This is a genomic window from Streptomyces sp. CA-111067 (assembly GCF_050956065.1).
In the GTDB taxonomy this organism is placed as follows: Bacteria; Actinomycetota; Actinomycetes; order Streptomycetales; family Streptomycetaceae; genus Actinacidiphila.
Map to the genome: position 1 here is coordinate 4253990 of NZ_CP192103.1, position 230686 is coordinate 4484675.

Below are 230686 nucleotides of genomic sequence, written 5' to 3' on the forward strand. Positions count from 1 at the left end.
GCGCAATCTCCAGCGCATCAAACGCGAACTGATCTTCGGCACTCCGAAGACGGCGCGCTCGCTCCGCACCATCTCTCTCCCCAAGCGATGCGTGCAGGCGCTCACCGAGCACCGGAACGCACAGGAGCGGGAGCAGAAGGTGGCCGGCGAGAAGTGGAAGCCGGTCCCGAGTCAGCCGAGCGGCCTGGTGTTCACCACCGCCACCGGGCGGGCGACGGACCCGCGCAGCCTGAACCGGATGCTGACCATCCTGTGCCGGGACGCCAAGGTCCGGCGAGTACGCGTGCACGACCTCCGGCACACCTGCGCCTCGCTGCTACTCGCGCAGGGGGTCGACGCCCGGACCATCATGGAGACGCTGGGACACAGCACCATCACCATGACCCTGGACACCTACGCGCACGTGATGCAGACGACCCTGCGGGCCGCCGCCGACCGCATGGATGACGCGCTCGGAGAGGACGACCGGGAGGAAGCCGAGACGGACGACGCGGGCCCCGAAGCCGCCGCCTGACGGGAGCCCCCGGACCGCGTTGATGTCAGCCGGTGATGTCAAAGGCCCCCTGGACAATGTCCAGGGGGCCTTTGACCTGTGTGCACTCGGCAGGATTCGAACCTGCAACCTTCTGATCCGTAGTCAGATGCTCTATCCGTTGAGCTACGAGTGCTCGGCTTCGCGGCTGGTGGGGCCGGTCTGCGTCGCGGGGACAACATTACATGAGGCGGTGCGGGAGGTGAAATCGATAAGGGGCCCGGCCTCGGCGGGCGGGCGTCAGGGGCACGGACGGACTCGCGGGGCTCGTGGGCGGGTGATGAATGAATAGTTTAAATAGTCATCGTTGAGCTATCATGACGACATGAACAAAACATCCAGCACGCTGGAACTGTATGCCGTTCCTCGCTTGACCAGCGAGGATCAGGCCGTGCTGGGCGAGATCCACCAGATGCGCAAAGCGATGCGGCATGTCTTGCGCACACCCCGGCGCTGGGAAGGGGGGCTGCGGCGCTCTGTCCTGGCCAAGGCCATTCAGGGCTCCAACAGCATCGAGGGCTACGAGGTCGCCGAGGACGATGCCATCGCCGCGCTGGATGACGAAGAGCCCATGAGCGCCGACGAGAAGACCTTCGAGGAGGTCAAGGGCTATCAGCGCGCCATGAGCTACGTGCTTGCCATAGGCGGCGACAGTCTCGCCACGTACGACACGGCGGAGCTGCGTGCCATGCACTTCATGATGTTGCAGCACGAGCCGTCGAAGTCACCGGGACGCTTCCGCAGGGGCGCGATCTACGTGCACAACCACGAGACCGAGCAGCAGGTGTACGCGGGCCCGGACCACGAAGTCGTTCCGGACCTGATGGGCGCCCTCGTCAGCAGTCTGCGCGGCAACAACGAGCACGATCCCGTCGTCCGGTCCGCGATGGCACACCTGAACCTGGTCATGATCCACCCCTTTCGGGACGGCAACGGCCGCATGGCCCGCGCGCTGGCCACCCTTGTCCTGACCCGCTCGGACATCGGCGAGCCGGCGTTCTCGTCGATCGAGGAATGGCTCGGCGTCAAGTCCAACACGCTGGACTACTACGCCGCTCTCGGCCACACGGGGCACGGCAGGTGGGCTCCGCGCCCCGACGCGGGCATCTGGCTGTCCTTCTGCCTGCGGGCGCACCACATGCAAGCACAGACGATGACCCAGCGCTTCGAGGACGCCAGCCGATACTGGGTGCATCTGGATGCCATCGCCGCCCGGCACAAGCTGTCGGAACGGGTGATGGACCCGCTGTTCGACGCCATTCTGGGCTACCGCATCCGACGCGGCGGCTACATGAAACGCGCCGGCATCGAGGGGCAGACGGCCACCAGGGATCTGGCGCACCTTGCCAGGATCGGACTTCTCACCGCTCACGGATCCGGCCGGGGCAGCCACTACACCGCTGCCAGCCCGTTGCTCGAGATCCGCGCGGACGTCCGGTCACGACGGGAATCCGTCACGGACCCGTACCCCTGGATGCGGTCCAGGCTGGCCGAGCCGATCAGCTGGGAAGCGTAGAACCTGCACGCGGGCGGCGCCCGGGCCGCCGGGCGCGCGGGTGCCGGGTCAGGTGAGGGTGGTGGTGGCCCGGCGGAGTTCGGTCAGGGCGGACTGGACGTGGGGGGACAGGGGGGAAGCGGGGGAGGGCGGGGTGGCGGACCAGGCGGCGAAGCCGCGTTTGAAGGCCAGGAGGCCCAGCTCGGAGGCCAGGGCCGCGGTCGGCTCGGGGATGCCGCGGGCGGTCAGGGCGGTGGTCATCGCGGTGGCGAGGCCGACGTCTTTGAGGGCGTCGCGCTGCTGGAGCTCGGCGCTCGCGGCGACGGCCGCCTTCAGGCGCGGGGCGAGCTCGCGGTTCATCGGGCCCATCGCGGCCGACGCGCGGTCGAGGCCGGCGGCGACCGCGTCGAGAGGCCCGGCGGCCTCGGGGGCCTCGGCGATGCCCTCGGCCAGCAGCCGGCTCAGCGTCTCCTGCCCTGCCACCAGCAGCTCGCGCTTGTCGGGGAAGTGCCGGAAGAAGGTGCTCTTGGTGACCCCGGCGCGCTCGGCGATCTGGGCGACCGTCGTGGCGTCGTAGCCCTGCTCGGTGAAGAGGTCGACGGCAGCCATGACGAGGCGCTCGCGCGCCCCCGGTTCCCATCGGCTCATCAGCCCATCATATGTGACGGGACTCTTGTCCCATCGCCCTGTTAGGCTGATGGGACAAGAGTCCCATCACTTGAGCAGGAGATCCTCCATGCGCGTCTTCGTCACCGGCGGCACGGGCCTGATCGGGTCCGCCGTCGTCGCCGAACTGCTCGGCAACGGCCACACCGTCCTCGCCCTCGCCCGCTCCGAGGACTCCGCCCGGGTCGCCGACGCGGCCGGCGCCGAGCCGCTGCGGGGCGGCCTCGCCGATCTGGACGTCGTCCGCGCCGGAGCCGCCATGGCGGACGGCGTGATCCACCTGGCGTTCGGCAACGACTTCAGCAGCCCCGAGGCCGTCGCGAAGTCGGTCGCCGAGGAGACCGCCGCGCAGGAGACCATCGGCGAGGAACTCGTCGGCACCGACCGCCCCTTCGTCACCGTCTCCGGCACGCCCTGGGTGCAGGGCCGGCTGTCCACCGAGGACGACCCGCTGCCGACGGACGGGCCGGTCGGCGGCCGCGGCCGTACGGTCACGGCGATCCTCGGCCTGGCCTCGCGCGGGGTCCGCACCTCGGCCGTACGGATGCCGCGCACGGTGCACAACAAGGGGGACGGCGGTTTCGCCGGCCTGCTGACCCAGATCGCCCGCCAGAGCGGCGTCTCCGGCTACCCCGGCGACGGCACCCAGCGCTGGCCCGCCGTGCACGCGCTCGACGCGGCCGTCCTCTTCCGGCTCGCCCTGGAACAGGCCCCGGCCGGCACCTCGTGGCACGCCGTGGCCGACGAGGGCGACCGGGTACGGGACATCGCCGAGGTCATCGGCCGCCGGCTCGGCCTGCCGGTCGAGCAGGTGCCGGCGGAGACGTACGGGCCGCTCGGCCCGATCTTCGCCAGCGACCAGCCGTCGTCCAGCGCCCACACCCGGCAGGCGCTGGGCTGGGAGCCGAGGCATCCGAGCCTGCTGGCGGACCTGGAGAACATCCAGCCCTGAGCGGGCGTCACTTCCCCAGCCCGGCCCGGCCCTGGAGACGGCCCGGTGACCGCCCCTGAGGCGAGCCGGACCTGAGCCAGAGCCGTCCCGGAGGCAAGCTGGAGCCGAGCCGGACGCGGCCCGGAGACGAATCAGGGAGCCCGCGCCAGATGGCGCGGGCTCCCTGATGTGGTGGCGGAGGCGGAGGGATTTGAACCCTCGATGGACGGTAAAGCCCAAACCGCATTAGCAGTGCGGCGCCATAGACCGGACTAGGCGACGCCTCCTGGGTACGCGCCCGGGCGAGCGGGCACGTGTGCAGATGATGGCACAGCCCAGCGGGCCGCGACCAATCGCAGACTACGGTACAAGGCCGCCGGTCGGCAGGGCAAAGGGGTTGGCGCGGTGCGAGCCCCCGGAACGTGCCCCGGACGTCCCCGGCGCGGCGGGCCCGGCGCTCCCCCGGACGCCCCGACGCAACGGGCCCCGCGCTCCCCGGAAGCCCCGGCGCAACGGGCCCGACGGCCGCCCGGACACTCCCGGCGCAACGCGCCTGCCGGCCGCCCGGACACTCCCCGCGCAACGGGCTTCACGGCCACCGGGCCGTCCCCCGGCGCACGGCTCCGGGACGCGCCCCGGTCGCGATCCGGCCGCGCCGGCGCCCCCGCTCCCGGACGTCCCCGGCGCAACAGGCCCCGCGCCCCGCGAGCCGCGCCCACCATCGGGTGACCTCGCCGGGGTGTCGGCCCCCGCCCCGGTAAGAGAAGGGGCATGCGATCTGCCCGTCTCACCTCCGCCGCCGCCCTGTTCCTCGGCGGAGCCGCCCTCCTGCTGTTCGGTTCACACAACGGTGCCGCCGCCGTCGGCCTGCCCAGGCCCGCGGGACCGGCCGGTCCCGTTGGACCGTTCGGCCCCAACGGTGACGAGGCCGCCGGCGCCGGTCCCGTCACCGGTGACGACCACCTCGCCGTCACCTACGACGCGGGCGACTCCCACCCGCACACGTACACCGTCGACTGCGGCCAGAGCGAGCGCGCCGCGGACGCCGCCCGCTGCGACCGGCTGCGGCAGATCGGCGGCCCGCTGCCCGCCGTCCGCGGCGACCAGCTGTGCTCGATGATCTACGGCGGCCCGCAGACCGCCTCGGTCACCGGCGTGTGGAACGGCCGGCCGCGGACGGAGACGTACCGCAGGACCAACGGCTGCGAGGTGGCCCGCTGGAGCGGCATGGTCCCGGCCCTGCCCGCACCCACCGCGGCCCAGGCCCCCGGCGGCCAGACCCAGACCCCCGCCGCCGCCGAGACCCAGGTCCCGACCACCGCCGACACGCCCGGCGTCAGCACCCTCCCCGCCGTCCCCGCCCCCCACACCCCGATCAAGAAGGACCTCCGCCCGCTGCGCGGCTGACCAGCACCGCCCGCGTCCCCGCACCCCCCACCCCGCACCCCCACGTGACGGATGCCACACCCGCCCCGCCCGTACCCGAACCCCGATGTACCTGGGCCCACATGAGCATCCAAGGCCACGGCGCGGGGCCTGCCACGTACACTCCCTCTAGTGACAGGCCCCGGGGGTGGCGGCAAGATGGGCCGCCCGTGACAGTCGGCCGCCCGGACCACCTGCGGCCCGGCAAGCGGACCGGCGGACGGACCGGCAGCGGCTCAACGGCGCAGCCCCGGGCAGTGCAGCACGTGCGGTAACAGGGAGGACGCGTCTCGTGAGCAGCAGGCCATCCAGAGGCGCTGCTCGCCTCGCCTCGATACTCGACGCCCTGCCCGACGCCCTGCTGCTCGTCGACGTCAACGGCACCGTGGTGAACGCGAACGCGATAGCGCTGGAGACCTTCGAGTCGCCGGGCACCGCCCTGGTCGGCCGGGGCCTGCTCGACCTGCTGCCGACGTTCGACTCCAAGCGCATCCCCGGCTCGATGCGCAGCCCGCGCGAGGCCGCCGAGGACACCCGCACCAAGCCGACCCGGATGACCGCCCGCCGCACCGACGGCACGGAGTTCCCGGTCGAGATCACCAGCGCGAACCTGGAGGACGGCCGCACCCCGTACGCGGAGGCGTACCAGGACTACGGCGACCCGCAGCAGCCGCACTACACCGGTGACGAGTTGCTGATGCTGGTGGTCCGCGACCTGTCCGGCACGGTCGACACCGAGGCCGAACTCGCCCGCCAGCAGCGGCAGACCGAGATGATCCTGCGCGCCGCGGCCGAGGGCGTGGTCGGCGTCGACACGGCGGGCAAGATCGTGCTCGTCAACCCGTCGGCCGCGCAGATACTCGGCCACCGCGCCACCGACCTCGGCGGCAAGGAGCTGCACCCGCTGGTGCACCACTCACGCCCGGACGGCTCGCCGCTGGCGTACGAGGAGACCCCGCTCGCCGACACGCTGCGCTCGGGCCGCAAGCACCGGGTACGCGGCCAGGTGCTGTGGCGCAAGGACGGCAAGCCGGTGCCGGTCGATCTGACGACGGCGCCGGTGCGGGACGGCGACCAGCTGGTCGGCGCGGTGATGACGTTCACCGACCGGACGGCGTACGACGCCAACGACGCGCGCAGCGCACAACTCCGGGCGCTGCTCGACACCTCGCTCCGCGGCCCGCTGGCCGAGCTGCGCGGCGAGTTGAGCGGCCTGGCCGCCGACCCGGCGGGACAGCTCTGGCCCGAGGCCAACCAGATCCTGCACCACCTGTCGGCCGGCTACGCGCGGATCACCACGCTCATCGACAACGTGCTCGCGTTCCAGCGGCTCGACCGCGGCGAGGACAAGCTGAACCGGGCGGAGGTCGGCCTCGACCAGGTGATCGCCGCGGCCGTGGACGGCGCGATCGAGCTGATCGGCCCGGGCCGCGCGCAGTACGCGGTGCACGCGCCGCCGATCGAGGCGTCGATCGACGCCGAGCGGATGGCGCAGGCGCTCGCGCACCTCATCGCCGACGTGGCCGGCGTCGATTCGGCCGGCAACGCGATCGCGTACACCGGCGACTCGACGATCGTCGTCGCGGCGGCGCAGCGCGGCGACGTCATACGGCTCGACGTCCGCGGCCCGCGGGCCGGCGGCGACCCGGTGCATCTGCCGCTGGCGCGGGGCATCGTGGAACGGCACGGGGGCGTGCTCCAGACGCACGAGGTGCCCGGGCAGGGCAGTGCGTACGTACTCGAGGTGCCGGTCGGTACGGCGGGGGGCCGCGGGCCCGGCGGTTCCGGGCGGCGCGCGGGCTCCGGGTCCGCGGGTTCTTCCGGGTCTTCCGGTACGGGCGCGGGCTCGGACGACACCGGCGGCCAGCCGCGGGAGTCCGACACGACGGTGATGCCGGTGCCTTCGCAGCCGGTTCGCGGTACGCAGGGCCCGGACGACGCGTCCGCCGGTACGAGCACGGGCTTGAGCAGTGCGGGTACGGGTACGGGTCGGGCGCCGCATCCGCGCAGGGCCGCGGACGACGCGGACGGCACGATCGTCGCGCCCTGGGCCGTTCCGGCCGCCGCCGAGCCCGAGGCGCCGACCGGGCGCCGGCGCGCGCTGCGCAGGCCCGAGGAGCAGCAGCCGGACGCGGGCGGGCAGAGCGAGGCCGGGGCCCCGACCCCGCCGCCGACCGGCCGCCGCGCGAGGCGGGCGCGTCCCGAGACGCCGGAGGACGGCCCGGCCGGCCGCCCCGAACTCCCCGCCGCACAGACCCCGCACGCCCTTCCCCCGGCGAGTCCCGCGCCCCAGGTCCCGGCGCAGGCACAGCCCCAGGAGGGCACGGGACGCCGTGCCCGGCGGGCCATCGACACGGGTCCCGCGCCCAAGCAGAGCGCCCCGGCGTCGCAGCCCGATGACCCCGGCCCGGGACCGTGGCCCGGGCGCACCGGCCCGCACCCCGACGCCCCGGCCCCCCGCGCCCCCTGGCAGGACCCGTCCTCCGACGCGACCCCGCCGCCCGAGGGCCCCGCCCCCCGCCCGACCCCGTGGCCGAACGCGGCCCGCGAGGCGGAAGAGGAGGGCGGCGCGCAGAGCGAATCCGGACCTGGCAACGTCACCCCCCAAGGCCCCGGCTCGCAGTGGCCCAACGCCGAGAACCCGCCGCGCGCGGTGGAAGGCGGCCCGCAAGGCAGGTCCCGACGCAGGAACGTCAACCCGCAGGGCGAGCCGGACTCACCCTGGCCGAACCCTGCCGCGAACCAGCCGGGCGACGCGGAAGACGGCAGCCCGCAGTGGCCCAACGCCGGGAATGCGCCGCGCGCGGTGGAAGGCGGTCCGCAAGGCAGGTCCCGACGGCGGAACGTCAACCCGCAGGGCGAGCCCGACTCACCCTGGCCGAACGGCGCCGCGAACGCACCGGGCGACGCGGAAGGGAACGGCCCGCAGGGCGGACCCGAGCTCAAGAACGTCAACCCGCAAGCCGGGCCCGGCGCTTCCTGGCCCAACGCCGGGGCCGACCAGCCGCGCCCCGACGAAAGCGACGCCCCCCAGGCGGAGTCCGGTGCCGCGACGCCGTGGCCCGGGCGGCCGGTGGCGAGCGGAGACGTGCAGGGTGGGCCCGGTGCGCCGTGGCAGGCGCGCGAGGCGGAAGGCAACGGCCCGCAGGCCGGGCCCAGGCCCAGGAACGTCAACCCGCAAGCCGGGCCGGGCGCGTCCTGGCCCAACGCCGGGGCCAACCAGCCGCATCAGGCGGAAGGCAACGCCCCGCAAGGCGGACCCGGGCCCAAGAGCGTCAACCCGCAAGGGCCCGGCCCGCAGTGGCCCAACGCTCGCGCCGACCAGCCGCATCAGGCGGAAGGGAACGGCCCGCAGGCCGGACCCGGGCGCAAGAACGTCAACCCGCAAGCCGGGCCCGGCGCGTCCTGGCCCAACGCTGCCGCCAACCAGCCGCGCCCCGACGAAAGCAGCGGCCCGCAGACCGGCCCCGATGGCAGGAACGTCAACCCGCAGGCCGGGCCGGGCGCGGGCAGTCCGCCGCCGTGGCTTGCGGCGGCGGACCAGGCACGGTCGCCCGAAGGTGACGTCCCCGCGTGGCCGAACGCCGCGAACCGGCCGGGGCCGGCGGCCGAAGGCAACGGTCCGCAGGGCGGCGCCTCTTCGTGGCCGCATGCGGGCGGCCCGCAGCCGTCCGCCGAAGGTGAGCACCCGGCGTGGCGGAACGGCGCCGAGCAGCCCTCCGGCCCCGCGAGTGCCGCCGCCGCGTCCGGCTGGCGCGGCGCGGGCGATCAGGACGAGGAGCAGGAGCAGGGCCGGGACGAGGGGCACGAGCAGGACGAGGACCCGCGCCGTCCCGGCGACGACGGGAACCCGGCCTGGCCCGGCCCTGGCGAGCAGGGCCCCGAGCAGCCCGCGCCCGCCGCCGAGGAGGAGCCGCCGGCCGCCGCGTTCGGCGTCGTCGCGCCCTGGCCCGACCCCTCGGAGCGGCAGGCGCAGCCGCAACGCAACCGTCCCGGCGTGCCGTTGCCGCCGTCCGCGTGGCCGGCCGCGCAGGATCCGTCGCAGCAGAGCCACGGGCGGGCGATCAGCGTGCGGACGCTCGGGCAGGGCATGCCGTTCGGGCAGCACGGCGGCGACCCGCAGACCCAGACCCAGGCCGTCCAGGCGCAGGCGCCGCTGCCCGCGCAGGTCGCGGCCGGCGGGTCGGGCCGGCGGCGCCGGCTCAGCGCGCCGCCGAACCAGCCCCCGGCGCAGCCGCCGAACCCGGGCCAGGGTCAGGGCGAGGAGCAGGACCAGGGCCCCGGCGGCGAGCCGCAGGCGCGCCAGCACCCGCAGGCCGAGCCCGACAGCGGGCAGCTGCCCGTACGCCGTACCGCCCCGGAGCCGCCGAGGCCGCGGCTGCCCGGCGACCACGAGACCGCGCTGCTGCGTCCCGTCCCGGCGGAACCGCCGAACGTGCCGCACCAGGCGTCGGGCGGACGCGCGTACGCCATAGGGGCGCCGGCCGCCGGTGCCGACGAGGGGCCCGAGCCGCTGGACGGGCCGAACGGCGCCGTGGACGTCACGGACGTCGCCAGCGACCGGCTCGACGAGGGCCTGGACGAGCCGCGCCGGCTGCTGGTGTGGCCCGAGCCCGACGTCTCCACCCGGCAGGCGCTGACCGACCGCGGCTACCGGCCGGTGATCGTGCGCTCCCGCGAGGAGGTGGACGCGCAGGTCGCGGAGCCGCCCGCGGCGCTGTTCGTCGACCCGCTGACCGGGCCGATCACCCGGACCGCGCTCCAGTCGCTGCGGCAGGCCGCGGCGGCGGCGGACGTACCCGTCCTGGTGACGGCCGGCCTCGGGCAGGCCACCCGGGAGGCGGCGTACGGGGCCGACCCCGCCGTCCTGCTCAAGGCGCTCGCGCCGCGCGACAGCGAGCAGCACCCGCCGCGGGTGCTGCTCGTGGAGAGCCACGAGGCGATCGCGCAGGCGTTCTCGGCGACGCTGGAGCGGCGCGGGATGCAGGTCACGCACGCGAACTCCGAGACGGAGGCGATGACGAAGGCGGCGCAGGTCCATCCGAACCTGGTGGTGATGGACCTGATGCTTATTCGGCGCCGCCGGCAGGGGATCGTGGACTGGTTGCGCGGCAACGCGCGGTTGACGCACACGCCGATGGTCGTCTACACGTCGGCGGACATCGACCCGTCCGAGCTTCCGCGACTGGCGTCGGGCGAGACGGTCCTGTTCCTCGCGGAACGCTCGACGAGCACGGACGTCCAGTCGCGGATCGTGGACCTCCTGAGCAAGATCGGCTCCTGACGGCCAGGGGTTGCCCCCTGAGGCCCCCGTTCGGCTGCCGGCTCACTCTGGCTCGTCGCGCGGTTCCCCGCGCCCCTTCTAAGAGCGCGTGCCTGGCCCGGGCGCACAGTGGCTCCCGGTCACACCAGGGGCGCGGGGAACCGCGCGACAAGCCACGACGTACCCGCGGCTGAAGTGCGGGCTCAGGGGGCACCCCCTGAAAGCCCCCACCCGGGGGCCAGCCGGGGTCGCGGCGGTCAGCGAGGGGGCGGGGTCGTACGGGTCACCGACAGAGCCCCGTCGGCGTACGACTTGCGGATCACCTTCTTGTCGAACTTGCCCACACTCGTCTTCGGCACAGCCTCAAGCACCGTCCACCGCTCCGGGATCTGCCACCGCGCCACCCGCTCCCCCAGGAAATCGCGCAGCGCCTCGTAGTCCGCGCTCGCGCCCTCGCGGAGGACGACCGTTGCCAGCGGGCGTTCGCCCCAGCGGTCGTCGGGGACGGCGACCACCGCGGCCTCGGCCACGTCGGGGTGGGCCATCAGGTGGTTCTCCAGGTCAACCGACGAGATCCATTCGCCGCCGGACTTGATGACGTCCTTCGCGCGGTCGGTCAGCGTGAGGAAGCCGTTCTCGGAGATGACGCCGACGTCGCCGGTGCGCAGCCAGCCGTCCGGGCTGAACTTGTCCTCGGGGCGCAGCGGCTCCTCGCCGACGCCGCCGAAGTAGGCCGCCGCGATCCACGGCCCGCGCACCTCCAGCTCGCCCGCGGACTCGTTGTCCCAGGGCATCACCGAGCCGTCCGGGCCGATCAGCCGCGCCTCGACCGACGCGGGGAACCGTCCCTGGGTGATCCGGTAGCCCCACTCCTCGTCGCCGCTGACCCCGGCGGGCGGCAGCGCCACCGTGCCGAGCGGCGAGGTCTCCGTCATCCCCCAGGCGTGGTTGAGCTGCACGCCGAGCTGCTCCTTGAACGCCTTCATCAGCGCGGGCGGGCAGGCGCTGCCGCCGATCGTGACCCGGGCGAGGCTGGTGATGTCCCGGGGCCGCTCGGTGAGTTCGGTCAGCAGGCCCTGCCAGATGGTGGGGACGGCGGCGGCGTGCGTGGGACGCTCGGTGGCGATCATCTCGGCCAGCGGCCCCGGCTGGAGGAAGCGGTCCGGCATCAGCAGGTTGACGCCCGTCATGAACGCCGCGTGCGGCAGGCCCCACGCGTTGACGTGGAACATCGGCACGACCGGCAGTGAGGTGTCGTGGCAGGTCAGCGACATCGTCTCGGCCGCGCCGACCTGCATCGAGTGCAGGTAGATCGAGCGGTGCGAGAAGACCACGCCCTTGGGGTCACCGGTCGTCCCGGAGGTGTAGCACATGGCGGCGGCCTGGCGTTCGTCCAGCTCGGGCCAGTCGTAGCGGGTCGGCCGCCCGTCGAGCAGCTCCTCGTAGCGGTGGACGGCGGGCCGGCAGCCGTCCAGGGGCGCCAGGTCGCCGGGCCCGACGACGACCAGGTGCTCGACGGTCTTCAGCTCGGGCAGCAGCGGCGCGAGCAGCGGGATGAGACTGCCGTCCACCAGGATGATCCGGTCGGCCGCGTGGTTGACGATGAACGTCAGCTGGTCGGTGGGCAGCCGCAGGTTGAGGGTGTGCAGGACCGCGCCCATGCTGGGGATCGCGAGGTACGCCTCAAGATGCTCAGCATTATTCCACATAAAAGTGGCAATTCGGTCGCCGTCGTTGGCGCCGAGCTCGTCGCGCAGCGCGTTCGCGAGCTGTACGGCGCGGATGCCGGTCTCGCGGAAGGTGCGGCGGCGCGGTTCGCCCTCCCCGGTCCAGGTGGTGACGGTGGACGCGCCGTGCACCAGCGTCCCGTGCACCAGGATGCGGGTGACGGTCAGGGGTACGTCCTGCATCGTGCTCAGCACGGGGGCCTCCGGCGGCTACGCGGCTCCGACTACGCCCGGAGGCTGATGGCCGCCCGGCGAGGTCGCTTTCCCGCGATTGTGCTGGCATACCGATCGGTATGTCACTACCCCTCGCGGGAAACCCCCTCAGGACCGCTCGCGGGAAACCCCCTCAGGCCACGCAAAGCTCCAGCTCCGGATCGTCGCGCAGCTTGCCGAGCGCCCGCGACACCGCGCTCTTGACCGTGCCGACCGAGACGCCGAGCGCCTCCGCCGTCTGCGTCTCGCTCATGTCCTCGTAGTACCGCAGGACGACCATCGCGCGCTGCCGCGGGGGCAGCCGGCTGATCGCGCGCAGCAGCGCGTCCCGCTGCGCCTGCTGCTCGGTGAGGTCGGGGGCGCCGCCGGTGCCGTCCGGCTCGGGCAGCTCGTCGGTGCTGAACTCGTCCACCTTGCGCTTGCGCCACTGGGACGTTCGGGTGTTGACCAGGGTGCGGCGCACGTAGCCGTCCACCGCCCGGTGGTCCTCGATCCGGTCCCAGGCCAGATAGGTCTTGGTGAGCGCGGTCTGCAGCAGGTCTTCGGCGTCGGAGGGGTTGGGGGTCAGGGAGCGCGCTGTGCGCAGCAGCGTCGGGCCCTTGGTGCGAACGTAGGCCGTGAACTGCGTCGTGTTGGCGCTGGTGCACACTGGCGTGGTCATAGCTCAAAACTAGGAGCCGGGCGGCGCCGGTGAATCGGCCGCAAGTGCCGAAGCCGAATCCCCCTCAGGTCGTAGGACGGGTGCTGTCCCCACCCCCCGAGGGGGGAGCCGGGACCGCCCGTCCCGCAGGGGTTTTACCTGACGTCATCCGTGGTCGTACCGGGGTCATCCCGGAGACGGACGACAGATCGCCCGGTGGATCGGTTCAGCACCGGCCGCCGGGGCGCCGTCCGGCTCAGTTCACGACGGCCACCGGGGCGTCCACCAGGTCGCGGTCCACGGACAGCTTCTTGCCGCCGTACGTCTCCGTGCCGGCGCCGCTGTACTGGTGGATCCGGGCGTGCGGCGTCCACGCGCTGTCGCTCAGCACCGGCTCCTCGGTGACGCTCGGGGCCACGCCCCAGCGCGCGTACCAGACGGCGTCCGGCAGGTCGGCGACGCCGGCCGTGCGGGCCTTGTCCAGGTGCTGGATGCCGGAGTCGGCGCTGCCGTAGAAGCCCGCGAGGTAGCCCTCGGCGCGGACCCGCCGGTCCCAGGCGCGTACGTACTCCAGGGTGGGGTCGGCGCAGGCCGGCTTGGAGTCGTCGTAGCCCTCCATGTCGAGGTAGAGCGCGCTGCCCGCGTCGAGCCCGAGCGCCCGGGCGGCCTTGACCGCGTCGCTCGCCTCGCTGGTGCCCTGCGCCCAGGCGCGGGACGGGTCGATGCGGTACGGGTTCTTCTTCGCGCCGGTCACGCAGGGGCTCTGCGAGCCGACGTAGATCGGGATCAGCGACCAGCCGTCGCCGGTGGTCTGGCCGACCCAGCTGGTGGTGAGGTTGCGCTGCGTCTTGCAGGCACGGGCCCGGCCGCCGAAGTAGATGCCGACGGCGCGGTAGGGGGAGGCGGCGCGCCACGCCTTCATGGTGGCGAGGTCGGGGGTCTCGCAGGTGTCGAAGCCGCGACCGCTGAAGAGGCGGGGGGTGGCGGAGCGGTCGGCGGCGGGGGCCGCCGTGCTGGTGGTGGGGGTGGCGGCCGTCGCGGCCGTCGCGGCCGTGGAGAGCAGCAGGCCCGAGGTCATCGTGAGGGCCGACGCAAGAACGTAAGGGATAAAACTACTTCTTTTCCTCATTCCGCGAGTCAACGTGGGCGGTGGGCCCCGGTTCCGGAGACACGCCGCCGCCCACCCGTCCGGAGGCGGCCGTACGGAGTCGTCGGGGGCGCGCGGGGGCTTGCGGGCGGGGGCCGGGGGCGGCGGGCTCCGGGCCGGGGCGGCGGGCCCCGGGGCTCCGGGTCGGGGCAGGGGCGAGGGCCAGGGCGCCGAGCCGGAGGGCTCTGGGGCGGAGGTCGGGAGACCGGGTCGGAAGCGCCGGGCCCCGAGGGCCAGGGGGCCAGGGCCCGGGGCCCGACGGGCCGGGCCGGGGTCAGGGGCGGCGGGCCCCGAGGGCCGGGGGCCCGGCGGGCTCCGGATGTTTTCCACAGGCTGTGGACGGGTTCGGCGCCCGCCGGGCGGACCGGGCCACCCGGTGCCCCCGGCCGCGCCGGCCGTGCAAGCGGGCCGCAGGCCATCCTGCACCCGGGGCACGACCGCGCGGCGGCACCTGGAGTGCCGCCGCGCGTTCGCTTCACCGGTCAGGCACGCTCGATGCCCGGGAGTGGCGGCGGGCGCCGGGCCGGCGCGCCGCCGGGTGGTTCACCAGAGCTGCGCGAAGTGGATGTTGACGTTGTTCTGGTCGATGGCGGTGAACCCGGAGCCGGCCACGCTCGCCGTGTTGTTCTGGTTGGAGGCGCCGGCGCCGGTCGCCGCCTGCTGCGTGGTCGTCACGTTGCCGAAGTTGCCGCCTCCGACGTTGCCGCCCGAGTTGCTCACCACCGTCGCGTTCGAGTGGTCGTTGGCGAACCCGCCGTCGTCGGCCGAGGCCGTGCCTGCGAACAGCACCGCCGCCAGGGGCAGTGCGGCCATCGTGGCCAGGACGCGGACGGTACGGATGCTTGCCATGGTGTTCCCTCCCAGGGGACAGGTATTGCCGGGACTGCTGGATCGGCGGGGCGGTCGGCCGTCCGCCCCGCCGGGTGCTGCTGTGGCGTCGCCGAGACCAGAGTTGCCCACGTGGCGCGTGCCGCATCCGTCCCTTTCGACCAGTTCCCTCGGACGCGTGACGGCCTGCCAACAAACCTCCGGCAGGCGCGATTTGGGGGCATTCGGCATGGTCCGGCCGCGCGCCGGGGGTGCGATTCCGTACGGCCCTTGCGGTTTAACGTTCCGGCCGGGTTTCGGCCAATCTGGCTCGGCGGGCGTCCCGGCGGAGCGGGCCGGCGCCCGATGGCGCGATCCCGACATATGGGATGTTATGTAACAAGACGTGCGCCCCGATGGACGCACGGTGACCGACAGGGCGTCCCCCCTGGAGGTCCGGCAAGTTCGGTAAAGGAAAGCCCCATGGCATCTGATCAACGTCCCAGCCAGGATCAATATCCCGCTCAGGGTCTGCGCCCCGCCCAGGTCATGCGCCCACCGCACGACCTGCGGCCCCCGGAGGATCCGGCCCCCGCCCAGCACCCACCGCAGGACGGCCCACCGCACGGTTCCGACGAGAATCCCGCGGCCCGCGCCGACGCGATACCCGCGGCCGGTTCCGGCGACAGTCCCGGTGACAGCCCCGACGACAGCCCCGACGACCAGGGCGACGGCCCGAGAGACACGCTGCTGTGGACGGCGGCGACCGCCCGCCCGCTCGACGAGGTCGCCTCGCTGGTGGGCCTGCTCAAGCAGGCCGACGACCCGGCGCAGCCCGACGACGCGCCGCCGAGCGCGGGCGACGAGGCGCTGCGGGTGGCGGCGGTCTCCCGTTCGGTGGACGACGTCCGCGACCTCGTCACGCTGCTCAACCAGGCGCCGTACGAGACCGGCGAGGCGGCGACCGCGCTGCGCGCGGCGGCGGTCGGGCGGCCGATCGAGGAGGTGGCGGAGCTGATCGGGGCGTTCGAGGCGGGGGGCCCGGGGGCTCCGGCTTCCGGTACGGCGGCTTCCGGGTCCGCCGGGACGGGGGCCGGGGCGATCGTCGCGCTCGACGGGGGGCGGGGCGGGGCCGCTCTTGACGCCGGCAGCGGCGCCCGGGGTCCGGCGAGTGGCCGAAACGCGCTCGCGCCCGGGGCGTCCGTCACCCGTTCGGCGGAGGGCGGCGAGGTGGCGCAGCCGGAGGAGGCGCGTACGAGCCGGATCGCGCGGGCGGCTCGTATCGCCCGCGCGGCGCGTACGACCGGTGACGCCGGCAGCGTCCCGGCCGGCGGTGCAGGTGCGGGCAGCGGTTCCGTTGACGGCTCGGCCAGCGGTTCGGCCACCGGCCCCCGTCCGCAAGAGGCCGGCCGTCGTGCCCCGTCACAGCCCCAGCAGCCGGCCCCGGCCGCCGACACCGCCTCGCTGCGCGCCGCGCTGCGCTGGCCGACGGCCGCCGCCCTGTTCGTGATCGGCGTGATCCACCTGCCGGTCCACGTACCCGGCCTGCGGTCCAGCGACTACGCGACCGGCACGTCGCTGGCGGCCGCTGCCGTCTGCCTGGTGCTCGCCGTACTGCTGGCGGCGCAGGACGCGGTGTGGGTCTGGGCCGCGAGCGCGGCGGCGGCGATCGGCACGATCGTCGTGCACTCGCTGGCGGCGGCCTTCAGCCGGGTGGACCTGCTGAGGGACACCCTCGGCCACTCGTTCACCGGCGCTCCGGCGGCGGCGATGACGTGTGCGGTGGTGGCGGCCGTCCTCGCGGGTTCGGCCCTGCTGCACCGCGGCTCGTCCGCACCGAAGGCGAACGACGCCTGACCGTCGGGCCGTCGGCTGTCCGTACGGCGAAGGGGCCCGCTCACGACTTCCGGTCGCGAGCGGGCCCCTCTGTACGTCACCGCCTGTACGTCACGTCTGTTCTTCACGTCCGTGCGTCACGCGTCATGCTGTGGAGCTACGTGCGGGGGTTTGTCGGGGTACGACTACGCGCCCCAGGAGTAGTCCAGGATCTTCTTCACGTCAGCCGTGCGGGTCGTCTCGTTGGTGGACGAGAGCACCGCGCCGATGATGGTCTTGTTGCCGCGGGTGGCGGAGAAGACCAGGCAGTAGCCGGCCTCCGGGCCGGAGCCGGTCTTGACGCCGGTCATGCCCGAGTACGAGCTGAGCATCGTGTTGGTGTTCGTCCACGTGTAGTTGCGGTAACCGCCGCTGGCGGTGGTGACCTTCTGCACGGTGGACTTCGTGCGCACGACGGCCTGGAACGCGCCGAACTGCATGTCGCTCTTCGCGATCACCGCGAGGTCGCGGGGCGTCGAGTGGTTGTTGCCGTTGCCGATGCCGTCGAACGAGTCGAAGTGGGTGTTGGTGAGCTTCAGCTGCCCGGCGATGGTGTTCATCTTGCCGATGAAGTTCGCCACCCGCGCGTCCCGGGTGTTGCCGACGCCGTAGTGGTCGGCGAGCGCGTACGCGGCGTCGCAGCCGGACGGCAGCATCATCGCGTACACCAGCTGGCGGACGGTGGGCTTGTCGCCCACGATCAGGCCGGCCGAGGACGCGTTGTTCGCCACGATGTAGTCGCTGTAGACCTTCTGGAACGGGAGCTTGGTGTCCAGGTTGAAGGTCTTCAGCGAGAGCAGTGTCCGGAACGTCATGATCTTCGTGGTGGAGCCGGTGGAGAGAGGCGTGTTCCACGCCTTCAGGAACAGCGACCGACCGGTGCCGCTGTCCATTGAATAGCCGCCCTTGGCGACGATCGTCGGTGCCGAGGCCGCCTGCGCCGGCACGGCGAAGGCGCCGACCGCGACGACGGCACCCGCGGTGACGAGCGCCGCGGTTATACGACGGATGGACTTGATGGTGTTTATCAAGGCGAATACTCCAAATACCCCTGCGGTGCGGCCACCTGAGGACGCCGCTCGATCATGAGACGTCGGAGCGCACCAAATGGATGCGGCCCGATCCAAGTTTTTTCCCGGGTTTTCCCACCCGGCTCCGGGGCTCGCTCCTGGGCCCGGCGCACCGACGGCTTCACGAGGTCCCGGGAGCCGGCGGGAAGACCGGCCGGAGGGCGTCGACCAGACGGTCGGCGTAGCGGCGCTGGTCGTCGGCGAGGTGCGGGTACTCCTGGTGGAAGTGCTCCCATTCGAAGGGGTCGGCGGCCTGCTCGATGTCGTGGAAGGTCACGTGCCCCCTGGACCTGACGGGCTCCTCCCGGCTGAGTACGACGTTGAGCAGGTCGTACCGGAGCGGGAAGCGCTCGGCGAGCAGGACGGCGTCGTAGAGGTCCTTGCCCTGCGGGTGCATGTCGGTGACCAGCCACAGGAGCTTCCAGGCGAGGGACAACTCCGGTGTGGCGGTGAGGAGTTCCGCCCCCGGTGACTCGTCCTCCGCCAGGCGCACCCGGCTGCGGACCGGGGCGACGGGCAGTTCCTCGCCGAAGACGAAGTCCAGTTGGACGACACCACCGGGCAGGCCGGCGGCCGTCCAGGGCAGGACCATCCGGCGTCCCGGCACCCGTTCGTACGCCCAGATGTACTCGGAACGGGCCTGGCCCGCGAGCAGGGCCGGACCGCCGTCACGGGTGGCCGCCGCCTGCTGCGACGCCGCCGCCACCTCCTGGAGCATCCGCCCCGTGCGGGCCTCCTCGATCCGCCAGTCGGCCGGAACCACGACGAAGTCGAGGTCGCGGGGCTCGCGTGCGGCCGGCCCGAACCAGCCCGCAAGCAGCGCGCTGCCGCGCAACACCAGGGAGCCGGCCCAGGCGGACCCGGCGATCGCGGTCAGCACGGCGTCCAGCGCCTGGCGGCGCGTGGCGCGCCACCGGTCGGCGGTGGCCGGGTCGTCGAACCGGGGCTCGCCGACGCGGAAGGCCCGGGAGAAGTGCAGCAGGGCCGGGTCGAAGACGGCCTGCTGACGGACGGCTCCCGGTTCCTGCGTGCCCGGGGCCCGCTGGGTGCCGTTCTCGGTCACGTCCATGAGCGTGCGCGGCAGTTCCCGTTCGCGCCGGGCGAGTTCGGCTTCCGGCTGCTCGGCATCCCACCGGCGACGAGGGAAGGGCTGCTCCGGCCAGGAGTCCCCTCCGGAGTCCGCCCGGGAGTCCTCCTCCCTGGGATCGGTCATGCCGTCGCCTCCTCTATCCAGCCGTCGTCCACCGTCAGATCACTGTCGTACAGCACGAACTCCCGTTCCACGGAGGTGATCCGGTATCCGGCGCGAATCAACTCTCCCTTGAGCGCGTCCAGTTGCCCGGCCGCAGTGGGGGCGCCGACACCGTGTGCGCGCTGCGTGACGAACCGCTCGTGCTGCCCGTCGAGTTCGCGCCGGGCGTTCCACGACACGTGGGCCCGGTGGCCGTCGACGGTCGCGACGAGCCGGTCCCGGTCGAACCCGGCGTCCAGGAGGAGCTTGAGGTGATGCTCGAAGTAACGCCCGCTCGTGGCACCCGAGTCCGCTCGCGGTACCTCCGGCGCCCACACCGGCGCCTCGACCTTCACCCGCACCGGGACGAACCCGGCCGCCCGCAGCCGTCCCGCCAGTTCCTCCGCCGCGTCTCGCTGCACGTCCACCCCGCCCCCGCCCCGCACCGTGAGCATCGGCTGCGACACCGTCCGCCCCCGCGCCAGCACGATATGCGTGAACTTCACGCCGCCCGCCCGCGCCCACTCCCGGAGCGCCTCGACCCCCGCCTGATCCCCGCAGCCGACAGTAAGGTGCGTCTCGTACGTGACCGCGCCGGCCTCCCGCATCCCCATCACCACGCCCCGATCCTGCCAGCGGGGTGCGACATTCGCGCGGTGTTAACGTCGCGGGGTGGCGGGATGCGGAGGGGCGGGCGGATGAGCGGGGCCGCGGCGGAGGCATTGGTCACCCTCGGGCGCTGGTACGTGCGCAACGCGCCCGGGGCGGTCGGCAAGGCGCCGCTGGCCGCCCGCCACCTCAACCCGCGGCTGCGCGACGAGCCCCGGCGCCGGGTCACCGAGACCGCGACCGGGGCCCGGTTCGCCGTCGACACACGCGACCTCATCCAGCGCTACCTGTACCTGTTCGGGGTGTGGGAGCCGCGCATGACGCAGTGGCTCCAGCGGCGGCTGCGGCCCGGGGACACGTTCGTGGATGTCGGCGCGAACATCGGGTACTTCAGCGTCCTGGCCTCGCGGCTGGTCGGCCCCGGGGGGCGGGTCGTCGCGATCGAGGCGTCACACGACTTCCACCGGCGGCTCGTGCAGAACGCCGCGCTCAACGACCGCGCGAACATCCGCGCCGTGCACACGGCCGTCTCCGACAGGCGCCAGACCCTCACGTTCGTCCTCGCCAGCTCCGCCAACATGGGCGCGAACAGCATCGTCCCGTACGCCGGCCCGGCCGAATCGACGTTCCAGATCGCCGCGTTCCCGCTGCCCGACGTGCTCCAGGCCGAGGAGATCGCGCGCGCCCGCGTCATCAAGATCGATGTGGAGGGCGCGGAAGGCAGCGTCGTCCGCGGACTGGCCCCGCTGCTCGACCGGTTGCGCCCGGACGCGGAGATCACCGTCGAGGTGACGCCCGAGCGGATGGCCCAACTCGGCGACGACGTCGAGGAGTTGCTGCGCACGATGCGCGACCACGGCTTCCACGTCTACCGCTTGCCCAACGAGTACGCCCCCGCCACATACCCCACCGCCCTCCGCGGCCCGACCGCCGTCCCCACCCGCTGGCGCGGCCCCGTCACCACCGAATCCGACCTCATCTTCTCCCGCACCGAAGCCGAGACGCTGCCATAGCAGCCCGCCAGTCTTCCCACTGCCCCTACGTCACGTCCCCGTGTCCACGACCGCCCCGGCGCTCCGCGCGCCGGCTTGCGCGTGATCGGCTGGGCGGCGGAGCTTGCCCAAGGCACTACTCGACGGGGCACCGTTCGTTTGGGGCAGCATTCGATGGACCTTGGCCACGGCCAACTTGTAGTCGGTTGATGCGACCATCGAGGAACCGTCGAACACCTGGAAGTAGAAGAATCCCAGCAAAACTGGCCCGAATAGCTCGTACCCAAAGTAGCCGTTGAGGGAGATGCCGTTGACGTCGCCGTCCATGCGAAACGCCATGGAATCCGGCCCTCCGAACTTGATCGGGCTCAGCTCAAAATTGAAATCAGCTCCGCCCTCCGAGAATTTCAGCGTCCGACACGAGGCCAACTCCTTCTTGAGGGCCGCGTATCCAGCAGCCAATACTCTGGGGTTCTCGGTTGCGAGATATTCCGAAAGGAACGGTCCGGAATCTCCCGCCTTAAGGGACACTTCTGCCTGTGTGACCTGACCCGAAGCAGTTTGACCAGAATCGCTGTTGAACGCCGGGCAACCAGTGGCGTTCGAGTCATCGTCATCGCTACTGTTCGTATCCTTCTTGAAGCCGACATCACCGGGATCCAGGAGGGCGGCCTTCAACTGATCCTGAGTGGGCAGATCAGACGCAGTCGAAGAATCAACCGTAGCGACTGCCGTGTCCCCGAGTTGAGCACCGGTAGCCGCGGGTGGGATACCGAAGCCGACCAGTCCGACCAGCGCTGTAAGGGCGGCACCAAGGCCGAAGAGCATGCGCACCCGGTGCAGGCGACGTCTGCCTGGTGAGCAGCCACCCGGATGTTTCTGGTGAGCCATGAGGCGCCCCTTGCTTGAGACCAAAGCCGAAGATTCGCCCAGTCCCAGTATCCCCCCGGCTCACTTCAGCCGCAGTACGGCGGTGAACGCACTTACACCTGCTCCTGGTAGACGCTGGTCCCCGTGGGTTTGCGTGAGCAGATGATCGCCCAGGACTGTCGTCGGCTCAATCCCTGAGACCAGTCTTCGAGGTCATCGCCGCTGTGATGAAAGAACCAGGAATCGAAGCTCCCGAGGGCTTTCAGCTCTTCGTCCTGACCGAAGCGGATTTCACAGTGAACCTGGACGTAGTGAGCGAGATCGCCGTGACCGATCTCGAACTGGCGGGTGAGATCCAGTGCGAACTCGGGGAGTTCACCGAACGAGTAGGTGCCGTACTGGAACAGCAGCCCGTCGGCATCGGGCGTGTTCGGTGTGGCAAATCGTCGCCGGCCGAAGCGGAGGAACGCAAGCCACACATCTTCGACGCCCAGGTTGGAAATTTCCCGTTGCCCGGCACGCAATTCGGCCTCCAGCAGGTTCACAGCCTCGGCTGTCTCCGACCTCCCCGGCATACGCTGCCCTCCTCGTCGCTCTTTATCCGTTGACGCTACTGGGACTGCACCACTCGAAGCGGGTGAGCGCCTTGGCTCGCGCCTCGATGACCGCCGTGCGTGCTGCGCGTTCCGCTGCGGCCGTGTGGGTGGGTTGGGCGGTTTCCTGGGTCGGCCATTTGCGGTAGAGGAGGCCGGGGGTGCGGGTGAAGTAGCCGGGGGACAGGGCGTTCAGGGCGAGGAGGAGGCCGGTGTCCTCGGAGGCGGGGAGGGCCATCCAGCCGCCGAGCGCCAGGAGGAGGGGGCGGCGGGTGAAGAGGGTCGCCGGGTGGACCTGGGGGCGGTGGTCGTTGGCCTTCCAGTGGGCGAGGACGGCGCCGCGGGCGAGGGTGCCTTCCGCGGGGTCCGTGTCGAAGGCCGTCGTCGAACCGTCGGGGTGCAGGTCCAAAGCGCGGGACGTGGCCCAGCCCAGCTCCGGGTCACCCTCCAGCGCCGCCAGGTCGCGGGCGAGCGCCCCCGGGAGCAACTGGTCGTCGGCGTCCAGCACTTTGACGTACTCGCCCCGCCCGAACGCCAACGCCATCGTCCGCGCCACCCCCGGCCCACCCGGCCGCCCCTGCCGGAAGGTGACCCGCGGATCGTCCGGAACGTGCGGCGCGACCGCGTCCCCCGCACCGTCCTCCTGAATCACCCACCGCCAGCCCCACCCCCCGGGCAGCTCCTGCGCACGCAGCGACTCATACGCCTCCCCCAGAAAACCCGCCGCCGGCCCGTGAACAGCCGTGATGACGTCGACAACCCGCCCGCCCACAACGGCCACCACCTCTCCAGACCCGCGCGAACGCCCAGCACCCCGCCGTCCCGCCGCGCGCAAACAGAATGGGGGCGGCTCCCGGGATAACCGGGAGCCGCCCCCACCTGAGCCAAGCACTACCGCGGAGGCTGTGGGATTTGAACCCACGGTGACATCGCTGCCACGACGGTTTTCAAGACCGTTCCCTTAGGCCGCTCGGGCAAGCCTCCCCGCGGGCCGCCCGGGGGCGGCGCGCGGGGACAGCTTAGTGGAGCGGGTCAGTTGGTCGAGTCGCCGGTGCGGCTGCCCAGGGTGAGGGTGGTGGTGTGGGTGGCGCCGCTGCGGGTGTAGGTGATGGTGGCCTTGTCGTTGGGGCTGTGCTGCCAGATCTCGGCGATCAGGGTCTGGCCGGAGTCGATCATCGTGTCGTCGAACTTGGTGATGATGTCACCGGAGCGCAGGCCCGCCTTGGCGCCGGGGCCGCCGGCGGTGACCGCGTCCTGGGAGTCGCTGACCTTCGCGCCGGTGCCCTCGTAGCTGGTGTCGAGGGTGACCAGCATGACCGGGTAGATCGGCTGGCCGGACTTGATCAGCTGGTCGGCGACCCGCTTGGCCTGGTTGATCGGGATGGCGAAGCCGAGGCCGACGCTGCCGGGCTGGCTGCCGGAGTCGCTGTTGCCGGTGGGCTGGATCGCGGAGTCGATGCCGATCACGGCGCCGTTGGCGTTGAGCAGCGGGCCGCCGGAGTTGCCGGGGTTGATCGACGCGTCGGTCTGGATCGCGCTCATGTACGAGACGCTGGTGCCCTGGCCGTCGCTCGACGCCACCGGGCGGTGGACGGCGCTGACGATGCCGGTGGTGACGGTGCCGGACAGGCCGTACGGGGCGCCGATGGCGATGGTGGCGTCGCCGACCGCCGACTCGTCGGAGTTGCCGAGCGGCAGCGGGTCGAGCTGCTGGCCGCCGGCGTTCTTCAGCTTGATGACGGCCACGTCGTAGCCCTGGGCGCGGCCGACCACCTCGGCGTCGTACGTCTTGCCGTTGGAGAAGGTCGCGGTGAGCTTGCCGCCGTCGGCCGCCGGGGCGACCACGTGGTTGTTGGTGAGGATGTGGCCCTGCTTGTCGTAGACGAAGCCGGTGCCGGTGCCGCTCTCCTGGCTGCCGGTGGCCTTGATCGTGACGACGCTGGGCAGCGCGTTCTTGGCGATGCCGGCGACCGAGGTGGGCGCGCGGTTCAGCGCCTTCTGGTTGGCGGTGGAGGAGACGGTGGTGGAGCCGTCGTTGTTGTTGTCGTGCCGGGCCGCCGCGTAGCCGATGCCGCCGCCGATGCCGCCCGCGACCAGCGCGGCCACGATCACCGCGGCGACCAGGCTGCCGAAGCCGCGCCGCTTGCGGCCGTCGTCCGGCGGCATCGGGACGGGGGTGCCCCAGACAGGTCCGGAGCCGCCGGGGCCGCCGGGGCCGGGCTGGCCGTGCGGCGTCACCACGTACGGGGAGCCGGGCTGGGCCGGCGGCGCGAACGGGTCGGAGGAGCCGGAGGGGTTCTGGCCGGAGGCGTTCTGCTCGGAAGGGTTCTGGCCGGGGGCGGCCTGCGACGCGAACGGGTCCTTCGGCGCGGACCCGCCGTACGGCGGCTGGTCACCGTACGGACCGCCCGCCGGCGGCTGCTCGGCCGCGAAGGCGGCGGTGGCGCGCTGGGCCTCGTACATCGGCGTCGAATAGGAAGGGGTGGAGTACGAGGGGGTGGGCCGCGAGTCGTCCGCGATCGGCGGGGTCGGCTGCTGCGGCGGCTGGTACCCGCGCTCGTACGGGTTGGTGACCTGCGCGGGCGGCGCGCCGTAGGGCGACGGCGGCCCGACCGGCGGCTGTACGGGCAGGGCCTCGGTCCGCCCCTCGCCGGCGGAGTCCCCGCCGCCGTACGAGGGGGCGGCCGGGGCGGCCGGCGGCGCTGCCGGGGGAGCGGCAGGCGTGGCCGGAACTCGCTGGTCCCGATCGGTCGGGTCGGGCGAGCCGGCGTCGCCGGAGGCCGGTCCGGACGCGGAGCCGGAGGCGTATCCGGACGCGTGGTCGGACGAGTGTGACGAATCAGACGAACGGGCGGCGTCATCCGAACGGGTGGACGAGCCGGACCCCGCCGACCCCGCCGCCCCGGACTCGTAAGCCGCGCCGGAACCGGATACCGCGGGGGCACCGTCGGGCGCGGTCGCCGCCGACTCCGCAGCCGGGTCGGACCCGGCCTCGTTCTCGGTGCTCACAGCGTGTCTCCTTGTTGGTCAGGACGGGCGGTCACTACAGCGGTCACTACAGGGGTCGGGCTTGAACACAGCATTTCCCACGGCGTGTCGGACCGCCGTAAGCGGTAGCTGTGCAATGTCCATGACCGCGCTGCCGCAATTCATGTACATGACCGCTCGCGCTCGCGTCGCCCGCAACCGGGCGCGCGCGGGGCCGCGCGGCTGTGCACGCGTCCGCGCGTGCCCCGGGCGGTGGCACCATGGGCCGGTGACACATGCGCACGCGGTCCCGGAGGCCGACCCGGACGGGCGACCCGTCCAGATCGTCGCCCATCGGGGCGCTTCCGAGGACGTACCAGAACATACGCTCGCCGCGTACCGGAAAGCCATCGAAGACGGCGCCGACGCCCTGGAGTGCGATGTCCGGCTCACGGCGGACGGCGAGCTGGTGTGCGTGCACGACTGGCGGGTGAACCGTACGTCCAACGGCCGCGGCGCCGTCTCCTCGCTCGAACTGGCCGACCTCGCCGCGCTGGACTTCGGCTCCTGGAAGGGCCAGCACACCGACCCCGAGGCGCCCGAGCGATACGACCTGGCGGAGCGCAGCAGGGTGCTCACGTTGCGGCGGCTGCTCGAACTGGTCGCCGACACCGACCGACGGGTGGAGCTGGCGATCGAGACCAAGCACCCGACGCGGTGGGCCGGGCAGGTCGAGGAGCGGCTGCTCGACCTGCTGCACCGCTTCGGACTCGACGCGCCGGGGCGGGACGAGCCGTCACCCGTGCGGGTGATGAGTTTCTCGTCGCGCTCACTGCGCAGGATCCGGCTGGCCGCGCCCGCGCTCCCGACGGTGTACCTGATGCAGTACGTGTCGCCGCGGCACCGGGACGGGCGGCTGCCGGCCGGGGTGCGGATCGCCGGGCCGAGCATGCGGATCGTCCGGGCGAACCCGGGGTACGTGGCGCGATTGCACCGGGCCGGACACCAGGTGCACGTCTGGACGGTGGACGAACCGGGCGACGTCGAGCTGTGCGTACGACTCGGGGTGGACGCGCTGATCACCAACCGGCCGGGGCAGGTGCTTGCGCAGCTCGGGCGCTGAGGCCGGGTGGGGTGGGGGCCGGGGACCCGGTGCGGCCGGGGCGGCCGACGGCGGTCGGTGCGGGCGGTTGCCCCGCTGACCTCAGTGAACGTTTGCCGCCCCAGGCGTCACAGGAGTTCCAGGGGCCTCTGCGCGCCCCCGGCGACTCCGCCGACCCGGCAGGCCCGGCAGACGTGCACTCCGGCGCTCGCGGACGGCGCCCGATCCGTCGAAACGCACACCCTTCCCGCGTTTATCACGTCAGGACGTACAGAGTGCGTCAATAGATCTGGTTGGCCTGTTTCCGGCCGCATCACAGAGGGCATCCATCTCGTGGCGTTGGGGTGAAGGAGGTCTCGGGGGTGTCGTTGATGGTGGCGCAGGAGGTGCCGACGTCCTCAACCATGGCCCTGCCACATGGTCCCAAGTGCGTCGCGGCCGCGCGCAGGAAGCTGCGCTGCGATCTGGACACGCAGGCGGTGCCGGATCCGGTGATCGACGACGCCGTGCTCGTGCTCTCCGAGTTGCTGAGCAACTCCTACCGGCATGCCCGGCCGCTGGAGGAGTCGGCGGCGGGTGGGGGGTGCGGGATACGGGCGACCTGGCGGGTGGACCCGGACGGGCTGCTCGCGGTGGAGGTCACCGACGGCGGCGGCCCGACCCGGCCGCGGCCGGCCAGCCCCTCGCTCACGGCGCACGGGGGGCGGGGGCTCGGCATTGTGGGGAGCTTGGCGCTGCGGTGGGGGGTGCGGGACGACGCTCCCGGTGAGGTGACGGTGTGGGCGCTTCTGCCTGTGCGGGGGCGGCATGCGCGGCGCGACGAGGCCGACGCTCCCCTCCTGGCGGGCGACCCCTACGCGGGAGCCTGACGCTCCCGGTCCCGCTTACCCCGCCGCGCCCCGCCCCGCCCCGCCCCGGCGGCCCCGCCCACCACCGCAACCTCGACCGTGCACGGCCCCGTCCCGGCCCGCCGTGGCTCGTCGCGCAGTTCCCCGCGCCCCTATCGGGGCCCCCGCTCGCGCCCACGCGGCGCAAGCCGCAGATCAAACACAGCCCCAAGCCCCTAACGGGGCCCCTCACCCGTGCCCGGCAAGCGACGCGCCCAAAGGGGCGCGGGGAACTGCGCGACCAGCCAGAGCGGACCGGCACCCAGGGCACGGCCGGAGCCCCAACGGCGCCAGGGGCGCGGGGAACTGCGCCACCAGCCACAGCGGACCGGCACCCAGGGCACGGCCGGAGCCCCAACGGCGACAGGGGCGCGGGGAACTGCGCCACCAGCCACAGCGGACCGGCACCCAGGGCACGGCCGGAACCCCCACGGCACCAGGGGCGCGGGGAACTGCGCCACCAGCCACAGCGCACCCGCACCCAAGGCACGGGACGGACGCCCGCGGCGCGGGGGCTTGGGTGGTCGGGCCGGAGGGCCGGGGGGCGATAGGCTCGCGGGTCGGGAAGATGCCGCGACGGGAGAGATCTGGCCATGGGCAAGAAGCGGGCGAACGCCATCAGGACGGGGGCGGGTCAGTCCGCCGGCAACGCCAGCGCGAGCGCTGACGTGCCGGTGGTCGGCGCGCGGGAGCCGTGCCCCTGCGGCTCGGGGCGGCGCTACAAGGCGTGCCACGGGCGGGAAGCGGCGCACGCGGTCACCGAGCTGGTCCGGCGGCCGTTCGAGGGCCTGCCCGGCGAGTGCGACTGGGTGGCGCTGCGCGAACTCGTCCCCGCCGCGACCGTCCCGCTGACGCTGAAGGACCCGCTGCCCGACGGCGTGCCGTCCGTCACGCTCGGCACCGTGCTGCCGATGGCCTGGCCGGGCCTGCGCCGCGACACCGGCGCCGTCCTGCTCGGCCTGCAGAACGACGCGGCCTCCGGCGACATCAGCCGCGACCTCGCCGACACCCTGCACCGCGCGCTCACCGCCGAGCCCGGCAACCCCGTCGAGGGCCGCCGGCCGGCGCCGGACGGCCCGCGCCTCCAGGACCTGCTGGACCCGGACGCCCCCTTCGTCCCCGAGGTGCACACCGGCTTCGAGTTCTGGCTGGAGGACGCCGACGCGGCGACCGGCGAGGTGGCCGCCTCGCTGGAACGCGCCAACGAGGCCGCGATCCCGACCGTCCGGCTCACCGGCGTGGACGCCGCGTACTGGTGCGAGACCCCGGAGAAGAACCACCTGCGCTGGGTCATGCCGCACGACGAGGACGCGCTGCTCGACGCGCTGTCCCGGCTGCACGCGGCCGGCACCTCCTCGCTCGGCGACGGGACCCGGCTGGTCGGCTCGTTCCGCGCGCACGGCCTGCTGGTCCCGGTGTGGGACCTGCCGGTGGGAATGGGCGCGGACGACGTCGAAAAGCCCGCCGCCGCCTTTGCCGAGCGACTGGCCGAAACTTTCGGCCGTACCGAGCCGCTGAACGCGGAGGAACGGCGCGCACGCAGCGGTTTCACCAACCGGCAGATCACGCTGAGCTGAACACCGATCGCAAAGCGAGACGGGGCACTGGCTTGAATTGGCCTGGGCCAATTGCCCCGCCCGCCGAACGGGCCGCGCGAACGGCGGACCAGCAGTGGACCAGGGGAAAGGTCCAGACTGAGCGGTTGGTCAGTGATTCCCGTCACAACTCCCGCTGTTTGGCGCAGAATCGACCGACCGCGCCCGTTCGGTGAATTGGCGATCGGGCCAAGTCTTGTTACCGTTTAAACAGTCCGGTCGCTGGTGCATCCCCCGTCGCCAGCGGCCGGGCCTTTCCATGTCACGGGTTCATCGCCCGCGTCCCACCGCTCCAGCGCCCGTCCCCGGCGGAAAGCGCTCAGCGGTCCCCGGCCCGCGGCACCTGCGGCGCCCCGTGCTCCGCGCCGCTCGACCGCGGCCCGTCGTTGGCCGCGGCCGCCAGCGGCAGGACGACCGCCAGCGCGGCGACGCTCGCGGCGGCGACCAGCCGCAACCGGCTCCCGTTGTCCTGCGACGGTTGTGGTGGCTGGTGCTGGTGCTGCTGCGACGGCGACTTCACCGGCGACCCCTTCGGTGCTGTGCGGTCCGGCCGGCCCCGGGTGGCGGTCACGGCCGAACATAGCTGGCCGCGACGATCTCCCGGCCGCCCGAGGGCCGTTCAGCGCACATCTGCCCGACCCCGTTACCCGAACGAGTGAGCCCGGCCGCGCACATCGCGTGCGCGGCCGGGCTCACTCAGGCAAAGCGGTGGATCAGTCGCTCAGTACCTCAACCGGTCGCCGTCCGGCGCCGTACGGCCCGCCCGCACCAAAGCGTCCACCAGGTTGCCGATCCGCGGCAGCCAGGGCGTGCTGGCGCCCGGGTCGACCACCGGCGGCCGTACCCAGCGCAGTTGGGCCGCGTTGCTGCTGTACGGCGGCAGCGCCACGTAGCCGCCGTCACCGTGGTAGCGCAGCGAAGTCGGCACCCAGTCCTGGCTGTCGAGCAGTTCGCCGAGCTCGGCGAGCGAGTAGGGCTCGACCAGGATCACCAGCCGGGTCGGGGTGGCCAGCACCGGGCCGAGCCGCACGCCGAGCCGTTCCATGGCCGCCAGCGCCCGTGCGCCGGCCTCCGCGGGCAGGCTCGCCGCCGACACCCGGTCGCCGGTGGCAAGGACGATCGGCGCGTCCGGCGTACGGGTCCACCACCAGCGGACCATCCGCGGGTCGCGGGTGGCGCCGAGCAGGCCCGGGTCCAGCGGATGGGCCCCGGGCACCGGGCAGTTGGGGCGCGGGCAGGCGCAGGGCACAGCTTCGGCCGTCCGCCAGATGCCGCGCTTGTCGTACCCGACGCCGGGCACCACGCGCCATTGCCACTGCTCGGCGTAGGTGAGTGCCGCGTTCAGCAATGCGGACCGTCCCTTTCGTCGCAGTGAGTGCTTGCGTCGCCTTCCGAGGATCTCGCGCATCAGCGCTCGTTCCTTTCCGTTAACGCCCAGGGATCTGCTCATTACACAGCGTTACTTTTCGAGCACACCGCACACATGAGATGTCGCGATTCGAGGCAGCATTTCGCCGCCTGCCGAGCGTGGAACATGGTTTGGGATGGCGCGCGCATGGCGCTTGTGTCGCTCACGCTCCCCTGGTCGTGAGCCACCGAGGTGGTTCCCGCCGGGCGCAGCACCCCTCGCCACTCGGGGTTGGGTCGGCCGTCAACTGTTTACGTACTACGACGCTTGAGCCGGACTTCGGGTTCCTACCCATCACCCGCAATATGACGCGCTGTTGGCTGGGATCAGTCGATCGTGCGCATGGAACGGGGGTAGCTGTTTTCAGCCAACGTACGTGTCGGCCGCCGCGACCGCAAGCGGCCCGACACCTTTCCTTCTACCAGGACAATCCTGGACATGCCCGTGATCGTGCGTGTAGAAGTGGGTTCCTGATAGCGGCGCGCCACGACATGGGGGTTTGCGATGCTATTCATGCAGATGCTCCGCGCATTGCGGACGAAAAGTGCTGGTCCCCACGCCTGTAGGCCGGTGGCCGGAAGTTCCCCGGCATGAGCCCGGCGCACGTGGGAAAAGTGGCCGGAAGCGAGCCGACTGCCGCTTCCACGGCGCACACTGCCGCCACGCCGCCGCTTTCCGCGCGGACCGGCACAACGGGTCAGACCACCCCTGTCACGGCGGCCTCTTCCGCCACGGAACTCAATTCGAAAACAGACCTCGATTCACATATCAGTTCGGAAAGCGCCAACGCTCACAGTGCACCCGGCGGGCCGGCCGCGCCACCGCCCGGTTCGGAACGCTCGGTGACGATGCCCGAGCGCGGCTCACCCGAGCAGTCACTCGCCGTACAGGACCGGCTCGCTTCCTGGGTCTGCGACCTGTCGCTGCTGCACGAGCTCACCGAGCGGCTGGCCCGCACCGGGACGCTGGACGACTCGATCCGCGAGGTGCTGCGGGCCGGCGCCACCCTGGTCGGCGCCCGCCGCGGGCTGATCGCGCTGGCACCGTCGGACGGTCTCGGGCCGGCCAGTACGGTCGGGCTCGGTCTCGGCCACGCCGAACTCGGCACGCTGGAGACGGTGCCGCAGCTCACGGCCTGCCCGGCGGCGTACGAACAACCGGCCGCAGAGGGAGCGGGCGGCCCGGCCCCCGCAACCGAGCCCGGCGGCCCCGCCACCACTGACACGCCCACCACCGGCGCGCCCACCGTCAGCTCCCCCGCCACCACCCCCACCGACGCCGACCAGAACGCCGCCGACCCCGGCCCCCCGGCCGAAACCGTCCACCCCGACCTGCTGCACACCCCCGGCCTCGGCCCGCGCCCCCGCGAGGTCGCCGCCCAGCTGGGCCTGGGCGCCTGCTACGCCCTGCGGCTCGCCACCCGCGGCACCGGCCACCTCGGCACCGCCGTCTGGTTCTACGACGAGCCCGCGGAACCCCCCGCCAGGCAGCGCCGGCTGGTCGGCCTCTACCTGCGGTTCGCCGCCGAGCACCTGGCCCGCTGCCTGGACCTCAGCCGGGCCCGCGCCACCACCGAGGCGCTGGCCGCCGAGCTGCTGCCCGCCCGGCTGCCGCGGGTGCCCGGCGTACGGATGGCCGTCCGGCACCTGACCGGGCCGCGCGGCGGCGGCGACTGGTACGACGCGCTGCCGCTGCCCGAGGGCGCGGTCGGCCTGGCCGTCGGCGGGGTGACCGGCGGCGGGCCGGGCGCGGTCGCCACCATGGGACGGCTGCGCGCCAGCCTGCGGGCGTACGCCGTGATGGAGGGCGAGGACCCGGTCGCGGTGCTGTCCGACCTGGAGCTGCTGATGCGGCTGACCGAGCCGGCCCGGTCGGCGACGGCGCTGTTCGCGTACGCCGCGGGGCCCGCGCTGCCCGGCGCCCGGCAGGAGAGCCGGCTGCTGACGCTGGCCGGGGCCGGGCACTGCCCGCCGCTGGTGGTCGGCGACCGGCGCTGCGAGTTCGTGGAGACCTCGCTGTCCGCGCCGCTGAACATGCTGAGCTGCTGGGAGGCGCCCAGCGTGGAGCTGCACGCCCGCCCCGGCGAGACGCTGCTGCTGTACACCGACGGGCTGCTGCACCGTACCGGCGAGACCGCCGACCGGGCGATGGCCCGGCTGCACAGCGCCGCCCAGAGCGCGTCACGGCAGGTGCGGGCCGATCCCGAGCGGCTGGCCGATCACGTTCTGGACACCTTGCTGCCCGCCGGCCGGCAGGGGACGGACGACGCCGAGGACGTCGTCCTGCTGGCCGTCAGCTTCGACTGACCGCCGCCCGCCGCGACTTGGCCGGAACCGTTCGGCCGGCCTCCGCACGGCCCCGCGGACCGGACCCGCCGCCCCCGCTACCGGGACGCTTCCGGCCAGGTCACCCCCGACCGGGCACCCTTCACCCGCACATACGATGGACGGAGGTCTAGTAGGAGGAGGCAGGACGTGGCGGAGGCCGCAGACCAGCAGGGGGAGCAGGTCACGAAGAGCGGGCAGGAGCAGGGCGGACCGGAGCAGGGCGGGCAGGGCGGCAGCGGCGACAAGCCGATCAAGCAGCGCAAGAACAGCCTGTACCCGGCCGTGTCCGACGCCCTCGCCACCGTGATGAAGTCCGACTGGGCCGACACCGAGCTGCGCGGGCTGAGCCCCGTTGCGCAGGCCGCCTTCGCCGCCGGCCGGCGGGCCGCGCTGTCAGCCCGCTTCCCCGGCGAGCGTCTGGTGATCCCCGCGGGCAATCTGCGCACCCGGTCCAACGACACCGAGTACCCCTTCAGGGCCGCCACCGAGTACGTCCACCTGACCGGTGACCAGACGCAGGACGCCGTCCTGGTCCTGGAGCCGCTGGCCACGGAGGAGGGCGGGGAGGGCGCGGGACACGCGGCGACCGCCTACCTGCTGCCGCGCTCGAACCGGGAGAACGGCGAGTTCTGGCTCGACGGCCAGGGCGAGCTGTGGGTCGGCCGCCGGCACAGCCTGACCGAGGCCGAGCAGCTGCTCGGCATGCCGTGCAAGGACGTGCGGACCGTCGCCGCCGAGCTGCGCGAGGCCACCGGCCCGGTCCGGGTGGTGCGCGGCCACGACGCCGGGATCGAGGCGGCGCTCACCGACAAGGTGACCGCCGAGCGGGACGCGGAGCTGAAGATCTTCCTGTCCGAGCTGCGGCTGGTCAAGGACGAGTTCGAGATCGGCGAGCTGGCCAAGGCGTGCGAGTCCACCGCCCGCGGCTTCGAGGACGTCGTGAAGGTGCTCGACCGGGCCGAGGCCACCTCCGAGCGCTACATCGAGGGCACGTTCTTCCTGCGCGCCCGGGTGGAGGGCAACGATGTCGGCTACGGCTCGATCTGCGCGGCAGGGCCGCACGCCACCACCCTGCACTGGGTGCGCAACGACGGCCCGGTGCGCTCCGGCGAACTGCTGCTGCTCGACGCGGGCGTGGAGACCCACACCCTTTACACCGCCGACGTCACCCGCACCCTCCCGGTCAACGGCCGTTTCTCGCCACTCCAGCGCAAGATCTACGACGCGGTCTACGAGGCGCAGCAGGCCGGCATCGACGCGGTGAAGCCCGGCGCGGCCTACCGCGACTTCCACGAGGCCGCGCAGCGGGTGCTGGCCGAGAAGCTGGTCGAGTGGGGCCTGGTCGAGGGCCCGGTCGAGCGGGTGCTCGAACTCGCGCTGCAACGCCGCTGGACGCTGCACGGCACCGGCCACATGCTCGGCATCGACGTGCACGACTGCGCGCAGGCGCGGGTGGACGCGTACGTGGACTGCACCCTGGAGCCCGGCATGGTGCTCACGGTGGAGCCCGGCCTGTACTTCCAGGCCGACGATCTGTCAGTGCCGGCGGAATACCGCGGCATCGGCGTCCGGATCGAGGACGACATCCTGGTGACGGACGACGGCTGCCGCAACCTGTCGGACGGGCTGCCGCGGCGCTCCGACGAGGTCGAGGCGTGGATGGCGCGTCTGCGCGGATAGCCCGTTCGGGTGAGCGCGGGTCAGGACGCCTTCGCCAGCGCCCCGTCCCGCCACTTCAGCACCTTGTCGAAGGAGACGACCGTGCCGTGCCCCGGCCGGTCGTCGAAGTGCACATGGTCGACGAGGGCCTCGATCAGGAACAGGCCGCGGCCGTGTTCGGCGTACTGGCCGCGGTGTGAGAGCGGGCGCGGCGGGTGGCGGAAGCGGTCCCGGGGCAGGCCGGGTCCTGAATCGGCCACCTCGATCCGGCAGCGGTCGCCGTCGATCTGCGCGGTGACGCAGTAGCCCGTGGTTGTTCCGGCGTGTTCCACGGCGTTCGCGCACGCCTCGGACAGGGCCACCGAGAGGTCGAAGGAGATGTCGGGATCGACCCCGGCCGTCTCCATCGTCCCCATCAGGAGCCTCCGGGCGAGCGGAACGCTCGCAGCCTCGCGCCGCAAATGGAGTGACCACCAGATGCTCATGCTCCAGCCTCCTGGCTGCGGCTCGACATACGGTTACGTATTGCCGCGAAGAGCACTCCGTAAGCGTCTTGTTGACGTGATACCGCTCATTCGGCGGATGCCAACGCCCGGCGTACGGGTGTAGAGGACGGATGCCCGGACGCTCCCACGAGCCGGTGCGTGTCCTCACCCCTCCGTATCCGGCCGGCACGCGCGGTGAGAGGATGTCCGCCGTCATGGCTTCTCCCGCCACCGCCGTGCGCGCCGGCGCCGGTATGCGACTCCTGCGGGCCGCGGTGTTCACCGCGGTCTGCGTCGTGCTGGCCGCGGCCGGGCACACGCTCGCCTCCGGGCGCGGCGTTCCCGGCTGGTCGCTGGCCGTCGGATGGGTCGTGGTGTTCGCGGTGGCGGCCCCGCTGGCCGGGCGGGAACGGTCGATGCCCGGCATCGCGGGCCTGCTCGCGGTGGGACAGATCGCGCTGCACTCGGTGTTCAACGTGGGCCAGGTGTGCGCGAGCGTGGCGGCCGCCTCTGCCGCGGGCGGCGCCTCCGGAACGTCCGGCGCGGGCTCGGGCGGTGGCCTGATGGCCGTCGCCACCCGGCTGGTGTGCGCCGCCGACGGACCGCGGCTCACCCCGGCGACCGCCCGGCAGGTGGTGCTGGAAGCGGGGCTCGACCCCTCCAAGCTCGGTGTCACGCATGTGGGCGGCTCCGGCATGGCCGGCATGTCGATGCCGGGCGGCGGCTCGGGGGCCGGTGCGCACGCCGTCATGGTGATGCCGTTCTGCTCGCTGCCGATGCTGCTCGGCCACCTGCTCGCCGCCGTGGTGGCGGGCTGGCTGCTGCGGCGCGGCGAGTCGGCACTGTGGCGGCTGGTCAGGCTCTCGGTGCGCGGCGCGTCCGAACTGCCCTCGCTGTCGGTGCTGGCGCCCGCGGCGCTGCGCCGCGCATATGCGCTGGTTTCGGCGCTGGCGGCCGGTGTTCCCGGCGGCTGGCTGCGGATCAGGGCGGGCGCGGACCCGGCGGCGGGCCGGCACCGTACGGTCTGGCTGCGGCACTCGGTGGCCAGGCGCGGTCCCCCGGTGGGCTTCGCCACGGCCTGACGCGGCTTCTCCGGTTCCTCTGTACCTCTGTCACGTGTTGCTCACGCTCGTCTTCGTACGGGTGAGTGCCCGGTCTCGTACGGGTCTGTGCCCGTCTTCGTACGGGTCAACGCCCGTCTTCGAACGGGTGAGCGCGCGGAGGTGGACCGTTGACGGCGCGCGGGCCCGCGATGCCGCTCCCCCGGAACCAGCCGGGGCCGCGGCCCGCCCGCCGGCTGTTGCGCCGAGCGGGTGCCACGCCACCGTCAGCATCACCTCACCGTGGAGAGAACCTGCCATGAGCAGTTCACGTATGCGCGGCCGTGCCGCGACCGTCGCCGCGCTCGCCGGCTCCGCCGTCCTGCTGGCCGCCGTGCCCGCCTTCGCGCACGTCACCGTGACGCCGAACACGGCCGCCAAGGGCAGCTACAGCACGGTCGCGTTCAAGGTGCCGAACGAGCAGGACAGCGCGAACACCGTCAAGCTCGAGGTCAACCTGCCGACCGACCACCCGGTCGCGTCGGTCTCCATCGAGCCGGTGCCCGGCTGGACCGCGAAGGTCACCACGTCGAAGCTGGCCACCCCGCTGAAGACCGACGACGGCACGGTGGACAAGGCGGTCACCAAGATCACCTGGAGCGGCGGGAAGATCGCGCCCGGCGAGTTCCAGCAGTTCCCGGTCTCGTTCGGACCGCTGCCCGACGACGCGGACTCGCTGTCGTTCAAGGCGCTGCAGACGTACGACAACGGGCAGATCGTCCGCTGGATCGAGATCCCGCAGCCCGGCGCCGCCGAGCCGGCCAACCCGGCGCCGACCCTGACGCTGACCGCCGCCGCGAGCGACTCCGGCTCCGCCCCCGCGACCGGTTCCCCCTCGCCGGCGGCCGACGCGAAGGGCGCGGCACCGGGCGGCACCCAGCCGGTCGCCGCCTCGTCGTCCGACAGCAGTGACACCACCGCCCGGACGCTCGGCATCGTGGGCATCGTCGTCGGCGCGCTCGGCGTCGGCTTCGGGGTCCTCGCCGGCCGCCGCCGTACCGTCGCCGACACCGGCAGCACCGGCGGCACCACCAGCAGCACCGGCGACGGATCGGGCCCGTCCGCCTGACCAGGCCATCAGCCGGGCGGCGGCGAACACCCACCGGGACCGCCGCCGCCCGGCCCACCCGCCAACGCACCTTGGGGACCACCAGCATGCGTACCACCAGCGTCACCAGCAGCACCCCCGGCAGGAGCGGCAGCAGCCGCGCCCGTCAGACCCGTCACACCCGCGCCGCCCTGGCCAGCACCGCCGCGCTCGCCGCCGGCGCCCTGCTGCTCACCGGCTGCGGCAGCTCCGGCGGCTCCGGCGGCTCCGGCCTCAAGGCCGACTCCGGCAACGCCGCCGCGAACATCGCGGGCGGCTCCGCGCCGGGCGCGGGCACCACCCTCGACACCCCGTTCACCAAGCCCTCGCTCGTCCTCACCGACAACCACGGCAAGCCGTACGACCTGGTCAAGGAGACCGCCGGGCACCCGACGCTGCTCTTCTTCGGCTACACCCACTGCCCGGACGTCTGCCCGACCACGATGAGCGACATCGCGCTGGCCAAGTCGGAGCTGTCCAAGGCCGACCAGGCCGAGCTGCGGATCGTCATGGTCAGCTCCGACCCCGAGCGGGACACCCCGGCCAGGCTCAACGAGTGGCTGGGCGCGATGGACAAGAGCTTCATCGGCCTGACCGGCGCCGGCAAGTTCCCGGTGATCCAGGCGGCGGCCCGGTCGGTCGGCGTCGGCCTGGACAAGCCGAAGAAGGAGGACGACGGCAGCGTGACCGTCACGCACGGCGCCGAGGTGCTGGCGTTCTGGCCGAAGGACGACAAGGGGCACGTCCTCTATATGGCGGGCACCACCGCGCAGCAGTACGCCAAGGACCTGCCCAAGATCATCAGGAGTGAGGCCCCGTGAGGCGCCGGGCGCTGCTCGGCGCGCTGGGCGGGGTCGTCGCGGTGGCCGCCGCGACCGGCGCGGCCACCGGCCTGACCGGCCACTCCGGCGGGCACGGCCCGGCGAAGCTGACGGTGAGCGGCGGGTACATACCCCAGCCGCTGCTGACCGACGAGGCGGCGGCGTACGTCACGGTGACCAACACCGGCGGCACCGACGCCCAGCTCACCTCGGTGAGCACCGCACTGGCCGCGCACACCACCCTGCACGACACGACCGGCACCACCATGCGCCAGGTGACGGCGCTGACCGTACCGGCGGGCGGGAAGCTCGCCCTCGGCACGGGCGGCGACCACATGATGCTGGAGACCCTGACCCACAAGCCGAAGGTTGGCGAACGGGTCACCCTGCGGCTCCATTTCGCCCACGCCGTGCCCGCCACGATCACGGTCACCGTGCCCGTGCGGCCGACGACGTATAGCCCGAAGGGCTGACGACCGATGAGACCACGGTGGCACGAGGCAGTTCAGGTCCGAGAGGGCTCCGGGCGGGGCGCGCCCCGGGCGAGCAGGGGGCCGTCGCGGGGGCGGGCCCTGCGGTGGCTTTCGCCGCGCCGGCTGGCCGGCCTCGCCGCACTGCTCGGCGCGCTGCTCGCGCTGCTGCTCGGCGTCGCGGCGCCCGCCTCCGCGCACGCGGCGCTGATCCGTACCGACCCCGCCGACGGCTCCGTCGTGCAGACGGCCCCGCAGCGCGTGGTGCTGACCTTCTCCGAAGGCGTGCTGCTGTCCGCGGACTCGCTGCGGGTGCTCGACCCGCGCGGCAAGGACATCGCCGCCGCCGCGCCGCAGCACGCCGCCGGCAAGGACGCCGGCTCCACGTCCACCGTGCCGCTCAAGGGTGGCCTCGGCGACGGCACGTACACCGTGGCCTGGCGGGCGATCTCGCAGGACAGCCACCCGGTCGCGGGCGCGTTCACCTTCTCGATCGGCGCGGCCTCCAAGACCAGCGTGGACCTGTCAGGGGCGGCCTCGGCCGGCAACGGCACGGCGAGCACCCTGTACGGGATCGGCCGCTACCTCGCCTACGCCGGTTTCGCGCTGCTGATCGGCAGCGCCGTCTTCCTGACGGTGTGCTGGCCGCGCGGCGCGCTGCTGCGCCCGATGCGGCAGCTCGCGGCGGGCGGCTGGGCCACCCTGGTGGTGTCCACCATCGCGCTGATCATGCTGCGCGGCCCCTATGCGGACAACAAGGGGCTCGGTGCGGTCTTCGACCTCGACGTGATCCGCGCGCAGCTGGAGACCAGACCGGGCGCCGCGCTCATCTCCCGGCTGCTGCTGCTCGCCGCCGCGGCCGTCTTCCTCGCGGTGCTGTTCGGCAGCTACGCCAAACGGGAGGACCCCGCCGAACGCGCCGACCTCGCCTGGGGCCTGGGCATCGGCGGCGGGGTGGTGGCCGTCGGCATCGCCGCGACCTGGGCGATGGCCGAGCACGCCTCGGTCGGCATCCAGCACCAGCTGGCGATGCCGGTGGACATCGTCCACCTGCTGTCGATGGCGGTCTGGCTGGGCGGGCTGATCACCCTGGTCACCGCGCTGAGCGCGCCCTCCACGGCCGGTACGGTCGAAAGCGCCGCCGTACGCCGCTTCTCCACGATGGCGCTGACCGCCGTCACCACGCTGATCTGCACGGGCACGTACCAGGCGTGGCGGCAGATCGGCTTCTCGTGGGACGGGTGGGTGGACACCTCTTACGGGCGGCTGCTGATCATCAAGATCGCTCTGGTCGCCTCGCTGGTGGGGGTGGCGTGGTTCTCCCGGAAGTGGACGGGGGCGCTGGGCGAGGCCGGTGCGGCGCAGGCGGTGCCCGGTGCCAGGTCGGCGACGGTACGGCAGGCGGTCGGGGCGTCGGCCTCGGCCTCGGCGTCTGCTTCGGGCTCCGGCGGCGGGACGGCAAGCGGGGAGGCGGAGGAGCAGGCGGGGGCTTCGGCTCCCGGGGGTACGGCCGTACGGGGGAAGGGCTCGGCGGCGGGTTCCGGCGGCTCCGGCGGCTCGGGAGGTTCCGGGGCTGCTGCGGGCTCCGGCGACGCGGCCGGGTCCGACGCGGCGACGGGCTCCGCGCCGTCCGCGTCCGGTGACCCCGGGCGGGCCGCCCAACTGCGCCGCCAGCAGGCCGCGCGCGACACCGCGCGGGCCCGCAGGACCCGGGACGCCGATCCCGCACGGCGCGCGCTGCGCCGCTCGGTCCTGGCCGAGGTCGTGGTCGCGGCCGTACTGCTGTCCGTCACCACCCTGCTGACCGGCAGCCAGCCGGGCCGGGCGGCGGAGGAGCAGAAGGCGCTCAAGGACGCCCCGGCGGCGCCGTCCGCGCCCGCGTCCCCCGGCGGCGCGCAGCAGATCATCCTCGAAGTCCCGTACGACACCGGCGGAACCGGCGGCAAGGGCACCGCGGAGGTGACCGTCGCGCCCGGCCGGGTCGGCGGCAACGAGACCCACCTCATCCTGACCGCCCCCAACGGGGCCGCGGTGAACGCCCCCGAGGCGAAGCTGGCGTTCACCCTGAACGCCCAGCACATCGGCCCGATCCAGGTCCCGCTGCACCGCCTGGTGCCGGGCCACTGGACCGCGGCGGGCGTCCAGCTGCCGCTGGCGGGCACCTGGCAGGTCTCGATCACGGTCCGCACGTCGGACATCGACGAGGTCACGGTGACGAAGAACGTGCAGGTGACGCAGTGAGCGGACAGGTGAACAAGCAGGTGAGCAGGCAGGACGGGGCGGCCGTCGGGACCGGCGGCCGGGACGGGGCCGACGACCGTACGAGTACGGGCGGTGGCGGCGGTTTCAGCCGGCGGCGGCTGCTCGGGACGGCCGGGGCCGCCGGAGCGGCCGGTCTCGTGGTCGGCGGCGGGGCCGATGCGGCCGTCGCCGCCGGGACCCGCCACGATCCGGTCGCGCTGACCTCGGTCGGCGCGGCGGCCGTCCCGTTCGAGGGCGTCCGGCAGGCCGGCATCCTCCAGCCGGCCCAGGCGTGCGGCCACCTGGCCGCGTTCGACCTGGCCGCCGGGTCCGGCCGCACGGCCGCCGCCGCGCTGCTGCGCCGCTGGTCGGAGGCGGTCCGGGAGATGACGAGGGCGGGCCGGCCGACCACCCCGGCGGCGTACGACGACCAGGTGGCGTACGACGCCGGGCCGTCCTCGCTCACCGTCACCTTCGGTTTCGGCCGCAGCTTCTTCGGCCGCACCGGCCTGGACGCGCGACTGCCCGCCGCCCTCGCGCCGCTGCCCGACTTCCCCGGCGACCACCTCGACGCCAAGCGCAGCGACGGCGACCTGTGGGTGCAGATCGGCGCCGACGACGCGCTCGTCGCGTTCCACGCGCTGCGGGTGATCCAGAAGGCCGCGGGCTCGGCCGCCGCCGTGCGCTGGCAGATGAACGGCTTCAACCGGACGCCGGGAGCCGCCGCCAAGCCGGTGGTCGTGCGCAATCTGATGGGCCAGATCGACGGCACCAACAACCCCCAGCAGACCGATCCGGACTTCGACGCGCGGATCTTCGTGTCCGCGGGCGGCGCCGGTGAGCGGTCGCCGGCCTGGATGGCGGGCGGGTCGTACGCCGTCGTCCGCCGGATCCGGATGCTGCTCGACAGCTGGGACCACCTGTCGCGGGCCCGGCAGGAGAAGGTGATCGGCCGCCGCAAGTCCGACGGTTCACCGCTGTCGGGCGGCGGCGCCGACACCCCGCCCGACCTGGAGAAGTTCAACGCCGACAACTCGCTGGCCATCGCGAGCGACGCGCACATCCGGGTGGCCGCCGCCGCGTCCAACAGCGGCGCGAAGATGCTGCGCCGCGGGTTCTCGTACCACGACGGCATCGACCAGGACGGGTCGCCGGACGCCGGGCTGCTGTTCGTGGCCTGGCAGGCCGATCCGCTGCGCGGCTTCGTGCCCGTGCAGCGGAAGCTGGAGGGTGCGGACGGGCTCACGCGCTTTCTGCGGCACGAGGCGAGCGGGCTGTTCGCGGTGCCGGGCGGGGCGGGGCCCGGGGAGTACGTGGGGCAGCGGCTGCTTGAGGGGTGAGGGTTGCCGGGGTGAGCCGCCGGGGGCGGGGGTCGGGGGTCGGGGCGCGGGCCCGGGCGGGGCCGCGGGAGCCGCGGCGTTACGGGCGCGGGAGCGCGGGCGGCGCTGCGGGCAGGGGGACGCGGGGGTGCCGGCTTTCGTTCGCCGGCCGACCCCCTGCTCGCCGTCAGCCCTTGCAGGAGGCGTCGGCCATGATGATCGGCGCCGCGTCGCGGGTGGTGACGAACGCGCGGAAACCGGGCGCTCCGGCGACGCACTTGGTCGCTATGTTGGCGTAGTGGTCGGGGAAGTTGGTCACGTTGGCGGGGCTGTCGTCGCCGCGGTGGCCGGAGACCGGCGCGTCCGCCGTCCCGCGCTTCTCCTGCGAGCACCCGGCCACGGTGGGTACGGCGATGAGCGCCAGCAGGGCGGCGGCCACCATTCTCGTCACTCGTTGCTTCATCTCGACCTCACATCGGCTCGTCCGGGGGGTCCGGGGCGGATACAAGGAACGACACGCGGCCGGGATCGCGCGGTTCCCGCCACCGGTGGCCGGTGGCCGCCCCTCGCCGGGCGGAGGTCTGCTCTCGCCGGGCGGAGGCGGACCGGGGCGGACCGGGGCGGACTGGGGCGCGCCGGACCGATGATCGTACCGACGCCCGTAACCCGTACGGCCCCTCTCGCGGGCCGTTAGGCTGATCGCATGTCGTCAGCGAGCCGTTACACATATCTCGGTCCGGAAGGCACCTTCACCGAGGCGGCGCTTCGGATGCTGCCGGAGGCCGCCACCCGCGAGCTGGTCCCGATGATCTCCGTCCCCGCCGCGCTGGACGCGGTGCGCGACGGCGAGGCGGGCGGCGCGCTGGTGCCGATCGAGAACTCCGTCGAGGGCGGCATCACCGCCACGCTGGACGAGCTGGCCTTCGGCCGGCCCCTGATGATCTACCGCGAGGTGCTGCTGCCGATCGCGTTCGCGCTGCTGGTGCGGCCCGGCGTGCAGCTCACCGACGTCAAGACGGTGACCGGCCACCCGGCCGCGCAGGCCCAGGTGCGCAACTGGCTGGGCAAGCACCGGCCGGACGCGGTGTGGGAGTCGTCGGCGTCGAACGCGGACGGCGCCCGCCTGGTGCAGGAGGGCCGGTTCGACGGGGCCTTCGCCGGCGAGTTCGCGGCGCCGACGTACGGCCTGGTGCCGCTGGCCACCGACATCCATGACGCGCAGAACGCCACCACCCGCTTCGTGCTGGCGGGCCGGCCGGCCCGGCTGGCGGCGCCGACCGGCGCGGACAAGACCACCGCGGTGTTCTGGCTGCGCGACGACCACCCCGGCGCGCTGCTCGACCTGCTCCAGGAGTTCGCCATCCGCGGGGTGAACCTGATGCGGATCGAGTCGAGGCCGACCGGGCAGGGCCTGGGGCAGTACTGCTTCTCGGTGGACGCCGAGGGCCATCTGACCGACCGCCGGGTCGGCGAGACGCTGATGGGGCTGCGGCGGCGCTGCCTGAACGTGCGCTTCCTCGGCTCGTATCCGCGGGCCGACGAGCAGCCGGTGACCCCGGCCCGCGGGACGACGGACAACGAGTTCACCGAGGCCGCGGACTGGCTGAACCGGACGCTGGACGGACGCGGCTGAGCTGCGGTTCCCCGACTTACCCACAGATGCGGGAAAGTTATCCACAGGCAGGGCTCGCAGCCTGTGGGTAACTGGGGACATGTCGACAGAACAATCCGACGTAGTCGATAAATTGGTACACAGACACCAGAGCGGGCCAGAGTGGCCCAGGTCACTCCTCGTCAGCCCAATCCGCCCAACCCACTCTCCCGAGGGAGCATTTCTCACTCGAAAGTGAGTGTGGAACCGGTTTGGACGGGGAATCCTTTGCCGAACTCGGGCCCCGGGAAATGATCTCCGCGCTCCTCCACAGATCTTCCCCACACCCTGTGGACAAACAGCGGGTATCCGCGAACCGCCTGTGGATAACTTCGGACCGCAACCGCGTTCCGCACAGGATCAACTCCGGTTCTCCACAAGCCGGATGACCCGCAGGTGGGATGCCCGGAAATGGGTTGACGCGCGGTTTTTAGCCCCCTTATCCCTATTTCCCTCGCTTTCTCGGCGAAGCGCTCATATTGGACATAAAGCCCCTAACTTGTCGCGCCCGCCGCCCGTCCCCCGGTAGCCTGTTCACCGTGATCGACCTTCGCCTGCTCCGTGAGGACCCCGACCGTGTGCGCGCCTCCCAGCGCGCCCGTGGAGAGGACGTCGCACTCGTCGACGCCCTGCTCTCCGCCGACGAGCGGCGCCGGTCCTCCGGCACCCGCTTCGACGAACTGCGCTCCGAGCAGAAGCAGCTGGGCAAGCTGATCCCCAAGGCGCAGGGCGAGGAGAAGGCCGCGCTGCTCAAGCGCACCGGCGAGCTGTCCGCCGCGGTCAAGGCCGCCGACGCCGAGCAGCACGAGGCCGCCGAGGAGGCGCAGCGGCTGCTGCTCCAGCTCGGCAACCTGGTGCATCCCGACGCGCCGATCGGCGGCGAGGAGGACTTCGTCGTCCTCGAACAGCACGGCACCCCGCGCGATTTCGCCGCCGAGGGCTTCACCCCCCGGGACCACCTGGAGCTGGGCGAGCTGCTCGGCGCCATCGACACCGAACGCGGCGCCAAGGTGTCGGGTTCGCGGTTCTACTACCTGACCGGCATCGGCGCGTTGCTCGAACTCGCCCTGGTCAACGCGGCCATCGCCCAGGCCGCCGAGGCCGGCTTCACCCCCATGCTCACCCCCAACCTGGTCAAGCCCGCCGCCATGGCGGGCACCGGCTACCTCGGCCAGGTCGAGGACGACGTCTACCACCTCGACAAGGACGACCTGTACCTGGTCGGCACCTCCGAGGTGCCGCTCGCCGCCTACCACATGGACGAGATCATCGACGCGGGCCGGCTGCCGCTGCGCTACGCGGGCTTCTCGCCCTGCTACCGGCGCGAGGCCGGCTCGTACGGCAAGGACACCAGGGGCATCTTCCGGGTGCACCAGTTCGACAAGGTCGAGATGTTCGTCTACACCACCCCGGACGAGGCGGAGGCCGAGCACCAGCGGCTGCTGGCCTGGGAGAAGCAGTGGCTGACCGCCCTGGAGCTGCCGTTCCAGGTGATCGAGCTGGCCAGCGGCGACCTGGGCGCGTCCGCCAGCCGCAAGTTCGACTGCGAGGCGTGGATCCCCACCCAGGGCAAGTACCGCGAGCTGACCTCCACCTCCAACACCCTGGAGTTCCAGGCGCGCCGGCTGTCGGTGCGGATGCGTGACGCGTCCGGCACCCGGCCGCTGGCCACGCTCAACGGCACGCTGTGCGCGGTGACCAGGACCATCGTGGCGATCCTGGAGAACCACCAGCTGGCGGACGGCTCGGTGCGGGTGCCCGAGGTGCTGCGGCCCTACCTGGGCGGGCGCGAGCTGATCGAACCGGTGGCCGCCGCGGGCGCCGGCAGCGCCGCCAAGTGACCTCCGCGCGGGTGCGCCCCTTCCCGTACCGGCTGGTGGCCACCGATCTGGACGGCACCCTGCTGCGCTCGGACAACACCGTCTCGCGGACCACCAGGGACGCGCTCGCGGCGGCCACCGCCGCGGGCGCGGTGCACATCATCGTCACCGGCCGCTCGGTGCCGTGGACCCGGCACGTCCTGGACGACCTCGGGTACGACGGTCTTGCGGTCTGCGGCCAGGGCGCGCAGGTCTACGACGCAGGCGCCCACCGGCTGCTCACCTCCGTCACCCTGGACCGGCAGCTGGCCGCCCTGGCGCTGGCCAAGGTCGAGGCCGAGGTCGGGCCGCTCGCGCTGGCCGCCAGCCGGGACGGGCTCAGCGGCGAGGTGCTGATCGGCCCGGGCTACCTCTACAACCCGAAGCTGCCGGTCATCCACCTGACCGACGACTCCGAGCTGTGGCGCGAACCGCTCAACAAGCTCTACCTCCAGCACCCCGACCTCACCGACGACGAGCTGGCCGAGGCCGCCCGGCGGGTGGCCGGCGACCTGGTCGGCGTCACCATGGCGGGCGAGGGCATCGTGGAGCTGCTGCCGCTCGGCCTGTCCAAGGCCACCGGCCTGTCGCTGGCCGCTCGCCGGCTCGGGGTGACCGCCGAGCAGACCATCGCCTTCGGCGACATGCCCAACGACATCCCGATGTTCGGCTGGGCCGCGCAGGGCGTGGCCATGGCAAACGCCCACCCCGACCTGAAGGCCGTCGCCGACGAGATCACCGCGTCGAACGACGAGGACGGTATCGCGCTGGTACTCGACCGGCTGGCTGCCGGAACTGCGGAGTGAGCGCGTAGCAGGTCAGCCCGATCAGCACCGAGGCGAGATGGCCCAGGTTGGTGAAGGTCCGGTCGGCGGCCAGCCGGCCGCCGAAGTAGACCAGCACCAGGGCCAGATACGGCAGCCGCCACGGCCAGGGGATCCGGTAGGTCAGCACCCCGAGGGCGCCGGCCAGGCCGTAGCTCACCCCGATGTCCACGGTGTGCGCGAGCGCCGGTGACAGCCGGTCGTCCCTGATCCCGAAGAACACCGCCTTCTGGCTGATCAGGGTGGCCCCGATGTGCGCGGAGGCCACGGTGAACAGCCAGCGCCAGGTGCCGAGCCAGCGCTCGGCCGGCGCGTGCACCAGCTCGAACAGCACCCCGTAGGTCAGCAGCCCCGACGGTGTCTCTATCCACAGGGCGCTGGCCACCAGCACCCGCAGCGGGTGCTGGTGCAGCTCCACCAGGTTGGTGCTGACGTGGTGCAGCAGGTGCCAGCGGGTGTGCCGGGGCGCGGCGGCCACGATGCTGCTGGTGACCGCCAGGATCAGCAGCCAGATGTGGGTGCCGGGCGAGGACCGCACCCAGCGCACGGCCAGCCGCCCGGCGTCCCGCGCGGTGGCACGCCGCAGCCTCCCGGCGGCGGCACGGGCCCAGGGCCCGGCTCCGGCCGGGGGCTCGGGGCGGGCGGTCGGCGAGGTCTCGGGGGCCATCGCCCCCAGTCTTCACCGACTGGCTGTGTGCCGACCGCCTGTGTGCCGCCGTCCGGGAGCCGGGCGTGTCACTCCTCGCCGGCCAGCTTCAGGGTGCGCAGCCGGCGGCCGGCGTACCAGACGGCCAGTGCCGATGCCACGACCAGCAGGATGACCGCGGTGGGCAGCCCCACGTCGGAGCTGATGATGTCGCCGTGGCCTATCTTCTGGGCGATGGCCAGCGCCCACTGCTGGACGCTGAGCGTCCGGGCGCCGGGCACCACGTTGCCGACCACGGTCTCCCACACCAGCGCGTAGACCAGTCCGGCGACCACCGCGTGCCGGGTGATCACGCCGAGCATCAGGAAGATCGACGCGTAGGCGAGCGAGGCCACGGCGGCGGCGACCGCGTAGGCGACCGCTATGTTCTGCCCGTTGCCGTTGAGGATGTAGCCGGCCAGCAGGGTCGGAATCGCCGAGAACGCCACGGTGACGCCCATCGCGACCAGCAGTTTGGTGGAGATGATCGTGGAGCGTCTGATCGGCTTGGCCAGCAGGTAGACGATCGCCCCGTCGTCGATCTCGGGCGCGATGGCGCCGGTGCCGGCGATGACCCCGACCAGCGGCACCATCGTGCTGAGCGCGAAGCCCTGCAGCAGGTCGCTGGCGTTCTGGTCGTCGGCGCCGGTCAGTGCCCGGACGGCGACGACGATGATCAGCAGCAGCAGCGGCAGCGCGAACAGCAGCAGGGCGCGGCGGCGGCCGAGCAGCGCCCGGTAGGTCAGCCGGCCGACGGTCGGATGGAAGAGGGAGAAACCTGCGGCGGGTGCCTGCGAACGGGGCACGGCGGCGGTGGTGGACATGTCGTCGGCTCCTTACGCCGTGACCAGGTAGGAGAAGACGCTCTCCAGGGACTCGTCGGACGGCGAGACGGTGAAGAGCCGGATGCCGTGGTCACGGGCTATCCGGGGCAGGAACTCGGTGAACCCGGCGAAGTCGACCGCCTGGATGCGCAGCGCCTGCTCGGCGCCGTCCAGCTCGATGGCGGCGGTGGAGCCGTGCGCGATGAGCGCGGACGCCAGCTGCCGGTCGTCACTGGACCGGACCAGGTAGAGGTGCGGGCGGTCGGTCATCAGCCGGCGGATCTTGCGGAAGTCGCCGGAGGCCGCGTGCCGTCCGGCCACCACGACCTCGATGTGGTGCGCGAGCTGCTCGACCTCCTCCAGGATGTGCGAGGAGAACAGCACGGTCCTGCCCTCGTCGCCCATCCGCCGCAGCAGGTCCATCAGGTGCAGCCGCTGCCGCGGGTCCATGCCGTTGAACGGCTCGTCGAGCAGCAGCACCGACGGGTCGTGCACCAGCGCGGAGGCCATCTTGGCCCGCTGCCGCATGCCCTTGCTGTAGGTCTCGATCCGCCGGTCCTGCGCGTACTCCATCTCCACGGTGGCCAGTGCCCGCTGCGCGGCGGCCGCCGGGTCGGTCAGGCCGTGCAGTTCGGCGTTGGCGACCACGAACTCCCGCGCAGTCAGGAAGTCGTACATCGCCTCCCGCTCGGGGACGATGCCGATCTCGCGATACGCCTGCTCGTTGCGCCAGATCACGGCGCCGTCCAGGGTGACCGCGCCGGTGGAGGGGGCGAGGAAGCCGGCCATCATGTTGATCAGGGTGGACTTGCCGGCGCCGTTGGGGCCGAGCAGGCCGGTCACGCCGGGGCCGATCGACATGGTGATGTCGTTGACGGCGACCACGTTGCCGAACCAGCGCGAGACGTTGTCGATGGTGATCGTCGTCATCACAGACCGACCTTCCGGTAGCGGCGCATCAGCAGGCCGAAGGTGCCGGCGATGATCGCGAGGATCGCCACCAGGTAGACGAGGCCGGCCAGCGCATCGGGCGGTCCGTCGGCGCCGGGGAAGGCGGAGGTGGCGCCGAGGAACCAGGTCTGGAAGCCGTCGATCAGGGTGATCGGCGAGAAGAGGCCGAGCCAGCCGATGACGTCGTGCTTCTCCTGGTTGTTCGCCACGCCCTGGACGCTGGAGACGGCCCCGTAGGTGATGACGAACAGCGCGATGATGCCGGCGACGCCGAAGCCGCGGCGCGGTGTGATCGCGGCGATGACCAGGCTTATCCCGGCGAAGAGCAGGGACAGCAGTGCGGCGGACAACAGGCCCTTCGCAAACCCGGCGGTCTGGTGGCCGAAGCTGAGCTTCCCCAGCAGAGCGCCGACGTAGAGGATGACGAGCGGAACCGCGGTCAGCATGAACAGCGCGACGGCGAGCGCCGCGTACTTGGCGGCGACGTAGTCGACCCGTTCGATGGGCCGCGAGAAGTACAGCGGGGTGGTCTTGAAGCGCAGGTCGCGGGAGACCGACTGGGGCGCCTGCGAGGCGACGAACAAGGTGATGACCGCCTGGAGCACGACCACATAGCGGGTGTACTCCAGCGGCAGCTCGGTGCGGTTGGTGAAGATCGTAACCGCCACGAGGATGAGGGCGGGCACGCACATCGCGCCCACCAGCAGCATCGGCAGCACCTTGGACTTGCCGCTGCGGCCGAGGCCGTAGGCGCCGCGCAGGCTCTGGCTGAACAGCGACTTGCGGGAGTGGGCACGGCCGAGCCGCGGGCCGGTGTACTTGCGGTACCCGATGTTGTGGATGACGTCGGGCGGCGAGCCGGCCGATGGGCGGCCCGGGGTACTGCCGGGGGTGGCCAGGTCAGGCTGCGTCACGGTCGTCTCCTCTCTTGTCTGCCTCGTGGCCGGCCTCTTCGCCGGCGGTCTCTTCGTCGTCACTCGCTTCGTCGTCGGTGAACAGCTCGGCGATCTTGTGCCGGCGCTGCTCCATCCTGACCAGGCCGACGCCGAGCCCGGCCACCGCGTCCCGGACGGCGTCGTAGGTCTCGTCGCCCGCTATGTCCACATGCAGCAGGTGGCCGCTGGCCTGGGCGGTGAGCCCGGCGGCGGTCAGCGCGGCGAGCAGGTCGCCCTCGCGGTCGGTGACCTCGACCGCCAGCGACGCGGTGGCCTGGGTGAAGTCACTGGTGGACGAGGCCCGCAGCAGCGAGCCGCCGTCGATGACCACGATGTTGTCGCTGGTGCGCTCCAGCTCGCCGAGCAGGTGCGAGGTGACGAGCACCGAGATGCCGAAGTCGGTGTGCACCTTGCGGATCAGGCCCAGCATCTCGTCCCGGCCGGCCGGGTCGAGGCCGTTGGTCGGCTCGTCGAGCAGCACCAGCTGGGGGTCGTGGACCAGCGCCTGCGCGAGCTTGACGCGCTGCTTCATGCCCGTGGAGTAGCCGCCCATCGGGCGGTACCGCTCCTCGTACAGTCCGACGTGCCGCAGCGTGTCGGCGGTGCGCTCGCGGGCGGCGGTGGCCGGCAGGCCCGACATCCGGGCCATGTGGACCACGAACTCGGTCGCCGAGACGTCCGGCGGCAGGCAGTCGTGCTCCGGCATGTATCCGACCAGCGCGCGGATCTCCGCGCCGGACGTGGCCACGTCGAGCCCGAGCACGGCCGCACGACCCTCGGTCGCGGGGGACAGCCCCAGCAGGATTTTGATCAGGGTCGATTTGCCGGCGCCGTTGGCACCCACCAGCCCGGTCACGCCGGGGGCGATGTCGACGGTCAGCCGGTCAAGAGCGGTCACCCTCGGGAACCGCTTGCTCAGGCTTTCGGTAGCGATCACAGTCACGTGTTCGAAGGTAGTGGCCCGCACCACACTCGGTCGTCCCCCCGTGGGTCTGGATTCGGGTACTCCTGCGGACTGACCACCCCGTAAGGGGAATGAGGGCGGGGCTGATTTTTCACCAGGGTTGTCCCTCAGTGGTATCGCGGTCGTCCCCCGGTCGTACCTCCGCTGCCGTTCACCCGATCGGACCCTTGACCCTCCCACGAGCCGATGTCACATTGATTGATGTCAGTGTTGGCGCGGGAGGGCGAGAGGCGGGGGAGCGCGATGAGCGGGAGCGGGCAGGCGCGGGAGCGGTTCGTCACGGGTGGCGACGGGGTGCGGTTGTGCGTGGCCGAGTACGGAGACGCGGAGCTGCCCACGGTCCTGCTGCTGCACGGATATCCGGACAGCAAGGAGGTCTGGTCCGATGTGGCGGCGCTGCTGGCCGACCGCTTCCATGTGGTCCTCTATGACGTACGCGGGCACGGCCGCTCCGGCGCTCCCGAGCCGCTGCGCGGCGGCTTCACCCTGGAGAAGCTGACCGAGGACTTCCTCGCGGTGGCGGCGGCGGTCAGCCCCGACCGCCCGGTGCATCTGGTCGGCCACGACTGGGGGTCGGTGCAGGGCTGGGAGTTCGCCACCGTCGCCGGCACCCGGGGCCGGCTGGCCTCGTTCACCTCGGTCTCGGGCCCGTGCCTCGACCACTTCGGCCACTGGATCAAGCGCCGGGTGCGGCGCCCCACCCCGCGCCGGGCCGTCCAGGTGCTGAGCCAGGGTGCCAAGTCCTGGTACGTCTACGCGCTGCAGATCCCGGTACTGCCGGAACTGGCCTGGCGCGGGCCGCTCGGCAGGCAGTGGCCCAAGCTGCTGGCCCGCGCGGAGAAGATCCCCTCGGACCACTACCCGACATCCTCGCTCCGGGAGGATGCGGCGCACGGCGCCTGGCTGTACCGGGACAACGTGCGGCAGCGGCTCGGCAGCCCGCGGCAGGATCCGTACGCCCATGTGCCGGTGCAGCTGATCGTGCCGACCGGCGACGCCTTCCTCTCGCCGCACCTCTATGACGACCTGGAGCGCTGGGTACCGAAGCTGACCCGGCGCACCCTGCCGGCCAAGCACTGGGTGCCCCGGTCCCAGCCCGAGCAGATGGGCCGGTGGATCGCCGATCACGTGGTGGCGGTGGAGGACGCGGAGCCGGCCCCGGAAGGCGAGGGACCGGCGCCGGAAAGCGGCGCACAGCTCGTGCTGGTCACCGGCGCGGCCAGCGGCATCGGGCGGGCCACCGCGCTCGCCTTCGCCGAGGCCGGGGCGCGGGTGATCGCGGTCGACCGGGACGGGGAGGGAGCCGCGCGGACGGCGGCGGAGGCCGAGGCGGCCGGCGCCGCGGGCGCCTGGCCGGAAACGGTGGACGTGTCGGACGGCGAGGCGATGGAGAAGCTCGCCGCCCGCACCCTGGCCGCCCACGGCGTGCCCGACGTGGTGGTCAACAACGCCGGGATCGGCCTGGCCGGGCGGTTCCTGGACACCACGCCCGAGGACTGGAAGCAGGTGCTCGACGTCAACCTGTGGGGCGTCATCCACGGCTGCCGGCTGTACGGCAGGCAGATGGTGGAGCGCGGGCAGGGCGGCCATATCGTCAACACCGCCTCGGCCGCGGCCTTCCAGCCGTCCCGCTCGCTGCCCGCCTACAGCACCTCCAAGGCCGCCGTGCTGATGCTGAGCGAGTGCCTGCGGGCCGAGCTGGCGCCGTTCGGCATCGGGGTGAGCGCGATCTGCCCCGGCCTGGTCAACACGCCGATCACCGGCAGCGCCCGGCACACCGGGGTCGGCGCGGAGGAGCAGGAGCGGCGCAGGGCGCGTTCGGCCAAGCTCTACAAGCTGCGCAACTACCCGCCGGAGAAGGTCGCCCGGGCGATCGTGCGCGCGGTGCGGCGCGACATAGCGGTCGTCCCGGTCACCCCGGAGGCACACGGCCTGCGGATGCTGTCCCGGCTGTCCCCCGGGGCGCTGCGGACCCTGGCCCGAATAGATCCCCCACTGTAAGGAGGCACGCCCGTGAGCTATGCGATCAAGCCGCGCCGGGTCACGTTCGACTGGAAGCAGACCCCGCTGCACTGGATTCCGGCCGAGCCGACCGCGACGCATGTCATCAACGTGCTGCATCTGCTGCTGCCGGCCGGCGAGCGGTGGTTCGTGAAGGTGTTCAAGGAGGCGCTGCCGCTGGTCACCGACGAGCAACTGCTCAAGGACGTCAAGGGGTTCATGGGCCAGGAGGCCACCCACAGCGTGCAACACGCGTATGTGCTGGAGCACCTGGCGGAGCAGCGGCTCGACACCGGCGGGTACACCCGGCATGTGGAGTGGATGTTCGACGTGCTGCTGGGCGAGAAGCCGCCGTGGGGGGCGCCGATATCCCGGCGCGAGTGGCTGCGGTTCCGGCTGTCGCTGGTCGCGGCGATCGAGCACTTCACCGCGGTACTCGGCGACTGGATCCTGGACGCCGAGGCGCTGGACGGAGCGGGCACCGACGAGGTGATGCTCGACCTGCTGCGCTGGCACGGGGCGGAGGAGGTGGAGCACCGGGCGGTCGCGTTCGACATGTACCAGCACACCGCGGACACCGGCCGGGGCGTGGTGCGCTACCTGCGACGGGCGGAGGGGATGGCGCTGGCCTGGCCGACGCTGTTCTACCTGTGGGTGACCGGTGCCCGGTACCTGCTGCGGCACGACCCGACCCTCGACCAGGGCCGCTACCGCTTCAAGGACCACCGGGCCGCCGCCCGCCGGGGACTGCTGCCGTCCTGGCCGTCGCTGCACGCGACCATGCCCCGCTACCTGCGGCGGTCGTACCATCCGTCCCAGGAGGGCTCGATGAGCAAGGCCGTCGCGTATCTGGCGGCCTCCCCCGCCGCCCGGGCCGCCGGCGGGGCGAAGGGCGCGACCGCGGCCTCGTGAACCGGGGGCGTCCTGCCGACCGGAGGGCGGCCCCCGGAAGTGGGGGCGACCGAGAAAGTGAGGGGCGTGACCGCGTGACCACCGCCGCCGAGCAGCGCGCGTACCGGATCGAGGACCTGTCCCACCTCAGTGGGACCACGGTCCGCACGATCCGGGCGTACACCGACCGCGGGCTGCTGCCGAAGCCGGAGCGCCACGGCCGGGCCAACGTGTACGACGACACGCACCTGGCCCGGCTGCGGCAGATCGCCGACCTGCTGGAGCGCGGCTACACCCTGGCCAGCATCAAGGAGTTGCTGGCCGCGTGGGACGCGGGCACCGGGCTCGGCGGGGTGCTGGGCCTGGTGGGCGAGGTCGACCGGCCGTGGTCGGACGAGCGGCCGGCCCGGATCAGCCTGGACGAGCTGACGTCGTCGTTCGGCGGGGTCACCGATCTGACGGCGGTGCAGGACGCGCTGCGGCTGGGCGTGCTGGAGCCGGTGCCGGGCCGGGAGGACGAGTTCCTGGTGCCGAGCCCGCAGGAACTGGCCGTCGCCGTCGAACTGCACACGGCCGGGGTGCCGCTGCCGGCGATCACCGCGCATCTGGGCGAGTTGCGGGTGCAGGTGGAGCACATCTCGGAGCGGTTCCTGCAGTTCACCACCGAGTACGTCTTCCAGCGGTTCCTGCAGCCGCACCCGCCGACCGACGAGGAGGCGGCGGAGGCGGCGGCCCTGATCCGCAGGCTGCGCCCGCTCGCGCAGCAGACGGTGGACGCGGAGCTGGCCAGGGCGATGCGGTCCACGGCGACCGCGCACATACGCCACCACCTGGGCGAGGCCGTCCTCCCCGGCGCCCCCGCCCCGGCCCCCGCCCTGGCCCCGGCAGATCCCGGCCCGGATGCGGGCCCCGGCCCGGACGGCCCCGGCCCGGGTCCCGCCGAGGTCGCCGTGCCGCTGCCGGCCGCGACCGTGGCCGCGGTGCGGGAGTTGGTGGGCGACGACCACGTCCCGGCGTTCGTGGCCGCCGCCGCGGACCGGGAGGCCGCCGCCCGCCGGATGGACCGGCTCGCCGGGCGGGACTGACCCGCGGGGGCGCCGTGTTTGCCGGGGCGCCGGGTGCCGGGTGAGAAAGGTGTGGCGCGGCCCTTGACGGTGCGCAGACAGCCGCTGCAAGAATTCGTTGAGCTGTGGTGCGTTCTGTTGGGTGATCTGTTGACTGATGGTGGCTTTAAGGGGATGGCATCGTGCCGATCAACCGCAGGTCGTTCCTGGCGGTGGGCGCCGCGGCGGGGCCGCTGGTGACCGTCGCCGCGTCCGGCCGGGCCGCAGCCGCCCGGCCGCTGCCCGCCGAGGCCGCGCAGCGGTCGGTCGAGCTGGCGGACGGCTGGCGGTTCGCCCTGGTCAACCCGGCCGGTATCAGCGACCCGACCGGGGCGTACGCGGAGGCGGCCGACCCCGGGTACGACGACTCGGGCTGGCGCGAGGTTCCGGTGCCGCACGACTGGAGCATCGAGCTCACCCCGACCCCGGACTCCGGCACCACCGGCGGCACCGGGTTCCTCCCGGGCGGCCTGGGCTGGTACCGCAACACGTTCACGCTGCCCAAGAGCCTGGCGGGCAAGCGGATCAGCGTCGAGTTCGACGGCGTGTACATGGACTCGTACGTCTACTGCAACGGCGAGCCGGCCGGCAACCACCCCTACGGCTACACCGGTTTCGCCTTCGACCTCACCGGGCTGCTGCACACCGACGGCAGCACGGCCAACGTCATCGCCGTCAAGGTGCAGAACCAGCTGCCCAGCAGCCGCTGGTACTCCGGCAGCGGCATCTACCGCAACGCGCGGCTGGTCGTCACCGACCCGGTGCACGTACGGCGCTGGGGCACCTATGTGACCACCCCCGACCTCGTCGAGAACCTCGCCCGCGGCCGGGCCACCGTGCGGGTGGAGACCGCGGTCGTCAACGAGTCCGGCGCGGGGCCGGCCGGCACCGCGGTCACCGTGACGTCCACCATCCGGGGCGCGGACGGCCGGGCGGTCGCCGAGAGCAGCACCGCCCGCACGGTGGGCGCGGCAGCGGAGACCGTCGTGCAGGAGGTGACCGTCAGCCGGCCGCGGCTGTGGTCGCTGGACAGCCCGTATCTGTACAGCGTGCAGACCCGGCTGCGGGTCGGCGGCCGGACGGTGGACACGTACACGACCCCGTTCGGCATCCGCTACCTGGCGGTCGATCCGGACGACGGGCTGACGGTCAACGGCGAGTACGCCAAGCTGCGGGGCGTCGATCTGCACCACGACCAGGGCGCGCTGGGCACGGCGATCAACCGGGACGCGCTGCTGCGGCAGATGACGATCATGAAGTCGATGGGCGTCAACGCGTTCCGCACCTCGCACAACCCGCCCTCGCCCGAGATGATCTCGGTCTGCGAGGAGCTGGGCATCCTGATGATGGTCGAGGCGTTCGACTGCTGGCACACCGGCAAGACCGCCCACGACTACGGGCGCTTCTTCGACGAGTGGTGCGACCGGGATGTCGCGGAGATGGTGGGCGCGGCCCGCAACTCGCCCGCGGTGCTGATGTGGTCCATCGGCAACGAGATCCCCGACTCCACCAGCACGGCGGGCCTCGCCATGGCCCAGCGGATCATCGACGGCATCCGCGCGCTCGACGCCTCGCGCCCGGTGGTGATCGGCTCCGACAAGTACCGCTCGCTGCCCGCTCCCGGCTCAGCGGCCGACCTGATGCTCGGCAAGCTCGACGGCCTCGGCCTGAACTACAACCCCGCCGACTCCGTGGACGGCCTGCACGCCCGCTATCCGCACCTGTTCCTCTTCGAGTCCGAGTCGTCCTCCGAGACCTCCACCCGCGGCACCTACCAGGACCCCGCGCACCTGAACACCGGCGAGAACTACACCCCCGGCAGGCGCGCCACCTCGTCCTACGACAACAACCTCTCCTCGTGGACGATGAGCGGCGAGTACGGGCTGAAGAAGGACCGCGACCGGAAGTTCTTCCTCGGGCAGTTCCTGTGGTCGGGCACGGACTACATCGGGGAGCCGACGCCGTACAACGTCTTCCCGGTGAAGGCCTCGTTCTTCGGCGCGGTGGACACCGCGGGCTTCGCCAAGGACGCCTACCACCTGTTCCGCAGCCAGTGGGTGCCGGCGGACCGGGAGCCGATGGTCCACCTGCTGCCGATGGACTGGACGAGCTACCGGCCGGGCGAGACCGTCGAGGTGTGGGCGTATGCGAACGTCGACACCGTCGAGCTGTTCCTGAACGGGCGGTCGCTGGGCGTGCGGAGGTTCGACACGAAGACGACCGTCGACGGCCGCCGGTATCTGGAGACCACCGAGGCGACCGGCGACGACAAGACCGTCACGTCCGGCCCCTACCCCGGCAGTTACACCAGCCCCAACGGCAGCGCGGGCAAGCTGCACCTCAGCTGGCAGGTGCCGTTCGCGGCCGGCGAGCTCAAGGCGGTGGCCCGGCGCGGCGAGCGGACCGTGGCCACCGACGTGCTGCGCACCGCCGGCGCGCCGCACGCGCTGCGGCTGACGGCGGACCGTACGGCGATCGGCGCCGACGGCCGGTCGCTGGCGTACCTCACCGCCGACGTGATCGACGCGCACGGCGTGCTGGTGCCCGAGGCCGATGATCTGATCACCTTCCGGGTCACCGGCGGCGGCTCCCTCGCCGGGGTGGACAACGGCCGCGAGGAGAGCGCCGAGCGCTATCAGGCCAGCACCAGGACCGCGTTCCACGGCAAGGCGCTGGCGATCGTCCAGTCCGGTACGAGGCCGGGGCCGATCACCGTCACGGCGAGCGCCGACGGGCTGCGCGCGACCACCGTCACCCTGCGCGCCACCCCCGCGCAGCCGCGTACCAGCACCGCGCCGCGTGCCTTCGCGCCCGACCCGGGGCCGGCCGCGCCCGTCTACCCGCTGGCGGACGCCAGTTACTCCGGCGCCCCGGACACCGTGCCGGCCGCGATGCTCGACGGCGACCCGGCGACCGGCTGGTCGAACGCGTTCGCCAAGTCCGCCACCGCGCTGCTGCCGGCCTTCAGCCAGGCGCGGCCCGGTGACTGGGTGTCCGTCAGCTGGCAGTCGGAGCGGACGGTCGACGCGGTCGAGGTCTCGTTCACCGCCGACGCGCGGCACACGCTCCCGGCGGCGGTGGCGGTCTCGTACTGGGACGGGCAGCGCTACGTCCCGGCCCGCGGCCAGGCGACCGAGTGGGCCACCGCGTCCGACGCGCCGACCACGGTCACCTTCAGCCCGGTCAGCACCGCGACGCTGCGGCTCACGCTGACCAGCGCGCACCCGTCGGGCGCGGACGGCGCCCAGCGGATCACGACCCTCACCGTCCGCCCGGAGTAGCAGCCCCCGAAAGACGGGCCCGGCTCAGGCGGCGCGCCTGCGCCGGACCACCGAGGCCAGCCATCCGGCCGCCGTGAGCAGCCAGACCGCCGCGGCGATCCAGAGCAGCACGGTGCCGAGGCCGTGCAGCCAGGACACGTGGGCGGCCTGGCCGGTGGAGAGCGAGGCCACGGCCGTCATGCCGAGCGGGAAGACGGTCGACCAGCGGCGCAGGTCGTAGTGCGGGCGCGGCCGGGCGATCTCGGCGGCGGCCAGCACCGCGTACCAGGCGAGGTCGAGCGCGAGCAGGACGAGGGTGGCGGCGCGCAGCGCGCGGTGGGCGTCGCCCGTCCACAGCGGTGAGGCGGTGAGTTTGGAGCCGGCCAGCGCGGAGATCGCCAGCGCGCCCGCGGCCACCCAGTGGTCGCCGGCCCCGGTGAACACCTGCCGGAAGTCGAACCGGACCAGCGCCTCGGCGTAGAGGACGACGCCGAGGCAGCCGACGACGAGCGCGGCGCGGGCCAGCCAGTCGCCGGAGCCGGCCAGCGCCAGGGTGCCGCCGAGCACCGCCAGGCTCTGGGTGGCGACGCACACCAGGAAGACGGCGCCCGGCTCCGGCCGCTTCCAGTGCCGCATGACCGACACCAGCAGCCATGGCCAGGCGACGGCCGCCACCGCGAGCAGCGCCAGCGCGAGCGACTGCCCGCCGGCCAGCGAGATCCGGGTGCCGAGCACGCAGGTCGCCGCGACGGCGGTGAGCGCGGGCGGGTTCGCGGCGCTCGCCTGCCACCCGGCCCGGTCGTAGCCGAGCTGGACGGCGAAGGCCAGCGCCAGCACCACCCACAGCGCGGCGGCGATCGTCAGCAGGACGGCGGACAGCGCGGCGTGCTGGGTCAGCCGCATCCCCACCGACAGGATGCCGGTCGCCATGACGGCGGCCCCGGCGCCCGGCGGGACGGCGCGCAGCGAATCGAGCGCGCGTGCGGCGCCGGATCCGTGGTCGGGACGGCCCGAGAGTGTGCTCACCGTTTCATCGCACTGCACCGCGCGCCAATGCGCCACCGCGCGGGGCCGAAGAGAGGACCGGCGGCGCGTCGCGGCCGTCCCCGGGACCCCGATCGGCCAACGTGAACCATTCGAGATGGTTCGTCCTGGAAGAGGCCGGCATGCGGGAGAGCGCGCACGACTCAGGACCACGCGACGGCGCCGGCGCCACCGCTGCCCCGGCCACCCCCGCCGGGCCCGGGACCGGGACGAACACCGGGACGAACACCGGGCCTGACGCCGGCGCCCTGCTGCTCAAGGCCGGCCGCTGGTTCCGCCGCGGCGAGACCGCCCCCGACCTGCACAGCGAGCACCTCAAGGGCGGCCGGGAGGGCGACCGCTTCTACCGCGAGCGCTGGAGCCACGACAAGGTCGTCAACTCCACCCACGGCGTGAACTGCACCGGCTCCTGCCGCTGGAAGGTGTACGTCAAGGAAGGCATCATCACCTGGGAGACCCAGGCCATCGACTACCCCACCGTCGGCCCGGACCGCCCCGAGTACGAGCCGCGCGGCTGCCCGCGCGGCGCCGCCTTCTCCTGGTACACCTACTCGCCGACCCGGGTCCGCTACCCCTACATCCGGGGCGTGCTGCTCGACCTGTACCGGGAGGCCAGGGCCAGGCTCGGCGACCCGGTGCTCGCCTGGGCCGACCTGCAGGCCGACCCCGAGCGCCGCCGCCGCTACCAGCAGGCCCGCGGCAAGGGCGGCCTGGTGCGGGCGGGCTGGGACGAGGCCGTGGAGATCATCGCCGCCGCGCATGTGCACACCATCAAGGCGTACGGCCCCGACCGGGTGGCCGGCTTCTCGCCGATCCCGGCGATGTCGATGGTCTCGCACGCGGCCGGCGCCCGCTTCATGTCGCTGATCGGCGCCCCGATGCTGTCGTTCTACGACTGGTACGCGGATCTGCCGGTGGCCTCGCCGCAGGTGTTCGGCGACCAGACGGACGTGCCGGAGTCGGGCGACTGGTGGGACGCGGCGTATCTGATGATGTGGGGCTCCAACGTCCCCGTCACCCGCACGCCGGACGCGCACTGGATGGCCGAGGCCCGCTACCGGGGCCAGAAGGTCGTGGTGGTCGCGCCGGACTACGCCGACAACGCCAAGTTCGCCGACGAGTGGCTGCACCCGCACCCCGGGACGGACGGGGCGCTGGCGATCGGCATGGGCCACGTCATCCTGAAGGAGTTCTTCGTCGACCGGCAGGTGCCGTTCTTCACGGACTACGTGCGGCGGTACACCGACCTGCCGTTCCTCGTCACGCTGGCGGAGCGGGACGGGGCGTGGGTCCCGGACAAGTTCCTCCGCGAAGCGGACCTGGACGCGGACCCGGACGCGGACGTGGGCCTGGACGATCGAGGCGCCGGCCCGGACGGTCGACGCGCCGGCCCGGACGGTCACGACCCCGGCTCCGCCCAGTGGAAGACCGCCGTCTGGGACGAGGCCACCGAGCGCCCGGCCGTCCCCGGCGGCTCCATCGGCTTCCGCTGGGAGAAGCCCGCCCAGGACGCCGGCCCCGCCGCCCCCGGAGAACCCGTCGGCCCCGGCCAACCGGAAGCCCCCCGCTGGAACCTCGACCTCGGCCCGATCGCCCCCGCCCTCACCCTCCTCGGCCGCCCCGGCGCCGCCCCCGCCGAGGTGCTGCTCCCCCGCTTCGACACCGACGGCGGCCCGCACGGCCAGGGCGAGGGCGACGTCGTCCGCCGCGGCGTCCCCGCGATCCGGCTGCCCGGCGGCCGGCTGGTCACCACCGTCCACGACCTGCTGCTCGCGCAGTACGGCGTCGGCCGCGACGGCCTGCCCGGCGACTGGCCGGGCTCCTACGAGGACGCCGACAGCCCCGGCACCCCCGGCTGGCAGCAGGCCCACACCTCCGTGCCGGCCGCCGCCTGCGTCCGGATCGCCCGCGAGTTCGCGGCCACCGCCGAGCGGTCCGAGGGCCGCTGCATGATCCTGATGGGCGCGGGCACCAACCACTGGTTCCACTCCGAGACGATCTACCGCGCCTTCCTCGCCCTGCTCCAGCTCACCGGCTGCCAGGGGCGCAACGGCGGCGGCTGGGCGCACTACGTCGGGCAGGAGAAGTGCCGTCCGTCGACCGGCTGGGCGACGCTGGCCGGCGCCGCCGACTGGTCCCGGCCGCCCCGGCAGGCGATCGGCACCGCGTACTGGTTCCTGCACACCGACCAGTGGCGCTACGACCGCTTCCCCGCCGACGTGCTCGCCTCGCCGCTCGGGAAGGGCCGGTTCGCCGGGATGACCGCGGCCGACTGCCTGGCGCAGGCGACCAGGGCGGGCTGGATGCCGTCCTATCCGACGTTCGACCGCAACCCGCTCGACCTCGGCGAGGCGCCCGATCCGGTCGGGTCAGCGGTCGCCGAACTCACCGCGGGCACGCTGAAGTTCGCCGGCGAGGACCCGGACGCCCCGCGGAACTGGCCCCGGGTGCTGACCCTTTGGCGGGCCAACCTGCTGGGCTCCTCGGCCAAGGGCGCCGAGTACTTCACCAAGCACCTGCTCGGCACCCACTCCTCGCTGCGCGCGCAGGAGGCGGGCCCGGACGTCCGGCCGCGGGACGTCGTCTGGCACGAGCGGGCACCGGAGGGGAAGTTGGACCTGCTGCTGTCGCTGGACTTCCGGATGACGTCCTCGACGCTGCTGTCCGACATCACGCTGCCCGCCGCGACCTGGTACGAGAAGCACGACCTGTCGAGCACCGACATGCACCCGTACGTGCACGCCTTCTCGCCGGCGATCGACCCGCCGTGGCAGGCCAGGACCGACTTCGACGCGTTCCACGCCATCGCGGGCCGGTTCAGCGAACTCGCCGTCGAACACCTGGGCACCCGCAAGGACCTGGTCGCCACCGCGCTGCAACACGACACCCCCGGCGAGATCGCCCAGCCCGGCGGGCTCGCCCTGGACTGGCGGCGCGGCGAGTGCGCACCTGTGCCCGGCGCCACCATGCCCGGCCTGACCGTCGTGGAGCGCGACTACACCGCGATCGCCGCGAAGATGGCCGCGCTCGGCCCGCTGGTGGAGGAGTTGGGCCTGCCCGCGAAGGGCATCGCGCTGCGCCCCGACACCGAGGTCGAGGTGCTGCGGGCGCTCAACGGCGCGGCCACCGGCGGCGGCCTCGCCGACGGCCGGCCGCTGCTCGACACCGCCGTGAAGGCGGCCAACGCCGTCCTGGCGCTGTCCGGCACCACCAACGGCCGGCTCGCCGTGCAGGGTTTCCGCACCCTGGAGAAGAAGACCGGCCGGCCGATGGCCCACCTCGCCGAGCACGACGAGAACCGGCGGACCACCTACGCCGACACGCAGGCCGCGCCCGTTCCCGTCGTCACCTCGCCCGAGTGGTCGGGCAGCGAGTCCGGCGGCCGCCGCTACAGCCCGTTCACCCAGAACGTCGAGCAGCTCAAGCCGTGGCACACCCTCACCGGCCGCCAGCAGTTCTTCCTCGACCACGACTGGATGCACGAGCTCGGCGAGGCGCTGCCGGTCTACCGGCCGCCGCTGGACATGCACCGGCTGTTCGGCGAACCGGTGCTCGGCCCGGACGGCCAACGGGAGGTCACCGTCCGCTACTTGACCCCGCACAACAAGTGGTCGATCCACTCCGAGTACCAGGACAACCTGTTCATGCTGTCGCTGTCCCGCGGCGGCCAGGTCATCTGGATGTCCCCGCAGGACGCGGACGCGATCGGCGTGCGCGACAACGAGTGGATCGAGGCCGTCAACCGCAACGGCGTCGTCGTCGCCCGCGCGATCGTCTCGCACCGGATGCCGGCCGGCACCGTCTACATGCACCACGCCCAGGAGCGCACCGTCGCCGTCCCGAAGTCGCAGAGCACCGGCCGCCGCGGCGGCGTCCACAACTCGCTGACCCGGCTGCTGGTCAAACCCAGCCATCTCATCGGCGGCTACGCCCAGTTGAGCTGGGCCTTCAACTACCTGGGCCCGACCGGCAACCAGCGGGACGAGGTCACCGTGATCCGCCGCCGCAGCCAGGAGGTGACGTACTGATGCGGGTCATGGCGCAGGTCGCGATGGTGATGAACCTCGACAAGTGCATCGGCTGCCACACGTGTTCGGTCACCTGCAAGCAGACGTGGACCAACCGGCGCGGCATGGAGTACGCCTGGTTCAACAACGTCGAGACCCGGCCCGGCCAGGGCTACCCGCGGCGCTGGCAGGACCAGGACACCTGGCGCGGCGGCTGGCGGCTCAACCGGCGCGGCGCGCTCACCCTGCGGGCCGGCAGCCGGATCGCCCGGCTGGCGAACATCTTCGCCAGCCCCGTGCTGCCGGGCATCAAGGACTACTACGAGCCGTGGACGTACGACTACCAGAACCTCGTCAACGCCCCGCTGGGCGAGGACTATCCGGTGGCCGAGCCGCGCTCGCTGCTCACCGGCAAGCCGATGAAGATCGAGTGGAGCTCCAACTGGGACGACGACCTGGGCGGTTCGGTCGAGCTCGGGGACGCGGACCCGCTGGTGGCCAGGACGCGCGAGCAGGCGGGCGGACGGAACGGCGGGCAGGACGGCGGGCAGGACGGGGAGCAGGCGGGCGAACAGGCTCGTGAACAGGCCGGCCGGGCCGCGGAGAAGGTGCGGACCGCGTTCGAGCAGACCTTCATGTTCTACCTGCCGCGGATCTGCGAGCACTGCCTGAACCCGTCGTGCGTCGCCTCCTGCCCCTCCGGCGCGATCTACAAGCGCGAGGAGGACGGCATCGTGCTGGTCGACCAGGACCACTGCCGCGGCTGGCGGCAGTGCGTGACCAGCTGCCCGTACAAGAAGATCTACTTCAACCACCGCACCGGCAAGGCCGAGAAGTGCACGTTCTGCTACCCGCGGATCGAGGTCGGGCTGCCCACCGTGTGCTCAGAGACCTGCGTGGGCCGGCTGCGCTACCTCGGGGTGATGCTCTACGACGCGGACGCGGTGACGGCTGCCGCCTCGGTCCCGGAGGACCGCGACCTGCACGAGGCCCAACTCGGCGTGTTCCTCGACCCGGAGGACCCCGCGGTGCGGCGGGCCGCCGAACGCGACGGCGTCGCCCACGACTGGATCGAGGCGGCCCGCCGCTCCCCGGTGTACGCGCTGGTCAGCAGGCACCGGGTGGCGCTGCCGCTGCACCCGGAATACCGCACGATGCCGATGGTCTGGTACATCCCGCCGCTGTCCCCGGTGGTGGAGGCGCTGACCGAGACCGGCTTCGACGGGGAGGACGCCGGCAACCTGTTCGGCGCGATCGACAGCCTGCGGATCCCGGTGGAGTACCTGGCCGAGCTGTTCACGGCGGGCGATCCGGCCCCGGTCCGGGCCTCGTTGGAGAAGCTGGCGGCGATGCGCGCGCACATGCGCGCGGTCAACCTCGGTGAGGCGGCCGCCGGTTCGCCGTCGGACGCGGCCGGGGCGGTCGGCATGTCGGGGACGGAGATCGAGGAGATGTACCGGTTGCTGGCGATCGCCAAGTACGAGGAGCGGTACGTGATTCCGACCGCGGCGGTGGGCGACGCGCGGCGACTTGAGGAGTCGGCGATGCCGGCCGAGTGCTCCCTGGACCACGACGGCGGGCCGGGGATGGGCGGCGGGATCGGCGACTCGGCTGACGGCAAAGGGCCGTTCGGCGAGGACTCGGGTCGGCGCCGGCTGCCGCTGGTCACGCTGGAGAACTTCCACGCGCTGCGCAGGCGGCAGACCAGCGACGACGAGGAGCAGCGGTGAGCGGGCAGCGGCGGTCGGGGCCGTCGCCGGTGCCGTACGAGACCGCCGTCCTCTACCAGGCCGCGGCCCGGCTGCTGGTCTACCCCGACCAGACACTGGTCGACCATCTCCCGCTGCTGCGCGCCGCGTTGGCGACCGGCGGCAAACCGTCCAGGCTGCTGCTCCCCCTGGTGGACCACCTCACCGGCCCCGAACTGCCCGCGCTCGCCACCGAGTACGTCCGCACCTTCGACTTCACCAGCCGGCACTGCCTGCACCTGACCTGGTGGACCGACGGCGACACCCGTCGGCGGGGCGCGGCACTCGTCCGCTTCAAGGAGCGCTACCGCGCGCACGGCCTCGAACCGACCGACGCGCCCGGCGACGACGACCTGCCCGACTTCCTGCCGGTGGTCCTGGAGTTCAGCGCGTTCGCCCGCACCGACGTACTGCTGCGCGAACACCGCCCGGCCCTCGAACTGCTGCGGCTGGCCCTGACCGAGAGCGGCACGCCTTACGCCCGGGTGCTGGAAGCGGTCTGCGCCACCCTGCCCGGCGCGTCACCCGCGGACCGCGCGCAGGCGATGGCGATGGCCCGCAACGGCCCGCCGACCGAGGACGTGGGCCTGACACCGTACGGCCACTTGGGTCTGCTGCCCGTACTCACTGCCGACAGCCCGGAGACCGGAGACCGCCGATGAACACTCTGCTGTGGGGCGCCCTGCCGTACGTGGCGTTCGCGCTGCTCGTCAGCGGCCTGGTCTGGCGGCACCGTTACGACGCGTTCGGCTGGACCACCCGCTCGTCGCAGATCTACGAGTCGCGGCTGCTGTCGATCGCCTCGCCGGCGTTCCACTACGGCATCCTCTTCGTCCTGGCCGGCCACCTGCTGGGCCTGTTCGTACCGGCCTCCTGGACGGACGCGATCGGCGTGGACGAGCACGTCTACCACCTGTTCTCGCTGATCGGCGGCACGCTGGCGGGCCTGCTCGCGATCGCGGGCATCGCCGCGCTGATCTACCGCCGCCGCACGAACGCCCCGGTGCTGCTGGCGACCACCCGCAACGACAAGTTCATGTACGTCCTGCTGCTCGGCGAGATCGCGATGGGCCTGTACGCCAAGCTCACCAACTCCTCGTTCCAGCACGGCTACGACTACCGCACGACGATCGCCCCGTGGGCCCGCAGCCTGTTCGCCCTCAACCCGAGAACCGACCTGATGACCCACGTCCCGGTCACCTACCGCATCCACGCGGTCCTCGGCATGCTCCTGATCGCCGTGGTCCCCTACACCCGCCTGGTCCACATGTTCAGCGCCCCTGTCCAATACCTCTTCCGCCCTTACATCGTCTACCGCTCCCGCCCCACCACCCCCGACCCTCAACACTGGAACAGCCTCGACGCCTGAGCCCGCCAACGCCTCCGGGCGTGGCTCGCCTGTTTTCGCAAATCGCCCCCCGGGAGGCCTCTTCCCTCTCCACACTGGCTACGCCGTGGAGAAGGGGCTCCGCGGCCGATGGAGGGTGCGAATCATGGACGTCCTGCTGGGCCTGGTGCCGGACAGTGCTGCGAGCGCAGAGGAGAGCGAACGGTTGGCGATTCGGCTGCGGGCCGAGCTGCGTGAGCTCGACCTCGACACGTGCGAAACCGTGGCCGGCGGCGCTCCGCCCGCTCGCTCCAAGGGGGACGCGGTCGCCGCAGGTGCGGTCGTTCTGGCACTGAGCGTTCCGGGTGGCGTGCTTCCGTCACTTATTGGCCTGGTGCAGGACTGGCTCGGTCGGCAAGCCTCCAGGAACCGTGTCTCGATCACCCTCAACGGCAACACAGTGGAGGGGCTGTTGACACCCGAGCAACAGCAGCAGCTGATCGACGCGATCGTGGACGGTCACCAGGCGGACGGGGAGTGACCGTGGGAGGACGCTTCGCCCTGCTGATCGCCACCTATGCGTACGAGGACGATGGGCTGCAGCAGTTGACAGCACCCGCCCACGACGCCGAGGCACTGGCCGAGGTGCTGCGGGACCCGGATATCGCTGGGTTCGAGGTGACGTCGCTCGTCAACCGGCCCCACTACGAGGTCGGCCCGGCCATCGGCGATTTCCTTCGTGACCGTCGCCGCGACGACCTCATCCTGCTGTACTTCACCGGGCACGGCCTCAAGGATGACGAAGGCCGCCTTCACCTGGCCACGGTCAACACCCGCCTCACCAACCGGATGTTCACCTCGCTGCCGGCTGAGCAGATCGACCAGGCCATGACCGCCTGCATGTCGCAGCAGCAGGTGCTGATCCTCGACTGCTGCTACAGCGGCGCCTTCCCCGCCGGCCGGCTCGCCAAGGGCGACAACGACATGCACACATTGGAGCGGTTCCGCGGCCAGGGCCGTACCGTGCTGACCGCCTCCGATGCGGCCCAACACGCCTTCGACGGCGACCGGCTGCACGGCAGCGCCAGCCGCTCGGTCTTCACCAAGCACCTGGTGGAAGGCCTGCGCGACGGCAGCGCCGACCTCAACGGCGACGGCGAGATCACCCTCGACGAGCTGTATTCCTACGTCTACGACAGGGTTGTGGCCGAGATGCCACAGCAGCGGCCCAAGAAGCAGGAGAACATCGCGGGCCGTACCGTCATCGCCCAGAACACCAACTGGTGCCTCCCCGCGCAGTTGCAGAACGCCCTGGAGAGCCTGCTGGTGACGGAGCGGCTCGGCGCCGTGGAGCAACTCGGCCGCCTGCACCGCATCGGCAACGCGACGGTCCGCGCCCGTACGGCGGAACAGCTCCGGCTCATGGCGGACGACGACAGCCGCAAGGTGTCCGCCGCGGCGGCCTCCGCGGTGGGAGAGACCGCCGGGCGTCCCCCAGCCGCAGCCGTCGATCCGGCGGAGATCCAACGTCTGCTCGACCAGGCAACCGAGGAGCGTGACTCGGGCGCGCACGAACAGGCCGAGGAGCGCTACTGGACGGCTCTCGACCTGGCCATACAGCACCGCGCCAGGCGTCAGGAAGGCTGGGCCTGGGACGGAATCGGCTCCTGCCGCTGGAGAGCCGAAGACTTCGGAATGGCGGTGAGGTTCTTCACCCGGGCCCTGCGCATCGCCGACGAGACGGGCGACGCCCTCCTGAAGGCATGGTCACTGCACAACTTCGGTGTGGACCGCTGCGAGCACGGCGACGTGCCGGCGGCCGTGGACTTCCTCGAGCGGTCCCTTGCGGTGTCTGAGGCCCACCGGTGCCACACGCCCGCAGGCTGGACCCGCCACAAGCTGGCCGAGCTGGCGCGGGCCGAAGGGAACCTCGACCAGGAGCGGGAGCACTACGAAGCCGCCGCACGGGCCGGCCGCGCCGGCCACAACGACTCCCTGGTCGGCTGGAGCCTCATCCACGCCGCCAAGTCCGCGGAGCAGACCGGAGACCTCGCGTCGGCACACGACCACTACAGGCACGCCTTGGAAGTCGGCTCCGAGCTCCATCCCCGGTGGATAGCCGAGGCGGCCGAGAAGGGTCTCGCCCGCGTCGGCGACCAGCCGTTCCCCTCGCCACATCACGTCAGCGACAAGGCTTGAGCGGCAGGCTGGTAGCGCGCTCGCCAAGACGGGTGCTTGCGGACGATGAACCAAGCGGTCAGTCCTCCTTCGTCCTCTGCTGCGCGCGCTGGGCGAGGCGGAGTCCACGGCCTGAGGTGCTCTCGCAGCCGCCTACACCTACGACCACCTGTCGTGGCGGGTGCATGCAAATGTCAGATCGGCTCGATGGCGATACGCGGGTGGCAGAGCCGACGCAGGTCGTCCACATCGCTGGTCACGACCGTCACGTCGCCGTGTTCCGTATGTGCGGTGGCCGCCAGCATCGCGTCGATGGCGTACTTGTGACCATGAAGTCCCTCGGAGACCAGAAGCTTGCTCGCTGAGCGGGCGGTCTCTTCCGTGATCGGTCGCACCTTGGTGAGGGAGACCGCGAAGTCGAACGCCGCCTGGACCACCTTGGGATCGCGCGCCTCGACCAGGGTTGCCGCACTGGTCACGATCAGCAGGTCGAGGCTGCGAGCCACGTCCAGCCAGACCGTCATGTCGCGGTGCCGCCTCGACAGCTTGGACAGGGCTTCGCTGTCCAGGACGAGCGTGCCGCTCACGCAGCGTCCGCCGGCGTGGCGTCCCCACGGTGCGCAGCGTGGTGTGCCCGGATTCTCTCCGCCCGCGCGGCCACCTCGGCCTGGTCGACGGGACCATGCTCAGCCTCGTACTCCGCGATGTACTCGTCCACAGCCTCACGCTGGAGCTGACGCTGCACGGCTTCCTCGATGTACGAGGACACACCCTGCTTGCCCGCGCGCGAGCGAATCGCCTCCAGGGTCTCCGCGCGCAGGGACACGCTGGTGACCCTGGTCTTGCCGGAGCGGGGAGTATCCATGACGCCCAGTGTAGTACATGATGTGTGAATAGGACGGGCGCCGCTCGTCCTGCGGTGCCGCGTGAGGCGTGGACCTCTACGCGCCGGCATGTACGACCACCCGGCGTGGGTGGTTTGGGGACTAGGCAGTCGATCAGGCGCGCGGGGACGGCCCTATGAGGCCGCGATCGCGAATCCCAGCACCACCGCGGCCGAGACCACGACGGCGCCGGGAGAAAGGTCTGCCTCGGAGACACTGCCGGGGTCGCTGTGCCCGCGATAGCGACCTGCTCCGATGCTTTCGGGATCGACGTCTTCGACGTGGATGACCTGGCCCAGCCGGACCCCGGCGGCTGCGGCGTATAGCTCGGCCTTGGACCTTGCGGTGTGGACGGCCTTCTCTCGGGCCTGGGCCCTCAGCTCCGGTTTGTTGCGAACATCGAAGTCGACGCCCTCCACCTGGTTCGCCCCCGCATCGACGGCCGCGACCAGCAGCGGTTCAAGGGAGTCGAGGTCGCGGCACTCGATGGCGAACGCTGCATGGCAGCGATAGCCGAGGAATTGACGGTCCTGACCGAAACCACTCCAAGAGGTCTGCAGGTCGAGTCTTGAGGCCGACACCTGTGCATCCTGAACCCCATGGGCTCGTACTGCTTCGCGCAGGCTGGATATCGCGGCACGAGCGGCAGTGAACGCCTCCTGGGGTGTCGCCTCGGTTCGCTCGACGCCGAGCCTGATCCGGGCAAGACCGGGTGCGGCATGCACGCTTGCCGCGCCGTAACTGGTGATTCCCCAAGGAGACTTGATCGTTGTCTGCATGGTCGGAAGTCCACCACGAACTCATAGCCGACGGCTGGTGAAAGTCCCCGACGACCAGGAAGCCTGGCTGCTTCGTGCACAACGTCACCCACGCCTGGCCGCACCGGTCTGTGGACGGTCCGTATTGTCGTCCTCATGCGACTGAGCACCGTGATCCTGCCGATCTACCGCTGGACCGAGGGGCGGAAGGTGTGGAAGGGGGCAGAGGAACTGGGCTTCCACGCCGCCTACAAAGGCTGGCCATGGTGGGTCGGAGACTGGTACTGGACGGAGCCTGTTCTGCTTGGCCTCGTCTAGGCAACAGCGGGATGCGTACGTCGCCCAGGCAACCAATACCAGCAGCGGGCTGCGTAGGTTTGCGGACGTCCGAGTTGTGGAACTTCTCTGCCTTCCGGTGGCGCGCGCGTTATCGTCGTGTCAGCAAGGAGTCTGGGACAGCGCCTGGACCACCGCTGAACTTGAAGGCACGGAGCGTCGGATCATGCCCTCGCCACCGCCTTTCCCCCAACGAAGCCATGACCGCTGGCGTGCCATCGGCCTAGCGGTCGAGAGGTGAGGCATGACCATTTACTCCCTGCACGCGAATCGTGGGAAGTCGCAGATCCTGGCGACCTTCGACAGTCCGAAAGGCGTCGCGTCATCCACGGTGACGAGCTTGAGTTCACCTGACCTGGCTGCGCCGATCGTGGATGCGCTCAACCGGATCTCTGCCCTGGCGACGGTCCCGTTGAGCGTCTTCGATCACCGTGAGGGCAAAGTGAACGAATACCCACAGCGGCACCTTGCTGCGCTGACCGACCGGGAGGCGCGCGCCGACCTCCTCGTTGGGGCGCACAGCCTTTGGTACGAGTACGTCTGCCTGGAGCTTCACCGGGCGCTCAGCGATCTCGACGCCGCCACCGCAGCGGTGCCGCCGCCTGTCCTGACCGCGATCACCGTCGAACTGGAGACGGAGGCACGCGAGTTGCGGAACGCGCTGGCGGAGTACTCGGAAGGTGTCGATGTCCCGGAGACGGACGAGCGCCGGGACTGGGACTTCGGTCACCCCTTCGTGGCGTACGACGGCGGGATGGAAATGCTGGGCACCGAGATGCGGGAACAATTGGACCGAGCCGAAGACGGCATCTCGTCCGAAGAGCGCGCGCGGGCCGTCGCAAACCTGCGAGTACTCGTCACCGCCCACGCCCAGTGCTCCAGTGAACAGACTGCATTGGATTCCCGGCCCCTCAGCATCTTCTCGGAACCGTACGACTCCGACGGCTACTACCTCTCGGTCCACACGCCGGAGCCGAGGAAGGGAGAGGCCGCCAGCTGGGAGATCGAGATCGGCCACTGGGAGTCCGATGATCCGGAGGACGAGGACTGCGGCAGTGCGACTGGCAGCTCGGATGTGCGCTGCGAACTTCCTGGGCCGCCATCTGCGGACGGCCTCACCCGCCTGTTGGACGAGGTGGAACGGCAGCCGGCGATCCTCGCCAAGTGGGCTGGTACGCACGTGGGCGCGAGTCTCGATGGAACCGAATTCGCGGTAACTCATAGCTACGACGACTGACCAGGGCGTTGACCCGTCCGTGGCTGGGTCGGCTCCCGGATTCGGGCCCGGCTCAGGAGGTGAGTTGGCCAGGGGCTTCGGTGGCGATGCGTTCGAAGACGGCGTGGTCGTAGGCGAAGTCGGGGGAGTCGGGGATGGGCCAGTGGATGACGATCTCGGTGATGCCGGCCTCGGCGTGGCGGCCGGCGAAGTCCACGAAGGCGTCCACGGACTCGAAGGGGGTGGCGCGGTCGGGGGTGAAGCCGGTGAGGAGGATCTTGGGGACGCTGTCGGGGTCGCGGGCGGCGTCGCGCAGGGCGGTGGCGAGGCGGTCGATCTGGTCGCGGACGGCGGCCAGGGATTCTTCGGGGGTGCCGGTCTCGTACAGGGCCGGGTCGCCGGTGGTCACCCATGTCTGTCCGTACCTGGCGGCGAGCTTCATGCCGCGCGGGCCGGTGGCGGCGACCGCGAACGGCAGGCGCGGGGTCTGCACGCAGCCGGGGATGTTGCGGGCCTCGACGGCCGAGTAGGAGGTGCCGTTGAAGGTGATGTCGCCCTGGCCGAGCAACCGGTCGAGGAGTTCCACGAACTCCGCGAAGCGGTCGGCGCGCTCCTTCGGCGTCCAGGGCTGCTGCCCGAGCACGACGGCGTCGAACCCGGTCCCGCCGGCCCCGATCCCGAGCGTCACCCGGCCGCCACTGACGTCGTCGAGCGTCATCAACTCCTTGGCGAACGGCACAGGATGCCGGAAGTTAGGTGACGTAACGAGGGTTCCCAGCCGGATGTTGTCGGTCACGCCGGCTGCCGCTGTCAGCGTCGGGATTGCCCCGAACCACGTCCGGTCCCGGAAAGGCACCCGCCACGACAGGTGGTCGTAGGTGTAGGCGGCGTGGAAGCCCAGCTCCTCTGCCCCTTTCCACACCTTCCGCCCCTCGGTCCAGCGGTAGATCGGCAGGATCACGGTGCTCAGACGCAGACTCATGTCTGGGAGCCTACGGCCGTCCCCAGCTCAGTACCGCCCTTGCGCCGCGTGGCGCGAGCCATCGACTCGGAGGCCGCCGAACTCCGTTCAGGCGGCGGGCTCCGCCTCGCCCAGGGCGCGGAGGTGAGCCTCGAAGTCCTGGGTGAGGCTGGCCAGGACCGCCTTGCCCTTCGCCGCCGTGGCGTGCGAGGGGTGGCCTATGACGCCGGTGTCGGTGTACGCGCGCATGCCGTGGGTGAGGAGGAAGGGGCGATCGGGGGCGGAGTGGTCGGCGGCCTCGTAACCGGGGCGGACGAGGTCGGGTTCGGCGTGGAGGAGGATCGAGGTCTCGATCTCGCCGGCCTGCCTTCCCCTGCCTCAACGCGTGGAAGCGCTGACGGAACTCGCCACCGACCGGGAGGCCGAGGAATGCCGTGCCCTCATCGGCAATTGTGCGCTCGGAGCCGGAGCGCTTCCTGCCGATCTGCACCAGTCCCTCACAGAGGCGATCCGTTCGAGTGAGCGCACCATCCGACGCAGCTTCGCCTGATCAGGCTACCTACTCGGATGTACCGAGACGGCTGTGCCAGCAGTTCCGCGAAAGCTCTCGGAGAGCTATGACCAGGCAACAAGGGCGAGCACAAAATCCCGGCCTCCCGTATCTCCGTACGGCTACTGTGCTGCCGGTAGACCGTCCGATCGATAAGGGAGCTGAGCCGTGCTGACCACCGCCCACCCCCCGTAGGTACCTCTGGAAAGCCCAGAGGTCGTTACGGAGGCTCTCGATGTCCAGAACCGTCCGCACGACTCCCAGCCGGCTCCGCGTCCTGGAGGGCGCCTCGGAGACCATGTACCTGTACGACCTGCGCTACACGCACGCCGAAATCGCCAGGGCCGCCCGTGAGGGCCGTCGCCCTGTCCCGGCGAAGACGCTGCGCCGGATCACCTCCTGGCAGTGCATGGCCCTTTATTGCCGGAAGGGCTGGTTCTCGACCGAGATCGCCACGGCTGAGGGCCGGGCCCGGCTCCAGGGCCGGCTCGAAGCCCAGCGGATCCGCGGACTGCACTACGCCGGCCACGACCTGGACGACGCGGACATTCCTCCGGTTCGCCACCGTCACGGCGGCCTCTGGAATGCCTGATAGATACGAACCACCTCAGGACTCACCGGGACAAGCGCACACAGTGGGTGCCGCTTTCGGGTCCGTGTCAGGGGTGGATGCGAGGATCACCTTCATGCCTCTGCCTCACCCCGATGATCTGACGTCGCTGGTCCTGCGCACCGACTTCGGTGACGACGGGGCCTGGGACGCGGTGCGTGCCGCACTCGACGCTGCTGACGAGTTCTCCCATGCCACTTACGTCGGCGACCCTCGCTTCGCCGCCGTGGGCGTCCAGGCACTGCTGGACGAAGTGACTGCCGCCGAGGACGACGACAGGATCATCTACTTGTTCCTGGCGGACACGACCACGATGGAGGATCCGGACTACCCTCTCCTGGCCGTGGACCTCTCGGATGAACCCGGGCGAACGTTCAGGGTTCCGGCTCAGTGGTTTCCTGACGTGTCAGCCAACCTCAGCATCGCCAATATGGACTTTGCGGAGTTCGCTGATGCCGCCGATGGACCAGGGGGCTTCCGCGGCTTTGACGAAGGATGACACCGCCCCATAGCGGCCCATCCGGGCGGCCCGCGTGCTGCGCTGCTTCAACCCGGCCTCGTAGGACTGGGGGCTCTCACGTTCGCCGTCGTCCGTAGGATCACTCTATGGTCAGCCCGTGATGCGTGAACGCGGCCTGACCGACGTGACGAGGGTTCCCAGCCGGATGCTGACGGTCACGCCGGCTGCGGCCGTCAGAGGGCCTGTCCGCCTGGGTCGCTCAGGACCGGAAGGTTCTCGGCCTGCTGAAAGTGTTCCATGAGATGGGCGCGGATCTGATCATCAGCGCGAACACCCTCGTGAAGGTCAGCCACTCCCGCGTGAACTTGCCGCGGCTCCAGTGGACACTGTCCCGGGTCAAGGTGGAGCCCGTCACCGAGCAGACGGCGAAGGAAGCGGCGCGGCTGCTCAAGGCGGCCGGCCTGAACGGTCACGAGCACGCCATCGACGCGACCGTCGCGGAGGCGGCTCTACGGCAGGCCGGACCCGTGGTCCTCCTGACGTCCGACATCGACGACATGGCCCGCCTGTGCGGCAGGCAGATCGGGCTCATCAGCCTCTGAGCCGCAGATCAGCCCGTGATGCCACGGCGCCGGCGGGCGGCATGTGCCGCGGGCGGAGCGGGCCGGGGGCGTCGGACGCGCGGTGGGTCAGTCGGTGTGGGGGAAGAGGTGGGGGAGTTCGGTGCGGGAGTTGATGTTGAGTTTGGGGAAGGCGCGGTAGAGGTGGTGGCCGACGGTCCGGGGGCTCAGGAAGAGCTGCTCGGCGATCTCACGGTTGGTCGCGCCGGTGGCCGCGAGGCGCACGACTTCCCGCTCCTGCGGGCTGAGACGGTGGAACAGGTCGTTCGGATCACTGGCGGAGCCGGCGGCCCCGCCGCTGGCCTGGAGTTCGCCGCGGGCCCTGGCCGCCCACGGCTGGGCGCCGGCCGTCTCGAACGTCTCCAGTGCGGCGCGAAGATGGTGGCGGGCGTCGGTCCGACGCCTTTCGCGGCGCAGCCATTCCCCGTACAGCAGCTCGGTGCGCGCGCGTTCGAAGGGCTGGGCCGAGCCCTCGTCGTCGTGCAGGTGCAGCGCCGCGGTGAAGTGCTGCTCGGCCTCGTCGCCCGGGCCGGTCATCGCCTGGCAGCGCCGGGCCAGTGCGACGGCCGCGCGGCGGCCCGCGCCCTGTGCCCATCGCGCGAGCGACAGCGCCGGCTCCTCCGCCCGGTCCGGCCGTCCCGCGCGGATCGCGGCCTCCACGAGATCGGGCAGGAGGAAGGCTGACAGCGCGGGGTGCCGCACGCGGGCCCTCGCGGCCTCCAGGTGTCCGAGGGCGTCCTCCGGGCGGCCGAGTCCGAGACCGAGCAGGCCGAGAGCCCGACGCGCGTGCGCGGCGGCCAGCTCGATCCCGTGGGCGTCGGCGTGGCGCAGAGCCGCCTCGCTCAGGCTGGTGCAGCGTTCCTGCTCGCCTCGGAGCGCGGCGAGCGCCGCCAGGGTTCCCCGCAGGTACGCCGCCCGGTGGTCGCGGCCGAACTGCTCGGCGACGGCGAGCCCCTCCATGGCGGTGCTGCGGGCCTCTTCGTGCAGCCCCAAGGACATCTGGGCCTCGGCGAGGAGGTGCAACGCGGTGTGCAGCCAGCCGACCACGTCGTGGTCCCGGCAGTCGCGTACGCACGCGGCGGCGGCCTTGAGCGCGGCGGGGTGGTCCGCGGTGAGCCGGTCGTAGGTCCCGGCCAGGATCCGCTCGGCGAATCCGGCGCCCTCGGCCGGCGTCCGCCCAGCCGGGTATCCGGTACCGGCGGGGTCCGCCATCGCACCCGTGATCGAGTGCTCCGACGGGACGGGTATCCGCGCCGCGACCTCGCTCATCAGCGCCGGGTCGCAGGCCGACTGCGCCGCCAGCGCGGCCTCGGCCAGCACCGGAGCCAGGTCGGCGGAGGAGCCGAGCCGGTCCGCGCATTCGAGGAGGATGCGGGTGGCTCGGCGGGGCGTCCCGCGGTCCAGTTCCACGATGGCGCGGACCCGGGCGAAGTCGGCGAGCAGCGCCGGATCCAGGGCGAGCGCGTTGATCCGGTCGGTGAGGGCCGCCGTGCGGGAGAACTGCCCGGCCTCGGCCGAGGTGAACGCCGCGGAGGCCAGCAGCCGGGCGCGTCTGGCCGGGACCGCGGTGAGCTGCGCCGCGCGTTCGTAGGCGGCCGAGGCCGAGGCCGTCCCCTGCCTGCCGCCGGCCCGCTGCGCGACGCCCACCATGGCGTCGGCGACGGCTTCGTCGGTCCCGGTCGCGGCGGCGGCCAGGTGCCAGGCCCTGCGGTCGGCCTGCCGCACCCCGCCCATCGTGTCGCCCAACGCGTCGGCCAGCGCCCGGTGGGCGGCGAGGCGCCGGGCGTGCGGGGTGTCCTGGTAGGTGACCGATCTGATGAGGGGGTGGCGGAAGGACAGCGTGCCGTCGGCCAGCAGGATGAGCGTGGCGCGTTCGGCCGGTTCCAGGTCGTCCAACGTGGCGCCGAACCGGGCCGACGCCCGCAGCACGAGGTCGAGGTCGCCGGAGTCGTCGGCGGCGGCCACCAGCAGCATCGACCGGGTGGCCTCGGGCAGCCGCCGGAGGCGCTCCTGGAAGCTCTCCTGGATACGGCTCGTGGGCGAAGCGGGACCGGCGGGGAGGGTGACGGGGTTCAGCCGGCCGGCCCGCTGTCCGGCGCTGAGCGCCGCGGGGAGTTCCCGCAGCGCCAGCGGGTTGCCCTGGGCCTGCTCGACGACCTGGTCCCGCGCGTGGGGCGACAGGTCGGCGACGTGGTCGGTGAGGAAGGCGTCGGCGGCCGCGGAGTCGATGCCTTGCAGCCGCAGGCACGGCAGGCCGGCGATCTGCCCGCCCGGCACTCCGTCGCGGCGGCCGAACAGCATCACTATGCCCTCGCCGTGGAGCCGGCGGGCGGCGAAGGTCAGGGCGTCCAGTGACGCCTGGTCCAGCCACTGGCAGTCGTCGACCAGGCACAGGAGGGAGCTGCCGGCCGCGGCCTGCGACAGGCTCGTCAGCACCGCCACCCCCAGTGCGAGCCGGTCGCGCACCCCCGCACCGGACAGCCCGAACGCCGCTTTCAGGGCGGCGGCCTGTGGCTCGGGCAGCCGGTCCACGTGGTCGGCAAGAGGTCTCAGCAGCCCGTGCAGCCCCCCGAAGGCGAGCTCCATCTCCGTCTCGATGCCCACGGTCCGCAGCACGCACGCCGGCGCCGCGACCTCGGCGGCATAGCCCAGCAGCGCCGTCTTGCCGATCCCGGCATCGCCATGGACCACCAGCGCGCCGCTCACGCCTTCACGGGCACGCAGGAGCAGCCCGCGTATCCGGTCCTGCTCGGCCCCCCGCCCGTACAGCATGAGCCCAACCTACTTAACGCCCCCGGGTTCGCGGGCATCGCGTTACGTCATGCCGACCGATGTGGGGGCCCGCCACCCTCCCCTAGCGTCAAGGCACTTCACCAGCCCACCCGACCTCGGGAGCAGCGCCTTGTCCGACAGCGTCCACCTCACCCCGCTGCATCGCGTCTCGGTCACCCACGCCGCCGGATGGCATCAGGTCGTCGCCTCCTCGATGGCCCATGACCTGCCGGGAGTGCCGCCACCCGGGCCCGGCGAGATCCATGCCCAGCTCACCAAGCCCACCATGGACAGCCATCGTCTGACCTGGATGGCCACCGGGTCGTCCGGCGCCCCGGTCGCAGTCGCGGGCCTGCGGCTCTTCGCCTCACCGGGCAGGGACCACCTGGCCGAGCTGGAGCTGCACGTCGACCCCGCACACCGTCGCCGGGGAACCGGCTCACGCCTGCTGTCGGCCGTCGTGGCGGCCTGCCGCACCGAGAAGCGGCGCAGCCTGATGGCCGAGGTCCCGGGCGACAGCCCTGGTGCGGCCTTCTGCGAGCGGTGGGGCTTCCGGCGGGCCCTGACGCTCGACCACCTGATCCTGCGCCTCGCCGAGACCGACGCGGCCAGGATCTCCGCGCTCAGCGATGCCGGGCATCCCGGCTACCGCCTGGCCGGATGGACCGGCACGGTGCCCGACGATCTCGCGGACGCCTTCGCGAAGGCCAAGAACGCGATGAACGACATGCCCGTCGGAGACCTCGACTACGGCAGCGTGGACTGGGACGCCGACCGGGTGCGGACCATGGCGCAGGTGGTCGACCGTCGCGGCGACACCCTGCTGACGCTCGCCGCGGTCCACTTCGACGGCACGATGGCCGGCTACACCGAGATCCTGCTCCCGCAGGGCGCCCCGCCGCGGGCCCAGCAGTACGACACCGCGGTGGTGCCCGCGCACCGCGGCCACGGCCTGGGGCTGTGGCTCAAGGCGGCGATGGTGCGCCGGCTGCGCGCCGAGCACCCCCATGTCACCGAGATCGAGACCGACAACGCCGAGGACAACGTCCACATGCTCGCGGTCAACCTCGAGCTGGGCTTCCGCTCCTACCGACGCACCCACGAGTGCCAGCTCGACCTGCCCGCAGCCTGATCCGGTGTGCGACCGGCACCCCACACGACAAGGCGGAACGCATGACGAAGAACAGCCCGGCCGCGGCCGCTGAGCACTGGACCGGCATGGTGCCGGTCGACGACTCGGCCCTGGCCGTCACCGACACCGGCGGCTCCGGTGTCCCCGTGGTCTACCTCAACGGCCAGTTCGCCACCCAGGGGTACTGGCGGCGGGTCGTCGCCGAACTCGGCGCGCAGTGGCGGCACATCACCTACGACGAGCGGGCCCGCGGCAGGAAGTCGAAACGCTCGGCGGACTACTCCTTCGAGGCCGCCGTCCGGGACGTCGACGCCGTGCTCGCGGCCAGGGGCGTGGACCGGGCGCTGGTGGTGGGCTGGTCCTACGGGGCGTTCGTCGCGGCGCACTGGGCCGGCCGCAATCCCGAACGTGCCCTGGGCGCGGTCCTGGTGGAGGGCGCGCAGCCGCACGACTGGCTGGACGAGGCCATGGAGCAGCGGATCCGGAAGACCTTCCGACGGCTGAACCTGATCATGCCGCTGCTGCGCCCGACCGGCCTGACGCCGAGGATGAACGCCGCACAGATGGCCGAGTGCAACATCGAGCTCGGCAGGCTCGCCCGCGAGCGCGAACTGGGGCCCGTACTGGACGGCATCACCGTCCCGGTGCGGTATCTGGTCGCCTCGGGGGCGTCCCTCGGCAGCAAGGGCGACGAGCAGGAGCGGATCCGCGCCAGCCTGGACGCGGTGGTGGCCCGCAACGCGAACATCAAGATCAGCGCGAAGGTCGCCAGCAACCACGACGCGATCCTCAAGAAGGACTACCGGGCCGTCGCCGAGGCCGTACGCGAGATCGTCGCGCTCGGCTCGGAGGCCGTCGGCTCCGAGGCACCGACGAACCAGGCACCGACGAACGGGGCCCGGCCGGCATGACGGGGGTTCCGGAGTCGCCCGGCTCTCCCGCGCACAGCGCGGCGGGGGCGCCCCGGGTCCGGACAGCCCGGCGCGCCGCGGAGCGGCCCACGGGGGGCGGCTCGGCGGCGTCGCGAGGTCGGCTCGGTGGCCGGGGTCAGTCCCAGATCATCGGGGTCAGTCCCAGATCATGTTGAGCGGGCTGACGGTGGCGGCGCCGCCGGCGGCGGGCTGGGTGGCGGCGGCCGGCTGCGGGGCGGCCGAGGCCGCTGAGGCCGCGGGCGTCAGCAGGGCGAGGGCGAAGGCGGCGGCGAAGGTGGCGACCGCGGCGGCCTGGGAGAGACGGGTGCGGGACATGGGGGTGTCCTGTTCTGTCGCTGAGGGGTGGAGTGTTTCGGTCCGGCGACGCGTCCCGCGGTGACGTGTCCCAGCCGGTTCGGCGGGTTCCCCCGTCGGCGATCACTACTTTCCCCGCAGGTCAAACCAAGGGGAAGCGGGTTCGGCTGGACGGAAAGGGCCCTGGCCGGTTATGGCCTGGACCCGCCGCACACCTGCGTGCCCCTCGAATCCCCGGGCGACTGCCCGGGCCCGCCCCGCGCCACCTGCGGCCGTCCGCGACGGCGCCCCCGGCGGCCGCTACGACTGGACGCCCCGCCTCTCCGCCGCGCCGTAAGCGGGCTGTGCGGCGCCGTAGGCGGGCTGCGACGCGCCGTACGCCGGCTGCGCGGCACCCCGCGCCTCCGTCACGCCGTACGGCAGCATCAGCGGCACCTGCCCGTCGAGCACCGCCCACGCCCGGAGTTCGGGGCGCAGCCGCAGTGCCCGCGCGCAGACCGCCGCGGCCACCCGCTCCGCCGCCTCCAGGAAGTCGGCGATCACGTAGACACCGAGTACCGGGTCCGGGCGGGCGTTGCGGTGCACGGAGACGTGCTCCACACCGTCGTCGAGCCCGGCCGCCGCACGTACCCAGGAACCGGTCTGCTCCGGCAGCGCCCGACCGAGGGCGCCGCGCAGCCGAACGTGCACGAGATACATGACGTCGAGCGTGCCAACGTCCGGCGACGGGGAACAGTCGCAACGGCGGGCCCCTTCCGGCAATGGCCGGAACCGTCCAACTTGCCCATCAACCCGCGCGCCCCCGGACAGGTTTGCGACAATAACCCTCCGTGCCTGGTGGTACAGACATCTACTCCCCGGGGGGTCGCGCATGCTCACGATGCTCGGACTCGACACCGCGTCAGAAGCGGTCTACCGAATCCTGCTCGCCCACCCTCAGCACGGCGTGTCCGCGATCGGGACGGCGACCGGTCTGCCGGAGGACGACGTCCGCACCGCGCTCGACACGTTGAGCGAACTGGCGCTGACCCGCCCGTCGCACGAGGACGACGGCCAGCTGCGGGCGGTGCCGCCCGAGCTCGGCATGGAGATCCTGCTCGCCCGCCAGCAGGCGGAACTCGCCGCGCAGCAGCAGCGGTTGGAGGCCTCGCGGGCCACCGCGGCCCAACTCATCGCCGAGTACGCCGATTTAAGGCCACGGGCCGCGAGCCCCGGCGTCGAGCAGCTGGTCGGCCTCGACCAGATCAGGGACCGGCTGGCGACCCTGACCCGTGAAGTCACCACCGAGGTCATGACGTTCGCGGCCGGCGGCGCCCACACCCAGCGCGGGATCGACGCGGCCCGGCCGCTCGATCAGCAGCTGCTGGGCCGCGGGGTGAAGATCCGCACCGTCTACCAGGACAGCGTGCGCAACCACCCGCCGACGATCGGCTACGTCGAGTGGCTGACCACGCAGGGGGCCGAGGTCCGTACGGTGCCCACGCTGCCGACCCGGATGATCGTGATCGACCACCGGCGCGCGGTGATACCGGTCAGCAGTGACGACACGGCGGCCGGCGCGGTGGTGCTCACCGGGCAGGGCACGCTGACGGCGCTCTGCGCGCTGTTCGACAGCGTGTGGGCCGGCGCGCAGCCGCTCGGTCCGCCGCCGGCCCCGGCCGACAATGGGCTGACGGCGCAGTCGATGGCCGTACTGACGCTGCTGGCGGAGGGGCACACGGACGAGTCGATCGCCAAGCGGCTGGCCGTGTCGCCGCGCACCGCGCGCCGGCTGGCCACCGACCTGATCGAACGGCTCGGAGCGCGCAGCCGTTTCCAGGCCGGCGTCAAAGCGGTGCAGCGGCACTGGCTGCCCGCCGAATAACCCGCACACCGAGAACGCACCAAGCACTCCCGGCAGCGATTTCCGGAGCTGACAATTCCGGAACCGGCAATTCCGGGGCCCATAAAGCGGCGATTCCGCCGCAGCAGAGCTGTATGGGCCACGAAGCCGCAGGTACGCGTTATGCGAGCACCGTTGGACGGATACGGCCCCGGCCGCATCCGTCCAGCTGGTGAGCCTTCCGCGCCCCCCGGAAAACCGCGAATGTAAGGCCGCCGACGAGCGGCGGGCAAAGTCCCGCCGCCGAAGAAACCGTCGGCGGCAATTCGCACGGCACGCACCCCGCGAAACACCACGCGAATTCCTCGCGCGCCTTTCGCTGCCCTTTTCCGGTCCTCACCGCCAGGAGTGCACCCATGTCCCGTAAGCGCTTAGCCACGAACATCGCCGTGATCACCGCCCTGGCCTCGGCCGGGCTGACCGGCCTGGTGGCCGCCCCGAGCGCGTCCGCCGCGTCGAGCGCCGGCGGCACGATCGACCGCAGCGAGGTCATCTCGCGGGCCAAGAACTGGTACGACCGCAACATCCAGTACAGCCAGACCTCGTACGCCTCGGACGTGGACGGCGGGCACACCTACCGGCAGGACTGCTCCGGCTTCGTGTCGATGGCCTGGCACATGACCACCAGCGCCAACACCAACACGCTGCCCGGCTACGCCAACACGGTGTCCGACAAGCACAGCCTCAAGCCGGGTGACGCGCTGAACGACATCGGCGACGGCCATGTGGTGCTGTTCGTGAAGTGGCTGGACCAGAGCGCGGGCACCTTCGCCTTCTACGAGGAGGCCAACCCGTCGATCGACATGGAGTACGGCACCGGCGACGTGGACGGCGGCAACATCGCCGGCTGGCCCGCGTCGCACTACACGGGGCTGCGCTACAAGAAGATCGGCGCGGACTCCCCGCCGCCGCCCCCGAAGCACTGGACGCTGCACACGCTGGTGACCACCTCGCAGCGGGTCTACCACGCGCAGCGCGCGGACACCGGGACGTGGACCACGTTCGGCAACGTGGAGGGCCAGAGCGGCTCGATCGGCGACATCGCGGCGGTCGCCGACGCCGGCATCAGCGACGACACGCACGTCCTGGCCGTCACCACCGACGGCAAGCTGATGCACGCCATCCGCTACGGCGACGGCTCCTGGTCGCCGTTCCGGAACGTGGAGGGCCCGGTCGGCCAGCTGCCGGCCGCGGTCACCGATGTCGCCGCGGTCTCCATCGGGCAGGAGCTGCACGTGGCGGCGGTCGCGGGCGGCAAGGTCTACCACACCATCCGGCACGCGGACGGCACGTGGGACGACTGGGGCAACGTCTACGGCAAGACCGGTGACGCGGGGGTCGCCAGTGCGGTGTCGCTGGCGTCGCTGAACGGTGAGCTCGACATCGCGGTGGTGGTGCCCGGCACGGTCAGGAACGCGATCCGGCACGCCGACGGCACCTGGACGCAGTGGGGCAACGTCGAGGGCCAGGCCGGCGACACCGGCGACCCGACGGACGTGGCGGTCGCCGCGGTGGACGGCGACCTCCAGATGATCGTCCTCAGCAACGGCGGCACGAAGTACCAGCACACGCTGCGGCACAGTTCGGACGGTTCCTGGGAGCCGTTCCGCTCGCTGACCGTGACGCTGCCCGCCGGCCTGACCCTGGAGTCCGTCGGCGCGGCCCGGGTGGACGACGAGCTCCAGGCCACCTTCGTCACCTCCGACGGCCGGCTGCTGCACACGATCAGGCACAGCGACGGCAGCTGGATCGACGCGAACTCCAAGGCGCTGACGGGGGTGACCGGCACGATCGTGACGACGGCGGACACGGGCACGGTGGACTAGCCGCCGGGGCCCGGCCTCAGAGGGCGAAGAGCCGCGCCGCGTTGTCGTGGCAGACGGCGCGGAGCCAGGCCGGGCCGAGGCCGGTGCGCTCCAGGGCGTGCAGCGCGTCCGGGTACGCGTACGGGATGTTCGGGAAGTCCGTGCCGAGCAGCACCCGGTCGCCGAGGTCGGCCAGCCGGGGCAGCGCGGCCCGGGGGAAGGGCGCGGCGGACTCGCTGAAGTCGGTGAAGGCCATGGTGGTGTCGAGCATGACCCGCCCGAAGCGTTCCGCCAGGCCGAGGAACTCCTCGTACTCCGGCATCCCCAGGTGCGCGACGACCAGTCGCAGCCGGGGGTGCCGGGCCAGCAGCGCGGCGATCGGGCCGGGGCCGGTGAAGGCCGCCGGCACCGGCCCGGAGCCGCAGTGCGTCACCACCGGGACGCCGGTCTCGGCCAGCAGGCCCCACACCTCGTCCAGCAGCGGGTCGTTGGGGTCGAAGCCGCCGACCTGGAGGTGGCACTTGAACACCCGCGCGCCCTGGCCGAGCGCCCGCCGCACGTCCTGGCCGGCGCCCGGCTCGGCGAAGAACGTCGCCGTGTGCAGGCAGTCGGGGGTGCGGGCGGCGAATTCGGCCGCCCAGTCGTTGAGCGAGCGGGCCATGCCGGGCTTGTGCGGATAGAGCATGGACGTGAACGCGCTGACGCCGAAGCCGCGCAGCACGTCGAGCCGCTCCTTCTCCGCCGCGCGGTACGCGATCGGCCAGCGGCGCCCGACCAGCGGGCCGGCCGCGTCGAAGTACGCCCACACCTTGGCGAGCAGCCGCTCCGGCATGAAGTGGGTGTGCACGTCGATCAACGAGTCCAGGCCGAGGGACCGGCGGAAGGCGGCGACGGCGGCGCGCTCTGACATGCTCGGCAGCTTATCCAGCCGGGATTGGACCAACCGAGTGGCGTTGATGTGAATATCGGCGAATCCCGGGTGCGGCTCACGTGAATCCGTGCTGGCTTCCCCATGATCAGATCTGTCAGCTCACCGTATGACGAGATCGAAAGAGGACCTGGATCATGGCTGTCACCGGTATCACCTCGTTCTGGAGCGCGTTCGTGAGCGTGCTCCTCAAGTGCGTCGCCGCGCTGGGGTTCGCGACCCCCGCCCGTACGAAGGTCCAGCCGGTGGCCCCGGCTCCGGCCGCCGCCCCCGCGGTCGCCGCGACCCCCACCGCGCCGCGGACCGGGACCCTGCTGCCGGCGCCGCGCCGGGAACGGGAGCGGTCGCTGCCGCCGACGATGAAGCAGCGGATCAGGGCCGAGGCACACGGCGCCTCACCCTCCGCGCGCAGCGTGCTCAGCGGGGACGTGTTCACCGACGCGATCGACGCCTACGAGGACCGCGACGCCCGCGAGCGGCGCACCGGCGCGGACCGCGCACCGGAGCCGGCCGTCTGCTGACCCCGCCCCCGTACGCAGCGCGAACACCGCACGACAGACCCTCCTGCACCACCGGTACGACTCGTGGAACCCGTAGGAACAGCACGACCCGCACCACCTGTGTGTGAGACGCACCACCCCAGAACTTCAGACCTGCGGTGACGCCTGCCGCTTCTGTACGCCCCCCGGCCGTACGACCCGTTCCCACGGGCTCGGCTGAGCGGCCGTCCGCACCTTTGTGCGGAGGCCCGGCGCGGAGTACGGGAGGATGGGGGCGTGACCTCAACCATCGAGCCCGGCGGGCAGCCCCAGTCCCCTGATCCGGACGCCGCGTTCGCCGCGCCTTCACCGCGGCTGATCGCCACGGACCTGGACGGAACGCTGCTGCGCCGCGACGGAACGGTGTCGCGCCGCACGGTCGCCGCGCTCGCCGACGCCGAAGCGGCCGGGATCGAGGTCTTCTTCGCGACCGGACGGCCGGCCCGCTGGATGGGCGTGGTCGCCGAGCACCTGGCCGGCCACGGCATGGCGATCCTGGCCAACGGAGCCGCGGTGTACGACCTGCGGCAGGACCGGCTGGCCGAGGCGTTCCCGCTGGCCGCCGCCGACGCCCTCGCGGTGGCCCGCGCCCTGCGCGAGGCGGTACCCGGCACCACCTACGCGGTCGAGCGCGGCGACGGCATGCTGCGCCGGGAGCCGGACTACGTCACCCTCGAACCGATCCCCGACGTGCTCTGCGCCTCCGTGGACGAACTGCTCGCCGACGACAGCGGAGGCCCGCTTCTGAAGCTGCTGGCCAAGCACCGCACGATCGATCCTGACGAATTCCTGGCGACCGCCCTGGCGGTGGCCGGCGGCCACGGCGAGATCACCCGGTCCAGCGAGTCGGCGCTGCTGGAGGTCAGCGGCACCGGCGTCAGCAAGGCCACCACCCTGGCCCGCTGCTGCGCGGCGCGCGGGGTGACCGCCGCCGAGGTCGTCGCCTTCGGGGACATGCCCAACGACCTGGCGATGCTGGAGTGGGCGGGCACGTCCTACGCGGTCGCCAACGCCCACCCGCACGTGCTGGCGGCCACCACGCGCCGGACGGCGTCCAACGAGGACGACGGCGTCGCCCGGGTGATCGAGCGGATCATCGCGGCCCGCCGCCCGTGACGCCGCTGCTTCAGCCCGCGTCCCCGCTCGCGCCCGTGACGCCCCGGGCGGACCCGGGACCTGCGGCCACCGCCTCCGGGGGCTGGAGCTGGGCCTCCCAGACCACCGTCGTGCCGCTCCCGTCAGGCCCGCGCCCGTACGTACTCGTGCCGCCGAGCGCCTCCGCCCGCCGCAGGAGGTTGCGCAGGCCGCTGCGCCGTCCGCCCTCCTGGATGCCGACGCCGTCGTCCGTGGCGGTCATCCGGACGCCGCCGCGGCCGTCGGGGAGGGTGACCGTGGCGTCGATGTCCACCTCGATCTTCGAGGCGCGGGCGTGCCGGAAGGCGTTGGAGAGCACCTCGCGCAGCGCCGCGACCAGGTTGCGCGCGGTCGGCTCGACGACCAGCGTGTCCACCGCGCCGCTGAACCGCACCGACGGCTGGAAGCCCAGTGGGACGGCCGCGGTGCCGATCTCCCGCAGCACCCTGGCCCGGAAGCCGGACGGGGCGTCGTCGTCCTCGCCGTGGTGCAGCGCGTAGACGGCGGTGCGCACCTCCTGGATCGTGGCGTCCAGCTCCTCCACCGCCTGGCCGATCTTCTCGCCGACCTCGGGGGTACGGGACCTGCGGCCGGCCCCCTCCAGCATCAGGCCGGTGGCGAACAGCCGCTGGATGACCAGGTCGTGCAGGTCGCGGGCGATCCGGTCGCGGTCCTGGTAGACCGCGAGCCGTTCCCGGTCGCGCTGGACGTCGGCCAGGACGAGGGCGAGCGCGGCCTGCTTGGCGAACTGGGTGGCCAGGACGCGTTCGGCGTCGGTGTAGTGGTGGGCGCCGTGCGCGCGCGGCAGCGCCAGGATGCCGATCACCCGGTCGTTGTTCTCCAGCGGCAGCATCATGCACGGCCCGAACCGGCTGGCCAGGTTGGTCCTGGTGCGCGGATCGGTGGCGCAGTCGTTGATGAAGACGGGCTCGCCGCGCAGCAGTTGCGCGGCGATCGGGCTGTCCGAGGTCAGCACGGTGCCGGCCATCGTCCCCGGATCGCCGGTCTCGGTGCGGTCGTCGGCGGCGGCCACCACGACCACCAGGTCGTCCTCGGTCCCGTCCTGGCGCCGGTCCGGCACCAGCACCAGGGCCGCGGCGGCCTCCGCGAGCTTGCGGGCCTCGGCCGCGACGACGTCCATCGCGGCGCTGCCCTCGACGCCGGTGAGCAGCGCGGTGGTGACGGCAGCCGAGCCGCTGATCCAGTGCTCCCGCTGCCGGGTGGCCTCGTAGACCCGGGCGTTGCCGATCGCGATGCCGGCCTCCAGCGCGAAGATCCGCAGCATGCGCAGGTCCTCGTCGGTGAACTCGGCGCCACCGCGCTTCTCGGTGAGGTAGAGGTTGCCGAAGATCTCGGTGTGCACGCGGATCGGCACGCCCAGGAAGCTGTGCATCGGCGGGTGGCCGGGCGGCAGGCCGGAGGAGCGGGCGTCGGCCTTGAGGTCGGCCAGCCGCAGCGGGACCGGGTGCCTGATCAGCTCGCCGAGCAGGCCGGTGTGGCCGTCGGGCAGCCTGCCCATGGCGGCGGCCTCCTCCTCGCTGATGCCGAACGTGATGAAGTCGGCGAGCGCGGCGGCGTCGGGCTTGAGCACGCCGAGGCCGGCGTAGCGGGCGCCGGCCAGTTCGGCCGCGGTCTCCACGATCCTGCGCAGGGTGGCGTGCAGGCCGATGCCGCTGCCGACGGAGACGACGGCTTCCAGGAGCTCGGGCAGCCGGTCGGTGATCCGGGAGCTGATGTCCTGGAAGCTCAGGACGGTGGGGTCGGCGGCCCTCGTGGAAGCCTTGTCTGCGGTGCCCTTTTTGTCCGTCATGGGGGTCACGGTATTTCGTCCGCCGGGCCGGACCCGGTCAAGCCGCGACGGTCACCGCGACCCGTCGCGGGGCCGCCGCCGCGTCGGTGGCCCGCTCCCGCTCCAGCGTGCGGCGGAACGGGCCGTCGGCGGCGGCCAGTTCGGCGTACGTGCCGCGCTGCACGACCCGGCCGCGGTCGAGGACGACGATCTCGTCCACGGCGTCGGCGCCGTCCCGCGCGGCGAGGCCGGCCAGCCGGTGGGTGATCAGCAGCGTCGTGACGCCGCGGGTCGCCGCCAGCAGGTCGGCGGTCAGCGCGTCGGCGGTGGCCAGGTCCAGGTGCTCGGCGGGTTCGTCGAGGACGAGGACGGGGAAGCGGGCCAGCAGCGCGCGGGCCAGCGCGAGGCGCTGGCGCATGCCGCCGGACAGCCGGGCGCCGTGCTCGCCGACCGCGGTGTCCAGGTCGAGGTCGAGCCGGGCGGCGGCCAGCGCCTCGCGCAGTTCGGCGTCGTCGGCTCCGGGCCGGGCCAGGCGCAGGTTCTCCCGCACCGAGCTGTCGAAGACGTGCGCATCCTGCGCGCACAGGCCCACCAGGCGGCGGACGTCGTCGCCGTCGAGCTCGGCGGCGGGCCGGCCCGCCAGGGTGTACGTGCCCTCCTCGGCGTCCAGGAAGCGCAGCAGTACGTGGGCGAGCGTGGTCTTGCCCGCGCCCGAGGCGCCGACCACCGCGATCCGGCGGCCGGCGGTGAGGGTGAGGCTGACGCCCTTGAGCGCGGGGGCGGTGCGGCCCGGGTGGCGGGCCGTCAGACCGCTGACCACCAGCGGGAACGGGGTCGCCGGCGGCTCGGCGGGCGCTTCCGGTTCGCGGACCGGCGCGGGCGCGTCCAGTACGTCCCGCACCCGGTCGGCGGCCCGGCGGCTGCGCTGCCGCTGCTGGGCGGCGACCGGCATCCCGGCGACCGCCTCGAACGCGGCGAGCGGGGTGAGGACGACGACCGCGAGCAGCACGCCCTTGAGGTGGTGGGCCTGGACGGCGTGCAGGCCGGCGGCGGCACAGGCCGTCACCGTCAGGCCGCCGACCAGGGCGGTCAGTCCGGCGCCGAGCGCGGTGGCGGCGGCCGAACGGGCCGCGATCCGGGTCAGCGTGCGGTCCGCGGCGGCGGCCTCGCGGCGGCGCTCGGGCAGCGCGCCCGCCACCGTCAGCTCCGCGGTGCCGGTGAACAGCCCCAGCACCCGGGCCGACAGCTCGCCGCGCGCCGGGGCCAGCCGGGCGGCGGTGCGCCGGGCCACGGCGGCGGACAGCGCCGGCACCGCGGCCCCCGCGAGCAGCAGCCCGGCGGCGAGGATCAGCCCGGCGGCGGGCAGCAGCCAGCCGACGAAGGCAGCGGTGGCGGTGGCCGCCAGGCCCGCGGTGATCGCGGGCAGCAGCCAGCGCAGGAAGTAGTCCTGCACGCCGTCCACGTCGGCGACCAGCCGGGACAGCAGGTCACCGCGGCGGGCCCGGCCGAGCCCGCCGGGAGCCAGCCGCTCCAGCCGCCGGTAGACGGCCACCCGCACCCCGGCGAGCGCCCGGAACACCGCGTCATGCCCGACCAGCCGCTCCCCGTACCGGAACACGGCCCGCCCGATCCCGAACGTCCTGGTAGCGGTGACCGCCACCATCAGATAGAGCACGGGCGGCTGCTGCGACGCCCGGCTGATCAACCACCCGGACGTCCCCATGAGCCCGACCGCGCTCAGCAGCGCGACCGCCCCGAGAGCGCAGGCAAGCACAAACCGCCGCCGGAACCCGGTGACACCGCCGAGGCCGCCGTCGCTGAGCCCGAGCAGGCTCCGCCCGGCAGGCCGGAGGCCGCGGCCGCGGGCATGCTGTGTGTCGTCGTCCGCCCGCCGGTCGGCGGCGCCATGATCGGGCGCGCGCCGGTTGGGCACGGCGGCGACGGGCAGCGTCCCAACCCGCCGACCGGCCGCTGCCACGGCTGGCGGCCGGGGGTCCGCCATGGAGCCGGTCCCGCCCGGGCCATCTCGCTGCTCGTCGTGCGGCCGGCCGGCCGGGGCCGTCACGCCGGCACGCGGAGCGCCGGCTTCGGCCCGCCCGTCGCCGGCCGGCTCCCGCTCCGGCTGGCCGGCGTCGACCTGCACCCGTCCGCCGACGGGCCGGGCTTCCGCCTGCCGGGCGGCAGCCGCGCCCCCATGACCGGGCTCGCGCTCGGCCGCAACAGGCGCCGTCCCTGCGCGGCGGGCGGCGGCAGCCGTGGCGCCGGCGCCGGCGCGGTCGCCGGGCGACCCCTCTCGGTCCGCTGCCGCCTCCGGCGAGAGGTGGAGCACGCGGTCCGCCAGCGGGAGGAGGGCCGGGCGGTGGGCGATCAGCAACGTGGTGCGGGAGCGGGTCAGGTGGCGGAGGGTGGCGATCACCTCGGCCTCCGTGTCGCCGTCGAGGTTGGCTGTCGGCTCGTCCAGCAGGAGCAGGGGGCGGTCGGTGAGGAAGGCGCGGGCCAGGGCGATGCGCTGGCGCTGGCCCGCGGACAGGCCGGCGCCGTCCTCGCCGATCAGGTCGGCGGGGGAGGCGAAGTCCAGTGCGCCGGCGTCGGCCAGGGCCTGGCGGACGGCGGTGTCGTCGGCGTCGGGGCGGGCGAGGCGGACGTTGTCCGCGACCGTGCCCGCGAACAGGTGCGGGCGCTGCGGCACCCAGGCGATCTGCCGGTGCCAGGACGCCTGGTCGAGTCCGGCGAGGTCGGCGCCGTCCACCAGGATCCGCCCGGCGGCGGGGGCCGCGAAGCCGAGCAGCGCGTTCAGCAGCGTCGTCTTGCCGACCCCGCTGGGTCCCGTGACGGCGACCGTCTCGCCGGGCGCGAGCGTGAACGTGGTGGCGGCGAGCACCCCCTCGTCCCGCACCGCGAGCCCCCGCACGCTGATCACGGCGGTCCGCAGGTCGGGCGCCGGGGCGCCGGCCCGGGCGGCGGCCGGCGCCGTCTCCAGCACCTCGAAGACCTGCTCCGCCGCGGCCAGCCCCTCCGCCGCCGCGTGGTACTGCGCCCCGACCTGCCGCAGCGGCAGATACGCCTCGGGCGCGAGCACCAGAATCAGCAGCCCGGTGCGCAGCGACAGCTCCCCGTGCACCAGCCGCATCCCGATGCCGACGGCGACCAGCGCCACCGACAGCGTCGCGAGCAGTTCGAGCACGAACGAGGACAGGAACGCGATCCGCAGCGTCTTGAGCGTGGCGCGCCGGTAGTCGCCGGTGATCGCCCGGATGTTCTCGGCCTGCGCCTTCGCCCGGCCGAACACCTTCAGCGTGGGCAGCCCGGCGACGACGTCCAGGAAGTGCCCGGACAGCCGCCCGAGCAGCCGCCACTGCCGGTCCATCCGGTCCCGGGTGACCCAGCCGACCAGCACCATGAACAGCGGGATCAGCGGGAGCGTCACCACGATGGTCGCCGCCGACACCCAGTCCGCGGACCCGATCCGGGCGATCACCACCGCCGGCACCACCACCGCGAGCCCCAACTGCGGCAGATAGCGGGCGAAGTAGTCGTCCAGCGCGTCCACCCCGCGGGTGGCCAGCGTGGTCAGCTCGCCGCTGCGCCGGCCGGTCAGCCAGCCGGGACCGAGCGCGGTCGCGTGCGCGAGCAGCCGGCCGCGCAGCTCCGACTTCACCGCCGCCCCGGCCCGGTACGCGCACAGCTCGGTCAGCCACGCCACCAGCGCCCGGCCGACCGCGACGGCCGCCAGCCACAGCAGCTCACCGCGCAGCGCCCCGGCCCCGTCCCCGTGCTGGAACCCGCCGACCACCAGATCGGCGATCAGCGCCGCCTGAGCAACGATCAGCCCGGCCCCGGCCAGCCCCAGCGCCACCGACCCGGCCAGAAACCACCGGGTGGTCCGCGCGTACCGCAGCAGCCTCGGATCAACAGGTTTCACGTGAAACATCGCCTTTCGAGCTGTCTCGACGTATCCAGGCCATGCGCGCCGTATGTTCCACGTGGAACATCAGTGCGCCGCGTTCGCGATGTGCTGCGTGCCGATCCGCTTGCGGAACACCCAGTACGTCCAGCCCTGGTAGAGCAGCACCAGCGGCAGAGCCACGGCCGCACACCAGGTCATGATCCGCAGCGTGTACGGGGTCGCCGACGCGTTGCTGACGGTCAGGTTCCAGTCGCTGTTGAGCGAGGACGGCATCACGTCGGGGAAGAGCGCCAGGAAGAACATGGCGACCACCGCGGCGATCGTCACGCCGGACAGTCCGAACGACCAGCCCTCCCGGCCGGCCAGGTTCGCGCCCAGCGCGGCCACCAGCGCGGCCACCGCCACGACCAGCGCGACCAGGCTGCGGCCGTTGCCGGTGTGGGCCTGGGTCCAGACCAGGAAGACCACCGCGAGCACCGCCGTGATCAGCCCGACCCTGGTGGCCGTCGCCCGGGCCCGCTCCCGGATCGGGCCGACCGTCTTGAGCGAGACGAACACCGAGCCGTGGAAGGTGAACAGGGCCAGCGTGACCAGCCCGCCGAGCAGCGCGTAGCCGTTCAGCAGGTCCCAGAAACCGCCGACGTACTCCTTGCTGGCGTCGATCTTCACCCCGCGGACGATGTTGGCGAACGCCACGCCCCACAGGATCGCGGGCACCAGCGAGGTCCAGAAGATCGCGTGCTCCCAGTTGCGCTGCCAGCGCTCGTCGTCCCGCTTGGCGCGGTACTCGAAGGCGACCCCGCGCACGATCAGGCAGACCAGGATGACCAGCAGCGGCAGGTAGAAGCCGGAGAACAGGGTGGCGTACCACTCGGGGAAGGCCGCGAAGGTGGCGGCGCCCGCGGTGATCAGCCAGACCTCGTTGCCGTCCCAGACCGGGCCGATCGTGTTGATCAGCACCCGCCGCTCGGTGCGGTCGCGGGCCAGCAGCCTGGTGAGGACGCCGACCCCGAAGTCGAACCCTTCGAGGAAGAAGTAGCCGGTCCACAGGACCGCGATGATGACGAACCAGACGTCGTGCAGATGCATGTCGCGCTCCTCGCGGCCTAGTAGGAGAAGGCCATCGGCCGGTCGGCGTCCGCGTCGCCGTCACCGCCGCCGCCGATACGGGTGGGGGACCGGCGGTCGTCGTCGGTCAGCTCCGGCGGGCCCGCCTTGGCGTACTTCGCCAGCAGCCGCACCTCGACCACGGCGAGCACCCCGTACAGCAGGGTGAAGACGATCACCGAGGTGAGCACATCGCCGGTGGACACGTGCGGGGAGACCGCGTCCCGAGTGCGCAGCACGCCGTAGACCACCCATGGCTGGCGGCCGGTCTCGGTGAAGATCCAGCCCCAGGAGTTGGCGAGCAGCGGGAAGACCATGGTCAGCAGGGCGATCCGCCAGTACCAGCGGCCCAGCTTCTCGCCGAGGGACATCCCTCTGGTCAGCATCAGGTGCGGCACCTCGTCCTCGCCGGTGCGGTGCTCCGGCGCCACCCAGAACTTCCGCCGGGTCAGCCACAGCCCGGCCGCGCCGACCCCGATCGACACCACGCCGAAGCCGATCATCCAGCGGAAGCCCCAGTAGGCGACCGGGATGTTGGGCCGGTAGTCGCCGGGGCCGTACTTCTGCTGCTCGGAGGCGTTGACGTCGTTGATGCCCGGCACGTAGCTGGTGAAGGAGTCGTCGGCGAGGAAGGACAGCAGGTTCGGCAGCTCTATCTCGACGCTGTTGTGCCCCTTGGCGACGTCGCCGTACGCGAAGATCGAGAACGGCGCGCCCTTCTGGCCGTCCCACAGCGCCTCGGCCGCTGCCATCTTCATCGGCTGCTGCTTGAACATGACCTTGCCCAGGGTGTCGCCGCTGATCGCGGTGAGCGCCCCGGCCACCACCGCGACCACCAGCGCCAGCCGCAGCGAGGAGCGCATCACCGGGATGTGCTGCTTGCGGGCCAGGTGGTAGGCGCAGATGCCGATCATGAACGCGGCGCCGGTGAGGAAGGACGCGGACATGGTGTGGAAGAACTGGGCGAGCGCGGTGTTCTGGGTGAGCACCGCCCAGAAGTCGTTCAGCTCGGCCCGCTTGGTCTTGGGGTTGTAGTGGTAGCCGACCGGGTGCTGCATCCAGGAGTTGGCCGCCAGGATGAAGTACGCCGACAGGATCGTGCCGAGCGAGACCATCCAGATGGTGCCGAGGTGGATCTTCTTGGGCAGCTTGTCCCAGCCGAAGATCCACAGCCCGATGAAGGTGGACTCGAAGAAGAACGCGATCAGCGACTCGAAGGCCAGCGGGGCGCCGAAGATGTCGCCGACGAACCGCGAGTAGGCCGACCAGTTCATCCCGAACTGGAACTCCTGGACGATGCCGGTGACCACACCCATGGCGATGTTGATCAGGAAGAGCTTGCCCCAGAACTTGGTGGCCCTGAGGTACTTCTCGTTGCCGGTCCGCACCCAGGCGGTCTGCAGCCCCGCGGTGCACGCGGACAGCGAGATCGTCAGCGGGATGAACAGGAAGTGGTAGACGGTGGTGATGCCGAACTGCCAACGGGCGACGTCCAGTGGCCCCAGAGCCAGCTGCTGCACGATACGCCTCCTTTTGCGTCTTACCTGATGAGCTTGTGAACGTGAATACATTCACAAGCTCAGTTTACGCACAGCAGTTCGCCCCCGTTCACCGGGGGGTGAACGGGGGCGAAGGCGCAGGTGGAGCGGGCCTCAGGGGGCAATCACCCAGGGGCGCGGGGAACTGCGCGAACGGCCACAGCGGACTCGCGGACGCCGGCCGGCCTCAAGGGGCTACAGCTCCTTGCGGAACGCCTCAGCCGTGCGCAGCAGCAGATCGTTCGCCTCGGTCTCACCGACGGTGATCCGCACGCCCTCGCCGGCGAACGGCCGGACCGTCGTACCGGCCCGCTCCGCCGCCGCGGCGAACTCCGCGGTGCGCTCCCCCAGCCGCAGCCAGACGAAGTTCGCGTGCGTCTCGGGCACCGTCCAGCCCTGGGCGGTCAGCGCCTCCACCACCCGGTGCCGCTCCGCCACCAGCGCGGCCACCCGCTCCAGCAGCGCAGGCTCCGCGCGCAGGCTGGCGATCGCCGCGTCCTGGGCGAGCTGGCTCACCCCGAACGGCACCGCCGTCTTGCGCAGCGCGGCCGCCACCGGCTCGTGCGCCACGGCGAAGCCGATCCGCAGCCCGGCCAGGCCGTACGCCTTGGAGAAGGTGCGCAGCACGGCCACGTTCGGGCGGTCCCGGTACAGCTCGATGCCGTCGGGCACGTCGGGGTCGGTGTTGAACTCCCGGTACGCCTCGTCCAGCACCACCAGCACGTCGGCCGGCACCCGGTCGAGGAACCGTTCCAGCGCGGCCCGCCGCACCACCGTGCCGGTCGGGTTGTTGGGGTTGCAGACGAAGATCAGCCGGGTCCGATCGGTGACCGCGTCCGCCATCGCGTCCAGGTCGTGCGTCTCGGCCGCGTCCAGCGGCACCTGCACCGGCCGGGCGCCGCTGATCCGGGTGATGATCGGATAGGCCTCGAAGGACCGCCAGGCGTAGATCACCTCGTCGCCGGGCCCCGAGGTGGCCTGTAGCAACTGCTGTGCCACGCCGACCGAGCCGGTGCCGGTGGCCAGATGCCCGGCGGGCACGTCGAAGCGCTCCGCGAGTTCGGCGACCAGCGCGGCGCAGGACAGGTCCGGGTAGCGGTTGAAGGCGCCCGCGGCGGCGGTGGCCGCCTCCAGCACTCCGGGCAGCGGAGGGTACGGGTTCTCGTTGGAGGACAGCTTGAAGGCGGGCCCCGAGTCGGAGTCGCCGTCGCCACCGGCCGGGGGTCGCCCGGGTACGTAGGTGGGGATGCCGTCCAGTTCCGCGCGCAGCTTGGGGGTCATGGCCACACCTTACGAGGGGCGCGGACGGCTGGGGAGACCACCCGCTCCCGGAGCACGCGCCCTGGCGTGCGCGGTGGCGCGCGTCCCCCGTAGGAGTGAGACGCCGTCGCTCGATTCGCTGAACCAATGACCGGAGGATCGACGGAACGAGGGTCGGATGGCGGCGTGCGCGGGGCCTGCCGCCTGCATATGCCAGAGAAACCCCGTTATTCGATCTTGCAGAAACCTATCTTCAGGGGGGTTCAGGAGGCGGAGGCTGGATGGACCAGCACCGCCCTACTATCGGCACGCCATGACAGCAGCAGGGAACCACCAGGCGAGCCGGCCCATCGGACGCCGGCTGGAGCGGGCGGGCATCAGGGACGTCGCCGCCGCCGCCGGAGTCTCGATCACGACTGTCTCCGACGCACTCAACGGCAAGGGCCGACTGCCCGACGCCACCCGACGCCATGTACGGGAGGTCGCCGACCGGCTGGGCTACCGGCCGTCCGCCGCCGCCCGCACGCTGCGCACCGGCCGCTCCGGGCTGATCGGGCTGACGGTCACCACGTACGGCGAAGAACCGTTCACCTTCACCGAGTTCGCGTACTTCGCGGAGATGGCGCGGGCCGCCACCTCCGCGGCGCTCGCCCGCGGCTACGCCCTGGTGATCCTGCCCGCCTCCTCCCGGCACGACGTGTGGGGGAACGTGGCGCTGGACGGCACCGTGGTGATCGACCCGTCCGACCAGGACCCGGTGGTCACCGAACTCGTCCGGCAGGGCGTGCCGGTGGTCAGCGACGGCCGCCCGGCCGGCAGCCTGCCGGTGCACGCCTGGGTGGACAACGACCACGAGGAGGCCGTGCTCGGCATCCTCGACCACCTCGCGGAGGCCGGCGCCCGCCGGATCGGCCTGCTCACCGGCACCAGCACGGACACGTACACCCGGCTGTCCACCACGGCCTACCTGGAGTGGTGCGAACGGGTCGGCCAGGAGCCGGTCTACGAGGCGTATCCCGCGCACGATCCGTGTGCGGGCGCGGTGGCCGCCGACCGGTTACTCGCCCGTCCCGACCGGCCGGACGCCGTCTACGGCCTCTTCGACCCCAACGGCACCGATCTGCTCGCCGCCGCCCGCCGCTACGGCCTGCGGGTGCCGGACGACCTGCTGCTGGTGTGCTGCAGCGAGAGCACCGGCTACGCGGCCACCGAGCCGCCGATCACCACGCTGTCGCTCAAGCCGCGGCGGATCGGTACGGCGGTGGTGCAGCTGCTGATCGACGCGATCGAGGGTGTCGGTCCCGCGCACCCGGTGCAGCAGGTGATGCCGACCGAGCTGATCATCAGAACGTCCTCCCAGCGCCGCGCGCACCGCACGACGGTGAGCCATCCGCGCGGTCCGGCCCGCGACGAAGGGTGATCGCGGCCCGACCAGGGGGACTAAGGGATGTTTTGTCTGCGGCCTGCAAAAACCAGGCGCCCCGGTATGTCACAACGCGACAGCGGCATTCCTATGATGGGCGGATGGCGGCGCGATCGTGGAGGGGTCGATGACTCAGGGGGCAGGTCAGGGGTACGAACCCGGTTCCGGGTACGAACCCGCGCCCGGCTACGGGGCGACGCCCTCCTATGAGCCGGCCGCAGGGTACGGAGCGGGGGCGGTTCAGCCGGTCGCGGGCGGGTTGCCGCCTGTTGGCGGGGAGACGGTCGCGGGCTCGGGCGCGGCCCGGGTCGCGGGCGCGGGTTCCGTTGCGGGCTCGGGTTCTGTTGCGGGCTCGGTCCCGGTTTCGGGCGCGGTCCCGGTTGCGGGCGCGGCTTCCGTTGCGGCGGGCGGGCAGCCTTCCGGGGCCGTGGAACCGTCCGCGGGCGGGCTGGGCCAGGTGGGCGTGCAGAGGTCCGCGGGCGCATCGGAGCACGCGGGGGCGCATTCCCCTGTGACGGGTGCGCCGGTCGCGAACTCCGGCCGGGAGCACGTCGAGCCGCAGCTCGACGCCCCGCTGGGCGCCGAGGCGCGCGAACCGCTGGCCGCGCAGGGCTCCGTGCCCCCGCCGCCACCGCCCGCCGCGTCCGCGCCCCCGCCGGCACCCCTCGCGCCCCCTTCCGCGCCCCCCGGCTACGAGCCCACCCGCCGGGACACCCAGCTGGTGCCCGACGGCTACACGCCGACCGCCCAGGACCTGCCCGTGATCAGCGCCTCGCCCGACCCCGGCGACCAGCCGCCAGGACCGCTCTTCGTGGTCGGCGACGTGCACGGCTACCTGGCAGAACTGCTCGCCGAGCTGGCCGCGCAGGGCCTGGTGGACGAGGAGGGCCACTGGTCGGCGGGCAGCGCCAGGCTGTGGTTCCTCGGCGACTTCACCGACCGCGGCCCGGACGGGATCGGCGTCATCGAGCTCGTCATGCAGCTGTCCGCCGAGGCCGCCGCGGCCGGCGGCTACTGCCGGGCGCTGATGGGCAACCACGAGCTGCTGCTGCTCGGCGCCCACCGGTTCGGCGACACCCCCGTCAACTCCACCGGCGGCACCGCCTCGTTCCTGGCCGCCTGGCGGCTCAACGGCGGCCAGACCACCGACATGGAACGGCTGGAGGACCGCCATCTGACCTGGATCTCCCGGCTGGACGCGGCCCATCTGACGGACAACCACCTGCTGGTGCACTCCGACACCACCGCGTACCTGGACTACGGCCGCAGCATCGAGGAGATGAACGACGCGGTCACCGGCGTGCTGCAGCGCGGCGACGCCGACGAGTGCTGGGACCTGTTCCGCAAGCTCACCAAGCGCTTCGCGTTCCGCGGCGACGGCGGCCCGGACGCGGCCCGCGAGCTGCTCGGCACCTTCGGCGGCAAGCGGGTGGTGCACGGCCACAGCCCGATCCCGTACCTGCTGGGCGAGGTCGGCGGCGAGTACCAGGGCGACGGCGAGGAGCACAGCCGTCCGGTGGAGGGGCCGATGGTCTACGCGGAGAGTCTGGCGATGGCGATGGACGGCGGCGTGACCATGGACGGCCGGCTGCTCGTCGCGCGGCTCCCGACGGTCGGCTAGCCGCCGGCCCGGGCGGGGGCGCGCGGATCGGTCCGGGCGCGGGTCGTACGGTTCCCGCCGGCCGCCCGAGGCGCGGGTCGTACGGTTCCCGCCGGTCGGTCAGCCGCCGGCCGGCCCGGACCCACGCACCGGTGCGACCGGCAGACCCGATCCGTGCAGCGCCCGACACTCCACATTTCCTGGTTGCGCCCTGTCACGGCCTGACCGTCGGCTCTACCATCGGCTGTATCCGTAGGCACACCGCTCTCCGGGCACTCGGCCGGCCGAGCCGGTTCCCCCTCCAGGGACACCGGCCGCGCACGGAGAGTCGGAGCATCGGGGGATGCAGCATGACCACCGCTCCACACCTGCTCAACGAGGACCGCCCCGACTTCTCACACGTCCTGGACGACGCGCTGCGCATCGTGCTCGAGGACGAGGAGGGGCTCGCCGGCGGCAGCACCGGGCCCGCCGGCCGCCGGGACGAGGCCGCCGGGCGAGACCCGATGTCCGGACGTGACGGGCTGACCGGCCGTGACGGACTGGCCGGGCGAGACGGGCTGCTCAACGCCGAGCAGTTGCGCACGCTGGCGCTCGCCGCCGCCGAGGAGATCAGCCGGCAGGCCGCCGCCGAGTACCACGAGTACGTGATGCTGCGCGCCGAGACCCGGGAGGACGCGCGGGAGTCGGCGTCGCTCCGGGACAGCCGCAGGTTCGGCTACGCGGCGATGGGGGTCGCCGACGAGGCCGGGTCGGGGGCCGGCCTGGCCGCCGTCATCGCCGTGCTGACGCCGCTGCTCGCCGGTGCGGCGGCGGTCATCTTCCTGCTGATCGGCTACCTGCTCAGCGCGGTGTCGCCGGAGCCGGCCATCGCGTCGCCGTTGCGCACGGCGGGCTGGTTCTTCGCGATCGTCACCGGCGCGGCCGTCCTGCTCGGCGGGATCGGGCTGCTGCTCACCGCGCTGCGGGACGGTTCGTCGGCGATCCACGACTCGCCGGAGGCGCTGCCGCCCGACGTCGCACGGGCACGCGAGCGGTGGCACCAGGCGCTGCTCGACCGGGGCATGCTGCCCTTTCTGGACGAGGCGGTCGCGAGCGCGGCCCTGACCCCGGCGCCCGAGCCGCCGTCGCCGTTCCCGGCGGCCCGGCCCGCCTCGCGGATGCCGCACCTGGGCTACTCCCGGCCGGACTTCTCCTCGCCGCAGGACCCGCAGTCCGCGCCGCGCCACCAGGGGCCGCGCTACTCCAGCCCCGACTTCACCAGCCCGGACTTCGGCGGCCCGGACAACGACCGCTAGCCGGGCGCCGGCGACCGGGCGCGCCGCCCGGATGGGCGCGCTGCGCTCGCGGGGCGGCCCGGGCGTTGTTTGACTTCTTCCGTACCTGGTCAGCACGGGATCAGAACGGTTCACGGGTCACGGGCCTGCACGTGATCAGTACGGGAGAAGCCATGCGCGTCCGCCGCCGTCCGCTCGCAGCACTGTGCACGATCGCCCCGCTCGTCCTGGTGGCGTCGGCCTGCTCCGACTCCAACGCGGGCCCGGTCGTCGGCACCCGCGGCGAGGTCTTCACCCGCTCGATCACCAACCCGCCCCAGGGCAGCGGCAACTGCACCACTTTCGGCACCGGCGGCGTGGACCACGTCACCAACCACACGACCGTGGACATCCGCCTCTACCGCGGCACCCACTGCACCAGCCCGCTCGGAAGCCGCAGCGACTATCTGGCCACCACGTTCTCCCTGAACACCGGCGGCACAGGCGTCTGGCGCAGCTTCTCCACGGTGGGCTGGCCCCCACCCCTCCCCCCGAACGCCAACTGACCCGGCCCGCTACGCCCCGCCCTCCGCGGGAAGGGTGATGAGCGCGATGCCCCCGGGCTGGGCGACGGCCAGCCGGGTGCCGTCCGGATGCAGGGCCGCGACAGGCGTCGGGATGTGGCCGCCCCCGTAGCTGCCCTCCCAGCGGGGCACCTCGACGGCGGGCCACTCCGCCACCACGGCACCGGTCATGACGTCGACCAGCCGGGGGTGCCCGTGCAGCGACACGACCGTGTCGCCGCGCCCGATCAGCATGCCGAGGCAGAAGCCGACCCGGCTGCGCCGAAGCCACCGCCCTTCGGCGAGCGACCACACCCCCAGCTCCCACGGCCCGAGGTCGGGCTGCTCCTCGTCGTCAAAGCCCTCCTCGCCGGTCGCCACCGCCAATCGGTCGTCGTCGAGCCAGCAGGCGGAGACCACCTCGGCGTCGATCCCGGGGGCCATGCGCAGCAAGCCCGGCCCGTCCAGCACGACGGCGTCCGCCAGCGCCTCCCTCAGGCTGAAGACAGCGGCGATTCCGTAAGGAGCCCACACCCAGCCCGCCGACAGCAGGTGTGTCCCGCCCGGGCTGACCGCGAGCTGCGAGTGGAAGACGTCCTCCGGCGCGCGGACCCCACGGGTGAGCCGCTCACCCGACTCCGCGTCCTCGATCTCCAGGACCTCGTAGCGGTCCGGGCAGTGCACGAGGATCTCCCGCCCGTCCGGCAGCGCCCCGAGCGCGACCGGGTAGTCGAAGTCGCCCGCGTGATAACTGCTCCGGTGCAGCTCCCGGACGAGCCGGTCCCCGTCGAACAGCAATGCGTCGGTCCCGCGCTCGCCATAAAGCACGGTGAACCGCCCGGACGGCGAGACGACACACCGGTCAACGCCCACGTCCGCAGCCCCCAGCCCCGCCGGCCCCCCGCGCTCCACCCCGTCAACGCCCCACCGCCGCCCCCCGCCCACCACATCGACGAGCTCGTCCCCTTCCCAGACAAGCGACCGCACCTCAGCCCCCACCGTCAAACTGATCACCACCCCACCCCTCTCGTCCGCCCCCGGAACCTCAGCCCCACCCAGTGCCGGATGCCGACGATACGACGTGACCCGGGCCGGCGAGCGCCTGGTCGGCCTCGGGTTCACCAGCCGGGCGCTGGCGGTGCAGGGTTAGTCGGACGTTCCGGCGGCGATCAGTACCGCTTCCGGGTGGTCGGATGCCTTCGTGTGGCGGTAGGCGGTGGTCAGGGGGGATGGGCGGAGGTTCAGGGATTCGGCGACGGACCAGTGCCGGTGCTCGGCGAATATCTGCTCGTCCTCGGTCAGGTTCTCGCCGCGGAGCAGGGCGCCGAGGCGGGCGAGGTCCACGGTGCCGGTGCCGAACGGGGCGAAGGCGGCGGGGTCGGCGCCGCGGGGGCCGATCGGCAGTGCGGGGTCGTCGGCGTCGTACAGCACGTCGTCGAACTCGATCTTCATCACGCCGTGCTCGTCCTCGAACGGCTGCCCCAGGTAGCCCATCTCGGAGTGGTACACGTGCACGGACTCCCCGCCCCGGTACACGTACAGGCTCAGCAGGTCGGAGTCGAACACGCTGTGGACGAGCACGTCGAAGCCGGCGCCGGCACCGCTGAGCAGCTCGCCGAGCGTGTCCACCTCCGCGATCCCGTACGCACCCTCGCGCGGCACCACCGCGGTGCGCCCCGCGCCGACCGGGGCGACGATCGCCGTCCACCCGGCCGCTGACAGAGCCGCGCACACCGGCGCCGCATCTGCCATGACGAGCATGCCTTCGTAGGTGGTCCCCATGAACTGCCCCCTTCCCGATCCCCTGTCCTACCGAGAACCGTAGGGCCCACCACTGACAACGCCCGGTCGGCGCGGAGCGCGTGCGCTTCGGTCAGTCAGCCAGCGGCAGGTACACGCGGTTGCCCGCTGCCGCGAACTCCTTGGACTTCGCCGCCATGCCCGCCTCGATCTCCTCGGCCGGGGCCGCGGCTCCGTGGGTGGCGCGGATGTCGTGGGAGATCTTCATCGAGCAGAACTTCGGGCCGCACATCGAGCAGAAGTGGGCCGTCTTGGCGGGTTCGGCCGGGAGGGTCTCGTCGTGGAAGGCGCGGGCCGTGGTCGGGTCGAGGGCCAGGTTGAACTGGTCCTCCCAGCGGAACTCGAAGCGGGCGTCGGACAGCGCGTCGTCCCAGTCCTGCGCGCCGGGGTGGCCCTTGGCGAGGTCGGCGGCGTGGGCGGCGATCTTGTAGGTGATCACACCGGTCTTGACGTCGTCGCGGTCGGGCAGGCCCAGGTGCTCCTTGGGGGTGACGTAGCAGAGCATCGCCGTTCCCCACCAGGCGATCATCGCGGCGCCGATGCCCGACGTGATGTGGTCGTACGCGGGGGCGACGTCGGTGGTCAGCGGGCCGAGCGTGTAGAACGGCGCCTCCTCGCAGATCTCCTGCTGGAGGTCGATGTTCTCCTTGATCTTGTGCATCGGGACGTGCCCCGGGCCCTCGATCATGGTCTGCACCTGGTGCCGCTTGGCGATCATGTTGAGCTCGCCGAGCGTGCGCAGCTCCGCGAACTGCGCCTCGTCGTTGGCGTCCGCGATCGAGCCGGGGCGCAGCCCGTCGCCCAGCGAGTAGGTGACGTCGTAGGCGGCGAGGATCTCGCACAGCTCCTCGAAGTGCGTGTACAGGAAGCTCTCCTGGTGGTGCGCCAGGCACCACGCCGCCATGATCGAGCCGCCGCGCGAGACGATGCCGGTCTTGCGGCGCGCGGTCAGCGGCACGTAGCGCAGCAGCACGCCGGCGTGCACGGTCATGTAGTCAACGCCCTGCTCGGCCTGCTCGATGACGGTGTCCCGGTAGACCTCCCAGCTCAGCTCCTCGGCGCGGCCGTCCACCTTCTCCAACGCCTGGTAGAGCGGGACGGTGCCGATCGGCACGGGGGAGTTGCGCAGCACCCACTCGCGGGTGGTGTGGATGTTGCGACCGGTGGACAGGTCCATGACCGTGTCGGCGCCCCACCGGGTGGCCCAGGTCATCTTGTCCACCTCCTCCTCGATGGACGAGGTGACCGCGGAGTTGCCGATGTTGGCGTTGACCTTCACCAGGAACCGCTTGCCGATGATCATCGGCTCGATCTCCGGGTGGTTGACGTTGGCGGGCAGCACGGCCCGCCCCGCGGCGATCTCGTCCCGGACGACCTGCGGGGAGACGTTCTCGCGCAGCGCCACGTACTCCATCTCCGGGGTGACCTCGCCCCGACGGGCGTACGCGAGTTGCGTGACGGGCGTGCCGGGGCGGCCGCGGCGGGGGAGTCGCGGCCGGCCGGGGAAGACCGCGTCCAGGTTGCGCAGCCCGCCCGCCCCGCCTCGGAGCAGGCCGCCCCGCGGTGAGGTGTGCTTGAGGCCGTCGTCCTCGGGGCGGACCGGCCGCCCCGGGTACTCCTCGGTGTCGCCGCGCGCGACGATCCAGTTCTCCCGGACCGGGGCGAGCCCGCGCCGGACGTCGGTGGTCACGGACGGGTCGGTGTACGGGCCCGAGGTGTCGTACAGCGTCACGTCGGCGCCGTTGGTGAGGTGGACCTGACGGACCGGCACCCGCAGGTCCGGCCGTGAGCCCTGGAGATACCCCTTGTGCCAGCCGATCTCCCGGCCGCTTTCGGTGGTTTCAGGCGTGCTTGCGTCCCGCATGGTCATGAGACCTACTCCCTACGCCGGCATTACCCGGTAACAGGTTCGGCGGTCGGCGCAGCGACGTCAGCGCCCTCTCAGCCCGGTGCTCCGAGCTCCCGCGTGTGCAAAGGTGCTCTCACGTTAGCGGCACCCGCCGGACGCGCACCAGGGGCCCTTGCGATGATCGGCCGGTGGAACCCCATACGCACGCGCACGATCCGGTGCCGCCCGTCTCCCGTCATCTGCGCAAGGTCATCGCCGCGATCCTGGTGCCGTTCGGCGCCGTGGTGCTGGCCGGGCTCGTCATCCTGTGGCCGGGCGGCGCGCCGGGGCACGCGCGGACCGGCGTCGGCTTCGACCAGCAGACCCGGGAGGGCACGGTCACCCGGCTCGTCGACGTGTCGTGCAAGGCGGCCGACGCCGAGCCCTCGCAGCCGACCGGCGGAAAAGCGCCGAGCGACGCCTGCCAGAAGGCCACCATCGAGGTCGCCGCGGGCCCGGACAAGGGCACCACGTTCACCGAGATCGTGCAGCCGGACCAGAGCCGCCGCTACACCCAGGGCCAGGGCGTCGTGCTGGCCTACGCCCCCAACGCCCCGCCCGGCATGCGCTACTCGGTCACCGACGTCGACCGCGGGCTGCCGCTGGCGCTGCTGGCCGGCATCTTCGCCCTCGCCGTGATCGTCGTGGGGCGGCTGCGCGGGGTGATGGCGCTGATCGCGCTGGTGATCTCGTTCGGAATCCTGACGCTGTTCATCCTCCCGGCGATCCTGCACGGCGACAATCCGCTGCTGGTGGCGGTGGTCGGCGGCAGCGCGATCATGCTGATCGCGCTCTACCTCTCGCACGGGGTGAACGCGCGCACGTCGGTCGCCGTCATCGGCACGCTGTGCTCGCTGTTCCTGATCGGCCTGCTCGGCTCGGTCTTCATCGGGTGGGCGCACCTGACCGGCAACACCTCGGACGAGACCGGCCTGATCCACAGCCTCTACCCGGACATCCAGATCAAGGGGGTGCTGCTCGCGGGCGTCATCATCGGCTCGCTCGGGGTGCTCGACGACGTGACCGTCACGCAGGTCGCCTCGGTGTGGGAGCTCAAGGACGCCGACCCGGGCGCGAGCTGGCGCAAGCTGTACGGCGCCGGCATGCGGATCGGCCGCGACCACATCGCCTCGGTGGTGAACACGCTGGTCATGGCCTACGCGGGCGCCGCGCTGCCGCTGCTGCTGCTGTTCTCGATCGCGCGCAGCGGGGTGCTGAGGGTGGCGAGCAGCGAACTGGTCGCCGAGGAGATCGTCCGTACGCTGGTCGGCAGCATCGGCCTGGTGGCCTCGGTGCCGCTGACGACGGCGCTGGCCGCGCTGGTGGTGAGCGCCGACCGGCGCCCGGCGGGCGCCGATCCCTCACATGACGGGAGCCATACGGTGCCGGCGCCCCGTCCGACGGGCGCGGGCGGCGGCCACCGCCGGCACGGAAAGCCCTGACGGGCCACCCGTCACGCCGGCTCGCGGGAAAGACCCGTCCCGCCCGCTCGCGCAGCTACCAGTCGCGCCGGTTCGACGACTTCGACGACCCGACCCGCTTCACCACGAACACCAGCGCACCGACCAGGATGGCGAACACGATCACCTTGAACAGCAGTCCGACCACGACGGCGACCAGGCTCGCGATCAGGCCGCCGAAGATCACCAGCGCGATGACCGGGATGGCGACCCACTTCACCCACCAGGGCATGCCCTTCAACAGCTTGTCCATGACGCCTTGTCTCCCCTTCGTTCCCCCGTACCTCGCCGGCGGTCCTCCGCCGTCCCTTCGACTGTAGAGCCACCTACCCCCGCCGCGGACCGTCCAAGGGCCCGATCTGACCCTGAACCGACCCCTAGGGCTCCGGCGGTGAGAACACCACCATGACCCTGAGGTCCTCGGTGATGTGGTGGAACCGGTGCGGGGTGCCGGCTGAGACGAAGACCACGCTGCCGCGGGCGACCGTGGTCGTCTCCTCCCCCACGGTGATCGCGGCCCGGCCGCTGACCACCAGGTAGATCTCGTCCTGGGCGTGCGGCGCCTGCGCGTCCACCTCGCCCGCCTTCAGTGCGTAGAGCCCGGCCGACATGCTGCGCTCGCGCAGAAAGCGCAGATAGGCGCCCTCGTTGGCGGCCCGCTCCGCATCCAGGTCGTCCAGCCGGAACACCTTCATGCGTACCCCTTCTGTCACAGCCGGTCAGGACCCTGTCCGGTCCCTTGCCTGGCCGATCACTTCTGCGACGATCACACCATGAAGAACTTCCTCGTCAAGACCCTGGCCAACGCCGGCGCCCTCGCGGTGGCCACCTGGATACTCAAGGACATCACCCTCACCGGGCACAACAAGGCACACGAAGTGCTGACGCTGATCCTGGTGGCACTTGTCTTCGGCGTCGTGAACTGGCTCGTGAAGCCGATCGTGAAGGTGCTGTCCTTCCCGCTGTTCATCCTCACCCTCGGGTTGATCACCCTGGTGGTGAACGCGCTGATGCTGCTGCTGACGTCCTGGCTCGCGGACAAGCTCAGCCTCAGCTTCCACGTGGAGGGCTTCTGGACCGCGGTACTGGGCGGTCTGATCATCAGCATCGTGTCCTGGGCGCTGCACGTCGTTCTCCCGGACGACGAGTGAGCGCGCAGCAGGCGGGGGTTCCGGGGTCGGGCGACAGCACCCGCAGCGTGCACGCCGGGCGGCCGGCGCACACCGCCTATGAGCCGTCGCTGCCGGGGCCGGTCTTCGTCTCGCACTACCACCTGCCGGGCGAGCCGGTCGGGCCGCACGTCTACGGCCGGGACGACAACCCGACCTGGGACCTGCTGGAGCAGGCCATCGCGGAGCTGGAGGCGCCCGGCGACCCGGCGGCGTCCACGCTGGCCTTCGCCTCCGGCATGGCGGCGGTCTCGGCCGTGCTGTTCTCGCAGCTCAAGGCGGGGCAGACGGTGGTGCTGCCGTCCGACAGCTACCAGACGACGCGGGCGCTGCGGGAACGTCTGGAGTCCTACGGCATCACCGTCCGACTGGCGCCGACCGCGGGCGACGCGCAGCTCGCCGCGCTCGACGGCGCCACGCTGCTGTGGCTGGAGTCGCCGTCGAACCCCGACCTGGACGTCTGCGACATCCGGCGGCTGGCCGACGCGGCGCACGCGGCGGGCGCGCTGGTCGCCGTGGACAACACCCTGGCCACCCCGCTCGGGCAGCGCCCGCTCGCGCTCGGCGCCGACTTCTCCGTGTCCAGCGGCACGAAGGCGCTCAGCGGGCACGGCGACCTGCTGATCGGCTACGTCACCACCCGCGATCCCGAGCTGGCGGCGGGCGTGCGGTACTGGCGCAAGACGATCGGCGCGATCCCCGGGCCGATGGAGTCCTGGCTCGCGCACCGCTCGCTGGCCACGCTCGCGCTGCGGGTGGACCGGCAGGGGGCGAACGCGCTGACGCTCGCCGAGGCGCTGCTGACCCGGGCCGAGGTGACCGGCGTACGGTACCCGGGCCTGCCGTCCGACCCCGCGCACAAGGTGGCCGCCGGGCAGATGCGGCGCTTCGGCAGCGTGGTGTCGTTCGAGCTGCCCGACCAGGCGCACGCAGAACGCTTCCTGGCCGCGCTGCGGCTGACGGCGGAGGCCACCAGCTTCGGCAGCGTGCAGTGCACGGCCGAGCGGCGGGCCCGCTGGGGCGGCGACGCGGTGCCGCCCGGCTTCGTCCGGTTCTCGGTGGGCATCGAGGACGCGGAGGACATCGTGGCCGACGTGCGGCAGGCGCTGGACGCGGCGGCGTCGGGTCCGGCGGCCGGCTGACGGCGCCCGGCGCGCGGCCCGGGGGAGCAGGCTCCGGGCGGCCGGGCGGCAGCGGAAGCGGACGGCCGGGGCAGGGGCGCACAGGGCGCGGCGGCGGGTCACGGGGGGAGGCGAACGCTCCGATTCGGGGCCGCGGGCACGTTTGCCCCCGGCCCCGCCGCGGCAGATCTCCTGCATGCCCCCGGAGACGTATTCCAGCCCCGCCACCACTCGCCCGGTGGTCAAGCGCACGGCTCGCGCCATCATCCTGGACGGCGACGACCTCGTACTGATCAAGCGCACCAAGCCCGGCATCGCACCGTACTGGCTCACGCCCGGCGGCGGGGTCGAGGACGACGACGCGAGCGTGCTCGCCGCGCTGCACCGCGAGATCGACGAGGAGCTCGGCGGCAAGGTCACCGACGTGGTGCCGGCCTTCCTCGACACCGTCGAGCACATCGCTGAGGACGGCTCGCACGGCGTGAAGGTGCAGTTCTTCTTCGCCTGCCGGCTGGCCGCGCTCGACCTGGACCGGCGGCACGGCCCGGAGATCGACGAGCCGTGCGGCGAGTACGAGGTGGTGCGGGTGCCGTTCAGCCGGCTGGGCATCGCCTCGGTCGACATCATGCCGCTGACCCTGCGGCACTACCTGGACGCGAACATCGAGGGCGTACTCGGGCTGCTCGGCCCGGACCTGGACTGACCCACGGCGCTGCGGCCGGCGCGGAGCCGTCCTCGTCAGGACGGAACGGTGGACCCGACGGTCAGCGCGGGCTGAGGGACAGCTCCTGCACCTGATCGTGCCGTATCCGGTGCGACGGCACCCCGATCCGCACCAGCGTGTCCAGGCTGCTGCGGATCATGCCGGGCGGCCCCGCCAGATACGCGTCGTAGGCGTCCCACGGCCCGTACTCGCGGACGGCCTCGGGCAGCGGCCCGGTCAGCGCGTCGCTCGGGGTGTCGGCGACCACCGTGCGCACCGACAGCCAGGGGTGCTCGCGCTGCATCCGCTGCATGGAGTCCAGGTCGTAGAGGTCGTGGGTGCGCCGGGCACCGTAGAACACCTGCACCGGGCGCCGCCCGCCGTGCCGGGCCACGTCCTCCACCAGCGCCCTGATCGGGGCGATGCCGGTGCCGCCGCCGAGGCAGAGCATGCCGTTGTCGCTGCCGTGGTCCACCACCATCGAGCCGGCCGGCGGGCCGAGCCTGACGGTCTCACCGACCCTGGTCCTGTTCACCAGCGCGTTGCTCACCCAGCCGGCCGGCACCGCACGGATGTGGAAGGTGAGCAGGCCGTCGTCACGCGGGGCGGCGGCGAACGAGTAGTGCCGCCAGATCCGCGGCCACCACGGCGTCTCGATCGTGGCGTACTGCCCGGCCAGGAACGGATACGGCTGGTCGGGCCGTACGGTGACCACCGCTATGTCGGGCGTCCGCAGCGCGTGGGCCACCACCTCGGCCTGCCACCAGGGCGGTGCGTGCTGCTCGTCGGCCGCCGCCGCGTCGATCATGATCTGCGAGATCGTCCGGTACGCCCGCACCCACGCGGCCTCGGTCTGCGGGGTCCAGACGGCCTCGGCGTACCGGGCCAGCGAGCCGAGCAGCGCCTCGCCGACGGCGGGGTAGTCCTGCGCGCGGGTGCCGTACTTGCGGTGCCCGCGGCCGAGATGCGAGAGGTAGCCGTGCAGCGCGCCCGGGTCGTCGATCTGGCCGGCGGCGGTGAGCAGCGCCTTGAGCAGCCGGTCCCGCTGGGTGTCCATCGCGGCCGGGAACAGCTCGCGCAGCTCGGGGTGCCGGATGAACAGCAGCGCGTAGAAGTAGGAGACCGCCTTGTCGCCGACCGGCTCGATCTCCTGGAGAGTGCGCCGGATCAGCAGCGCGTCGGCGGACGGAGGCGCGCCTTGGGGCGAAGGGGCGCCGGCCGACGGAGGGACGTCAGGGTCGGGCGGCGGTTCAGCCGCCGGCGGCCCGGCGGACTCCCGCGCTGCCGCAGGTGCCGCCGAGGGCTCGGGGGGTGCCGCGGAGTAAGTGGTGTTGGCGTCCATGGTCAGCGTTGCCCCGAACTCCTCGTCGTTCGCCGCTCTGCGAACTGCCCGCCAGTGCATGGTGCGTAGCGAGCGTGGCACCGAGGGTGATCGGAGGGGACGAATAATCCGAAGGACGGGTACCGGGGCAGTCTGCTCCCCTAGGATCGATCGGCTCGGCTGCCGCACCGGCGCCGATGTTCCACGTGGAACATCCGGCCGGGGCCGAAATAGGTCCGCCGCAGAACAATCCCGTAGCCGACCTATCTTGCTACCCTCGATTCATGACCGTGCAGTCCACGTCCGCACCCGCGTCCACACCCGCGTCCACCCCCAGCGCCCCGCCGGCCCCGTTGAGCGCGAGCCCTGACCTGTCCTATCTGCTCCACCACACCGCCCATGTGCTGAGCACCCAGATGACCGCCGCACTGGCCGAGATCGACATGTCACCGCGCGCGCACTGCGTGCTGGCGCACGCGGACCAGGCCGAGCGCACCCAGGCGCAGCTGGCCGACCTGGCCGACCTGGACAAGACCACGATGGTGGTGACCGTCGACCATCTGGAGCGGGCCGGGCTGGCCGAGCGGGTGCCGTCCGCCACCGACCGCAGAGCGCGGATCATCAAGGTCACCCCGGCCGGCCGGAAGGTGGTGGCCACCGGCCAGCAGATCGTGGACCAGATCCACCAGGACGTGCTCGGTGCGCTGCCCGAGCATGAGCGAGCGGTGCTCGTCGGCGCGCTGAACCGGCTGGCCACCGGCCACCTCGCCACCCCGGTCGAGTCACCGGAAGGCATCCAGGGGGTGCGCCGGCCCCGGCAGTCCCGCAAGTAGCCCTGCGGACCGCATCCCGAGCGGGCCGCGGGCCGCATCCCGAGCGGGTCCGCGAACGCTCCCGCGGCCGCCAAAACCAAGTGGACCCGAAAGAGATAGTCCTCAACAAAACCATCTGCTACGGTCGTTCCTGGCACTTCATCCGCCAGGAGGCGACCTCTGATGCCAGCTCTTTCCCAGCGCCCGCCCCAGAACGCGACCCCGCGCGCGTACTCCCCCGGAGCGGCCCTCGCGGTGCTCAGCGTGGGCACCCTGATGATCATCCTCGACGGCACGATCGTGACCGTCGCCCTGCCGTCCATCCAGCGTGACCTGGACTTCTCCCCGTCCAGCCTGGCCTGGGTGGTGAACGCCTACCTGATCGCGTTCGGCGGTCTGCTGCTGCTCTCCGGCCGGCTCGGCGACCTGTTCGGCCGCCGCCGGATCCTGGTCGGCGGCCTCGCCGCGTTCACCGGCGCGTCCCTGCTGTGCGGCATCGCGAACTCGGCCGGCCTGCTGATCGCCGCCCGCTTCGTACAGGGCGCGGCCGGTGCGATGGTCTCGGCCGTCAGCCTCGGCATGGTCATCGCGCTCTACTCCGAGCCCCGCGGCCGGGCCCGCGCGATGGGCGTCTACAGCTTCGTGCAGTCCGCGGGCGGCACGCTCGGCCTGCTGGCCGGCGGCATCCTGACCCAGGCGCTCAACTGGCACTGGATCTTCATCGTCAACCTGCCGATCGGCGCGGCCGCCGCCGTACTGAGCGTGCGGCTGCTGCCCGACGACCGCCCGGCCACGACCGGGCGGCGGGGGCCCGGGGCGCGCAGGGTGGACGCGTCCGGCGCCGCCCTGGTCACCGCCGCGCTGATGCTCGGCGTCTACACCATCGTCAAGACCGCCGACCGCGGCTGGACCTCGGGCGCCACGGCGGGCGGCGGCGCGCTGTCCCTGGTGCTGCTGGCCGCGTTCCTGCTCAGGCAGCAGCGGGCCGCGCAACCGCTGCTCCCGCTGCGGGTGTTCAGGTCGCGGAACGTGACCGGCGCCAACATCGTCCTGATGCTGATGATCGCGGGCGCCTTCGGCTTCCAGTTCATGACCTCGCTCTACCTCCAGCGGGTGCTGGGCTACGACCCGCTGAAGATCGGCCTGGCGCTCGCGCCGGTCGGGCTGGTGATCGGGGTGATGTCGCTGGTGCTCTCCGCCCGGCTCGGCGCGCGCTTCGGGCCGCGTACGGTCCTGCTGCCGTCGCTGCTGCTGTTCGGCGCCGGCTTCCTGCTGCTGGCCAGGGCGCCGTCGGCGCACGCCTCGTACGCCACCGACCTGCTGCCCGCGCTGCTGGTCTTCGGCGCCTCCTTCGGACTGGCGATGCCCGCACTGATGACGCTCGGCATGTCCGACGCGACCCCCGCCGACTCCGGGCTGATCTCCGGCGTCTTCAACACCGCGCAGCAGATCGGCGGCGCGCTCGGGCTCGCGGTGCTCGCCACCCTGGCGGCCACCCGCACCGCGCACAGGACCGCCGCGGGGGCGGCCCTGCCGGACGCCCTGACCAGCGGATACCACCTGGCCTTCGTGATCGCCGCCGGGCTGCTCGGGACCGCCGCGCTGCTGGCCGCGGTGCTGCTGCGGCCCGGCCGGCCGGCGGCGGCGGTGACCGGCGGCTCAGCCGGGACGGGCGGTGAAAGCGAGGCCGGCACCGCAGGCGAGGCCGACGGCGTCAGCGAGCCCGGCACCGTCAGCGAGACCGGGGGCGTCAGCGGGTCGTCGGCCAGCCCGGGAAGCCGCCCGGCACCGGGGCCGACGGATCGTACGGCGAGCGTGTGAACGTGAAGGAACCCAGGTCGAGATGGCTGAGCGAGCCGTCCGCGCGCCGCACCGGCCGCAGCGTCTCGCTCGCCCAGTAACCCTCAAGACCGGTCCAGGTGCCGTCGCCGCCCGCGCGGAAGCGGGCGCCGCGGCCCTGGCCGGTCAGCGGCGCGAGCTGGAGGTCGCCGGACTGCCTGACGTGCAGCGCGTATTCGTGGGTGCCCCAATACCAGGGCCCGGCGAGGTCGAGCAGCCCGGCGTCGAGCGCGTCGGCCGGGCGCCAGGGCGCGGGCATCGCGGGCTCGGCGTCGGCGGTGATCGCCAGCAGGTCGGTCGCGACGGCGCTGGTGGCGGGCCCCGAGGTGCAGTTGGTGAGCACCACGGCCCCGACGCCGTCAGCCTCGCTCACCCACAGCGAGGTCAGGAAGCCCGGCATCGAGCCGGTGTGGCCGAACAGCGACCGGCCGCCGGTGCACAGCAGTTGCAGGCCGAGGCCGTAGCCGGCGGCGGGGTCGATCTCCTGCGGCGGCGCGGCCGGTTCGCGCATCTCGGCCAGGCTCCCGGCGCCGAGCACCGTCTCGCCGGCCGGCCGCCCGTCGCCGTCGAGCAGGAACGCCGCCCAGCGGGACAGGTCGGCCGCGGTGGAACACAGCTGGCCGGCCGGCGCCATCCGGCCGGTCTCCTGCACCGCCTCCGGCACCATCACGTCCGCCCACGGGTGGACGGCGAAACCGCCGGCCGCGGGCGGCTCCGGCAGCAGCGTGGTGCGGTCCATGCCGAGCGGGGCCAGCACCTCCGCGCGCAGCACATCGCCCCAAGGGGCGCCGCGCAGCCGCTCCACCAGGGCGCCGAGCAGGGCGAACCCGGGGTTGGAGTAGTGGTAACGGCGGCCGGCCGGGTGCTTGGACGGGCCGTCGCCGAGCAGGTCGGCGAGCTCCGGGCGCAGGTCGCCGGGGGTGCGCTCCCACCAGGGGCCCGGGGTCTCGGAGGCCAGGCCGGAGGTGTGGGAGAGCAGTTGGCCGACGGTCAGTCCGCCGGCGGTGGTGCCCGGCAGGTGGCGTTCCAGCGGATCGGTCAGCGCGAGCAGGCCCTCGTCGCGCAGCCGCATCACCAGCACGGCGACGAAAGTCTTGGTGACCGAGCCGATCCGGTACTGGGTGTCGGCGTCCGGCGCGTGCCCGTCGATCATGCTGCGCGAGCCGAACCACACCATCCGCCCGTCGCGCACCACCGCGCCGGCGAGCGAGGGGGTACGGCCCTCGGCCTGCCCCACGGCCACCCGGTACAGCAGCGCGCGCCGGGTGGCGGGGAGCAGTTCGCTCCCGTATCCGAACTCTTCGCCGGGCTGTTCGGTCACGTGCACTCACCTTTTCTCACGCCTGGCCGGCGGGCCGGCCCGTCGCCGCACCCGGCCGCCCGGCCCGGCCGGCGCGTCTGCTCGTCACGCCTGGTTCGTCGCGCCTGGTTCGTCAGGCGAGATCGTTACGATAATCCGCCGCGCCGAACCGCACCGAGATGATCGACATGCGCATCGCGCGCAGCCCGGGAATCCGGTGCGAGAGCGGCGCGATGGCGTACAGGCCGCGGCCCCGCGGCAACGGCAGGCTGCGCACCTCGGCGATCCGCGGCGAGGCGGTGGCCACCTTGCGGTACTCGCCGGTGTCCATGCCCCACTCCCAGCGCGGCGCGCGATAACCGGCACCGCTCGGGCCCGTCCCCGACGCCCCGTCCGACGACGCGTCAGGCCCGGCCGCCTTGCTGCGCGCCACTATCGCCCGCGGCAGCGCGTCGAAGAGGAACCGCCCACCGGGAAAGCACTCCGCGCAGTTCGCGATCAGCTGCTTGACCTGCTCCGGCGGCAGGTACATCAGCAGCCCCTGCGCGGTGACCATCACATCGGCCGGATCCGCGTCGGCCACCTCGTCCATCCAGCGCAGGTCGAGCGCCGAACAGGCCAGCGTGCGGCGGCGCGGCGGATCGTCGGGCAGCAGCGCGTCGCGCAGCTCGACGCTCTCCGGCAGATCGACCGTCAGCCAGCGCACCCGGCCGTCGTCCACCCGCCAGAACTGCGTCTCCAGGCCCTCGCCGAGCGCCACCACCGTGCCGCCGGGCCGCTCGGCCAGGAACCGCCGCACCTCGTCGTCGAGGCAGCGCACCCGCAGCGCGTGCCACTGCGCCATCGGGGAACCGCCGAACCGCTCGAAGGGGTAGTCGATCCGCTCCACGAGCTCCACCGCCCGCGGATCGCTCAGCACCCGCCGGCCCGATCGCCTCGCCTCGGCCGCCCGGTTGTACAGATTCCACAGCGCGGTTTCCGGAACGCCGGTCAGCCCGGCCCTGATCTGCCCGGATTCCCCCGCCCGTTCGGTGCGCCCCGACGTCTCCTCGCTCATTCCCCCACCTTCTCACCGGTGGCCGGCCAGTGGCCCATCCGGCCGGGACGGTCAGGAAGGTTGACAGCCCCTTACGGCGGGCGTAGACATCACGTCGGTCAGAGAGCGCTCTCAGTCAGCTCTCCCGGCCGCCCGCACCATCCGCACCACCGCACGGCAGCACCGCACAGCACCACCCAGCACGGACACCACAGCACGGCAGCACAACCAACGCTCCACGCCGTAGTACGCAGCAACCGCCGACCCCGGCCGCGAGAACGGGGCCGGTGCCCCCCACCGCACCACGGCAGCGTCACATTCCACCCGACCGGACCCACCGGCCGGGCAGCGGCGCGGGTCCGCGATGCCGGTTCCTCCCTCTCGCGGGCCGCATCGACCACAGGAGCAAGAATGAGGGTCACCCCACCCGGGCTCTCCGCAAGCCGTAAACGTTTCCGACGATCACCCCAGGCCGTCATGCTGCTGGCCCTGGCGATGATCGCCTCGGCGTATCTGACGTTCGCCCCCACCCCGTCGCACGCCGCCACCCCCACCCTGCTGTCCCAGGGCAAGCCGGCCACCGCGTCCTCCGTGCAGGACGCGTTCACCGCCGGCGCGGCCGTCGACGGCGACACCGGCACCCGCTGGTCGAGCGCCGCCTCCGACCCGCAGTGGATACAGGTGGACCTGGGCTCGTCGCAGCCCATCACGCAGGTAGTGCTCAACTGGGAGACCGCCTACGGCAAGGCGTTCCAGATCCAGGTCTCGGACAACGCGAGCAACTGGACGAGCATCTACTCCACGACCGCCGGCACCGGTGGCAACCAGACCCTGAACGTCACCGGCACCGGCCGCTATGTGCGGATGTACGGGACCCAGCGCGGCACCCAATGGGGCTACTCGCTCTGGGAGTTCCAGGTCTACGGCGGTTCCGGCGGCGGCGGCACTCCGCCCGCCGTCTGCGGCACCACCACCGCCGCGCTCGGCAAGCCGGCCACCGCCTCGTCCACCGAGAACGCCGGTACTCCGGCCTCGGCGGCCTTCGACGGCAACGCCGGCACCCGCTGGTCGAGCGCCGCGTCCGACCCGCAGTGGGTGCAGGTCGACCTCGGCTCGTCGCAGTCGATCTGCGGCGCCCAGCTGACCTGGGAGACCGCGTACGCGAAGGCGTACCAGATCCAGGTCTCCGACAATGGTTCCACGTGGAACACGGTCTACTCGACGACCACCGGGCCCGGCGGCGTGGAGAACCTGTCCTTCACCGGCACCGGCCGGTACGTGCGGATGTACGGCACGGTCCGGGCCACCGCGTACGGCTACTCGCTGTGGGAGTTCACCGTCCTGACGCCCGGCGGCACCACCACCCCGCCGCCCGGCGGCGGCAACGGGGACTGCCCGTGGGTCGGCTCCACCGCACCGGTGGCCACCCGGGTCGGCCAGGTGATGGCGCAGATGACCACCGCGCAGAAGGTCTCGATCCTGCACGGCAACAACAACGCCACACCGTACATCGGCAACATCACCGGCATCCCGTCGCTGTGCATCCCGAACATCGGGTTGCAGGACGGTCCGCACGGGGTCGGCGACGGCCTCGGCGGCGTCACCCAGATGCCGTCGGCCAACGCCTCGGCGGCGACCTTCGACAACGCGCTGGAGCAGCAGTACGGGGCCTCGATCGGCGCGGAGTTCGCCGGCAAGGGCGTGCAGGTGGCGCTCGGCCCGACGCTGAACATCGTGCGCGACCCGCGCTGGGGCCGGGCGTTCGAGACGTTCGGTGAGGACCCGTACCTCAACGGGCAGATGGCGACGGCCGACATCAAGGGCATCCAGAGCCAGGGTGTGATGGCCGAGATGAAGCACGTGGCCGTCTACAACATCGAGAATCCGGCCGGCACGGTCGTGGTGGACAAGCGGACCATGCAGGAGATCTACCTGCCCGCCTTCCAGGCCGCCGTCCAGCAGGGTTCGCCGGCCGCGGCGATGTGCGCGTACAGCGTCGTCAACAGCGTGCCGGCCTGCCAGAACCCGGACCTGATGAACACCGGGCTCTACCAGCAGGCGAACTTCGGCGGCTTCATCACCAGCGACTGGGGCGGCACCCACTCGACGGTGGAGTCCGCCAACGCCGGTCTGACGGTGGAGATGCCCAACGGGTACTTCTACGCCGACTTCCTGGCCCAGGCGGTCGCGGCCGGCACGGTCAGCCAGGCCACGCTGAACACCATGGTGAGCCGGCTGCTCACCCAGTTCTTCACGTTCGGCCTGTTCGACAAGGCGCCCAGCGGCAACCGGGACGCGACCGTCACCACCCCGGAGCACGTCGCCGTGGCGCTCAAGGGCGCCGAAGAGGGCACCGTCCTGCTGAAGAACAACGGCATCCTGCCGCTGTCCACCGCCACCACCAAGTCGATCGCGGTGATCGGCTGGGACGGCGGCGCCGGGGTGCAGACCATCGGCGGCGGCAGCGGTACGACGACCAGTTCGGGAACGGTGTGGCCGATCACCGGCATCCAGAACCGGGTGGCGGGCACCGGCACGACGGTGCAGTACAACGACGCCACCAACCTGGCCTCGGCCGTCACGCTGGCCCGCAGCTCGGACGTGGCGATCGTCTACGCCAGCGACAACTACGGCAACGAGGAGCACGACACCACCACGCTCGACCTGCCGAACAACGGCGGCAGCTCGGTCAGCCAGAACGACATGATCGCCCAGGTGGCCGCGGCGAACCCGCACACCATCGTGGTGCTCAACAACAACTCGGCGATCAACATGCCGTGGCTGAACCAGGTCGCGGGCGTCTTCGAGGGGTTCTACCCGGGCCAGCAGATCGGCACGGCGATGGCGGCGCTGATCTTCGGCGACGTCAACCCGTCCGGCAAGCTGCCGGTGACCTTCCCGAAGTCGCTGGCGGACGTGCCGGCCAACACCCCGGCGCAGTGGCCGGGTACCAACAGCCAGGTCCAGTACAGCGAGGGCCTGAACGTCGGCTACCGGTGGTACGACGCGAAGAACATCGCGCCGCTGTTCCCGTTCGGCTTCGGGCTCTCGTACACCACCTTCGGCTACAGCAACCTGCAGGTGGGGGCGCTGTCCGGCGGGAACGCCACCGTGCATGTGACGGTGACCAACACCGGGACGCGGGCCGGCACCGACGTGGCGCAGCTCTACGTCGGCGATCCGGCGTCCACCGGTGAGCCGGTGCACCAGCTGCGCGGCTACCAGCGCGTCACGCTCAACCCGGGTCAGGCGCAGACGCTGACCTTCACGGTGAGCACGCACGACCTGGCGTACTGGAACACCGGCAGCAGCAACTGGACCACGGCGGCGGGCACCTACCAGATCCTGGTGGGCGACTCCTCGCGCAGCCTCAGCCAGACCGGCACGCTCAACGTGCCGACCACGGTCTCCGGCACCGTGGCCGCCCCCGCGGCGGCCAAGGCGACCGGCGCGGGGCCGTCGACCGGAGCGGGGCCGTCGCCGGCGCCGCTGTCGGTGCCCAACCCGCACGGCATGAGCACGCCCGTGCACGCCCAGGTGAACTGGACGTTCGACAAGAACAGCGCCACCGGCACCACCTACACCGCGACCGGCCTCCCCCCGGGGATCTCCCTCACCCCGGAGGGCCGGTTCACCGGAGCGGGCACCCGCGCCGGCACCAGCACGGTGACGGTCACCGCCACGTCGCCGACCGGAGCCACCGGTTCGGCGACCTTCCCCTGGACCACCACGTAGCCGTGGCGGTCCGGCTCTGACGAACGCCCCCGAAGCCCTGGTGCGCAGGCTTCGGGGGCGTTCCCCGTTCCGGCCCCGGCTGCCGGAGCTGCCAGGGTGCGCGGCCGGCGGAGCGTCAGAGCACCGCGAGCCGGTCCACCAGGACCGCCACCCTGGTCTCGGCGTACTCCGGCGGCAGCCGGCCCGCGCGGGACAGGGTCGCCAGCCCGTGCAGGGACGCCCAGAACACCTCGGTGAACACGCCCGGCTCGACGCCGTCGCCGGCGACCTCGCCCAGGCTCTCCAGCAGAGCGGCGAAGGCGTCCTTCAGCGGCTCCGGGGTGTCCTCCTGGGCGAAGGCCAGGCCGCCGTCGAGCTGGAACATCGCGTCGTAGACGGCCGGGTTGCGTTCGGCGAAGTCGAGGTAGGCGCGGGCGAGGGCCGCGACCCGCTCGCGCGGGGCGGTCGCGCCGGCGGTCGCGGCGCGCACCGCCGCCGCCAGCTCGGCGGCGCCCTCCAGGGCGACGGCGCCGATGATCTCCCGTTTGCCGCGGAAGTGGCTGTAGAGGACGGGCTGGCTGTACTCGATCCGCTCGGCGAGCCGGCGGGTGGTGACGGCGTCCCAGCCCTGCTGCTCGGCGAGCTCGCGGGCCGTCGCCAAGATGAGCCGCTCGCGCGCCGACCGGTCGCGCTCCTTGCGTTCCTTTACCGACATGAGTCGATCCTAGCATCGCTAGACAAACAAGCGACATTAGAGCTAGCGTTGCATCAACAGCTAGCAACACTAGATTCCGAGGGGACCGATCATCATGCTCAACGCACTCGAGGTGCTCACCACCGTGGTCGTCGGCCTGATGGTGGGCGTGGAGTTCTCCGTCGCCTTCGTCATCAACCGGATCCTCGACGCGCTCCCCGAGGACAGCGGGCAGCTCGGCCGCGCCCACGGGGGCCGGATGCTCGGGGCGGTGATGCCGTTCTGGTACATCGGCTCGCTGGTCCTCGCCGCCGTCTGGGCGGCCGCGAGATGGGGCGACCACGGCGCCGGCCTCGTCGTCGCCGGCGCCGGGCTGCTGGTCGTCAGCGTGGTCATGTCGGTCCTGCTGCTCGTCCCGATCAACAACCAGAGCAAGCAATGGACCCCTGAGAACCGGCCCGAGGACTGGAAGGAGCAGGCGCACCGCTGGGACCGCTACCACTACGCCCGCGTCGCCGTCCTCATCGCCGCCTTCACCCTGCTGGTCACCGCCCTCACCTGAGACTGAGCCATCATGTCCGTGGAGGGGCAGCCGCTTCCGCGGCTCCTGGCCATCTGATGGAAATCCTCACCCGGGGCGGCAACCAGTCATGATCGGCTCGCGGCAGCTCGAGTACTTCCAGGCGGTCGCCCGCGAGCTGCACTTCACCCGGGCCGCCGAATCGCTGCACATCGCGCAGCCCGCGCTGTCCCAGCAGATCCGCAAGCTGGAGCGGCAGCTCGGCGTGACCCTGTTCGAACGGGACAACCACAGCGTGGCGCTGACCGCGGCGGGCGGCGCGCTGCTCGAACACGCCGACCGGATCCTGTCCGACCTGGCGGCCGTCGAGGAGGAGATGCTCGGCTGGGCCGGCGGCGTACGGGGCCGGATCCGGCTGGGCACCGCGCGCGGGCTGATGGCGCAGCTGGCCCGGGTGCTCGCCACGTTCTGCCGGGAGTTCCCCGGCGTCGAGGTGGAGCTGCGCGAGCTGAACACCGAGGAGATGGTGGCGGGGCTGGCCGCCGGGCGGCTCGACGTGGCGACGCTCGCCGCGCCGGCCGCCCCCGGCGACCGCCGGCTGGCCTCGCACCCGCTCGGCACGGAGCCGCTGGTGCTGGTCACCGGCCCGCGGTCGGCGCTGGCCGGGCGGGAGACGGTGCCGGTGGCCGCGCTGGACGGGCAGGACCTGGTGGTCTATCCGGCGGGCTCGGCGGTGGGCGAGATCGTCGCGGCGGCGCTGGCGGCGGCGGGCGCGCGGCCGGTGCAGCGGTTCGAGAGCCGGGAGTACAGCACCGCCCGGGCTCTGGCCGGGGTCGGTCTCGCCGCGGCCGTCATGCCGCGGTCGGTGGCGCGGGCGCCGGGGCCGCCGGTCGCGGTCGTGGGGCTGGAGCCCGAGCTGTACTGGACGCCGACGCTGGCGTGGTCGGCGGGGCGGCGGCCGGGACCCGCGCTGCGGGCGTTCATCGACTTCGTCGTGGGGCACGCGGAGTTCGCGGCTCCGGGGCCCGGTGACCGGTGTGGGGAGGCTGCCGGTGATAACTCTGACGTCTGATCATCAGACCGATCAGGTCTTGGACGACTGACCCGGCGGTCGGCGATCGTGGACGGCGTACCGGCAGGGCCCGGGGAACACCGGGCCGGCCGCCGCGAAGGGACGCAGTCACCATGGTTCACGACCACGACCAGGACCACGATCGCCTTGAAGGCGCAGGACGTACGGAACGTACAGAACGCACGGCGGGGGCGGGGCGCACCTCGCGCGGGGAGCGCGGCGAACGCCTAGAACGCAGCGAGCGCGCCGAGCGCGGCCGGGCCGAGTACCGGGCGCTAATGGGCACAGACCCCGAGGACGGCCTCGGCGCCGTCCTGGCCCGCTCTCCGCAGCTGTACGAGACCGTGGTCGAGGGCGCGTTCGGCGGCCCGATGGCGCACGCCGAACTCACCCGCGCCGACCGGGAGATGGCCACCGTCGCGATCCTGGCCGCCCTCGGCGGGCAGGCGCCGCAACTGGCCACCCACGCCCGCGCGGCGCTCCGCCAGGGCATCGCCCCCTCCCAACTGCGCGCGCTGGCCGAGCACGTGTCCGTCTACGCCGGCTTCCCGCGCGCGCTGGCCGCCCTCGAAGTGATCGACGGCGCGCTCACCGAGTCCGGCGCCGCCCGCCCCGCGCGGCTGCGCACGATCCGGCTGCGCGACCACGACACGCAGGTCGCGCGGCGCGGCGAGAGCGGCCCGCCGGTGGTGCTGCTGCACGCGCTCGGCCTGGACTGGCGGATGTGGGAGCAGGTGATGGACCAACTGGCCGTCGGACGCCGAGTCTTCGCCTACGACCTGCGCGGCCACGGCAGCGCGGCCGGTTCGCCGAGCCCGTTCACGCCGGCCGACACCGCCGACGACCTGGTCGCCGTACTCGACGCCCTCGGCCTCGACCGCGCGCACGTGGTCGGCCTGTCCTACGGCGGCGGCATCGCCCAGACTGCGGCGGTCGCGCACCCGGAACGCTTCGCCTCCCTGTCCCTGCTGGCCACCACCGACCACCCCTTCGACGCCTTCGAGGCCAGGGCCGCGTCCGGCGAACGCGAGGGCATGGCCGCCCAGATCGTCCCCTCCCTGACCCGCTGGTTCACCCCGGGCGCACTGGCCCGCAACGAGTGGCCGGTCCGCTACGCCCGCGAGCGCGTCCTGCGCGGCAACGCCACCGACTGGGCGGCGGCCTGGCGCTCGTTCATCGACCTCGACGTGCAGGGCCGGCTGACCGGCTTCCCGGCCCCGACCCTGGTCCTGGCCGGCGAGTCGGACGCGTCCACCACCCCGGAGATCATGCGCGCGATCGCCGCCTGCATCCCGGGCTCCGTCTACCAGGAACTCCCCGGCACCCCCCACATGCAGTCCCTCGAACAACCGGGCCTGGTGGCCGAGGCGTTGGCCGCGTTCCTGCCCGCGACGGACGCCGGTCCGGCCGCCGCGACGCCGTAACGCCGTGACGGTTGCGAGGATGGTCCTGCCGACAGGGCGGACCCGAGGGGGAGACGGACATGAGCGGACCGACGCGGTTCTGGACGGGCGAGCGGATACGGCTGCGGGCCATGGAGCCCGACGACTGGCAGCAGCTGGCCGCGATCAACCAGGAGGGCGAGACGCAGCGCGACGGCGACCGGCTGCTGGCGCCGATCTCGGCCGTACTCGGGCGCAAGTGGGCGCAGGAGCAGAGCGAGAAGCCGCCGGGCGGCGCGTCGGACGACTACACCATGGTCGTCGAGACCCTGGACGGCGGCGAGTTGGCCGGCGACCTCTCGGTGGGCGGCTGCGACCGGCTCAACGGCCATTTCCACTACGGCATCTCGCTCGGCACGGCCCATCAGCGGCGCGGCTACGCCTCGGAGGCCGTCCGGATGATGCTCTCCTTCATGTTCGGCGAACGCCGCTACCACCGCTGCTACGCCGAGGTGTACGGCGGCAACGCGGCCTCGCTCGCGCTACAGCGCAGGCTCGGCTTCACCGAGGAGGGGGTGCGCCGCGAGCACGCCTTCCAGGGCGGGAGGTACCGGGATCTGCACCAGTTCGGGTTGCTGGCCCGGGAGTTCGAGGAGCGGGAGCGGGCGGCAGGCCGGGAGCCGTACTTCACGTGGTGAGCGGTTTCCTGGACTTCACGCCTGCGTCAGCGCGTTGACGAACGTCTCACGGTGGTCGGTCAGCCAGGTCTGGAGGCGGTCCCAGCGGGACCAGCCGCCGCGCTCGGTGAAGGTCCGCAGGAAGGGCGGGTCCGCGTCCGCGACCCGCCGCTCGACGAACTCCCGGCAGACGGCGGTGGCCTGTTCGATCACCGTCGGCAGCTCGGCGCGCGCCTCGCGGGCGAGGCCGTAGCCGTCGGACAGCAGGCGCAGGCGGGCGGGGGCGTCCACCGGGTCCGGGTAGGAGAAGGCGGCGGACCGCGGGTCGAGCATCGGGACCCAGTAGCGGGCGGTCATCGCCAGGTCCCACAGCGGGCGGCCGGGGGCGGCCAGGTCGAAGTCGATCAGGGCGGCGGCGCGGCCGGCGCGGAAGACGACGTTCTCCGGGCAGACGTCGTTGTGGCACAGCACGATGCCGCTCCCTTGCGCCGTCCCGACCTCCGGGCCCGTCCCGCCGTTCGGCGCCGTCCCGACCTCCGGGTCGGCCATCTCCCGTGACCAGGGCGCCGATCCGTCCACCGGCACGGTGTCGCTCACCGCGTGCAACCGCGCCAGCAGCTCGCCCACCGAGCGCAGCGCGTCGGCCGTCATCGCCCAGCGCGGGAACGGCGGCAGGGCCACGTCCCCGGCCACGAACGTCAGCTCCTCCCGCCCGTCACCGGTCAGCCGCAGCGGCTCCGGCAGCCCGTCGAACCCGCTCCGCCGCGCCGCCCGCAGCCAGGCGTGCAGCCCCGCCGCGTTCCGCGGGGCAGGCCGCCGCACCACGTCCCCGCGCCGCACCACCGCACCGGCGTTGGCCAGCCCGCCGTCCAGCACCTCGTCCGTCTCGTCGCCCGTCTGCGTCACGCCCAGCACGCTACCGCCGCCCTGGTCCGATTGTCGGTCCGCGCTGCTACGCTCTGCTCCTCATGCACAGGCCACGCATCTCGCGGCGGCCGGTTTCCCGGGGGGGAAGACAGTTCATGCGCCGTCATCTGCGGGTGGCCCTGGCGGCTGCCGCCCTTGTCACACCACTGCTCATCGTCTCGGGCGCGGGCCCCGCCTCGGCGGCGGGCCCGTCGCTGAAGGTCGACGCGATCGGCCGGAACGGTGCCGCGGCCGCCCACAGCCAGGTCGAGGTCGTCGACGCCGGGACCGGCCGCCGGGCGGCCGTCGGCGCCGGCGGCCGGACCCTGTCGCTGCCCGCCGGGAAGTACGTCGTCCTGGCCCTGATCGGCGATGACCGGGACCAGGACAACACGCTCGGCGCCGCCGTCGTCACGGTCTCCGGCGCCACCACGACCACCATCGACGCCCGCAAGGGCAAGCCGCTGGACGTGTCCCTCGACACCGCCGACGCCGGCGGCCAGCGGCTCTCCGACGTGATCTGCGCGGGACGCGAATCGCTGAGCGACTCCGGCCTCGGACCGGACAGTCCGCAGCAGCTCTACGTCATCCCCAACACCTCGACGCTGCTGCGCTTCGGCTACGTCTCGGTCTGGGACTCGGGATCGCCGGTCAACGGCTTCCTGGCGACCGGCGGCACGGTCGGGCTGCCCGCGCGGCCGGGCGGCGCCTTCCACTCGGCCGCCATGGCGACCGTGCACGTCCAGTCCGGCGAGGGCCCGAACGCCGGCAACGCGCGTGACCTCAACTTCGTCCCGAGCGGCTCACCCTGCCAGGCCCAGCTGCAGACGAACGTCCGCGCGAACGTCGAGGGGGCCTACTCGTACACCGCGGGGGTCGTCGCCGGGAAGTGGGACGTCCAGTCGATGGACTACTCCGACGCGATCGGGACCCTGGGCTACTACGACGGAGTCCACGACTACGCGGCCGGGAAGTCGTACCAGCAGACGTTCTACCGGCCCGCCTGGGGCCCGGCGCACACCACGCCGTACATCGAGACCGGCGAGCTGCGCTTCGACACGGACCACATGTTCGACGACCCGACGGTGACCGGCGGCGAGCACAGCGCCAAGGTGAGCTCGACGCTCAGCCGGGACGGCGCGGTGATCGCCCGGCAGACCGGCGCCGGCACCACCTACCCGCCGCCGATGTTCGAGGCGCGGGTGGCCAACCCCGGCTGGTACAACCTGGACGCTTACGCCGTCCGGTACAACCCGGGCGTCACCTTCCCCGCGGGGATGCTCTCGCCGTCCTCCCGGGTGGTGTACCACTTCTGGGCCGACCCGCGCGTGCAGCAGTCCGCGCCGGGCTTCCTCACCCGCTTCCTGACCACTGGCCTGGACGAGCGCGGCCACGCCAGGACGCGCAGCACCACCCCGGTCGGGCTGTTCATGGACCGCACCGACTCGACACCGGGCCTCGGCATCCCGTTCCACGGCGACACCGTCAAGACCGTGCAGGCCTGGTACTCCACCGACAATGCCAAGACGTGGCACGGCCTGCCCGTCACGCACACCGGCTCCACCTGGCAGACCGCCGTCCCCAACCCGGCCTCCGGGAAGGTCTCGCTCAGCGCGAAGGTCACGGACACGGCGGGCAACTCGACGCAGACGTACGTGAACCAGGCATACGCGGTCGGTTGATCGCGGGGCCCGACCGGGCGGCGGACCGAGCCGCCGGACAAGCCCGACAACAGGCCCGCCGGATCCGGTGGGCGAAACCGAGAGGTGGGGGGCGCGATGCGCGCGGTACGGATCGGGGTACGGGGGCGGCGCTCGCTGGCCGCGCTGGCGACGGCGGCGGCGCTGCTCGGCGGGGGGCTGCTGGGCTCCGGGGCGGCGCCCGCGCAGGCGGCGGTGTCGGTGCCGTCCTGGCTGGTGGGCGTCGAGACGGTGAGCGGCTCCGTCTACAAGAAGTGCTCCGCGGTCGAACTCACCGGGGACCGGCTGCTGATGCCGGTGGACTGCATCACCGGGCGCGGCGTGAACGACTCGGGTTTCATCTACAACGGCGGCAACCCGGAGGCCGGTTTCCATATCGACTACCACGCCGACCCGCGCTACAACGCGCAGACCCGGCAGGCCGACTACGCCGTGATGACGGTCGGTCAGGACACCACCGTGCACGGACCGGCGCTCGCGAGCACCGCCGATGCCGCCCTCTACTCGCCCGGCGCGAAGGCGACCTTCTCCTCCTGGGCCGGTTCGAGCCCGGCGTCGCCCGATCGGCACACCCACAGCGAGCAGGTGGCGATCCTGTCGTCCGCGACCTGCGCCGCACACCTGGGCCACGCCCAACTCTCCGGCACCTTCTGCACGCTGCCGGCGCCCGGCACCACGCCGCCTCCCGCCGGCGACCGCTGCAGCGGCGACGCGGGTGGCGTCCTGGTCGCCGGCGGCAAGGTGCTCGGCATCTCGGCCACCCCCGCGGGCGGCTGCATCGCCGCGGACGGTCTGCGGCTGTACACCAACGTCTCCGCGTACCGCGCCCAGATGCTCGGGTGGGCCCACGACATCGACTACAACTTCATCGACACCGGTTCGGTGACCTCCCGCCAGGCCCAAGGCCACGGCGGCGTGGTCGCGTTCTGCGGGATCAACCCCGTCTACGGGAAGCTCGTGGGGTGCACCCCGAACAGCGGCGCGCTCGTCTACGAACTGAAGCCGTTCACCTTCTTCACCGAGGCCGGCGACCTCAACGGCGACGGCGCCGGCGAAGTCCTCGCCAGGACCCCCGGCGGCGCTCTCTACAGCTACGGAGAGCCGTCGCTCGGGCAGAACCCGAACCTGGACACGACCAAGGGCACCTGGCTCAGCAACGGCTGGGGCCACTACACCTCGATCTTCTCCGAGCGGGACTTCTCCGGCGACGGCATCCCCGACCTGATCGCCCGGGACACCTCCGGCAACCTGTGGCTCTACAAGGGCAACGGCAAGGGCAACTACGGCGCCCGCTCGCTGCTCGGCCAGGGCTTCAACGCGTACACCCAGCTCACCGGCCGCGGCGACTACTCCGGCGACGGCCTGGCCGACTTCCTCGGCGTGGACAAGGCCGGCACGCTGTGGCTCTTCAAGGGCAACGGCAGAAGCGGTTTCACCCGCGTCAAGTTCGGCACCGGCTTCTCCGGCTACCGCGAACTCGTCGCAAGCGGCGACATCGACCACGACGGCCGCCAGGACCTCTTCGGCCGCACCCCCGGCGGCGGCGTCTTCGTCATCAACGCCACCACCAACGGCACCGGCATGGCCGCCCCGCGCCTGTACGCGAAGAACTACTTCAAGTACATCACCCAGGTGTCCTGACCTCCGCGAGCTGGAAGTGCCAGATGACCGCTACCGGGGAGTCGTCGAGCGCCGCAGCCGACGCTTCCGGGTAGCGGTCCAGGAGGTCCCAGGTCGGGTGGTCCGGGAGCGGGGTGGTCGCGGGGCGTGCGGGGCGGCGGGGGCGTGTCGGCTCCTCGCAGTGGCGGACCTGGAAGCCGGCCGGGAGGGCCGCGGTCAGGTAGGCGCTGAGGGGGCGGTGGTGTTCGGCGGGGAGGGACGGGACGGCGCCGGGGGCCGCGCGGCGGGGGACCGTCGGGCGGAGGTAGGACGCGAGCAGGTGGGCGTCGGAGATCACCAGGTGGCCGCCGGGGCGCAGGACGCGGGCGAACTCGGCCATGACGGGCGCCAGTTCGGGGACGTGGGTCAGGGCGAGGGCGCAGACGACGGTGTCGACCGCGTTGTCGGGAAGCGGCAGCCGGCGCAGGTCGGCCTGCTGGAACCCGATGTCGGGCAGGCGCTCGCGGGCCCGGGCGAGCATCTGCGGTGAGGCGTCCATGCCGATCACCCGGTGGCCGAGCCGGTGCAGGTGGGCGGTGTGGCGGCCGGTGCCACAGGCCGCGTCCAGGGCGGTGCCGACCGGCAGGGCGTCCAGGAGCCGCCGGACGACGGGCTGTTCGACGTCGATCATCTGATTGCCGGGGGCGTCGTAGGACGCTGCCCAGGTCCGGTAGACCTCGGCCGTGCTGATCGTGCCCGGCGCGGCTGTCAGCGGCTCGGCCCCGGCGAGGTCGGGTGCGTCGAGCAGCGCGCGGATCTCGGCGATCCGGGCCTCGACGAACGCTCGGTCGGCGGTTCCCTCCCGGAAGCCGCGCAGCAGCGCGGCGCCTTCGACGCCCAGCAGGAATCCCAGCGGACTCAGATACGTCATCCGGGGACCGTACGGCCGGCCGCTCCAGCGGTTCCACCGGTTTACCGGCCCGCCCGGGGACCGTGGCGAGCGCGGGCCGCCCCCTTACGCCTCCGCCGCGTCCGTCCTGAGCGCGGCCGCGTCGATCACCTCGTCGAGGATGTCGCGGGAGCGCCGCAGGTCGGCGATCATGCGGTCGATGCGTTCGCGTTCCGTGCACAGCTCGTCGACCAGCTTGCGGTCGGCGATCTCGGACGGGCCGCCGTCGGCGTCGCGCATGCAGGGCAGCAGTACGGCTATCTTCTTACTGGCCAGGCCGGCCGCGTAGAGCGCCTGGATGCGGATCACCCGGTCGATCGCCCAGTCGCCGAACTCGCGGTGGCCGCCGGGCGTTCGCTCGGAACGCAGCAGGCCCTGCTGCTCGTAGTAGCGCAGCGACCGCTCGCTGACTCCGGTGCGCCGGGCGAGTTCCCCGATCCGCATGCCGATCCCTCCCCGTTCCCGTTTCCCCGTCGTTCAAGCTCCCCCGTCGTTCCCTGCTTCCCCGACGTTCCTGCTTCCCGATCCCGGGTGGCCGAGGCTACTTGAATCTGACACCGGTGTCAGGATCTACCGTCCCGGCATGACGATCACAGCGGCTCAGACCGCACCCGAGTCCCCCGCCGTCTCCGCACTGCTCACGCCCGCCCGGCTGGGCGCCCTGCGCCTGCCCAACCGCCTGGTGATGGCGCCCATGACCCGTAACCGCGCCGGCGCCGACGGCGTCCCCGGGCCGCTGATGGCCGGCTACTACGCCCAGCGCGCGTCCGCCGGTCTGATCATCGCCGAGGCCGCCACCCCGAACGCCGTCGGCCAGACGTACCCGAACATCCCGGCGATCCACCGCCCCGAGCACGTGGCCGGCTGGCGGACGGTCACCGATGCCGTACGGGCGGCCGGCGGCCGGATGTTCCTGCAGTTGCAGCACGGCGGACGCATCGGGCACCCGGAGAACAACCTCGCCGGGCTGACCCCTGTCGCGCCTTCGCCGATCCCGCTGCCCGAGGGCATCCACACGCCCGGCGGCCACCAGGAATCGGTGGTCCCCGAGGAGATGACCGCCGATCAGATCGCCGCCACCGTCGCCGACTTCGCGTCCGCCGCGCGCAACGCGGTGGACGCCGGCTTCGAGGGCGTCGAGGTGCACGCGGCCAACGGCTACCTGCTGCACCAGTTCCTGGCCGGGAACACCAACCACCGCACGGACGCGTACGGCGGCCCGGTCGCGCACCGGATCCGGTTCGTGGTGGAGGTGGTCCGCGCCGTGGCCGCCGCGATCGGACCGGAACGGGTGGGGGTGCGCGTGGCGCCCGGGATCACCGTCAACGGCATCGAGGAGGGCGACACCGAGGCCATCTACCCGGCGCTGCTCGGCGCGCTCGACGGTCTCGGGCTCGCGTACCTGCACGTCGTGTTCGCCGACCCCGGCAGCGCGCTCTTCAGGGAGATCCGGACGGCCTGGCGCGGCCCGCTGATCGCCAACCCGGTGCTGGGGTGGGGCGGTCCGCTGCCCGACGACGCCGGGCGGGCGGCCGGCGAGCGGCTGCTGGCGGCGGGCGCGGACCTGATCGCGCTGGGGCGCTCGTTCCTGGCCAATCCTGACCTGGTGCACCGGATCGAGGTCGGCGGCCCGATCAACCAGGTCAGGGAGGCGGGGTTGATGTACACGGGCGGGGCGGAGGGGTACACGGACTATCCGACGCTGGCCGCCGCACCGAGAGCGTGAGCCCGGCCGGGGCCCGGCGTCCTACGTGTTCACGTCCTCACGTCCTCACGTCCTCAGGGAAGCGCCAGTACGTCGACCTGCGGCTCGATCACGCTGTGGGTGAGGTCGTGCCCCGGAACGTCAGGCGTCGTGGTGTAGAAAGCGGCGATCACCTTGCCGGTCCGCACGACCGTGAAGACGACCGGGGTGGTGTGCGGGCCGGACTTGTGGTCGTCCACGGTCTGGGTGAGCCGGAAGGACACCGCCTCGTCCCCGAGGTCGGGGGTCCGCACCTGGGTGAGGTGGCCGTAGGCGACGGTGAGGATGCGGGAGCTGACCGTGAACTGCCGGCAGGAGTGCAGGGCGGCGGTGAGGCCGGCGATCACCTGGTGCGCGCCGCCGCCCGCGAAGGACGCCAGGGACATCGTCAGGCCGAGCTCCCCGTCGTACGTGAACACGGAGACGGCCTTCTGCTCGGCGAACGCGTGCGGGTCGGGGTCGCTGTCGAAGCCGGTGAGGTTCTGCAGCGGCTGGCAGGCGGCGGGCTTGACCTCGGTGCTCGCGGCGGAGCCGAGGTGCATGCCGAGGTCGATGCCGCTGCCGAACGCGCCCTCCTTGACCGGCGTGAAGGTGAAGTTCCCGACGTCGGTCGACCCGACCAGGAGCGACGTGAGCTGCCGCCCGTCGAGCACGGAGTCCGCGGCGCGCGTCGCGCTCGGCGTTGTCGCGGCCGGCGTTGCCGCCGCCGGTGCCTTCGTGGCCGGTGCCGTCGCGGCCGTGGTCTTCGCGCCCGTGGTCTTCGCCGACGCGGACAGCTTCGGCTTCCCGTCCGCCGTGCCGCCTCCGCCGCAGGCCGTGAGCCCGCCGGCCGCGGCGACCGCGCAGAGCGCCAGCACCGCGGGCGCCACTCTCCTGATCACTGTTCCCCCCGAGCCATGGCGGTCGCCAGGTGCGGCCATGGAACCCCGAGACTCTCACAACTCCGCGGGCCGGGACGCCGGTTCACCCCGTCCACCGGGCGTCCCCGTGAGACGACAGGCGCCCCACCGCGAGGCGCGCGCCGCACCGTCAGACGAGACGGGCCTCGATGCCGTCGAGCAGGAAGTCGAGGCCGACCCGGAAGGTGTGGTCGGCGTCGTGGTGCGCGGCGTCGCGGACCACCGTGGCCAGCGCGGGGAACCGTCCACTGGCGAACGTCCGGTCCAGGTAGGGCCCGAGGGCGACCTGCCAGCGCTTCTCGTCCATCCCGGTGGCCCGTTCGGCGCGGCGCTCGGCGATCTCCCGGCGCACCGCGCCGATCACGTAGGCGTTCACCGCGCTGACCACCGGCATGACGGAGTCCACGTCGATGCCGCCGGCGCCGCTGAGCGCGGCCACCACGACCTCGCCCTTGGCCAGCGCGTTCGGCCCGAGCTGCGGGCGGCCGCCGAGCAGGTCGGCGAGCCATTCGTGCTCGTGGGCGGCCTGCCGGGTGGTCTCCGCGAGCGACCGCAGCATCTCCCGCCAGCTGTCCCCGGCCGGCCGGATCTCGGCGTGGACCGCGTCGACCATCAGGTCGAGCAGCTCCTCCTTGCCGGCGAGGTAGCCGTACAGCCGCATCGGCCCGACGTTCAGCGCGGTGGCTACCTTGCGCAGGGACACCGCCTCCAGGCCGTCGGCGTCGGCCAGCCGGATCGCCGCGCGGACGATGCGCTCCCGGTTCAACGGGGCCGGCACCGGCCGGTCCGGCGGCTCCGGCCGCTCCCACACCAACATGGCGCCCACAGTACATCGCATGGAGCGATACAGTGTATCGACCTGTACGCCGTATCGAGGAGGCATCCGCATGACCGGAACCACGCCCACCACCAGGATCGCCATCGTCGGGGCGGGCCTCGGCGGGCTGGCCCTCGCCCGCGTGCTGCACGTGAACGGCATCGGCTCCGTCGTCTACGAGCGCGAACGGTCGCGCGGCGCGCGCGGGCAGGGCGGCATGCTCGACATACATTCCGGGCAGCGGGCGCTGCGCGACGCGGGCCTGATCGAGCGCTTCCACGCGATCGCCCGCCCCGAGGGCCAGGACATGCGGCTGCTCGAACCGGACGGCACCCTCCTGCACCAGGAGGACACCCCCGACGGCGCCCCGTCCGCCCGCCCCGAGGTCGACCGCGCCGACCTGCGCGCCCTGCTGCTCGACTCGCTCCCCGAGGGAACGGTCCGCTGGGGCCACGCGTTCGAACGCGCGGAGGGCGGCCGGCTGTACTTCACCGGCGGCGGCAGCACGCCGTACGACCTGCTGGTCGGCGCCGACGGCGCGGAATCGCGGGTCCGCGCGCTGCTCACCGACGCGCGCCCGGCGTTCATCGGCCAGCACGTCATCGAGCTCGGCATCCCCGACGCCGACCGGACCCGTCCCGACCTCGCGGCGATGGTGGGGCGCGGCAACTACTGGGTGCTCGGCAACCGGCAGGCACTGTCGGCGCAGCGCAACGGGGACGGCCGCGTGCGCGTCTACCTCAGCTTCCACACCGCCGACGAGGACTGGCTCGCCACCAGCGGCATCCCGTTCGACGACCCGGCCGCCGCCCGCCTGCGGCTGATCGACCTGTTCGCCGGCTGGCACCCGCGCTTCACCGCACTGATCGCGGCCTGCGACGACACGATCGTCCCCCGCTCGCTGACCACCCTCCCGCCCGGCCTGACCTGGCCCTCGACCCCGGACGTGACCCTGCTCGGCGACGCCGCCCACCTGATGCCCCCGGTCGGCCAGGGCGCCAACATGGCCCTGCTCGACGCCGCCCACCTCGCCCTGTCACTGGCGGCCCACCCCGACGCCGTCCCGACAGCCCTCAAAACCTACGAACGCGAGATGTTCGACCGCACAAGCACGGCCGCCCGAATGTCCGCAGACATGCAGTCCCTCTTGTCCTCCCCCGACGCAGCCCAAAAAATGCTCGCCTTCTTCCAACCCACCTGACGCCCCGCCGCCCTCCCAGGCCGACGCCCCCACGAGAACGTCCGCCCAATGCCGGAACTCAGGCGCCTTCGCGCAGGTACAGGTCGCGCAGCAGGCCGATCTCGCCGCCGTGGTGGGTGACCTCTTTCAGGGCGTGCAGCGTGAGCTTCAGATAGGTCTCGTCGGCCCAGCCGCCGGGGCCCATGCCGATCGGCGCCAGGAGACGCCTGTCTCCGAGGGCCGCGATACGGGAGATGAAGTGCTCCCAGTCGTCGGCCAGCGCCTGGACGCCGTCTTTCGCCGTGCCCGGCCACTCGTGGCGGTCGCCGAGTCCGGGAACGTCGTCGAAGAAGTGGATCACATAGCCGCGCAGGCAGAGGTTGCCGATGTGCCAGACGCGCCAGGCGATCGTCGTGAAGGGGTCCGGTTCCCCCGGCCCGGATTCCGGGAACAGCGTGCCGACGCGGAAGACCCCGTCGTCACCGGGACGGATGCTGACGCAGTCGCCGACCGGCTCCCAGAGGTACTCGGCGTCGGTCAGCCCCTCCATCCGCTCGAACAGCCGGAACCGCACGTTCTCGAAGACCGCGAGAACGTCACGCGTGACAGGGTCGGGCGCGATCACGTCAGCCATGTCAGCTCCAGGGCAGGGCGGTTGGCGACAAGCAGCCGGTCAGGTCTGGGCCATGTCCACGAAGCGGGAGTAGTGGCCCTGGAAGGCCACCGTGATCGTGGCGGTGGGGCCGTTGCGGTGCTTGGCGACGATCAGGTCGGCCTCGCCCGCGCGGGGGGACTCCTTCTCGTAGGCGTCCTCGCGGTGCAGCAGGATCACCATGTCGGCGTCTTGTTCGATCGAGCCGGATTCGCGCAGGTCGGAGACCATGGGCTTCTTGTCCGTGCGTTGTTCGGGGCCGCGGTTCAGCTGGGAGAGGGCGATCACCGGAACCTCCAGCTCCTTGGCCAGGAGCTTGAGGTTTCGGGACATGTCGGAGACCTCTTGCTGGCGGCTCTCGGGGCGGCGGGAGCCGCCGGACTGCATCAGCTGGAGGTAGTCGATCACCACCAGGCGCAGGTCGTTGCGCTGTTTGAGGCGGCGGCACTTGGCGCGGATCTCCATCATCGACAGGTTCGGCGAGTCGTCGATGTAGAGCGGGGCCTCGGTGACGTCGGACATCCGGCGGGCGACCTTCGTCCAGTCGTCGTCGGTCATCGTGCCGGAGCGCATGTGGTGCAGGGCGACCCGGGCCTCGGCGGACAGCAGGCGCATCGCGATCTCGTTGCGGCCCATCTCCAGGGAGAAGATGACGCTGGGCATCTTGTGCGCGATGGAGCAGGTGCGGGCGAAGTCCAGGGCGAGGGTGCTGTTGTGGGTGGGCACCATCGAGCGGGTGGCCAGGTAGAGGTGTTCGGGGTTGGCCACCTGGACGCAGCGGACGGGGACGCTGTCGATCTCGGTGACGTCGGTGATGAAGCGGCGGGTCGGCCGCGGGTTGCCGGGGCGGCGGCGCCGCGCGTGCAGGCGCTGCTCGGGTGCGGCGCCGAAGACCTCGTCGTCGGTGGCGAAGGTGACGGTGCGGGGGGACGGTTCGGCGGCGCGCGCCCCGGCCGGTCCAGGTGCGGCGGTGCGGCAGCGGTAGCCGAGGCCGGTCAGCAACTCGCGGAAGTCGGCGGCCAGTCGGGAGGTGGCGGCGGTGAACCGTACGGTGCCGGCGGCGGTGACCGTTCCGGCGGTGTCGAGCAGCCCGGCCAGCAGGTCGCGGCGCTGGGCGACGGAGGCCCGCAGGTAGGCCGGGGGGATGCGGTCGGGCGAGCCGGGTGCGGGGGACGCCGCGGCGGCGCCGAGCTCGTACGGGGGGACCGGCAGGTCGTCGCGGTCGGGCAGGGCGAGCGGCGCGGTGTTGCGGACGGTGTGGTTCAGCCGCCGGTCGGCGCGGGTCTCGCAGCGTAGCGTCCCGGCGATCTCCTTGGTCGTCCTGACGGCGGGGCCGGACGAAGGACCGGATGAGGGGCTGGTCGACGGGCCGGTCGACGATCCGGTGGCGCGGCGCGAGGCTGCGGTCTCGGTGAGCCACTGGTGGTCGGCGTCGGCGACGACCGCCGTGCCGTCGTCGAACGTGACCCGGTAGCAGGGGCGGCCGGTCATGACCTCGGTGGCGGCGACCACCCGGGTCGGCCGGCCGTCGGCGCCGATCAGCTCGTCGCCGACCCGGACCTCGCCCATGGTCGTCCACCCGGCCGGCGTCGGCAGCGGTGTGTCGAGCGCGAGCGCCTTGCCCATCGCGGGGCGGGCGGCGATGACGATCATCTGACCGGGGTGCAGGCCGTTGGTGAGCGAGTCGAGGTCGGTGAAGCCGGTCGGCACGCCGGACATCTGGCCGCTGCGCGAGCCGATCGCCTCGATCTCGTCGAGCGCGCCCTCCATGATGTCGCCGAGCGGCAGGTAGTCCTCGGACGTGCGCTGCTCGGTGACGGCGTAGATCTCGGCCTGGGCGTTGTTGACGATCTCGTCGACGTCGCCGTCGGCCGCGTATCCCATCTGGGTGATGCGGGTGCCGGCCTCGACCAGCCGGCGCAGGACGGCGCGCTCGTGGACGATCTCGGCGTAGTACTCGGCGTTGGCGGCGGTCGGCACCGCGTTGACGAGGGTGTGCAGATACGGGGCACCGCCGACCCGGGCGATCTCGCCGCGCTTGGTGAGCTCGGCCGCGGTGGTGATCGGGTCGGCGGGCTCGCCGCGGGCGTAGAGGTCGAGGATCGCGGTGTAGATGGTCTCGTGCGCGGGGCGGTAGAAGTCGGCACCCTTGAGCACCTCCACCACGTCGGCGATGGCGTCCTTGGAGAGCAGCATGCCGCCGAGCACGGACTGTTCGGCGTCCAGGTCCTGCGGCGGGACCCGCTCGAAGCCGCCGCCGCCCTCGGACCAGCGGCTGTTTCCGGAGCCGCCGTCGTCGCCGGGGTTCTTCTTGCGGAACTGGCTGACGGGCGCGCGCTCGGGGGCGTGGTCCCGGTCCTCAGGGGGCATATCCGGCCACGGGTCGTCGGAGGGTTCGGGCTGGCTCATCGCCGCCACCTCCTCCTGTCCGACCGGTCCGGCCGGACCCCGCGTGCGTGCCACTCTTTCACGGCTCTGCCCCGAGAACGGAGCCACCCGGCCGTGCTCGTGGCGCGTCGGGAAGGCTCCACCGTAGGGGTAGCAGGCGCCCTGACCAACCCGGTTATCCACAGGGGGTGTGGACAGCGGCGACATACCTGTGGAGAAGTGCCCCGAACCTGTGTACAGCCCTTGGGACAGTGCTGTGGACAAGCTGACAATCAGCTCGCCGTAGCCATCCTGACCTGCGGTTTCTCCATCCATAGGCTGTGCAGGAGAAAAACTTTCCGCCGCGGCTCAAGATCGCCACAAACACGGCGGAGTAGATCACTCTATGCAGTCGGCAGTAATAACCGAATCAGCTATTGGACTCTTACTTGTGGACGATTAGGCTGTGCCTGTGAATCCGTTGGTCGAGCCACCCGAGCAGCAGGACCCGGCCGGCCGCACCCGCGGCCAGGGCCCGGCCCGGCGCACCCGCCGCACCGCCCCGGGGCCGCGCCGGCGGCACGACCGGGAGATCATCGCACTCGCGCTGCCCGCCTTCGGCGCCCTGGTCGCCGAACCACTTTTCGTCATGGTCGACAGCGCGGTCGTCGGCCATCTGGGCACCGCGCAACTGGCCGGACTCGGCGTCGCGGCCACCCTGCTGACCACTGCCGTCAACATCTTCGTCTTCCTCGCGTACGCCACCACCGCCGCCGTGGCCCGCCGGGTCGGCGCGGGCGATCCGCTCGGGGCGCTGCGGCAGGGCGTGGACGGCATCTGGCTCGCGCTGCTGCTCGGCGCGCTGGTGATCGCCGCCGTACTCCCGGGAGCGCCCGCCCTGGTGGACCTGTTCGGCGCGTCGCACACCGCCGCCCCGTACGCCACCAGCTATCTGCGGATCAGCTCGCTCGGCATCCCGGCGATGCTGGTGGTGCTGGCCGCGACCGGCGTACTGCGCGGCCTCCAGGACACCCGCACCCCGCTGTACGTGGCCGTGGCCGGATTCACCGCCAACGCTGGCCTGAACGCGGGGCTGGTCTACGGCGCCGGCCTCGGCATCGCCGGCTCCGCCTGGGGGACGGTGATCGCGCAGAACGGCATGGCGGCGGTCTACCTGGCGGTGGTGGTGCGCGGGGTACGGCGCAAGGCGGCGGAGGCCGCGGAGGCGCGGCGGGACACGGAACCGGAGTGGGGCTCGGGACGGGACCTGGGGCCGGACGTGCGGCCGGACGCGGGATCGGAACGGGACCCGGGGGCCGATGCGCCGGGCCGGGCCGAGTGGTGGGCGCTGCTGCGCCCGGACGCCGCCGGGATCCGCGCCTGCGCCAGGGCCGGCGCGCCCCTGCTGGTCCGTACCCTCAGCCTGCGCGCCGTCCTGATCATCGCCACCGCCGTCGCCGCCCGGCTCGGCGACACCGAGATCGCCGCCCACCAGATCACCCTGACCGTCTGGTCGCTGCTGGCCTTCGCGCTGGACGCGATCGCCATCGCGGGACAGGCGATCATCGGCCGGTATCTGGGCGCCGACGATCCGGCGGGCGCCCAGGGCGCCTGCCGGCGGATGGTCGAGTGGGGAGTGGCCTGCGGGGTCGTCCTCGGGCTGCTGGTGGTGCTGTCCCGGCCGCTGATCGGCCCGCTGTTCAGCTCCGACCCGGCGGTCCGGCACGCGCTGGCGTCCGCGCTGCTGGTGGTGGCGATCGCCCAGCCGGTGGCCGGGGTGGTCTTCATCCTGGACGGGGTGCTGATGGGCGCGGGCGACGGGCCGTATCTGGCCTGGTCGATGCTGGCGACGCTGGCGGTCTTCGCGCCCGTCGCGTTCGCCGTCCCGGCGCTGGGCGGCGGCCTCACCGCGCTGTGGTGGGCGATGGGCCTGATGATGCTCACCCGTCTCGCGGCGCTGTGGCCGCGCACCCGCTCCGGCCGCTGGATCGTCACCGGCGCCGCACGCTGAGCACGGCAAAGGGCCGGACATCCCCCAGGACGTCCGGCCCTCCGCGCGCACCCACCACGTACCGATGTTCCACGTGGAACATGCGCTTGCGCCGCCTTAAGCGGCCACGACCTCCAGGTCGAGCACAGCCTCGACCTCAGGGTGCAGTCGCACCGAGATCTTGTGCGCGCCCAGCGTCTTGATCGGCGAACCGACCTCGACCCGGCGCTTGTCGACCGCCGGCCCACCCGCGGCCTTGATCGCCGCGGCGATGTCGGCCGGCGTGATGGAGCCGAACAGCCGGCCGGTGTCCCCGGCGCGGGTGCTGAGCTTGACCCGGACGCCCTGGAGCTGCGCCTTGACCGCGGTCGCGTCTTCCAGCGAGTGGATCTCGCGGATACGGCGGGCGCGGCGGATCTGCTCGACGTCCTTCTCGCCACCCTTGGTCCACGCGATGGCGAAGCCCCGCGGGATCAGGTAGTTACGGGCGTAGCCCGGCTTGACGTCCACGATGTCGCCGGCGGCACCCAGGCCGCTGACCTCGTTGGTCAGGATGATCTTCGACATTCTCGGTCACCCTTCCCTTATCGAGCGGTCGACGTGTACGGCAGCAGCGCCATCTCACGGCTGTTCTTCACAGCCGTGGCGACGTCACGCTGGTGCTGCGTGCAGTTGCCGGTGACGCGGCGGGCACGGATCTTGCCACGGTCGGAAATGAACTTCCGCAGCATGTTCGTGTCCTTGTAGTCCACGTACACGGTCTTGTCCTTGCAGAACGCGCAGACCTTCTTCTTCGGCTTGCGCGGAGGCGGCTTCGCCATGGTGATTCTCCTATGCGATCAAGAAGTGTGAGGTGTCCGCCCTAGAAGGGCGGCTCATCCGAGTAGCCGCCACCGGACTGGCCGCCGGAGCCGCCAGAGCCGCCGCCCCAGTTGCCGCCGCCGCCACCGCTCGCGCCGGACTGGCCGCCGCCAGCCGGAGCGCTGGTCGCCCACGGGTCGTCGGCGGGAGCCCCGCCGCCGCCCTGCTGGCCGCCACCGGAGCCGCCGCCCCAGCTGCCGCCACCCTGGGCACCGCCCTGGCCGCCACCGCCGCCGTAGCCACCCTGCTGTCCGCTACGGCCGCCACCACTTGTCTTGGTGATCTTGGCCGTGGCGCTCCGCAGGCTGGCGCCGACCTCGTCGACGTCCAGTTCGTAGACCGTGCGCTTGACGCCCTCGCGGTCCTCGTAAGAGCGCTGCTTGAGACGGCCCTGCACGATCACGCGCATGCCGCGCTGGAGCGACTCTGCGACGTTCTCCGCCGCCTGCCGCCAGACCGAGCAGGTCAGGAACAGGCTGTCGCCGTCCTTCCACTCGTTGGTCTGCCGGTCGAAGGTGCGGGGAGTGGACGCGACGCGGAACTTCGCGACCGCCGCACCGGACGGGGTGAAGCGCAGCTCGGGGTCGTCGACAAGATTGCCCACGACCGTGATGACGGTGTCGCCTGCCATGGCATGACCTCTCGGCGGGTGCGTGTGCTGACTGCTTCTGGTTGCTGCTGCGACAGCCGATGGTGACCGGCTGCTGCTACTCGGTTACCGAAATGCCCCGAACCCTGGTGGGATCAGTGCAGTTCCGGGCGCAGGACCTTGGTCCTGAGCACCGACTCGTTCAGGTTGAGCTGACGGTCCAGCTCCTTGACGACCTCGGGTGATGCCTTGAGGTCGACGACCGAGTAGATGCCCTCGGGCTTCTTGTTGATCTCATAGGCGAGCCGGCGACGGCCCCAGGTGTCGACCTTCTCCACGTTGCCGCCGCCATTGCGGACGACGGCGAGGAAGGAGTCGATCAGCGGGGAGACAGCGCGCTCCTCGAGATCGGGGTCGAGAATGAGCATGAGCTCGTAGTGACGCATAGTGGAACCCACCTCCTTTGGTCTCAGCGGCCACGGCGTTTCCGTGGCAGGAGGGTTTGGCTTGCGTCGCAACGGTAACGCGGGCCACTGACAATCAGGCCGCGCGCAGAAGACACCGGTGCAGACCGTACAGACTACCCGCACCGTTCCCCCGGGTTGAAATCCGCCCCCTTATGCCCTCAATCTGTACACATCGGGTGTGAAGGGCGCCACAGTGCGCCGCTACTCCGTCACGGAGGTGCCTCATGGCACAGCAAGTGGACCGGACCCATCGCCTCACTCACTTCACGTTCAACACCGACGGCCGCCCCCATCCGCTGGAGAACACGCTGGTCGCGGTCACCGTGCTGCTCGGCGGCATCGCGATCGTGGCGTCGGCGTTCAACAGCCAGCACCTGCTCAGCTCCTGGTCGGGCCTGGCCGGGATCTTCACCGGCGGCTACGGCCAGTTCATCTCGGCCACCACGGCGGAGCGCTTCGCGCTGATCATCGGACTCGGGATGGCCGCGGTCGGCTTCTATATCGGCATGGCCCACGGCGGCCTCTTCGGCAACACCTGAGGAGGTGCCCGAGGCGGTACCGGACCTCCGGCGTGCGGTAGTCAGGGGCGCTCCCCCCGCACAGTAGGCTTCGGGCCAGCAAAGCCGCCACAGACCGTCGTGAGCATGGGGAGCGCCCCGCATGAGCCTGAGCCTGAGGACCATCAGCCGAGAGCAGCATCTGGCGTACATCCAGAGTCTGCCCGAGGCGAGCCACTGCCAGGTCCCGGCATGGGCCGATGTGAAGTCCGAGTGGCGTTCGGAGAGCCTTGGCTGGTTCGACGACGGCAGCGGGCAGCTCGTCGGCGTCGGCCTGGTGCTGTACCGGCAGATCCCCAAGCTGAAGCGGTACCTGGCGTATCTGCCCGAGGGCCCGGTGATCAACTGGTACGCGCCCAACCTGGAGGAGTGGCTGCAGCCGATGCTGCGGCACCTCAAGCAGCAGGGCGCCTTCACCGTGAAGATGGGGCCGCCGGTGGTGATCCGCCGCTGGGACGCGAACAGCGTCAAGGCCGGTATCGCCGACCCGGCCGTCAAGCGGCTGCGCGAGGTGGAGGCCGGCTTCATCGAGCCGCGCGCCTTCGAGGTGATCGACCGGCTGCGCCGGCTCGGCTGGCAGCAGGGCGAGGACGGCGGCGCGGGCTTCGGCGACGTGCAGCCGCGCTACGTCTACCAGGTGCCGCTGGAGAACCGCTCGCTGGACGACATCCTCAAGGGCTTCAACCAGCTGTGGCGGCGCAACATCAAGAAGGCCGAGAAGGCCGGCGTGCAGGTGATCCAGGGCACCTACGACGACCTGCCGACCTGGCAGCAGCTCTACGAGGTCACCGCCGAGCGGGACCACTTCAGGCCGCGCCCGCTGTCGTACTTCCAGCGGATGTGGACCAAGCTCAACGCCGAGGACCCCAACCGGATGCGGCTCTACCTGGCCGTGCACGAGGGCGAGCCGGTGGCCGCGGCCACCATGCTCACCGTCGGCCGGCACGTCTGGTACTCCTACGGCGCCTCCGCCAACCACAAGCGCGAGGTGCGGCCGTCCAACGCGATGCAGTGGCGGATGCTGCGGGACGCGTACGCGATGGGCGCCAGCGTCTACGACCTGCGCGGCATCAGCGACTCGCTGGACGAGAACGACCATTTGTTCGGCCTGATCCAGTTCAAGGTGGGCACCGGCGGCCAGGCTGCCGAATACTTGGGCGAGTGGGACTTCCCGCTCAACAAGCTGCTCCACAAGGCTCTCGACATCTACATGTCACGACGCTGACGGCGGCCGGCCGGCAGCGGTAGACAGCAGCAGAAGAAAGGTCCTGATCAGGCCATGGCCCTCACCTTGTACGTCGACACCGCACGCTGGCGTGCCCATCAGCTGTCCGTGGCCGACCAGTTCCCCGGCCTGGTGCCGGTCTGCAAGGGAAACGGCTACGGCTTCGGCCACGAGCGGCTGGCCGACGAGGCCACCCGGCTGCGCTCGGACATGCTGGCGGTCGGCACGACGTACGAGGCCGCCAGGATCAAGGACTTCTTCAGCGGCGACCTGCTGGTGCTCACCCCGTACCGGCTGGGCGAGGAGCCGGTGCCGCTGCCCGACCGGGCGATCCGCTCGGTGTCCTCGGTGGAGGGCGTGCGCGGCCTGGTCGGCGCGCGGGTGGTCATCGAGGTGATGAGCAGCATGCGGCGGCACGGCGTCGCCGAGGACGACCTGGTCAAGCTGCACACGGCGATCGACGACGTACGGCTGGAGGGCTTCGCCATCCACCTGCCGCTGGACCGCACCGACGGCAGCGACGCGGTGGAGGAGGTCTTCGGCTGGATGGAGCGGCTGCGGGCGGCCAGGCTGCCGCTGCACACCATGTTCGTCAGCCATCTGAAGGCGACCGAACTGGCGCAGCTGCGCCAGCAGTTCCCGCAGACCAGGTTCCGGGCCAGGATCGGCACGCTGATGTGGCTGGGCGACCACGACGCCACCGAGTACCGCGGCGCGGTACTGGACGTCACCCGGATCGCCAAGGGCGAGCGGTACGGCTACCGGCAGGAGAAGGCCGGCGCGGACGGGCACCTGGTGGTGGTGGCCGGCGGCACCTCGCACGGGGTGGGCCTGGAGGCGCCGAAGGCGCTGCACGGGCTGATGCCGCGGGCCAAGGGCGTGGCGCGGGCCAGCCTGGCCACCGTCAACCGCAACCTGTCGCCGTTCGTCTGGGCGGGCAAGCAGCGGTGGTTCGCGGAGCCGCCGCACATGCAGGTCTCGATCCTGTTCCTGCCGAGCGACGTGGCCCCGCCGGCAGTCGGCGACGAGCTGGTGGCGCATCTGCGGCACACCACCACCCAGTTCGACCGGATCGTGGACCGGCACCCGGCCTGAGCCGCCCCGCCAGAGCCGCCCCGCCAGAGCCGCCCGGCTGAGCCGCCCTTACTCGGGCGGCAGCGGGTCCTTGCCGTCCAGAGCGGCACGCTCCAGGGGATCGAGGCCCCACTCCACCGGCGGCCCGGAGAACGGCGCCGCGTGCCGCGCGTCGTGCGGCTGCTCGCCCAGGACGAAGACGTCCTCGGCCCCGTCGAGCACCCCGCCGGCCGGATCGTCGTCGCCGTCCCAGCGCAGCACGTCGTGCTCCGGCAGCATCATGTCCCGCAGCACCATGCCGCACAGGTAGAGCGTGCCGAGCAGGTGGACGCCGATGGCCAGGTGGTAGCCGTCCATGGACAGCCCGTGGTGCTTGGTGCCGCCGTTGACGTAGGCGAGCTGCATCCAGATCCCGACGAAGTACAGCACCTCCGCGCCCTGCCAGATCAGCAGGTCGCGCCAGCGCGGCCGGGCCAGCACCGCGAGCGGCAGCAGCCACAGCACGTACTGCGGCGAGTAGACCTTGTTGCTGATGATCAGCGCGGCCACCAGCAGGAACGCGACCTGGGCGAACCGCGGGCGGCGCGGGGCGTAGAACACCACCGCCGCGATGCCCGCGGTCAGCAGGATCATCAGCGCGGCCACGTACACGCTCACGTTGCTCAGCGGGTTGCCGGTGCGCTGCATGATGATCAGCCAGACGGACCCGTAGTCGACGCCTCTGGTGCGGCTGAAGCTGTAGAACTCCGACCAGCCGTCCCTGGCGAGCAGGATCACCGGCAGGTTGACCACCAGCCAGGACAGCACCGCGCCGCCGAGCGCCGCGCCGAACGCCCGCATCCGCCCGGCCCGCAGGCACAGCAGGAACAGCGCGAGCAGCAGCAGGACGGGATAGAGCTTGGCCGCGGTCGCCAGGCCGATCAGCACACCGGCGGCCAGCGGGCGGCTGCGCGCCCACAGCATCATCCCGGCGGCGGCCAGCGCCACCGCGAACAGGTCCCAGTTGATGGTCGCGGTCAGCGCCAGTACGGGGGAGAGCGCGATCAGCAGGCCGTCCCACGGCCGGCGGCGCAGGTTGGTGCGGGAGACGAACACCACCAGCGCGGCGGCGCAGACCAGCAGCATGCCGGAGTTGACGATCCAGTAGATCTGCTGCCGGTGCTGCATGCTGCCGCCGTGCGGGGTCAGCCAGGAGGCGACCTCCATGAACAGCCCGGTGAGCACCGGGTATTCAAGGAAGTGGAAGCCGCTGCCGGAGACCGAGTCCGGGATCCGGTCGAAGTACGGCACCAGGTCGTCGGCGAAGCCCCGGGTGCCGTACAGGTGCGGGATGTCGGAGTAGCAGGCGTGGATGTACTGCGCGTCCCCCGGCTTGAACCACCCGGAGTTGTAGCAGGACACCTTCTGCACCATGCCGAGCGCGAACATCCCGATGGCCACGAGCACCATCACGCGCAGCGGGTTCCACCAGCGGCTGCCGCCGATCGCGGCCCACCGCCCGGCCGGCCCGCCGATGAGTTCGCTGCCTGCCGCGGCCAGCGGGTCCTCGTCGGTGGGCCGCACGGGTACCGGCGGCTGTTCGTCCTCTTCGCGCTTTCCGCGGTAGCGCACGCTCGTCATGGCGCCATCCTGCCGTATGTCGGCGATCCGTCAGTTGCCCTGCCCGGTGTTATTGCCGTTGTTGTTGCGCCCGGGCGGCCCACCGGAGTTGCCCGGTTCCGTGGTGGCGCCACCGGACGGCGGTGGCGTGGTCGTCGACCCGCAGGTGGGATCCCACGGCATGCACACCGGCGGCGTCGTACTGGTCGGCGGCGTGGTGGGCGGAGTGGTCGGCGGCGTCGTCATCGGCGTCGTCGGCGCAGTGGTGGGCGGCGTCGTCGGCGGCGTCGTCATCGGCGTCGTCGGCGGCGTGGTGACCGGCGTGTTCGACGGAGTCGGCAGCGGCGCGCCCGGCTCGTTCGGCGCCTTGCCGTCGCCGATCTTGGTCGGCACCGGGAACCCGGGGTCGGTCTGGCTGCCGAGGGCGGCCTTCATGTACTGCGTCCAGATGGTGGCCGGCAGGTCACCACCGTGGATGGACGAGTTGCCGCCAGTGCCCCACATCGACAGCAGCGTGTGCGTCTTGGTGTCCTCGCGGTACATCACCACGGACGTGGAGAGCTGCTGGGTGTAGCCGACGAACCACGCGGACCTGGTGCCGTTCACGCTGTCGGTGGTACCGGTCTTGCCGGCCGCCGTACGGCCCAGGGCCAGCGCCTTGGTGCCGGTGCCCTTCTTGACCACGTTCTGCAGCACCTTGGTGACGGTGTTGGCGATGTTGGCCGGCAGCGCCTGCTTCGGCTTGGGCTGGGTGAATCCCGACACCGTGTCGCCGTCGCGCAGCACCTTGGTCACCGAGTACGGCTCCACCTGGACACCGGACTTGGCGAAGGTGCCGTACGCGTCCGCCATCCGGATCGCGCTCGGTGTCGAGGTGCCGATGGAGAACGAGGCGACCCGGTCGGCCAGGCTGCCCTTGAGCAGTCCGGCGCTCTCCGCGGTGGACGCCACCTTGTCCAGGCCGACGTCCTCGCCGAGCTGCACGAACGGGCTGTTGACGGAGTTCTGCATGGCTGTGTTCAGCGTGATGTAGCCGGGCTTGGCGTTCGTCTCGTTCTGCTGCTTGAAGAGCGAGCCGTCCTTGTTCTTGACCGGATCGCCGTTGTGGTCCTTGATCTTCAGATCGTCGTCACCGTTGTACTTGGTGTCCGGGGTGATCGGTTTGCCGTTGCTGTAGTTGGTGCCGTACTGCATGCCGGCCGCCAGGACGAACGGCTTGAAGGTCGAGCCCACGGGCACGCCCTGGGTGTCGGCGTTGTTGTTGAACTGGCCGTGCTCGTAGCCCTCACCGCCGTAGATCGCCACGATCTTGCCGTCGCCCGGCACCACGGACGCGGCGCCGTACTGCACGTCGGTGTCGGCGTCCTGGCCGAACTGGTTCTTGTGCGTGCCGCCCGGCTTGATGTTCTTCTTCTTGACGTCGTCCACGGACGTCTTCAGGGCGGCCACGTCGGCCTTGTTGAAGGTCGTGTAGATCTGGTAGCCGCCCTTGGCGAGCTGCGCCCTGGTGATGTCGGAGTGCTGCTCGACGTAGTGGTTGGCGGTGTCCACCAGATAGCTGATCTGGCCGGTCATCCCGGCCTGCGCCTTGAGCCCCTGCGGCATCGGGAACTTGGGGTACAGGGCGCGGGTCGCGGCCGTCATGTGGCCGTCCTGGACCTCCTGGTCCATGATCCAGCCCCAGCGCTCCTCCGCCCTGGCCTTGTTGCTGGCCGCGGTCGCCGCCTTGTCGATGTCGGTGGCGCCCAGCGGGTCGTAGTACGTCGGGCCCTTGAGCAGCGCGGTGAGGAACGCGCACTGGCTGGGGTTGAGCTTGGTGGCGTCCACGCCGTAGTACGTCTGGGCGGCGGCCTGCAGGCCGTAGGCGTTGCGGCCGAAGTAGGAGGTGTTCAGGTAGCCGGTGATGATGTCCTGCTTGTCGACCTTCGCGCCGACCTTGATCGAGATGAACAGCTCCTTGAACTTCCGGCTGATCGTCTGCGACTGGTCGAGCATCGAGTTCTTCACGTACTGCTGGGTGATGGTCGAGCCGCCCTGGGTCTCGCCGCCCTTGGCCATGTTGAACAGCGCCCGGCTGATGCCCTTGGGGTCGATGCCGGAGTCGGTCTCGAAGGTCTTGTTCTCCGCGGAGATCACCGCGTAGCGCATGGCCTTGGGGATCTGGTCGTACGTGATGTTCTGCCGGTTGACCTGGCCGCCGCCGGTGGCGACCATCCGCTGGCCGTTGTCCCAGTAGTAGACGTTGTTCTGGGCGACCGCGGCCTTGTTCTCGTCCGGGATGTCCACCATGGCGTAGGCGATGCCGGCGATGCCGACCAGGGTGCCGACGAAGCCGATGAAGATCGCGGTGACCTGGCGCCAGGACGGCATCCAGTGCCGCCATCCCTCCTTGCCGTAGCGGGGGTAGTCGATGAAGCGCTTCTTGCCGGGGCGGCGGCCGGAGCCGCGATCGCCGCGGCCGGCCGGGCCGCTGCCCGCGGGACCGCCCGGGCCACCGGGGCCGCCGGGCCCGCCGCCGTCGGAGCCGCCCCTGCGGCGGCCGCCGCCACGGCCCTGCGCGGCGCGGCGGGCGGCGGCGCGGCCCTGGTACGGGCCCTGCTCGCCGGCGCCGGAGCGGCCGCCGGAGAGGATGTCGCGGGAGGGGGTGCCACCAGGCGGAGTGCCACCGGGCGGGGTGCCGCCGGCCGGCCGGCCGGTGTGCGAACCGCTCGGCGAGCCGGTGGGGACACCGCGTGCGGGGGTGCCCCCCCGCGGATCTCCGGCCGGGGGTCCGCCGGCGGCGCGCCGGCCACCGGAGGCCGGCGGCGGCGTCGGCTGCTGCCCCCCACCACGCCGGGCGGCAGCACGTCCGCCGGACGGGGACTGCGGCGGCTTGCGACGGTGCTCGCTCATGAACAGATACTCCTCGACAGGCGGGATCGCCTGCAGGCATCGATGACAGTCCGGTCGGTCCCCCTGCGTGCGACTGTGTCAGGTCGCACCACACCAAGGAACCAGACGCACGCCGACGCCACGGGGTTCCCAGTGCTCTGCATGGCGAACAGAGTACGCATGGCCAAAAGACCCGCCATGTGAAGGTTCGTCTCATACCGGGCGGTTGACGGCTCACAGGTTTGCCGATGTGACACCGGTCACCACGAGCCACCTTGCATGATGTGTCGGGCCGTTCTATCGTCCAGATGTATCGAGTCGATACATCGAACCGAGACACTGGATTCAGCCAGTGGTTCGATGTCGATGTCGCGGACGAGGGGACGAGGGATTGAGCAAGCGCTCCGGAATCCTCGAGTTCGCGATTCTCGGTCTGCTGCGTGAGTCGCCCATGCACGGTTACGAGCTGCGCAAGCGGCTCAACACCTCGCTCGGGGTGTTCCGCGCCTTCAGTTACGGGACTCTCTATCCCTGTCTGAAGACGCTGGTCGCCCAGGGGTGGCTGATCGAGGAGACGGCCGCGGACATCGATCCGCAGGCCGCGCCCCTCGCCGGCCGCCGGGCGAAGATCGTCTACCGGCTGACGGCGGCTGGCAAGGAGCACTTCGAGGAGCTGCTCGCCAACTCCGGCCCTGACGCCTGGGAGGACGAGCACTTCGCCGCTCGGTTCGCCTTCTTCGGCCAGACGTCGAAGGACGTCAGGATGCGGGTGCTCGAAGGGCGGCGCAGCCGCCTCGAAGAACGCCTGGAGAAGATGCGCAGCTCGTTGGTGCGCACCCGCGAACGGCTCGACGACTACACGCTCGAGTTGCAGCGGCACGGCATGGAGTCAGTGGAGCGCGAGGTCCGCTGGCTCAACGAGTTGATCGAGACCGAGCGGTCCGGACGCGTCGAGCGGCCGGCTGCCGAGCGGGACGACGACCACCACCACAACCAAGAGAACGGCGGCCGACCCGAAACCCGGGGAACCGCGTGACGATTACACAGGGAGCAACGGGTATGGGTTCGGTTCGCGTAGCCATCATTGGCGTAGGCAACTGCGCCGCGTCGCTGGTGCAGGGTGTCGAGTACTACAAGGACGCCGACCCGAGCGGCCGCGTGCCTGGCCTCATGCACGTGCAGTTCGGCGACTACCACGTGCGTGACGTCGAGTTCGTGGCCGCCTTCGATGTCGACGCGAAGAAGGTCGGCCTCGACCTCGCGGACGCCATCGGCGCCAGCGAGAACAACACGATCAAGATCTGCGACGTTCCGCAGACCGGCGTCACCGTGCAGCGCGGCCACACCAACGACGGCCTGGGCAAGTACTACCGGGAGACCATCGAGGAGTCCACCGAGGCCCCGGTCGACATCGTCCAGATCCTCAAGGACCGCAAGGTCGACGTCCTGGTCTGCTACCTGCCGGTCGGCTCCGAGACCGCGGCGAAGTACTACGCCCAGTGCGCCATCGACGCCAAGGTCGCCTTCGTCAACGCCCTGCCGGTGTTCATCGCGGGCACCAAGGAGTGGGCGGACAAGTTCACCGAGGCCGGCGTGCCGATCGTCGGTGACGACATCAAGTCCCAGGTGGGCGCCACCATCACGCACCGCGTGATGGCCAAGCTCTTCGAGGACCGCGGCGTGCTGCTCGAGCGCACCATGCAGCTCAACGTCGGCGGCAACATGGACTTCAAGAACATGCTGGAGCGCGAGCGCCTGGAGTCCAAGAAGATCTCCAAGACGCAGGCCGTCACCTCGCAGATCCCGGACCGCGACCTGGGCGCCAAGAACGTCCACATCGGCCCGTCGGACTACGTGCAGTGGCTCGACGACCGCAAGTGGGCCTACGTCCGTCTCGAGGGCCGCGCGTTCGGCGACGTCCCGCTGAACCTGGAGTACAAGCTCGAGGTCTGGGACTCCCCGAACTCCGCGGGTGTCATCATCGACGCGCTGCGCGCGGCGAAGATCGCCAAGGACCGCGGCATCGGCGGCCCGATCCTGTCGGCGTCCTCGTACTTCATGAAGTCCCCGCCGGTGCAGTACTTCGACGACGAGGCCCGCGAGAACGTGGAGAAGTTCATCCGCGGCGAAGTCGAGCGCTGACACCTTCCGCGCCTTCCGCGCTTTCCGCGCTGAACTGACGACGAACGGCCCCGGGTCCTGGACCCGGGGCCGTTCGCGCCGTGTGAGGGTGTGATCATGGCTGTTGTGCGCGATCTCCGGGTGCTGCTGCGGCTGCGCGACTTCCGGCGACTGCTCGCGGTACGACTGCTGTCCCAGCTCTCCGACGGCGTCTTCCAGGTCGCGCTGGCCACCTATGTGGTCTTCTCCCCGGAGAAGCAGACCTCGGCCGGCTCGATCGCCTCGGCGATGGCCGTCCTGCTGCTGCCGTACTCGCTGCTCGGTCCGTTCACCGGCGTGCTGCTCGACCGCTGGCGGCGCCGGCAGGTACTGCTCTACTGCAACCTGCTGCGGGCGGTGCTGTCCTGCGGCACGGCGCTGCTGATCCTGCTGCACGTGCCGGACTGGCTGTTCTATCTGTCCGCGCTGTCGGTCACCGCCGTCAACCGCTTCGTGCTGGCGGGCCTGTCGGCGGCCCTGCCGCGGGTGGTGGACGCCGAGCGGCTGGTGATGGCCAACGCGCTGTCCCCGACGGCCGGCACGCTCGCGGCGACCGCGGGCGGCGGCTTCGCCTTCGTGGTGCACCTCTTCCTGCCCGAGGGCGCCGGCGCCAACGCCGTCACGGTGGCGCTGGGCGCGCTGCTCTACCTCTGCGCGGGGCTGGCCTCCCTCACCATGGGCCGCGACCTGCTCGGCCCCGACACCTCGCTGATCCAGCCGCGGCTGGGTGCGGCGCTGGCGAGCACGGTCCGCGGGCTGGGCGCGGGAGTCCGGCATCTGCGGCAGCGGCGGCGCGCGATGCGGGCGATGACCGCGATGACCGCCATGCGGTTCTGCTACGGCGCGCTCACCGTCATGCTGCTGATGCTCTGCCGCTACGCCTGGTCCGATCCCGACGACACCGACGCCGGGCTCGCGCTGCTGGGCCTGGCCGTCGGACTGTCCGCCGCGGGGTTCTTCGTCGCCGCGGTAGTCACCCCATGGGCCACCGCCCGGCTGGGCACCGCGGGCTGGATCATCGGCTGCTCGGCCGGCGCGGCGGTGCTGCTGCCCCCGCTCGGCCTGCCGTTCGCCACCGCCCCGATGCTGGCGGCCGCCTTCTTCCTCGGCGTGGCCACCCAGGGGGCGAAGATCGCCACGGACACGGTCGTGCAGTCGGAGACGGACGACGGCTACCGCGGCCGGATCTTCTCGATCTACGACGTCGCCTTCAACACCGCCTTCGTGGGGGCGGCCGGCTTCGCCGCCCTGGTGCTGCCCTCCGACGGCCGTTCGCCGGTGCTCGTCCTCTTCCTCGCCCTGGTCTACGCGGGGGCGGCGCTCGGCATGGCACGGCGACGGGGGTGATGTTCCACGTGGAACATACGGACCCGGCGATGCCGCTGCGATGTTCCACGTGGAACATCGGCGGACGAGGAAGGGCCGGGTTGATGTTCCACGTGGAACATCAACCCGGCCCCGAGGGCAGCGGCGGCCGTTCAGCCCTGCGCCGACCACCACTCCTTGAGCGCGGCCACCGCCTCGTCCTGGCTCATCGGGCCGTTCTCCAGCCGCAGTTCCAGCAGGTGCTGATATGCCTTGCCGACCACCGGGCCGGGCGGGACGCCCAGGATCCCCATGATCTGGTTGCCGTCCAGGTCCGGCCGGATCGAGTCCAGCTCCTCCTGCTCCTGCAACTCCGCGATCCGCGCCTCCAGGCCGTCATAGGTCCGGGACAGCGCCGCCGCCTTGCGCTTGTTGCGGGTCGTGCAGTCCGACCGGGTCAGTTTGTGCAGCCGGTCCAGCAGCGGCCCGGCGTCCCGCACGTAGCGGCGGACGGCGGAGTCGGTCCACTCGCCGCTGCCGTAGCCGTGGAAGCGCAGGTGCAGCTCCACCAGCCGCGAGACCTCCTTGACGAGCTCGTTGGAGTATTTCAGCGCCGTCATCCGCGCCTTGGTGAGCTTGGCGCCGACCACCTCGTGGTGGTGGAACGAGACCCGGCCGTCCGACTCGAAGCGGCGGGTCTTCGGCTTGCCGATGTCATGCAGCAGCGCGGCCAGCCGCAGCACCAGGTCCGGCCCGTCCTCCTCCAGGTCGATCGCCTGCTCAAGCACCGTCAGGGTGTGCTCGTAGACGTCCTTGTGGCGGAAGTGCTCATCGCTCTCCAGCCGCAGCGCCGACAGCTCGGGCAGCACCAGGTCGGCCAGCCCGGTGTCCACCAGCAGCCGCAGCCCCTTGCGCGGATGGTCGGACAGGATCAGCTTGTTCAGCTCGTCCCTGACCCGCTCGGCCGACACGATGGTGATCCGGTCGGCCATCGCGGTCATCGCCGCGACCACCTCGGGGGCCACCTCGAAGTCCAGCTGAGCGGCGAAGCGGGCCGCGCGCAGCATCCGCAGCGGGTCGTCGGAGAAGGACGACTCGGGAGTGCCCGGGGTCCGCAGCAGTCCGGCCGCGAGGTCGGTCCGGCCGCCGAACGGGTCGATGAAGTCGCCCTCCGGCAGCGCGACGGCCATGGCGTTGACCGTGAAGTCCCGGCGGACCAGGTCCTCCTCGATGGTGTCGCCGTAACTGACCTCCGGCTTGCGGGAGGTGCGGTCGTACGACTCCGAGCGGTAGGTGGTCACCTCGACCTGGTAGTCGCGGACGGAGTCGCCCTCGCGGGCGCTCTTCATCCCGCCGACGGTGCCGAAGGCGATCCCGACCTCCCACAGCGAGTCGGCCCAGGGCCGGAGGATCCGCAGCACCTGCTCGGGGCGAGCGTCGGTGGTGAAGTCCAGGTCGTTGCCGCGCCGGTTCAGCAGCGTGTCCCGGACCGAGCCGCCGACCAGGGCCAGCCGGAACCCGGCGGCGCTGAAACGGCGACCGAGGTCTTCGGCGACAGGAGACACGGTCAGGGAGGCGTTATCGGCGTTCGGCACAACGTAAAAGGGTACGGGTCCGCGGGCACCCCTGGCGCCCGGGTTTCCCGCACTGCCGCATGGGTACTCCGCAGCACTTTGGCACAGCGCCGATCGTTAACATGCCAGCACGCACATCCGATGGATCCGATCGACGACGACCGACGAACTACCGACGAACGACGACTGACGAAGACGAGGGACGGGCGAACGCGTGGGCGAGGCGGCACAGGCACCCGGAAGACCCCCGTCAGCCTCCCGGCGGCTCACGCGGCGGGCCGGCCGGGTGGTGGCACTGCTGGGTGCCGGCGCGCTCCTGACCGGGCTGCTGCAGACCGCTGAGGGGACCGGGGCGCAGGCCGCGGCCGGCAGCGGCTCGCAGACCGTCGCGGTGGCGCTCACCGGCCTCAGCCCGCGGATCCCGGCCGCCGGTGACACCCTCACGCTGTCCGGCTCGGTCACCAACAACGGCAAGTCCACCATCACCGCGGCCCATGTCGGGGTGCGGATGGCCGACAACGGCCCGCTGCACACCCGCAGCGACATAAACAGCGCGGCCTCCCGGCTCGGCGCCGCCGACGACGACGGCACCGAGATCTCCGGCCGCACGGTCGCTGTGGCCTCACTCGCGGCCGGCGACAGCAAGCCGTTCACCCTCAAGGTCCCGGTCAGCGCGCTCGATCTGAGCGGCACCGGCGTCTACCAGCTCGGCGTCAGCCTCAGCGGCCAGACCGCGGCCGAGCCGTACAGCCACGTGCTCGGCATCAAGCGGACTTTCCTGCCGTGGTGGCAGGGGCCGGACGAGAGCGCCAAGGCGACCCGGATGAACTACCTGTGGCCGCTGATCGACAAGCCGCGGATCGCCGCCCGCGGCGACGTCGACTCCCAGACCAGCCCGATCTTCCTCAACGACGAGCTGGCCGCCGAGCTGGCCCCGGGCGGCCGGCTCAGGGAGATGGTCGACCGGGGCACGGATCTTCCGGTCACCTGGGTGGTCGACCCCGACCTGCTCGCCTCGGTGGACGCGATGGCCAAGGGCTACCGGGTGGCGGTGAACGGCGACATCGCCAAGACCACGCCCGGCACCGGCACCGACGTGGCCAAGAAGTGGCTCAACGACCTCAAGGGCGCGGTGATGAACGCCGAGGTGATCGCGCTGCCCTTCGGCGACACCGATCTGGCCTCGATGGCCCACCACGGGGCTTCGGTGCCCGGCACCACCGCCCACCTCAAGACGGCCGACGCGCTCGGCCTGAGCACCGTGCAGACCGTGCTCGGGGTGAAGGCCAGGGCGGACGTCGCCTGGCCGGTGGACGGCGCCCTCGACCCGTCGATCGTCTCGGTGGCCCGCGCCGCCGGCGACAGCACGATCATCGCCCGCAGCGACACCTTCGCGGAGAACCCCTCGCTGCCCTACAACCCGACCTCGGCCCGCCCGATCGGCGGGAAGACCACCGCGGTGGTCACCGACGCGTCGCTGTCCACCGCCTTCTCCGGGCAGACGGTGTACGCCCAGACGGCCAACCTCGCGGTGCAGAACTTCCTCGCGCAGAGCCTGCTGATCACCATGCAGGCGCCGCAGACGCAGCGCACCATCGTGGTGGCCCCGCAGCGGCAGCCCACCTTCTCCCAGGCCGACGCGCTGGCCGACGCGATCCAGGCGCTGAACACCAAGGGCCCGTGGACCTCCGCCGTGACCTTCGACACCGCCGCCAAGACCAAGCCGGACCCCGCGGCCAGCCGCAAGGTGCCGTCCGCCAAGAACTACCCGAGCCGGCTGCGGAAGGCGGAGCTGTCCAACGAGTACTTCGGGCAGATCCACGAGCAGCAGAAGGGGCTCGACGGCTTTGTGGTGATCCTCACCCGCAAGGACCGGGTGACGGTGCCCTTCGGCAACGCGATCCTGCGGGCGATGTCCAACGGGTGGCGGGGTGATCCCCGGCACGCCAAGGCCTTCTCCTCCGCCAACGGCGTCTACCTCCAGGACCTGATCGGCGCGGTGCACATCCTGGAGAAGACCCCGCTCACCCTCTCCGGGCGCAGCGGCACCATCCCGGTCACGGTCAAGAACGATCTCGGGCAGGCGATCACCGGCCTGCATCTGCGGCTCACGTCGGGCACCACCATCCGGCTGGAGATCAGCGGCCCGCAGCAGCCGATCTTCATCGAGGCCGGCCACACCAAGACGCTGAAGTTCCGCACCACCGCCAGGGGCAACGGCAGCACCCAGATCACCGCCGCCCTCTACTCGCCGGACGGCTCGCTCTACGGCGGCCGGCTCAACGGCACCAACGACACGGCGGGCACCATCAAGTTCGAGGTCAAGATCACAAACGTCACCGATCTGGTGATGCTGATCATCGCCGCGGGCCTGCTGCTGCTGGTGCTCGCGGGAGTACGGATCTACCGTCAACGTAAGCGCCGTGCCGCCGCGGAAGGCGGCGGGGAGGGCCCGGACCTTTCGGGAGACGGCTCGGGGGACGGTTCGGGAGAGGATCCTGGGGACGGCAGGGACCCCGGGCAGCCGGGTGACCCCGCCGCTGACTCCGGTGCGGATAGCCAGGTGCCGTCCCCGGCAGGTGAGAAGGTGGACGGATAGCCGGCGGACAATAAGGTGGGGCACTGATGAACGCGCCGTATGACGGTGATCGCGACTCTGCGGGTCAGATGCCCCCATCTCCCGAGCAGCGTCCGGCGGCACCCGACCCGTATCTGCAGAACACCTATACCCACGACCCGTACCGGCAGCAGGACGCTTCGGCGCAGGACCCGGTGGACGAGGCGCTGTACGACGGGGCCGCCCACCCGCCGCCGGCCTACGGCCAGGAGTACCCGCAGGCGTCCTACCCGCAGCAGCCGTACCAGGGCAGCCAGGCGCCGCAGTACGCGCAGGAGCAGCCGCAGGAGTACGACGCCTTCGAGCACCTCTTCCGCGACCAGCGGCCCGGCGCGCAGCCCTACCAGCCGCCGCCGCAGCAGGACGCCGGGCAGCAGCACTACCAGCAGCCGTATCCGCAGCAGCAGGGCCAGGGCCCGGGTCAGCAGCACGGGCACCAGGAGCAGCACGGCCAGCACGGGCAGGGGTACGGCTACCCGCAGCAGGGCCAGCAGCCCCAGGCGTACGGCTACCCGCAGCCGCAGCAGGGCCAGCAGCCGTACCAGCAGCAGGGCGGGTACCCCCAGCAGGACGCCGGCTACCAGCAGCAGGGGAGCGGCTACCCCCAGCAGGCCGACTACCAGCAGCAGGCGGCCTACCCGTCGGCGTACCCGCAGACGCCCCCCGACAACGAGGGGACCGGCTACTCCGAGCCGGTCTACGAGCAGCAGCCGCCGTACGGCCAGGCCGGCTACCAGGACCCGCAGCAGTATGCCGACACCGGCTACGCCGACCCGAACTACACCAACCCCGGGTACGTGGACCCGCGGTACACCGACCCGCGCTACGCCTACCCGTACCAGCCGCGGGTGGAGCCGCAGTACCCGATGGTGCCCGGCGCCGAGTCGCCGGACTCCACCGGCACCATGCCGGTCATCGTCATGCCGCCGCCCGCGGGAGCCACCGCGGTCGGCGGGAAGGCGGCCGGCAAGGGCGGCATCCTGGCGTCCAGCGCGCTGATGGCCGTCGGCACCCTGGCCTCCCGCGTCACCGGCTTCGTCCGCACCCTGGTGATCGCCGCGGCGATCGGCGTCGCCACCCTCGGCGACTCCTACGCGGTCGCCAACACGCTGCCGACGATGATCTACATCCTCACCATCGGCGGCGGCCTCAACTCGGTGTTCGTGCCCCAGCTGGTCCGTGCCATGAAGGACGACGACGACGGCGGCACCGCCTACGCCAACCGGCTGCTGACCGTGGTGATGGTGGTGCTCGGCGGGATCGTCGCGGTCACCGTACTGGCCGCGCCGCTGCTGATCCGGCTGATGTCGGCGAAGATCGCCGACAACCCCGACACCTACGACGTGGCGATCGCCTTCGCCCGGTACTGCCTGCCGACCATCTTCTTCATGGGCGTCCACGTGGTGATGGGCCAGGTGCTCAACGCCCGCGGCCGGTTCGGCGCCATGATGTGGACCCCGGTGCTCAACAACATCGTGGTGATCTTCACCTTCGGCATGTTCATCTGGGTCTACGGCCCGTCCAGCAGCACCCGGATGGACGCCACCACGATCACTCCGGAGGGCGTCAGGCTGCTCGGCCTCGGCACCCTGCTCGGCCTGGTCGTGCAGTCGCTGGCGATGCTGCCCTACCTGCGCGACGCGGGCTTCAAGTTCCGGCCGCGCTTCGACTGGCGCGGCCACGGCCTGGGCAAGGCCGCCAAGCTGGCCAAGTGGACGTTCTTCTTCGTCCTGGCCAACCAGGCCGGCCTGATCGTCGTCACCCAGCTGGCCACCTGGGCCGGTGCCAACGCCGACAAGAGCGGCTTCCAGGGCACCGGCATCACCGCCTACAACAACGCACTGCTGATCTGGCAGATGCCGCAGGCGATCATCACGGTCTCGGTGATGGCCGCGGTGCTGCCGCGGATCTCCCGGTCCGCGGCCGACGGCGACATCACCGCTGTGCGCGACGACATCTCCTACGGGCTGCGCACCTCGGCGGTGGCGATCGTGCCCGGTGCCTTCGCCTTCCTGGCGCTCGGCGTCCCGATGTGCAGCGTGCTCTACGCGAGCACCGGCGGCGACTCCGCGCGCAACATCGGCTTCATCCTGATGGCCTTCGGGCTCGGCCTGATCCCGTTCTCGGTGCAGTACGTGATACTGCGCGGCTTCTACGCCTTCGAGGACACCCGGACCCCCTTCTACAACACGGTGATCGTGGCGGCCGTCAACGCGCTCGCCTCCGCCATCTGCTTCGTGGCGCTGCCCTCGCGCTGGGCGGTGGTCGGCATGGCCTTCTCCTACGGCCTCGCGTACGCCGTCGGAGTCGGGGTAGCCGCCAAGCGACTGAGGTCGCGGCTGCGCGGCGACCTGGACGGGCGGCGGGTGGTCCGCACCTACGCCCGGCTGGTCGGGGCCTGCATCCCGGCCGCCGGGGTCGCGGGACTGGCCGTCTACCTCGTCACCGGTGCGCTCGGCAGCGGCGCGGTCGGCTCGCTGGCGGCCCTGGTGGTCGGCGGCGGTCTGCTGGTCGGGCTGTTCCTGCTGGCCGCCAAGCGGATGAGGATCGAGGAGCTGAACGGCATGATCGGCATGGTCCGGGGCCGGCTGGGCCGCTGACGGAGGCCGGAACCGGCCAACGGCGCACTGTCCGGGCCGGGCAGGCAACCATCACCCCCCGCCACGTGTCGTGCATAGCGGTGGAGTGCGGGCACAATTGTCATCGGCTCGACCTGATGAGCGCGCAACGGATGGGGAGGCAGGAACGACGGTGGCGGATCGGAGCACGGCCGCCGTCGGAGTGGCCAACGAGGGCGGCGAGGCACCGTCCGCCGCCCAGCAGGACGGCAGCACCTCCGACGGAACGACGACGGACGACCAGACCAGCGAGAACGCCGCAGCCGGCAGCCCCCCGGAAGAGCCGGAAGGCGAACAGCCCGCCATCAAGAGCAGCGAGAGCAACGGAGCAGCCGCCACCGGAGCCGCCAAGGCCACCGGGACCACCGAAACCCTCGAGATCGTCAACGACCCGCCGGCCGCCGACAAGAAGAGCGGCACTGCCCGGAAGAGCGGCACCGAGTCGAAGGACAGCAAGGCGCCCAAGAACGGCAAGGCGCCACGGAGCGCCCCGGACGACGAGACCACCGTCGTCGCTCCGGCGGCCGCCGCCCCCGCCGCGGCTACTTCTTCAGCCACCCCCCCGGCGGTAGCCGACACGGCCTCCAGGAACGCCCAGGGGCCCGCACAGCGCCCTAAGACCGGGCCCGGGTCCGCCGGGTACCTCGGCACCGCGCCAGAGCTGCACAGCGGCCACAAGCTCGCCCGGCGCTACCAGCTCGCCGAGTGCGTCACCCGGGTGGACGGCTTCAGCAGCTGGCGCGCGGTGGACGAGAAGCTGCGCCGCGCCGTCGGCATCCACCTGCTGCCCGCGGACCACCCGCGGGCCCGCAAGGTGCTGGCCGCCGCCCGCTCCGCGGCACTGCTCGGCGACCCCCGCTTCGTCCAGGTGCTCGACGCCGTCGAGGAGAACGACCTCGTCTACGTCATCCACGAGTGGCTGCCGGACGCGACCTCGCTGGCCGACCTGCTGGTCACCGGGGCGATGGAGCCGCACGAGGCCTACCAGATGGTCAGCCAGGTCTCCCAGGGCATGGCCGCCGCCCACCGCGAGGGCCTGGCCCACCTGCGGCTCGACCCGGGCTCGGTGCTGCGCACGGTCTCCGGCCAGTACCGCATCCGCGGCCTGGCCGTCGCCGCCGCGCTGCGCGGCCTCGACTCCGACGGCCCGCAGCGGCAGGACACCGAGGCGATCGGCGCGCTGCTCTACGCCGCCCTCACCCAGCGCTGGCCGTACGAGGAGGACGCGCACGGCCTGTCGGGGCTTCCGCAGGGCGCCGGCCCGGTCGCTCCCGACCAGGTGCGCGCGGGCGTCCACCGCGGGCTGTCGGAGATCGCGATGCGCGCCCTGGTCAACGACGGCGCCACCGCCTCCCGCGAGGAGCCGCCCTGCACCACCCCGGAGGAGCTGGCCAAGGCCGTCGCGGGCCTGCCGCGGATCCGGCCGCCGGAGCAGCACGTGCCGCCGGCCTACGAGGCGGCCGCGTTCCGGCAGCCACCGCCGCCCGCCGGCGCCACCCGGCAGCCGATGGCGCCGCCCTCTCCGCCGCCCGCGCTGCCGGGCCGCACCGGCAGCGCCCTGAAGTGGGCGGTGGCCGCGCTGCTGATCGTGGCGATCGGACTGGGCAGCTGGCAGCTCGCCGACGTGCTGAAGTCCCGCGAGGACCAGTCCACCGGCCGCCAGTCGACGCCCACCGGCCAGAAGGCGGCGCAGGATCCGACGACCGCGGCGCCCAAGCCGCTGCAGATCGCCGGCCTGAAGGACTTCGACCCGTTCGGCGAGGACGGCGAGAACCCGAAGCAGGTCAAGCTGGCCTACGACAACGACCCCGCCACGAGCTGGGAGACCAAGTCGTACACGAGCTCCAACTTCGGCAACCTCAAGTCGGGCGTCGGGCTGATCCTGGACCTGGGCAGCGCCAAGCACATCAGCAATGTGAAGGTGGACTTCACCGGGCAGACGCCGGTGGACCTGATGGCAGCGCCCGCGTCGACAGCAACGATGCCGACGGACTTCACCGCCTTCACCAAGGTCGCCAGCGGCAGGGGCACGGATGTGACGCTCACCCCGAGCAAGGCGCTCCACACACGCTATGTACTCGTCTGGATCACCAGCCTGCCGCTCACGGACGGCAAGTACCGTGCCCAGGTGTCCGAGATCCACGTCACGGGCTGAGCGGTCGGCGTACAGCGGACGAGGGGGCGCGTCTTGGAGGGAAGCACACTCGGCGATGCCGAGCTGCTCGCGAGGCATGTCGCCGGCGACCCCGACGCCTTCGGCGAGCTGGTCCGCCGGCACCGCGACCGGCTGTGGGCGGTCGCCCTGCGTACCCTGGGCGACCGCGAGGAGGCCGCGGACGCCGTACAGGACGCGCTGATATCGGCCTTCCGGTCCGCCCACACCTTCCGCGGCCAGTCCGCCGTCACCACCTGGCTGCACCGCATCACCGTGAACGCCTGCCTGGACCGGGTCCGCAGGGCCGCCTCCCGGCGCACCGCGCCGGTGTCGGACGAGCAGAACCTCGACACCATCCTCGAACCGCACGAGTCCGCCGAGGCACCGGCCGAACGTGACGAACTCCACCGGGAGCTCATCGCCGCACTGGCCACCCTGCCGCCCGAGCAGCGTGCCGCCCTCGTCCTGGTCGACATGCAGGGCTATCCGGTCGCCGAGGCCGCCGCCGTGCTCGACGTGCCGACCGGCACCGTGAAGAGCAGATGCGCCCGCGGCCGGGCCCGGCTGCTGCCGCTGCTGACCCATCTGCGGGCCGGAGCCGGCGACAGCGGTGAGGGCGCCGAACCGGGTGGCGATCCGGGTGCCGATCCGGGTGCCGATCCGGGCGGCGGAAGGAACCGGACGCAGGGGACATCCGTCCCAGAGGCAGGCACGGAGATGGGCGGAGGTGGCAACCGATGACAGAGACGACGGGTACGGACCCGCATCCCGAGGTCACGGAGCTCTCCGACCTCACCGAGGGCCTGCTGCCGCCGGACCGAAGCGCCGCCGTCCGCGAGCACCTCGCCGGCTGCGAGGTGTGCGCCGAGGTGCTCAGCGCTCTTGAGGAGATCCGGGACGCTCTCGGCACCCTGCCGAGACCGCAGCGGATGCCGGCCGACGTGGCCGGCCGGATCGACGCGGCCCTCGCCGCCGAGGCGCTGCTGGACTCCACAGCGGCCGATGTTCCACGTGAAACATCGACCGACCCGGTCGGACCGTCCGAAGCGGGTGTTCCACGTGGAACATCGACCGGCCCCGCGAGTCGTTCCACGGCGCCCACCGGGCCGGGCCGCCCGGACGGCCGCCGCCCCAGCGGCCTGCGCAACCCGCGGAACTGGCGCCGGGGGCTGCTCGCCACCGCTGCCTGTGTGGCGGTGGCCGGACTGGGCTATCTGGTCTCCCAGGGGGACAGCCGCTCGGGGAACAACGACGCGGCCTCGACCAAGAGCGGCACCACCGCGGGCCGCCAGGCCGATCCGATCGCCGACCAGGTGCGTCGGCTGCTCGCCACCGCGCCCCACCAGAAGGCCCCGGTCGCACCGGACAACAGCGGCGCATCGCCGATGGTCAGCGGAGGGGCCGGCCACACCACGGCCAACGGACCGGCCAGCCCCACCTCGGTGCCCGCCTGCGTGCTGGCCGGCACCGGTCACACCGACCCGCCACTGGCAGCCCAACGCACGCCGTACCAGGGCACCGACGCCTATCTGGTGGTGCTCCCGCAGCCCGGCGACAACAAGGAGGTCGACGCCTTCGTGGTGGACGCCTCCTGCACCGGGACCGCCCCCGGCGCGGTGCTCTTCCAGCACAGCTACCCGCGTCCCTAGCGGCACGCGCCGCACGGGCGCGGCCACGGGAATGCCGGACCCGTAGGATCCGTTAGGCAGGACGAGAGTCCAGCCAGGGCCCCCGCAGTAGTCCGCAGAGACGAGGAAAGACACCCGTGAGCGACGACGTCCGTAACGTGATCATCATCGGCTCGGGGCCCGCGGGCTACACCGCGGCGCTCTACACGGCACGCGCCTCCCTCAACCCGCTGGTCTTCGAAGGCTCGGTGACCGCGGGCGGCGCGCTGATGAACACCACCGAGGTGGAGAACTTCCCCGGCTTCCGGGACGGCATCATCGGCCCGGACCTGATGGACAACATGCGCGCCCAGGCGGAGCGCTTCGGCGCCGAGCTGATCCCGGACGACGTGGTCGCGATCGACCTGGCCGGCGAGATCAAGAGCGTCACCGACTCGGCCGGTACCGTGCACCGGGCCAAGTCCGTCATCGTCACCACCGGATCGCAGCACCGCAAGCTCGACCTCCCCAACGAGGACCTGCTGTCGGGGCGTGGCGTGTCGTGGTGTGCGACCTGTGACGGCTTCTTCTTCAAGGGCCAGGACATCGCCGTGATCGGCGGTGGCGATACCGCGATGGAGGAGGCGACCTTCCTGTCCCGGTTCGCCAACTCGGTGAAGATCGTGCACCGCCGGGACACCCTGCGGGCCTCCAAGGCCATGCAGGACCGGGCGTTCGCCGACCCGAAGATCTCCTTCGTCTGGGACAGCGAGGTCGCCGAGATCCACGGTGACGGCAAGCTCTCCGGTCTGACCCTGCGCAACACCCGGACCGGCGAGACCTCCGAGCTGCCGGTGACCGGGCTGTTCATCGCGATCGGTCACGACCCGCGGACCGAGCTGTTCAAGGGCGTGCTCGACCTGGACGCCGAGGGCTACCTCACCGTGCAGTCGCCGAGCACCCGTACCAACATCCCCGGCGTGTTCGGCGCGGGAGATGTGGTGGACCACACCTACCGCCAGGCGATCACCGCCGCCGGCACCGGCTGTTCGGCCGCGCTGGACGCCGAGAAGTACCTGGCGGCGCTCGCCGACGCCGAGAAGGCCGAGCAGACCGCCTGAGCCCCGCCCCAGGCACCCGCACACCAGCACCGCACCCGCGCAACGCATCAACACCTGAGGAGACTGCCGTGGCCGGCAAGCCGAAGCACGTAACCGACGCCACCTTCGCCGAGGAGGTGCTCTCCAGCGACAAGCCCGTCCTGGTGGACTTCTGGGCCGAGTGGTGCGGCCCGTGCCGCCAGATCGCCCCCTCGCTGGAGGCCATCGCGGCGGAGCACGAGGAAGCCATCACCATCGTCAAGCTGAACATCGACGAGAACCCGGTCACCGCGGCCAAGTACGGCGTGATGTCCATCCCGACGCTCAACGTCTACAAGGGCGGCGAGGTCGTGAAGACCATCGTCGGCGCCAAGCCGAAGGCCGCGCTCGTGCGCGACCTGTCGGACTTCATCGGCTGACCCTGACCCGGTCCCGCTCGCACACAGACGGCGGCCGTCGTGTTCCACGTGGAACACGACGGCCGCCGTCTCTCGTCTGTCATCCAGCGGGGGTCTACAGCGGACGCAGCGCGGGTTCCTTCTGGACGGCGCCCAGCAGCCGGTCGATCGCCATCTCGACGTCCTCCTTCCAGGAGATCGTCGAGCGCAGCTCCAGCCGGAGCCGGGGATACCGCGGGTGCGGGCGGACGGTCTTGAAGCCGACGGCCAGCAGATGATCGGCGGGCAGTACACAGGACGGCGCGGACCACCGCGCGTCCCCGAACGCCTCTATGGCCTTGAAGCCGCGCCGGACCAGATCCTTGGCGACGGTCTGCACCAGCACCCGTCCGATGCCCTGCCCCTGGTAGCCCGGCAGCACCCGGGCGGTCATCAGCTGGACGGCATCCGGCGACACCGGACTGGTGGGGAACGCCGTCGATCGCGGCACATAGGCGGCGGGCGCGTAGAGCACGAAGCCGGCCGGCACCTCGTCCACGTAGACCACCCGACCGCAGGATCCCCACTCCAGCAGCACCGCGGAGATCCACGCCTCCTTCTCCAGCTCGGGCTTGCCGGCCTGGACGGCGGCCTCACCACTGACCGGGTCGAGCTCCCAGAAGACGCAGTGCCGGCAGGGTCGGGGGAGATCCGGGAGGTTGTCCAGAGTGAGCGGTACGAGCCGACGCCCCATAAGCCCACCGACCCCCATTTCCCCTTACGGTCCACATGCCCGCGGCGCCCGGGCGATAACCGCCGGGGCGCCGCGCTGATCACTCTTCTTCTTCGTCCTCGTCGAGCTCGTCGTCCAGCTTGCTCTCCAGTACCTTGCCCTCGCCCGGGGCCATGGCACCGAGGATCCGCTCCAGATCCTCTATCGAGGCGAACTCCACCACGATCTTTCCGCGCTTCTGGCCCAGGTCCACCTTCACCCGGGTGTCGAAGCGGTCCGAGAGCCGGGACGCGAGGTGGGTCAGGGCCGGGGAGACCCGGCGGCCGGCCCGCGGCGCCGCGGTCTTCCTGACCGCCTTCGGCTCGTTGTTCATCAGCGTCACGATCTCCTCGACCGCGCGCACCGACATGCCCTCCGCCACGATCCGGTGGGCGAGCCGGTCCTGCTCCTCGGCGTCGTCCAGCGACAGCAGGGCACGGGCATGACCGAAGGAGATCACCCCGGCCGCCACCCGGCGCTGCACCGGGGCGGAGAGCTTCAGCAGCCGCAGGGTGTTGGAGACCTGCGAGCGGGACCGCCCGATCCGGTCGGCCAGCTGCTCATGGGTACAGGCGAAGTCCCGCAGGAGCTGGTCATAAGCCGCGGCCTCCTCCAGCGGGTTCAGCTGCGCCCGGTGCAGGTTCTCCAGCAGCGCGTCCAGCAGCAGCTTCTCGTCGTCGGTGGCCCGGACGATCGCCGGGATCCGCTCAAGACCGGCCTCCCGGCAGGCCCGCCACCGGCGCTCGCCCATGATGAGCTCGAACCGGTCGGTGGCGATCTGCCGCACCACCACCGGCTGTAGCAGACCCACCTCCTTGATGGAGGTGATCAGCTCGTTGAGGGCGTCCTCGTCGAAGACCTCGCGCGGCTGGCGCGGGTTCGGCGTGATGACGTCCAGCTCCAGCTCGGCGAAGTACGCCCCGGAGACCGGTGCCCGCTCGGCGGTCAGCTCCGGCTCTGTTTCACGTGAAACAGGGATGTCCACCACCGGCGGCGCGGACTCCGGCGTCCGGCGGTCCGGCAGGCCGGCCACCTTGGCCGCCGCGACCCCGCGCTCCTGGGTCAGCACCGGTCCTGAACCCTGGGACGTACCTGCCGGCTGCGGCGCGGCCGGGATCAGCGCGCCGAGTCCGCGGCCGAGCCCTCTGCGTCGATCACTCACTGGATCCCCTCCGACATGCTGTGCGGGTTGTGCTCGCTGTGCTGCGGTTCACCCTGCGGGCGGTACTCACCCTTCGGGTCGTACTCCACGGCGACGGCCTCGGGCAGGCCGCGCAGGGCCATCTCCCGGGCCGCCTCCAGGTAGGACAGCGCACCGCTGGAACCCGGATCGTACGTCAGCACGGTCTGGCCGTAGCTGGGCGCCTCCGAGATGCGGACCGAGCGCGGGATGCTGGTGCGCAGCACCTCCTTGCCGAAGTGGGTGCGCACCTCCTCCGCGACCTGTGCGGCGAGCCGGGTCCGGCCGTCGTACATGGTCAGCAGGATCGTGGAGACATGCAGCTTCGGGTTCAGGTGCGCGCGGACCAGGTCCACGTTCTTCAGCAGCTGGCCGAGCCCCTCCAGCGCGTAGTACTCGCACTGGATCGGGATGACCACCTCGGCGCCGGCCACCAGGGCGTTGACGGTCAGCAGGCCGAGGGACGGCGGGCAGTCGATCAGGACGTAGTCCAGCGGCTGCTCGTATGCCTGGATGGCCCGCTCCAGCCGGCTCTCGCGAGCGACCAGGGAGACGAGTTCGATCTCGGCACCGGCCAGGTCGATGGTGGCCGGGGCACAGAACAGCCCCTCCACATCGGCCACCGGCATCACCACGTCGGAGAGCGGCTTGCTCTCCACCAACACGTCGTAGATGGACGGCACTTCGGCGTGGTGGTCGATACCCAGCGCCGTGGAGGCGTTGCCCTGCGGGTCGAGGTCGATCACCAGCACCCGGGCACCGTGCAGCGCCAGCGAGGCCGCGAGGTTGACCGTGGTGGTGGTCTTGCCCACCCCGCCCTTCTGGTTGGCAACCACCATCACCCGGGTCTGGGCTGGTCTGGGCAGCCCCTCACCCGTACGGTTCAGTGCCTCGACGGCCATCTGAGCGGCGCGGCCGATGGGGGTGTCGTCCATAGGAGGCAATGTTTCACGTGAAACACCGTCTCCGAACCCCGGGGGCACGGACAGCGGGCCCCCGGCGGAATCTGCTGTGCGGGGACCGGGGACCGGGTCGGCCATCGGCCCCGCGATGTTGGCGTCGGACCGCAAGGATTCACTCTCCTCGACTTCAGGCTCGCAATGAGAAGAGCCTGCCATGCCCAGGGGGTGCTGAACCAGCGAGGCCCGACCTCCTGTGGATAAATCGCGAGAATTATCCACAGGAGGGGTGGGCTTAGCAGATTTACTGGCGCGTGCCTCGGCGGCGGCCCGGCCGCGGCTGAGGACTCCGGGAAGCAGCGAGCGACGTTTCACGTGGAACACGATGCACAGCGCCACGGCACTATCTCCGCAGACACTCCGCCTTATGCCGTTTTGGCCGCTTTTATGGCGTAGAGCGAAGGATGCAACGCTACGGGAACCCGGCGCCGAAGACCGGTGCCGGCGGTCAGCGGCGCCGGCGTCCGCCGCTGCCGCCCCGGGGCGCCCGGCTGGCCCGGGCCGCCTTCGCCCGCCGGGTGGCCGCCCGCACCCCGCCAGGGCTCTCACCGACCAGCACCCGTACCACCGTGGCCGGCGGATCGACCAGGCCCACCCCCACCTGGACCACAGTGGCCCGTACCGCGCCCAGCCGGTCCAGCGCGGCCCGGGCGGCCTTCAGCTCGTCCGCCGCCGTGTCGCCCTTCAGGACGGCCATCTCCCCGTGCGGGCGCAGCAGCGGCAGCCCCCAGCCGGCCAGCCGCTCCAGCGGCGCCACCGCCCGGGCGGTCACCACGTCCACCGCCGGCAGTTTGCCGATCATCTCCTCGGCCCGGCCGCGCACCACCGTGACATTGGCCAGGCCGAGCAGCTTGACCGCCTCCTCCAGGAAGGTGGTCCGGCGCAGCAGCGGCTCCAGCAGGGTGATCTCCAGGTCCGGCCGCGCCAGGGCCAGCGGGATCCCCGGCAGCCCGGCGCCGGAGCCCACATCGCACACCGACACGTCCCGCTCGACCACCTCGGAGAGCACCGCGCAGTTCATCAGGTGCCGGTCCCACAGCCGTGGCACCTCCCGCGGACCGATCAGCCCCCGTGACACCCCCACGTCCGCCAGCAGCCCGGCGTAGCGCAGGGCATCGGCGAACCGGTCGCCGAATACCGTCCTGGCCTGCTCCGGCGGCGCGGGAAGCTCCGCTGCTGCCTCCGTCACGGGGACTGTCCTTTCCTAGGTTCTCCAGTACGGATACCCGTTCACCGCGGATACCGCGATCACACCACTGTCGGGATCGCTCCGTGCACCATCAGGGTGACAAGCTTCGGCCCCGCCTGCGAACAGACGGGGCCGACACATGACGGGGCCGGAGCGGCGCGGAACGCCGGTCAGACCGGCAGCACGACCACCCGGCGCTGCGGTTCCTCGCCCTCGGACTCGCTGCGCAGTCCGGCGGCGGCCACCGCGTCGTGCACGACCTTGCGCTCGAACGGGGTCATCGGGTCCAGCTTCACCGGCTCCCCGGACTGCTTCGCCTCGGCCGCCGCCTTCGCCCCCAGGGTGGCCAGCTCGGCGCGCTTGCGGGCCCTGAACCCCGCCACGTCGAGCATCAGCCGGCTGCGCTCACCGGTCTCCCGGTGCACCGCGAGCCGGGTCAGCTCCTGGAGCGCTTCGAGCACCTCGCCGTCCCGGCCGACCAGCTTGTTCAGCTCCCGGGTCGACGGGTCGCCGATGATCGAGACCGACGCCCGCTCGCCCTCGACGTCCATGTCGATGTCGCCGTCGAGGTCGGCGATGTCCAGCAGGCCTTCCAGGTAGTCCGCGGCGATCTCGCCCTCCTGCTCCAGCCGGGAGAGGGCGCCTTCCGAGGAGTCCTGGCCGGCGTCGCCGGCGGATTCCACGGGGGCCGTGCTGGTGTTGACGTCGCTCACGCCTGGACTCCTCTTACTTCTTCTTCGACAGGTTGGTCGGCTTGGACTTGTTGCCCGACTGCCTGCCGGGCTGGCCGCCGCCCTGCTTGGCGCCGCCGCCGGCAGCGCCGCCCGTACCGCCGCCGGACCTGGCCGCACCGTTTCTGCTGCCGCCGCCACCCGCACGGGGGGCGCCGGCCTTGGGCGCGCCGCCGCGCTGCTTGCCGGGGTTCTGCCGGTTCGCGGGCTGCTTGCCGGCCGCCTGCTTGGGGGTGGTCTTCGCCGGGGTCTGCTGGGCCTCGTCCTGCGGGGCGTCGGCGGCCGTCTTGGCCGTACCGCCGGCCCGCGGCGCACCCGCGCTGCCCGCCGCGCCGCCGGGCGCCGCCTGCCGCTTGGCCTTCGGCTGCCGCTTGGGCTGCGTCCTGTTGGCCCGGGCGACCTCGACGGCCTCCTTGGCCGCGATCTCCTCCGGCGGCTCCACCAGCTTGCCCTTGGCCCGCAGCCGCTCCTGGCGCTGCTGGAACGCCAGGCTGCCGGGAGTGGGATTGCGCCGGATCACGAACATCTGCTGACCCATGGTCCAGACGTTGGTGGTCAGCCAGTAGACCAGCACACCGACCGGGAAGTTGATGCCCATCACGGCGAAGATCAGCGGGAAGACGTACATCAGCATCTTCTGCTGCTGCATGAACGGCGTCTTCACCGTCATGTCCACGTTCTTCGTCATCAGCTGGCGCTGCGTGTAGAACTGCGAGGCGGACATCATGACGATCATCACGACCGTGACGATCCGCACATCGGACAGCGTGGCGCCGAGCTCGTGCACCTTGGCGGCGCCGTCGGTGAACTTCGCCGACAGCGGGGCGCCGAAGATGTGCGCGTCCCGGGCACTGTCCACCTGCGCCTGGCTGAGGACGCCGACCTTGTTGCCCTTGGCGATGTTGCTGAGCACGTGGTACAGCGAGAAGAAGAACGGCGACTGCGCCAGGATCGGCAGGCACGAGGAGAGCGGGTTGGTACCCGTCTCCTTGTACAGCTTCATCATCTCTTCGGACTGGCGCTGCTTGTCGTTCTTGTAGCGCTCCTGGATCGCCTTCATCTTCGGCTGGAGCACCTGCATGTTGCGGGTCGACTTGATCTGCTTCACGAACAGCGGGATCAGGCAGATCCGGATCAGGACCACCAGCGAGACGATGGACAGGCCCCACGCCCAGCCGCTGTTCTTGTCGAAGATCAGGCTGTAGAACGAGTGGAACTGGATGATGATCCACGACACGGCGTCGTAGAGGGGGTTCAGGATCCCCACGGTCAGGCTCCTTGGGCGTGAGAGGGTCCGGTGGGCTCGGTTGTGGCGGGCCCGTCGGAGCCGCCCCGCAGTGCGCGGCGCAGCCGATCGTGCCAGGGCGGGCGCTTACGCGGCGGGACATGGTCCACACCGCCTGGCGACCAGGGGTTGCACCGCAGGATGCGCCACGCGGTCAGAGCGGTGCCCTTGATCGCGCCGTGCCGGTCAATGGCCGTGTAGCCATAGTGGGAGCACGAGGGGTAGTACCTGCACACCGGGCCGAGCAGCGGGCTGATCGTCCACTGGTACAGCTTGATCAGTGCAAGCAGCGGGTATTTCATCGAGCCACCCTCCCCTCGGCTCCGCCATGGGTGTCACGATCCAGCCGCCGCAGCGCGGCGTCCAGGTCGAGGGCTAGCTGTGCATATTCCGCGCTCCCGGCCCCCGGCAGCGCGCGTACCACTACCAGGCTACCGGGGGGAAGGAGCGACAGGCGCTCCCGGACCAGATGACGCAGTCTGCGCTTGACCAGATTGCGCTGCACCGAGCCGCCGACCGCCTTGCTCACGACGAAACCCGCACGCGCGGGGGGAAGGTTCCCCCCCGGCACATGCGGGTCCGTGGTCTGGCGACGCAGATGGACGACGAGCAACGGGCGACCGGCCCGGCGTCCGCGGCGAACCGCCGTCGCGAAGTCCTGCCGCCGCCTCAGCCGATTCTCGGTGGGCAGCACGGCACGAGACCTGAGTCGATCAGGCGGACAGGCGGGCGCGGCCCTTGCTGCGGCGGGTCGCGAGGATGGCGCGGCCGGCGCGGGTGCGCATACGCAGACGGAAGCCGTGGGTCTTCGCACGACGGCGGTTGTTCGGCTGGAAGGTGCGCTTGCTCACTCGGGGGCTCCAGGGAAATCGTGTCCTGCGGGGCGTCGCGTGGCTGTCACCGTGCGCCCACGAAAGCTCGCGGACTGTTCGGGTGCACCGCTTGACGACCACCCGGGGACAACCGGGAGATCCTCGCCCATCGGTAGGCAGGCGGCAGCAGCCATCGACAACTCGACCTCGATACGGTACGTGCGGCTAGGCCATCCGGTCAAACCCGGTCGTGCCGCCCCCGCCATTTGTACACACCCTGTGGACAACGACTTGAACCGCGCAGGCCGCGCTGACTACCGTGGCTGAACTCCGTACTCCTCCGACCAGGCTCCAGGACCACCCTTTCGCGGAGTCCTCGCACCACCAAGCGATCCGAGAGAGCGTGCCCCGTGGCTGACGTAACTGCCGATCTTGCCGCTGTGTGGCCGCGTGTTCTGGAGAAACTCCTGGCGGACGGCGAGGACCTGCGGCCACAGGACGCGGAGTGGCTCAAGCGCACCCAGCCGCTGGCGCTGGTGGCCGGCACGGCGGTGCTCTCCGCGCCGAACGAGTTCGCCAAGAGCAAGCTGGAGGGCCGGCAGCTGCTGCCGCAGATCACCGCGGCGCTCAGCCATGAGTTCGGTCACCCCGTCGGCATCGCCATCGCGGTGGCCTCGGGCGGCGACCAGGAGCAGGGCCCCGGCCCCGGCCCCGGTCCCGGCCAGGGACAGCAGCCGCCCGCCCCGCGGCCCGAGCAGCAGCAGGCCCCCGACCCGTACGAGCACGACGACGGCCCGCGGATGCGCCGCGCCTACCCCGACCACCGGTCCGACGAGTGGCCGCCGCGCCAGGTGGACGACGGCTGGCAGCAGCCCCGGCTGGGCAGCTGGGGCGTCCCCACCGGCGGCTACCAGGACCGCGACCCCGACCCGATGGGCCAGCGGGACCAGCGCGACGCCCGCGACCTCGGCCAGCGCGACCCGCGCGACCTCCGGGATCAGCGCGACCACCTCGACCCCCGGGACGGCCGCGACCAGCACGACCAGCGTGATCAGCGCGACCTCAGGGACCCGCGCGACCACCTCGACCCGCGCGACGGCCGCGACCAGCGCTACCGCGGCGACCCGCACGACGACGGCTACCCGACCGTTCCGCACCAGGGCCACCAGGGCGGCCACCAGCCGTACCCGCCCGCGCAGTCCGGCTACCAGCAGCAGGCTCCGCCGCAGCCGCCCGCGCCGCGCTCGGAGCAGCTCGGCGGCCGGCCGCCCGGCAACCGCGGGCACGGCGCGCCCGGCGGCCACGGATCGGGCGGCTCCGGCAGCTCGGGCGGCGCCGTGGAGCCGACCGCCCGGCTGAACCCGAAGTACCTCTTCGACACCTTCGTCATCGGCGCGTCCAACCGCTTCGCGCACGCCGCCGCGGTGGCCGTCGCCGAGGCGCCGGCCAAGGCGTATAACCCGCTGTTCATCTACGGCGAGTCCGGGCTCGGCAAGACCCACCTGCTGCACGCCATCGGGCACTACGCGCGGAGCCTGTACCCCGGCACCCGGGTGCGGTACGTGAGCTCGGAGGAGTTCACCAACGAGTTCATCAACTCCATCCGGGACGGCAAGGCGGACGCGTTCCGCAAGCGGTACCGGGACATGGACATCCTTCTCGTGGACGACATCCAGTTCCTGGCCAGCAAGGAGTCCACGCAGGAGGAGTTCTTCCACACCTTCAACACCCTGCACAACGCCAACAAGCAGATCGTGCTGTCCTCCGACCGGCCGCCCAAGCAGCTGGTCACCCTGGAGGACCGGCTGCGCAACCGCTTCGAGTGGGGCCTGATCACCGACGTCCAGCCGCCCGAGCTGGAGACCCGGATCGCGATCCTGCGCAAGAAGGCGGTGCAGGAGCAGCTCAACGCCCCGCCCGAGGTACTGGAGTTCATCGCCTCGCGGATCTCACGCAACATCCGCGAGCTGGAGGGGGCGCTGATCCGGGTCACCGCGTTCGCCAGCCTCAACCGGCAGCCGGTGGACCTGCAGCTCACCGAGATCGTGCTCAAGGACCTGATCCCGGGCGGCGAGGACTCGGTGCCGGAGATCAGCGGCACCGCCATCATGGCCGAGACCGCCGCCTACTTCGGGCTGGCCGTGGACGACCTGTCCGGCTCCTCACGCAGCCGGGTGCTGGTGACCGCCCGGCAGATCGCGATGTATCTGTGCCGCGAGCTGACCGACCTGTCGCTGCCCAAGATCGGCGCGCTGTTCGGCGGCCGGGACCACACCACCGTGATGCACGCGGACCGCAAGATCCGCTCGCTGATGGCCGAGCGGCGCTCCATCTACAACCAGGTGACGGAGCTGACCAACCGCATCAAGAGCTGACGCGGCCGGCCCGCGCCGGGCCCCCCGCACCGGCCCACAGACGGCCGCACACGTCCACAGAACGCCTCGTACGGCGGCGCCCCGGGAGTCCAACTCCCGGGGCGCCGCCGTTTGTTCGCCCGCCGCGCCACCCCCGGCATTCACTCGATCGTGGCCGTCCTGTTCGATTCCCGTGCGCCGCAGGGCAGTTCTCCACAGGTTTGTGGCGATCGGGCCGTCCACACCCTGGGGACAGCGAAGTTATCCAGATGATCTCCACAGGCGACCCGCCCGCAAGATCGTCTGCCCAGCTCAGCCGGTTGTGGAAATGTGGGCAACCTCGATCCACAGACTGTGGACGCAACCGGCGTCCACAGTCGGCCGGTTCCGGTTGTCCACCGCTCGCCCACAGGCCAGGGCCACTTGTGCACAGCTTGGCCCCGCTTCTCCACACCTTTGTCCACTGTTCGGCAACGAAATGCCCTCTGTCCCTCGCAGGAGTGAACCGCGTCACACCAAGGAGGGCGGTTGGCCTGGGGAGAACCTGGGTATTTCTGTGTACGGAGCTGGGGGTAACCCGGGTCCCCCTGTGGGCGGCGTGTGCACAACTTTTCCGCGTCCACAGCGACCCCTGGTTATCCACGGGCGGCGTCCACAGCCGCGGTGGACAAAAAACGCGGCCTGACCTGCACCGGAACCGGTTATCCACGGTATCCACACCCCCTACTACTACGACTACACGTAGATAGCGGGGAAACTGCTTCGAAGTACGGGGTGTGCACAACTCGGCCCGGCTCGTCGGGCGACGCGTGTCGCGGCTTGACGACAACCCGCACCGACTGTCAGTCCTGTGCGTCAGACTGTTCCCCGACAGTCAGCAACAAGCAGGAGGCGGTTCCGGTGAAGATCCGGGTGGAGCGCGACGTACTTGCCGAGGCGGTGGCTTGGGCAGCCCGCAGCCTCCCGGCCCGTCCCCCGGTGCCCGTCCTGGCCGGGCTGCTGCTGAAGGCCGAGGAGGGCCTGCTGAGCCTGTCGGGCTTCGACTACGAGGTCTCGGCGCGGGTCTCGGTGGAGGCCGAGGTCGACGAGGAGGGCACCGTCCTGGTGTCCGGCCGGCTGCTCGCCGACATCTCCCGGTCGCTGCCCAACCGCCCGGTGGAGATCTCCACCGAGGGCGTCCGGGTCACCGTCGTCTGCGGCAGCTCCCGGTTCACCCTGCACACACTGCCTGTGGAGGAGTACCCGGCGCTGCCCGCGATGCCGATCGCGTCCGGCACCGTGCCCGGCGAGGTGTTCGCCGCCGCCGCGGCCCAGGTGGCCATCGCCGCCGGCCGGGACGACACGCTGCCGGTGCTCACCGGTGTGCGGTTCGAGATCGAGGGCGACACCGTGACGCTGGCGGCCACCGACCGCTACCGCTTCGCGGTCCGCGAGTTCCTGTGGAAGCCCGAGCAGTCCGACATCTCCGCCGTCGCGCTGGTCCCCGCCAAGACGCTGCTCGACACCGCCAAGTCGCTGACCAGCGGCGACACCGTGTCCATCGCGCTGGCCGGCTCCGGCGAGGGCGAGGGCCTGATCGGCTTCGAGGGCGCCGGCCGGCGCACCACCACCCGGCTGCTCGAAGGCGACCTGCCCAAGTACCGCACGCTGTTCCCGACCGAGTTCGCCTCGATCGCGGTGATCGAGACCCCGCCGTTCGTCGAGGCGGTCAAGCGCGTCTCCCTGGTGGCCGAGCGCAACACCCCGGTGCGGCTGAGCTTCGAGCAGGGCGTGCTCACCCTGGAGGCCGGCTCCAGCGACGACGCACAGGCTGTGGAGCGGGTCGACGCCAAGCTGGAGGGCGACGACATCTCGATCGCCTTCAACCCGACCTTCCTGCTCGACGGGCTGAGCGCGATCGACTCCCCGGTGGCGCAGCTGGCGTTCACCACCTCCACCAAGCCCGCGCTGCTCAGCGGCCGTCCCGCGGTCGACGCCGAGGCCGACGACGCGTACAAGTACCTGATCATGCCGGTGCGGCTGTCCGGCTGAGCGCCCGTCGACAGCCGGGCTCCCGTGTCCGGCCTGGCGCCCCTCGCGGGCCCGTGGCCGGTTGAGTCCAGCGCTGAGTGCAGGGCATACGAGCAGGAGCGAAGGGGCCCACGTAGGCTCGTTCTCAGGTCAGTCACGCTTCGAACGAAGGATCTGCGATGGAGCTCGGTCTCATCGGTCTCGGCAAGATGGGCGGCAACATGCGCGAGCGCATTCGCCGCGGCGGCCACACTGTCATCGGGTACGACCGCAACGCCGATCTCGCCGATGTCCACAGCCTCAAGGAGCTTGTGGACTCGCTCAAGGGCCCGCGAGTGGTGTGGGTGATGGTGCCCGCCGGTGCGGCCACCCAGTCCACCATCGACGAGCTGGGCAAGCTGCTGTCGCCCGGCGACGTCGTGGTGGACGGCGGCAACTCCCGCTGGACGGACGACGAGCGGCACGCCAAGGAGCTGGCCGACAAGGGCATCGGCTTCGTCGACTGCGGTGTCTCCGGCGGCGTGTGGGGCCTGGCGAACGGCTACGCGCTGATGTACGGCGGCACCGACGAGGACGTCGCCAAGGCGCAGCCGATCTTCGACGCGCTCAAGCCCGAGGGCGACTCCGGCGCGGTGCACGCGGGCAAGGTCGGCGCCGGCCACTTCGCGAAGATGGTCCACAACGGCATCGAGTACGCGATGATGCAGGCGTACGCCGAGGGCTGGGAGCTGCTTGAGGCAGTGGACTCGGTCACCGACGTACGCGAGGTGTTCCGCTCCTGGAAGTCCGGCACGGTGATCCGTTCCTGGCTGCTCGACCTGGCGGTGGACGCGCTGGACAAGGACGAGAGCCTGAGCAATCTGCGCGGTTACGCGGACGACTCCGGTGAGGGCCGCTGGACGGTCGAGGCCGCCATCGACAACGCGGTGCCGATGCCCGCGATCACCGCCTCGCTGTTCGCCCGGTTCTCGTCCCGCCAGGAGGACTCCCCGCAGATGAAGATGATCGCCGCGCTGCGCAACGAGTTCGGCGGCCACGCCGTCACCGCCGCGGAGTAGCCGCCGCGACCCGCCGGCCGCCGCCCGCGCCGCACCACGGCCGGGCGGCCCGGCAGCACCGCACGTCACAGCAGGGAGGTCGGCGCGGCACCCGCGCCACAGCACGCGATGCACGTAAGCCACCTTTCGCTCGCCGACTTCCGCTCCTACGCCCGGGCCGAGGTTCCTCTCGACCCGGGCGTCACGGCTTTCATGGGGCCTAACGGCCAGGGCAAGACCAACCTGGTCGAGGCGGTCGGCTACCTGGCCACGCTCGGCAGCCACCGAGTGGCCTCGGACGCGCCGCTGGTGCGGGTCGGCGCGCAGCGCGCGGTGCTGCGCGCCCAGGTGACCGGCGGCGACCGGCAGCAGCTGGTCGAGCTGGAGATCAACCCGGGCAAGGCCAACCGGGCCAGGATCAACCGCTCCTCGCAGGTGCGGCCGCGTGACGTGCTGGGGATCGTGCGCAGCGTGCTGTTCGCGCCGGAGGACCTGGCGCTGGTCAAGGGCGACCCGGGCGAGCGGCGCCGGTTCCTCGACGAGCTGCTCACCGCGCGGGCGCCGCGGCTCGCGGGGGTGCGCGCCGACTACGAGCGGGTGCTCAAGCAGCGCAACACGCTGCTGAAGACGGCCGCGATGGCCCGCAGGCACGGCGGCAAGGGCGCGGACCTGTCCACCCTCGACGTGTGGGACCAGCATCTGGCGCGGGTCGGCGCGGAGCTGCTCGCGCAGCGGCTCGACCTGGTCGCGGCGTTGCAGCCGCTGACCGACAAGGCGTACGAGCAGCTGGCGCCCGGCGGCGGCCCGGTGGCGCTGGAGTACCGCAGTTCGATGGGCGACGAGCAGCTGGCCGGCGCCGACAGCCGCGAGGAGCTGTTCGGGCGGCTGCTGGCGGCGCTCGGCGAGAACCGCCGGCAGGAGGTCGAGCGCGGGGTGACCCTGGTCGGCCCGCACCGCGACGACCTGGTGCTCAAGCTCGGGCCGATGCCGGCCAAGGGCTACGCCAGCCACGGCGAGTCGTGGTCGTACGCGCTGGCGCTGCGGCTGGCCTCCTACGAGCTGCTGTGCGCCGACGGCGGCGAGCCGGTGCTCGTGCTCGACGACGTCTTCGCCGAGCTGGACACCCGCCGTCGCGAGCGGCTGGCCGAGCTGGTGGCCCCCGGCGAGCAGGTGCTGGTGACGGCGGCGGTCGACGACGACGTGCCGGGCGCCCTGGCCGGCGCCCGCTTCACGGTGCAGAACGGGACGGTGGAACGACTGTGACGAAGCAGGCAGGCGCCTCCGGCGGCAGTGGCAGGACGGGCCGCGGCGGGTCGGCCCCGACCGAGCGCTCCGGCGCGGAGGCGAACCCGCCCTCCGCCGCACCCCGCCGCCCCGGCGCGGAGGCGAACCCGCCCTCCGCCGCGCCCCGCCGCCCCGGCGCCTGGCCCGGGGCCCAGCCGATCCCGCCCCAGGACACCCAGCCGCCCGGCCGCGGCACTCCCGCCCAGCCCCCGCAGCCGTCCCCGGCCGCGCAACCGGCGGGCGCCGAGTCCTCCGGCGTCGACCTCGCCCGGGTCGCGCTGCGCGCCGCCAAGGAGCAGGCCCGCGCCCGCGGCGCCGCCGCCGTGCAGAAGAAGCAGGCCCGCCGCGGCGGGCTGCGCAGCGGCGCCCGCGCCGACGGCCGCGACCCGCTGCCGCTGGGCGCGGCCATCAACCGGCTGATCACCGAGCGCGGCTGGGAGGCGCCGGCCGCGGTCGGCGGGGTGATGGGCCGCTGGCCGCAGCTCGTCGGCCAGGAGGTGGCGCAGCACTGCGCGCCCGCGCGCTACGACGAGGAGGAGCGCGTCCTGACCGTGCAGTGCGACTCCACCGCGTGGGCGACGCAACTGCGGCTGCTCGCCCCCACCCTGGTCGCCCGGCTGAACGCCGATCTCGGCCAGGGCACGGTCAAGCTCATCAAGGTGCTCGGCCCGGCGGGCCCGCCCAGGAGCTACGGCAGGCTGCGGGCGCCCGGCAGCCGCGGACCCGGGGATACGTACGGCTGAGACCTGCGGATACGTACGGGTGAGCGGGCCGGCCGCGGCCCGGCGGCCGGTTCCCTGCTCAGGGTAGCCGGAGCGTTGCCGGGGGTTGACACCCGAAGCCCTGGACGCCCGTGTGAGCGGTTTCGGCCCCGGGTCCGCGTGTAGGGAGTCGGACGACAGCCCTTTCGCACGGCACATGGGAACTCAGGTACCGGCAAAGCCCCATTCACGTCCGCGCTACCGGTAGACTGGTAGGCAGACCGCCCTCCCCTGGCAGCAGACAGGGGTAACCCAGCGGAACCTGTCGAAAACGCAGTCGCCCCCCCGGTGCGGGGGGACGACTCGTGCTGTGCCAGAAAGGGCGCTTCGTGGCCGATTCCGGCAACCCCAACGAGAAATCCAACACGTCCTACGATGCCAGCGCGATCACCGTGCTGGAAGGACTCGACGCGGTGCGCAAGCGCCCCGGCATGTACATCGGTTCGACCGGTGAGCGGGGCCTGCACCACCTCGTGCAAGAGGTGGTCGACAACTCCGTCGACGAGGCGATGGCCGGTCACGCGGACACCATCGACGTCACGATCCTGCCCGACGGCGGCGTGCGCGTGGTGGACAACGGCCGCGGCATCCCGGTCGGCATGGTCGCGTCCGAGGGCAAGCCGGCCGTCGAGGTCGTGCTGACCGTGCTGCACGCCGGCGGCAAGTTCGGCGGCGGCGGCTACGCGGTCTCCGGCGGCCTGCACGGCGTCGGCGTGTCCGTGGTCAACGCGCTGTCGACGCGCGTCGCGGTCGAGGTCCGCACCGAGGGCCACCGCTGGACACAGGACTACAAGCTGGGTGTGCCCACCGCGCCGCTGGCCAAGAACGAGGCGGTGACCGAGACCGGCACCACCGTCACCTTCTGGGCCGATCCGGACATCTTCGAGACCACGGACTACTCGTTCGAGACGCTGTCGCGCCGCTTCCAGGAGATGGCGTTCCTGAACAAGGGACTGCGCATCTCGCTGACCGACGAGCGCGCCGACCACGTGGACGAGGAGGGCAAGCCGCTCGGCGTCACGTACCACTACGAGGGCGGCCTCGTCGACTACGTGAAGTACCTGAACTCGCGCAAGGGCGAGCTGGTCCACCCCACCGTCATCGACATCGAGGCGGAGGACAAGGAGCGGCTGCTGTCCATCGAGGTCGCGATGCAGTGGAACAACCAGTACAGCGAGGGTGTCTACAGCTTCGCCAACACCATCCACACCCACGAGGGCGGCACTCACGAGGAGGGCTTCCGCGCGGCGCTGACCGGCCTGGTCAACCGCTACGCGCGGGAGAAGAAGTTCCTCCGCGAGAAGGACGACAACCTCGCCGGCGAGGACATCCGCGAGGGTCTGACGGCGATCATCTCGATCAAGCTCGGCGAGCCGCAGTTCGAGGGCCAGACGAAGACGAAGCTCGGCAACACCGAGGCGAAGACGTTCGTCCAGAAGGTCGTGCACGAGCACCTGACCGACTGGCTGGACCGCAACCCCGTCGAGGCCGCGGACATCATCCGCAAGTCGATCCAGGCGGCCACCGCCCGGGTCGCGGCCCGCAAGGCGCGGGACCTGACCCGCCGCAAGGGGCTGCTGGAGTCGGCCTCGCTGCCCGGCAAGCTCAGCGACTGCCAGTCCAACGACCCGACGAAGTGCGAGATCTTCATCGTCGAGGGCGACTCGGCCGGCGGCTCCGCGAAGTCCGGCCGCAACCCGCAGTACCAGGCCATCCTGCCGATCCGCGGCAAGATCCTGAACGTCGAGAAGTCGCGGATCGACAAGATCCTGCAGAACACCGAGATCCAGGCGCTGATCTCGGCCTTCGGCACCGGTGTGCACGAGGACTTCGACATCGCCAAGCTCCGCTATCACAAGATCATCCTGATGGCGGACGCCGATGTGGACGGCCAGCACATCAACACCCTGCTGCTGACGTTCCTGTTCCGCTTCATGCGCCCGCTGGTCGAGGCCGGCCACGTGTACCTGTCCCGCCCCCCGCTGTACAAGATCAAGTGGGGCCGCGACGACTTCGAGTACGCGTACTCCGACCGCGAGCGGGACGCGCTGGTGGAGCTGGGCAAGAGCGCGGGCAAGCGGATCCGCGAGGACTCCATCCAGCGCTTCAAGGGCCTCGGCGAGATGAACGCCGAAGAGCTGCGGGTCACCACGATGGACATCGACCACCGGGTGCTCGGCAAGGTCACTCTGGACGACGCGGCGCAGGCCGACGACCTGTTCTCGGTGCTGATGGGCGAGGACGTGGAGGCACGGCGCTCGTTCATCCAGCGCAACGCCAAGGACGTCCGCTTCCTCGACATCTGAGTCGGCCCACCCCGAACCCGAGTCGGCCCCGACCGGCCGCGGCAGCCGTGTGAGCGGTGTGAAAGGACAATCTGACAGCGATGGCCGACGAGAATTCCAACCTTCCCCCCACCCCCGACGTCCCCGAGTCGGAGATGGACCAGCGCAACGAGGCCGGCGGCCTGCGGATCGAGCCCGTCGGGCTCGAGACCGAGATGCAGCGCAGCTATCTCGACTACGCGATGTCCGTCATCGTCTCGCGCGCGCTGCCCGACGTCCGGGACGGCCTCAAGCCGGTGCACCGCCGCGTGCTGTTCGCCATGTACGACGGCGGCTACCGGCCGGAGAAGGGCTTCTACAAGTGCGCCCGCGTCGTCGGCGACGTGATGGGCACCTACCACCCGCACGGCGACTCCTCGATCTACGACGCGCTGGTCCGGCTCGCGCAGCCGTGGTCGATGCGGATGCCGCTGGTGGACTCCAACGGCAACTTCGGTTCCCCGGGCAACGACCCGGCCGCCGCCATGCGGTACACCGAGTGCAAGATGATGCCGCTGTCCATGGAGATGGTCCGGGACATCGACGAGGAGACCGTCGACCACCAGGACAACTACGACGGCCGCAACCAGGAGCCGACGGTCCTGCCGGCCCGGTTCCCGAACCTGCTGATCAACGGCTCGGCGGGCATCGCGGTCGGCATGGCGACGAACATCCCGCCGCACAACCTGCGCGAGGTCGCCGACGGCGCGCAGTGGTGCCTGGCCAACCCCGAGGCCACCCCTGAGGAGCTGCTCGACGCCCTCATGGAACGGATCAAGGGCCCGGACTTCCCGACCGGCGCGCTGGTCGTCGGCCGCAGGGGCATCGAGGACGCGTACCGCACCGGCCGCGGCTCGATCACCATGCGGGCGATCGTCGAGGTCGAGGAGATCCAGAACCGGCAGTGCCTGGTCGTCACCGAGCTGCCGTACCAGACCAACCCCGACAACCTCGCGCAGAAGATCGCCGACCTGGTCAAGGACGGCAAGGTCGGCGGCATCGCCGACGTCCGCGACGAGACGTCCTCGCGCACCGGGCAGCGGCTGGTCATCGTCCTGAAGCGGGACGCGGTCGCCAAGGTCGTGCTGAACAACCTGTACAAGCACACCGACCTGCAGACCAACTTCGGCGCGAACATGCTGGCGCTGGTCGACGGGGTGCCGCGCACCCTGTCGCTGGACGCGTTCATCAGGCACTGGGTGACCCACCAGGTCGAGGTCATCGTCCGGCGCACCCGGTTCCGGCTGCGCAAGGCCGAGGAGCGGGCGCACATCCTGCGCGGCCTGCTCAAGGCGCTCGACGCGATCGACGAGGTCATCGCGCTGATCCGGCGCAGCGACACCGTCGAGACCGCGCGGGCCGGCCTGATGGGCCTGCTGACCATCGACGAGATCCAGGCGAACGCGATCCTGGAGATGCAGCTGCGCCGGCTGGCCGCCCTGGAGCGGCAGAAGATCATCGCCGAGCACGACGAGCTGCAGGCCAAGATCGACGAGTACAACGCGATCCTGGCCTCACCCGAGCGGCAGCGGCAGATCATCAGCGAGGAGCTGCAGGCGATCGTCGACAAGTACGGCGACGACCGGCGCAGCAAGCTGGTGCCCTTCGACGGCGACATGTCCATCGAGGACCTCATCGCCGAGGAGGACATCGTCGTCACGATCACCCGTGGCGGCTACGTCAAGCGCACCAAGACCGAGGACTACCGGTCGCAGAAGCGCGGCGGCAAGGGCGTACGCGGCACGAAGCTCAAGCAGGACGACATCGTCGACCACTTCTTCGTGACCACCACCCACCAGTGGCTGCTGTTCTTCACCAACAAGGGCCGGGTCTACCGGGCCAAGGCGTACGAGCTGCCCGACGCCGGCCGGGACGCCCGCGGCCAGCACGTCGCCAACCTGCTGGCCTTCCAGCCGGACGAGCGGATCGCCCAGATCCTGGCGATCAAGGACTACCAGGCGGCGCCGTACCTGGTGCTCGCCACCAAGTCCGGCCTGGTGAAGAAGACCGCCCTGAAGGACTACGACTCCCCGCGGGCCGGCGGCGTGATCGCCGTCAACCTGCGGGAGGCCGACGTCGAGGGCGGCTTCGACGAGCTGATCGGCGCCGAGCTGGTCTCCGCCGACGACGACCTGCTGCTGGTCAGCCGGAAGGCCCAGTGCATCAGGTTCACCGCGACGGACGAGGCGCTGCGCCCGATGGGCCGTGCCACCTCGGGCGTGAAGGGTATGAGTTTCCGCACGGGTGACCAGTTGCTCTCGATGAATGTGGTCAGGCCGGGTACGTTCGTCTTCACAGCCACCGACGGCGGCTACGCGAAACGCACTTCCGTGGACGAGTACCGCGTCCAGGGCCGCGGTGGCCTCGGCATCAAGGCGGCGAAGATCGTGGAGGACCGGGGCTCGCTGGTCGGGGCGCTGGTGGTCGAGGAGAGCGATGAGATCCTGGCCATCACCCTTGGCGGCGGAGTGATCCGCACGCGGGTCAACGAGGTCAGGGAGACCGGCCGTGACACCATGGGCGTTCAGCTCATCCATCTCGGCAAGCGGGATGCCGTCGTAGGTATCGCGCGCAATGCTGAGGCGGAGGACGATCCGGTGGTGGCCGCGGTGGCCGGCGACGGAGAGCACGACGCAGTGGCCGAGGGCGAGCAGCCCGCGGCCGGTGAACCGGAGGAGTAAACCGTGAGTGGAGCCACGGGCGCCGCAGGTGGGCCCGGCAGGACCGGGGGTGCCCATGGCTCGTCCCATCTCAACGGTCCTCAAGAGGGGGGATACAGCGTGACGGACACCCGTCAGCCGCCACATCAGCCGCCGTCGGCCTACACGCCGCCGCCGCCGTCGGGCGCGCCCGCGGTGGGGGGCGGCGGGGCGGCGACCGGCACGGCAGGCCCGTCGGCGCGGGCCGCCTCGTCCGGTGCCGCGGCAGGGGTGCGCAGGCCGCGTCCGGCCGCCCGCACCATGCCGCGCACCCGCAAGGCGCGGCTGCGGGTGTCCAAGGCCGACCCGTGGTCGGTGATGAAGGTCAGCTTCCTGCTGTCCATCGCTCTGGGCATCTGCACGATCATCGCGGTCACGGTGCTGTGGATGGTGCTCGACGCGATCGGCGTCTTCAGCACCGTCGGCTCGACCATCAGCGAGGCCACCACGTCCGAGCAGGGCGGCAAGGGCGGCTTCGACCTGGTGTCGTTCCTGTCCCTGTCCCGGGTCCTGATGATCACCTCGGTGATCGCCGTGATCGACGTGGTGCTGGCCACCGCGCTGGCCACGCTCGGCGCCTTCATCTACAACCTGTCGGCCGGTTTCGTCGGCGGCATCGAGCTGACGCTGGCGGAGGACGAGTAGCGACGGGTAGCCGCAGATCGAGGTCGCGGATACCGATTTTGGGACAAGGCCCCGGGTGCGCTAATCTTTCGGTGCAGCGCGGGGCTATAGCTCAGACGGTTAGAGCGCTTCCCTGATAAGGAAGAGGCCCCAGGTTCAAGTCCTGGTAGCCCCACTCGCGCAAACAGCCCCTCACGGCCACCGTGGGGGGCTGTTGACATCTACGGGCGACATCAGTTGTCCGGAATCTGTCCGGCAAGCAAGGTAACCGTTCGGTATCGGCTGCTGTGTATAGTCGGGCGGGTCAGAAGCTGTCCCCATGGAAGAAGGAGGAGGCCACGCGATGAAGAAGATTCTCCTGGTCGCTTTGGCCGCCGTCGCTGGGCTGTTCGTGTACCGACAGATTCAGGCGGACCGCGCCGAGCAGGACCTTTGGACGGAAGCCACTGACGCGGTACCGGCCGGTTCCGGCGGGGCCGACGCCAACGTGTGAGACGCCAGTGAGACGCCGGCAGGTGTCGAGCCGTCTCCGGGCCCCGGCCGCACAGCGCGGTCGGGGCTTCGCTGTTGCCAGACCGTGACCGCGGCCCCTTGAGTTTGCGTGAGCAAAGGTAATACTTTGCTTAAGCAAACGTTGCTGTGTGGGTGCGAGGGGGATGGAACGCCATGGAACGACGACCGCCGGAGAGGCCGCCGGGCAGGGCGATACGGGCCTTGGCCAGGGCCCTGACCAGGGCTCGGACCAGGGCCGTGACCAGGCGCCCCGGCACGGCGATACGGGCCGCCTCACGGGCCGCCGCCCCGGCTCTTGGCGCCGCCGCAGCCGGGCTGCTGCTGGTGATGTGGGCGGCCCTGGCGGCCGCGCCCGCCGCCCTCGCGGCCCCGGCCGCACCCGCGGCACCCGCCGCGCCGACCGCCGCCGCCGGCAGCGACGGCAGCCTGATCATGGTGCTCGACTCCTCCGGCTCGATGGCCGGCCCCGACGGCTCCGGCCACACCCGGATCGCCGCCGCCCGCACCGCCGTCGGCTCCGTCGTGGACTCGCTGCCCGACGGCTACCCCACCGGCCTGCGGGTCTACGGCGCCGGCAAGGCGCACGGCTGTGACGACACCGGCCTTGTGCAGCCCGTCACCCCCCTCGACCGCGCCGCGGTGAAGCGCGCGGTGGCCGCCGTACAGCCCAAGGGCGACACCCCCACCGCGCTCGCGCTCCAGCGGGCCGCCGCCGACCTGCCCGCCACCGGCCGGCGCAGCATCCTGCTGATCTCCGACGGCGAGTCCAACTGCGGTACCCCCAAGCCCTGCCAGGTCGCCGCGCAGCTCGCGGGTGACGGCATCGGGCTGCGGATCGACACCGTCGGCTTCCAGGTCAAGGGCGCCGCCAGGGACGAGCTGGAGTGCGTGGCCCGCGCCGGGCACGGCGCCTACTACGACGCACCGGACGCCGCCGCGCTCGGCAGGCAGCTGGTCCGCGCGTCCCAACTGAGCGCCGACGCCTACCTGTTGCAGGGCACCAAGCTCGCCGGCGGCCCGTCCGCCGGGCACGCGGCGGCGATCAGCGCCGGCCACCAGTACCTGGACACCATCGGCCCCGGCGAGACCCGCTGGTACGCGGGCACCCTCGACGCGGCGAGCACCGCCGACCTGTCGGCGACGGCTGTCCCGCAGCCGGGCGTCCCGGTGGGCTACGGCGACGGCATCGAGCTGTCGCTGACCTCCGTCGGAAGCGGTGGCAGCGGTGGCAGCGGCGGCAGCAGCGGCAGCACCTGCGACACCCAGTCCCGGCACTTCGGCCAGGACGAGGGCGCCACCACGCTCACCGGCGCGGTCAGCCGGATCCCCAGCCACGCCCACGACGGCCCCTGCGACGCCGCCGGCCGCTACCTGCTGTCGGTGCACCGCACCAGCGCGGCGGGCTCCGACCAGGGCCGCTGGCCGCTGGAGCTGCGCTTCGATAAGGAGGCGCCGCTGCCGCCCGGCACCGTGCCGGCCGGCGCCCGTACCGACTACGGCAGCGCGCCCGCGCCCGTCACCGGCACCCCGCACGACCTCACCGGCGGCACCGGCTTCAACGACGCCACCCGGGTGGGCACCGGGGTCTGGCGGGACAAGCTGCTGCCGGCGCAGACCCGTTACTACAAGGTGCACGTCGGGTGGGGCCAACAGCTCACCTACGCGGCCGAGTTCGCCAACGAGCCGCTGCTCGACGAGAGCGCCGCCGGCGAGTCCACCTTCGTGGACACCACCGCCTACGCACCCGGCAGGCTGCCGGTCGAGGACGCGTCCGACGCCCGTGACAGCCGTTCGTACTACGGCGAGCCGCTGTCGGTCGGGCTCGGTACGGTGCCGGTCACGTGGACCAACCGCTGGGTGGACACCGGGTCGGCGGTCGCCGTGCACCAGGCGGGGGACTACTGGATCGCGGTCGGACTCGGCCCGAACGCGGCGAAGTTGGCGAAGAACACGGCGGTGCGGGTGATCCTGCGGGTCGACGTCAGCGGGCAGGAGCTGGCCGGGCCGCAGTACCAGGCGCCCGCGCTCGCGAAGAACGGCGGGAGCGGCGGCACGTCGTCCGGCGGGGTCAACGAGCAGGCGGGGGGCGGGGGTTCGACGTCCGGCGGGTCCGGTTCTGGCTCCGGCTCCGGCTCGGGTTCCGCCTCCGGCGGGATCACCGGTACGGATCTGCTCGCGGCCGGCACCGGGGGCGCGGTGGCGGCTGCCGGGGTGGGCGTGGCGGCGCTGGTGCACCGGGCCAGGACGCGCGGGCCGGCCGGGCCGGTTCACCCGGCGACTCACCCGGCGGCCAACGCGGGCTACCCGACCGGGACGTACGGGAGCCCGTACGGCGGCCCCGGCGACACGAGCACCGAACCGTACGACGGCCCCGGCGGTGCGTACACCGGTTCCGGCGGCGACCCGTGGGACCCGAGCGGCCAGAACGGCCCGGGCGGCCTCAACGGCCCGAGCGGCCAGAACGGCCCGGACCGGAACGGCGGCCAGGACCACAACGGCGGCCAGGACATGAACGGTACGAACAGGGGTGGGGCATGAAGCGCACGATGATCACCGCGGCGGCCGCGTTGCTGGCGCTCGCCGCCCTCCAGGGCCGGGCCGCGGCCGACGGCACCCCCGCGGCGGGCGATCCGACCTGGGCACCGTCCGGCAAGCTGCTGGCCGGCGCCGCCAACTCCGCGGACGCGCCCGGGATGCGGCCGGCCACCGCGTACCGCGACACCATCGGGCCCGGCCAGACCAAGTTCTACGCGCTGGCGCTCGACGCCAAGTCGTCCGCGTACGTCTCGGCGTTCGCGACCCCGACGATGGGCTCGCGGGTCGCCTACAACGACGGCCTGGAGCTGAAGTTGCAGAGCGCGGACGGCTCCGACTGCGACAGCCAGAGCGTGCACTTCGGCTCCGACCAGGACGCGCACCCGGTAGGCACCGCGGTCTCCCGGGTGATCGCCCCGGACGCCTCGTCCTGCCAGGAGGCCAACGCGTACACCGTGCGGGTGACCCGGGTCAGCGACCCCGCGTCCGACCCCGGGATCTGGCCGCTCGAACTGCGCTTCGTCTCCGAGCCCGGGCTCAGGGCGGGCGCATCCCCGCGCCCCGCCCCCGACTTCGGCTCCGCCTCGCCCACCCCGCTGATCGCCGGCACGCCCCAACAGGCGCACGGCGGCCCGAGTTTCGAGACGGCCGCCGCGGTGAAGACCGGCATCTGGAAGGACCGGGTGGCGCCCGGCGAGACCCGCTTCTACAAGGTCCCGGTGGACTGGGGCCAACAGGCCACCGTCTTCTCCGACTTCTCCACCGCCCCGGTCAAGGACGACACCCAGTACATCGGCGACGGCGTACGCCTTGGCTGCTACAGCCCGGTGCGCGCCCTGATCGACGACTCCAGCCACTCCTACTCCGGTTCCGCCGCCTCGCTCGACTACCAGACGGCGCCGGTCGCGTACGCCAACCGCACGGACGACAGCGAGGAGGTGACGATGACCAGCGTGGCCGGCTGGTACTACTTCGCGGTCACCGTCCACCCGGACGTGTCCAAGGCGGTCAGCGGCCCGGTGCCGGTGACGCTGCGGATCGACGTCAAGGGCACCGCGCAGCCGGCGCCGGCGTACGTCTCGGACCCGGGCGCGGCGGGCATCGGCCTGGACGCGCACGACGTGTCCTCGGCGGACGGCGGCTCGCACACGGCGTCGGCCTCGGGGTCGTCCTCGTCCGGGACGTCCGGGCTGCGGTTCGTCGCCTTCGCGGCGATGGGGGCGGGCGTGGTGCTGCTGCTGACGCTGGCGGGGTGGTACGGGACGGCGCGGCGGCGGTCGCGGCGGACGGTGGACGCGGTGCCGCCGCAGGGGTGGTGAAGTCGCCCCTGCGGGAGGGGAGTCGAGGCTTCCGGGTCTCCCGGTCGGGAGGCGACCTCCCGGTCAGGACGCTACGAAGGCCACGATGCCGACGGCGAAGCAGAGCACGGCCAGGACGAGGACGGTGATCGCGACCTTGGCGGGCGGGCCGGAGTGCGGGCGCCCGGCCGGGGACGGGGCCGTGCCGTAGGGCGCCGCCGGGTGGGCGGCGGCCGGCTGCGGGACCCTGAACTCGCCTGAGTTCGGCTGAGGTTGGGGCTGGGGCAAGGCGTGGGGCTGCGGGTGGCCCTGGACGCCCGCGTGCGCTTCCGCGCGGGTCCTGGTGTGCGTGGTCGGGTCGACCTTCGGCTGCGGGGGCAGCGGGGGCGGGTCCTGCGGCGGGTGGATCCGGCGGGGGTCGGCGTGGCCCGGGGCCTGTTGCGGCCCTCCCGCGTTCGGCGGGCCGCCGGCCTGGCGGGGGTCCTGGCCCTGGAACCCGCCCTGCTGCGGGAATCCGTGCTGCGGCTGGAGCTCGTACGGTGCCTGCGGGGTGCGCTCCGGTCCGTTGCCGGCGGCGTGCCGGCCGCCGCCTCCGCTTCCGCCTTGGGCGCGGACCGGTTGCTCGCCGGGGGCCTGCGGCGGGGGCAGCGGGAAGGCGGTGTTCAGGCCGGGGTCGCGGAACGGTGCGCCCGCCGCGGGGCCGTTCGCGCTCGCTGGACCGGCGGGGCCTGCCGGATCGTCCGGACCCTCGGCGCCGAAGCCGTCGGGCAGCGGCCCGATCTGGTCGAAGATCTCCACCGGCTCCTCCCCCGGCGCCGGTTCCGGGATCAGCTCGACGGCGGTCGCCAGCGCCTTGCGCGCGCCCGTCGCCGTACGGAACCTGGCGTGCGGGTCGGGTTGCAGCAGCGCGCCGACCACCTGCCACAGCGGCTCCGGCACCCCGATCGGCGCGGGCGGCATGCCCATCGCCAGGTAGCGCTCCGCGATGGCCTGCGCGTCCGGCTTCCGGCCGCCGAGCAGGTACAGCGCGACCAGCCCGACGGCGTAGAGGTCGGCCGGCACGTCGGGCTCGGCGCCGAGCATCTGCTCGGGCGCGAAGTAGCCGGGGGTGCCGACCACGTAGTCGGTCTCCGTCAGCCGGGCGTCGCCCTTGCGCATCGCGATGCCGAAGTCGGACAGCCGTACGTGCGGGGTGCCGGTGCCGGTCGCCTCCAGCAGGATGTTCGCGGGCTTGATGTCGCGGTGGATGATGCCCTCGGCGTGCACCGCGCTCAGTCCGGCGAGCAGCTGGTCGAGCAGCACGCACACGAAGCGGGGCGGCAGCGGCCCGTAGTCGCCGATCAGGTGCGACAGCGAGCCGCCGTGCACCAGGTCCATGGTGAACAGCACCTTGTCGTCGTCGGCCGCCCAGCTCGCCGGGGCCAGCACGTGCGGGTGGTCGATCCGCATCGCCTGCTCCCGTACGAAGCGCAGCAGCGCGTGCGCGTCGCTCTGCTGGAGCACCTTGGCGGCCACGTAACGGCGGCGGCGCCGGTCCCAGGAGCGCCACACGGCGCCCACGCCGCCGCGCCCGATCGGGTCCACCAGCTCGTACCGGCCCGCGAAGACCTCTCCCATGGTGTACCGCCCGCCCCCTTCGCCGTTCCGTTCCGACGGTGTCCCGACGGTATCCCGTCCGTCGCCGGCCGGTCGCCGGTCAGTCCTGGTGCGCCTCGAAATGCGCGACCGCGTCACTGGTGCGCCCGGCGCCGTACACACGGAGGAACTCTGCCAGTTGCGGGTGCGCCCGCGCGAGGGAGCGTGCCGCGCGCTCGATCTCGTCCGCGCCGGCCACCGAGCGCAGCACCGTCTGCATGCCGCGCACCACCTGCCGGGCGGAGGCGGCGGGCAGCTCGCCGGTCGCGGAGTGCGTGGTGCTGCCGAGCACCGACGAGCCGGCCGACTCGCGGATCTCGTCCATCCGCGCCGCCGCCTCGATCGCCCCGGTGCGGCCCTCCGCGACCTGCCACGCCAACTCCTGCAACGCCTGGAGCCGCTGCACCACCGCCGGGTTGCCGATCTTCGCCCGCTGCCCGCTCATCAGCTGCGACAGCATCGGCGCGGACAGCCCGAGCACCCCCGCCAGCCGGGCCTGGTTGAGCCCCAGCCCGCCGATCAGCCGCCGGAACAGATCCCCCAGCGGCTCCCCGTACCACCCGCGCTGCAGCTCCCTGGCCTCCAGCGCCCGCCCCCCGGCCCCCGCGTCCTGCGCCGACCCGTCCATGTCCACTCCCGCGTTTGCGCATGCGAATCCCGCAAACCATCCTAGGCGCCCCCCATATCCCGTTCGGCCCCCACCCGCCGAACCAGGTACGCTGTCTGCCGAAGAGGGGCCTTAGCTCAGTTGGTAGAGCGCTGCCTTTGCAAGGCAGATGTCAGGAGTTCGAATCTCCTAGGCTCCACAGTGTTTGTGCAGGTCAGCGGCCCCCTCGCCCGGGTAGGGCGAGGGGGCCGCTGGCGTCCTGTACACATTCTGTACACATCCGGCCGCAGCGTGCTGCGCGCTCTCGCGAGCGATGCTGCGGGCTAGTTGTATTGATCACGAGCGTTGTTGACACGTGTCGGGCTTGATCATGGCGAAGACCTCCGATGCAGTGGAGCTGTCTAGGACTGCACCGCATGGAGGTCTTCGTGTCCCACCGTAATGCCCGGCTGACCGTTCACGGCAGACGGCTGCTGGTTCAGCGGGTCGATGCCGGCCGGCCTGTGGCTCATGTGGCAGCCGAGATGGGAATCTCCCGGGCAACGGGCTACAAGTGGGTGAAGCGGTGGCGGGACGAGGGTGAGGCGGGTCTGGCCGACCGGCCGAGCAGACCCCGCACCACGCCGCACCGGACTGAGCCGGCTATCGAAGTGCGCGTGTGCGAATTGCGCCGGGAACGCAAGCTCGGGCCCGCCCGGATCGGCCCGGTCCTCGGCCTGCCGACATCGACGGTGCACCGGATCCTGACCCGGCACGGCCTGAACCGGCTGGCCTGGATGGACCGTCCGACCGGCACGGTGATCCGCCGCTACGAGCGGGACCGGCCGGGCGAGCTGGTCCACATCGACATCAAGAAACTCGGGAACATTCCCGACGGTGGCGGCCACCGCGTCATGGACCGCCAGGCCGGCGAGGCGAACCGCCAGGCCACCACACCCGCCCGCAGCCCCTCCGGCACCCCGAAGATCGGTTACAGCTTCATCCACACCGCCGTCGACGACCACTCCCGCCTGGCCTACAGCGAGATCCTGGGCGACGAGCGGAAAGAGACCGCCGTGGCCTTCTGGCAGCGGGCCCAGGCGTTCTACACCGGCCACGGGATCACCGTCGAGCGTGTCCTGACCGACAACGGCTCCTGCTACAAATCCCACGCCTGGCGCGACGCCCTGACCGCGGCCGGGATCACCCACAAACGAACCCGGCCCTACCGGCCCCAGACCAACGGGAAAGTAGAACGCTTCAACCGCACCCTGCTCGACGAATGGGCCTACCTCAAGCCCTACGCCAGCAACACCGAACGCACCGAAGCCTTCGCACCCTTCCTGCACGCTTACAACTACCATCGCTGCCACACCGCACTCGGAGGACAACCCCCGATCAGCCGTGTCAACAACCCTGCGGGTCAATACAGCTAGTCAGTCGCCGCCAGCCGGTTGAGAACTTCCTCGGAGGTGAAGCTCCAGCCGACCAGGCGCTGCCCACTCCAGTTGATGCCGATCACGAGCTCATCCCGGGCGGCGTCAGGCAGTACGCGTTCGCACCAGGTGTCCAATGGCATGGAACCCACGCGTAGCCCATGCCCCCAGATCCTCGCTGCCCTCTGGGCGCGGGCCGAGGTCGACCAGAACGGAAGACTCCGCGTGCCGTCCTCGGAGAGGTGGGTCGGGCTTCCGTCGTCATCCCGGACGAGCCAGACGACTCGGCTCTGGCGGACATCTTGGAAGAATGCTGCCGCCTGCGAACCGCTCTGACTCATGGCCAACGAGCCTACCGTTCCCCAGCACTCATTTCGTTGGAGTTCCTGGTGAGCGCCTCTGCCGGGCGCAGGTCCCGCCATGCTCTAGGCCAGTGGCCCCTCGCCCTTGGGTGAGGGGCCACTGCTAACTGGCAGCGTCAGGATTCAGGCCGCAGCTTGCTCCAGGGTGGACAAATCGGCCGCCGCCTCCTGGGCCTTCTGCTTCGTCCTCTCGGCTTTGGCCCTGGCCTTGGCGAGGACGCGGGCGCGGCGCTTGTGCATCTTCTTGGAGACCTCGTCGAGGCGGTCGGGGAAGAGGTGGCCGTAGACGTCGAGGGTCATGGTGGCGGACTTGTGGCCGAGCATGGTCTGGACGACGTTGACGTCGGCGCCGCTGGCTATGGCGAGTGAGGCGGCGGTGTGGCGGAGTTTGTGGGGCGTGACGCGGAGGTTGCCGAGGCCGGCTGCTTGGACGGCCGGGTCGAAGACCCGGCGGACGAAGTTGCTGGCGCGCAGGGCGCCGCCCTGGGGACCGGTGAAGAGGAGTTCGTCGGGATCGCGGCCTTCGACGTGCGGTTTCAGCTCGTCGATGAGGAAGGCGCTGAGGGGCACGGATCGCCGTTCGCCGACCCCGCCTGGCCCGCCCGGGCCGAGACCGCCGGCCACCACGTCCCACAGCTCCTGACGGAGACCGCGACCGACCGTGAGCTGGCCACCGCCCACTCTCCGGCCGAAGCCCTCATCTGGCGCCTCACCGCCGCTCCCGACCGCCGCGCCCAAGCCGCCCGAGCCCGCAGCCCCATCAAGAAGGCACCGCTGCCGGGTCCGGCTGCGCCAGTGCCTGATGCCCGGACGCCCGCTGCCGACGTGCGCAGCACTCCGCGCCGCCGGTAGTGGGCACCCGGGTGCCGCCAGAGGACGTCAGTCGTCGTGGTGGGCGGCCCAGTCAGTGCGGGCGGCCACCAGCCGCGGCACTATCTCGCGGTCCAGGCAGTCGGCCTGAGTGCGGAGCTGTCGGGCGATGTCGGTGAGGCCCTCAGGGTCGAGGTCGGTGATCCAGTGGTCGTCGATGAGGGCGATGCTGACCACGGGAATGCGGGGGTCGGGGTCCTCGGCGTAGGGGTGGCAGGTGATGTGGCCCCACAGGATCTCCGTGTCCTGCGGCGGTCGGCCGCTGCCCTGGACGGTGTTGACGTTCTGGCCGGGGAAGGCGGTGTGGTGGCGGATGTCGGCGAGGTGGGCGCCGAGGCGTTCGAGGGGGATTCCGGTGGTGCTGGGGTCGGTGTCGGCCCAGTCGGGCAGGTGCCCGGTGAGGGTGTGGCCGCTGGTGGTGGTGAGGGTCCAGGTCCGGCCGAAGACGTTGGTCGGCGGTTCGGTGGGGCGGGTGGTTGTCGCCGAGGTCACGGTGGTGTCTCCTTGTTGGTTGCTGTTGCTGGTCACGGGGTGAGGTCGGTGACGGTGAAGTCGCTGATGCGCATGATGAGTTGGCTGGCCAGGACCCACGGGAGTCGGGCGCTGTGGAACGGGAAGTCGGCGGTGCCCACCTGGACGGGGGCGGGGTGGGCGGGCTGGTAGAGGATGCCGTTGACGCCGTAGGGGACGGCGGTCCGCACTCGGAGCGCCACCCATTCGGGTCGCAGGTGCGGGCAGGCGCGGACGGAGCGGTGGGCGCAGGGCAGGCAGACCGGCGGGTGGGTGGTGATCTCGGCCACGGGCAGCAGGCTGCGGGCGCGGGCGTCGATCAGCCATAGCGTGCCCTGGTCGGTGCGGTCGGCCGGGCCGCCGCAGATCTGGCACAACAGCCGCTGCATGCAGAGGCGTTGCCGCAGGCTGTGGACCTTCCCGTACTGCGGAACACCCTTTCCCAGGCGTGAGGTTGTCCGGGTCCAGAGCACGCTGCTGGGGTCGTCCCGGTCGAAGGCCCGCCGGTCGGCGTAAGCAATCCCGGTCCACTGCCCGCCACGCGCCACCACGGCCACCGGCGGGTCCTGCTCCCCGCTCCACCGCGCGATGAACGGCACCATGTCCGGCCGTCCGGCGGGCCGGCTTCGATGGGCGGGGGCTGCGTGGCTGCTCGTCGTACTCATCGCACTGCACCTTCGTAGGCGGCCGGGCTGGTGGCGGGAGCTGCCGTGCGGGCTGCCGGGCCGATCTCGAACCAGACGGTCTTGCCGCCCGGTACGGCCGCGCATCCCCAGTCGTCGGCCAACGCCCCGACGAGCAGCAGCCCCCGCCCGCCCTCCGCATCCAGCGCCCCGTCGCGCGGTACCGGCCGACCCGGTTCGGTGTCGGTTACCTCGACCCGCACCCGCGTTCCGCTCCAGCGCATGGCGACAGCGCACGGGGCCTGGCTGTACCGGATCGCGTTGGTGATCACTTCGCTGGCCATGAGCGCCAGATAGCCGAGCGCTTCGTCGGTCAGCGGCACACCCCAGGCGCGCACGATCCGAACGACCTTGCGCCGAGCCGCCGACACCTTGACGTCCTCGGCCGGCACCAGGAAGCCGTAGGGCATGGTGGTGGGTCCGTCGCTTCCGTCTGGTGGGACTTGACGGGCATATGGCCGTTCCGTGCCCGGTGAGTTGCAGCGCGACATGTTCTCCACCTCTCGTAAGTGGGTTGATAAGAAGGGCACTTCGCCGCTTCGCATCGAAACCGCGGGGGCCGGCAGGCAGAACGGCGGTCCTGTGGTCGTGGCGAAGCCGTCTGCATACGGGTCGGCCGCCGACAATCAAGCGGCCGTAAGACGAGGTTCGGCCGATAACCGTCCGAGCGGGAGTGTGTGCGGGGCCCAGGCGTGAGGGTGGGAAACACACACTGTGTGAAACGGGATTGGCTACGCTCGCTGCACTGAGTGATGCGAGGACCACATGGAGCCAAACACGCTGCTTGACGCGCTGCTCGACGAGGCGGGCATGTCCCGGGTCGGTCTGGCCACCCGGGTGAACGCCGCCGGCCGGTCCAGGGGCAGACAGATGCGCTACGACCATTCCTCGGTGATCCGCTGGCTGCGCGGGCAACGTCCGCGCGGCATCGTTCCCGACCTGATCTGCGACGTCATCGCCGCCCGGCTGGGCAGACCGATCACCCTGGACGACATCGGCATGGGCAATCCGGCCAGGGACGAACCCGCCGCCCCGCTGGCCGGATTCATCGAGCGCTCGACCGCGCTGTGGCGAGGAGACGGTCAGCAGCGCGAGGATCTCCAACGAGCCCCGCTCATCACCGGCATGGCCGCGATCGGACCGGTCTGGGAGTGGGAGAACCCGCCCGACGACCTCGACGTCTCCCGCAGCGGCCAACTCCACGTGGGCCGCGCGGACGTCGAAGTGCTCCGAGTGGCCCGAACCCACTACGAGGCGATGTACCGGCAGACGGGCGGCGTGGCCACGCGCGGGCGGATCGTACGGTTCCTCGCCGACCACACCTCCCCGCTGGTGCGGGGCGCCTACACCGACGCCACCGGCCGCGACCTGCACCGCGCGGTGGGCGGACTGGTCGCCGTCGCCGGAATCTGCGCCTACGACTCCGACGCCCAGGGCCTGGCCCAGCGCTACTTCCACCAGGCGCTCCGCCTCGCCAAGGCGTCCGGGGACCGGGCGTTCGGCGGCTACGTGATAGCGCTCCTGGTCAACCAGGCAGTCTTCATGCGGGACTTCCGCCAGGCCGTGGCGTTCGCCGAGGCCGGCATCCGTACCGCGGGCGCCCACATCTCACCCGCACTGGCCACCGACCTGTACGCCATGCAGGCCAAGGCGTTCTCCCGGATGGGCGACCAGGCCGCCGCCCACCGCTGCATGCTCCTCGCGGAAGCCGCAGCCGCCCGCATCCGCCCGGCAGACGAGCCGGCCGAACTCGGCTACGTACAACCCGGCTTGGTCGAGGCCCAGCTCGCCGAAGCACTGATCAGCCTGGGCGACTGGGCACCGGCCCGGACCTACGCCACCGAAGCCGTACGCGCCCAGGCCCACGCCCGCGGCTCCGTACACCGCCTGGCCACCCTCGCCACCGCCGACCTCGGCCACGGCAACCCCGAGCAGGCCGCCGTCCACAGCCTCACCGCCCTCACCCTGGCCCAGGGCCAGGAGTCCCAGCGTCTGCGCGACCGCTTCACCCGCCTGCGCGGCCTGCTCGCCGACCACGGCTCCGCCGCCGGCCGGGCCGCCGTCGAGCAGATCGACGCCTCGCTGTCCCTGCCGCTGTGACCGGCTCGGTGCGATACCGTCCCAGGCACCGAGCAGGCAGCCAGGGACGGAGAGCGTACGTGTCGGTCTGGAAGAACCACGGCGAGAAGACCGTCTACGAGAACCCGTGGATGACGCTGAACCTCGCCGACGTCGAACTCCCCGACGGCCGCCACCTCGACCACTACCTCATCCGCCAACGCCCCGTCGCCCTGGCCACCACCGTCAACGAAGCCGGCGAAGCCCTGCTGCTGTGGCGGCACCGCTTCATCACCGACAGCTGGGGCTGGGAACTCGCCGCCGGTGTCGTCGAGCATGGCGAAGACCTCGAAGCCGCCGCTGCCCGCGAGATGCTCGAAGAAACCGGCTGGCGCCCCGGCCCCCTCCGCCACCTCCTGACGGTCGAACCCTCCAACGGCTTCACCGACAGCCGCCATCACGTCTACTGGTCCACCACCGCCGAATACGTCGGACACCCCGAAGACGACTTCGAATCCGAACGCCGCGAATGGGTCCCCCTGTCCACGGCCCCCACCCTGATCGAACGCGGCGAAATCCGCTCGGCGAACGCGGTCGCCGCGCTCCTCCTGCTCCACCACATGCATCACAGGTAAGGCGGTAGAACGTGCTGCCGTCCTCGATGTGGATCTCGTTCGCAGTGTTTGGTCATGGCTCAGGGGTTGCAGGAGGCACAGAACGGTGACCATCCGTCTGCGCGTCCCAGGCGACACAGTCAGCAAGGCGGGCTGCAACCCAGCGGTCGTGCTGGAGTTCGGCCGGGAGCCGGGTTTCTGCATCAATGCCTGCTCCGGCGAGTTGCTCTGCGGTGAGTCCTCCGCAGTCACGAAGATCCGCACCCCTGAGGTCAGTCCGCGTCAGCGTCGCGTTGTACAAGTTCGCGCTTCGAAGGTCTACCCGGTTCAGTTGCGCTCCGTCGAGGCGAACACTGTCAAGCCGAGCATCCCTCATATCGGCGCCGTTGAGGATCGAGCCTCGTAGATCTACGCCTCGTAGCGCTATACGCTGCAGGTTCGCCCAGGTGAGGAACACATTCCGCAGTCCTGGGACGTCCTTGAACTCGTAGTCGTGCAGTCGCAGACCCGCCAGCGAGGCATACCGCAGATCGACTCGGATCGGGTCGCTGACCTCCGGGCGGCGGGCAAGGACCTCTACCGCCACCTGGATGTCCACCGGCGGCTGTGTCCCCCAGCCGGCGACGGGCCTTCCTGCATTGCCCTCTTCGGGAAGCAGCCCAGGTTCGGAGATCTCGCCGGTCCAGGTGCTGCTGCGGATGAACGCTGCCAGGACGCCCACCACCGCACGGTGGTCCTGCGGCGACTCGTTGAGTACGTGCTCAAAACTGTAGATCGCCCCCAGGCGCACTTCCAGCTTGTCAGAGGCGAGTTGGTCCACGGCCGCCCGGAACCGTTCCGTCACCTGACCGCGGCGGGACAACAGGTAGGTGCGGGCGGTGTACGCCAGGCTCGCGAAGACCGTGGCGCCGGCTACGGAGCCGAGAACGGTCTGTCTCACCGCGTTGATCGCGTCGGCTCGCTCTGTGCCGCGCAAAGACCGCACGGTGTCGCCCGCCACCGACCAAGACAGAGGGCCCAATACCAGGAGGATCGCACCCAGCGTCGCGGGGATGCCGAGTCCAAGTCCCAGAGCAAGGCTGTGGCGGCGGAACCACGCCAGGCTGCGCACAGAGCTTCGAGAACGCACCAGTTCATTTTCGTGGAGGCCCGGCTGACCGCAGTAGACCGTGACCGCTCTGTGACGCAGGAAGGCCCCAGCTCGGACAGGATCCGTTTCGATGTCTGCGTCGGGCCTCATGGACGCCCCGGCGGGTGCTACTAGGTGGGCGCGATGTCGGAAGCCGGCTTCGTGCGCGTATACGCGGACGTATACTCGGCCTGTGTCTGATGCCATGATCCGAGTGCCCGCTGAGGTGCGGGACCGTCTTGCGGTCCTTGCGGAGGCCCGGGGTACGTCGATTCGCTCGCTCGTTCAGGAGTTCGCCGAGACGACGTTGACCGATGAGGAGCGGCGTGAGCGGGCGGAGCGTACGCGCGCTTATCTGGCTGAGCACTTCGGGGTCGAGGTGTCGGACGAGGAGAGCGCGGCGATGGGGCGCAAGCTCCGTGATGCCTTCACCCATCAGCAGGACACCGCCGCGTGATCCAGCATCATCTGGTGCTGGACGCGCCGACGTTGCTGGCGTTGTCGGGGAACCGCCAGGTGTCCGCGCTGATCCATCGGGCGCACTTCGAGTCGGAGACCCGGCTGTGGGCGCCGGTCCTGTCGATCCTCGAAGCGGACGCGGAGTATCTGGGCCTCGCCGAGCACATCGGCCAGCTCGATGTCATCCACACCCTGGACCTCGACTACCCGGCTGCGCTCGCCGTCGCCCAACTGCGCCGGGACGGCGTTCCCACCGGAGTCGGAGCGGCCATCCATGCGGTCCGCCACCTTCCCGAGTGGGGAGCGGATGCGCTGGTCGCCACGGTTGCTCCGAAGGCGTATGAGGGGCGGGGCGTCCCCTTCCTCGACCTCAACCGCTGACAGCGCGACTGGCGTCGAGTCGTGGTGCTCGGTCCCCGCGTTGGGCGGCGCAAGGGCGTAAGGCCACCAACTCCGGGTGACGGTCAGGTCGGTGGCGGTGGCGGTGGGTGGGGGTTGGGGCGCGGCATCCGGGCGGGGGCCGGGGGGCGGGGGGTGGTCAGGGCTGTGCGGAGGGAGGGGGCTGTGCGGGTGGTCAATTCATCGGGGGGCATCGACGCCAGGGGTTCGAGGCGGAGTACGTAGCGGATGAAGACCAGTCCGATGAGCTGGCTCGCGGCGAGCGCCGCGCGTTTGGGCGCGTCGGGTCCTGAGAGGCGGTCGGCGATCCGGCCGATCATCTCCCGTTCGGCCATCTCCCGGAACAGCCGGGACACGTCGGGCTCGCTCACCGCCGCCTCCGCCAGGGCGCGCAGGGCCGCGCCGGCCTCCGGATCGTCCCAGACCCGGATGATGTTGGCGATCATCCGCTCCGGCAGGCCCTCCGCCGGGCCGGACAGTGCTTCGGCCAGCAGGTCGGCCGGGTTCGTGGACAGTTCCATGCACGCGGCGAACAGGCCGCGCTTCGAACCGAAGCGGTAGCTGATCAACGCGGCGTCGACCCCGGCCTCGGCGGCCAGCGAGCGCATCGTCACCCGCTCGTAGCCGTCGCTCAGGAACCTCGCCCGCGCCACCTTCAGGATCGCGCCGCGGGTGTCCGTTGCGTCCGTCCCGTCCGCCCCCTTGGCCGGGCGGCCGCGGCCCCTGCCTTTATTCATCACCATTGAAATCTAGCCGGGACGACTGGCACGGTCAATTCAGCAGCGATGAAAAACGCGTGTGCGCGGCTGCCGCTGACCGGCCGCGCAGGTCGAGATGAAGGAGCCCGCCATGCCCGACCACGAGACCGGCCGGCGCCGCCGCGCCCTCTCCGTCCCGCCGCCGGGCGCCGCCCGACCCGAGCCCTCACGCACGGCGCCGTGCGACAGCGCCGGAGATCCGCCGCGCGACCCGCCCCCGCGCGACCCGCCCCCGCCCCACCCCCACCGATGGCTGATCCTCGCCATGATCGGCATCGCCCAGCTGATGGTGACCGTCGACGTGACGATCGTGAACATCGCGCTGCCCTCGGCCCAGCGCTCCCTGGGGTTCAGCGACGACAACCGGCAGTGGATCATCACCGCGTACTCCCTCGCCTTCGGCAGCCTCCTGCTGCTCGGCGGCCGGCTGAGCGATCTCTTCGGACGCAAATGGACGTTCGTCGTCGGTCTCGCCGGGTTCGCCGCGGCCTCGGCGGTCGGCGGCGCGGCGCAGAACTTCACCGCGCTGGTCGGCGCTCGCGCGGCGCAGGGCGCGTTCGGCGCGGTCCTCGCGCCGGCGGCGCTGTCGCTGCTCACCACGACGTTCACCGACGAGCGTGAACGGGGCAAGGCGTTCGGCGCCTACGGCGCGGTCTCAGGCAGCGGGGCCGGCATCGGTCTGCTGCTCGGCGGCGCGCTGACCGACTGGCTGTCCTGGCGCTGGTGCCTGTACGTCAACCTCGTGTTCGCCGCGACGGCGGTGGCCGGCGCGCTCGCGCTGCTGCACAACGACCGCGGGGCGCGGCGGCCGCACATCGACGTCCCCGGCACGCTGACCGCGTCGGCCGGGCTGTTCGGTCTGGTCTACGGCTTCTCCAACGCCGAAACGCACGGCTGGGGCGCCGGTCTGACGATCGTGATGCTGGTCGCCGGCGGTACGGTCCTGGGCCTGTTCGTCCTGCTCCAGGCGCGGGTCGGGCAGCCGCTGCTGCCGCTGCGGGTGGTGCGCGACCGGACGCGCGGCGGTTCGTATCTCGCCATCGGCATCGGCGGCGCGGGGATCTTCGGGATCTTCCTGTTCCTCACCTACTACCTGCAACGCAGCCGCGGCTACAGCCCGTTCGGAACCGGGATCGCGTTTCTGCCGCTGGTGGCCGCCATCATCGTCGCGGCCGCCGTCAGCACTTCGCTGGTGATGCCGCGGACCGGGCCCAAACCGCTGGTCGGGCCGGGGATGCTGCTCACCGCCGTTGCCATGGCCCTGCTGACACGAGTGGGCGCCGACACCGCGTATGTCTCGCACGTGATGCCGGCCCTCCTCGTCGGCGGCCTGGGCTTCGGCATGATCATGGCGCCGTCGATCGCCAGCGCGACGCACGGACTGCGCGAGTCCGACGCCGGAGTGGGCTCGGCGCTGGTCACCACCATGCAGCAGATCGGCGGCTCGCTGTCGGTGGCGCTGCTCAGCACCCTCGCCGCCGACACCGCCCGGGACTACCTGACCGGCCACGCCCCGCCGACCCGGGCGGTCGCCGCCCAGGCCGCGATCCACGGCTACCGCACCGCTTTCTGGGTCGCGGCCGCGATCTTCCTCGGCGGCGCCGTCCTGTGCGGAGCCCTGCTCCCGCGCACGGCCCGCCCCGGCACGTCCGGGCCGCCGACGGCGCCCGGGTGACCGAGCGCCGGCGTGTACGTGTAGCGGGACCGATGGGACGCGCGGGCCGGCAGTCGTCCTCCTCCGGCTGGACCGCATGCGCGCGACCGGCGCGCCCTGGGCGTCAGCGCTCCCGCCGGCCCTGGGACCGGAGGGTGCGGGCGGCAGCGCTGCGGATCGCGCGGGCGCCGGGGGACGTTCGGCGCAGGCTCAGCTCGCGCAGGATCGGGCGCGGGGTTCGCGGGTTCGCGGCCAGCAGGAGCAGGACGTCCGGGGTGCCGGTCGCGGCGAGGACGGCGGCGGCCTCGGCGTCCAGGGACGGCCCGGACGCGTCCCGGCGCTGCTCCCGGCGCCGGAGCGCTTCGCGGACGCGCGGGTCGGCCGACGCGCGGGCGCGGGATTCGAGCAGGTCGCTGCGGGCCGGGTCCGGGACGCGGGAATCGAGGGGGAGGACGAGGACCTGCGCGTCGGGGTGCCGGTCGAGGAACCGTGCGAGCTGGACGGCGTCGGCGCCCGCCTCGTTCGCCAGGTGGCGGGCGTGAACTCCGGCCGCCTGCCGGGCGTGTGCTGACGTCGCGGCGCCGAGCGCGTCCTCGTACATGGCCTGCTTGAGCGCCGAGTCCGGGGTGGCCTCGGCAAGCGCGCGCAGCAACCAGCCCTCCGAGACGTAGAGATACCGGCCGACGAAGCCGGCGAACTCGCCGGGCGGCACGGCCGGATCGCGGTAGAGCTCCAGCCCCAGCGTCAGCACCGCCTCCGGGTACCGGTGCAGTTCGCACATGCGCGCCAGCAGGCGGCGCGGGCCGGCGCGGTGCCCCAACGCGTCGATGAGCAGGCCGCGTTCACACAGTTCGAGGAGGTAGTCCTCGGGGATGCCCGGGTTGCCGACGAACCCGCTCCCGAGTTCCTCGTACCCCTCGGCGACCACGGCCTCGACGATCTCGCGCAGCTGCGCGCCGGACGCCTCCGCGACGGCCGCCGCCCGTTCGACGGCGTTCCAGAGCGCGACGGTGTCCCCGGAGCCCCCCAACGCCCGGTAGAGCTCGCGCCGCCAGGACGCCCGCAGCATGCCGCCCACGAGCACCGCCGGCCGCACATCGTCTTCGGCGATCAGAACCAACTGAACGTGTCCTTCAGGAGACGGGCCGATCTCGCCCGGATCGTCGCGTTCGCCCGCCAGCGCTTCTCGGCCTCGACGCTTGCGACGGTCACCCCGGCCCGCCCGGCCGGATTCTCCGCCATGGTCAGATGGCCGTTGGTGAGCACCATCACGAGGCGGGCGTACGTGATGCCCAGATGACGGGCGGCGTCCTGCTGCGGCAGTTGCTGTCTACGCTGAGCACGGCGAGCCCTCCCGATCGGCACTGCGAACCCCACCGGCCCGCGCGATGGCCGCCGGTCCGTCACCCGGGACGGTACGCGCTCAGCCTCCAGCCCGACCAGGGAAGGTCCCGATGGGCTTCGACGCAGCACGGACGCGGGAGCGGAGCCCTATCGGTGGCGCGCGGGCGGGGGGCGAAGTGGGCATTCAGAGGTGGACTCGGCGCGGGCGCGGGGCGGTTGCGGGTGGACGGGGTGACGGTGGGCCGGTGTTGATCGATGAACGGGCGTGGACGGTCATGGGGCCGGAGGAGCGGGTCGAGGCGGTGGTCGGGATGCTGGTTGATCGGCGCGCCCGTAGTGCCTCGACTGCGATCGGGTTGGGGCGAGGGGAGGTTGAGGAGATCGTCCGTGATCAGCCGGCCGCGGTCGGCGGGGGCTACCGCCGGTTTCTCGAGCTGGTCGGCGGTGGGGTCGGCCTCTTCCTGGAAGGCAGCGACGTCTTTCACCCTCACGTCCTTGGGCTGCGGCAGGCCGCCGACGAGCTGCTGGTGGAGAACGGCATCCCGGTCGCGCTGGCCCCCGCGGACCGGGTGATCCTCATGCACCAGGGTTACTGCTTCGACTTCCTGCGCGGCACCGGACCCGATCCGGAAGTCTGGACCTACACCGAGGTCCACCAGTACCCGGTCACGCCGTTCCGCAGCGCCCCGACGTTCACCGACTGGCTCCGGACCAACGCCGAGGAGCACCTCGGGTTCGAGGCCGCCGCGCACCGGCGCGATCGCCGGTCATAGCGGCTGCGGGCGGGCGGGCGGGGCCGGGTGTCAGAGGGGACATCTACGGTGGCGGGATGGGGATGGTCGGGGAGTACGCGCGGCTTACGCCGGCGGAGCTGGGGCGGGCGCTGGGTGGGCGGTTCGTGTACGAGATGATCGAGGACGGGGGGTCGGCGCGGTGCATGGACGTGGACAAGGCCTGGGACACCTTGCGGTTTCTGCTGGGGCGGGTCGGGTTTCCGGTGGACATCGTGCGGGGGGAAGAGGAGATACCCGGCGCCGACGACTTCGGGTACACGCCCCCGCGCTATCTCAGTCCTGAAAGGGTTCGGGTGGCGGCGACGGCGCTCGGGCCGCTGCCGGCTGACGTGCTGGTCAGAGGGGTCACCATGGCTGATCTGGCCGCGGCCGACCTGTATCCGGAACTGGCGGGGCAGGACCCGGACTGGCTCCAGTACGTCACCCACCACTACGACGCCCTCGTGCCGTTCTTCCAGGCGGCAGCCGCGGCCGGCGACGCCGTGGTGATCTGGCTGGACTAGCGCGGGCCGCCGGCCCGGGGCGGGCGTGGGGTAGAACGGCGGGATCGAACCGCCCCATCTGCGCTGCCTGTTCCGGTTCTGCGTCGAGGCGCGGTGCGCGAGACGTCGGTGCCGGGGGAGGTGTGGCGGCGGTCGCTGGACGAGCGGCTCATCGCGTACGAGACCGGCTTCGACCTGGACCGGGCACCCTTCACCGTCACGGACCAGCCCGCGGGGATCTCAGGGCTGCCAGCGCGGGGCGCTGTCGTCCGGGGTGTCGGGGCTCGCGAAGCGGAACGGTACCGAGAGGTGGGCGGCCAGGTCCTGGCCGGCCCTGGTGGCGACCACCGCCGACGGGTGACGCGGCCCCGCCCCGTCCCCCTCGTCGAGGTTCCGCTCCGAGCCCTCCGCCCCGTCGAGGTTCCGCTCCGAGCCCTCCGCCCCGGCGAGGTTCCGCTCCGCGGCGGCCCGGTAGACGGTGGCCAGCGGGTACTCGCCGGCCGGATCGGCGGTGATGGCGAGCAGCTGGACGAACCAGTCGTGAACGGTGTCGCCGTCCCAGACCGCCTCGATCGCCGCGACGCGGCCGGGGCACCCGGCGGCGCGGGCGGTCAGGGACGCCAGATCGACCGGGCTGTCAGGGGTGCGGGCGACGGCGTCGCCGTAGTGGCGACACCGGTCGCCGACGACGTCCTGCGCTTCGCGCAGGCCCAGACCGTAGGCCCGGCCGGCCTCGTAGGCGGTACGGATCGCCTGGAAGACGGCGTCCTGCAGGACGTACCCGTCGACCTGCTTGCGGATGCCGGCCGGCAGCCGTTCCCACCACTCGGCCGTGGTCATGCCAGCCATCCAGCTCCCACCCGCTGCCCGCGTAGGGCCCTCGTTGCCGGTCCCGCCCGGCGAAACCGTACGCGAACGCCCGGCTGCCCGGGCCGGTGAGTGGATGGGTGAGTGGGTGGACGGGTTCGTGGGTGGGTGGGGAAATCGCTCACGCTTGCGCATGGGGGATTCCTCGCGGGGAAGTCGGCGTGATGAGAAGCCGACGAACTGAAGGAAGAAAATCATGGGACCGCTGCTGCTCGTACTTCTGCTCGCCATCATCCTTTTGGGCGCGGGATTCGCTCTGCATCTGCTGTGGTGGATCGCGATTGTGGTGATCGTCCTGTGGGCGCTCGGGTTCCTGATGCGCGGCACTCACTCCGGTGGCGGACGTAACCGCTGGTACCGCTGGTAGCCGGCGATCCGCCGGGCGAGGCTGGAAAAGCCCGGGAGTATGCCCGCGCGGGCCGCGGTGATATCGCCGGGCGGTCAATGAACCGCCGAGCAGCAGCCGAAATGAAGAAGGAGCCGACATGAGTGACAGCGACAAGGTCGAGGCCAAGACCGACGAAGCCAAGGGCAAGGTCAAGGAGACCGTCGGGCACGCGGTCGGGAACGAGAGCCTTGAGGCCGAGGGCCGTACCGACCAGGCCAAGGGCCACACCCGCGAGGCGGCCGAGAAGGCCAAGGACGCCGTGAAGGACATCTTCGAAAATCGGCACAAGGACAGCGACAAGGACTGACCTCGGGCCGACCAGGCCGACCCCGGGTCTGCCGCCCGGGCCCGGACAACGGGCCCGGGCCCCGGCATGTCCGGCCCCGTTCCCCTCCCCGTGCCGGTCCCGCATACCCCCGGGCCCGGCCGCCCCGGGTAGGACGTCCGCCCGCTGGGTAAGCCAGTGATGGTCCGCGACCGCGCCGCCCCCTAGATTGGCGCGCACGACGGTGGACTTGAGCCCCGGTCCAGGGGGTCGGGGCGAGACGGATGGGGACAGCGTGGGTGAGGAAGAGGTGTCGTATTCCGAGGACGGTCTCGACGCGACCGACCGGTTACGGCAGGACCTGCCGCACAGTGCGCGGATGTACGACTACTACCTCGGCGGCAAGACGAACTACGCCGTGGACCGGGCGGCCGCCGAGGACGTGATCCGCAACTTCCCGGCGATACGGGTGGTGGCCAGGGTGAACCGGGCGTTCGTGCACCGCTCGGCGGGTTTCCTGGCCAGGGAACGGGGGATCAGGCAGTTCCTCGACATCGGGACCGGCATCCCGACGGCCCCCAACCTGCACGAGGTCGTGCAGCGGGAGGCCCCGGAGGCGCGGATCGCCTACGCGGACAACGACCCGATCGTGCTGGTCTACGCCGACAGCCTGCTCGGCGGCTCGCCGGAGGGCAGCACCGGCTACGTCGAGGCGGACGTGCGCGAGCCTGGCGCGCTGCTGGCGAAGGTACGCGACGCGGAGCTGATCGACTTCAGCCGGCCCGTCGGCCTGAGCCTGAACGCGGTGCTGCACTTCGTACCGGACGACGTAGGGCCGTACGAGATCGTCAAGGAGCTGGTCGGCGCCCTGGTCGAGGGGTCGTATCTGACGATCTCGCACTGCACACCGGACTTCGACCCCGAGGCGTGGGCCGCGATCGTGGACATCTACACCAAGGGCGGCACCCCGACCCAGGTGCGCAGCAAGGCCGAGGTGACCCGCTTCTTCGACCACGGCCTGGAGTTGGAGGACCCCGGAGTGGTGGTCGCGCACCGCTGGCAGCCCGAGCCGGCCAGCGGCCCGAGCCTGGTGACCGACCAGCAGGTGTCCCTCTACGCCGGAGTCGCCCGCAAGGTGTAGCCCGCAAGGTTGTAGCCCGCACTGTGCGGGATGAACAGCCTGGTCAGCCGAGCCTCTTGCGGTGGTCGTGGATCCTGCGTATGCAGGCCCGCTGCCGCATGGAGGCGACCAGCAGCCGGTCGAACCCCATCACATGCTCGTCCACCTGCTCGGGGTCGTACAGGTACAGGCCGCCGCGCGACCGCTCGACGTAGACGATGTCGGGCAGCCGGCCGTTCTCGAAGTCGAAGACGGTCGTCGTGCCGATCTGCACCGGCATGTTCAGGCTGGCCATCTCCACCATGTGGAAGATGATCCGCGGGTGGTCCGCGAGCTTGAGCAGGTGGTCGAGCTGGCGCTGCATGACCGCCTTGGAGCCGTAGCCGCGCACCAGCGTGACCTCGTCGATCACGCACCACAGCGTCGCGTTGGACGACTGCGTGAACCGCTGCTGGCGCAGCATCCGCAGCTCGATGATCCGGTCGATCTCCTGCCGGCTCTTGCCGGGGGCGTTGGCCCTGATCAGCGCCCGCGTGTAGTCGGCGGTCTGGAGCAGGCCCTGCAGCTGGCCGTTCTCGTAGGAGCGGATGCGCTGCGCGATGTCCTCCAGGCTGACGTGGATCTGCAGCGCCTTGGTGGACACGTCGCTCCACGGGTCCCACCAGCCGCGCTCGTTGGCCTCCTGGGCCATCTCCAGCAGCCCGTCGAGATCGACCGGGTCGGTGACCTGGTAGACCGACAGCAGCCGCCGGACGTCGGCCTCCTTGAAGTCGTGCAGCCCGTTCTCCAGGCGGCTGATCTTCGACGTCGAGAAGCCCGTACGGCGTGCGGCCTCGACTTCGGTGAGGCCGCACGCCTCGCGGCGCCGCCGCAGGATCTCGCCGTAGATCATGCGCTGGGCGGTGGGTGCCCGGCCGGTGAAATCGCTGACGATGCGCGGTCCACGCTGACCGCGGGATGGCTGAACCGGCACGGGTGGGTTCTCCTTTGGACAGGAACGTGTGTGCTCCCCCGTTACAGCCCACCCATCCTGCCCCCGTCGGGCCCAGGGCACGGCGGGTTCGGTGCAGTTGGCCGATTATCGCCTGTCGGTGAATTCCCCGAGGGCCGTGCCGGACAGGAACGCCGCCGCTTCGGCCCGGTCGAAGGCCAGTATCGGACCGCTCGGGTCCTTCGAGTCGCGGAATCCGATCGTCCACTGATCGATTACGGCCAACTCGACGCAGGCGCCCTCATGATTGCTGTAAGAGCTTTTCCGCCACTTGAGCTCGTTCATCGCGTTCACCTCACTGCTCGGCTCACCGCCGGGCCCGGTGCGCGACGGTGATCATGACGCGCGGTCTGCAATTGCAGACCGCCTACCCGTTCTTAATGATGACCACCTCGTGGTGAGTTCATGCTTCACACGGGAGCACTCTTGTCTCTCCTGCGACGGCGGCAGGAGCGGACCGGTCTGCAAGTGCGCGCCCCGGGCAACTTTTTCTGCCGCCGCGCTCCGGCGCGCGGCCGGGCCGGCGGCGTGCGCGCCGAACAGGCCCCGCACGCCCGGGAGTTGGCGGAGTCACGGACCGGAACCCCGGGCTCACCTGCGGTAATGGAAAGAGGTTCGATATCCCGCGGCGCCTACCAGAAAAAGGCGGTGAAGGAACGGGTCCCGCGAATTCCGGCAGGATTTTCCTCGGTCCGGGCGACGTAATTCGCCGATGATCACGGGGCGGCCGGCCGGTACGGGGTGCGGCGGGTCGAATGCGGTGGAACCGGATCCCCGTCGCGCCCTAATCTCGGCGCTGCCGACGGAGATTCCTCCGCTCGGCCGCAGAGCCCCGACCCGTCACGGTTGCCACCAGGGAGCCGGGGCTCTGCGCAATCCCACGATGCGAAGGAGCCGGCAATGCCGACATCCCCCGACCGCCGTCCCGGCAAACGCAAAGGCCGCCGCCGGGTAACCCAGGTTAACAGCCGGCCGCAAATGCCTGCATGGAAAATCCTCGTTGTCAACGCCACGGTGGCGCTGCCGGTTTACGGGGCGGCCGACGTCCGGCTGCCGCAACTGCCGCAGGGGCCGGCGGCGCTGCTCGCGGCGCTGGCCGGCTCGGCGCTCGCCACCTGGCTGAACGTGCACGGCGGCACCGGCCGCAAGTGACCGTACGGCCGCGGGTCGCAGGGCCCGCGGCCGTCCTCGGCGCCGCGCCGGGAGGTACGGCATGGCGGGGCGGGCGGCGACGCAACGGCGGGGCCCGGCCGCACCGGGCGACGAAACGGGCGGGCCGGCCCCCGTTTCGTCGCCGCCGGCCGGTCGTCGTGGTGGCCCCGGTCGGCCGGTCGTCCCGCGACGCCCCGCGCAACGCACCACCCGCAACCCGTGACCCCGCGCCCGCAGCACCCCGCACATCCAGAGGAGGAACACCGTGTCCCCCACCACCGAGTGCCTCAACTGCGGCACCGAACTCCGCACCCGCGCCGGGACGTCCGGCCGGCCGGCCGCCTACTGCGGCACGCTCTGCCGGCAGGCGGCCTACCGCAGGCGCCGCCGCGCGGACACGGTCGCGGACGCAGGCGTCGCCGCGACCGTCGAACCCGTTCCCGGCGGCACCGCGGCCGACGCCGTCGTCCGCGAACTCGCCCAGGACATGCTGGAGGAGGCCCGGCACCTGCTGCGCGTCCTCGACCGGCCCGACGCCCCGCTGCTCGACCCGGTGGAGCAGGCCGTCAACCTGAACCGGGCGGTGGAGGCGCTGACCGCCGCGCTGGTCGGCCGGGCCAGGCGGGGCCGGGTGCCGTGGGGGCGGCTCGGGCCCGCGCTGTCCATGCAGCCGGACACCGCCCGGCGGGCGTTCCGCGCGGACATAGTGGGCCGCCGGATCGCCGGCGCGAAGGGGCCGCAAGCACCTGGTCCGGCAGCGCCGCCGCCCCGGCCGCCGGCCCCGGAGGCGGCCACGGCCGCCAACCGGTCGCGGTCGCATCTGGCGCCGGTGCTCTCCCGGTTGCAGCGCGCCTCCCGGATGCCGCTGCGGGCGCTCGCGGCGCGCCTGGGCATCGATCCGTCGCAGGCGTCCCGCATCCTGTCCGGCGAACGGTTCCCCAGCTGGCATCTCACCGAGCGGTTCGCCCGGGCCTGCGGGGCCGATCCGATGGTGCTGCGCAAGGTCTGGGAGGACGAGAAACTCCGCGAGGACCAGCCCTCCGACCGGGCCGGGCGGCCGGCCGCGGACGACGACCCCGCCGAACGGCTGCGGATCGCGCTGCACACCCTGCACGTCAAGGCCGGCTACCCGGCGCCCGACGTTCTCGCCGAGGCGACCCGGCACACCCTGCGGCCCAAGGACATCAGCGCGGCGCTCGACGGGAACCTGCCGTACTGGCCGCTGCTCGCCGACCTCGTGCAGGCGCTCGGCGGCGACCCGGCGTACTTCAGGCCGCTGTGGGAGACCGCCACCGGACACCTCCCGGCCGCCCCGCACCGGCCCGCGACCGCGCCGGTGACCGCTCCCGCGACCGCGCCGCCGCCCGGACCGCCGCTCGCGCTGCCCGCCCAGCTCCCGCCGTCCGGTGAACGGCTCGTCGACCTCCTGCAGGCGTTCGGCCCGGTGCTCGCCACCGCGCCCCGGCGCTGATCGGCGGCCTCCTGACCGGTCGCGGCGGGGCGCGATACGACAGAATCGGGGGGTGATGTTCGGGATACTCGGTGCGACACGGGTGGTGGGCGCGGACGGCGCCGAAATTGCGCTGGGCGGGCCGCGGCGCAGGGCGCTGCTGGCCCTGCTGATGCTGGACGCCGGGCGGATGGTGAGTACCGAGCGGCTGATCGACGGGCTGTACGGGGCGCAGGCACCGGCCGGGGTCGCCAACGCGGTGCAGTCGCAGGTGTCGCGGCTGCGGCAGGTGCTGCCCGTGCCGCTCGAGGGGCAGCTCGCCGGCTACCGGCTCGCGGTCGATCCCGACGACGTGGACGCGCACCGGTTCCAGCGGCTGAGCGCGCGGGGGCGGGAGGCGCTGGCCGCCGGCGATCCGGCCCGCGCGGCCGAACTGCTGCGGGACGCACTCGCGTTGTGGCGCGGGCCCGCCCTGGCCGATGTCGGTGACGCCCCCTTCGCCGGGCCGCAGACCGTCCGCCTTGAGGAGCTGAGGATCGGCGCGGTGGAGGACCGGGTCGAGGCGGACCTCGCGCTCGGCCGGCACCGCACGCTGGTGGCCGACCTCGGCGAGCTGGTGGCCGAACGCCCGTTGCGGGAACGGCTGCGGGGCCAGTACATGCGGGCGCTGTACGGCAGCGGCCGGCAGAGCGAGGCGCTGGCGGCGTACGAGGACGCGCGGCGCGAGCTGGCGGAGTCGCTGGGCGCCGATCCGGGGCCCGAACTGGCCGCCGTGCACCTGTCTGTGCTGCGCGGCGCTCCGGAACCGCTTCCGCCGGCCCCCGATGTTCCACGTGAAACATCGCCCGATTCGCGCCCCGATGCGCGACCGGATTCGCGCCCCGATTCGCGACCCGACCCGCAGCCGGGCCCGCGACCCGGTCCTGACCCGGCGACGGACACCCCGGCCGGCGGTCAGAGCGCCGACGACTCGCCCTGGAACCGGCTGCCCGCCCCGCTCACCAGCTTCGTCGGCCGGGACGCCGAGCTCAGCCGGATCTGCGGCCAGTTGGAGCGGGAGCGGCTGGTCACGCTGATCGGCCCCGGCGGCGCGGGCAAGACCCGGCTCGCGATCGAGGCCGCCCGCCGCCATCAGCAGGACGCCTGCTTCATCGAGCTGGTCGGGATCACCGGCGGCGCCGAACTGCCGCAGGCCGTGCTGGACGCGCTCGGGCTGCGCGACGGCGGGCTGCGGGCCGGTGCGCCGGGCGGTCCCGCCGCCGCTCCCGACCCGTTCGACCGGATCGCCGCCGCGCTGGACGGCCGGCCGCTGCTGCTGGTGCTGGACAACTGCGAGCACGTGGTGGCCGACGCGGCGGCGCTCGCGGAACGCCTGCTGGCCGCCTCCCCCCGGCTGCGGATCCTGGCCACCAGCCGTGAGGCGCTCGGTATCGGCGGCGAGGCGCTGTGCCCGATCCCCACCCTCGACGTGCCCGAGCCCGGCACCGGCCGCGCCCAGGTGCTCGCCTCCCCCGCCGTCCGGCTGTTCACCGAGCGGGCCTCCGCGGTGCGGCCCGACTTCGACCCGGCCGCCGACGTGGACTCGGTGCTGCGGCTGTGCACCGCGCTCGACGGGCTGCCGCTGGCCATCGAACTGGCCGCGGCCCGGCTGCGTTCGCTGTCCGTCTCCGAGATCGCCGCCCGGCTCGGCAGCACGCCGGACTGCGACGACGCCCCGTACAGCGCGGCTGTCCGGCCGGACGCGCTGTTCCGGCTGCTGTCCCGGGGCAGCAGGACCGCGCAGCCGCGGCAGCGGACCCTGCGCGGGGTCGTGGAGTGGAGCTGGCAGTTGCTGCCCGCCGACGAGCGGGCCGTGCTGCGCCGCGCCTCGGTCTTCGCCGGCGGCTGGACGCTGGCCGCCGCCGAGGCCGTCTGCGCGGACCCGGCGGCGGACCCGGCGCAGGACCCCGACGAGATCCTGGACCTGATCGCCGCGCTGGTGGAGAAGTCCCTCGTGGTGGCCGAGCACCCGGACGGCGCCGGCCGGGTCCGCTACCGGATGCTGGAGTCGATCCGCGCGTACGGCGCCGAGCAGTTGGCGGCGGCCGGCGAGACCGAGGCGAGCCTGCGCGCGCACGCCGCCTACTTCCTGGACTTCGCGCTGCGCGCCGACCCGCACCTGCGCCGGGCCGAGCAGCTCGACTGGCTGCGGCTGCTGTCCGACGAGCGCGACAACCTCCAGGCCGCGCTGCACCGCGCCCTCGCCGACGGCGACTTCCGCACCGCGATGCGGCTGATCGCCGCGCTGTCGCTCTACTGGCTGCTGCGCGGGGTGCGCAACGAGGGCGTCGAACCGGCCCGGCAGGTCCTCGCGCACCTCGGCCCGAATCCGCCGGAGGACCTGGAGGAGGAGTACGCGCTGTGCGTGCTCGCCGTGGTCGGCACGTTGTCGGACCCGGCGGATTACGCCGAGCACGTCGCCGCGGCGTCCCGGGTGGTGGACGGGATGAACCGGCTGGGCCGGCGCTTCCCCGCGCTCACGTTGCTGTGGGCGCCCTTCGCCGGGCTGCCCGAGGGCGACCTCGACGCGTCGACGACCCTGGAGGCGTTCCTCGCCGTGGCGGCCGACGACCCCTGGTACCGGGCGCTGGCGCACCTCGGGCTCGGCTTCCAGTCCTGGATCCTGCACGCCGACCCCGCGCGGGCGCAGCGGGAATGCGATGCCTCGCTCGCCGATTTCCGGGTGGCCGGCGACCGCTGGGGCATGATCACCTGCCTGAACGTGCTCGCCGACCTCGCCGACCACCGGGGCGAACTCCCGCGCGCCGCCGAACTGCTGGGCGCCGCGCTCGACCTGGCCGAGGAGCTGGACTCGGCGCTCGACATGGCGGAACTGCTCGGCAACCGGGCCGCCTACCGGCTGCGGGCCGGCGACTACGACTCGGCGGTCGCCGACTGCGAGCGGGCCGTGACGCTGGCCCGCAGGGCCGGTTCGCCGGAGATGCTGGCGGTGGCGCACACCCGGCTCGGCGAGGCGGCGCGGCTGCGCGGCGACCTGGCCGGCTCCCGCGCCCTGTGCGAGCAGGCCCTCGCGGAGTGCCCGACCGGCTGGTTCTCCAGCAACAGCGCGCGGTCCACCGTGCTGGTGGCGCTCGGGCAGCTCGCCGTCGCCGAGGGCGACGCGGCAGCGGCCCGCGAGCACTTCCGGGAGGCGGTCACCGCGGACATCGCCGCGATGCGGCTGCCGATGGCCGGCTCGCTGGCCGCGGAGGCCGCCGCCGAGCTCGCGCTGCTCGAAGGCGACCCGCGGCAGGCCGCGACCCTGATGGGCGCGGCCCGCGCGATGCACGGCAGCTCCCTGTCCGGCGCGGGCGCCGCCCGGATCGCCGCGGCGTCCCGCGCCGCCCTGGGCGACGAGCCGTACGAGACGGCTTTCCGCCTGGCGGCGGCCGACGACCGGGACACCGCGCTGGAGACGCTGAGCGCGTACGTGAGCAAGGGGTCGCCGGCCGCCGGGGACTGACCCGTCAACGGCAGCGGGCCGCCGTGGCCCGCCCTCGCGCCGGCCCCTCGCTCCGCGGCCCGGTGCGGAAGGCGTCCGTTCGCCAGAGGGGCCCCAGCCGGGCACCGCACGAGCCGGCTGCTCGCCCCGCGCCCGTTCCCGCAGGCCGCCGCCGTGCCGGCCGCGCCGCGTCAGCCTCTTGCCAGGGGCCGCCCGTCGCGGTCAGTGCGCGGTGCGGCGGGCGTCAGGGGGCGGTCAGCGGGGGCGCGCATTCTCCTGGGCATGACGAAGAACCCGACGAAACAAGCGGCCGCCGCGGCGCCCGCCGATCGCCGCCGCTGGCTGGTGCTGGTCATCTGCTGCGTGGCCTCCGCCCTGCTGGGCATCGACAACTCCGTCCTCAACTACGCCCTGCCGTCGCTGTCCCGCCAGCTGGACCCGTCCTCCACCGAGATGCTGTGGATCGTCGACGTGTACGGCTTCGTCCTCGGCGGCCTGCTGATCGTCGCGGGCAACCTCGGCGACCGGATCGGCCGCAAGAAGCTGCTGCTGATCGGCGTCGCCGGGTTCGGCGCGACCTCCGCGCTCTGCGCCTACGCGCCCGGCCCCGGCACCCTCATCGCCGCCCGCGCGCTGCTCGGGCTGTTCGGCGCCACCATCATGCCGTCCACCCTGTCGCTGGTCCGTGCCGCGTTCGACGACCCCAAGGAGCGCACCACCGCGGTCGGCCTGAGCGGCGGCATCGGGGCGGCGAGCTTCGCGCTCGGCCCGGTGGTCGGCGGTCTGCTGCTCGACCACTTCTGGTGGGGCTCGGTCTTCCTGATCAACGTGCCGCTGATGGCCGTGGTCCTGGTGGCCGGCTTCCTCGTGCTGCCCGAGCGGCGCAACCCGAACCCGGGCCGGCTGGACTGGGTGAGCGTGCCGCTGTCGGCGGCCGGGATGTTCGGTGTCATCTACGCCATCAAGACCGCCGCCCGCGACGGTCTGCACGACACCACGGCCTGGTGGCCGGCCGCCGCGCTCGGCGTGGTCGCACTGCTGGCCTTCTGGCGCCGGCAGACCACCGTCGAGCAGCCGCTGCTCGACCTGCGGCTGTTCCGTAACACCGCCTTCTCCGGGGCGGTCGGCTCGAACGCGGTCACCATGTTCACCGCGACCACCCTGTCGCTGGGCTGCTCGCTGTACTTCCAGGTGGTACGCGGCTGGTCGCCGCTGACCGCCGGGCTGGCGCTGCTGCCCGGGCCGCTCTCCGCGGCCTTCGCCGCGCCGCTGTGCTCGGTGCTGATCCCCAAACTGGGGCGGGCCCGTACGGTGGCGCTCGGACTCGTCCTGCTGTCGGCGAGCACCGCGGCCTTCGCCCTGGTGACCGCGGACACCGCGTACTGGAAGCTGCTCCCGGTGCTGGTGGTGAACGGCTGCGGGATCATCTTCATCTTCTCCGTCACCACCGACACCATCCTGACCAGCGTGCCGCGCGGCCGGACCGGGACCGCCGCGGCGGTGTCGGAGACCGCGATGGAACTGGGCGGCGCGCTGGGCATCGCGGTCCTCGGCTCGGTGCTCAACGTCGTCTACCGCAACAACCTGGCGCTGCCGACCGGGCTGCCGGCGGGATCGGCGAGCGCGGCCAAGGAGTCCGTCACCGCCGGTGTGGAGACCGGCGGCCGGTTGCCGGGCGCGACCGGGCACACCGTGGTGGACGCGGCCAGGAGCGCGTACATGACCAGCATGCACAGCACCATGCTGGTGGCCGCGGCGATCATGCTGCTGGGCGCGCTGGCCGCGCTGGTGACACTGCGGAAGGTGCCCGCGGAGCTGCCGCAGCATCAGGAGGACCTGGACGAGGCCGCGCAGGAGCGCGCGGCCGGACCGCTGCCGTCGCCGTCCGCATGAGCCCCGCATGAGCCGCGCGCGGGCCGCGCCGCACGGGGACGTACGCGCACGCACCGGAGGGCGGGAACCCCACTGCGGGGTTCCCGCCCTCCGGTGCGTTGCCGCGGTCACGGCGGCTCGGGCGTCAGGCGTCAGCGTCAGGCGGCACGCGCGGTCCGGAGAGGCCGGGCTCGGCAGGGGTCGTCCGGCCAGGGCCGGCCGGACGCGTCCTGCCGGGCCAGGACCGGCTGGTCCGGCCCGCAGGGCTACGGCATCCAGGCCCGGAGGGCTACGAGCGGCTGTCGCCCCGCCCGTGCTCGTGCCCGTCGATCTCGTCCAGACCGACCGCCGGCCCGTCCTCGTCGGCCTCGGCCTGCTTGGCCTCCACCTCCGGGTCGAGCCCGGCCGCGTCCGGCGAACCGTCCACCCGGTCCACCTGCGGCGCCGAGCCGTTCAGCGACGAGGTGGCACCGTCGTCCGCCAGGTCCGTGACGTCCGTGAGCTCGGCCGAGTCGACCACGACCGTCAGCGTGCCGCCGCCGGACTTGTCGGCCGACTCCGTCGGCTCGGTCGGCTCCACCAGCCAGTCGGGGTTGGCCTGCTTGGCCCACCACTGGTAGGCGGCGAAGGCGGCGCCCGCCGCCAGCCCCGCGACGACCAGCGTGGTGAACACCCGGCCGGTCCGCCGCCTGCGCGCCCTGCGGCGCACCAGCCGGTCGATGTCGGCGGCCGTCACCTGGCCGCGCAGCGCCTGGAGCGCCGCCGCCCCGCGCATCACGGCCTCGTCCTTGGCGGGCCCGGCGACCGAACGGGTCGCGGCCACCGCCGCGCCCACCCGGGGCGCGGTGTAGTCGGCGGCCGTCCTGGCCGTCTCCCTGGTCCGCTTGGCCGCGGTCTCCACGGCGCTCGCGGCCTTCGGCGGCACCGCGGCCCTGGCCTGGTCGCGCGCCTGTCCGGCCCGGTCCGCGAGCTTGTCGGTGGCCTGGCCGACCTTGTCGGTCACCTTGTCCGTGGCCTGGCCGACCCGGTCGGCGAGCTTGTCGTCGTACTGCTGCCGGGCCAGCGCGCCGGTCACTTGCGCGTACTGGACGGCGTTGTCCTTGGCGGTGTTCGCGTAAGGTGCCGCCACCTCCGCGGCGTGCCGGACGCTGTCCTTCGTCACGTCGGCCGCGTGTCGCACGCTGTCGATGCGGGTCACTGGAACCTCCTCTTCGGTGGCGTACGCTTTTCGCCTTTCCACCCGGTTTGAAATCATGCCTGGCCGCGCGGAGTACGGCATGTGCGGCAAGGCATACGGGTCAGAGCGAACCGATTGCCGTGGTCCGGGGCGGTGCCGCGGGAAGGACAGCGCCGGGGGTCTGCCGGCCGTGCGAGGATTTGTTGCCCGTCAGCGAACACTATGGAAGGTAGACCGTGGCCGAGCAGCTCTACGCCACCCTGAAGACCAACCACGGGGACATCGTGATCCGGCTGCTGCCGAACCACACTCCGAAGACCGTGCAGAACTTCGTCGGTCTCGCCGAGGGCACCAAGGAGTGGACCGACCCGAACACCGGCGAGCCCTCGCACGCCAGGCTCTACGACGGCACGGTGTTCCACCGGGTGATCTCCGGCTTCATGATCCAGGGCGGCGACCCGCTGGGGAACGGCACCGGCGGCCCGGGCTACGAGTTCGCCGACGAGTTCCACCCCGACCTCGCCTTCGACCGGCCGTATCTGCTGGCGATGGCCAACGCCGGTCCGGCCACCAACGGCTCGCAGTTCTTCATCACGGTCTCGCCGACGGTCTGGCTGACCCGCAAGCACACCATCTTCGGCGAGATCGTGGACGCGGCCAGCAAGAAGGTGGTGGACGGCATCATCTCCACCCCGACCAACCCGCGCACCGACCGTCCGCTGGAGGACGTGGTGATCGAGACGGTGGTAGTGGAGCGCCGCGACAGCTGATCCCGTACCCTTCGGGAACGTCACGCCCTGCCCGCACGTATGGAAGATGTGGGCGGGGCGTTCCGGCGCGGCAGGGGCGCCGTCGAGCCGTCGACAGGGGAGTGCACACCATGGAGGACCAGGCGGTCCGCTGCTACCGGCACCAGGACCGGGAAACCGGAGTGCGCTGCACCCGGTGCGAGCGGCCGATCTGCCCCGACTGCATGATCAGCGCCTCGGTGGGCTTCCAGTGCCCGGAGTGCGTACGCCAGGGGTCCGCGGGCCCCGGCAGCTCCGGCGGCAGGCCGGGCGGCGGCTCCGGCCGGGTGCCGCAGCCGCGTACGGTGGCCGGCGGTGTGGTGGCCCGCGACCCGTACCTGGTCACCAAGATCCTCATCGGGCTGAACATCGCGGTCTTCCTGCTGGAACTGGCCATCGGCAACCGGTTCGTCAACGACTACGACCTCTATGCAGGGTGCCTGCCCAACGGGTTCGGCGGACAGCAGTGCTTCGGCGCCGCGAACGGCGAGTGGTACCGGGTACTGACCGCGGCCTTCCTGCACGACCAGCACAATCCGCTGCACATCGGCTTCAACATGCTCTCGCTGTGGTGGATCGGCGCCCCGCTGGAACAGCTGCTCGGCCGGGCCCGGTATCTGGCGCTCTACTTCGTCTCGGCGCTGGCCGCCAGCGCCGCGGTGCTGCTGATCGCGCCCGGCACGCCCACCCTGGGCGCCTCCGGTGCGATCTTCGGCCTCTTCGGCGCCACCGCCGTCTTCATGCGGCGGATGCGCTACGACATGCGGCCGATCCTGATCCTGCTCGGCCTGAACATCCTGTTCAGTTTCACCTGGGCGAACGTGAGCTGGCAGGCGCACCTGGGCGGTCTGGCGGCCGGCTCGGTGGTCGCGGTGGCGATGGCCTACGCGCCGCGCGAGCGCCGCGACCTGGTGCAGTGGGGGACGGCCGCCGGTGTGCTGGTGCTGTCGCTCGTCCTGACCGCGGTCGCTGTGGCACAGGTCACGTCCTGAGGGCCGTGTCCACTGGCGTTGATCACACGTTATCCACAGCGGGTAGGTGAGACCTCGCCGCCTGTGCACAACCGGTCCCCGTACCGTCGCGGCTACCCCTCGGACCTGCGGTGATCAGCATCGGACAGCGAAAGACCGGTGGCCCGTGATCCGGCCACCGGTCGTACCGGCGTCAACCTCGTAGAGGTTATCCACAGATCTTCCGACCTTTTCCCCACTGTGGATAACCGTGTGGACAAACACCGTCGCGGGGGTCGGGTGTGGTAGTCGCACCGTGCGGCGGCGCTACTTCCACTGCGTGGAGACGACGAACCCACCGGCGATGAAGCCGAAGCCCACCACGATGTTCCAGTTGCCGAGTGCGTCCACCGGCATATCGCCCTGGGTCACATAGAAGAGGACGATCCAGGCCAGGCCGACGATGAAGAACGCGAGCATCACCGGCGCCACCCAGCCGTGGCCGCTACTGAGCTTTATCGCGGTGGCGGTCTTCTGCGGAGGCGGAGTGAAGTCGGCCTTCTTGCGGATCCGTGACTTCGGCACGAGGGGTTCTCCTGTCGATGCGCTGCGTACCGCGCGGGTGATATCGGGCAATCCGGGCGGATATGGGGGTTTGGCGAAGGCACTTCCGCCGCTGGGCGTCCGTTAGCGTAGTGCTTCATCGGGTTGTAAGGAGACAGGGTACGGTGACGGAATCCGGGGGCGCGCCCCCCACCCCCTCCTCCCGTCCTGTCCACCGCACCGTAGCGCTGCGAGTGCTCAGTGCGGGAGTCTTCGCGCTGGCCGGACTCATCTTCTGGATGAGTTTCGACACCGCCAAGGGCGTCGACATCCGCAGTGACGACCCGCTGCTGAAGCTCTCTGACACCGTTCGCACCAAAAACGCCCGCAATGAGCAGCTGGACAAGCAGCTCGCCGGGGTGCGGGCCGATGTGGACAAACTCACCCGGCACGGCAGCGGCGTCAGCGCCGCCGAGCGGGCCAGGCTCGACGCCCTCGACAAGGCGGCCGGCACCGCCCCGCTGACCGGCGCCGGCATCGAGGTCACGCTCAACGACGCCCCGCCGAACGCCACCGCGCTGGTGCCGGGCGTGCCCGATCCGCAGCCCAACGACCTGGTCATCCACCAGCAGGACCTGCAGGCCGTGGTCAACGCGCTGTGGCAGGGCGGCGCCCAGGGGATCCAGGTGATGGACCAGCGGCTGATCTCCACCAGCGCGGTGCGCTGCGTCGGCAACACCCTGATCCTGCAGGGCCGGGTCTACTCGCCGCCCTACCGGATCACCGCGGTCGGCGACCAGGGCAAGCTGCGCAAGGCCATCGACGACAGCCCGGCCATCCAGAACTACCTCCAGTACGTGAACGCCTACGGCCTCGGCTGGAAGGTCGCCGCCCCCCGCCGGGTCACGCTGCCCGCATACACCGGGGTGGTGGATCTGCGCTACGCACAGCCCGTTCCCTAACCGAAGCTTTGTCGAGTGGCCACCCGCCACCGGGCGATCTCCCTTTACTCTGTTCCGGGGAACCTCAAGGAAGGCAGCGAGATGTACGGCTGGGTCTGGCGGCATCTGCCGGGGAACGCATGGGTGCGGTCCGCACTCTGCGTCGCCATGGTGCTCGCTGTCGTCTACATCCTCTTCCAGTACGTGTTCCCGTGGGCGGAGCCGCTGCTGCCGTTCAACGATGTCACGGTGGACAACGGGATGGCCGCTATCCGATGAGCGCACGCATTCTCGTGGTCGACAACTACGACAGCTTCGTCTTCAACCTGGTCCAGTACCTGTACCAGCTCGGCGCCGAGTGCGAGGTGCTGCGCAACGACGAGGTGACGCCCGCGCACGCGCTGGGGGTCCCCCCGGCGAAGCCAGGGGGAGCCTTCGACGGCGTCCTGCTCTCGCCCGGGCCCGGCACGCCCGAACAGGCCGGGGTCTGCGTGGAGATGGTGCGGCACTGCGCCGCGACCGGGGTGCCGGTCTTCGGTGTCTGCCTCGGGCTCCAGTCGATGGCGGTCGCCTACGGCGGGGTGGTGGACCGGGCGCCCGAGCTGCTGCACGGCAAGACCTCGCCGGTCGAGCACGACGGCACCGGGGTGTTCGCCGGGCTGCCGTCGCCGTTCACCGCCACGCGCTACCACTCGCTGGCCGTCGAACGGGACAGCCTGCCGGCCGAGTTCCGGGTCACCGCCACCACCGGCAACGGGATCATCATGGGCCTGCGGCACCGGGACGCGGCCGTGGAGGGCGTGCAGTTCCATCCGGAGTCGGTGCTCACCGAGTGGGGGCACCTGATGCTCGCCAACTGGCTTGCCGAGTGCGGTGATCCGGCCGCGGTCGGCCGCTCGACGGGGCTGGCGCCGGTGGTCGGCCGCAGTCCGGCCGGGGCCGCGGGGAGGGCGGGGGCGTGACCACGCTCCGGCCGGAGCGTCCCGCCGACGGCCCGATGTCCTATGAGGACACCGGGCAGTTCAAAGCCGTCGTGGAACAACTGGCCGACCCGCTCAACGACCCCCTCCCCGACCGCCCGCCCGCGGTCCCCGACGCGCCCGAGGACTTCCCGGAGCCGGCGTACGAGGAGTTCGCGGAACCCGCCTACGAGGACGTCCCCGAGCCGCCCGCGCAGCCCGCCCCGGGCCCTGTTCCCGTGCCGGACCCGCCGGTCGCCCCGATACGAACGGCCAGGCACGCGGCCCCACCGGCCCCCGAATTCCCGCCGGCGCCCGAATTCCCCGCGGCCCCCGCGATGCCGGAGGTTCCCGAGGTCCCGGACGCGATCCCGGAGACCGCCGCGATCCAGGAGGCCGACGCCACCGCGCAGATGCCCGTCGTCGTCGAGGAACCCCCGCCGGGGCCCGACCTGGCCGGGGCGCCGGCCGACGGAGGGCGGGCCGCGCGGCGGAAGGCCGCACGGCAGGGCGGCGGTGGCGGTCACCGGGCCGGCGGCAGATCCGCGCCCGCCGCGGAGGCGCAGGGGGCGCAGGAGGGCCCCTCCGCGCCGCTGAGCCGGGTCGAGGCCCGGAAGGCCGCACGGGCGGCCAAGGAGAGCCCCGCGGTGGTCCTGAGCCGCGTGGTGGGCGAACTGTTCATCACACTGGGCGTGTTGATGCTGCTGTTCGTCACCTACCAGCTCTGGTGGACCAACGTCCGCGCCCATCAGCAGGCCAACGGCGCCGCCAACAACCTCCAGCACCAGTGGGACAGCGCCCCGCAGGACCCCAAGCGGGTACCCGGCACCTTCTCCCCCGGCCAGGGCTTCGCGATCATGTACATCCCCAAGCTGGACGTCAAGGCGCCGATCGCCCAGGGCGTGAGCACCACCAAGGTGCTCAACAAGGGCATGATCGGCCACTACGACGGCGCGCTGAACACCGCGATGCCCTGGGACAAGACGGGCAACTTCGCCGTCGCCGCGCACCGCAACACGCACGGCGAGCCGTTCCGCTACATCAACCACCTGGTCGCGGGCGACAAGGTGGTGGTCGAGACGGCGACCGCCTACTACACGTACCAGGTCACCAGCACGCTGCCGTCCACCCCGCCGTCCAACACCAGCGTGATCAAGCCGGTGCCGCCGGGCTCCGGCTTCACCAAGCCCGGCCGCTACATCACCCTCACCACCTGCACCCCGGAGTTCACCAGCACCAACCGGCTGATCGTGTGGGGCAAACTCATCGAGGAACGGCCGCGCAGCAAGGGCAAGCCCGACGCCCTGGTGGAGTGACCCGGCCCCGGACCAGCAGACCAGAACGGAACAGCGTGACGAGCAGCACGAGCCGCGGGCGGGGACCGGTCGCCGCCACCGTCAGCGTCATCGGCGAGATCCTGATCACCGCGGGCGTCGTCCTCGCCCTCTTCGTCGCCTACTCGTTGTGGTGGACCAACGTGATAGCCGACCGGCACGAGAAGAAGGCCGCCGACAAGGTCAGGCAGCAGTGGTCGCAGGGCCCGCAGGGTTCGCCGGCCGCCGCCCCCAAGGGCCTGGACACCAAGAGCGGGATCGGCTTCCTGCACGTACCGGCGATGGGCAGGAACTACGAGGTGCTGGTGAAGAAGGGCACCTCGACCGATGTGCTCAACGAGGGGGTGGCCGGCTACTACACCGACCCGCCCACCGCGATGCCGTGGGACAAGACCGGCAACTTCGCCGTCGCCGCGCACCGGGACGGCCACGGCGCCAAGTTCCACAACATCAACAAGATCCACGTCGGCGACCCGGTGGTCTTCGAGTCCAAGGACGCCTGGTACGTCTACAAGGTCTACAAGGTGCTCGACCAGACCTCGAAGTACAACGTCGCGGTCACCGACCAGGTGCCCAAGGAGTCCGGCAAGACCAAGCCGGGCCGCTACATCACCCTGACGACCTGCACCCCGGTCTTCACCTCCCGCTACCGCTACGTGGTGTGGGGCGAGCTGGTCAGGACCCAGAAGGTGGACCCGCAACGGACACCGCCACCGGAGCTGCGGTAACAGCTCGCGGTGGCGGCCCCGTATCCGGTCCTGCTGCGTTCTCCCGCGTCCCGTGTCTCCTGCCGCCGGGCTAGTGCCCGCCGGGGTTGCCCCCGCCGCCGAAGGTCACGAGCTGCACGGTCTGGTTCTGGGTCAGCGGGCTGCCCTGCCCCGGGTTGCTGCTGAACACGAAGGCGTTGTCGTCATCGGGCCCGTTGACCACCTGGACCTGGATGTTCAGGTTCAGCGCGGCCAGCTGCTGCTTGATGGCGCCCAGGGTCTGCCCCGCGGTCGGCGGCATCGTCGCCGCCGGCGGGGTGTCGCTGGTCGGCGGGGTGGTCGGCGCCGGTCCGGACGAGATCTGGAGCACGATCGCGGTGTCGAGCGAGATCGCCCCGTCGGACGGCGGCGGCGACTGGCTGATCACATCGCCCTTGTCCGTCTCCGGGGACGGCTGGTCCTGCGGTGCCTTGGTGATGTTGGTGAAGCCCTGGGCCTTGAGCGCCTTCACGGCATCGTCGTAGCTGTCGTGGGTGACGTTCGCCGGAACCGCGGTGGCCGGCTTCTTCGACACCGTCAGCGTGATGGGCTTGTCCTTGTCCAGCTTGGTACCGGCGTCCGGGTCCTGCTTGAGGACGATGTTCGGGTCCTGGGTGGTGGACACCTGGTAGGAGACCTTGACGTTCGTGAACCCCTTGCCGGTCAGCTGCTGCTGAGCCGTGTCCAGCGTGTCGTTCTTGACGTCCGGCACCTCGACCGGCGCCGAGCCCTTGGAGACCGTCACGTTCACGGTCTTGTCGTCGGGCACCGCTGCGTCGGGGAGCGGGTCCTGCTTGCAGATCTGGCCCTTGGGACCGCAGAAGGCGCCGTTGGGGTCGCTGACGAGGGTCAGGTCGACGTTGGTGGCCTTGGCCTTGGCGTCGGCGAGCGTGGAGCCGACGAAGTTCGGCACCTTGGCGTCGCTGCCCGGGTTGCCGTTGCTGAACAGGGCCTTGCCCAGGAAGATCGCACCCACCAGCACCAGCACGCCGGCGATCACCAGCAGCACGGTGGAGGTGTTGTTGCTCTTCTTCTGCCGCCGCCGGTCCGGGCGGTCGTCGTAGCCGTAGCCGCCGTCCTCCTCGCGCATCGGCGGCAGCATCGAGGTGTGCTGGTCGGACTGCTGCGGCATGGCGGTGGTGGCGCCGCCGTCGGCGTACTGCGGGTAGCCGTAGCCGGCCGCGCCCATCGCCGCGGTGGCGGCGACCGGCTGGCCGTCGAGCGCGGCCTCCACGTCGGCGCGCATCTCGTCGGCCGACTGGTAGCGGTAGTTCGGGTCCTTGGTCAGCGCCTTGAGCACGATGGCGTCCATCGCGGGGGTGACCTCGGGGTCGTACACCGACGGCGGCTGCGGGTCCTCCCTGACGTGCTGGTAGGCCACCGCGACCGGCGAGTCGCCGACGAACGGCGGCCGGACGGTCAGCAGCTCGTACAGCAGGCAGCCGGTGGAGTACAGGTCGGAGCGGGCGTCCACCTGCTCGCCCTTGGCCTGCTCGGGGGACAGGTACTGGGCGGTGCCGATCACGGCCGCGGTCTGCGTCATCGTCATCCCGGAGTCGCCCATCGCGCGGGCGATGCCGAAGTCCATGACCTTGACCTGTCCGGTCCTGGTCAGCATGACGTTGGCGGGCTTGATGTCGCGGTGCACGATGCCGGCCCGGTGGCTGTACTCCAGGGCCTGCAGGATGCCGACGGTCATCTCCATGGCGCGCTCGGGCAGCAGCTTGCGTCCGGAGTGCAGCAGCTCGCGGAGCGTGGAGCCGTCCACGTACTCCATCACGATGTACGGGATCGAGACCCCGTCCACGTAGTCCTCGCCGGTGTCGTACACGGCGACGATCGACGGGTGGTTGAGCGAGGCGGCCGACTGGGCCTCACGGCGGAACCGGGCCTGGAACGACGGGTCGCGGGCGAGGTCCACCCGCAGTGTCTTCACGGCGACCGTGCGTCCGAGACGGGTGTCATGGGCGAGGTAGACCTCGGCCATGCCGCCTCGGCCGAGCACCGAGCCCAGCTCGTACCGGCCGCCGAGGCGACGCGGCTCTTCCATAGCTCTGCCCTCTCCTCAAACCCGTCAATAGATGTGCGTTGCGCGAACTCCGTCAACCACTGCCCTGTGCTTGCTCGGGGCTACGCTACCGGGCGTTCCCACGGGGCCCGTGCCCCGGCCGTCCGCCGATACCCGACCGGTACCTGATCGTCCGGTATCCGTGCCGACCGGGCAGGTCACGCCCTGTGGTGGCCGTCGTGCCTCACTTGTCGAGCACGGCCTCCATCACCTTCTTGGCGATCGGCGCCGCCAGGCCGCCGCCACTGATGTCGTCCCGGCTGGCGTCGCTGTCCTCGACCACCACGGCGACCGCGACCGGCGAGCCCTGGTCGGTCATCGCGTACGAGACGAACCAGGCGTAGGGCTTCTGGCTGTTGGCCACGCCGTGCTGCGCGGTACCGGTCTTGCCGCCGACCCGGACACCGTCGATCTTGGCGTTGGTGCCGGTGCCCTTCTGGACCACGTTCTCCATCATCGCCTGGAGCTTCTGCGCGTTCTCCGGGGTCAGCGGCTGCGACATCTCGCTGGGGTCGGTCTGCGAGATGGTGCTCAGGTTCGGCGCCTCCAGCTTGTCCACCATGTACGGCTTCATCAGCTTGCCGTTGTTGGCGATGGCCGAGGCGACCATGGCCATCTGGAGGGGGGTGGCGGCGGTGTCGAACTGGCCGATCGAGGACTGGGCGACGTGGTCGTCGCTCATCTTGGTGTCGAAGTTGCTCGCGTCGGCCCGGACCGGGATGTCGATCTCCTTGTTGAAGCCGAACTTCTCCGCCTCGCTGACCATGTTCTTCAGGCCCACCTTCTCCGCGCCGATCTTGGCGAAGACGGTGTTGCAGGACACCTGGAGCGCCTGCATCATCGAGACGTCCTTGCACTTGATGTTGCCCTCGTTGACCAGGTTGAAGTTGGTGCCGGGCAGCTTGTACGGGTCAGGCGACTGCGTGGGGGCGTTCACATCGGTGATCGCGCCTGACTCCAGCGCCGCCGCCGCGGTGACCAGCTTGAACGTCGAGCCCGGCGGGTAGGTCTGGCGCAGCGCGCGGTTCTGCGACGGGTCGTCGGGGTCGTTCTTCTTGTCCAGCGCGATCCAGTTCTTCTCGTCGGTGGTGGAGTTCCCGGCGATGCTGGACGGGTCGTAGGACGGGGTGCTGGCCATCGCCAGGATCGCCCCGGTCCGCGGGTCGAGCGCGACGACCGCGCCCTTCTTGCTGCCGAGCCCCTTGTACGCGGCGGTCTGCGCCTTGGCGTTCAGCGTGGTCACCACGTTGCCGCCCTGCTTGTCCTTGCCGGTCAGCAGGTCGATGGTGCGGTTGAAGAACAGCCGGTCGTCGTTGCCGGTGAGGAACTTGTCCTCGACGCCCTCCAGGAACGTGGTGCCGTACGCCTGCGAGGCGTGCCCGGTCACCGGCGCCCACATCGGGCCGTCCACGTAGGTGCGCTTGTACTTGAAGTCGCTGCCGTCGGTCTCGGTGTGGCCGGTGATCGCCTTGCCGTCCACGATGATGTCGCCGCGCGGCTGGGCGTACTGGTTGATCGCCACCCGGCGGTTGTTCGGATCGTTGGACAGCTGGTCCGCCTGGACGAACTGCACGTAGTTCACGCGCACCAGCAGGGCGAGGACGAGCAGGCCGCAGAAGACCGCGACCCGTCGCAGGGGCTTGTTCACGAGCTGCGCACCACCTGGGTCGCTTCGGCGTCGGGGGAGGGGGCGGGGCTGGGAGCCGGCCGCCGCGCGGTGTCGCTGATCCTGAGCAGGATCGCGACCAGGGCCCAGTTGGCGATCACCGAGGAGCCGCCCTGGGCCAGGAACGGCATGGTCATACCGGTCAGCGGGATGAGCCCGGTCACACCGCCGGCCACCACGAAGACCTGGAGTGCGAACGCACCCGACAGGCCGATGGCCAGCAGCTTGCCGAACGGGTCGCGGGCCGCCAGCGCGGTCCGTATGCCGCGCTCGATCAGCAGCGCGTAGAGCAGCAGGACGGCCATCAGGCCGGCCAGCCCCAGCTCCTCGCCGACGGTGGCCAGGATGTAGTCGCTCTTGGGCGCGATGCCGCCGATCAGCCGGGAGTAGCCCTGGCCGAGCCCGGAGCCGAAGATGCCGCCGGAGCCGAACGCGTAACGGGACTGCGCGGTCTCGGTGACACCGCCGTTGGAGGCCAGCTTCAGCGGGTGCAGCCAGTCCTGGACCCGGACCTTCACATGGCTCTCGGAGGAGGCCACCGCGACCGCGCCGGCCCCGCTGAGCAGCAGGCCGAAGACGATCCAGCTGGTCCGCTCGGTGGCCACGTAGAGCATGATCACGAACAGCCCGAAGAACAGCAGCGAGGTGCCGAGGTCGGTCTCGAAGACCAGGATCAGCAGGCTCATCGCCCAGATCACCAGGATCGGGCCGAGGTCGCGGCCGCGCGGCAGGTACAGGCCCATCACCCGGCGGCTGGCCAGCGCCAGCGCGTCCCGCTTGACCATCAGGTACCCGGCGAAGAACACGGTGATGAAGATCTTCGCGAACTCCCCCGGCTGGAGGGAGCCGATGCCGGGCAGCGTGATCCAGATCCTGGCGCCGTAGACCGCCGGGAAGAACACCGGCAGCACCAGCAGCACCATGGCCACCATCATCGAGATGTACGTGTAGCGCTGCAGGATCCGGTGGTCCTTGAGGAACGCCAGCACCAGCACGAACAGCCCGAGGCCGAGCGCGGACCACACCAGCTGCTTGGGGGCCAGCGCGCCGCCGAGCCGTGCGGTGGTGATCGACGGCTCCATGTCGAGCCGCCAGATGAGCACCAGGCCGAGCCCGTTGAGCAGGATGGCGATCGGCAGCATCAGCGGGTCCGCGTACGGCGCGAACTTGCGCACCACCAGGTGGGCGACGCAGGCCAGCGCGCCCAGGCCCAGGCCGTAGCCGGCCAGGCCGGCCGGCAGCGAGTTGTTCTTGGCCAGGCCGACGTTGGCGAAGGCGAACACCGGGATGAGCACCGCGAAGACCAGCAGGGCCAGCTCGGTGTTGCGGCGGTTGGGAGCGCCGATCGAGGTGATGGTGGTGGTGTTGCTGGCGCTCATGAAGAGCCGATACCTCCTACTGGTCCCCGTGCTACTGCTGGCCCGTGCTGCCGCACTGCTGGGCCAGCTTCTTTTCCTCGGGCGTCAGGGAGGGCGTGGGCGAGGGGGCGGGCTTGGTGGTGGGAGGGGTGGTGGGCTTGGTGCCGGTGGGCGCCTTTCCGGCCGGGGTCAGGCTGGTGCCGGGGGCGCCGGAGGCCGGCGCGCCCGTGCCGCCCGAGGCGGGGGCGCCCGCCTTGCCGCCGGCGGCCGGGGTGCCGGCCGGGGCGGCCAGCCGGTCCGCGACGGCCCGGGCGGTGCCCGCTGCCGAGGTGGTGCCCCTGGCGGAGGTGCCCTGGGCGGTCGTGGTGGCGGCAGGAGAGACCTTCTTGCACACCAGCGCCTGCGCGGCCAGCTCGTCGGCCTTGTCGTCCGCCTGGCCGAGGCTGCTCAGCGCGATGGTGTCCTCGACCTGCTTGCGCTGGTACGAGGGCAGGTACTTGAGTTCGATGTCGGAGCGGTCCTTGTGCACCTTGGACAGCTTGATCCAGGCCAGCTTCTGGTCGATGCCCTGGTAGACGGCGACATGATCGCCCTTGGCGCCGACGTAGTACTGGGTCTGGGTCCAGGTGTACGCCCCGTAGAGCCCGCCGGCGATCACCGCGAGCACGATCACCGAGACCAGGGTGCGCTTGGGCCACTTGCGCCGGGTGTCCTTCTTGCCGAGGTCGCCCTCGCCGTAGCCGCCGAAGCTGCCGAGCGGGCCGCCGGAGACCGGGTCGCCGCTGCCGGGCGGCCCGAAGGAGCCCGCGGGCCCTGACTGCTGCGGCGGCGGGGTGCGGCCGAGTTCGGAGGCGCGGCCGGCCGGGGTCTGCAGGTGCCGGGCGTCGCTCAGCGGCAGCTGGGTGTCGGCGACCGCGCCGACCACCACAGGAGTGTCGTTGAGCTGCGCCGCCAGCGTGTCGCCGTCGTCGGTGTCGAGCACGTCGGCGACGATGCAGGTGATGTTGTCAGGACCGCCGCCGCGCAGCGCGAGCTGGATCAGCTCCTGCACGGTTTCGTGCGGTGCCTGGTACCCGGCGAGGGTGTCCTCCAGGGTCTGCTGGCTGACCACGCCGGACAGGCCGTCGGAGCAGATCAGATACCGGTCGCCGACCCGCACCTCACGGATCGACAGATCGGGTTCGACGTGTTCGCCGCTGCCGAGCGCCCGCATCAGCAGCGAGCGCTGCGGATGGGTGGTGGCCTCCTCCTCGGTGATCCGGCCCTCGTCGACCAGCCGCTGCACCCAGGTGTGGTCCTGGGTGATCTGGGTCAGTACGCCGTCCCGCAGCAGGTACGCCCGGGAGTCACCGACGTGGACGAGGCCGAGCCGCTGCCCGGTCCACAGCAGGGCGGTCAGCGTGGTGCCCATGCCCTCCAGCTGCGGGTCCTCGGAGACCATGTGCAGCAACTGGTCGTTGGCACGCTGCACGGCGGTGCCGAGCGAGGTCAGGATGTCGGAGCCGGGGATGTCGTCGTCGAGCGTGACGATGGTGGAGATCACCTCGGACGAGGCGACCTCTCCGGCGGCCTGGCCGCCCATGCCGTCGGCGATCGCGAGCAGACGGGGGCCGGCGTAGCCGGAGTCCTCGTTCCCCTCGCGGATCATGCCCTTGTGCGAACCGGCGGCGAAACGCAGGCTCAGAGACATGCGTACCTCCCCCGTCGGCTCCGGGTACATCCGCACGCTGCCCACCCTCTCGCTCGCGCGTCGTGGCTCCGCTCGCCCATTGTGCGACTACTTCCGCAGCTCGATGACGGTCTTGCCGATGCGGATCGGCGCACCCAGCGGGACCGGGGTCGGCGTGGTCAGCCGGTTCCGGTCCAGATAGGTGCCGTTAGTGGATCCCAGGTCCTCGACGATCCACTGGCCGTCGCGGTCCGGGTAGATCCTGGCATGCCTGCTGGACGCATAGTCGTCGTCGAGCACAATCGTCGAGTCATGTGCCCGGCCCAGGGTGATCGTCTGGCCCTGGAGAGCCACCGTCGTACCCGCGAGCGAGCCCTCGGCGACCACCAGTTTGGTGGGGGAGCCGCGGCGCTGCCGGCCGCTGCCCTGCTGCTGCCGCTGGGCGGCGGCCTGCGCGGCCGCCTGCTGCTGGCGCTGCTGCGGCGGGCGGGACCGGTCGTCCCCGCGGCGCGAGGAGCGCTGCGTCACCCGGGTTCCGAACAGGTCACTGCGGATGACCTGCACCGCGACGATCACGAACAGCCACAGCACGGCGAGAAAACCCAACCGCATGACCGTCAGGGTCAGCTCTGACATTGCCCCCGCTTCACCCTTCGGCTTGCCGGTAAACGATGGTGGTGCTCCCCACCACAATGCGGGAGCCGTCGCGGAGCGTAGCGCGGGTGGTGTGCTGTCCGTCCACCACAATGCCGTTTGTCGACCCGAGGTCCTGCACGACCGAGGGGGTTCCGACCCGGATCTCGCAGTGTTTGCGGGAGACACCGGGGTCGTCCACCCGGACGTCGGCCTCGGTGGAGCGGCCCAGGACCAGGGTCGCGCGGGAGATCTGGTGCCGGTTGCCGTTGATCTCGATCCAGCGGCGGGTCGAGGCGGCGGCGGAGCCGGCCGGAACGCCCGTGCCGGGCAGCCGGGTCACGGGTGCGTGGCCGCGCCCGGGCGGCGGCGCGGCGGGCATCGGGGGCGGGCCGCCCGGCCGCGGCGGGGGACCGCCGGGCAGCGCGGCCGCCGGACCCTGGCCGTGCCGGCCGCCGGGGCGGGGCAGCTGGCTCTTGGGGGCGGCGGCCCGGGGCTGCTCCTGCTGCGGGGCGGGCTGCCGGGGCTGCTGGTAGCCGGCCGGGGCGTGCGGGGCCGGTGCCTGCTGGGCCTGCGGGGCGTGCTGGGACTCGCTGGCCGCGAGGGTGCGGCTGCGGACCCGGTACAGGCCGGTGTCGAGGTCGTCGGCCCGCTCCAGGTGCACCTTGATGGCGCCCATGAACGTGTACCGCTGCTGCTTGGCGTAGTCGGCGACCATGCCGGCCAGCTCGTCCCCGAGCTGCACCGAGTACGGGCTGAGCCGCTCGTAGTCGGGGGCGCTCAGCTCGACGATGAAGTCGTTGGGCACCACCGTGCGGTCGCGGTTCCAGATCGTGGCGTTGTTGTCGCACTCGCGCTGCAGCGCGCCGGCGATCTCGACCGGCTGCACCTCGCTCTTGAACACCTTGGCGAAGGTGCCGTTCACAAGACCTTCAAGGCGCTGCTCAAAGCGCTTCAGAACTCCCATCGGGCACCTCCCTCCTCGGGCTTCGTCGGGACCTTCCCTGAGGTCACTTCCGATACTGCTTACTGATCGTATCCACGCGCGGGAAAAACAGCTGGTTCCCCGATCCCGCTGGCCGGGGCAGTGTCAACCCTCACATCGCTCCCATGGCACCGGTCGGCTCTCCGCACCCTCCGCGCCGGTGTGTCCGTCGCCGCCCCTGCCCACTGTGATGGTAAATGCGCCCGGTGCCGCCGGTCCCCGGTTCGCCGGCCGCCGTCTCCGCTCCTCTTCCCCGTCCAGTGTCCCGCACCCCTGACCGCCCCGGCGCCGCGTCCCCGTCACCGTCCCCCGGGCGTGCGCGGCGGCCCCAAACGGATGTGATTCCACCCCTGGCACCGTGCTAACCTTCTGCATGTCGGAAGGCACTCCCCCACCCCCTGACCACAAGTCAACGGGCTGAGTGAGAATCGGACGGCGACACCCATGCGCGGGTGGCGGAATAGGCAGACGCGCTGGATTCAGGTTCCAGTGCCCGAAAGGGCGTGGGGGTTCAACTCCCCCCTCGCGCACAGAGCGGTAACCCTGAGACGGGCCCCCGGAAGTGACGAAAGTCGCGGCCGGGGGCCCGTTTCGCATGTCGGGGCGGGGTGGTGGCGGCCTGGCGGCGGGTTGGTGGTGAGTTGGCGGGCGGGCTGCTCGTGGGTGCGGAGTGAGGGGCGGTCAGAGATCCGATCTATGGCTGGGGTGGTGGGTGGATCTCGGGGGCGCGGGGTCCGAATCTGCCGGGTTCTTGCCAGGGCCCTGGACATGGCTCTCGGCGGGCTCTATACATTCATCCGATGTCACGGATCCCCCCGCCGGTCCACCCCCCACATCGCTGGAGCCGCCCTGTGTCCTCCATGCCCGCACCCCTGCCCATCAGCCGCCGCTCCCTGATCAAGGCCGCCGCCGCGGCCGGCGGCGCTGTCGCCTTCGGGCTGCCGCAGATCCTCCGGGCCACGCCCGCCCAGGCGTACAGCGTCCCGGCCAAGATGGCCTGGTGGTACCAGGCCA

The 230686-nt window shown here is 71.9% G+C and carries 199 protein-coding genes, 6 tRNA genes and 2 pseudogenes (2 of these 207 cut by a window edge); 114 read left to right on the forward strand and 93 right to left on the reverse strand.

Annotation, left to right across the window (positions count from 1 at the left end; genetic code table 11):
* A protein-coding gene (locus tag ACQPW6_RS18500) for a tyrosine-type recombinase/integrase (protein WP_433890745.1) crosses the window boundary here: on the forward strand, positions 1-514 show its end. 770 nt of this gene lie to the left of the window's left edge; 514 of the gene's 1284 nt are visible here — the last part of the coding sequence; the start codon falls outside the window, past its left edge; the stop codon is at positions 512-514.
* 81 nt (positions 515-595) lie between these two features.
* Here the strand turns inward: ACQPW6_RS18500 and ACQPW6_RS18505 are convergent.
* Positions 596-668, reverse strand: a tRNA-Arg gene (locus ACQPW6_RS18505).
* A 189-nt stretch (positions 669-857) separates the two neighbouring features.
* Here ACQPW6_RS18505 and ACQPW6_RS18510 point away from each other — a divergent pair.
* Complete coding sequence (locus tag ACQPW6_RS18510; protein WP_433890746.1) at positions 858-2048, forward strand: Fic family protein; 1191 nt, start codon at positions 858-860, stop codon at positions 2046-2048.
* 48 nt (positions 2049-2096) lie between these two features.
* Here the strand turns inward: ACQPW6_RS18510 and ACQPW6_RS18515 are convergent, their stop codons facing one another.
* Positions 2097-2675, reverse strand: coding sequence for a TetR/AcrR family transcriptional regulator (locus tag ACQPW6_RS18515; RefSeq protein WP_433890747.1), 579 nt, complete (start codon positions 2673-2675; stop codon positions 2097-2099).
* A gap of 88 nt (positions 2676-2763) precedes the next feature.
* Here ACQPW6_RS18515 and ACQPW6_RS18520 point away from each other — a divergent pair, with 88 nt between their 5' ends.
* Positions 2764-3645 carry an SDR family oxidoreductase gene (locus ACQPW6_RS18520; protein WP_433890748.1) on the forward strand — a complete coding sequence of 294 codons (882 nt, stop codon included), beginning with the start codon at positions 2764-2766 and terminating at the stop codon, positions 3643-3645.
* Positions 3646-3817: 172 nt separating this feature from the next.
* On the opposite strand, the gene ACQPW6_RS18525 is transcribed toward ACQPW6_RS18520, so the two are convergent.
* Positions 3818-3911 (reverse strand) — tRNA-Ser (locus tag ACQPW6_RS18525).
* A gap of 484 nt (positions 3912-4395) precedes the next feature.
* Between ACQPW6_RS18525 and ACQPW6_RS18530 the strand changes: the two genes are divergently transcribed.
* Both ACQPW6_RS18530 and ACQPW6_RS18535 read left to right on the forward strand, forming a co-directional pair.
* Positions 4396-5031, forward strand: coding sequence for a hypothetical protein (locus ACQPW6_RS18530; RefSeq protein WP_433890749.1), 636 nt, complete (start codon positions 4396-4398; stop codon positions 5029-5031).
* Between the two features lie 310 nt (positions 5032-5341).
* Positions 5342-10333, forward strand: a complete 4992-nt coding sequence (locus tag ACQPW6_RS18535; protein ID WP_433890750.1) for a PAS domain-containing protein — start codon at positions 5342-5344, stop codon at positions 10331-10333.
* Between the two features lie 236 nt (positions 10334-10569).
* Here ACQPW6_RS18535 and ACQPW6_RS18540 read toward each other — a convergent pair whose 3' ends face one another.
* The 4 genes from ACQPW6_RS18540 to ACQPW6_RS18555 all read right to left on the reverse strand — a co-directional run bounded on the left by ACQPW6_RS18540 (position 10570) and on the right by ACQPW6_RS18555 (position 14888).
* On the reverse strand, positions 10570-12234 hold the full coding sequence (locus ACQPW6_RS18540; protein ID WP_433890751.1) for a long-chain fatty acid--CoA ligase: 1665 nt from the start codon (positions 12232-12234) through the stop codon (positions 10570-10572).
* Between the two features lie 151 nt (positions 12235-12385).
* Positions 12386-12913 (reverse strand): SigE family RNA polymerase sigma factor, encoded by a 528-nt coding sequence (locus ACQPW6_RS18545; RefSeq protein WP_433890752.1) that lies wholly within the window; start codon positions 12911-12913, stop codon positions 12386-12388.
* A 235-nt stretch (positions 12914-13148) separates the two neighbouring features.
* On the reverse strand, positions 13149-13970 hold the full coding sequence (locus tag ACQPW6_RS18550) for a DUF1906 domain-containing protein (protein WP_433890753.1): 822 nt from the start codon (positions 13968-13970) through the stop codon (positions 13149-13151).
* A gap of 612 nt (positions 13971-14582) precedes the next feature.
* Positions 14583-14888 carry a hypothetical protein gene (locus ACQPW6_RS18555; protein WP_433890754.1) on the reverse strand — a complete coding sequence of 102 codons (306 nt, stop codon included), beginning with the start codon at positions 14886-14888 and terminating at the stop codon, positions 14583-14585.
* A 441-nt stretch (positions 14889-15329) separates the two neighbouring features.
* Between ACQPW6_RS18555 and ACQPW6_RS18560 the strand changes: the two genes are divergently transcribed.
* Positions 15330-16703 (forward strand): hypothetical protein, encoded by a 1374-nt coding sequence (locus tag ACQPW6_RS18560; RefSeq protein ID WP_433890755.1) that lies wholly within the window; start codon positions 15330-15332, stop codon positions 16701-16703.
* A gap of 164 nt (positions 16704-16867) precedes the next feature.
* Here ACQPW6_RS18560 and ACQPW6_RS18565 read toward each other — a convergent pair whose 3' ends face one another.
* The 3 genes from ACQPW6_RS18565 to ACQPW6_RS18575 form a co-directional block, all read right to left on the reverse strand.
* Complete coding sequence (locus tag ACQPW6_RS18565; RefSeq protein WP_433890756.1) at positions 16868-17752, reverse strand: D-alanyl-D-alanine carboxypeptidase family protein; 885 nt, start codon at positions 17750-17752, stop codon at positions 16868-16870.
* A gap of 160 nt (positions 17753-17912) precedes the next feature.
* Positions 17913-19004: a nucleotidyl transferase AbiEii/AbiGii toxin family protein gene (locus ACQPW6_RS18570; RefSeq protein ID WP_433890757.1), complete on the reverse strand. Its 1092-nt coding sequence runs from the start codon at positions 19002-19004 to the stop codon at positions 17913-17915.
* Positions 19001-19636 carry a hypothetical protein gene (locus ACQPW6_RS18575; protein ID WP_433894580.1) on the reverse strand — a complete coding sequence of 212 codons (636 nt, stop codon included), beginning with the start codon at positions 19634-19636 and terminating at the stop codon, positions 19001-19003. The genes ACQPW6_RS18570 and ACQPW6_RS18575 overlap by 4 nt, the downstream gene beginning before the upstream one ends.
* Positions 19637-19720: 84 nt before the next feature.
* Here ACQPW6_RS18575 and ACQPW6_RS18580 point away from each other — a divergent pair, with 84 nt between their 5' ends.
* The gene (locus tag ACQPW6_RS18580; RefSeq protein WP_433890758.1) at positions 19721-20644 is read left to right on the forward strand and encodes an FkbM family methyltransferase; all 924 of its coding nucleotides are present in this window, start codon (positions 19721-19723) and stop codon (positions 20642-20644) included.
* 30 nt (positions 20645-20674) lie between these two features.
* On the opposite strand, the gene ACQPW6_RS18585 is transcribed toward ACQPW6_RS18580, so the two are convergent.
* The 5 genes from ACQPW6_RS18585 to ACQPW6_RS18605 all read right to left on the reverse strand — a co-directional run bounded on the left by ACQPW6_RS18585 (position 20675) and on the right by ACQPW6_RS18605 (position 25095).
* A complete protein-coding gene (locus ACQPW6_RS18585; protein ID WP_433890759.1) occupies positions 20675-21457 on the reverse strand; it encodes a hypothetical protein in 783 nt (260 codons plus the stop codon).
* Between the two features lie 149 nt (positions 21458-21606).
* Positions 21607-22038 (reverse strand): hypothetical protein, encoded by a 432-nt coding sequence (locus tag ACQPW6_RS18590; RefSeq protein ID WP_433890760.1) that lies wholly within the window; start codon positions 22036-22038, stop codon positions 21607-21609.
* A 52-nt stretch (positions 22039-22090) separates the two neighbouring features.
* Complete coding sequence (locus ACQPW6_RS18595; RefSeq protein ID WP_433890761.1) at positions 22091-22870, reverse strand: glycosyltransferase family 2 protein; 780 nt, start codon at positions 22868-22870, stop codon at positions 22091-22093.
* 113 nt (positions 22871-22983) lie between these two features.
* Positions 22984-23070: transfer RNA gene (locus tag ACQPW6_RS18600), tRNA-Ser, on the reverse strand.
* Between the two features lie 48 nt (positions 23071-23118).
* On the reverse strand, positions 23119-25095 hold the full coding sequence (locus ACQPW6_RS18605; protein WP_433890762.1) for a trypsin-like peptidase domain-containing protein: 1977 nt from the start codon (positions 25093-25095) through the stop codon (positions 23119-23121).
* A gap of 247 nt (positions 25096-25342) precedes the next feature.
* Between ACQPW6_RS18605 and ACQPW6_RS18610 the strand changes: the two genes are divergently transcribed.
* The 3 genes from ACQPW6_RS18610 to ACQPW6_RS18620 all read left to right on the forward strand — a co-directional run bounded on the left by ACQPW6_RS18610 (position 25343) and on the right by ACQPW6_RS18620 (position 28619).
* Positions 25343-26176 (forward strand): glycerophosphodiester phosphodiesterase, encoded by an 834-nt coding sequence (locus ACQPW6_RS18610; RefSeq protein ID WP_433890763.1) that lies wholly within the window; start codon positions 25343-25345, stop codon positions 26174-26176.
* Positions 26177-26517: 341 nt separating this feature from the next.
* Positions 26518-27024: an ATP-binding protein gene (locus tag ACQPW6_RS18615; RefSeq protein WP_433890764.1), complete on the forward strand. Its 507-nt coding sequence runs from the start codon at positions 26518-26520 to the stop codon at positions 27022-27024.
* Between the two features lie 611 nt (positions 27025-27635).
* Positions 27636-28619, forward strand: a complete 984-nt coding sequence (locus ACQPW6_RS18620) for a DUF5926 family protein (protein ID WP_433890765.1) — start codon at positions 27636-27638, stop codon at positions 28617-28619.
* A 337-nt stretch (positions 28620-28956) separates the two neighbouring features.
* On the opposite strand, the gene ACQPW6_RS18625 is transcribed toward ACQPW6_RS18620, so the two are convergent.
* Both ACQPW6_RS18625 and ACQPW6_RS18630 read right to left on the reverse strand, forming a co-directional pair.
* Positions 28957-29157: a hypothetical protein gene (locus tag ACQPW6_RS18625; RefSeq protein ID WP_433890766.1), complete on the reverse strand. Its 201-nt coding sequence runs from the start codon at positions 29155-29157 to the stop codon at positions 28957-28959.
* A 201-nt stretch (positions 29158-29358) separates the two neighbouring features.
* Positions 29359-30045 (reverse strand): bifunctional DNA primase/polymerase, encoded by a 687-nt coding sequence (locus tag ACQPW6_RS18630; RefSeq protein WP_433890767.1) that lies wholly within the window; start codon positions 30043-30045, stop codon positions 29359-29361.
* Between the two features lie 848 nt (positions 30046-30893).
* Between ACQPW6_RS18630 and ACQPW6_RS18635 the strand changes: the two genes are divergently transcribed.
* Together ACQPW6_RS18635 and ACQPW6_RS18640 are read left to right on the forward strand one after the other, a co-directional pair.
* On the forward strand, positions 30894-32351 hold the full coding sequence (locus ACQPW6_RS18635) for a SpoIIE family protein phosphatase (RefSeq protein ID WP_433894581.1): 1458 nt from the start codon (positions 30894-30896) through the stop codon (positions 32349-32351).
* 270 nt (positions 32352-32621) lie between these two features.
* Positions 32622-34052 (forward strand): aminopeptidase P family protein, encoded by a 1431-nt coding sequence (locus ACQPW6_RS18640; RefSeq protein ID WP_433894582.1) that lies wholly within the window; start codon positions 32622-32624, stop codon positions 34050-34052.
* Between the two features lie 20 nt (positions 34053-34072).
* On the opposite strand, the gene ACQPW6_RS18645 is transcribed toward ACQPW6_RS18640, so the two are convergent.
* A complete protein-coding gene (locus ACQPW6_RS18645; RefSeq protein WP_433890768.1) occupies positions 34073-34516 on the reverse strand; it encodes an ATP-binding protein in 444 nt (147 codons plus the stop codon).
* 215 nt (positions 34517-34731) lie between these two features.
* Between ACQPW6_RS18645 and ACQPW6_RS18650 the strand changes: the two genes are divergently transcribed.
* The 6 genes from ACQPW6_RS18650 to efeB all read left to right on the forward strand — a co-directional run bounded on the left by ACQPW6_RS18650 (position 34732) and on the right by efeB (position 41575).
* A complete protein-coding gene (locus tag ACQPW6_RS18650; protein WP_433890769.1) occupies positions 34732-35598 on the forward strand; it encodes a hypothetical protein in 867 nt (288 codons plus the stop codon).
* A 277-nt stretch (positions 35599-35875) separates the two neighbouring features.
* Complete coding sequence (locus ACQPW6_RS18655) at positions 35876-36685, forward strand: YcnI family copper-binding membrane protein (RefSeq protein ID WP_433890770.1); 810 nt, start codon at positions 35876-35878, stop codon at positions 36683-36685.
* Between the two features lie 86 nt (positions 36686-36771).
* Positions 36772-37524 (forward strand): SCO family protein, encoded by a 753-nt coding sequence (locus ACQPW6_RS18660; protein WP_433890771.1) that lies wholly within the window; start codon positions 36772-36774, stop codon positions 37522-37524.
* Positions 37521-37997 carry a copper chaperone PCu(A)C gene (locus ACQPW6_RS18665; protein ID WP_433890772.1) on the forward strand — a complete coding sequence of 159 codons (477 nt, stop codon included), beginning with the start codon at positions 37521-37523 and terminating at the stop codon, positions 37995-37997. Before ACQPW6_RS18660 ends, ACQPW6_RS18665 begins: the two co-directional genes overlap by 4 nt.
* Before the next feature lie 6 nt (positions 37998-38003).
* Positions 38004-40235 (forward strand): copper resistance protein CopC, encoded by a 2232-nt coding sequence (locus ACQPW6_RS18670; protein ID WP_433890773.1) that lies wholly within the window; start codon positions 38004-38006, stop codon positions 40233-40235.
* On the forward strand, positions 40232-41575 hold the full coding sequence (gene efeB, locus ACQPW6_RS18675; RefSeq protein WP_433890774.1) for an iron uptake transporter deferrochelatase/peroxidase subunit: 1344 nt from the start codon (positions 40232-40234) through the stop codon (positions 41573-41575). The genes ACQPW6_RS18670 and efeB overlap by 4 nt, the downstream gene beginning before the upstream one ends.
* 166 nt (positions 41576-41741) lie before the next feature.
* Here the strand turns inward: efeB and ACQPW6_RS18680 are convergent, their stop codons facing one another.
* Positions 41742-42017: a hypothetical protein gene (locus ACQPW6_RS18680; protein ID WP_433890775.1), complete on the reverse strand. Its 276-nt coding sequence runs from the start codon at positions 42015-42017 to the stop codon at positions 41742-41744.
* Between the two features lie 240 nt (positions 42018-42257).
* Between ACQPW6_RS18680 and pheA the strand changes: the two genes are divergently transcribed.
* The 3 genes from pheA (at position 42258) to ACQPW6_RS18695 (ending at position 45870) form a co-directional block, all read left to right on the forward strand.
* Positions 42258-43187 carry a prephenate dehydratase gene (gene pheA / locus ACQPW6_RS18685; RefSeq protein ID WP_433890776.1) on the forward strand — a complete coding sequence of 310 codons (930 nt, stop codon included), beginning with the start codon at positions 42258-42260 and terminating at the stop codon, positions 43185-43187.
* Positions 43188-43744: 557 nt separating this feature from the next.
* Positions 43745-45046: a serine--tRNA ligase gene (gene serS / locus ACQPW6_RS18690; RefSeq protein WP_433890777.1), complete on the forward strand. Its 1302-nt coding sequence runs from the start codon at positions 43745-43747 to the stop codon at positions 45044-45046.
* Complete coding sequence (locus tag ACQPW6_RS18695; RefSeq protein ID WP_433890778.1) at positions 45043-45870, forward strand: HAD family hydrolase; 828 nt, start codon at positions 45043-45045, stop codon at positions 45868-45870. Before serS ends, ACQPW6_RS18695 begins: the two co-directional genes overlap by 4 nt.
* Here ACQPW6_RS18695 and ACQPW6_RS18700 read toward each other — a convergent pair.
* The 5 genes from ACQPW6_RS18700 to ACQPW6_RS18720 all read right to left on the reverse strand — a co-directional run bounded on the left by ACQPW6_RS18700 (position 45800) and on the right by ACQPW6_RS18720 (position 50253).
* The gene (locus ACQPW6_RS18700; RefSeq protein WP_433890779.1) at positions 45800-46555 is read right to left on the reverse strand and encodes a rhomboid-like protein; all 756 of its coding nucleotides are present in this window, start codon (positions 46553-46555) and stop codon (positions 45800-45802) included. The two genes, ACQPW6_RS18695 and ACQPW6_RS18700, sit on opposite strands and share 71 nt — an antisense overlap.
* A gap of 68 nt (positions 46556-46623) precedes the next feature.
* Entirely contained in the window at positions 46624-47397 is a 774-nt protein-coding gene (locus ACQPW6_RS18705) for an ABC transporter permease subunit (RefSeq protein ID WP_433890780.1), read from the reverse strand.
* 12 nt (positions 47398-47409) lie between these two features.
* The gene (locus tag ACQPW6_RS18710) at positions 47410-48327 is read right to left on the reverse strand and encodes an ABC transporter ATP-binding protein (RefSeq protein ID WP_433890781.1); all 918 of its coding nucleotides are present in this window, start codon (positions 48325-48327) and stop codon (positions 47410-47412) included.
* On the reverse strand, positions 48327-49247 hold the full coding sequence (locus ACQPW6_RS18715) for an ABC-2 transporter permease (protein ID WP_433894583.1): 921 nt from the start codon (positions 49245-49247) through the stop codon (positions 48327-48329). Before ACQPW6_RS18715 ends, ACQPW6_RS18710 begins: the two co-directional genes overlap by 1 nt.
* Position 49248: 1 nt before the next feature.
* Entirely contained in the window at positions 49249-50253 is a 1005-nt protein-coding gene (locus ACQPW6_RS18720; RefSeq protein WP_433890782.1) for an ABC transporter ATP-binding protein, read from the reverse strand.
* 237 nt (positions 50254-50490) lie between these two features.
* On the opposite strand from ACQPW6_RS18720, the gene ACQPW6_RS18725 reads away from it, so the two are divergent.
* The 4 genes from ACQPW6_RS18725 (at position 50491) to ACQPW6_RS18740 (ending at position 57523) form a co-directional block, all read left to right on the forward strand.
* Positions 50491-52248 (forward strand): SDR family oxidoreductase, encoded by a 1758-nt coding sequence (locus ACQPW6_RS18725; protein ID WP_433890783.1) that lies wholly within the window; start codon positions 50491-50493, stop codon positions 52246-52248.
* A 12-nt stretch (positions 52249-52260) separates the two neighbouring features.
* A complete protein-coding gene (locus ACQPW6_RS18730; protein ID WP_433890784.1) occupies positions 52261-53160 on the forward strand; it encodes a metal-dependent hydrolase in 900 nt (299 codons plus the stop codon).
* 74 nt (positions 53161-53234) lie between these two features.
* Positions 53235-54224: a MerR family transcriptional regulator gene (locus ACQPW6_RS18735; protein WP_433890785.1), complete on the forward strand. Its 990-nt coding sequence runs from the start codon at positions 53235-53237 to the stop codon at positions 54222-54224.
* Between the two features lie 161 nt (positions 54225-54385).
* A complete protein-coding gene (locus tag ACQPW6_RS18740; RefSeq protein WP_433890786.1) occupies positions 54386-57523 on the forward strand; it encodes a glycoside hydrolase family 2 TIM barrel-domain containing protein in 3138 nt (1045 codons plus the stop codon).
* Between the two features lie 24 nt (positions 57524-57547).
* Here the strand turns inward: ACQPW6_RS18740 and ACQPW6_RS18745 are convergent, their stop codons facing one another.
* Entirely contained in the window at positions 57548-58528 is a 981-nt protein-coding gene (locus ACQPW6_RS18745; protein ID WP_433890787.1) for a tellurite resistance/C4-dicarboxylate transporter family protein, read from the reverse strand.
* 101 nt (positions 58529-58629) lie between these two features.
* On the opposite strand from ACQPW6_RS18745, the gene ACQPW6_RS18750 reads away from it, so the two are divergent.
* The 6 genes from ACQPW6_RS18750 to ACQPW6_RS18775 all read left to right on the forward strand — a co-directional run bounded on the left by ACQPW6_RS18750 (position 58630) and on the right by ACQPW6_RS18775 (position 67827).
* Positions 58630-62574, forward strand: a complete 3945-nt coding sequence (locus ACQPW6_RS18750) for a nitrate reductase subunit alpha (protein ID WP_433890788.1) — start codon at positions 58630-58632, stop codon at positions 62572-62574.
* A complete protein-coding gene (locus ACQPW6_RS18755) occupies positions 62574-64283 on the forward strand; it encodes a nitrate reductase subunit beta (protein ID WP_433890789.1) in 1710 nt (569 codons plus the stop codon). Before ACQPW6_RS18750 ends, ACQPW6_RS18755 begins: the two co-directional genes overlap by 1 nt.
* Positions 64280-64963 (forward strand): nitrate reductase molybdenum cofactor assembly chaperone, encoded by a 684-nt coding sequence (gene narJ, locus ACQPW6_RS18760; RefSeq protein ID WP_433890790.1) that lies wholly within the window; start codon positions 64280-64282, stop codon positions 64961-64963. Before ACQPW6_RS18755 ends, narJ begins: the two co-directional genes overlap by 4 nt.
* Positions 64960-65670 carry a respiratory nitrate reductase subunit gamma gene (gene narI / locus ACQPW6_RS18765; RefSeq protein ID WP_433890791.1) on the forward strand — a complete coding sequence of 237 codons (711 nt, stop codon included), beginning with the start codon at positions 64960-64962 and terminating at the stop codon, positions 65668-65670. The genes narJ and narI overlap by 4 nt, the downstream gene beginning before the upstream one ends.
* 124 nt (positions 65671-65794) lie before the next feature.
* Positions 65795-66169 (forward strand): effector-associated constant component EACC1, encoded by a 375-nt coding sequence (locus ACQPW6_RS18770; protein ID WP_433890792.1) that lies wholly within the window; start codon positions 65795-65797, stop codon positions 66167-66169.
* 2 nt (positions 66170-66171) lie between these two features.
* Positions 66172-67827 carry a caspase, EACC1-associated type gene (locus ACQPW6_RS18775; RefSeq protein ID WP_433890793.1) on the forward strand — a complete coding sequence of 552 codons (1656 nt, stop codon included), beginning with the start codon at positions 66172-66174 and terminating at the stop codon, positions 67825-67827.
* A 173-nt stretch (positions 67828-68000) separates the two neighbouring features.
* On the opposite strand, the gene ACQPW6_RS18780 is transcribed toward ACQPW6_RS18775, so the two are convergent.
* From ACQPW6_RS18780 to ACQPW6_RS18790, 3 genes are all read right to left on the reverse strand, one after another.
* Positions 68001-68393 carry a type II toxin-antitoxin system VapC family toxin gene (locus ACQPW6_RS18780; RefSeq protein WP_433890794.1) on the reverse strand — a complete coding sequence of 131 codons (393 nt, stop codon included), beginning with the start codon at positions 68391-68393 and terminating at the stop codon, positions 68001-68003.
* Positions 68390-68671, reverse strand: a complete 282-nt coding sequence (locus ACQPW6_RS18785) for a hypothetical protein (protein ID WP_433890795.1) — start codon at positions 68669-68671, stop codon at positions 68390-68392. Before ACQPW6_RS18785 ends, ACQPW6_RS18780 begins: the two co-directional genes overlap by 4 nt.
* A 153-nt stretch (positions 68672-68824) precedes the next feature.
* Positions 68825-69469 carry an SIMPL domain-containing protein gene (locus ACQPW6_RS18790; protein WP_433890796.1) on the reverse strand — a complete coding sequence of 215 codons (645 nt, stop codon included), beginning with the start codon at positions 69467-69469 and terminating at the stop codon, positions 68825-68827.
* Between the two features lie 135 nt (positions 69470-69604).
* Between ACQPW6_RS18790 and ACQPW6_RS18795 the strand changes: the two genes are divergently transcribed.
* Together ACQPW6_RS18795 and ACQPW6_RS18800 are read left to right on the forward strand one after the other, a co-directional pair.
* A complete protein-coding gene (locus tag ACQPW6_RS18795; protein ID WP_433890797.1) occupies positions 69605-69766 on the forward strand; it encodes a hypothetical protein in 162 nt (53 codons plus the stop codon).
* Between the two features lie 262 nt (positions 69767-70028).
* On the forward strand, positions 70029-71021 hold the full coding sequence (locus tag ACQPW6_RS18800; protein WP_433890798.1) for a hypothetical protein: 993 nt from the start codon (positions 70029-70031) through the stop codon (positions 71019-71021).
* Positions 71022-71073: 52 nt separating this feature from the next.
* Here the strand turns inward: ACQPW6_RS18800 and ACQPW6_RS18805 are convergent, their stop codons facing one another.
* The gene (locus ACQPW6_RS18805; RefSeq protein ID WP_433890799.1) at positions 71074-71982 is read right to left on the reverse strand and encodes an LLM class flavin-dependent oxidoreductase; all 909 of its coding nucleotides are present in this window, start codon (positions 71980-71982) and stop codon (positions 71074-71076) included.
* 87 nt (positions 71983-72069) lie between these two features.
* Positions 72070-72315 carry a creatininase family protein gene (locus ACQPW6_RS18810; RefSeq protein ID WP_433894584.1) on the reverse strand — a complete coding sequence of 82 codons (246 nt, stop codon included), beginning with the start codon at positions 72313-72315 and terminating at the stop codon, positions 72070-72072.
* 31 nt (positions 72316-72346) lie between these two features.
* On the opposite strand from ACQPW6_RS18810, the gene ACQPW6_RS18815 reads away from it, so the two are divergent.
* The 4 genes from ACQPW6_RS18815 (at position 72347) to ACQPW6_RS18830 (ending at position 74183) form a co-directional block, all read left to right on the forward strand.
* Positions 72347-72511: a hypothetical protein gene (locus tag ACQPW6_RS18815; protein WP_433890800.1), complete on the forward strand. Its 165-nt coding sequence runs from the start codon at positions 72347-72349 to the stop codon at positions 72509-72511.
* A gap of 235 nt (positions 72512-72746) precedes the next feature.
* Complete coding sequence (locus ACQPW6_RS18820) at positions 72747-73103, forward strand: hypothetical protein (RefSeq protein WP_433890801.1); 357 nt, start codon at positions 72747-72749, stop codon at positions 73101-73103.
* 94 nt (positions 73104-73197) lie between these two features.
* A complete protein-coding gene (locus tag ACQPW6_RS18825) occupies positions 73198-73620 on the forward strand; it encodes a DUF6924 domain-containing protein (RefSeq protein ID WP_433890802.1) in 423 nt (140 codons plus the stop codon).
* Positions 73621-73805: 185 nt separating this feature from the next.
* Positions 73806-74183: a DNA-binding protein gene (locus tag ACQPW6_RS18830; RefSeq protein ID WP_433894585.1), complete on the forward strand. Its 378-nt coding sequence runs from the start codon at positions 73806-73808 to the stop codon at positions 74181-74183.
* Between the two features lie 87 nt (positions 74184-74270).
* Here ACQPW6_RS18830 and ACQPW6_RS18835 read toward each other — a convergent pair whose 3' ends face one another.
* A complete protein-coding gene (locus ACQPW6_RS18835; protein WP_433890803.1) occupies positions 74271-76973 on the reverse strand; it encodes an ATP-binding protein in 2703 nt (900 codons plus the stop codon).
* Between the two features lie 130 nt (positions 76974-77103).
* Here ACQPW6_RS18835 and ACQPW6_RS18840 point away from each other — a divergent pair, with 130 nt between their 5' ends.
* A complete protein-coding gene (locus ACQPW6_RS18840; protein WP_433890804.1) occupies positions 77104-78105 on the forward strand; it encodes a GNAT family N-acetyltransferase in 1002 nt (333 codons plus the stop codon).
* A gap of 41 nt (positions 78106-78146) precedes the next feature.
* Positions 78147-79016 (forward strand): alpha/beta fold hydrolase, encoded by an 870-nt coding sequence (locus ACQPW6_RS18845; RefSeq protein ID WP_433890805.1) that lies wholly within the window; start codon positions 78147-78149, stop codon positions 79014-79016.
* Between the two features lie 156 nt (positions 79017-79172).
* Here ACQPW6_RS18845 and ACQPW6_RS18850 read toward each other — a convergent pair whose 3' ends face one another.
* Complete coding sequence (locus ACQPW6_RS18850; protein WP_433890806.1) at positions 79173-79352, reverse strand: hypothetical protein; 180 nt, start codon at positions 79350-79352, stop codon at positions 79173-79175.
* A 279-nt stretch (positions 79353-79631) separates the two neighbouring features.
* Positions 79632-80030: a hypothetical protein gene (locus ACQPW6_RS18855; protein ID WP_433890807.1), complete on the reverse strand. Its 399-nt coding sequence runs from the start codon at positions 80028-80030 to the stop codon at positions 79632-79634.
* A gap of 172 nt (positions 80031-80202) precedes the next feature.
* On the opposite strand from ACQPW6_RS18855, the gene ACQPW6_RS18860 reads away from it, so the two are divergent.
* Together ACQPW6_RS18860 and ACQPW6_RS18865 are read left to right on the forward strand one after the other, a co-directional pair.
* Positions 80203-81195, forward strand: coding sequence for a LuxR C-terminal-related transcriptional regulator (locus tag ACQPW6_RS18860; protein ID WP_433890808.1), 993 nt, complete (start codon positions 80203-80205; stop codon positions 81193-81195).
* Between the two features lie 374 nt (positions 81196-81569).
* The gene (locus ACQPW6_RS18865) at positions 81570-83039 is read left to right on the forward strand and encodes a hypothetical protein (protein ID WP_433890809.1); all 1470 of its coding nucleotides are present in this window, start codon (positions 81570-81572) and stop codon (positions 83037-83039) included.
* A 16-nt stretch (positions 83040-83055) separates the two neighbouring features.
* On the opposite strand, the gene ACQPW6_RS18870 is transcribed toward ACQPW6_RS18865, so the two are convergent.
* Positions 83056-83928, reverse strand: coding sequence for an amidohydrolase family protein (locus ACQPW6_RS18870; protein ID WP_433890810.1), 873 nt, complete (start codon positions 83926-83928; stop codon positions 83056-83058).
* Between the two features lie 155 nt (positions 83929-84083).
* Between ACQPW6_RS18870 and ACQPW6_RS18875 the strand changes: the two genes are divergently transcribed.
* Both ACQPW6_RS18875 and ACQPW6_RS18880 read left to right on the forward strand, forming a co-directional pair.
* Positions 84084-84467: a DUF6344 domain-containing protein gene (locus ACQPW6_RS18875; protein WP_433890811.1), complete on the forward strand. Its 384-nt coding sequence runs from the start codon at positions 84084-84086 to the stop codon at positions 84465-84467.
* 255 nt (positions 84468-84722) lie between these two features.
* Positions 84723-85601: an HAD family hydrolase gene (locus tag ACQPW6_RS18880; protein WP_433890812.1), complete on the forward strand. Its 879-nt coding sequence runs from the start codon at positions 84723-84725 to the stop codon at positions 85599-85601.
* 10 nt (positions 85602-85611) lie between these two features.
* Here ACQPW6_RS18880 and ACQPW6_RS18885 read toward each other — a convergent pair whose 3' ends face one another.
* The 5 genes from ACQPW6_RS18885 to hisC all read right to left on the reverse strand — a co-directional run bounded on the left by ACQPW6_RS18885 (position 85612) and on the right by hisC (position 95241).
* Positions 85612-87429, reverse strand: coding sequence for a GAF domain-containing protein (locus ACQPW6_RS18885; protein ID WP_433890813.1), 1818 nt, complete (start codon positions 87427-87429; stop codon positions 85612-85614).
* A 37-nt stretch (positions 87430-87466) separates the two neighbouring features.
* Positions 87467-91330 carry a thiol reductant ABC exporter subunit CydD gene (gene cydD / locus ACQPW6_RS18890; protein ID WP_433890814.1) on the reverse strand — a complete coding sequence of 1288 codons (3864 nt, stop codon included), beginning with the start codon at positions 91328-91330 and terminating at the stop codon, positions 87467-87469.
* 69 nt (positions 91331-91399) lie between these two features.
* Entirely contained in the window at positions 91400-92404 is a 1005-nt protein-coding gene (gene cydB / locus ACQPW6_RS18895; protein ID WP_433890815.1) for a cytochrome d ubiquinol oxidase subunit II, read from the reverse strand.
* 17 nt (positions 92405-92421) lie between these two features.
* Positions 92422-93942, reverse strand: a complete 1521-nt coding sequence (locus tag ACQPW6_RS18900; protein WP_433890816.1) for a cytochrome ubiquinol oxidase subunit I — start codon at positions 93940-93942, stop codon at positions 92422-92424.
* A 213-nt stretch (positions 93943-94155) separates the two neighbouring features.
* Positions 94156-95241: a histidinol-phosphate transaminase gene (gene hisC, locus ACQPW6_RS18905; RefSeq protein WP_433890817.1), complete on the reverse strand. Its 1086-nt coding sequence runs from the start codon at positions 95239-95241 to the stop codon at positions 94156-94158.
* A 292-nt stretch (positions 95242-95533) separates the two neighbouring features.
* On the opposite strand from hisC, the gene ACQPW6_RS18910 reads away from it, so the two are divergent.
* The 4 genes from ACQPW6_RS18910 to ACQPW6_RS18925 all read left to right on the forward strand — a co-directional run bounded on the left by ACQPW6_RS18910 (position 95534) and on the right by ACQPW6_RS18925 (position 100065).
* Positions 95534-96640: a LacI family DNA-binding transcriptional regulator gene (locus tag ACQPW6_RS18910; protein ID WP_433890818.1), complete on the forward strand. Its 1107-nt coding sequence runs from the start codon at positions 95534-95536 to the stop codon at positions 96638-96640.
* A 514-nt stretch (positions 96641-97154) separates the two neighbouring features.
* A complete protein-coding gene (locus tag ACQPW6_RS18915; RefSeq protein WP_433890819.1) occupies positions 97155-98264 on the forward strand; it encodes a metallophosphoesterase in 1110 nt (369 codons plus the stop codon).
* A gap of 329 nt (positions 98265-98593) precedes the next feature.
* Positions 98594-99541 carry a hypothetical protein gene (locus ACQPW6_RS18920; RefSeq protein ID WP_433890820.1) on the forward strand — a complete coding sequence of 316 codons (948 nt, stop codon included), beginning with the start codon at positions 98594-98596 and terminating at the stop codon, positions 99539-99541.
* A 152-nt stretch (positions 99542-99693) separates the two neighbouring features.
* Positions 99694-100065 carry a hypothetical protein gene (locus tag ACQPW6_RS18925; protein ID WP_433890821.1) on the forward strand — a complete coding sequence of 124 codons (372 nt, stop codon included), beginning with the start codon at positions 99694-99696 and terminating at the stop codon, positions 100063-100065.
* 9 nt (positions 100066-100074) lie between these two features.
* On the opposite strand, the gene ACQPW6_RS18930 is transcribed toward ACQPW6_RS18925, so the two are convergent.
* From ACQPW6_RS18930 to thiC, 3 genes are all read right to left on the reverse strand, one after another.
* Positions 100075-100935, reverse strand: a complete 861-nt coding sequence (locus ACQPW6_RS18930; RefSeq protein WP_433890822.1) for a hypothetical protein — start codon at positions 100933-100935, stop codon at positions 100075-100077.
* 273 nt (positions 100936-101208) lie between these two features.
* Positions 101209-101844, reverse strand: a complete 636-nt coding sequence (locus ACQPW6_RS18935; RefSeq protein WP_433890823.1) for a hypothetical protein — start codon at positions 101842-101844, stop codon at positions 101209-101211.
* 91 nt (positions 101845-101935) lie between these two features.
* Positions 101936-103732, reverse strand: coding sequence for a phosphomethylpyrimidine synthase ThiC (gene thiC, locus ACQPW6_RS18940; RefSeq protein WP_433890824.1), 1797 nt, complete (start codon positions 103730-103732; stop codon positions 101936-101938).
* Between the two features lie 167 nt (positions 103733-103899).
* Between thiC and ACQPW6_RS18945 the strand changes: the two genes are divergently transcribed.
* The gene (locus ACQPW6_RS18945) at positions 103900-105192 is read left to right on the forward strand and encodes a YibE/F family protein (RefSeq protein ID WP_433890825.1); all 1293 of its coding nucleotides are present in this window, start codon (positions 103900-103902) and stop codon (positions 105190-105192) included.
* 55 nt (positions 105193-105247) lie between these two features.
* Here the strand turns inward: ACQPW6_RS18945 and ACQPW6_RS18950 are convergent, their stop codons facing one another.
* Together ACQPW6_RS18950 and ACQPW6_RS18955 are read right to left on the reverse strand one after the other, a co-directional pair.
* A complete protein-coding gene (locus ACQPW6_RS18950) occupies positions 105248-105463 on the reverse strand; it encodes a DUF5326 family protein (protein WP_433890826.1) in 216 nt (71 codons plus the stop codon).
* A gap of 124 nt (positions 105464-105587) precedes the next feature.
* Entirely contained in the window at positions 105588-105905 is a 318-nt protein-coding gene (locus ACQPW6_RS18955) for a cupin domain-containing protein (RefSeq protein ID WP_433890827.1), read from the reverse strand.
* Between the two features lie 78 nt (positions 105906-105983).
* Between ACQPW6_RS18955 and ACQPW6_RS18960 the strand changes: the two genes are divergently transcribed.
* The 3 genes from ACQPW6_RS18960 to ACQPW6_RS18970 all read left to right on the forward strand — a co-directional run bounded on the left by ACQPW6_RS18960 (position 105984) and on the right by ACQPW6_RS18970 (position 108203).
* Positions 105984-106361 carry a phage holin family protein gene (locus ACQPW6_RS18960; protein ID WP_433890828.1) on the forward strand — a complete coding sequence of 126 codons (378 nt, stop codon included), beginning with the start codon at positions 105984-105986 and terminating at the stop codon, positions 106359-106361.
* A complete protein-coding gene (locus ACQPW6_RS18965) occupies positions 106358-107521 on the forward strand; it encodes a cystathionine gamma-lyase (protein ID WP_433890829.1) in 1164 nt (387 codons plus the stop codon). The genes ACQPW6_RS18960 and ACQPW6_RS18965 overlap by 4 nt, the downstream gene beginning before the upstream one ends.
* A 175-nt stretch (positions 107522-107696) precedes the next feature.
* The gene (locus ACQPW6_RS18970; RefSeq protein WP_433890830.1) at positions 107697-108203 is read left to right on the forward strand and encodes an NUDIX domain-containing protein; all 507 of its coding nucleotides are present in this window, start codon (positions 107697-107699) and stop codon (positions 108201-108203) included.
* 61 nt (positions 108204-108264) lie between these two features.
* On the opposite strand, the gene ACQPW6_RS18975 is transcribed toward ACQPW6_RS18970, so the two are convergent.
* Positions 108265-109605 (reverse strand): globin domain-containing protein, encoded by a 1341-nt coding sequence (locus ACQPW6_RS18975; protein ID WP_433894586.1) that lies wholly within the window; start codon positions 109603-109605, stop codon positions 108265-108267.
* 203 nt (positions 109606-109808) lie between these two features.
* On the opposite strand from ACQPW6_RS18975, the gene ACQPW6_RS18980 reads away from it, so the two are divergent.
* Together ACQPW6_RS18980 and ACQPW6_RS18985 are read left to right on the forward strand one after the other, a co-directional pair.
* On the forward strand, positions 109809-110357 hold the full coding sequence (locus ACQPW6_RS18980) for a MarR family winged helix-turn-helix transcriptional regulator (RefSeq protein WP_433890831.1): 549 nt from the start codon (positions 109809-109811) through the stop codon (positions 110355-110357).
* Positions 110358-110519: 162 nt separating this feature from the next.
* Positions 110520-112157 carry a DHA2 family efflux MFS transporter permease subunit gene (locus ACQPW6_RS18985; protein ID WP_433890832.1) on the forward strand — a complete coding sequence of 546 codons (1638 nt, stop codon included), beginning with the start codon at positions 110520-110522 and terminating at the stop codon, positions 112155-112157.
* Here the strand turns inward: ACQPW6_RS18985 and ACQPW6_RS18990 are convergent.
* Entirely contained in the window at positions 112087-113496 is a 1410-nt protein-coding gene (locus ACQPW6_RS18990) for a serine hydrolase domain-containing protein (RefSeq protein ID WP_433890833.1), read from the reverse strand. The genes ACQPW6_RS18985 and ACQPW6_RS18990 overlap by 71 nt on opposite strands.
* Positions 113497-113608: 112 nt before the next feature.
* On the reverse strand, positions 113609-114532 hold the full coding sequence (locus ACQPW6_RS18995; protein WP_433890834.1) for a class I SAM-dependent methyltransferase: 924 nt from the start codon (positions 114530-114532) through the stop codon (positions 113609-113611).
* A 456-nt stretch (positions 114533-114988) separates the two neighbouring features.
* Here ACQPW6_RS18995 and ACQPW6_RS19000 point away from each other — a divergent pair, with 456 nt between their 5' ends.
* Complete coding sequence (locus ACQPW6_RS19000; RefSeq protein ID WP_433890835.1) at positions 114989-118246, forward strand: discoidin domain-containing protein; 3258 nt, start codon at positions 114989-114991, stop codon at positions 118244-118246.
* Positions 118247-118361: 115 nt separating this feature from the next.
* Here the strand turns inward: ACQPW6_RS19000 and ACQPW6_RS19005 are convergent, their stop codons facing one another.
* On the reverse strand, positions 118362-118940 hold the full coding sequence (locus ACQPW6_RS19005) for a TetR/AcrR family transcriptional regulator (protein WP_433890836.1): 579 nt from the start codon (positions 118938-118940) through the stop codon (positions 118362-118364).
* 94 nt (positions 118941-119034) lie between these two features.
* On the opposite strand from ACQPW6_RS19005, the gene ACQPW6_RS19010 reads away from it, so the two are divergent.
* The 4 genes from ACQPW6_RS19010 to ACQPW6_RS19025 all read left to right on the forward strand — a co-directional run bounded on the left by ACQPW6_RS19010 (position 119035) and on the right by ACQPW6_RS19025 (position 122591).
* Complete coding sequence (locus tag ACQPW6_RS19010; RefSeq protein WP_433890837.1) at positions 119035-119481, forward strand: anthrone oxygenase family protein; 447 nt, start codon at positions 119035-119037, stop codon at positions 119479-119481.
* Between the two features lie 88 nt (positions 119482-119569).
* On the forward strand, positions 119570-120511 hold the full coding sequence (locus tag ACQPW6_RS19015; protein WP_433890838.1) for a LysR family transcriptional regulator: 942 nt from the start codon (positions 119570-119572) through the stop codon (positions 120509-120511).
* A gap of 278 nt (positions 120512-120789) precedes the next feature.
* The gene (locus ACQPW6_RS19020) at positions 120790-121935 is read left to right on the forward strand and encodes an alpha/beta fold hydrolase (protein WP_433890839.1); all 1146 of its coding nucleotides are present in this window, start codon (positions 120790-120792) and stop codon (positions 121933-121935) included.
* A gap of 59 nt (positions 121936-121994) precedes the next feature.
* On the forward strand, positions 121995-122591 hold the full coding sequence (locus tag ACQPW6_RS19025) for a GNAT family N-acetyltransferase (protein WP_433890840.1): 597 nt from the start codon (positions 121995-121997) through the stop codon (positions 122589-122591).
* 15 nt (positions 122592-122606) lie between these two features.
* On the opposite strand, the gene ACQPW6_RS19030 is transcribed toward ACQPW6_RS19025, so the two are convergent.
* Positions 122607-123485 carry a phosphotransferase gene (locus ACQPW6_RS19030; protein ID WP_433890841.1) on the reverse strand — a complete coding sequence of 293 codons (879 nt, stop codon included), beginning with the start codon at positions 123483-123485 and terminating at the stop codon, positions 122607-122609.
* Between the two features lie 107 nt (positions 123486-123592).
* On the opposite strand from ACQPW6_RS19030, the gene ACQPW6_RS19035 reads away from it, so the two are divergent.
* Entirely contained in the window at positions 123593-125158 is a 1566-nt protein-coding gene (locus ACQPW6_RS19035; protein ID WP_433890842.1) for a hypothetical protein, read from the forward strand.
* Between the two features lie 96 nt (positions 125159-125254).
* Complete coding sequence (locus ACQPW6_RS19040; RefSeq protein WP_433890843.1) at positions 125255-126817, forward strand: FG-GAP-like repeat-containing protein; 1563 nt, start codon at positions 125255-125257, stop codon at positions 126815-126817.
* On the opposite strand, the gene ACQPW6_RS19045 is transcribed toward ACQPW6_RS19040, so the two are convergent.
* Positions 126801-127706: a class I SAM-dependent methyltransferase gene (locus ACQPW6_RS19045; protein ID WP_433890844.1), complete on the reverse strand. Its 906-nt coding sequence runs from the start codon at positions 127704-127706 to the stop codon at positions 126801-126803. The genes ACQPW6_RS19040 and ACQPW6_RS19045 overlap by 17 nt on opposite strands.
* Before the next feature lie 84 nt (positions 127707-127790).
* Positions 127791-128168, reverse strand: a complete 378-nt coding sequence (locus ACQPW6_RS19050) for a MerR family transcriptional regulator (protein WP_433890845.1) — start codon at positions 128166-128168, stop codon at positions 127791-127793.
* 139 nt (positions 128169-128307) lie between these two features.
* Here ACQPW6_RS19050 and ACQPW6_RS19055 point away from each other — a divergent pair, with 139 nt between their 5' ends.
* Positions 128308-129450, forward strand: coding sequence for an alkene reductase (locus ACQPW6_RS19055; RefSeq protein WP_433890846.1), 1143 nt, complete (start codon positions 128308-128310; stop codon positions 129448-129450).
* 53 nt (positions 129451-129503) lie between these two features.
* On the opposite strand, the gene ACQPW6_RS19060 is transcribed toward ACQPW6_RS19055, so the two are convergent.
* On the reverse strand, positions 129504-130349 hold the full coding sequence (locus ACQPW6_RS19060; RefSeq protein ID WP_433890847.1) for a hypothetical protein: 846 nt from the start codon (positions 130347-130349) through the stop codon (positions 129504-129506).
* A 148-nt stretch (positions 130350-130497) separates the two neighbouring features.
* Complete coding sequence (locus tag ACQPW6_RS19065; RefSeq protein ID WP_433890848.1) at positions 130498-131184, reverse strand: TetR/AcrR family transcriptional regulator; 687 nt, start codon at positions 131182-131184, stop codon at positions 130498-130500.
* A 70-nt stretch (positions 131185-131254) separates the two neighbouring features.
* Between ACQPW6_RS19065 and ACQPW6_RS19070 the strand changes: the two genes are divergently transcribed.
* A complete protein-coding gene (locus tag ACQPW6_RS19070; protein ID WP_433890849.1) occupies positions 131255-132385 on the forward strand; it encodes an FAD-dependent oxidoreductase in 1131 nt (376 codons plus the stop codon).
* A gap of 58 nt (positions 132386-132443) precedes the next feature.
* On the opposite strand, the gene ACQPW6_RS19075 is transcribed toward ACQPW6_RS19070, so the two are convergent.
* Together ACQPW6_RS19075 and dnaB are read right to left on the reverse strand one after the other, a co-directional pair.
* Positions 132444-132998, reverse strand: a complete 555-nt coding sequence (locus ACQPW6_RS19075; protein WP_433890850.1) for a DinB family protein — start codon at positions 132996-132998, stop codon at positions 132444-132446.
* A 39-nt stretch (positions 132999-133037) separates the two neighbouring features.
* Positions 133038-135719, reverse strand: a complete 2682-nt coding sequence (dnaB, locus tag ACQPW6_RS19080; protein WP_433890851.1) for a replicative DNA helicase — start codon at positions 135717-135719, stop codon at positions 133038-133040.
* 145 nt (positions 135720-135864) lie between these two features.
* Between dnaB and ACQPW6_RS19085 the strand changes: the two genes are divergently transcribed.
* Positions 135865-137394, forward strand: a complete 1530-nt coding sequence (locus tag ACQPW6_RS19085; protein WP_433894587.1) for an MATE family efflux transporter — start codon at positions 135865-135867, stop codon at positions 137392-137394.
* Positions 137395-137490: 96 nt separating this feature from the next.
* Here ACQPW6_RS19085 and rplI read toward each other — a convergent pair whose 3' ends face one another.
* The 4 genes from rplI to rpsF form a co-directional block, all read right to left on the reverse strand.
* Positions 137491-137940, reverse strand: coding sequence for a 50S ribosomal protein L9 (gene rplI / locus ACQPW6_RS19090; protein WP_433890852.1), 450 nt, complete (start codon positions 137938-137940; stop codon positions 137491-137493).
* 17 nt (positions 137941-137957) lie between these two features.
* Positions 137958-138194, reverse strand: coding sequence for a 30S ribosomal protein S18 (rpsR, locus tag ACQPW6_RS19095; protein WP_031512678.1), 237 nt, complete (start codon positions 138192-138194; stop codon positions 137958-137960).
* A 41-nt stretch (positions 138195-138235) separates the two neighbouring features.
* On the reverse strand, positions 138236-138865 hold the full coding sequence (locus ACQPW6_RS19100) for a single-stranded DNA-binding protein (protein ID WP_433890853.1): 630 nt from the start codon (positions 138863-138865) through the stop codon (positions 138236-138238).
* A gap of 113 nt (positions 138866-138978) precedes the next feature.
* A complete protein-coding gene (gene rpsF / locus ACQPW6_RS19105; protein ID WP_433890854.1) occupies positions 138979-139269 on the reverse strand; it encodes a 30S ribosomal protein S6 in 291 nt (96 codons plus the stop codon).
* Positions 139270-139514: 245 nt separating this feature from the next.
* Here rpsF and ACQPW6_RS19110 point away from each other — a divergent pair, with 245 nt between their 5' ends.
* The 3 genes from ACQPW6_RS19110 to ACQPW6_RS19120 all read left to right on the forward strand — a co-directional run bounded on the left by ACQPW6_RS19110 (position 139515) and on the right by ACQPW6_RS19120 (position 142167).
* Positions 139515-139829, forward strand: coding sequence for a hypothetical protein (locus tag ACQPW6_RS19110; RefSeq protein ID WP_433890855.1), 315 nt, complete (start codon positions 139515-139517; stop codon positions 139827-139829).
* Between the two features lie 121 nt (positions 139830-139950).
* Positions 139951-141072: a lipid II:glycine glycyltransferase FemX gene (locus ACQPW6_RS19115; RefSeq protein WP_433890856.1), complete on the forward strand. Its 1122-nt coding sequence runs from the start codon at positions 139951-139953 to the stop codon at positions 141070-141072.
* Positions 141073-141126: 54 nt separating this feature from the next.
* Positions 141127-142167, forward strand: coding sequence for an alanine racemase (locus tag ACQPW6_RS19120; RefSeq protein ID WP_433890857.1), 1041 nt, complete (start codon positions 141127-141129; stop codon positions 142165-142167).
* 48 nt (positions 142168-142215) lie between these two features.
* Here ACQPW6_RS19120 and ACQPW6_RS19125 read toward each other — a convergent pair whose 3' ends face one another.
* Entirely contained in the window at positions 142216-143766 is a 1551-nt protein-coding gene (locus ACQPW6_RS19125) for a glycosyltransferase family 87 protein (protein ID WP_433890858.1), read from the reverse strand.
* 30 nt (positions 143767-143796) lie between these two features.
* Positions 143797-146637 carry a transglycosylase domain-containing protein gene (locus ACQPW6_RS19130; RefSeq protein WP_433890859.1) on the reverse strand — a complete coding sequence of 947 codons (2841 nt, stop codon included), beginning with the start codon at positions 146635-146637 and terminating at the stop codon, positions 143797-143799.
* A gap of 370 nt (positions 146638-147007) precedes the next feature.
* Between ACQPW6_RS19130 and ACQPW6_RS19135 the strand changes: the two genes are divergently transcribed.
* The 3 genes from ACQPW6_RS19135 (at position 147008) to ACQPW6_RS19145 (ending at position 150123) form a co-directional block, all read left to right on the forward strand.
* On the forward strand, positions 147008-147652 hold the full coding sequence (locus ACQPW6_RS19135) for a helix-turn-helix transcriptional regulator (RefSeq protein WP_433890860.1): 645 nt from the start codon (positions 147008-147010) through the stop codon (positions 147650-147652).
* A gap of 23 nt (positions 147653-147675) precedes the next feature.
* Positions 147676-148758, forward strand: a complete 1083-nt coding sequence (locus tag ACQPW6_RS19140; protein WP_433890861.1) for an inositol-3-phosphate synthase — start codon at positions 147676-147678, stop codon at positions 148756-148758.
* A 96-nt stretch (positions 148759-148854) separates the two neighbouring features.
* Positions 148855-150123, forward strand: a complete 1269-nt coding sequence (locus ACQPW6_RS19145) for an MFS transporter (RefSeq protein ID WP_433890862.1) — start codon at positions 148855-148857, stop codon at positions 150121-150123.
* A gap of 131 nt (positions 150124-150254) precedes the next feature.
* On the opposite strand, the gene ACQPW6_RS19150 is transcribed toward ACQPW6_RS19145, so the two are convergent.
* Positions 150255-151676, reverse strand: a complete 1422-nt coding sequence (locus ACQPW6_RS19150) for a CCA tRNA nucleotidyltransferase (RefSeq protein WP_433890863.1) — start codon at positions 151674-151676, stop codon at positions 150255-150257.
* A 193-nt stretch (positions 151677-151869) separates the two neighbouring features.
* Between ACQPW6_RS19150 and ACQPW6_RS19155 the strand changes: the two genes are divergently transcribed.
* From ACQPW6_RS19155 to trxA, 7 genes are all read left to right on the forward strand, one after another.
* Positions 151870-154254, forward strand: a complete 2385-nt coding sequence (locus ACQPW6_RS19155) for a DUF6049 family protein (RefSeq protein ID WP_433890864.1) — start codon at positions 151870-151872, stop codon at positions 154252-154254.
* A 68-nt stretch (positions 154255-154322) separates the two neighbouring features.
* Positions 154323-156872, forward strand: coding sequence for a murein biosynthesis integral membrane protein MurJ (gene murJ, locus ACQPW6_RS19160; RefSeq protein ID WP_433890865.1), 2550 nt, complete (start codon positions 154323-154325; stop codon positions 156870-156872).
* 151 nt (positions 156873-157023) lie between these two features.
* Positions 157024-159045: a protein kinase family protein gene (locus tag ACQPW6_RS19165; protein ID WP_433890866.1), complete on the forward strand. Its 2022-nt coding sequence runs from the start codon at positions 157024-157026 to the stop codon at positions 159043-159045.
* Between the two features lie 33 nt (positions 159046-159078).
* Positions 159079-159786: an RNA polymerase sigma factor SigM gene (sigM, locus tag ACQPW6_RS19170; RefSeq protein WP_433890867.1), complete on the forward strand. Its 708-nt coding sequence runs from the start codon at positions 159079-159081 to the stop codon at positions 159784-159786.
* Positions 159783-160694: an anti-sigma factor family protein gene (locus tag ACQPW6_RS19175; protein WP_433890868.1), complete on the forward strand. Its 912-nt coding sequence runs from the start codon at positions 159783-159785 to the stop codon at positions 160692-160694. Before sigM ends, ACQPW6_RS19175 begins: the two co-directional genes overlap by 4 nt.
* Before the next feature lie 116 nt (positions 160695-160810).
* On the forward strand, positions 160811-161773 hold the full coding sequence (gene trxB / locus ACQPW6_RS19180; RefSeq protein WP_433890869.1) for a thioredoxin-disulfide reductase: 963 nt from the start codon (positions 160811-160813) through the stop codon (positions 161771-161773).
* A gap of 68 nt (positions 161774-161841) precedes the next feature.
* Positions 161842-162171, forward strand: a complete 330-nt coding sequence (gene trxA, locus ACQPW6_RS19185) for a thioredoxin (RefSeq protein WP_433890870.1) — start codon at positions 161842-161844, stop codon at positions 162169-162171.
* Between the two features lie 94 nt (positions 162172-162265).
* On the opposite strand, the gene ACQPW6_RS19190 is transcribed toward trxA, so the two are convergent.
* The 9 genes from ACQPW6_RS19190 to rpmH all read right to left on the reverse strand — a co-directional run bounded on the left by ACQPW6_RS19190 (position 162266) and on the right by rpmH (position 169096).
* Positions 162266-162883, reverse strand: a complete 618-nt coding sequence (locus tag ACQPW6_RS19190) for a GNAT family N-acetyltransferase (protein WP_433890871.1) — start codon at positions 162881-162883, stop codon at positions 162266-162268.
* Positions 162884-162962: 79 nt separating this feature from the next.
* Positions 162963-164063 carry a ParB/RepB/Spo0J family partition protein gene (locus tag ACQPW6_RS19195; RefSeq protein WP_433890872.1) on the reverse strand — a complete coding sequence of 367 codons (1101 nt, stop codon included), beginning with the start codon at positions 164061-164063 and terminating at the stop codon, positions 162963-162965.
* Entirely contained in the window at positions 164060-165199 is a 1140-nt protein-coding gene (locus tag ACQPW6_RS19200; RefSeq protein ID WP_433890873.1) for a ParA family protein, read from the reverse strand. Before ACQPW6_RS19200 ends, ACQPW6_RS19195 begins: the two co-directional genes overlap by 4 nt.
* 289 nt (positions 165200-165488) lie before the next feature.
* On the reverse strand, positions 165489-166229 hold the full coding sequence (gene rsmG, locus ACQPW6_RS19205; RefSeq protein WP_433890874.1) for a 16S rRNA (guanine(527)-N(7))-methyltransferase RsmG: 741 nt from the start codon (positions 166227-166229) through the stop codon (positions 165489-165491).
* 170 nt (positions 166230-166399) lie between these two features.
* Complete coding sequence (locus tag ACQPW6_RS19210; RefSeq protein ID WP_433894588.1) at positions 166400-166912, reverse strand: protein jag; 513 nt, start codon at positions 166910-166912, stop codon at positions 166400-166402.
* Between the two features lie 43 nt (positions 166913-166955).
* The gene (gene yidC, locus ACQPW6_RS19215) at positions 166956-168227 is read right to left on the reverse strand and encodes a membrane protein insertase YidC (protein ID WP_433890875.1); all 1272 of its coding nucleotides are present in this window, start codon (positions 168225-168227) and stop codon (positions 166956-166958) included.
* Between the two features lie 2 nt (positions 168228-168229).
* Positions 168230-168547 (reverse strand): membrane protein insertion efficiency factor YidD, encoded by a 318-nt coding sequence (gene yidD, locus ACQPW6_RS19220; protein ID WP_433890876.1) that lies wholly within the window; start codon positions 168545-168547, stop codon positions 168230-168232.
* A complete protein-coding gene (rnpA, locus tag ACQPW6_RS19225) occupies positions 168544-168939 on the reverse strand; it encodes a ribonuclease P protein component (protein ID WP_433890877.1) in 396 nt (131 codons plus the stop codon). Before rnpA ends, yidD begins: the two co-directional genes overlap by 4 nt.
* Positions 168940-168958: 19 nt before the next feature.
* Positions 168959-169096, reverse strand: coding sequence for a 50S ribosomal protein L34 (gene rpmH, locus ACQPW6_RS19230; protein ID WP_003975051.1), 138 nt, complete (start codon positions 169094-169096; stop codon positions 168959-168961).
* A 371-nt stretch (positions 169097-169467) separates the two neighbouring features.
* Here rpmH and dnaA point away from each other — a divergent pair, with 371 nt between their 5' ends.
* The 12 genes and pseudogenes from dnaA (at position 169468) to ACQPW6_RS19290 (ending at position 186517) form a co-directional block, all read left to right on the forward strand.
* Positions 169468-171432, forward strand: coding sequence for a chromosomal replication initiator protein DnaA (gene dnaA / locus ACQPW6_RS19235; RefSeq protein ID WP_433890878.1), 1965 nt, complete (start codon positions 169468-169470; stop codon positions 171430-171432).
* An 879-nt stretch (positions 171433-172311) separates the two neighbouring features.
* On the forward strand, positions 172312-173442 hold the full coding sequence (gene dnaN, locus ACQPW6_RS19240; RefSeq protein WP_433890879.1) for a DNA polymerase III subunit beta: 1131 nt from the start codon (positions 172312-172314) through the stop codon (positions 173440-173442).
* A 146-nt stretch (positions 173443-173588) separates the two neighbouring features.
* A pseudogene (gnd, locus tag ACQPW6_RS19245) lies at positions 173589-174479 on the forward strand (phosphogluconate dehydrogenase (NAD(+)-dependent, decarboxylating)); the annotation flags it as partial.
* A 108-nt stretch (positions 174480-174587) separates the two neighbouring features.
* Positions 174588-175721, forward strand: coding sequence for a DNA replication/repair protein RecF (gene recF / locus ACQPW6_RS19250; RefSeq protein ID WP_433890880.1), 1134 nt, complete (start codon positions 174588-174590; stop codon positions 175719-175721).
* A 179-nt stretch (positions 175722-175900) separates the two neighbouring features.
* Positions 175901-176485, forward strand: a complete 585-nt coding sequence (locus ACQPW6_RS19255) for a DUF721 domain-containing protein (RefSeq protein ID WP_433894589.1) — start codon at positions 175901-175903, stop codon at positions 176483-176485.
* Between the two features lie 323 nt (positions 176486-176808).
* Complete coding sequence (gyrB, locus tag ACQPW6_RS19260; RefSeq protein ID WP_433890881.1) at positions 176809-178809, forward strand: DNA topoisomerase (ATP-hydrolyzing) subunit B; 2001 nt, start codon at positions 176809-176811, stop codon at positions 178807-178809.
* Positions 178810-178889: 80 nt separating this feature from the next.
* The gene (gyrA, locus tag ACQPW6_RS19265; protein WP_433890882.1) at positions 178890-181508 is read left to right on the forward strand and encodes a DNA gyrase subunit A; all 2619 of its coding nucleotides are present in this window, start codon (positions 178890-178892) and stop codon (positions 181506-181508) included.
* A 3-nt stretch (positions 181509-181511) separates the two neighbouring features.
* Entirely contained in the window at positions 181512-182171 is a 660-nt protein-coding gene (locus ACQPW6_RS19270) for a DUF3566 domain-containing protein (protein ID WP_433890883.1), read from the forward strand.
* A gap of 80 nt (positions 182172-182251) precedes the next feature.
* Positions 182252-182325: transfer RNA gene (locus ACQPW6_RS19275), tRNA-Ile, on the forward strand.
* 168 nt (positions 182326-182493) lie between these two features.
* Positions 182494-182643, forward strand: a complete 150-nt coding sequence (locus tag ACQPW6_RS19280) for a DLW-39 family protein (RefSeq protein WP_433890884.1) — start codon at positions 182494-182496, stop codon at positions 182641-182643.
* Positions 182644-182900: 257 nt separating this feature from the next.
* Positions 182901-185201: a vWA domain-containing protein gene (locus ACQPW6_RS19285; protein ID WP_433890885.1), complete on the forward strand. Its 2301-nt coding sequence runs from the start codon at positions 182901-182903 to the stop codon at positions 185199-185201.
* Entirely contained in the window at positions 185198-186517 is a 1320-nt protein-coding gene (locus tag ACQPW6_RS19290) for a hypothetical protein (protein ID WP_433890886.1), read from the forward strand. Before ACQPW6_RS19285 ends, ACQPW6_RS19290 begins: the two co-directional genes overlap by 4 nt.
* A 63-nt stretch (positions 186518-186580) precedes the next feature.
* Here ACQPW6_RS19290 and ACQPW6_RS19295 read toward each other — a convergent pair whose 3' ends face one another.
* On the reverse strand, positions 186581-188113 hold the full coding sequence (locus ACQPW6_RS19295; protein WP_433890887.1) for a serine/threonine protein kinase: 1533 nt from the start codon (positions 188111-188113) through the stop codon (positions 186581-186583).
* A gap of 79 nt (positions 188114-188192) precedes the next feature.
* Complete coding sequence (locus ACQPW6_RS19300) at positions 188193-188759, reverse strand: DNA-binding protein (protein WP_433890888.1); 567 nt, start codon at positions 188757-188759, stop codon at positions 188193-188195.
* Between the two features lie 105 nt (positions 188760-188864).
* Between ACQPW6_RS19300 and ACQPW6_RS19305 the strand changes: the two genes are divergently transcribed.
* Both ACQPW6_RS19305 and ACQPW6_RS19310 read left to right on the forward strand, forming a co-directional pair.
* Positions 188865-188937, forward strand: a tRNA-Ala gene (locus ACQPW6_RS19305).
* 229 nt (positions 188938-189166) lie between these two features.
* The gene (locus ACQPW6_RS19310; RefSeq protein ID WP_433894407.1) at positions 189167-190153 is read left to right on the forward strand and encodes an IS481 family transposase; all 987 of its coding nucleotides are present in this window, start codon (positions 189167-189169) and stop codon (positions 190151-190153) included.
* Here ACQPW6_RS19310 and ACQPW6_RS19315 read toward each other — a convergent pair.
* From ACQPW6_RS19315 to ACQPW6_RS19335, 5 genes are all read right to left on the reverse strand, one after another.
* Positions 190150-190575, reverse strand: coding sequence for a DUF2750 domain-containing protein (locus ACQPW6_RS19315; protein WP_433890889.1), 426 nt, complete (start codon positions 190573-190575; stop codon positions 190150-190152). The two genes, ACQPW6_RS19310 and ACQPW6_RS19315, sit on opposite strands and share 4 nt — an antisense overlap.
* Before the next feature lie 63 nt (positions 190576-190638).
* Positions 190639-191085: a tyrosine-type recombinase/integrase gene (locus tag ACQPW6_RS19320; protein WP_433890890.1), complete on the reverse strand. Its 447-nt coding sequence runs from the start codon at positions 191083-191085 to the stop codon at positions 190639-190641.
* A 309-nt stretch (positions 191086-191394) separates the two neighbouring features.
* Complete coding sequence (locus tag ACQPW6_RS19325) at positions 191395-191877, reverse strand: DUF6907 domain-containing protein (protein WP_433890891.1); 483 nt, start codon at positions 191875-191877, stop codon at positions 191395-191397.
* Positions 191878-191909: 32 nt separating this feature from the next.
* Positions 191910-192560 carry a hypothetical protein gene (locus ACQPW6_RS19330; protein ID WP_433890892.1) on the reverse strand — a complete coding sequence of 217 codons (651 nt, stop codon included), beginning with the start codon at positions 192558-192560 and terminating at the stop codon, positions 191910-191912.
* Positions 192557-192988, reverse strand: coding sequence for an ATP-binding protein (locus ACQPW6_RS19335; RefSeq protein ID WP_433890893.1), 432 nt, complete (start codon positions 192986-192988; stop codon positions 192557-192559). Before ACQPW6_RS19335 ends, ACQPW6_RS19330 begins: the two co-directional genes overlap by 4 nt.
* Positions 192989-193343: 355 nt before the next feature.
* On the opposite strand from ACQPW6_RS19335, the gene ACQPW6_RS19340 reads away from it, so the two are divergent.
* Both ACQPW6_RS19340 and ACQPW6_RS19345 read left to right on the forward strand, forming a co-directional pair.
* Positions 193344-194678, forward strand: a complete 1335-nt coding sequence (locus ACQPW6_RS19340; RefSeq protein ID WP_433890894.1) for a transcriptional regulator — start codon at positions 193344-193346, stop codon at positions 194676-194678.
* Positions 194679-194788: 110 nt separating this feature from the next.
* A complete protein-coding gene (locus ACQPW6_RS19345) occupies positions 194789-195271 on the forward strand; it encodes an NUDIX hydrolase (RefSeq protein WP_433894590.1) in 483 nt (160 codons plus the stop codon).
* A gap of 52 nt (positions 195272-195323) precedes the next feature.
* Here the strand turns inward: ACQPW6_RS19345 and ACQPW6_RS19350 are convergent, their stop codons facing one another.
* A complete protein-coding gene (locus ACQPW6_RS19350; RefSeq protein ID WP_433890895.1) occupies positions 195324-196379 on the reverse strand; it encodes a pentapeptide repeat-containing protein in 1056 nt (351 codons plus the stop codon).
* Positions 196380-196572: 193 nt separating this feature from the next.
* On the opposite strand from ACQPW6_RS19350, the gene ACQPW6_RS19355 reads away from it, so the two are divergent.
* Complete coding sequence (locus ACQPW6_RS19355; RefSeq protein ID WP_433890896.1) at positions 196573-196836, forward strand: hypothetical protein; 264 nt, start codon at positions 196573-196575, stop codon at positions 196834-196836.
* Positions 196833-197219, forward strand: coding sequence for a hypothetical protein (locus tag ACQPW6_RS19360; RefSeq protein ID WP_433890897.1), 387 nt, complete (start codon positions 196833-196835; stop codon positions 197217-197219). The genes ACQPW6_RS19355 and ACQPW6_RS19360 overlap by 4 nt, the downstream gene beginning before the upstream one ends.
* An 83-nt stretch (positions 197220-197302) precedes the next feature.
* Here ACQPW6_RS19360 and ACQPW6_RS19365 read toward each other — a convergent pair whose 3' ends face one another.
* Positions 197303-197974, reverse strand: coding sequence for a TetR family transcriptional regulator (locus ACQPW6_RS19365; RefSeq protein WP_433890898.1), 672 nt, complete (start codon positions 197972-197974; stop codon positions 197303-197305).
* A 112-nt stretch (positions 197975-198086) separates the two neighbouring features.
* Between ACQPW6_RS19365 and ACQPW6_RS19370 the strand changes: the two genes are divergently transcribed.
* On the forward strand, positions 198087-199670 hold the full coding sequence (locus ACQPW6_RS19370; RefSeq protein WP_433890899.1) for an MFS transporter: 1584 nt from the start codon (positions 198087-198089) through the stop codon (positions 199668-199670).
* A 103-nt stretch (positions 199671-199773) separates the two neighbouring features.
* On the opposite strand, the gene ACQPW6_RS19375 is transcribed toward ACQPW6_RS19370, so the two are convergent.
* Complete coding sequence (locus tag ACQPW6_RS19375) at positions 199774-200769, reverse strand: hypothetical protein (RefSeq protein ID WP_433890900.1); 996 nt, start codon at positions 200767-200769, stop codon at positions 199774-199776.
* Entirely contained in the window at positions 200760-200921 is a 162-nt protein-coding gene (locus ACQPW6_RS19380; RefSeq protein WP_433890901.1) for a DNA-binding protein, read from the reverse strand. The genes ACQPW6_RS19375 and ACQPW6_RS19380 overlap by 10 nt, the downstream gene beginning before the upstream one ends.
* Positions 200922-201238: 317 nt before the next feature.
* On the opposite strand from ACQPW6_RS19380, the gene ACQPW6_RS19385 reads away from it, so the two are divergent.
* From ACQPW6_RS19385 to ACQPW6_RS19395, 3 genes and pseudogenes are all read left to right on the forward strand, one after another.
* A complete protein-coding gene (locus ACQPW6_RS19385; RefSeq protein ID WP_433890902.1) occupies positions 201239-201766 on the forward strand; it encodes an SMI1/KNR4 family protein in 528 nt (175 codons plus the stop codon).
* 56 nt (positions 201767-201822) lie between these two features.
* Positions 201823-202290, forward strand: coding sequence for a YfbM family protein (locus ACQPW6_RS19390; protein WP_433890903.1), 468 nt, complete (start codon positions 201823-201825; stop codon positions 202288-202290).
* Between the two features lie 40 nt (positions 202291-202330).
* Positions 202331-202470 (forward strand): annotated as a pseudogene (locus tag ACQPW6_RS19395) (HalD/BesD family halogenase); the annotation flags it as partial.
* A gap of 39 nt (positions 202471-202509) precedes the next feature.
* Here the strand turns inward: ACQPW6_RS19395 and ACQPW6_RS19400 are convergent.
* Complete coding sequence (locus ACQPW6_RS19400; RefSeq protein WP_433890904.1) at positions 202510-203109, reverse strand: hypothetical protein; 600 nt, start codon at positions 203107-203109, stop codon at positions 202510-202512.
* Positions 203110-203332: 223 nt separating this feature from the next.
* On the opposite strand from ACQPW6_RS19400, the gene ACQPW6_RS19405 reads away from it, so the two are divergent.
* The 3 genes from ACQPW6_RS19405 (at position 203333) to ACQPW6_RS19415 (ending at position 204930) form a co-directional block, all read left to right on the forward strand.
* Complete coding sequence (locus ACQPW6_RS19405) at positions 203333-203503, forward strand: DUF5670 family protein (RefSeq protein ID WP_433890905.1); 171 nt, start codon at positions 203333-203335, stop codon at positions 203501-203503.
* Between the two features lie 118 nt (positions 203504-203621).
* Entirely contained in the window at positions 203622-203831 is a 210-nt protein-coding gene (locus ACQPW6_RS19410) for a CsbD family protein (protein WP_433890906.1), read from the forward strand.
* Between the two features lie 253 nt (positions 203832-204084).
* Positions 204085-204930, forward strand: coding sequence for an SAM-dependent methyltransferase (locus ACQPW6_RS19415; RefSeq protein WP_433890907.1), 846 nt, complete (start codon positions 204085-204087; stop codon positions 204928-204930).
* Between the two features lie 43 nt (positions 204931-204973).
* On the opposite strand, the gene ACQPW6_RS19420 is transcribed toward ACQPW6_RS19415, so the two are convergent.
* A complete protein-coding gene (locus ACQPW6_RS19420; RefSeq protein WP_433890908.1) occupies positions 204974-205882 on the reverse strand; it encodes a helix-turn-helix domain-containing protein in 909 nt (302 codons plus the stop codon).
* A 105-nt stretch (positions 205883-205987) separates the two neighbouring features.
* Complete coding sequence (locus tag ACQPW6_RS19425; protein WP_433890909.1) at positions 205988-206185, reverse strand: DUF397 domain-containing protein; 198 nt, start codon at positions 206183-206185, stop codon at positions 205988-205990.
* Positions 206186-206878: 693 nt separating this feature from the next.
* Here ACQPW6_RS19425 and ACQPW6_RS19430 point away from each other — a divergent pair.
* The 4 genes from ACQPW6_RS19430 (at position 206879) to ACQPW6_RS19445 (ending at position 213876) form a co-directional block, all read left to right on the forward strand.
* Positions 206879-207052 carry a hypothetical protein gene (locus ACQPW6_RS19430; RefSeq protein WP_433890910.1) on the forward strand — a complete coding sequence of 58 codons (174 nt, stop codon included), beginning with the start codon at positions 206879-206881 and terminating at the stop codon, positions 207050-207052.
* A gap of 265 nt (positions 207053-207317) precedes the next feature.
* The gene (locus ACQPW6_RS19435; protein WP_433890911.1) at positions 207318-208523 is read left to right on the forward strand and encodes a helix-turn-helix domain-containing protein; all 1206 of its coding nucleotides are present in this window, start codon (positions 207318-207320) and stop codon (positions 208521-208523) included.
* Between the two features lie 52 nt (positions 208524-208575).
* Entirely contained in the window at positions 208576-212004 is a 3429-nt protein-coding gene (locus ACQPW6_RS19440; protein ID WP_433890912.1) for an AfsR/SARP family transcriptional regulator, read from the forward strand.
* 261 nt (positions 212005-212265) lie between these two features.
* Positions 212266-213876, forward strand: a complete 1611-nt coding sequence (locus ACQPW6_RS19445) for an MFS transporter (protein ID WP_433890913.1) — start codon at positions 212266-212268, stop codon at positions 213874-213876.
* Between the two features lie 268 nt (positions 213877-214144).
* Here the strand turns inward: ACQPW6_RS19445 and ACQPW6_RS19450 are convergent, their stop codons facing one another.
* Positions 214145-215053 (reverse strand): DUF5324 family protein, encoded by a 909-nt coding sequence (locus tag ACQPW6_RS19450; RefSeq protein WP_433890914.1) that lies wholly within the window; start codon positions 215051-215053, stop codon positions 214145-214147.
* A 215-nt stretch (positions 215054-215268) separates the two neighbouring features.
* On the opposite strand from ACQPW6_RS19450, the gene ACQPW6_RS19455 reads away from it, so the two are divergent.
* Together ACQPW6_RS19455 and ACQPW6_RS19460 are read left to right on the forward strand one after the other, a co-directional pair.
* Positions 215269-215802 (forward strand): peptidylprolyl isomerase, encoded by a 534-nt coding sequence (locus tag ACQPW6_RS19455; protein WP_433890915.1) that lies wholly within the window; start codon positions 215269-215271, stop codon positions 215800-215802.
* Between the two features lie 110 nt (positions 215803-215912).
* A complete protein-coding gene (locus ACQPW6_RS19460; protein ID WP_433890916.1) occupies positions 215913-216812 on the forward strand; it encodes a rhomboid family intramembrane serine protease in 900 nt (299 codons plus the stop codon).
* Positions 216813-217097: 285 nt separating this feature from the next.
* On the opposite strand, the gene crgA is transcribed toward ACQPW6_RS19460, so the two are convergent.
* The gene (gene crgA, locus ACQPW6_RS19465; protein ID WP_433890917.1) at positions 217098-217355 is read right to left on the reverse strand and encodes a cell division protein CrgA; all 258 of its coding nucleotides are present in this window, start codon (positions 217353-217355) and stop codon (positions 217098-217100) included.
* 143 nt (positions 217356-217498) lie between these two features.
* On the opposite strand from crgA, the gene ACQPW6_RS19470 reads away from it, so the two are divergent.
* The 5 genes from ACQPW6_RS19470 (at position 217499) to ACQPW6_RS19490 (ending at position 221275) form a co-directional block, all read left to right on the forward strand.
* Complete coding sequence (locus tag ACQPW6_RS19470) at positions 217499-218275, forward strand: DUF881 domain-containing protein (RefSeq protein ID WP_433890918.1); 777 nt, start codon at positions 217499-217501, stop codon at positions 218273-218275.
* Between the two features lie 81 nt (positions 218276-218356).
* On the forward strand, positions 218357-218533 hold the full coding sequence (locus ACQPW6_RS19475; RefSeq protein WP_433890919.1) for a hypothetical protein: 177 nt from the start codon (positions 218357-218359) through the stop codon (positions 218531-218533).
* Entirely contained in the window at positions 218530-219216 is a 687-nt protein-coding gene (locus ACQPW6_RS19480) for an aminodeoxychorismate/anthranilate synthase component II (RefSeq protein WP_433890920.1), read from the forward strand. The genes ACQPW6_RS19475 and ACQPW6_RS19480 overlap by 4 nt, the downstream gene beginning before the upstream one ends.
* Positions 219213-220529 (forward strand): class E sortase, encoded by a 1317-nt coding sequence (locus tag ACQPW6_RS19485; protein ID WP_433890921.1) that lies wholly within the window; start codon positions 219213-219215, stop codon positions 220527-220529. Before ACQPW6_RS19480 ends, ACQPW6_RS19485 begins: the two co-directional genes overlap by 4 nt.
* 35 nt (positions 220530-220564) lie before the next feature.
* Positions 220565-221275: a class E sortase gene (locus ACQPW6_RS19490; protein ID WP_433890922.1), complete on the forward strand. Its 711-nt coding sequence runs from the start codon at positions 220565-220567 to the stop codon at positions 221273-221275.
* A gap of 70 nt (positions 221276-221345) precedes the next feature.
* On the opposite strand, the gene pknB is transcribed toward ACQPW6_RS19490, so the two are convergent.
* The 6 genes from pknB to ACQPW6_RS19520 all read right to left on the reverse strand — a co-directional run bounded on the left by pknB (position 221346) and on the right by ACQPW6_RS19520 (position 229654).
* The gene (gene pknB / locus ACQPW6_RS19495) at positions 221346-223343 is read right to left on the reverse strand and encodes a Stk1 family PASTA domain-containing Ser/Thr kinase (RefSeq protein WP_433890923.1); all 1998 of its coding nucleotides are present in this window, start codon (positions 223341-223343) and stop codon (positions 221346-221348) included.
* Between the two features lie 202 nt (positions 223344-223545).
* Complete coding sequence (locus tag ACQPW6_RS19500; RefSeq protein WP_433890924.1) at positions 223546-225009, reverse strand: peptidoglycan D,D-transpeptidase FtsI family protein; 1464 nt, start codon at positions 225007-225009, stop codon at positions 223546-223548.
* Positions 225006-226406 (reverse strand): FtsW/RodA/SpoVE family cell cycle protein, encoded by a 1401-nt coding sequence (locus tag ACQPW6_RS19505; protein WP_433890925.1) that lies wholly within the window; start codon positions 226404-226406, stop codon positions 225006-225008. The genes ACQPW6_RS19500 and ACQPW6_RS19505 overlap by 4 nt, the downstream gene beginning before the upstream one ends.
* A 31-nt stretch (positions 226407-226437) precedes the next feature.
* Positions 226438-228105: a Stp1/IreP family PP2C-type Ser/Thr phosphatase gene (locus tag ACQPW6_RS19510; RefSeq protein WP_433894591.1), complete on the reverse strand. Its 1668-nt coding sequence runs from the start codon at positions 228103-228105 to the stop codon at positions 226438-226440.
* Between the two features lie 57 nt (positions 228106-228162).
* Positions 228163-228690 carry an FHA domain-containing protein FhaB/FipA gene (locus ACQPW6_RS19515; protein WP_433890926.1) on the reverse strand — a complete coding sequence of 176 codons (528 nt, stop codon included), beginning with the start codon at positions 228688-228690 and terminating at the stop codon, positions 228163-228165.
* Between the two features lie 10 nt (positions 228691-228700).
* Positions 228701-229654, reverse strand: coding sequence for an FhaA domain-containing protein (locus ACQPW6_RS19520; RefSeq protein WP_433890927.1), 954 nt, complete (start codon positions 229652-229654; stop codon positions 228701-228703).
* A 464-nt stretch (positions 229655-230118) separates the two neighbouring features.
* Between ACQPW6_RS19520 and ACQPW6_RS19525 the strand changes: the two genes are divergently transcribed.
* Together ACQPW6_RS19525 and ACQPW6_RS19530 are read left to right on the forward strand one after the other, a co-directional pair.
* Positions 230119-230202: transfer RNA gene (locus ACQPW6_RS19525), tRNA-Leu, on the forward strand.
* Positions 230203-230532: 330 nt separating this feature from the next.
* On the forward strand, positions 230533-230686 hold the beginning of the coding sequence (locus tag ACQPW6_RS19530; RefSeq protein ID WP_433890928.1) for an alpha-L-fucosidase. 1904 nt of this gene lie beyond the right edge of the window; only the first 154 of its 2058 coding nucleotides appear in the window; its start codon is at positions 230533-230535; its stop codon lies off the right edge, out of view.

What these genes read in the sequence shown, in the direction of transcription:
- ACQPW6_RS18510 (WP_433890746.1), top strand. Translation starts at nt 858, where the DNA reads ATGAACAAAACATCCAGCACGCTGGAACTGTATGCCGTTCCTCGCTTG.
- ACQPW6_RS18515 (WP_433890747.1), bottom strand. Translation starts at nt 2,675, where the DNA reads ATGAGCCGATGGGAACCGGGGGCGCGCGAGCGCCTCGTCATGGCTGCC.
- ACQPW6_RS18520 (WP_433890748.1), top strand. Translation starts at nt 2,764, where the DNA reads ATGCGCGTCTTCGTCACCGGCGGCACGGGCCTGATCGGGTCCGCCGTC.
- ACQPW6_RS18530 (WP_433890749.1), top strand. Translation starts at nt 4,396, where the DNA reads ATGCGATCTGCCCGTCTCACCTCCGCCGCCGCCCTGTTCCTCGGCGGA.
- ACQPW6_RS18545 (WP_433890752.1), bottom strand. Translation starts at nt 12,913, where the DNA reads ATGACCACGCCAGTGTGCACCAGCGCCAACACGACGCAGTTCACGGCC.
- ACQPW6_RS18550 (WP_433890753.1), bottom strand. Translation starts at nt 13,970, where the DNA reads ATGACCTCGGGCCTGCTGCTCTCCACGGCCGCGACGGCCGCGACGGCC.
- ACQPW6_RS18555 (WP_433890754.1), bottom strand. Translation starts at nt 14,888, where the DNA reads ATGGCAAGCATCCGTACCGTCCGCGTCCTGGCCACGATGGCCGCACTG.
- ACQPW6_RS18560 (WP_433890755.1), top strand. Translation starts at nt 15,330, where the DNA reads ATGGCATCTGATCAACGTCCCAGCCAGGATCAATATCCCGCTCAGGGT.
- ACQPW6_RS18570 (WP_433890757.1), bottom strand. Translation starts at nt 19,004, where the DNA reads ATGACCGATCCCAGGGAGGAGGACTCCCGGGCGGACTCCGGAGGGGAC.
- ACQPW6_RS18575 (WP_433894580.1), bottom strand. Translation starts at nt 19,636, where the DNA reads ATGGGGATGCGGGAGGCCGGCGCGGTCACGTACGAGACGCACCTTACT.
- ACQPW6_RS18580 (WP_433890758.1), top strand. Translation starts at nt 19,721, where the DNA reads ATGAGCGGGGCCGCGGCGGAGGCATTGGTCACCCTCGGGCGCTGGTAC.
- ACQPW6_RS18620 (WP_433890765.1), top strand. Translation starts at nt 27,636, where the DNA reads ATGGGCAAGAAGCGGGCGAACGCCATCAGGACGGGGGCGGGTCAGTCC.
- ACQPW6_RS18630 (WP_433890767.1), bottom strand. Translation starts at nt 30,045, where the DNA reads ATGCGCGAGATCCTCGGAAGGCGACGCAAGCACTCACTGCGACGAAAG.
- ACQPW6_RS18635 (WP_433894581.1), top strand. Translation starts at nt 30,894, where the DNA reads ATGCCCGAGCGCGGCTCACCCGAGCAGTCACTCGCCGTACAGGACCGG.
- ACQPW6_RS18645 (WP_433890768.1), bottom strand. Translation starts at nt 34,516, where the DNA reads ATGAGCATCTGGTGGTCACTCCATTTGCGGCGCGAGGCTGCGAGCGTT.
- ACQPW6_RS18650 (WP_433890769.1), top strand. Translation starts at nt 34,732, where the DNA reads ATGGCTTCTCCCGCCACCGCCGTGCGCGCCGGCGCCGGTATGCGACTC.
- ACQPW6_RS18655 (WP_433890770.1), top strand. Translation starts at nt 35,876, where the DNA reads ATGAGCAGTTCACGTATGCGCGGCCGTGCCGCGACCGTCGCCGCGCTC.
- ACQPW6_RS18660 (WP_433890771.1), top strand. Translation starts at nt 36,772, where the DNA reads ATGCGTACCACCAGCGTCACCAGCAGCACCCCCGGCAGGAGCGGCAGC.
- ACQPW6_RS18670 (WP_433890773.1), top strand. Translation starts at nt 38,004, where the DNA reads ATGAGACCACGGTGGCACGAGGCAGTTCAGGTCCGAGAGGGCTCCGGG.
- ACQPW6_RS18680 (WP_433890775.1), bottom strand. Translation starts at nt 42,017, where the DNA reads ATGAAGCAACGAGTGACGAGAATGGTGGCCGCCGCCCTGCTGGCGCTC.
- pheA (WP_433890776.1), top strand. Translation starts at nt 42,258, where the DNA reads ATGTCGTCAGCGAGCCGTTACACATATCTCGGTCCGGAAGGCACCTTC.
- ACQPW6_RS18700 (WP_433890779.1), bottom strand. Translation starts at nt 46,555, where the DNA reads ATGGCCCCCGAGACCTCGCCGACCGCCCGCCCCGAGCCCCCGGCCGGA.
- ACQPW6_RS18705 (WP_433890780.1), bottom strand. Translation starts at nt 47,397, where the DNA reads ATGTCCACCACCGCCGCCGTGCCCCGTTCGCAGGCACCCGCCGCAGGT.
- ACQPW6_RS18710 (WP_433890781.1), bottom strand. Translation starts at nt 48,327, where the DNA reads ATGACGACGATCACCATCGACAACGTCTCGCGCTGGTTCGGCAACGTG.
- ACQPW6_RS18725 (WP_433890783.1), top strand. Translation starts at nt 50,491, where the DNA reads ATGAGCGGGAGCGGGCAGGCGCGGGAGCGGTTCGTCACGGGTGGCGAC.
- ACQPW6_RS18755 (WP_433890789.1), top strand. Translation starts at nt 62,574, where the DNA reads ATGCGGGTCATGGCGCAGGTCGCGATGGTGATGAACCTCGACAAGTGC.
- narI (WP_433890791.1), top strand. Translation starts at nt 64,960, where the DNA reads ATGAACACTCTGCTGTGGGGCGCCCTGCCGTACGTGGCGTTCGCGCTG.
- ACQPW6_RS18770 (WP_433890792.1), top strand. Translation starts at nt 65,795, where the DNA reads ATGGACGTCCTGCTGGGCCTGGTGCCGGACAGTGCTGCGAGCGCAGAG.
- ACQPW6_RS18785 (WP_433890795.1), bottom strand. Translation starts at nt 68,671, where the DNA reads ATGGATACTCCCCGCTCCGGCAAGACCAGGGTCACCAGCGTGTCCCTG.
- ACQPW6_RS18790 (WP_433890796.1), bottom strand. Translation starts at nt 69,469, where the DNA reads ATGCAGACAACGATCAAGTCTCCTTGGGGAATCACCAGTTACGGCGCG.
- ACQPW6_RS18795 (WP_433890797.1), top strand. Translation starts at nt 69,605, where the DNA reads ATGCGACTGAGCACCGTGATCCTGCCGATCTACCGCTGGACCGAGGGG.
- ACQPW6_RS18800 (WP_433890798.1), top strand. Translation starts at nt 70,029, where the DNA reads ATGACCATTTACTCCCTGCACGCGAATCGTGGGAAGTCGCAGATCCTG.
- ACQPW6_RS18805 (WP_433890799.1), bottom strand. Translation starts at nt 71,982, where the DNA reads ATGAGTCTGCGTCTGAGCACCGTGATCCTGCCGATCTACCGCTGGACC.
- ACQPW6_RS18820 (WP_433890801.1), top strand. Translation starts at nt 72,747, where the DNA reads ATGTCCAGAACCGTCCGCACGACTCCCAGCCGGCTCCGCGTCCTGGAG.
- ACQPW6_RS18825 (WP_433890802.1), top strand. Translation starts at nt 73,198, where the DNA reads ATGCCTCTGCCTCACCCCGATGATCTGACGTCGCTGGTCCTGCGCACC.
- ACQPW6_RS18835 (WP_433890803.1), bottom strand. Translation starts at nt 76,973, where the DNA reads ATGCTGTACGGGCGGGGGGCCGAGCAGGACCGGATACGCGGGCTGCTC.
- ACQPW6_RS18845 (WP_433890805.1), top strand. Translation starts at nt 78,147, where the DNA reads ATGACGAAGAACAGCCCGGCCGCGGCCGCTGAGCACTGGACCGGCATG.
- ACQPW6_RS18850 (WP_433890806.1), bottom strand. Translation starts at nt 79,352, where the DNA reads ATGTCCCGCACCCGTCTCTCCCAGGCCGCCGCGGTCGCCACCTTCGCC.
- ACQPW6_RS18855 (WP_433890807.1), bottom strand. Translation starts at nt 80,030, where the DNA reads ATGTATCTCGTGCACGTTCGGCTGCGCGGCGCCCTCGGTCGGGCGCTG.
- ACQPW6_RS18860 (WP_433890808.1), top strand. Translation starts at nt 80,203, where the DNA reads ATGCTCACGATGCTCGGACTCGACACCGCGTCAGAAGCGGTCTACCGA.
- ACQPW6_RS18865 (WP_433890809.1), top strand. Translation starts at nt 81,570, where the DNA reads ATGTCCCGTAAGCGCTTAGCCACGAACATCGCCGTGATCACCGCCCTG.
- ACQPW6_RS18870 (WP_433890810.1), bottom strand. Translation starts at nt 83,928, where the DNA reads ATGTCAGAGCGCGCCGCCGTCGCCGCCTTCCGCCGGTCCCTCGGCCTG.
- ACQPW6_RS18875 (WP_433890811.1), top strand. Translation starts at nt 84,084, where the DNA reads ATGGCTGTCACCGGTATCACCTCGTTCTGGAGCGCGTTCGTGAGCGTG.
- ACQPW6_RS18885 (WP_433890813.1), bottom strand. Translation starts at nt 87,429, where the DNA reads ATGACGGACAAAAAGGGCACCGCAGACAAGGCTTCCACGAGGGCCGCC.
- cydB (WP_433890815.1), bottom strand. Translation starts at nt 92,404, where the DNA reads ATGCATCTGCACGACGTCTGGTTCGTCATCATCGCGGTCCTGTGGACC.
- hisC (WP_433890817.1), bottom strand. Translation starts at nt 95,241, where the DNA reads ATGACCCCCAAGCTGCGCGCGGAACTGGACGGCATCCCCACCTACGTA.
- ACQPW6_RS18910 (WP_433890818.1), top strand. Translation starts at nt 95,534, where the DNA reads ATGACAGCAGCAGGGAACCACCAGGCGAGCCGGCCCATCGGACGCCGG.
- ACQPW6_RS18920 (WP_433890820.1), top strand. Translation starts at nt 98,594, where the DNA reads ATGACCACCGCTCCACACCTGCTCAACGAGGACCGCCCCGACTTCTCA.
- ACQPW6_RS18925 (WP_433890821.1), top strand. Translation starts at nt 99,694, where the DNA reads ATGCGCGTCCGCCGCCGTCCGCTCGCAGCACTGTGCACGATCGCCCCG.
- ACQPW6_RS18935 (WP_433890823.1), bottom strand. Translation starts at nt 101,844, where the DNA reads ATGGGGACCACCTACGAAGGCATGCTCGTCATGGCAGATGCGGCGCCG.
- thiC (WP_433890824.1), bottom strand. Translation starts at nt 103,732, where the DNA reads ATGACCATGCGGGACGCAAGCACGCCTGAAACCACCGAAAGCGGCCGG.
- ACQPW6_RS18950 (WP_433890826.1), bottom strand. Translation starts at nt 105,463, where the DNA reads ATGGACAAGCTGTTGAAGGGCATGCCCTGGTGGGTGAAGTGGGTCGCC.
- ACQPW6_RS18955 (WP_433890827.1), bottom strand. Translation starts at nt 105,905, where the DNA reads ATGAAGGTGTTCCGGCTGGACGACCTGGATGCGGAGCGGGCCGCCAAC.
- ACQPW6_RS18960 (WP_433890828.1), top strand. Translation starts at nt 105,984, where the DNA reads ATGAAGAACTTCCTCGTCAAGACCCTGGCCAACGCCGGCGCCCTCGCG.
- ACQPW6_RS18970 (WP_433890830.1), top strand. Translation starts at nt 107,697, where the DNA reads ATGCCCCCGGAGACGTATTCCAGCCCCGCCACCACTCGCCCGGTGGTC.
- ACQPW6_RS18975 (WP_433894586.1), bottom strand. Translation starts at nt 109,605, where the DNA reads ATGCACTGGCGGGCAGTTCGCAGAGCGGCGAACGACGAGGAGTTCGGG.
- ACQPW6_RS18980 (WP_433890831.1), top strand. Translation starts at nt 109,809, where the DNA reads ATGACCGTGCAGTCCACGTCCGCACCCGCGTCCACACCCGCGTCCACC.
- ACQPW6_RS18985 (WP_433890832.1), top strand. Translation starts at nt 110,520, where the DNA reads ATGCCAGCTCTTTCCCAGCGCCCGCCCCAGAACGCGACCCCGCGCGCG.
- ACQPW6_RS18995 (WP_433890834.1), bottom strand. Translation starts at nt 114,532, where the DNA reads ATGAGCGAGGAGACGTCGGGGCGCACCGAACGGGCGGGGGAATCCGGG.
- ACQPW6_RS19000 (WP_433890835.1), top strand. Translation starts at nt 114,989, where the DNA reads ATGCTGCTGGCCCTGGCGATGATCGCCTCGGCGTATCTGACGTTCGCC.
- ACQPW6_RS19005 (WP_433890836.1), bottom strand. Translation starts at nt 118,940, where the DNA reads ATGTCGGTAAAGGAACGCAAGGAGCGCGACCGGTCGGCGCGCGAGCGG.
- ACQPW6_RS19010 (WP_433890837.1), top strand. Translation starts at nt 119,035, where the DNA reads ATGCTCAACGCACTCGAGGTGCTCACCACCGTGGTCGTCGGCCTGATG.
- ACQPW6_RS19015 (WP_433890838.1), top strand. Translation starts at nt 119,570, where the DNA reads ATGATCGGCTCGCGGCAGCTCGAGTACTTCCAGGCGGTCGCCCGCGAG.
- ACQPW6_RS19020 (WP_433890839.1), top strand. Translation starts at nt 120,790, where the DNA reads ATGGGCACAGACCCCGAGGACGGCCTCGGCGCCGTCCTGGCCCGCTCT.
- ACQPW6_RS19025 (WP_433890840.1), top strand. Translation starts at nt 121,995, where the DNA reads ATGAGCGGACCGACGCGGTTCTGGACGGGCGAGCGGATACGGCTGCGG.
- ACQPW6_RS19035 (WP_433890842.1), top strand. Translation starts at nt 123,593, where the DNA reads ATGCGCCGTCATCTGCGGGTGGCCCTGGCGGCTGCCGCCCTTGTCACA.
- ACQPW6_RS19040 (WP_433890843.1), top strand. Translation starts at nt 125,255, where the DNA reads ATGCGCGCGGTACGGATCGGGGTACGGGGGCGGCGCTCGCTGGCCGCG.
- ACQPW6_RS19045 (WP_433890844.1), bottom strand. Translation starts at nt 127,706, where the DNA reads ATGACGTATCTGAGTCCGCTGGGATTCCTGCTGGGCGTCGAAGGCGCC.
- ACQPW6_RS19050 (WP_433890845.1), bottom strand. Translation starts at nt 128,168, where the DNA reads ATGCGGATCGGGGAACTCGCCCGGCGCACCGGAGTCAGCGAGCGGTCG.
- ACQPW6_RS19055 (WP_433890846.1), top strand. Translation starts at nt 128,308, where the DNA reads ATGACGATCACAGCGGCTCAGACCGCACCCGAGTCCCCCGCCGTCTCC.
- ACQPW6_RS19065 (WP_433890848.1), bottom strand. Translation starts at nt 131,184, where the DNA reads ATGTTGGTGTGGGAGCGGCCGGAGCCGCCGGACCGGCCGGTGCCGGCC.
- ACQPW6_RS19070 (WP_433890849.1), top strand. Translation starts at nt 131,255, where the DNA reads ATGACCGGAACCACGCCCACCACCAGGATCGCCATCGTCGGGGCGGGC.
- ACQPW6_RS19075 (WP_433890850.1), bottom strand. Translation starts at nt 132,998, where the DNA reads ATGGCTGACGTGATCGCGCCCGACCCTGTCACGCGTGACGTTCTCGCG.
- dnaB (WP_433890851.1), bottom strand. Translation starts at nt 135,719, where the DNA reads ATGGATGGAGAAACCGCAGGTCAGGATGGCTACGGCGAGCTGATTGTC.
- rplI (WP_433890852.1), bottom strand. Translation starts at nt 137,940, where the DNA reads ATGTCGAAGATCATCCTGACCAACGAGGTCAGCGGCCTGGGTGCCGCC.
- rpsR (WP_031512678.1), bottom strand. Translation starts at nt 138,194, where the DNA reads ATGGCGAAGCCGCCTCCGCGCAAGCCGAAGAAGAAGGTCTGCGCGTTC.
- ACQPW6_RS19100 (WP_433890853.1), bottom strand. Translation starts at nt 138,865, where the DNA reads ATGGCAGGCGACACCGTCATCACGGTCGTGGGCAATCTTGTCGACGAC.
- rpsF (WP_433890854.1), bottom strand. Translation starts at nt 139,269, where the DNA reads ATGCGTCACTACGAGCTCATGCTCATTCTCGACCCCGATCTCGAGGAG.
- ACQPW6_RS19110 (WP_433890855.1), top strand. Translation starts at nt 139,515, where the DNA reads ATGGCACAGCAAGTGGACCGGACCCATCGCCTCACTCACTTCACGTTC.
- ACQPW6_RS19115 (WP_433890856.1), top strand. Translation starts at nt 139,951, where the DNA reads ATGAGCCTGAGCCTGAGGACCATCAGCCGAGAGCAGCATCTGGCGTAC.
- ACQPW6_RS19120 (WP_433890857.1), top strand. Translation starts at nt 141,127, where the DNA reads ATGGCCCTCACCTTGTACGTCGACACCGCACGCTGGCGTGCCCATCAG.
- ACQPW6_RS19125 (WP_433890858.1), bottom strand. Translation starts at nt 143,766, where the DNA reads ATGACGAGCGTGCGCTACCGCGGAAAGCGCGAAGAGGACGAACAGCCG.
- ACQPW6_RS19130 (WP_433890859.1), bottom strand. Translation starts at nt 146,637, where the DNA reads ATGAGCGAGCACCGTCGCAAGCCGCCGCAGTCCCCGTCCGGCGGACGT.
- ACQPW6_RS19140 (WP_433890861.1), top strand. Translation starts at nt 147,676, where the DNA reads ATGGGTTCGGTTCGCGTAGCCATCATTGGCGTAGGCAACTGCGCCGCG.
- ACQPW6_RS19145 (WP_433890862.1), top strand. Translation starts at nt 148,855, where the DNA reads ATGGCTGTTGTGCGCGATCTCCGGGTGCTGCTGCGGCTGCGCGACTTC.
- murJ (WP_433890865.1), top strand. Translation starts at nt 154,323, where the DNA reads ATGCCCCCATCTCCCGAGCAGCGTCCGGCGGCACCCGACCCGTATCTG.
- ACQPW6_RS19175 (WP_433890868.1), top strand. Translation starts at nt 159,783, where the DNA reads ATGACAGAGACGACGGGTACGGACCCGCATCCCGAGGTCACGGAGCTC.
- ACQPW6_RS19190 (WP_433890871.1), bottom strand. Translation starts at nt 162,883, where the DNA reads ATGGGGCGTCGGCTCGTACCGCTCACTCTGGACAACCTCCCGGATCTC.
- ACQPW6_RS19200 (WP_433890873.1), bottom strand. Translation starts at nt 165,199, where the DNA reads ATGGCAGGCTCTTCTCATTGCGAGCCTGAAGTCGAGGAGAGTGAATCC.
- yidD (WP_433890876.1), bottom strand. Translation starts at nt 168,547, where the DNA reads ATGAAATACCCGCTGCTTGCACTGATCAAGCTGTACCAGTGGACGATC.
- recF (WP_433890880.1), top strand. Translation starts at nt 174,588, where the DNA reads ATGCACGTAAGCCACCTTTCGCTCGCCGACTTCCGCTCCTACGCCCGG.
- gyrA (WP_433890882.1), top strand. Translation starts at nt 178,890, where the DNA reads ATGGCCGACGAGAATTCCAACCTTCCCCCCACCCCCGACGTCCCCGAG.
- ACQPW6_RS19280 (WP_433890884.1), top strand. Translation starts at nt 182,494, where the DNA reads ATGAAGAAGATTCTCCTGGTCGCTTTGGCCGCCGTCGCTGGGCTGTTC.
- ACQPW6_RS19290 (WP_433890886.1), top strand. Translation starts at nt 185,198, where the DNA reads ATGAAGCGCACGATGATCACCGCGGCGGCCGCGTTGCTGGCGCTCGCC.
- ACQPW6_RS19295 (WP_433890887.1), bottom strand. Translation starts at nt 188,113, where the DNA reads ATGGGAGAGGTCTTCGCGGGCCGGTACGAGCTGGTGGACCCGATCGGG.
- ACQPW6_RS19300 (WP_433890888.1), bottom strand. Translation starts at nt 188,759, where the DNA reads ATGGACGGGTCGGCGCAGGACGCGGGGGCCGGGGGGCGGGCGCTGGAG.
- ACQPW6_RS19315 (WP_433890889.1), bottom strand. Translation starts at nt 190,575, where the DNA reads ATGGCGGGACCTGCGCCCGGCAGAGGCGCTCACCAGGAACTCCAACGA.
- ACQPW6_RS19330 (WP_433890892.1), bottom strand. Translation starts at nt 192,560, where the DNA reads ATGAGTACGACGAGCAGCCACGCAGCCCCCGCCCATCGAAGCCGGCCC.
- ACQPW6_RS19335 (WP_433890893.1), bottom strand. Translation starts at nt 192,988, where the DNA reads ATGCCCTACGGCTTCCTGGTGCCGGCCGAGGACGTCAAGGTGTCGGCG.
- ACQPW6_RS19340 (WP_433890894.1), top strand. Translation starts at nt 193,344, where the DNA reads ATGGAGCCAAACACGCTGCTTGACGCGCTGCTCGACGAGGCGGGCATG.
- ACQPW6_RS19345 (WP_433894590.1), top strand. Translation starts at nt 194,789, where the DNA reads ATGACGCTGAACCTCGCCGACGTCGAACTCCCCGACGGCCGCCACCTC.
- ACQPW6_RS19365 (WP_433890898.1), bottom strand. Translation starts at nt 197,974, where the DNA reads ATGAATAAAGGCAGGGGCCGCGGCCGCCCGGCCAAGGGGGCGGACGGG.
- ACQPW6_RS19370 (WP_433890899.1), top strand. Translation starts at nt 198,087, where the DNA reads ATGCCCGACCACGAGACCGGCCGGCGCCGCCGCGCCCTCTCCGTCCCG.
- ACQPW6_RS19390 (WP_433890903.1), top strand. Translation starts at nt 201,823, where the DNA reads ATGGGGATGGTCGGGGAGTACGCGCGGCTTACGCCGGCGGAGCTGGGG.
- ACQPW6_RS19400 (WP_433890904.1), bottom strand. Translation starts at nt 203,109, where the DNA reads ATGACCACGGCCGAGTGGTGGGAACGGCTGCCGGCCGGCATCCGCAAG.
- ACQPW6_RS19405 (WP_433890905.1), top strand. Translation starts at nt 203,333, where the DNA reads ATGGGACCGCTGCTGCTCGTACTTCTGCTCGCCATCATCCTTTTGGGC.
- ACQPW6_RS19410 (WP_433890906.1), top strand. Translation starts at nt 203,622, where the DNA reads ATGAGTGACAGCGACAAGGTCGAGGCCAAGACCGACGAAGCCAAGGGC.
- ACQPW6_RS19425 (WP_433890909.1), bottom strand. Translation starts at nt 206,185, where the DNA reads ATGAACGAGCTCAAGTGGCGGAAAAGCTCTTACAGCAATCATGAGGGC.
- ACQPW6_RS19430 (WP_433890910.1), top strand. Translation starts at nt 206,879, where the DNA reads ATGCCTGCATGGAAAATCCTCGTTGTCAACGCCACGGTGGCGCTGCCG.
- ACQPW6_RS19445 (WP_433890913.1), top strand. Translation starts at nt 212,266, where the DNA reads ATGACGAAGAACCCGACGAAACAAGCGGCCGCCGCGGCGCCCGCCGAT.
- ACQPW6_RS19460 (WP_433890916.1), top strand. Translation starts at nt 215,913, where the DNA reads ATGGAGGACCAGGCGGTCCGCTGCTACCGGCACCAGGACCGGGAAACC.
- ACQPW6_RS19475 (WP_433890919.1), top strand. Translation starts at nt 218,357, where the DNA reads ATGTACGGCTGGGTCTGGCGGCATCTGCCGGGGAACGCATGGGTGCGG.
- ACQPW6_RS19480 (WP_433890920.1), top strand. Translation starts at nt 218,530, where the DNA reads ATGAGCGCACGCATTCTCGTGGTCGACAACTACGACAGCTTCGTCTTC.
- pknB (WP_433890923.1), bottom strand. Translation starts at nt 223,343, where the DNA reads ATGGAAGAGCCGCGTCGCCTCGGCGGCCGGTACGAGCTGGGCTCGGTG.
- ACQPW6_RS19505 (WP_433890925.1), bottom strand. Translation starts at nt 226,406, where the DNA reads ATGAGCGCCAGCAACACCACCACCATCACCTCGATCGGCGCTCCCAAC.
- ACQPW6_RS19510 (WP_433894591.1), bottom strand. Translation starts at nt 228,105, where the DNA reads ATGTACCCGGAGCCGACGGGGGAGGTACGCATGTCTCTGAGCCTGCGT.
- ACQPW6_RS19515 (WP_433890926.1), bottom strand. Translation starts at nt 228,690, where the DNA reads ATGTCAGAGCTGACCCTGACGGTCATGCGGTTGGGTTTTCTCGCCGTG.
- ACQPW6_RS19520 (WP_433890927.1), bottom strand. Translation starts at nt 229,654, where the DNA reads ATGGGAGTTCTGAAGCGCTTTGAGCAGCGCCTTGAAGGTCTTGTGAAC.